Origin of the sequence: Streptomyces longisporoflavus, assembly GCF_014649775.1 — a bacterium.
Classification (GTDB): Bacteria; Actinomycetota; Actinomycetes; order Streptomycetales; family Streptomycetaceae; genus Streptomyces; species Streptomyces longisporoflavus.
Genome location: NZ_BMTR01000004.1, coordinates 345,734 through 539,879, shown reverse-complemented (window position 1 = coordinate 539,879; position 194,146 = coordinate 345,734). Strand labels below are relative to the sequence as shown.

175 protein-coding genes and 4 pseudogenes (1 of these 179 only partly in view) are annotated in these 194,146 nt (G+C 71.3%); 97 read left to right on the top strand and 82 right to left on the bottom strand.

Annotated elements, in window-relative coordinates; genetic code table 11:
* A pseudogene (locus tag IE226_RS44060) lies at positions 1–272 on the top strand (hypothetical protein); the annotation flags it as partial.
* A 95-nt stretch (positions 273–367) separates the two neighbouring features.
* On the opposite strand, the gene IE226_RS11455 reads toward IE226_RS44060, so the two are convergent.
* Together IE226_RS11455 and IE226_RS11450 are read right to left on the bottom strand one after the other, a co-directional pair.
* A complete protein-coding gene (locus tag IE226_RS11455; protein WP_190080966.1) occupies positions 368–1,012 on the bottom strand; it encodes a LysE family translocator in 645 nt (214 codons plus the stop codon).
* Positions 1,013–1,183: 171 nt separating this feature from the next.
* On the bottom strand, positions 1,184–3,373 hold the full coding sequence (locus IE226_RS11450; protein ID WP_190080965.1) for an alpha-N-acetylglucosaminidase: 2,190 nt from the start codon (positions 3,371–3,373) through the stop codon (positions 1,184–1,186).
* A gap of 230 nt (positions 3,374–3,603) precedes the next feature.
* Between IE226_RS11450 and IE226_RS11445 the strand changes: the two genes are divergently transcribed.
* A complete protein-coding gene (locus IE226_RS11445) occupies positions 3,604–3,969 on the top strand; it encodes a winged helix-turn-helix transcriptional regulator (RefSeq protein WP_229870758.1) in 366 nt (121 codons plus the stop codon).
* Here IE226_RS11445 and IE226_RS11440 read toward each other — a convergent pair.
* Entirely contained in the window at positions 3,926–4,345 is a 420-nt protein-coding gene (locus IE226_RS11440; RefSeq protein ID WP_190080964.1) for a hypothetical protein, read from the bottom strand. The genes IE226_RS11445 and IE226_RS11440 overlap by 44 nt on opposite strands.
* Positions 4,346–4,586: 241 nt before the next feature.
* On the opposite strand from IE226_RS11440, the gene IE226_RS11435 reads away from it, so the two are divergent.
* The gene (locus tag IE226_RS11435) at positions 4,587–6,443 is read left to right on the top strand and encodes an alpha-L-fucosidase (protein WP_190080963.1); all 1,857 of its coding nucleotides are present in this window, start codon (positions 4,587–4,589) and stop codon (positions 6,441–6,443) included.
* Positions 6,444–6,664: 221 nt separating this feature from the next.
* Entirely contained in the window at positions 6,665–8,137 is a 1,473-nt protein-coding gene (gene proP, locus IE226_RS11430) for a glycine betaine/L-proline transporter ProP (RefSeq protein ID WP_190080962.1), read from the top strand.
* A gap of 43 nt (positions 8,138–8,180) precedes the next feature.
* Here the strand turns inward: proP and IE226_RS11425 are convergent, their stop codons facing one another.
* Both IE226_RS11425 and IE226_RS11420 read right to left on the bottom strand, forming a co-directional pair.
* Positions 8,181–9,158, bottom strand: a complete 978-nt coding sequence (locus IE226_RS11425) for an ADP-ribosylation family protein (RefSeq protein WP_190080961.1) — start codon at positions 9,156–9,158, stop codon at positions 8,181–8,183.
* Positions 9,159–9,172: 14 nt separating this feature from the next.
* Positions 9,173–9,703, bottom strand: a complete 531-nt coding sequence (locus tag IE226_RS11420; RefSeq protein ID WP_190080960.1) for a PadR family transcriptional regulator — start codon at positions 9,701–9,703, stop codon at positions 9,173–9,175.
* A gap of 97 nt (positions 9,704–9,800) precedes the next feature.
* Between IE226_RS11420 and IE226_RS11415 the strand changes: the two genes are divergently transcribed.
* The gene (locus IE226_RS11415; protein ID WP_190080959.1) at positions 9,801–11,195 is read left to right on the top strand and encodes an MATE family efflux transporter; all 1,395 of its coding nucleotides are present in this window, start codon (positions 9,801–9,803) and stop codon (positions 11,193–11,195) included.
* On the opposite strand, the gene IE226_RS11410 is transcribed toward IE226_RS11415, so the two are convergent.
* The 7 genes from IE226_RS11410 to IE226_RS11380 all read right to left on the bottom strand — a co-directional run bounded on the left by IE226_RS11410 (position 11,170) and on the right by IE226_RS11380 (position 16,680).
* Positions 11,170–12,105, bottom strand: a complete 936-nt coding sequence (locus tag IE226_RS11410; protein WP_190080958.1) for a hypothetical protein — start codon at positions 12,103–12,105, stop codon at positions 11,170–11,172. The genes IE226_RS11415 and IE226_RS11410 overlap by 26 nt on opposite strands.
* A gap of 287 nt (positions 12,106–12,392) precedes the next feature.
* Positions 12,393–13,205 (bottom strand): SAM-dependent methyltransferase, encoded by an 813-nt coding sequence (locus tag IE226_RS11405; protein ID WP_190080957.1) that lies wholly within the window; start codon positions 13,203–13,205, stop codon positions 12,393–12,395.
* A 79-nt stretch (positions 13,206–13,284) separates the two neighbouring features.
* Complete coding sequence (locus tag IE226_RS11400; protein ID WP_190080956.1) at positions 13,285–13,629, bottom strand: acyl-CoA thioesterase; 345 nt, start codon at positions 13,627–13,629, stop codon at positions 13,285–13,287.
* Positions 13,630–13,715: 86 nt separating this feature from the next.
* The gene (locus IE226_RS11395; RefSeq protein ID WP_190080955.1) at positions 13,716–14,357 is read right to left on the bottom strand and encodes a hypothetical protein; all 642 of its coding nucleotides are present in this window, start codon (positions 14,355–14,357) and stop codon (positions 13,716–13,718) included.
* Positions 14,358–14,453: 96 nt separating this feature from the next.
* Positions 14,454–15,359, bottom strand: a complete 906-nt coding sequence (locus IE226_RS11390; protein ID WP_190080954.1) for a TIGR03619 family F420-dependent LLM class oxidoreductase — start codon at positions 15,357–15,359, stop codon at positions 14,454–14,456.
* 89 nt (positions 15,360–15,448) lie between these two features.
* Positions 15,449–16,033: a TerD family protein gene (locus tag IE226_RS11385; protein WP_190080953.1), complete on the bottom strand. Its 585-nt coding sequence runs from the start codon at positions 16,031–16,033 to the stop codon at positions 15,449–15,451.
* A gap of 53 nt (positions 16,034–16,086) precedes the next feature.
* A complete protein-coding gene (locus tag IE226_RS11380; RefSeq protein ID WP_190080952.1) occupies positions 16,087–16,680 on the bottom strand; it encodes a histidine phosphatase family protein in 594 nt (197 codons plus the stop codon).
* Between the two features lie 287 nt (positions 16,681–16,967).
* On the opposite strand from IE226_RS11380, the gene IE226_RS11375 reads away from it, so the two are divergent.
* Positions 16,968–17,699 carry a hypothetical protein gene (locus tag IE226_RS11375; RefSeq protein ID WP_190080951.1) on the top strand — a complete coding sequence of 244 codons (732 nt, stop codon included), beginning with the start codon at positions 16,968–16,970 and terminating at the stop codon, positions 17,697–17,699.
* An 84-nt stretch (positions 17,700–17,783) separates the two neighbouring features.
* Here IE226_RS11375 and IE226_RS11370 read toward each other — a convergent pair whose 3' ends face one another.
* The 4 genes from IE226_RS11370 to IE226_RS11355 form a co-directional block, all read right to left on the bottom strand.
* Positions 17,784–18,575: a hypothetical protein gene (locus tag IE226_RS11370; RefSeq protein WP_190080950.1), complete on the bottom strand. Its 792-nt coding sequence runs from the start codon at positions 18,573–18,575 to the stop codon at positions 17,784–17,786.
* On the bottom strand, positions 18,575–19,894 hold the full coding sequence (locus tag IE226_RS11365; RefSeq protein ID WP_190080949.1) for a VWA domain-containing protein: 1,320 nt from the start codon (positions 19,892–19,894) through the stop codon (positions 18,575–18,577). The genes IE226_RS11370 and IE226_RS11365 overlap by 1 nt, the downstream gene beginning before the upstream one ends.
* A gap of 77 nt (positions 19,895–19,971) precedes the next feature.
* A complete protein-coding gene (locus IE226_RS11360; protein ID WP_190081019.1) occupies positions 19,972–21,198 on the bottom strand; it encodes an FAD-dependent monooxygenase in 1,227 nt (408 codons plus the stop codon).
* Between the two features lie 93 nt (positions 21,199–21,291).
* The gene (locus tag IE226_RS11355; protein WP_190080948.1) at positions 21,292–22,503 is read right to left on the bottom strand and encodes a pyridoxal phosphate-dependent aminotransferase; all 1,212 of its coding nucleotides are present in this window, start codon (positions 22,501–22,503) and stop codon (positions 21,292–21,294) included.
* Between the two features lie 93 nt (positions 22,504–22,596).
* Between IE226_RS11355 and IE226_RS11350 the strand changes: the two genes are divergently transcribed.
* Together IE226_RS11350 and IE226_RS11345 are read left to right on the top strand one after the other, a co-directional pair.
* Positions 22,597–23,241 carry a winged helix-turn-helix transcriptional regulator gene (locus IE226_RS11350; RefSeq protein ID WP_190081018.1) on the top strand — a complete coding sequence of 215 codons (645 nt, stop codon included), beginning with the start codon at positions 22,597–22,599 and terminating at the stop codon, positions 23,239–23,241.
* 52 nt (positions 23,242–23,293) lie between these two features.
* Positions 23,294–24,199, top strand: a complete 906-nt coding sequence (locus IE226_RS11345) for a HipA family kinase (RefSeq protein WP_190080947.1) — start codon at positions 23,294–23,296, stop codon at positions 24,197–24,199.
* Positions 24,200–24,334: 135 nt separating this feature from the next.
* Here the strand turns inward: IE226_RS11345 and aceB are convergent, their stop codons facing one another.
* Positions 24,335–25,954 (bottom strand): malate synthase A, encoded by a 1,620-nt coding sequence (aceB, locus tag IE226_RS11340; protein WP_190080946.1) that lies wholly within the window; start codon positions 25,952–25,954, stop codon positions 24,335–24,337.
* A gap of 225 nt (positions 25,955–26,179) precedes the next feature.
* Complete coding sequence (locus tag IE226_RS11335) at positions 26,180–26,815, bottom strand: nucleotidyltransferase family protein (RefSeq protein ID WP_190080945.1); 636 nt, start codon at positions 26,813–26,815, stop codon at positions 26,180–26,182.
* A 218-nt stretch (positions 26,816–27,033) separates the two neighbouring features.
* On the opposite strand from IE226_RS11335, the gene IE226_RS11330 reads away from it, so the two are divergent.
* On the top strand, positions 27,034–27,354 hold the full coding sequence (locus tag IE226_RS11330; protein ID WP_190080944.1) for a DUF5955 family protein: 321 nt from the start codon (positions 27,034–27,036) through the stop codon (positions 27,352–27,354).
* Between the two features lie 292 nt (positions 27,355–27,646).
* On the opposite strand, the pseudogene IE226_RS11325 reads toward IE226_RS11330, so the two are convergent.
* Positions 27,647–28,156 (bottom strand): annotated as a pseudogene (locus IE226_RS11325) (ABC transporter ATP-binding protein); the annotation flags it as partial.
* A gap of 667 nt (positions 28,157–28,823) precedes the next feature.
* Here IE226_RS11325 and IE226_RS11320 point away from each other — a divergent pair.
* Positions 28,824–28,955, top strand: a pseudogene (locus tag IE226_RS11320) (LuxR C-terminal-related transcriptional regulator); the annotation flags it as partial.
* A gap of 138 nt (positions 28,956–29,093) precedes the next feature.
* Here IE226_RS11320 and IE226_RS11315 read toward each other — a convergent pair.
* Positions 29,094–29,909, bottom strand: coding sequence for an IclR family transcriptional regulator (locus tag IE226_RS11315; protein WP_190080942.1), 816 nt, complete (start codon positions 29,907–29,909; stop codon positions 29,094–29,096).
* A 405-nt stretch (positions 29,910–30,314) separates the two neighbouring features.
* On the opposite strand from IE226_RS11315, the gene allB reads away from it, so the two are divergent.
* The gene (allB, locus tag IE226_RS11310) at positions 30,315–31,649 is read left to right on the top strand and encodes an allantoinase AllB (RefSeq protein ID WP_190080941.1); all 1,335 of its coding nucleotides are present in this window, start codon (positions 30,315–30,317) and stop codon (positions 31,647–31,649) included.
* 5 nt (positions 31,650–31,654) lie between these two features.
* Positions 31,655–32,770, top strand: a complete 1,116-nt coding sequence (alc, locus tag IE226_RS11305) for an allantoicase (protein WP_190080940.1) — start codon at positions 31,655–31,657, stop codon at positions 32,768–32,770.
* A gap of 117 nt (positions 32,771–32,887) precedes the next feature.
* Here the strand turns inward: alc and IE226_RS11300 are convergent, their stop codons facing one another.
* Positions 32,888–33,628 carry an SDR family NAD(P)-dependent oxidoreductase gene (locus IE226_RS11300; protein WP_190080939.1) on the bottom strand — a complete coding sequence of 247 codons (741 nt, stop codon included), beginning with the start codon at positions 33,626–33,628 and terminating at the stop codon, positions 32,888–32,890.
* Between the two features lie 197 nt (positions 33,629–33,825).
* Here IE226_RS11300 and IE226_RS11295 point away from each other — a divergent pair, with 197 nt between their 5' ends.
* The 3 genes from IE226_RS11295 to IE226_RS11285 all read left to right on the top strand — a co-directional run bounded on the left by IE226_RS11295 (position 33,826) and on the right by IE226_RS11285 (position 35,786).
* Complete coding sequence (locus IE226_RS11295; protein ID WP_190080938.1) at positions 33,826–34,731, top strand: DMT family transporter; 906 nt, start codon at positions 33,826–33,828, stop codon at positions 34,729–34,731.
* Between the two features lie 76 nt (positions 34,732–34,807).
* Entirely contained in the window at positions 34,808–35,200 is a 393-nt protein-coding gene (locus IE226_RS11290; protein WP_190080937.1) for a hypothetical protein, read from the top strand.
* 139 nt (positions 35,201–35,339) lie between these two features.
* Positions 35,340–35,786 carry a guanyl-specific ribonuclease gene (locus IE226_RS11285; protein WP_190080936.1) on the top strand — a complete coding sequence of 149 codons (447 nt, stop codon included), beginning with the start codon at positions 35,340–35,342 and terminating at the stop codon, positions 35,784–35,786.
* Positions 35,787–35,808: 22 nt separating this feature from the next.
* Here IE226_RS11285 and IE226_RS11280 read toward each other — a convergent pair whose 3' ends face one another.
* Positions 35,809–36,024 (bottom strand): hypothetical protein, encoded by a 216-nt coding sequence (locus tag IE226_RS11280; RefSeq protein ID WP_190080935.1) that lies wholly within the window; start codon positions 36,022–36,024, stop codon positions 35,809–35,811.
* 158 nt (positions 36,025–36,182) lie between these two features.
* Between IE226_RS11280 and IE226_RS11275 the strand changes: the two genes are divergently transcribed.
* Positions 36,183–37,535: a sensor histidine kinase gene (locus IE226_RS11275; protein WP_190080934.1), complete on the top strand. Its 1,353-nt coding sequence runs from the start codon at positions 36,183–36,185 to the stop codon at positions 37,533–37,535.
* 127 nt (positions 37,536–37,662) lie between these two features.
* Positions 37,663–38,334: a response regulator gene (locus IE226_RS11270; protein WP_190080933.1), complete on the top strand. Its 672-nt coding sequence runs from the start codon at positions 37,663–37,665 to the stop codon at positions 38,332–38,334.
* A 349-nt stretch (positions 38,335–38,683) separates the two neighbouring features.
* Here the strand turns inward: IE226_RS11270 and IE226_RS11265 are convergent, their stop codons facing one another.
* Positions 38,684–39,703, bottom strand: coding sequence for a Gfo/Idh/MocA family protein (locus tag IE226_RS11265; protein WP_190080932.1), 1,020 nt, complete (start codon positions 39,701–39,703; stop codon positions 38,684–38,686).
* 127 nt (positions 39,704–39,830) lie between these two features.
* On the opposite strand from IE226_RS11265, the gene IE226_RS11260 reads away from it, so the two are divergent.
* Positions 39,831–40,580, top strand: a complete 750-nt coding sequence (locus tag IE226_RS11260; protein ID WP_229870775.1) for a GntR family transcriptional regulator — start codon at positions 39,831–39,833, stop codon at positions 40,578–40,580.
* A gap of 12 nt (positions 40,581–40,592) precedes the next feature.
* Here the strand turns inward: IE226_RS11260 and IE226_RS11255 are convergent, their stop codons facing one another.
* Positions 40,593–41,459: a SigB/SigF/SigG family RNA polymerase sigma factor gene (locus IE226_RS11255; protein WP_190080930.1), complete on the bottom strand. Its 867-nt coding sequence runs from the start codon at positions 41,457–41,459 to the stop codon at positions 40,593–40,595.
* A gap of 253 nt (positions 41,460–41,712) precedes the next feature.
* Here IE226_RS11255 and IE226_RS11250 point away from each other — a divergent pair, with 253 nt between their 5' ends.
* The 8 genes from IE226_RS11250 (at position 41,713) to IE226_RS11215 (ending at position 49,458) form a co-directional block, all read left to right on the top strand.
* Positions 41,713–41,886, top strand: a complete 174-nt coding sequence (locus IE226_RS11250; protein WP_190080929.1) for a CsbD family protein — start codon at positions 41,713–41,715, stop codon at positions 41,884–41,886.
* Between the two features lie 207 nt (positions 41,887–42,093).
* Positions 42,094–43,116, top strand: a complete 1,023-nt coding sequence (locus IE226_RS11245; RefSeq protein ID WP_190080928.1) for a sugar ABC transporter substrate-binding protein — start codon at positions 42,094–42,096, stop codon at positions 43,114–43,116.
* Positions 43,117–43,211: 95 nt separating this feature from the next.
* Complete coding sequence (locus IE226_RS11240; protein ID WP_229870756.1) at positions 43,212–44,225, top strand: sugar ABC transporter substrate-binding protein; 1,014 nt, start codon at positions 43,212–43,214, stop codon at positions 44,223–44,225.
* Positions 44,222–45,292, top strand: a complete 1,071-nt coding sequence (locus IE226_RS11235; protein ID WP_190080926.1) for an ABC transporter permease — start codon at positions 44,222–44,224, stop codon at positions 45,290–45,292. Before IE226_RS11240 ends, IE226_RS11235 begins: the two co-directional genes overlap by 4 nt.
* Positions 45,289–46,116, top strand: coding sequence for an ATP-binding cassette domain-containing protein (locus IE226_RS11230; RefSeq protein ID WP_229870754.1), 828 nt, complete (start codon positions 45,289–45,291; stop codon positions 46,114–46,116). Before IE226_RS11235 ends, IE226_RS11230 begins: the two co-directional genes overlap by 4 nt.
* Positions 46,117–46,329: 213 nt before the next feature.
* Complete coding sequence (locus IE226_RS11225; RefSeq protein WP_190080925.1) at positions 46,330–47,487, top strand: ROK family glucokinase; 1,158 nt, start codon at positions 46,330–46,332, stop codon at positions 47,485–47,487.
* A 4-nt stretch (positions 47,488–47,491) separates the two neighbouring features.
* Complete coding sequence (locus IE226_RS11220) at positions 47,492–48,094, top strand: sugar kinase (protein ID WP_190080924.1); 603 nt, start codon at positions 47,492–47,494, stop codon at positions 48,092–48,094.
* Positions 48,095–48,147: 53 nt separating this feature from the next.
* Positions 48,148–49,458, top strand: coding sequence for a sulfite oxidase (locus IE226_RS11215; RefSeq protein WP_373306924.1), 1,311 nt, complete (start codon positions 48,148–48,150; stop codon positions 49,456–49,458).
* 15 nt (positions 49,459–49,473) lie between these two features.
* Here IE226_RS11215 and IE226_RS11210 read toward each other — a convergent pair whose 3' ends face one another.
* Together IE226_RS11210 and IE226_RS45045 are read right to left on the bottom strand one after the other, a co-directional pair.
* The gene (locus tag IE226_RS11210) at positions 49,474–50,280 is read right to left on the bottom strand and encodes an ornithine cyclodeaminase family protein (protein ID WP_308429453.1); all 807 of its coding nucleotides are present in this window, start codon (positions 50,278–50,280) and stop codon (positions 49,474–49,476) included.
* Positions 50,250–50,411 (bottom strand): hypothetical protein, encoded by a 162-nt coding sequence (locus IE226_RS45045; RefSeq protein ID WP_308429452.1) that lies wholly within the window; start codon positions 50,409–50,411, stop codon positions 50,250–50,252. The genes IE226_RS11210 and IE226_RS45045 overlap by 31 nt, the downstream gene beginning before the upstream one ends.
* 82 nt (positions 50,412–50,493) lie before the next feature.
* On the opposite strand from IE226_RS45045, the gene pcaDC reads away from it, so the two are divergent.
* From pcaDC to IE226_RS11195, 3 genes are read left to right on the top strand one after another with little or no spacing between them, the layout of a single operon-like run.
* A complete protein-coding gene (pcaDC, locus tag IE226_RS11205) occupies positions 50,494–51,795 on the top strand; it encodes a bifunctional 3-oxoadipate enol-lactonase/4-carboxymuconolactone decarboxylase PcaDC (RefSeq protein WP_190080922.1) in 1,302 nt (433 codons plus the stop codon).
* 33 nt (positions 51,796–51,828) lie between these two features.
* Positions 51,829–52,461: an MBL fold metallo-hydrolase gene (locus tag IE226_RS11200; RefSeq protein WP_190081016.1), complete on the top strand. Its 633-nt coding sequence runs from the start codon at positions 51,829–51,831 to the stop codon at positions 52,459–52,461.
* A gap of 44 nt (positions 52,462–52,505) precedes the next feature.
* Positions 52,506–53,285, top strand: a complete 780-nt coding sequence (locus IE226_RS11195; protein WP_190080921.1) for an exodeoxyribonuclease III — start codon at positions 52,506–52,508, stop codon at positions 53,283–53,285.
* 46 nt (positions 53,286–53,331) lie between these two features.
* On the opposite strand, the gene IE226_RS11190 is transcribed toward IE226_RS11195, so the two are convergent.
* On the bottom strand, positions 53,332–55,176 hold the full coding sequence (locus IE226_RS11190; RefSeq protein WP_190080920.1) for an SGNH/GDSL hydrolase family protein: 1,845 nt from the start codon (positions 55,174–55,176) through the stop codon (positions 53,332–53,334).
* A 202-nt stretch (positions 55,177–55,378) separates the two neighbouring features.
* Between IE226_RS11190 and IE226_RS11185 the strand changes: the two genes are divergently transcribed.
* From IE226_RS11185 to IE226_RS11165, 5 genes are all read left to right on the top strand, one after another.
* On the top strand, positions 55,379–55,819 hold the full coding sequence (locus IE226_RS11185; RefSeq protein WP_190080919.1) for a DUF6278 family protein: 441 nt from the start codon (positions 55,379–55,381) through the stop codon (positions 55,817–55,819).
* A 121-nt stretch (positions 55,820–55,940) separates the two neighbouring features.
* Positions 55,941–56,684, top strand: coding sequence for an amino acid ABC transporter ATP-binding protein (locus IE226_RS11180; RefSeq protein WP_190080918.1), 744 nt, complete (start codon positions 55,941–55,943; stop codon positions 56,682–56,684).
* A 13-nt stretch (positions 56,685–56,697) separates the two neighbouring features.
* Positions 56,698–57,606, top strand: coding sequence for a glutamate ABC transporter substrate-binding protein (locus IE226_RS11175; RefSeq protein WP_506417419.1), 909 nt, complete (start codon positions 56,698–56,700; stop codon positions 57,604–57,606).
* A 9-nt stretch (positions 57,607–57,615) separates the two neighbouring features.
* Positions 57,616–58,260: an amino acid ABC transporter permease gene (locus tag IE226_RS11170; RefSeq protein WP_190080917.1), complete on the top strand. Its 645-nt coding sequence runs from the start codon at positions 57,616–57,618 to the stop codon at positions 58,258–58,260.
* A complete protein-coding gene (locus tag IE226_RS11165) occupies positions 58,257–59,126 on the top strand; it encodes an amino acid ABC transporter permease (protein ID WP_190080916.1) in 870 nt (289 codons plus the stop codon). The genes IE226_RS11170 and IE226_RS11165 overlap by 4 nt, the downstream gene beginning before the upstream one ends.
* 36 nt (positions 59,127–59,162) lie before the next feature.
* Here IE226_RS11165 and IE226_RS11160 read toward each other — a convergent pair whose 3' ends face one another.
* From IE226_RS11160 to IE226_RS11150, 3 genes and pseudogenes are all read right to left on the bottom strand, one after another.
* Positions 59,163–60,761, bottom strand: coding sequence for a CocE/NonD family hydrolase (locus tag IE226_RS11160; protein ID WP_190080915.1), 1,599 nt, complete (start codon positions 60,759–60,761; stop codon positions 59,163–59,165).
* A gap of 126 nt (positions 60,762–60,887) precedes the next feature.
* Positions 60,888–62,078 (bottom strand): L,D-transpeptidase, encoded by a 1,191-nt coding sequence (locus IE226_RS11155; protein WP_190081014.1) that lies wholly within the window; start codon positions 62,076–62,078, stop codon positions 60,888–60,890.
* Positions 62,079–62,234: 156 nt separating this feature from the next.
* Positions 62,235–62,992 (bottom strand): annotated as a pseudogene (locus IE226_RS11150) (hypothetical protein).
* Positions 62,993–63,096: 104 nt separating this feature from the next.
* On the opposite strand from IE226_RS11150, the gene ggt reads away from it, so the two are divergent.
* Complete coding sequence (ggt, locus tag IE226_RS11145; RefSeq protein ID WP_190080914.1) at positions 63,097–64,908, top strand: gamma-glutamyltransferase; 1,812 nt, start codon at positions 63,097–63,099, stop codon at positions 64,906–64,908.
* 42 nt (positions 64,909–64,950) lie between these two features.
* On the opposite strand, the gene IE226_RS11140 is transcribed toward ggt, so the two are convergent.
* Positions 64,951–66,855: a WD40 repeat domain-containing protein gene (locus IE226_RS11140; RefSeq protein ID WP_190080913.1), complete on the bottom strand. Its 1,905-nt coding sequence runs from the start codon at positions 66,853–66,855 to the stop codon at positions 64,951–64,953.
* 118 nt (positions 66,856–66,973) lie between these two features.
* Here IE226_RS11140 and IE226_RS11135 point away from each other — a divergent pair, with 118 nt between their 5' ends.
* Positions 66,974–67,231 (top strand): helix-turn-helix domain-containing protein, encoded by a 258-nt coding sequence (locus IE226_RS11135; RefSeq protein WP_190080912.1) that lies wholly within the window; start codon positions 66,974–66,976, stop codon positions 67,229–67,231.
* Positions 67,232–67,243: 12 nt separating this feature from the next.
* On the opposite strand, the gene IE226_RS11130 is transcribed toward IE226_RS11135, so the two are convergent.
* Both IE226_RS11130 and IE226_RS11125 read right to left on the bottom strand, forming a co-directional pair.
* The gene (locus tag IE226_RS11130) at positions 67,244–68,113 is read right to left on the bottom strand and encodes an NmrA family NAD(P)-binding protein (protein WP_190080911.1); all 870 of its coding nucleotides are present in this window, start codon (positions 68,111–68,113) and stop codon (positions 67,244–67,246) included.
* The gene (locus tag IE226_RS11125) at positions 68,110–68,619 is read right to left on the bottom strand and encodes a nuclear transport factor 2 family protein (protein ID WP_373306922.1); all 510 of its coding nucleotides are present in this window, start codon (positions 68,617–68,619) and stop codon (positions 68,110–68,112) included. The genes IE226_RS11130 and IE226_RS11125 overlap by 4 nt, the downstream gene beginning before the upstream one ends.
* Positions 68,620–68,718: 99 nt before the next feature.
* Between IE226_RS11125 and IE226_RS11120 the strand changes: the two genes are divergently transcribed.
* The 6 genes from IE226_RS11120 to IE226_RS11095 all read left to right on the top strand — a co-directional run bounded on the left by IE226_RS11120 (position 68,719) and on the right by IE226_RS11095 (position 76,108).
* Positions 68,719–69,300 (top strand): TetR/AcrR family transcriptional regulator, encoded by a 582-nt coding sequence (locus IE226_RS11120; protein WP_190081012.1) that lies wholly within the window; start codon positions 68,719–68,721, stop codon positions 69,298–69,300.
* A 328-nt stretch (positions 69,301–69,628) separates the two neighbouring features.
* On the top strand, positions 69,629–71,272 hold the full coding sequence (locus tag IE226_RS11115; RefSeq protein ID WP_308429451.1) for a hypothetical protein: 1,644 nt from the start codon (positions 69,629–69,631) through the stop codon (positions 71,270–71,272).
* Positions 71,273–71,454: 182 nt separating this feature from the next.
* Positions 71,455–72,297, top strand: coding sequence for a nitrilase-related carbon-nitrogen hydrolase (locus tag IE226_RS11110; protein WP_190080909.1), 843 nt, complete (start codon positions 71,455–71,457; stop codon positions 72,295–72,297).
* Positions 72,294–73,577, top strand: a complete 1,284-nt coding sequence (locus IE226_RS11105) for an aspartate aminotransferase family protein (RefSeq protein WP_190080908.1) — start codon at positions 72,294–72,296, stop codon at positions 73,575–73,577. The genes IE226_RS11110 and IE226_RS11105 overlap by 4 nt, the downstream gene beginning before the upstream one ends.
* Positions 73,578–73,672: 95 nt before the next feature.
* On the top strand, positions 73,673–75,076 hold the full coding sequence (gene hydA, locus IE226_RS11100; protein WP_190080907.1) for a dihydropyrimidinase: 1,404 nt from the start codon (positions 73,673–73,675) through the stop codon (positions 75,074–75,076).
* A 15-nt stretch (positions 75,077–75,091) separates the two neighbouring features.
* On the top strand, positions 75,092–76,108 hold the full coding sequence (locus IE226_RS11095) for a TIGR03842 family LLM class F420-dependent oxidoreductase (RefSeq protein WP_190080906.1): 1,017 nt from the start codon (positions 75,092–75,094) through the stop codon (positions 76,106–76,108).
* On the opposite strand, the gene IE226_RS11090 is transcribed toward IE226_RS11095, so the two are convergent.
* The 3 genes from IE226_RS11090 to IE226_RS11080 form a co-directional block, all read right to left on the bottom strand.
* A complete protein-coding gene (locus tag IE226_RS11090) occupies positions 76,089–76,337 on the bottom strand; it encodes a hypothetical protein (protein WP_190080905.1) in 249 nt (82 codons plus the stop codon). The two genes, IE226_RS11095 and IE226_RS11090, sit on opposite strands and share 20 nt — an antisense overlap.
* Before the next feature lie 12 nt (positions 76,338–76,349).
* Complete coding sequence (locus tag IE226_RS11085; protein WP_190080904.1) at positions 76,350–76,895, bottom strand: YceI family protein; 546 nt, start codon at positions 76,893–76,895, stop codon at positions 76,350–76,352.
* A 123-nt stretch (positions 76,896–77,018) separates the two neighbouring features.
* A complete protein-coding gene (locus IE226_RS11080; protein WP_190080903.1) occupies positions 77,019–77,492 on the bottom strand; it encodes a carboxymuconolactone decarboxylase family protein in 474 nt (157 codons plus the stop codon).
* A 189-nt stretch (positions 77,493–77,681) separates the two neighbouring features.
* Here IE226_RS11080 and sigJ point away from each other — a divergent pair, with 189 nt between their 5' ends.
* The 3 genes from sigJ to IE226_RS11065 all read left to right on the top strand — a co-directional run bounded on the left by sigJ (position 77,682) and on the right by IE226_RS11065 (position 80,152).
* Entirely contained in the window at positions 77,682–78,617 is a 936-nt protein-coding gene (gene sigJ, locus IE226_RS11075) for an RNA polymerase sigma factor SigJ (RefSeq protein ID WP_190080902.1), read from the top strand.
* A 113-nt stretch (positions 78,618–78,730) separates the two neighbouring features.
* Positions 78,731–78,958, top strand: a complete 228-nt coding sequence (locus IE226_RS11070) for a hypothetical protein (protein ID WP_190080901.1) — start codon at positions 78,731–78,733, stop codon at positions 78,956–78,958.
* Positions 78,959–79,096: 138 nt separating this feature from the next.
* Positions 79,097–80,152, top strand: a complete 1,056-nt coding sequence (locus IE226_RS11065; protein ID WP_190080900.1) for a PucR family transcriptional regulator — start codon at positions 79,097–79,099, stop codon at positions 80,150–80,152.
* 50 nt (positions 80,153–80,202) lie between these two features.
* On the opposite strand, the gene IE226_RS11060 is transcribed toward IE226_RS11065, so the two are convergent.
* Complete coding sequence (locus tag IE226_RS11060) at positions 80,203–81,639, bottom strand: flotillin family protein (protein WP_190080899.1); 1,437 nt, start codon at positions 81,637–81,639, stop codon at positions 80,203–80,205.
* A gap of 130 nt (positions 81,640–81,769) precedes the next feature.
* Positions 81,770–82,285: an NfeD C-terminal domain-containing protein gene (locus tag IE226_RS11055; RefSeq protein WP_190080898.1), complete on the bottom strand. Its 516-nt coding sequence runs from the start codon at positions 82,283–82,285 to the stop codon at positions 81,770–81,772.
* Positions 82,286–82,722: 437 nt separating this feature from the next.
* Between IE226_RS11055 and IE226_RS11050 the strand changes: the two genes are divergently transcribed.
* On the top strand, positions 82,723–84,276 hold the full coding sequence (locus IE226_RS11050) for an NCS1 family nucleobase:cation symporter-1 (protein ID WP_190080897.1): 1,554 nt from the start codon (positions 82,723–82,725) through the stop codon (positions 84,274–84,276).
* Here the strand turns inward: IE226_RS11050 and IE226_RS11045 are convergent.
* Positions 84,273–85,193: a class I SAM-dependent methyltransferase gene (locus tag IE226_RS11045; RefSeq protein WP_190080896.1), complete on the bottom strand. Its 921-nt coding sequence runs from the start codon at positions 85,191–85,193 to the stop codon at positions 84,273–84,275. The genes IE226_RS11050 and IE226_RS11045 overlap by 4 nt on opposite strands.
* Positions 85,190–86,266: a carboxymuconolactone decarboxylase family protein gene (locus IE226_RS11040; RefSeq protein WP_190080895.1), complete on the bottom strand. Its 1,077-nt coding sequence runs from the start codon at positions 86,264–86,266 to the stop codon at positions 85,190–85,192. The genes IE226_RS11045 and IE226_RS11040 overlap by 4 nt, the downstream gene beginning before the upstream one ends.
* Positions 86,267–86,567: 301 nt before the next feature.
* Here IE226_RS11040 and IE226_RS11035 point away from each other — a divergent pair, with 301 nt between their 5' ends.
* From IE226_RS11035 to IE226_RS11025, 3 genes are read left to right on the top strand one after another with little or no spacing between them, the layout of a single operon-like run.
* Positions 86,568–87,764 carry a sensor histidine kinase gene (locus tag IE226_RS11035; protein WP_190081011.1) on the top strand — a complete coding sequence of 399 codons (1,197 nt, stop codon included), beginning with the start codon at positions 86,568–86,570 and terminating at the stop codon, positions 87,762–87,764.
* Positions 87,761–88,429, top strand: coding sequence for a response regulator (locus tag IE226_RS11030; protein WP_190080894.1), 669 nt, complete (start codon positions 87,761–87,763; stop codon positions 88,427–88,429). Before IE226_RS11035 ends, IE226_RS11030 begins: the two co-directional genes overlap by 4 nt.
* A gap of 41 nt (positions 88,430–88,470) precedes the next feature.
* Positions 88,471–89,220, top strand: coding sequence for a DUF4232 domain-containing protein (locus tag IE226_RS11025; RefSeq protein ID WP_229870748.1), 750 nt, complete (start codon positions 88,471–88,473; stop codon positions 89,218–89,220).
* On the opposite strand, the gene lplAB is transcribed toward IE226_RS11025, so the two are convergent.
* Positions 89,186–90,241: a lipoate-protein ligase LplAB gene (gene lplAB / locus IE226_RS11020; protein WP_190080893.1), complete on the bottom strand. Its 1,056-nt coding sequence runs from the start codon at positions 90,239–90,241 to the stop codon at positions 89,186–89,188. The two genes, IE226_RS11025 and lplAB, sit on opposite strands and share 35 nt — an antisense overlap.
* 103 nt (positions 90,242–90,344) lie before the next feature.
* Here lplAB and IE226_RS11015 point away from each other — a divergent pair, with 103 nt between their 5' ends.
* Both IE226_RS11015 and IE226_RS11010 read left to right on the top strand, forming a co-directional pair.
* Positions 90,345–91,808, top strand: a complete 1,464-nt coding sequence (locus IE226_RS11015) for a basic amino acid/polyamine antiporter (RefSeq protein WP_190080892.1) — start codon at positions 90,345–90,347, stop codon at positions 91,806–91,808.
* 73 nt (positions 91,809–91,881) lie between these two features.
* Positions 91,882–93,153, top strand: a complete 1,272-nt coding sequence (locus tag IE226_RS11010; protein ID WP_190080891.1) for an arginine deiminase — start codon at positions 91,882–91,884, stop codon at positions 93,151–93,153.
* Between the two features lie 21 nt (positions 93,154–93,174).
* Here the strand turns inward: IE226_RS11010 and IE226_RS11005 are convergent, their stop codons facing one another.
* Together IE226_RS11005 and IE226_RS11000 are read right to left on the bottom strand one after the other, a co-directional pair.
* On the bottom strand, positions 93,175–93,816 hold the full coding sequence (locus tag IE226_RS11005; RefSeq protein WP_190080890.1) for a hypothetical protein: 642 nt from the start codon (positions 93,814–93,816) through the stop codon (positions 93,175–93,177).
* A gap of 61 nt (positions 93,817–93,877) precedes the next feature.
* The gene (locus IE226_RS11000; protein ID WP_190080889.1) at positions 93,878–94,972 is read right to left on the bottom strand and encodes a baeRF3 domain-containing protein; all 1,095 of its coding nucleotides are present in this window, start codon (positions 94,970–94,972) and stop codon (positions 93,878–93,880) included.
* Between the two features lie 227 nt (positions 94,973–95,199).
* On the opposite strand from IE226_RS11000, the gene IE226_RS10995 reads away from it, so the two are divergent.
* Positions 95,200–96,030 (top strand): inositol monophosphatase family protein, encoded by an 831-nt coding sequence (locus tag IE226_RS10995; RefSeq protein WP_190080888.1) that lies wholly within the window; start codon positions 95,200–95,202, stop codon positions 96,028–96,030.
* On the opposite strand, the gene IE226_RS10990 is transcribed toward IE226_RS10995, so the two are convergent.
* The gene (locus tag IE226_RS10990) at positions 95,966–96,574 is read right to left on the bottom strand and encodes a hypothetical protein (protein WP_190080887.1); all 609 of its coding nucleotides are present in this window, start codon (positions 96,572–96,574) and stop codon (positions 95,966–95,968) included. The genes IE226_RS10995 and IE226_RS10990 overlap by 65 nt on opposite strands.
* Positions 96,575–96,672: 98 nt before the next feature.
* On the opposite strand from IE226_RS10990, the gene IE226_RS10985 reads away from it, so the two are divergent.
* The 3 genes from IE226_RS10985 to IE226_RS10975 all read left to right on the top strand — a co-directional run bounded on the left by IE226_RS10985 (position 96,673) and on the right by IE226_RS10975 (position 100,296).
* Positions 96,673–98,082 (top strand): phytoene desaturase family protein, encoded by a 1,410-nt coding sequence (locus tag IE226_RS10985; RefSeq protein ID WP_190080886.1) that lies wholly within the window; start codon positions 96,673–96,675, stop codon positions 98,080–98,082.
* Between the two features lie 164 nt (positions 98,083–98,246).
* Positions 98,247–99,719, top strand: a complete 1,473-nt coding sequence (locus tag IE226_RS10980) for an AlkA N-terminal domain-containing protein (RefSeq protein ID WP_190081009.1) — start codon at positions 98,247–98,249, stop codon at positions 99,717–99,719.
* 55 nt (positions 99,720–99,774) lie between these two features.
* Positions 99,775–100,296 carry a methylated-DNA--[protein]-cysteine S-methyltransferase gene (locus IE226_RS10975; RefSeq protein WP_190080885.1) on the top strand — a complete coding sequence of 174 codons (522 nt, stop codon included), beginning with the start codon at positions 99,775–99,777 and terminating at the stop codon, positions 100,294–100,296.
* Between the two features lie 37 nt (positions 100,297–100,333).
* On the opposite strand, the gene IE226_RS10970 is transcribed toward IE226_RS10975, so the two are convergent.
* Positions 100,334–100,825 (bottom strand): NUDIX domain-containing protein, encoded by a 492-nt coding sequence (locus tag IE226_RS10970; protein WP_190080884.1) that lies wholly within the window; start codon positions 100,823–100,825, stop codon positions 100,334–100,336.
* A 40-nt stretch (positions 100,826–100,865) separates the two neighbouring features.
* On the bottom strand, positions 100,866–101,927 hold the full coding sequence (locus IE226_RS10965) for an ADP-ribosylglycohydrolase family protein (protein ID WP_190080883.1): 1,062 nt from the start codon (positions 101,925–101,927) through the stop codon (positions 100,866–100,868).
* Between the two features lie 299 nt (positions 101,928–102,226).
* On the opposite strand from IE226_RS10965, the gene IE226_RS10960 reads away from it, so the two are divergent.
* Positions 102,227–103,378: a glycerate kinase gene (locus tag IE226_RS10960; RefSeq protein ID WP_229870746.1), complete on the top strand. Its 1,152-nt coding sequence runs from the start codon at positions 102,227–102,229 to the stop codon at positions 103,376–103,378.
* 328 nt (positions 103,379–103,706) lie between these two features.
* Here IE226_RS10960 and IE226_RS10955 read toward each other — a convergent pair whose 3' ends face one another.
* Positions 103,707–104,906 carry a PucR family transcriptional regulator gene (locus tag IE226_RS10955; protein ID WP_190080881.1) on the bottom strand — a complete coding sequence of 400 codons (1,200 nt, stop codon included), beginning with the start codon at positions 104,904–104,906 and terminating at the stop codon, positions 103,707–103,709.
* A gap of 262 nt (positions 104,907–105,168) precedes the next feature.
* On the opposite strand from IE226_RS10955, the gene IE226_RS10950 reads away from it, so the two are divergent.
* The 5 genes from IE226_RS10950 to IE226_RS10930 are packed head-to-tail and all read left to right on the top strand — an operon-like array spanning position 105,169 to position 110,053.
* Positions 105,169–105,981: an ABC transporter ATP-binding protein gene (locus IE226_RS10950; RefSeq protein WP_190080880.1), complete on the top strand. Its 813-nt coding sequence runs from the start codon at positions 105,169–105,171 to the stop codon at positions 105,979–105,981.
* Entirely contained in the window at positions 105,978–106,796 is an 819-nt protein-coding gene (locus tag IE226_RS10945; protein WP_190080879.1) for an ABC transporter ATP-binding protein, read from the top strand. Before IE226_RS10950 ends, IE226_RS10945 begins: the two co-directional genes overlap by 4 nt.
* Entirely contained in the window at positions 106,793–107,683 is an 891-nt protein-coding gene (locus IE226_RS10940; protein ID WP_190080878.1) for a branched-chain amino acid ABC transporter permease, read from the top strand. Before IE226_RS10945 ends, IE226_RS10940 begins: the two co-directional genes overlap by 4 nt.
* On the top strand, positions 107,676–108,791 hold the full coding sequence (locus IE226_RS10935; RefSeq protein ID WP_373306921.1) for a branched-chain amino acid ABC transporter permease: 1,116 nt from the start codon (positions 107,676–107,678) through the stop codon (positions 108,789–108,791). Before IE226_RS10940 ends, IE226_RS10935 begins: the two co-directional genes overlap by 8 nt.
* Positions 108,788–110,053 (top strand): ABC transporter substrate-binding protein, encoded by a 1,266-nt coding sequence (locus tag IE226_RS10930; protein ID WP_190080877.1) that lies wholly within the window; start codon positions 108,788–108,790, stop codon positions 110,051–110,053. The genes IE226_RS10935 and IE226_RS10930 overlap by 4 nt, the downstream gene beginning before the upstream one ends.
* Before the next feature lie 112 nt (positions 110,054–110,165).
* Here the strand turns inward: IE226_RS10930 and pssA are convergent, their stop codons facing one another.
* The 9 genes from pssA to IE226_RS10885 form a co-directional block, all read right to left on the bottom strand.
* Entirely contained in the window at positions 110,166–111,020 is an 855-nt protein-coding gene (pssA, locus tag IE226_RS10925) for a CDP-diacylglycerol--serine O-phosphatidyltransferase (protein ID WP_190080876.1), read from the bottom strand.
* Entirely contained in the window at positions 111,007–111,663 is a 657-nt protein-coding gene (locus tag IE226_RS10920; protein ID WP_160508247.1) for a phosphatidylserine decarboxylase, read from the bottom strand. Before IE226_RS10920 ends, pssA begins: the two co-directional genes overlap by 14 nt.
* Positions 111,664–111,832: 169 nt before the next feature.
* On the bottom strand, positions 111,833–113,038 hold the full coding sequence (locus tag IE226_RS10915; RefSeq protein WP_190080875.1) for an acyl-CoA dehydrogenase family protein: 1,206 nt from the start codon (positions 113,036–113,038) through the stop codon (positions 111,833–111,835).
* A gap of 2 nt (positions 113,039–113,040) precedes the next feature.
* Positions 113,041–113,565 (bottom strand): MaoC family dehydratase, encoded by a 525-nt coding sequence (locus tag IE226_RS10910; RefSeq protein ID WP_190080874.1) that lies wholly within the window; start codon positions 113,563–113,565, stop codon positions 113,041–113,043.
* A gap of 1 nt (position 113,566) precedes the next feature.
* Positions 113,567–114,532: an HpcH/HpaI aldolase/citrate lyase family protein gene (locus tag IE226_RS10905; protein ID WP_190080873.1), complete on the bottom strand. Its 966-nt coding sequence runs from the start codon at positions 114,530–114,532 to the stop codon at positions 113,567–113,569.
* Positions 114,529–116,556 carry an ethylmalonyl-CoA mutase gene (locus IE226_RS10900; RefSeq protein WP_190080872.1) on the bottom strand — a complete coding sequence of 676 codons (2,028 nt, stop codon included), beginning with the start codon at positions 116,554–116,556 and terminating at the stop codon, positions 114,529–114,531. The genes IE226_RS10905 and IE226_RS10900 overlap by 4 nt, the downstream gene beginning before the upstream one ends.
* 17 nt (positions 116,557–116,573) lie before the next feature.
* Positions 116,574–117,911, bottom strand: coding sequence for a crotonyl-CoA carboxylase/reductase (gene ccrA / locus IE226_RS10895; protein WP_190080871.1), 1,338 nt, complete (start codon positions 117,909–117,911; stop codon positions 116,574–116,576).
* Positions 117,912–118,314: 403 nt separating this feature from the next.
* Positions 118,315–119,118, bottom strand: a complete 804-nt coding sequence (locus IE226_RS10890; RefSeq protein ID WP_229870745.1) for a TetR family transcriptional regulator — start codon at positions 119,116–119,118, stop codon at positions 118,315–118,317.
* Between the two features lie 145 nt (positions 119,119–119,263).
* Positions 119,264–121,045, bottom strand: a complete 1,782-nt coding sequence (locus IE226_RS10885; RefSeq protein WP_190080869.1) for a 3-hydroxyacyl-CoA dehydrogenase family protein — start codon at positions 121,043–121,045, stop codon at positions 119,264–119,266.
* Between the two features lie 343 nt (positions 121,046–121,388).
* Here IE226_RS10885 and IE226_RS10880 point away from each other — a divergent pair, with 343 nt between their 5' ends.
* The gene (locus IE226_RS10880; protein WP_190080868.1) at positions 121,389–121,958 is read left to right on the top strand and encodes an adenylosuccinate lyase; all 570 of its coding nucleotides are present in this window, start codon (positions 121,389–121,391) and stop codon (positions 121,956–121,958) included.
* Between the two features lie 58 nt (positions 121,959–122,016).
* Here IE226_RS10880 and IE226_RS10875 read toward each other — a convergent pair whose 3' ends face one another.
* On the bottom strand, positions 122,017–123,060 hold the full coding sequence (locus tag IE226_RS10875; protein WP_190080867.1) for an Rv2578c family radical SAM protein: 1,044 nt from the start codon (positions 123,058–123,060) through the stop codon (positions 122,017–122,019).
* Positions 123,061–123,216: 156 nt separating this feature from the next.
* On the opposite strand from IE226_RS10875, the gene IE226_RS10870 reads away from it, so the two are divergent.
* From IE226_RS10870 to IE226_RS10850, 5 genes are all read left to right on the top strand, one after another.
* Positions 123,217–123,660, top strand: coding sequence for an SRPBCC family protein (locus IE226_RS10870; protein ID WP_190080866.1), 444 nt, complete (start codon positions 123,217–123,219; stop codon positions 123,658–123,660).
* 233 nt (positions 123,661–123,893) lie between these two features.
* Complete coding sequence (locus IE226_RS10865) at positions 123,894–126,311, top strand: MFS transporter (RefSeq protein WP_373306920.1); 2,418 nt, start codon at positions 123,894–123,896, stop codon at positions 126,309–126,311.
* A gap of 149 nt (positions 126,312–126,460) precedes the next feature.
* Positions 126,461–128,914, top strand: coding sequence for a SpoIIE family protein phosphatase (locus IE226_RS10860; RefSeq protein WP_190080865.1), 2,454 nt, complete (start codon positions 126,461–126,463; stop codon positions 128,912–128,914).
* 185 nt (positions 128,915–129,099) lie between these two features.
* Positions 129,100–129,819: a class I SAM-dependent methyltransferase gene (locus IE226_RS10855; protein ID WP_190080864.1), complete on the top strand. Its 720-nt coding sequence runs from the start codon at positions 129,100–129,102 to the stop codon at positions 129,817–129,819.
* 40 nt (positions 129,820–129,859) lie between these two features.
* A complete protein-coding gene (locus IE226_RS10850; RefSeq protein WP_190080863.1) occupies positions 129,860–130,060 on the top strand; it encodes a hypothetical protein in 201 nt (66 codons plus the stop codon).
* Here IE226_RS10850 and IE226_RS10845 read toward each other — a convergent pair.
* Positions 130,044–130,985 (bottom strand): LysR family transcriptional regulator, encoded by a 942-nt coding sequence (locus IE226_RS10845; protein WP_190080862.1) that lies wholly within the window; start codon positions 130,983–130,985, stop codon positions 130,044–130,046. The genes IE226_RS10850 and IE226_RS10845 overlap by 17 nt on opposite strands.
* Before the next feature lie 227 nt (positions 130,986–131,212).
* Between IE226_RS10845 and IE226_RS10840 the strand changes: the two genes are divergently transcribed.
* The 9 genes from IE226_RS10840 (at position 131,213) to IE226_RS10800 (ending at position 142,802) form a co-directional block, all read left to right on the top strand.
* Entirely contained in the window at positions 131,213–132,655 is a 1,443-nt protein-coding gene (locus tag IE226_RS10840; RefSeq protein ID WP_229870770.1) for an MFS transporter, read from the top strand.
* A 6-nt stretch (positions 132,656–132,661) separates the two neighbouring features.
* Complete coding sequence (locus IE226_RS10835; RefSeq protein ID WP_190080860.1) at positions 132,662–133,495, top strand: M55 family metallopeptidase; 834 nt, start codon at positions 132,662–132,664, stop codon at positions 133,493–133,495.
* Entirely contained in the window at positions 133,488–134,840 is a 1,353-nt protein-coding gene (locus IE226_RS10830) for a M20/M25/M40 family metallo-hydrolase (RefSeq protein ID WP_190080859.1), read from the top strand. The genes IE226_RS10835 and IE226_RS10830 overlap by 8 nt, the downstream gene beginning before the upstream one ends.
* Positions 134,841–134,876: 36 nt before the next feature.
* On the top strand, positions 134,877–136,862 hold the full coding sequence (locus IE226_RS10825; protein WP_190081006.1) for a prolyl oligopeptidase family serine peptidase: 1,986 nt from the start codon (positions 134,877–134,879) through the stop codon (positions 136,860–136,862).
* The gene (locus IE226_RS10820) at positions 136,859–137,782 is read left to right on the top strand and encodes a S66 peptidase family protein (RefSeq protein ID WP_190080858.1); all 924 of its coding nucleotides are present in this window, start codon (positions 136,859–136,861) and stop codon (positions 137,780–137,782) included. Before IE226_RS10825 ends, IE226_RS10820 begins: the two co-directional genes overlap by 4 nt.
* A 212-nt stretch (positions 137,783–137,994) precedes the next feature.
* Positions 137,995–139,740 carry a CocE/NonD family hydrolase gene (locus IE226_RS10815; protein WP_190081005.1) on the top strand — a complete coding sequence of 582 codons (1,746 nt, stop codon included), beginning with the start codon at positions 137,995–137,997 and terminating at the stop codon, positions 139,738–139,740.
* Positions 139,741–139,876: 136 nt separating this feature from the next.
* A complete protein-coding gene (locus IE226_RS10810) occupies positions 139,877–140,128 on the top strand; it encodes a LapA family protein (protein WP_190080857.1) in 252 nt (83 codons plus the stop codon).
* A 38-nt stretch (positions 140,129–140,166) separates the two neighbouring features.
* The gene (locus tag IE226_RS10805) at positions 140,167–140,742 is read left to right on the top strand and encodes a GNAT family N-acetyltransferase (RefSeq protein WP_190080856.1); all 576 of its coding nucleotides are present in this window, start codon (positions 140,167–140,169) and stop codon (positions 140,740–140,742) included.
* A gap of 80 nt (positions 140,743–140,822) precedes the next feature.
* Positions 140,823–142,802 (top strand): DUF5107 domain-containing protein, encoded by a 1,980-nt coding sequence (locus IE226_RS10800; protein ID WP_190080855.1) that lies wholly within the window; start codon positions 140,823–140,825, stop codon positions 142,800–142,802.
* Positions 142,803–142,907: 105 nt separating this feature from the next.
* Here the strand turns inward: IE226_RS10800 and IE226_RS10795 are convergent, their stop codons facing one another.
* From IE226_RS10795 to IE226_RS10770, 6 genes are all read right to left on the bottom strand, one after another.
* Complete coding sequence (locus IE226_RS10795) at positions 142,908–144,203, bottom strand: amidohydrolase family protein (protein WP_190080854.1); 1,296 nt, start codon at positions 144,201–144,203, stop codon at positions 142,908–142,910.
* 45 nt (positions 144,204–144,248) lie between these two features.
* Positions 144,249–145,526: an amidohydrolase family protein gene (locus IE226_RS10790; RefSeq protein WP_190080853.1), complete on the bottom strand. Its 1,278-nt coding sequence runs from the start codon at positions 145,524–145,526 to the stop codon at positions 144,249–144,251.
* A gap of 169 nt (positions 145,527–145,695) precedes the next feature.
* Positions 145,696–146,340: a GntR family transcriptional regulator gene (locus tag IE226_RS10785; protein WP_190081004.1), complete on the bottom strand. Its 645-nt coding sequence runs from the start codon at positions 146,338–146,340 to the stop codon at positions 145,696–145,698.
* A 108-nt stretch (positions 146,341–146,448) separates the two neighbouring features.
* The gene (locus tag IE226_RS10780; protein WP_190080852.1) at positions 146,449–146,802 is read right to left on the bottom strand and encodes a VOC family protein; all 354 of its coding nucleotides are present in this window, start codon (positions 146,800–146,802) and stop codon (positions 146,449–146,451) included.
* Between the two features lie 10 nt (positions 146,803–146,812).
* Positions 146,813–147,385 (bottom strand): nucleoside/nucleotide kinase family protein, encoded by a 573-nt coding sequence (locus IE226_RS10775; protein ID WP_190080851.1) that lies wholly within the window; start codon positions 147,383–147,385, stop codon positions 146,813–146,815.
* Between the two features lie 28 nt (positions 147,386–147,413).
* Complete coding sequence (locus IE226_RS10770) at positions 147,414–148,514, bottom strand: enolase C-terminal domain-like protein (protein ID WP_229870744.1); 1,101 nt, start codon at positions 148,512–148,514, stop codon at positions 147,414–147,416.
* Positions 148,515–148,855: 341 nt separating this feature from the next.
* Between IE226_RS10770 and IE226_RS10765 the strand changes: the two genes are divergently transcribed.
* Entirely contained in the window at positions 148,856–150,703 is a 1,848-nt protein-coding gene (locus tag IE226_RS10765; protein WP_190080850.1) for a transketolase, read from the top strand.
* A 6-nt stretch (positions 150,704–150,709) separates the two neighbouring features.
* Here IE226_RS10765 and IE226_RS10760 read toward each other — a convergent pair whose 3' ends face one another.
* Positions 150,710–151,279, bottom strand: a complete 570-nt coding sequence (locus tag IE226_RS10760) for a hypothetical protein (RefSeq protein WP_190080849.1) — start codon at positions 151,277–151,279, stop codon at positions 150,710–150,712.
* Positions 151,280–151,416: 137 nt separating this feature from the next.
* Here IE226_RS10760 and ligD point away from each other — a divergent pair, with 137 nt between their 5' ends.
* Entirely contained in the window at positions 151,417–152,391 is a 975-nt protein-coding gene (ligD, locus tag IE226_RS10755; RefSeq protein WP_190080848.1) for a non-homologous end-joining DNA ligase, read from the top strand.
* A gap of 61 nt (positions 152,392–152,452) precedes the next feature.
* Complete coding sequence (locus IE226_RS10750; protein WP_190080847.1) at positions 152,453–153,193, top strand: GvpL/GvpF family gas vesicle protein; 741 nt, start codon at positions 152,453–152,455, stop codon at positions 153,191–153,193.
* Between the two features lie 90 nt (positions 153,194–153,283).
* Here IE226_RS10750 and IE226_RS10745 read toward each other — a convergent pair whose 3' ends face one another.
* From IE226_RS10745 to IE226_RS10735, 3 genes are all read right to left on the bottom strand, one after another.
* Complete coding sequence (locus IE226_RS10745; protein WP_190080846.1) at positions 153,284–153,454, bottom strand: hydrophobic protein; 171 nt, start codon at positions 153,452–153,454, stop codon at positions 153,284–153,286.
* 127 nt (positions 153,455–153,581) lie between these two features.
* Positions 153,582–154,397 carry a class I SAM-dependent methyltransferase gene (locus IE226_RS10740; protein WP_190080845.1) on the bottom strand — a complete coding sequence of 272 codons (816 nt, stop codon included), beginning with the start codon at positions 154,395–154,397 and terminating at the stop codon, positions 153,582–153,584.
* A gap of 140 nt (positions 154,398–154,537) precedes the next feature.
* A complete protein-coding gene (locus IE226_RS10735) occupies positions 154,538–155,995 on the bottom strand; it encodes a bifunctional phosphatase PAP2/diacylglycerol kinase family protein (protein WP_190080844.1) in 1,458 nt (485 codons plus the stop codon).
* A gap of 202 nt (positions 155,996–156,197) precedes the next feature.
* Between IE226_RS10735 and IE226_RS10730 the strand changes: the two genes are divergently transcribed.
* The 3 genes from IE226_RS10730 (at position 156,198) to IE226_RS10720 (ending at position 159,608) form a co-directional block, all read left to right on the top strand.
* Positions 156,198–157,817, top strand: coding sequence for an ABC-F family ATP-binding cassette domain-containing protein (locus tag IE226_RS10730; RefSeq protein ID WP_190080843.1), 1,620 nt, complete (start codon positions 156,198–156,200; stop codon positions 157,815–157,817).
* Positions 157,818–157,956: 139 nt separating this feature from the next.
* The gene (locus tag IE226_RS10725) at positions 157,957–158,568 is read left to right on the top strand and encodes a TIGR03086 family metal-binding protein (RefSeq protein WP_190080842.1); all 612 of its coding nucleotides are present in this window, start codon (positions 157,957–157,959) and stop codon (positions 158,566–158,568) included.
* Positions 158,569–158,654: 86 nt separating this feature from the next.
* A complete protein-coding gene (locus IE226_RS10720; protein ID WP_229870743.1) occupies positions 158,655–159,608 on the top strand; it encodes an AraC family transcriptional regulator in 954 nt (317 codons plus the stop codon).
* Positions 159,609–159,973: 365 nt separating this feature from the next.
* Here the strand turns inward: IE226_RS10720 and IE226_RS10715 are convergent, their stop codons facing one another.
* On the bottom strand, positions 159,974–160,345 hold the full coding sequence (locus tag IE226_RS10715; RefSeq protein WP_190080841.1) for a CBS domain-containing protein: 372 nt from the start codon (positions 160,343–160,345) through the stop codon (positions 159,974–159,976).
* Between the two features lie 135 nt (positions 160,346–160,480).
* Between IE226_RS10715 and IE226_RS10710 the strand changes: the two genes are divergently transcribed.
* Complete coding sequence (locus IE226_RS10710) at positions 160,481–160,630, top strand: hypothetical protein (protein WP_190081021.1); 150 nt, start codon at positions 160,481–160,483, stop codon at positions 160,628–160,630.
* A gap of 220 nt (positions 160,631–160,850) precedes the next feature.
* Complete coding sequence (locus IE226_RS10705) at positions 160,851–161,648, top strand: RNA polymerase sigma factor SigF (protein WP_190080840.1); 798 nt, start codon at positions 160,851–160,853, stop codon at positions 161,646–161,648.
* Here IE226_RS10705 and IE226_RS10700 read toward each other — a convergent pair.
* A complete protein-coding gene (locus IE226_RS10700) occupies positions 161,645–162,802 on the bottom strand; it encodes a PAS domain-containing protein (protein ID WP_190080839.1) in 1,158 nt (385 codons plus the stop codon). The genes IE226_RS10705 and IE226_RS10700 overlap by 4 nt on opposite strands.
* Before the next feature lie 85 nt (positions 162,803–162,887).
* On the opposite strand from IE226_RS10700, the gene IE226_RS10695 reads away from it, so the two are divergent.
* Positions 162,888–163,601 carry an ANTAR domain-containing response regulator gene (locus IE226_RS10695; protein WP_190080838.1) on the top strand — a complete coding sequence of 238 codons (714 nt, stop codon included), beginning with the start codon at positions 162,888–162,890 and terminating at the stop codon, positions 163,599–163,601.
* Between the two features lie 570 nt (positions 163,602–164,171).
* Positions 164,172–165,398, top strand: coding sequence for an aminotransferase class I/II-fold pyridoxal phosphate-dependent enzyme (locus IE226_RS10690; RefSeq protein WP_190080837.1), 1,227 nt, complete (start codon positions 164,172–164,174; stop codon positions 165,396–165,398).
* Here IE226_RS10690 and IE226_RS10685 read toward each other — a convergent pair.
* Entirely contained in the window at positions 165,395–166,021 is a 627-nt protein-coding gene (locus tag IE226_RS10685) for a DedA family protein (protein WP_229870741.1), read from the bottom strand. The two genes, IE226_RS10690 and IE226_RS10685, sit on opposite strands and share 4 nt — an antisense overlap.
* Positions 166,018–166,806, bottom strand: coding sequence for an MBL fold metallo-hydrolase (locus tag IE226_RS10680; RefSeq protein WP_190080836.1), 789 nt, complete (start codon positions 166,804–166,806; stop codon positions 166,018–166,020). The genes IE226_RS10685 and IE226_RS10680 overlap by 4 nt, the downstream gene beginning before the upstream one ends.
* A 117-nt stretch (positions 166,807–166,923) precedes the next feature.
* Here IE226_RS10680 and IE226_RS10675 point away from each other — a divergent pair, with 117 nt between their 5' ends.
* The 3 genes from IE226_RS10675 to IE226_RS10665 all read left to right on the top strand — a co-directional run bounded on the left by IE226_RS10675 (position 166,924) and on the right by IE226_RS10665 (position 171,047).
* The gene (locus IE226_RS10675) at positions 166,924–167,328 is read left to right on the top strand and encodes a hypothetical protein (protein WP_190081000.1); all 405 of its coding nucleotides are present in this window, start codon (positions 166,924–166,926) and stop codon (positions 167,326–167,328) included.
* Between the two features lie 74 nt (positions 167,329–167,402).
* Positions 167,403–169,553: a phage holin family protein gene (locus IE226_RS10670; RefSeq protein ID WP_190080835.1), complete on the top strand. Its 2,151-nt coding sequence runs from the start codon at positions 167,403–167,405 to the stop codon at positions 169,551–169,553.
* Positions 169,554–169,634: 81 nt separating this feature from the next.
* Positions 169,635–171,047, top strand: a complete 1,413-nt coding sequence (locus tag IE226_RS10665) for an amino acid permease (RefSeq protein ID WP_190080834.1) — start codon at positions 169,635–169,637, stop codon at positions 171,045–171,047.
* Positions 171,048–171,057: 10 nt separating this feature from the next.
* Here IE226_RS10665 and IE226_RS10660 read toward each other — a convergent pair whose 3' ends face one another.
* Entirely contained in the window at positions 171,058–172,719 is a 1,662-nt protein-coding gene (locus IE226_RS10660; RefSeq protein ID WP_190080833.1) for a DUF6345 domain-containing protein, read from the bottom strand.
* Between the two features lie 286 nt (positions 172,720–173,005).
* On the opposite strand from IE226_RS10660, the gene IE226_RS10655 reads away from it, so the two are divergent.
* From IE226_RS10655 to dnaK, 4 genes are all read left to right on the top strand, one after another.
* Positions 173,006–174,067, top strand: coding sequence for an ATP-binding protein (locus IE226_RS10655; RefSeq protein WP_190080832.1), 1,062 nt, complete (start codon positions 173,006–173,008; stop codon positions 174,065–174,067).
* 222 nt (positions 174,068–174,289) lie between these two features.
* Complete coding sequence (locus IE226_RS10650; protein WP_190080831.1) at positions 174,290–176,101, top strand: vWA domain-containing protein; 1,812 nt, start codon at positions 174,290–174,292, stop codon at positions 176,099–176,101.
* A gap of 73 nt (positions 176,102–176,174) precedes the next feature.
* Positions 176,175–176,600: an OsmC family peroxiredoxin gene (locus tag IE226_RS10645; RefSeq protein WP_190080830.1), complete on the top strand. Its 426-nt coding sequence runs from the start codon at positions 176,175–176,177 to the stop codon at positions 176,598–176,600.
* A gap of 136 nt (positions 176,601–176,736) precedes the next feature.
* Entirely contained in the window at positions 176,737–178,650 is a 1,914-nt protein-coding gene (gene dnaK, locus IE226_RS10640) for a molecular chaperone DnaK (protein ID WP_190080829.1), read from the top strand.
* 101 nt (positions 178,651–178,751) lie between these two features.
* Here the strand turns inward: dnaK and narI are convergent, their stop codons facing one another.
* The 4 genes from narI to IE226_RS10620 are packed head-to-tail and all read right to left on the bottom strand — an operon-like array spanning position 178,752 to position 185,339.
* Entirely contained in the window at positions 178,752–179,474 is a 723-nt protein-coding gene (gene narI / locus IE226_RS10635; RefSeq protein ID WP_190080828.1) for a respiratory nitrate reductase subunit gamma, read from the bottom strand.
* Complete coding sequence (gene narJ, locus IE226_RS10630) at positions 179,474–180,043, bottom strand: nitrate reductase molybdenum cofactor assembly chaperone (RefSeq protein WP_190080827.1); 570 nt, start codon at positions 180,041–180,043, stop codon at positions 179,474–179,476. Before narJ ends, narI begins: the two co-directional genes overlap by 1 nt.
* On the bottom strand, positions 180,040–181,656 hold the full coding sequence (gene narH / locus IE226_RS10625) for a nitrate reductase subunit beta (RefSeq protein ID WP_190080826.1): 1,617 nt from the start codon (positions 181,654–181,656) through the stop codon (positions 180,040–180,042). The genes narJ and narH overlap by 4 nt, the downstream gene beginning before the upstream one ends.
* Positions 181,656–185,339, bottom strand: coding sequence for a nitrate reductase subunit alpha (locus tag IE226_RS10620; protein ID WP_190080825.1), 3,684 nt, complete (start codon positions 185,337–185,339; stop codon positions 181,656–181,658). The genes narH and IE226_RS10620 overlap by 1 nt, the downstream gene beginning before the upstream one ends.
* A gap of 246 nt (positions 185,340–185,585) precedes the next feature.
* On the opposite strand from IE226_RS10620, the gene IE226_RS10615 reads away from it, so the two are divergent.
* On the top strand, positions 185,586–186,038 hold the full coding sequence (locus IE226_RS10615; protein WP_190080824.1) for a hypothetical protein: 453 nt from the start codon (positions 185,586–185,588) through the stop codon (positions 186,036–186,038).
* A 5-nt stretch (positions 186,039–186,043) separates the two neighbouring features.
* On the opposite strand, the gene IE226_RS10610 is transcribed toward IE226_RS10615, so the two are convergent.
* Together IE226_RS10610 and IE226_RS10605 are read right to left on the bottom strand one after the other, a co-directional pair.
* Entirely contained in the window at positions 186,044–186,433 is a 390-nt protein-coding gene (locus IE226_RS10610; RefSeq protein WP_190080823.1) for a winged helix-turn-helix transcriptional regulator, read from the bottom strand.
* A 2-nt stretch (positions 186,434–186,435) separates the two neighbouring features.
* Positions 186,436–187,275 carry a helix-turn-helix domain-containing protein gene (locus IE226_RS10605; protein WP_190080822.1) on the bottom strand — a complete coding sequence of 280 codons (840 nt, stop codon included), beginning with the start codon at positions 187,273–187,275 and terminating at the stop codon, positions 186,436–186,438.
* Between the two features lie 165 nt (positions 187,276–187,440).
* On the opposite strand from IE226_RS10605, the gene IE226_RS10600 reads away from it, so the two are divergent.
* The 3 genes from IE226_RS10600 (at position 187,441) to IE226_RS10590 (ending at position 189,536) form a co-directional block, all read left to right on the top strand.
* A complete protein-coding gene (locus tag IE226_RS10600; protein ID WP_190080821.1) occupies positions 187,441–187,746 on the top strand; it encodes a 4a-hydroxytetrahydrobiopterin dehydratase in 306 nt (101 codons plus the stop codon).
* A 6-nt stretch (positions 187,747–187,752) separates the two neighbouring features.
* Positions 187,753–188,496, top strand: a complete 744-nt coding sequence (locus IE226_RS10595; RefSeq protein WP_190080820.1) for a class I SAM-dependent methyltransferase — start codon at positions 187,753–187,755, stop codon at positions 188,494–188,496.
* Positions 188,497–188,621: 125 nt separating this feature from the next.
* The gene (locus tag IE226_RS10590) at positions 188,622–189,536 is read left to right on the top strand and encodes a class I SAM-dependent methyltransferase (RefSeq protein ID WP_190080819.1); all 915 of its coding nucleotides are present in this window, start codon (positions 188,622–188,624) and stop codon (positions 189,534–189,536) included.
* A gap of 125 nt (positions 189,537–189,661) precedes the next feature.
* On the opposite strand, the gene IE226_RS10585 is transcribed toward IE226_RS10590, so the two are convergent.
* The 3 genes from IE226_RS10585 to IE226_RS44045 form a co-directional block, all read right to left on the bottom strand.
* Positions 189,662–190,453: an aldo/keto reductase gene (locus tag IE226_RS10585; protein ID WP_190080999.1), complete on the bottom strand. Its 792-nt coding sequence runs from the start codon at positions 190,451–190,453 to the stop codon at positions 189,662–189,664.
* A 287-nt stretch (positions 190,454–190,740) separates the two neighbouring features.
* Positions 190,741–191,517 carry an ABC transporter ATP-binding protein gene (locus IE226_RS10580; RefSeq protein ID WP_190080818.1) on the bottom strand — a complete coding sequence of 259 codons (777 nt, stop codon included), beginning with the start codon at positions 191,515–191,517 and terminating at the stop codon, positions 190,741–190,743.
* Positions 191,514–194,146 carry the 3' portion of an ABC transporter permease subunit gene (locus IE226_RS44045; protein ID WP_229870739.1) on the bottom strand. 517 nt of this gene lie beyond the right edge of the window, so only the last 2,633 of its 3,150 coding nucleotides appear in the window; its start codon lies off the right edge, out of view; the stop codon is at positions 191,514–191,516. The genes IE226_RS10580 and IE226_RS44045 overlap by 4 nt, the downstream gene beginning before the upstream one ends.

The window sequence follows — 194,146 nt, the reverse complement described above, 5'->3', positions numbered from 1 at the left end:
GCGGCCCCTCACCCGCTGACGGCGGCCACCCCCAACGCACCAGTCCGCACCCGCTTGACGAGACCCGCACCCCGAACCAACCAGCTGCGCAGCTCACCCTCTGCCGGTCGCCCCCGACGAACCAGTCCGCACCCGGCACGACGACCGGCCCGCCCCACGGCGCCTGGTCGAGAGTCCCGCTCCCGGGCCGTCCGGTCGTCTTCCCTCGCGCGGTGGAGGGACGGGAGTCAAGGGTGGAGCGCAGCGGAATCGGCGCAGCCGACGCGACGTAGGAGCGCCCTTTACGCCCGGCCCGGAACCGCCAAACTCCAGAGAACCGGACGGCACCGGCAACCAATTCAACCCCGGTCCAGCACAGCCCCCCACCTCACGTCGCCGCCACCGGCGCTCTGTCCGTCGCGAGTTTGATCGCGAGGGCGCCGAGGACCGTGCCCATCGCGTACCGCTGGGCCCGCAGCCAGGTGGGGCGGTCCGCCAGGAACACCGCGATGGTGCCCGCCGCCAGGACGATCGCGAGGTTCACCGCCAGGCTGATGAAGATCTGCACGCCGCCGAGGGCGAAGCCCTGGAGGAGAGTGTGGCCCGCCGCCGGATCTATGAACTGCGGTATGAGCGAGACGTACATGACGGCGATCTTCGGGTTCAGGAGGTTGGTCAGGAGCCCCATGGTGAACAGCCGCCGGGGCGAGTCGGGGGCCAGCTCCTGCCGGGTGAAGACCGAAGTGCCGCCCGGCTTCAGCGCCTTCCAGGCCAGCCACGCCAAGTAGCCCGCGCCCGCCAGCTTCACCGCCGTGTACAGCTGGGGGACGGCGAGGAAGACCAGCGAAAGGCCCAGATTGGCGGCCGTCAGATAGACGATGAAGCCGACGGCCACCCCGGCCAGGGAGATCGCTCCGGCGCGCCTGCCCTGGGTGATGCTCCGCGAGACGAGGTACATCATGTTGGGTCCGGGCGTGAGCACCATGCCCAGAGAGACCACTGCGACGCCGATGAGCGCGTTCATTCCGATCATTCAGCAAGCATCGGACGACCACGCCGGTCGGCACCAGCGATGAATACTTCATGCAACACGTAAGCGCTGCTACATCGGCGCGGGGAGCCGGGGAGCCGGGGAGCCGGGGAGCCAGGGGCCGGGAAGCCAGGGGCCAGCCGGGCCCGCGACGGAGGTCGCGCCGCCGGCCCGTCACCCCTCCTCGGTCAGCCGTTCACGCACCCGAGCAGCGATTTTGTACGTGTCTCCGGTCGGCCGGACGGCGAGATGGCCCGGGTCACGGATCCAGCCGTCCTCCAGGGCGAACCAGTCGATGGCCTTGGGGGCCCGGCCATCCCCGAGTGCTGCCCGCAGTTCCTTGAAGTACGTTGCCCAGCGCAGCCGGTAGAGCCCGCCGGCGAGTCCGGCCCACTCCCGGTTGGCGTAGTCGCGAAGCCCCGCGTCCGCGCCGGACCGCGTGCCCCACACGGTGAGCAGCGACAGCTGGTCGTACGCGAGCCGCTCCCGTTCCGTCGCGTCGGCGCCCCACGAGCGGGCGTCGGCGACCCAACGCCCGAGCAGGTGGCGGGAGTCGGTGGCCACGAGCTCGTCGAGCAGATCCACCAGGTCGAGCCAGGCGCGGGTCAGTTCGTCGAAGCGGGCGCTGCTGCCGTCGTCGTACGCCTGCTTGATCCGGGGCAGGAGTACCCGGCTGCGATTGGAGAGCGCCTGACGTGCCACGTCGAGGAGGTCACGCCGGTAGGCGGAGGAGCCCCGCAGTTCGCCTCGTACGGCCAGGAGTTCGGTGAGGGCGGGCTCGAAGTCCGCCGGTTCGTACCGCATGGCTTTCGGCGACCAGGCCGCCGCCGACTTCGCCGACAGGTCCGGCCGTGCGCCGAAGAGGCCATCCGCGCCCTCGGCCCACTCGTCGGCGCGGGTCGTGCCGTACGCGGTGCGGCGCAGGATGTCCCAGGCGGCAGCCGCGTGGGGGTCCGCCGCCCCGTAGCGCGACACGGACCAGTCGGAGAACCAGTCTTCGAGGTCCAAGCCGCCGGTCCGCCAGGCAAGTTCGGAGAACAGCTCGAAAGCGGCGGGGTTGTTGTCGGCCGCCTCCGGCATCAGGGAGATGCCGCGCTGCATGCTGCCGTCCTTGGTGCGCCACTTCTCGTAGAGCGCGGCCCAGTCGGGGGTGTTGGCGCCGAGGGTCGTGTGCCCGCCGAAGTTCCAGATCGAGCCGAAGGTGTACGGGGTGTCGTTCCAGTCGGCCTCGCGGTCGGTGACCTTCGGGAAGCGGTCGGAGAGGCCGTCGACCACCAGCATCCTGGACTTGTCGACGGCGTCGACGATGGCCTTCGGCGGGTTGCTCTGCCAGCCGAGGATCACCCAGATGGCGCCGGGATGCGCTGTGCGGAGCGCCTTCTCGACGGCCTTGGCCGCCTCCGGAACCGGCACGTCACCCGGCTTTCCGCCCTCGTGCAGAAGATCCATTTTGTACATCGTCGAGGTGCCGAACAGCTCGTCCTGGGCACGGTAGAACGCGGCGGCCACCCGTCCGAAGGCCTCGGTTCGCGGGTCGAGCCAGTCGGGCCGCGCGAAGCCCACCCAGTTCCCTTGCGGCACGGTTCTCGCGCCGGGATTCTTCGCCGCGAAGTCGGGCGGGACGGTGCCGAAGTAGCCGGGGAGGACCGGGACCATGCCGAGCTCGCGTAGGCGGTCCGTGATACGGCGTCCCAACGCGGCCCGGCGGTCGAGGAGTTGGCGCGATACGGGATACGGGAAGGCGGACATGTTCTGCAGCAGCCACCACGGCTGGTGCGCCGGCGCCGGGATCCATTCGCGCAACTCCCGGTCGGAGTAGCCGAAGTCCTGGAACACGCGGTGGTAGAGGGCGTCGGCGCCGACGTAGACGAGGACTTCGTTGTAGCCGTGCAGCGCGAGCACGTCGATCTCGCGCTCCCAGTAGGACCAGTCGTGGTACGCCCCCGTGTAACCGTCGTTCGTGTCGTTGAGGACGAAGCGGTGCGGGGCGTTGGCGCGTCCGGTCAGCGGTTCGTCCAGACCGGGGAGTCGGCCGGGCAGGTCCAGCTGTTCGCCTGCCCAGGTGATGTTCGCGTGCGCCGCGTGCTTCAAGTAGGCGTGTAGTCCGGTGAGTTGAAGCGCCGGTGTAGGGCCTTCGACGCTGATGTGCCCGCGCCGTCCGGAAACCCGGAAGGAGTCGGCGGGGCCCGCGGTTCTGAACGTCAGCTGCTTCCAGTGGCCGGGCAGCAGCCGCCGGGCGGCCTTGGCCGCGGGCGAATCGGATTCGGCGGCGGGGGCGCCGTCGGCGGTGGAGCCCGAGCAGGCGACGGCGGCGCCGGTCGTCGCGGCCATGGCGGTGAGGAAGGTGCGGCGGGGCAGGGGCATGACGAAGGGATACCCTCCCGGTTCGGCGAATCCCGGGCGGGCGCCCGGTCGGTGCTGGACGCGGCACCACGATGACCGTCCCGCGAACCATGGTCAAGACGCCACGGCACGTAAGCGCCCACTGCCGGGTGGGCCCACCGCGGCGTATCTGCCCCGTTCGCCGCCTCCGGCCGTCCTCCGCCCGCCGCCGTCCGCCCTCGCCCGCCGGCCCCCGGTGCTAGCGTCAGCGGATGACCGCACCTCTGCCCGGCAGCCCCACCCGCGCCTCCACCACGGGGCGACCCCTGATGGCCGCCCTCGATCTGTTCGGGCGTCGCTGGAGCCTGCGGGTCGTCTGGGAGTTGCGGGCCGAGCCCTTGGGGTTCCGCGCGCTTCAGGAGCGGTGCGACGCAATGTCGTCCAGTGTGCTGCGCCAGCGCCTGACCGAATTGCTCGAAGCCCGCCTGGTACGACAGTTGCCCGACAGCACGTACGCCCTGACCGACCTCGGCCGTGCGGCCCATCAAGCCCTGCGCCCCCTGGACGTGTGGGCCGAGCGCTGGGCGACGGAGCTCACTGCGGGGTCCGGCGCCGACTCGGCAGAGGGTCCGCGCTGAGCGCGTCGCGCATCCGGTCGACGGCGTTCGTCAGCGCGCTCAACGGCCTCAGCAGTAGCGTGGCCTCGGTCAACTGACCCTGGGCGTCCACATGTTGTACGAGAGCGCCGAACACGGACTCGTCGCCGACCTTCGCGGTGAAGGTCGACACGCCGTGCCGCTCCTCCCCGCCCGCGCCGGGGTCGGTGAACTGCCCTAGCGGTTCGAGCCCGGTCAGGCACTGCCCGATCTTCGCGAACAAGTGGGCCACGTCGTCCCGGCCCCTGTAGTCGGCGACAGGACTGTGGAAGACGACGTCCGGCGCGAGCGGGGGCCGGATGCGGGCGGGTGCGGCCGCTGCGCCGGGTGCCAGTACGTCACGTACATCGAGGCTCATCGGTATCGCTCCTCCTGGCCGCTGCTCATTGAGCGCTTCGATTTCCGAAGCAGCACTCGGCGGAGCCTACTCCCGCTGCGGGTAAGTCGGGTCGTAGTCGCAAGTCATCGGGTCGATATCCCATGGTGAGACCAAAACCCTTTGCATCAGCCTCAGTTGACCGCATTGACATCCGATGTATCCAACCCTACGTTCCCCACCGACCCGTCCGCCCCCAGCCCTCCCCCAGGGAGCCGCCCCCATGCGCACACACCTCAGTCGCACCCGGCGCAGAGTCGCCGGGATCGCCCTGCTCCTCGCTTCGGCCCTCGCCGCCACCGCTGTTCCCGCCGCCACCGCCGTTCCCGCAGCCGTCGCCGGCCCAACGCAGCCCCCGGCAGCCACCGGCCCCGGAACCGACCACGCCACCGACGACCCCTTCACCTCCGACCGCACCAACTGGTGGCGGCAGGACCGCTTCGGGATGTTCATCCACTTCGGCGCGTACTCCAACCTGGAGGGCGAGTACAGGAAGGCCGACGGCTCTGTCTGCCGTGACGCCGAGTGGATCCAGCGGCAGTGCGACATCCCGAAGGCCGAGTACGAGAAGCGGGCCGCCACCTTCAACCCCGCCGACTTCGACGCGAAAGCCGTGGTCAAGGCGGCCAAGGACGCCGGAATGCGCTACATCGTCGTCACCTCGAAGCACCACGAGGGCTACGCGATGTGGCCCACGAAGGTCAACGACTGGAACCTGCGCGACCACTCCTCCTTCGACAAGAAGCGCGACATCCTCGCCGAGCTGAAGAAGGCCTCCGACGACGCGGGCATCAAGCTCGGCTTCTACTACTCGATCTGGGACTGGCACGACCCCGACTTCCCGGACCCCGCAACCTTCCCCGCGTACGAGAAGCGGATGCGCGCCCAGCTCAAGGAGCTGGTCGACAACTACGACCCGGCCCTGCTCTGGTTCGACGGCGAGTGGGACACGGACAAGCCCCACAACCCCTGGACGGCGAAGGACGGCGAGAAGCTGGAGGCCTATCTCCGCGGCCTCGACCCGGACCTGATCATCAACAACCGTGTCGGCAAGCGCCGCGTGGTCGACGGCGATTACGGCACCCCCGAGCAGGAGATCCCCGGCGCCCCGGTCGACGGCCAGCTCTGGGAGTCCTGCATGACCCTCAACGACCACTGGGGTTTCGCCCGCTACGACACGAACTGGAAGTCGTCGGCCGCCCTGGTCAGGAACCTTCTCTCCACCACGTCCCGCAGCGGCAACTACCTCCTGAACATCGGCCCCGACGCCCGCGGCCGGGTCCCGCAGCCCTCCGTCGAACGGCTGCGGCAGACGGGCGACTGGCTGCGTACGGCGGGGCAGGGCGACGCGGTGTTCGGAGCACGCTACGGCGGGCTCGTCGAGGAACCGGCCTGGGGTTCCGTCAGCCGCAAGGGCGACAAGCTGTACGCGGCCGTCACCCAGTGGCCGGCGTCCGGCGCCGCCCTGCACCTGAAGGCGCGTACGGACTTCGATGTCACGGCGGCACGCGTGCTCGGCAGCGACCAGAAGGTGAGCGTCACGAAGTCCGGCGACGGCATCGACGTGCGGCCATCGGACGCCGCGACCAATGACACGGCCACGGTCATCGAGCTGAAGGTCGACCCCGGGCCGACGGCGCGTCCGGGTAAGGGCGAGGGTCTGAAGCAGGAGATCTTCGACAACGCGGACCTGAGCGGCGCCCCGCAGATCACCCGCACCGACCGGTCCCTCAACCACGCCTGGAAGTACGAGGGGTCACCGGCGGCGAGCATCCCCTCCGACCGGTTCAGCATCCGCTGGACCGGCAAGCTGGAGCCGCGCCGCTCCGAGACGTACACGCTGACGACCGTCTCCGACGGCATGGCACGGGTGTGGATCGACGGCAAGCTGGTCATCGACTCGTGGACCCCGCACGAGCCGAGGCTCGACAAGGCCGCCGTCACCCTCACCGCGGGCAAGCGGCACTCGATCAAGGTCGAGTACGCGGAACAGACCGGCGAGGCCCACCTCAAGCTGCTCTGGTCAAGCCCCGGCCAGGAGCAGCAGATCGTACCGGCGGCGCAGTTGTACGCGCGCTGAGCCGGCGCCCCGGTTTCCTCCGCCAGGCGATTCGGGCCCCAAGTCCTGGAAACGCAGGACTTGGGGCCCGTGCCGTGAGGACCAACGGCGAGCTTTTTCCGTACTTCGGAATTGGCAGTGTTGATCCACGCCGACTGGGCATATGACCGTCCATCGATCTTTGGCCACCCGGGTCAGAGGCTCGATGACAGCCCATCACCGAACAAGAGAGTGACTGCACCGTGAGCGCGCCCGAAGCCCCCGAAATACCGGCACCGCCCGCTCCGGAGGCCCTGGCCCGGCACCGCACGCTCTTTCGCGCGGTCCACCGCCGCAAGAACCCGCGCCTGCGCCAGTCGGACATCACCGTCACCGAAGAGGCGCAGGTCAGGCGGGCGGTCAAGGCGACGGCCCTGGGCAACGCCATGGAGTGGTACGACTTCGGCGTCTACGCCTACCTCGCGGTGATCATCGGCAAGGAGTTCTTCCCCTCCGGCAACGACACCGCGCAGACCCTCTCCTCCCTCGCCACCTTCGCGGCGGCCTTTCTGGTGCGCCCCATCGGCGGCATGGTCTTCGGCCCGCTGGGCGACCGCGTGGGCCGCAAGAAGATCCTGGCCCTGACCATGATCATGATGTCGACGGCCACCCTGGCGATCGGCCTGATCCCGTCCTACGCCACCATCGGCGTCTGGGCGCCGGTCCTGCTCGTCCTGTGCCGCATGGTGCAGGGCTTCTCGACGGGCGGTGAGTACGGTGGCGCCGCGACCTTCATCGCCGAGTACGCGCCGGACAAGCGCCGCGGATTCTGGGGCTCCTTCCTGGAGTTCGGCACCCTGATCGGCTACACCGTCGCCGCCGTTCTCGTCACCGCCCTGACCATGGGGCTCAGTGACGGCGCCATGCAGTCCTGGGGCTGGCGCATCCCGTTCCTGGTGGCGGCGCCGCTCGGTCTCATCGGTCTCTACCTGCGGCTGAAGCTCGACGAGTCGCCGGCCTTCCAGAAGATGGCGGAAGCGGAGAGCGGGCCGGCCGCCGAACGCCAGAAGAAGTCCTTCCGGGATGCCTTCGTCGGCCAGTGGCGGGCCATGCTGCTCTGCATCGCACTGGTGGCGGCGTTCAACGTCACCGATTACATGCTGCTCTCGTACATGCCGACGTATCTGACGGAACTCGGCTTCGGCGAGACCGGCGGTCTGATGTCCATCGTGGTCGTCATGCTGATCCTGATGGCGCTCATCAACTCGGTCGGCCGCATCTCCGACCGCATCGGCCGCAAGCCGGTCCTGATGGCCGGCTCGGTGGCCTTCTTCGTGCTGGCTCTGCCGGCCTTCCTGCTCATCAAGCAGGGCGGCACGGTCGCGGTCTTCACGGGCCTGCTCATCCTCGGCCTCGCGCTGGTCTGCTACCTGGGCGCCATGTCCTCGTCCCTGCCCGCCCTCTTTCCGACGGACGTCCGCTACGGCTCCCTGTCCATCGGCTTCAACGTCTCGGTCTCGCTGTTCGGCGGCACGACCCCGCTGGTGGTGGCGGCCCTGATCGGCGCCACCGGCAACGACCTGATGCCCGCGTTCTACACGATGCTGGCGGGTCTGGTCGGCATCATCGCGGTGGCCGCCATGAAGGAAACGGCCCGCAAGCCCCTGGAGGGCTCCCCGCCGTCGGTGGCGACACCTGAGGAGGCCAGGGAACTGGTGGAGGCACAACGCCTCTGACGCCCACGGCTTTGCCTGCTGGCTCCAGGACGCCCGCCTGCGCCTACGGCCTCGCCGGCTCCAGGACGTCCACCTGCGGCAACGACCGGTGCCGGTGGTGGGCGTCGGCTATGTCCGCGAGGCCGGGTCGGTCCAGCGCGCGGTAGGCCGACACGAGGAGTTCAGTGGCAAGGACTTCGCGGGACGGGTCGCCTCCCGACGCCCAGTGCAGGTCGCGGCCCAGGACCAGGGCCTCGGCGGGATCGCCCGCCGCGCACCGGCGACGCGCTTCTTGCACGCTCGCCTCCAGGGCCTCGGCGTCGTCGAACAGGTCGTACATGTACGTCGCGAACTTGTACGCGTCCGCGCCGTTGTGGGCGGGGCGGTCCAGCGCGGTCGAGCCCGACACGAGGGCGCCCGCGCCGTCCAGCGTCGTGACGCGGTCGTGGTCCACCGGCAGGCGCATGGTGTCGTACGCCTCGGAGTAGGCGAAGCCCACCTCGGTCCTGTCGCCGGTCTCCAGGGCGGTCAGCGCGTCACGCAGCAGGCCGAGGCGGGTCCGCCGGGCAGGCGTGTCCGGGTCGTCCGGGTCGTGGTCGAGGTCGCGCCGGCTCCGTTCGATGATCGTCCGCACCGCTTCCAGCGGGGTGGCCGCGCGGGTGTCGATGCCGCCGCCGTCGTTGTTGTAGTAGGACGCGACGCCCCGGCAGGTGCGGCCGTCGTCGGACCACAGGCCGAAGTGCAGGCCGTCCGAACCGCCGTGCATGAAGGTCAGGAACTCGGGCGGATCGCGGTAGTAACGGCCGTGTACGCGTACGTCGATGCCGTCGCGCGCGGGGCGTCCGGCATCCCCGAACAGGTCCATGATTCCGGCCGGGCTCACCATCAGATCCCGCAGCGCCTCGTTCTCGTCGGGGCCCAGAGACGCCAGGAACTCCCGGAACCGGAAGACGGAGTCCGGCAGTTCGACCCCCCAGTCCCGCCGAATCCGCTCTTCGACGGAGGCCCGGTCCGCCGGGCTCCCGCTCTTCTCTCCGCTCATCCGGAACTCCTGGCTCATGTCGTCCCCTCCAAGGTAGCGATCGCCTCTGACAGCCACTTCTTCTCCTCCGTGCCGGTGGCGCGCGCGATCCGGAGCATGCCCTGGCGGAACAGGTCGGGTGCTTCCTCCGCCGACAACGGCTTTCCGTCGCGGTAGAAGAAACTCGCCGGTGCGTCCAGGAAGGCCTGACGGCGGCGGAGTACGGCTGACTGTTCGGCCGGGTCCGGGAGGTGGCGCAGGAACGCAAGCAGGGTGAAGAAGCGCTGCCCGTCCGTGATGTCGGCGTCCTTGGGCTCCCGGAGGCGGGCAAGCAGTTCGCTGCGCCCCGCCTGCGTGAGGGACAGGATCCGGCGCGGCGCGGCGCTCTTGCCCGGCTCGGTGCGCTGCTCGACGAGGCTCGCCTTCACCAGGCGGGTGATCGCCGGATAGAGCGCGCCGTCGCTCACGGGGCGGATGTGACCACTGAGTCCCTGGATGCGGGCCTTGAGGTCGTAGCCGTGCAGGGGTTCCTCGTGGAGGAAGCCCAGAATCGACAGCTCCAGCATTGAGTTGAGCCCCTCTCCCTTGTCCGCCGCGTGCGGTTGATGCTATCTCTTTCCGCTGTACCTCGTTTCGAGGTACAGCGGAAAGAGGGGGGCGCGCATGGTCAGGGTCACGGTCTCGGGGTCCACGTCGTCATCGGCCGGGCACCGGCGCCGGCTCGTGGCGCTCGCGTATCCGGTCTACTTCGAGCTTCTCGCCGGGGTCACCGCCGGGATCATCAACATGATCTGGGTGGCCCGGCTCGGCGGCGCCGCTGTCGCCGCGGTGGCCGTCGCCACGAACGTCGAGAACCTGCTGCTCGGCGTCATCCTCATGGCCGGGTCGGGTACGACGGTCCTTGTCGCGCGGGCCAGGGGAGCGCGGGACGGGACGGCGCTGCGGTCGGCGGTGCGCGGGGGCTGGGCCCTGTGGGCGCTGATCACGCCGGTCGTCGCCGTCGGCGGCTACCTGTGCCGCGAGCCGCTGGCCCGGCTCGTGCTCGGCGGCGGCGAGAGCGACGCGCTCGCCCTCATGACCGGATACTTCGCGATCGCCCTGCCGGGGACGGCGGTCTACTTCGCCACCAACGTCGTCGACGGCATCCTCAAGGGCGCGGGCGACACGCGCACCCCAATGCGGCTCGCCCTGCTGGCCAACGGCCTGATCCTCGTCCTCGATCCGTTCTTCATCGCGGTCCTCGGACTAGGCGTGCGCGGGGCGGCGATCGCCACCGTGCTCGGCCGGTCGGTCGCGTTGCTGTGCGGTCTGATCGCGTTGCGGCGCAACGTCTTGCTGCGGGCAGCACGCAAGGAGAGGGGGAAGGGGAGGCGGCTCGGCGCCGACGCGCGCAGGACGGCGGCGACCGGCTTTCCCATGGCGGCGGACTTCGTCGTACGGATGACGGGCGCGCTGGCCCTGGTCGCGGTCGTCGCCAGGATCGGCGTCGGGGAAGTCGCCGCGTACGGCATCGCGACCAAGGCGATGTATGTGGCGACCATGGCCTTCTACGCCGTACGCCAGGCCGCCGCCATCCACACCGCCCACCTGCTCGGGGCCGGGCGCGACGAGCGGCGGGCGGTCGGGCGTCAGGCGCTGCTGGTCGCAGGGGCCCTTGGCCTCACGGCCGCCCTGCTGCTGCTCGCCGCCGGGCCCTGGATCATGCGGGGTTTCGGCGCCGGGGGCGAGGTGGCCGACGCGGGGGTGCTCTATCTGCGCTGTCTGGGGCCGTACTTGGTGCTGCTTGCCTGCTTCATCGCGCTCGGCGGCGTGTTCGAGGGCAGCGGTGGCAGCCCGGCCCTCGTCCGCATCACGGCAGGGGGAGTGGCGGTGCAACTGGTACTTGCGTACGCCCTGTCGGGATGGGGGCTGCCGGGGATCTGCCTGGCCATGGCGGGGTCCATGGCCCTCCAGTGCGCGGCGCTCGGCCGCCTCTGCCGGCGCACGGAACAGCCTTCGGCGCGCCGGACGAAACGGGTCGCGGGACTTGGGGTCAGTCGCAGAGGCGGGAGGTGGTGACGGAGCCGCCCGCGTTCTCGTCGTCCGTGCCGAGGGCGGCGCGGTGGGTGCCGGGGACGCAGTGCAGGGCCTCGATCTTGTGCCCCTTGAACTTTTCCAGCAGCTTCGGCGACTTGGCGAGCGAGAGCCGCACCGCGCCCTTGCCGGAGACGGACAGCTTGCCCGCGTCGCTCACGGCGGAGTCGAACGGTCCGTCGTCCCCCGAGTCCGAAGCGGAACTGACAAATACCCGGCCCGACTTGGTGACGTCGATGTCCGAGACGTGCCGGACGTCCCCCGACGGATACGGCGCACGGAAGGCCGCCTTCTTCACCTTCCCGAACTCCGACTCGCCCCGGGAGCCGAACGAGAACGGCGCCGAGTACACCGTCGCCGGGCGCTTCTTGCCCGCGCCGCGATCCGCCCAGAGAGCGGCGAGCTTTCCGTTCCGCGAGGTCAGCGAGAAGCTCTCGAAGTCGTCGCCCTCACCGATCCCGGGAAGAGGGGAGATGTCCAGGACCCTGACCGCTTTCTCCGTGGCGTGCCCCTTCAGGTGGTAGATGAGTCCACGACTCGCCACGGCCACGTACTCGTCCGACGTGCCCGGCACACGGTCGAGGGCTTCCAGGTCGACCGGCTCGGCGGCGCCCTGCCAGGCGACCGGCGTCACCTCGGCGGCGGCACCGGGGCGGTAGGCGACTTCGGCGAGGCGGTTCTCGCCGGGGTGCTTGTTGTCGCGCACGACCAGGGTCCTGAGACGGTCCCCGGAATCCGAGGTGACGGCAAGGCCGCTGACCCCGGACTTGATGTCGTTGCCGACCTGCTGCCACCGGGGATCCGTGGGCGGCTGGGCCGCGGTCGGACCGGTGCCGAGGAGCACTGCGACTCCCGCTCCGAGTGCGGTCATTGCGGCCAGGACGGACTTGCGCATGTTCAGAGGGCCTTTCGCTCGGTGCTTCTTTCGGTGCTTCCTCGGTACTCGCGCGTGGGGCCCCTCCGGTGCTCCCGGGACGTATGACGCGCGTAGATCCGCGACTGGCCGGACCGTAGTGGCCCGGCCGCCGTTGAGGCAAGCACTGTCCCTGAACTGGCGCAACGGGTGGTTTCACACCAATGTCGGCTCGCGGGCGGACTACGACGAGAAGCGGGGGCAGGCGCACGACACGCTCCAGCCCCCGCCGCTCCGTGCAGACGTAACCCGGTTACGGGCGCGGGTGGTTACGGCTTGCGGGCCACCGCGCCGTACGCGTCGACCGGCGTCGTGTCCTCGGCGTCCGGACGCCACCGGGTGACCTGCGAGACGCCCGGCTCCACCAACTCCAGGCCGTCGAAGAAGCCGCCGATCTCCTCGACACTGCGGACGTGGTAGGGGATGGCGCCGCTCTTGTTGTACGCGTCCGATGCCGCGATCATGCCCGTGCTGGTGGCAGTGCTGTCGCTGATCACCAGATAGCTGCCGGACGGCAGGCCCGCCATCAGCTCCGCCACCAGATCGCGCGCTTGCCCGTAATCGGCGACGTGGCCAAGGGTGTTGAGAATCATCAGGGCGACCGGCCGGGAGAGATCCAGGGTCGCGCTCGCGGCCTTCAGGATCGCCTTGGGGTCGTAGAGGTCGGCGTCGATGTACGAAGTGGCGCCCTCGGGTGTGCTGGTGAGCAGCGCGCGGGCGTGCGCGAGGACGAGCGGGTCGTTGTCCACGTACACGATCCGGGAGTCCGGGGCGACGCGCTGGGCGACCTCGTGCGTGTTGTCGGCGGTGGGCAGGCCCGTGCCGATGTCGAGGAACTGGCGGATGCCCTGCTCGGTCGCCAGATGACGGACCGCGCGGCCCAGGAACTGCCGGCTCAGTCGCGCCACGTCGACGAGGCCGGGGTGGATTCCCTTGATGTGGTCGCCCAGTTCGCGGTCTTTCTCGTAGTTGTCCTTGCCGCCCACGAAGTAGTTCCAGAAGCGCGCGGAGTGCGGCTTGCTGGTGTCGATGCGCGCGCGTATCTCCGCGGCCGCCTCGGCTTGCGGGTCCGGATTCGACACGTGGGCCTCCTGTGGGTGAGCGGGCTGCTTGTTACTTGAAAGAACGATCACCCGCCAATCTAGTTCCCGCGGCGGCCCGTCAGAGGCCGATCACGGCAGGGTCGTCGGCCAGTGCCCTGAAGTACTCGCGCGGGTCCGCCATCATCTGTCGCTCGCCGAGGTCCAACAGACCGCCGACGGAGCGCAGTTCCGCGGCACTGGTGCCGTCCGTCCTGCGAATCAGCTGCTCGATGCGGAACGTCTTGCGCTCACCCCAGATGAACGCGCAGGTCACCTCCACCTTGTCGCCCGCGCGCAGTTCGCTGTAGTAGCGGATGGTGTTCTCCAGGTCGGCGTACTGCAGATAGACGGCCTGGTTGAGATGGCCCTGGGAGTCCGTCTCGTATCCACGGACGCTGATGCTCACGGAAAAAGGCTCCGCCACGACATTCCCTTCGACGGTTCGACTGATCAATCCCGCACGGTTGCCACACGTCACACGGTCGCAGCTCCGTCGGCTGTCCGCCGCGCTCACCCCCTCCGCGGAGAGGCGAGGAGATAGCGCGCGCCCTGAGGCCGCTCGGCATGTTCGCTGACCTGCCATCCCGCGGCCTCCAGGGCCCTCGCGCACGTCCGCAGCCCGTCGGGGGACACGTCACGCACGGCGACGGCCTCGGGCTGCGGGGTATCGCCCACCCGATAGCCCCCGGGCCCGGGCGGGCAGCCCGCGGCCTCCAGGGCGAGCGCGGCGGCCTGCACCAGATGCGTACGCTCCCAGCCGCAGGGACGGTCCCGCGCGCCGTCGGAATTGGTCATGCGGCGCATCTCCAGGAGCCCCTCCCAGGCGCTGCGCACGTCACGTGCGCGGGCCGGGCTCCCGCCACCCGGCGGCGGCACGGGCTCGGCGCCGGTGCGGGCGGCGAAGAGGCCGGAGCCGGCCGGAGTGGCCGGGGGAGGGGCCGGTGCCCCGGCTGCGGGGGCACGCGCCGCCTCTTCCCGTACGCGATGACCCGCGGGCGTCAGGAAATAGGCGTGCGGCGGGCGGGGGTGCCGGAAAGCGAGGTGCTGGCGCACGAGTGCCGCCAGCTGTGCCTCGCTTCCCGATAGCCGGCCCGTCGCCGGGTCCGCGGCCTCGATGATCCGCCGCTGGACGGCCGTCGGAGGCTTCGTCATGGGCCCACCTCATCCCCAAGTCCTGCTGCCTGGTTCTGATGGTGCCTCGTGCCACTGACAACGGCTGCGGACCTCGGCTGTCCGGGACCCGCCCGTTCAGCGAATGACGCCCGTCGCGGGGTCGACCACCTTCTCGGCGACGAGTTCGAGCGTGCGCCGGTCGTCGTCGGCGGTGCCGCGCTCGCCGGGTGTGCCGGGGTAGGTGTCGAGCAGGACGTCCGTGGCGCCGAGCCCGGCCAGGGTCTCCAGGTCGGCACGGAGCTGGTCGACGCTGCCGTGCCCGAGCGGGCGGTCCGCGGTGTCCGGCTGCGGGGTGAGCCGCAGTTGCAGGCGGGGCACCAGGTCCGGCACGGGGCGCCCGGCGGCCTCGGCCTCCGCCGCGATCCTCGGCAGCGCCGTACGCAGGACGTCGAGCGTGGGCATGAACGGGTGCCAGCCCTCGCCGAGACGTGCCGCGCGGCGCTGGGCCGCGGGGGAGTTGCCGCCGACCCAGACGGGCAGCTGCGCGGCGGGGAGAGGTGCGTTGTGGATGCCTTCGTAGGAGACGTAGCGGCCCTTGAAAGAGGTGGTCTCCTCGGTCCATGACGCGCGGATCGCGGCGAGGTACTCGTCCGTGATGGCGCCGCGCTCGTCGAAGGGGACGCCGAGGGCCTCGTACTCGGCGCGGGACCAGCCGACACCGGCGCCGAGGATGAACCCGGCGTCGTTCAGCCGGTCGAGGTTGGCGGCGAGGCGGGCGGTCTGGAGCGGATGGCGGTAGGGGATCACCGTGATCGTCGTGCCGAGCCGTAGTCCCGGTACGCGGCCGGCGAGGTGTGCGGCGAGCACGAACTGGTCGTAGAACGGGGCTGGGTAGACCGAGTGCACATCCGGGGTGACCGCTATGTGGTCGGAGATCATCGCGAACCCGAACCCGAGGTCACGGGCGTCGGTCGCCTGCCGGACGAGGGAGTCCGGGGTGGTGCCTGAGCCGAAATTGAGGAGGTTAACGCCGTATCGCATGGCCGCAAGTCTTGATGATCTTCGGGGCCCGTGTCGAACCGGGCCGGGCCGGGCCGGCACCCGCCCGGCCCGGCCGGCCCGGACATCGACTACTTGCTGCTGGCGAAGCGCATCAGGGCCTGCTCGTCGCCCTGCTTGATCTTCCCGGTCTCGTTGATGACCTGGAGCTTCCAGGTTCCGCCGTCCCGGATCGCCTTGGCCACGGCGCAGCCGTTGTCGTTGGTGAGCAGGCTCGGCCAGATGTCGGCGACCTGCTGGGTGGTGCCGCCCGTGGCGTCGTACACCTTGAAGCTGATGTTGCGGGCGTTCTGGAAGGCGCTGCGCTTCTTGTACGCGGCGGCGACGAACACGATGGACGTGATGTTGTCCGGCACGCGCGCGAACTCGACGGTCACCGTCTCGTCGTCGCCGTCGCCCTTGCCGGTCTGGTTGTCGCCGCTGTGCACCAGCGAGCCGTTGCCCAGCGGGTCCAGGGAGTCGAGACCGGCGAGACGCACGGGGTCCGCGCCCGACATCGCGATGGCGATCAGGTCGAGGTCGGTGCCGGCCTTCTGGCGGAGCTTGCCCATCAGGCCGCCGCTGCTGCCGACGGTGGGGTCCCAGGACACCCCTATGGACAAGTGGGTCACTCCGCCGAGATCAGCAGGGCCGTCTTCCTTCTTGAGCGTGATCATCCGTGATCCTTCTTGGTGGTGAGAGTGCTATATGAGACAGAGTGTGCCTGGTTTCAGGGGCGGATGTTCCAGCTCGCCACCACAGGGCGCCCGTGTTCCGTACTGAGGCGGCAGACAGTCCCAGTCGCCAGCTGGAACAGCGCCCCTCCCGACGCGGGCAGTCCGAGGCGCCGGGCCGTCAGGACCCGCAGAAAGTGGGAGTGGGCGAAGAGGACCACGCTGCCCTCCGTGTTCGCGAGCGCCGCGTCGACCTTGGCCAGCATCCGGTCGGCCCGCTCGCCGACCTGCTCCGGGGTCTCGCCGGGGTGCTCGGCGGGGCCCGGGGCCACGCCGTCCGTGAAGAGGTACCAGTCGGGGCGGGTGCGGTGGATCTCCACCGTCGTGACCCCTTCGTACGCCCCGTAGTCCCACTCGCTCAGGTCGGGGTCCACGCGGGCGGCCGGGAACCCGGCCGACTCCGCCGTCTTGCGGGCCCGCTCCCGCGGGCTGGTGAACGCGGCCCCGATCCGGAACTTCGCGAGCAGAGGCGCGAGCCCCTCGGCCTGCTCCCTGCCGTTCTCGGTGAGCGGGATCTCCGTCCAACTGGTGTGCTGTCCCGTCAGGGACCACTGGGTCTCGCCATGCCGGACGAGGAGCAGGTCACCCATGGTGAACCGCAGAGGTGGGAATGCGCGCTTCGGTGGTCATGTCTCCTGATCCTGCTCCAATGTCACGACATTGCCCAAGCTACGCCGCCGCTCCTCGCGCGCGTGCCACCACCCCCGGACCACGGCGCCCGGTCGCTCGCGACCGCTCCCGACTGCTTCAGTTGCCCACACAGCGTCCCCTTCCGGGTGATCCGGTCGGCAGGTTGCCTGCCCCGCGCCGCCGGCCGCACTCATGATCACGGCGAGAGTCCGCAGCACGCGGGCCGCCGATCAGGGAGAGCGAAACCGTGAAGTTGTCACCACGTACGGCCACCGCCGTCCTTGCCGCCTGCGCGGCCTTGGGCCTTTCGCCGGCAGCGCAGCCGGCCGGCGCGGACGCGCCGCCGCCCGTGGACAAGACGATTCCCAAGACGGCGCTGCCCGCCGCCGCGGCGTCCCTGGACGAGAAGGACGCCGACCTCGGCGAGGCCGTCGCCTACTGTCAGCACAGCCCCGACGCCTGCACCTTCACCGCCGACCGGCGGACCTACTCGTACTACGAAAAGGCGCGGACCGTCGGGGAGGCGTACGTCAACTGCACGCGCGGCACGCTGGAGCGCGAGCGGTCCGTCACCTTCCGGGACGACGCGTTCGACAGCGTCAACCAGGCACAGGACGGCCTGTTCCCGCACCGGACCCTGGCTCACCCCAAGGCGACAAGCGCGATGGCCGAGCAGTTCGAGAGGGGCGTGGAGTCCTCGTCCGGCAAGTGGACCTGGACCAGGACCGAGAAGAGCACGGTCGAAGTGGACATCAAGCCCGGCCAGGCGTCCTGGGTGGAGGTCCAGCCCGCCCGGAAACGCGTCTACGGATCGTTCCGTGCCACGGGCCCCGACGCGCCGCCCTTCCAGATCGACGTCATCGTCGACAGCCCCGCCGCCGCCCCGTCGAGCCGTGTCTACCAGCGCACCGGACCGATGAGCTCCGCGGAGAAGCAGCGGTGCATGGCCGACCGGCGCGCGGCCGCGGCGCGCCACTAGGACCTCGACCCCGTACGGGCGGCTGCCGAAGCGGCTGCCGAAGCGGCTGCCGGACCGGAAGCCCCGGTCCGGCCGCCGCCGGGATCAGACCCCCGCGGGTACGCGCGACGGGCGGCCCGAACCGCGTGTCAGGCAGTAACCGCCGATGCCCGCGAGGGCGCCGAGCACGCCGCCGCCCGCGGTCCACAGCCAGCGGGACGACCACCAGCCGGACGCCCAGCCGTCCTCCGGCGCGCTGGACGCCGCCTGCGACTTCGTGCCGGCGCCCGGCACCAACGGCTCCGCGAGCGCCCCGTCCACGGCCGTCGCACCGCCCGCGTCGCTCGACGTGACCAGCGCCTCCGCCCGCATCGGCAGGCCCAGGTCGTCCGCCTTGAGGCCGGTGACCGTCAGACGCGCGTAGTACGTGCCGGGCAGCGGGTCGTTGGCCCACGGCTCGGACCAGCCGCGCACCGTGCGCAGGGTGCAGGACAGCTCGACCGTATCGGCGTCCTGCGCGGCGGTCCGTGACTGTGCGCCGAACCGGCACGCCTGATGGCGCCGCAGCCCGTCGTACACATCCACCCGCCAGGTCGAGTCGCCGTGCCTGGCGGCGTCCTCGGGGAGCTTGACCGTGGCGTGCACGGTGGGCCGCTGCCCGATGTCCGCCGGGAACGACCAGTACAGGTAGTCGCCGGTGGACGCCTCCGCCGTGGCCTCCTGGTCCAGCTGGATCGCGGTCGCCGTACGGAAGGACGTACCGGCCTCGGTCGGCGCGGCGGACTTGTCGTCACCGTCGCCGCCATCGGCGAACGCCGCTCCGGCCGTACCGGTGAGGGCGAGCAGCGCCGCACCGGCCAGCAGGCAGGAGCGGAGCAGCACACGTGTCGTACGCATCAGTTGGTCCTCCAGACCGCGAAGCGCCAGCGGGAGACCCAGCCCCAGACCAGACCGGCGAGGAAGCCGACGACGATCAGCGTGCCGAGCAGCCACCAGCCGTTGCCAAGCCCGAAGGACGCCACGTCCGACGCCTCGTCGGGCGCGTCCACCAGGTCGACGGCAAGCTCGACCGGCAGACCCGGAGTCGTCTTGACGGAGGCAGGCGCCGAGAAGGAGTTGCTGACCTGGAGACACACGGTCTCGGCGGCGGACTCGCCGCTCTCGCCTCCCTCGTCGTTATCGCCGTCGATGTCGCCGTCGGCCTCCGGCTTCGGATAGCGCAGGCCGGTCGAGATCACGTCCGTACGTCCGTCGCCCGCCTCGGAGCCCCGCACGATCTCGCGTCCGTGTTCCGTGGAGGCCCGCAGCAGCACGCCGTAGTCCCGGTTCACCGCGCGGTCGGCGCCGACGCTGACGGCGGCGCGCAGCTCCTGGCCGGGCTCGACGTCCACGCGGTACCAGCGGTGCTCGCCGAACTTCTCCCGGTCGGTGTAGACGCCCGACTTCAGCTGCGGGGCGTCGGAGCACTGCGCGGCGCCCTCGGTCGCCACGGGGGTGGCGACGGGGTCCGCCGCGCGGTCCACCAACTGCTTCACGCGGCCGGAGAGTTCATCGGTGTGCCGCACCGAGGTGTAGGTGCCGCCGGTGGCCTCCGCGATGCAGCTCAGCTGGTCGCGGGTCTTGGCGTCCGGCACCAGGCCGAGCGTGTCGATCGTGAGGTGGATGCCCTCGGCGGCGATCTTGCGGGCCACCTCGCAGGGGTCGAGCGGCTGACAGGTGTCCTCGCCGTCCGAGATGAGGACGATGCGGCGGCTGCGCTCCTCGTTGTCGTCCTTGAGGTCGTCGGCCGCCTTCAGGAGGGTGGGGCCGATCGGCGTCCAGCCGGTGGGCGCGAGCGTGGCCACCGCGGTCTTCGCGTCGGTGCGACCCGCCTGGTCGAGCTCGGCGACGGGGTAGAGGAGCTCGGTGTCCTTGCAGCCCGTCTTGCGGTCGTCGCCGTGATAGTTGGCGCCCAATGTCCGTATGCCCAGCTGTACTTCGTCGGGCGTGGCGTCGAGCACCTCGTTGAACGCCTGCTTCGCCGCCGCCATGCGGGACTTGCCGTCGATGTCGCGGGCCCGCATCGAGCCGCTGACGTCGAGGACGAGCTCGACCTTGGGGGAGGGTCGTGCCGGTTCGTCGTCGTCGGCGGCGGCGGGGCCCGCCGTGCCGAGCCCGGCGGTCAAGGCGGCGAGCAGGGTGAGGGCCCCGGCCGCCAGCCGATGTCTTGTGATCATCGCCGGATCTTATTGATCTTGGCGTGCATACCCAAAACGGCAGGTGGGTATGGACACTCGCCCTCCCGGCGCCTGCTTCACCGTCTCAGCTCGCTGCCCCCGAACCTCCCGCTCCCGTCGGCCTGTTTCCACCACGTCTCGAGGGCCGTCTGGTCCATCGACCCCCAGGGCGGCGTGTCCTCGACGAGCGAGCGGCCGAGGCGGCGCCCGAGATCGACCATCGCGCTCCCCGCCACGGTGCGGTCGGTGTCATACGTGTCGAGCGCGTCCGGCCAGGTCGTGGCCGTCGCGAAGGCGGACTCCAGGACCGTCGCGTCCTGCAGCGCCTTGACCGCGCCCGCTCCGGTGTGCGGCCGGGCGACGGTGGCCGCGTCGCCCATCAGGAGCACGCGGCCCGTGGTGTAGCGGGGCGCGGTGAAGTCGTACATCGGCTGGAGGAAGAGCTCCTCGGGGGTGGTCGCGCGGACGAGGTCGCCCCAGTAGGGCGGCAGCAACTCGTCGCACACGTACGACAGATGGGACGACAGGGCCTTCGTGAGTCCGCCGGGCGGCAGGCTGGTCGGGGCGGCGAGCCGCAGGTCGAGGCCGAGTTCGGGGGCGGGATCCGCCGGGGGAGCCGTGTACAGGATCCAGTTGACGCGGTATCCGCCGACGCCGTCGGGGATGCGGTAGATGATGACGTGCCCATGAGGGAAGACGACGTACGCGCAGTCCTCCCGCGCCCATCGCTCCGGGTCCGCGAGCCGGTCGGCCGGGAAGGCGCCGCGCCAGGCGAGATAACCGGCGTACGCGGGCCGCACGGCGGGGAACACCGCGTCGCGGACCACGGAGCGGTAGCCGTCGGCGCCGATCACGAGGTCGACGCGCTCGGTGCCTTCGGCGGTGACCACCTCGGCGTCCTCGGCGCCGGGCCGCACCTCCTGCACCGCCACGCCCGGCCGGAAGACCACGAACCCGGGCACACGCCCGCGCAACTCACGCCACAGAGGGCCCCAGTTGTACGTACGAAAGGGGAACGGCATGACCCCGATCTCGTGCCCGAGCGGCCCCGACGCCGGCCCGCCCCGCACATACCAGCGTCGGCGCGCCAGCTGCACCCACGGCATGTCCGCGTCCAGATACCCGGCGGAGTCCAGCTCCGCGTACCGGGAGTCGTGCACCGCGAGCCCGACACCGCGGTCCGCGAGATGCCCCGTGGCCCGTTCGTACACCGTGATCTCGTCGGCGCCCCCGCGGTAGGCGGCGAGAGCGGCGGCGCATCCCGCGATGCTCCCGCCCACGACGGCGACCCTGCCTCCACGCATCATCGCGCCATCCTGGCAGCAGGAGTGACCCTCTGTCAGCGCAGTGACACACCGCGACCGGCGAAGAACGGCTCGAAGTCCGACTCCGCGATGTCACTGGCGGTATCCGCTGAGGAAGCGGCCGATGCGGCTGATCGCCGCGTCGAGGTCGTCGGCGTAAGGGAGGGTCAGGATGCGGAAGTGGTCGGGGCGCGGCCAGTTGAAGCCGGTGCCCTGGACGACCTGGATCTTCTCCTGGAGGAGCAGGTCGAGGACGAACTTCTCGTCGTCGTGGATGGCGTGGACCTTGGGGTCGAGGCGCGCGAAGGCGTAGAGGGCGCCCTTCGGCTTCACGCAGGAGACGCCGGGGATCTCGTTCAGCTTCCGCCAGGCCATGTCGCGCTGCTCGTGCAGCCGGCCGCCGGGCGCGGTGAGCTCGCGGATGGACTGCCGGCCGCCGAGCGCGGCCTGGATGGCGTACTGCGCGGGGGCGTTCGGGCACAGGCGCATGGAGGCGAGCATGGTCAGGCCCTCCAGATAGCTCTTCGCGTGCTGCTGCGGGCCGGTGACGACCAGCCAGCCGGACCGGAAGCCCGCGACGCGGTACGTCTTCGACAGACCGCAGAAGGTCAGGACGACGAGGTCGGGGGCGAGCGCGGCGACGCTGTGGTGCACCGCGTCGTCGTACAGGATCTGGTCGTAGATCTCGTCGGCGAAGACCATCAGGCCGTGGCGGCGCGCGAGGTCGAGGATGCCCTCCAGGATCTCCTTGGGATACACCGCGCCCGTGGGGTTGTTCGGGTTGATGATCACGACGGCCTTGGTCCGGTCGGTGATCTTCGAGGCCATGTCGTCCAGATCGGGGTACCAGTCCGCGGACTCGTCGCACGTGTAGTGGACGGCCTTGCCTCCGGAGAGGGTCGTCACGGCGGTCCACAGCGGGAAGTCCGGGGAGGGGATGAGGACTTCGTCGCCGTCCTCCAGGAGGGCCTGGACGGCCATCGTGACCAGCTCGGAGACGCCGTTGCCGAGGAAGACGTCGTCCACGGAGACCTCGTCGAGGCCGAGCGCCTGGTAGCGCTGGGCGACGGCGCGGCGCGCCGAGAGGACGCCGCGCGAGTCCGTGTAGCCGTGCGCCCGGGGGAGCATCCGGATCATGTCCTGGACGATCTCCTCGGGCGCCTCGAAGCCGAAGAGCGCGGGGTTGCCGGTGTTCAGGCGCAGGACGCTGTGGCCCGCCTCCTCCAGGGCGTTGGCGTGCTCGATGACCGGGCCCCGGATCTCGTAACAGACCTCGCTGAGCTTGCTGGACTGCCGGAACTCCATGCGCTGTGCCTCCCGTGACGTGAGTTACTTGGTTTTACCAAGCTGGAGCTTGGAAAGTCCAACAACTTGCATAGACTGTGCCGCATGGGTCCCATGCCACCTGCCCCCAGGTCTCGCCGAAGCTATGACCAGTACTGCGCGGCCGCCCGTGCCCTCGACGCCGTGGGCGACCGCTGGACCCTGCTGATCGTCCGTGAGCTCCTGGCGGGCCCCCGCCGCTACACCGACCTGCACGCCGATCTGCCGGGCGTGAGCACGGACGTCCTGGCGTCCAGGCTCAAGGACATGGAGCGCGAAGGCCTCACGACGCGCCGCCGCCTGCCCCCGCCCTCCGCTGCCTACGTCTACGAACTGACCGATCGTGGACGGGAGTTGCTGCCGGTCCTGCGGGCCCTGGCCGACTGGGGCGCACCCGCCCTGGAGGAGCGCGGCCCGACGGACGCGGTCCGCGCCCACTGGTTCGCGCTCCCGCTGCTGCGGGGCCTGACGGAGCTCGGGGCCGAGGGCGTGGTCGGGGTGCGTCTGGACGAGGGGGAGTTCCATGTACGCGTAGGGGGCGACGGCGTGTCGTACGGCGACGGACCCGCCCCCGAAACCCCCGACGCCCTCCTCGTCCTCGACGCGGAGGCGTGTGTCGCGGTGGGCCGGGGCGTGCTGACGGTCGCCGAAGGGGTGCGGGCGGGCCGGATCGAGGTGTCCGGCGAGGGCGTCCTCGCGAAGGCCCTGCGCGCGGGCTGACCCGGCGAAACCGGATCGTGGTCGGACCGTCCGCCCGCATACAGTTGCCGGTGTGCTGCGTGAAGTGACTGCTGTCCGGTATGTGAACCCGCTGCGGACCGGGGGCTCGGTGCCCGGCGTCGTCGAGACCGACGACCTCGGGACGTACGTCGTGAAGTTCACCGGGTCGGCGCAGGGCCGCAAGGCGCTGGTCGCGGAGATCATCGTGGGCGAGCTCGCGCGCCGTCTCGGCCTGCGCTTCCCGGAGCTCGTCCTGGTCCACTTCGACCCGGCGGTCGCGGCGGACGAGCCGCACCAGGAGGTGCAGGACCTGCTGCACGCCAGCGCCGGGCTCAACCTGGGCATGGACCTGCTGCCGGGCGCCGTGGACTTCACGCCCGAGGCGCTGGACGTGGACCCGCTTGAGGCGGGCAAGGTGGTGTGGCTGGACGCGCTCACGGCGAACGTCGACCGCACGGTGCACAGCTCGAACCTCATGATCTGGCCCGCGTCCGGCTTCCGGCCGCCGAGGCTGTGGCTCATCGACCACGGGGCGGCCCTCGTCTTCCACCACCGGTGGGGAGCGACGGCGCCGGACAAGGCGTACGACTTCCGGTATCACGCGCTCGGCGGGTACGGGCCGGACACGCGGGCCGCCGACGCGGAGCTTGCACCCCTCGTCACCGAGGAGATGCTCCGTGAGGTCGCCGGGCTCGTGCCTGAGGCGTGGCTCGCGGATGAGCCGGGGTTCTCGTCGGCCGGCGAGGTGCGGGAGGCGTACGTCGACTTTCTGCTGGCCCGCGCGCGGGCCTCCGCTGCCTGGCTGCCGGTGGACTTCCCCAGCCGGGGTGAGCTGGCCGCGGCGGACGCGCGGCGTGCCGCGGCTACCGAGAAGGGGCGTCCCGCCTGGTTGAAGCGGGTGCCCGATCTGCACGGGAAGCCTGCGGCTGAGCAGGACTGGACGCGGCACATCGGTTAGCCGCGGGTCGTATGGGGCTGGTCGCGCCCACGCGGCGGAGCCGCACGATGTCACAGCCCCGCGCCCCTTACGGGGCACGACTGAGCCCCCGGCGCTGTGCGGTGCCGGGGGCCTCGTCGTGCTCTGCTACGGGAATCAGCGAAGCTGCTCGTACGCCGGGAGGGTCAGGAAGTCCGCGTAGTCCGCGTCCAGGGAGACCTGGAGGAGGAGGTCGTGGGCCTGCTGCCACTTGCCGACCGCGAAGGCCTCCTCGCCGATCTCGGCGCGGATCGCCTCCAGTTCGGCGGCGGCGACTTCACGGGCGAGGTCGGCGGTGGCGGTCCTGCCGTTCTCGAAGACGACGCCCGCGTTGATCCACTGCCAGATCTGCGAGCGCGAAATCTCGGCGGTGGCCGCGTCCTCCATGAGGTTGAAGATGGCGACGGCGCCGAGGCCCCGCAGCCACGCCTCGATGTAGCGGATGCCGACCTGGACGGCGTTGACCAGGCCGTCGTACGTGGGCTTCGCGTCGAGCGAGTCGATGGCGATCAGATCGCCGGGCGCGACCTTGACGTCCTCGCGCAGGCGGTCCTTCTGGTTGGGCTTCTCGCCGAGCACCGCGTCGAACGACTCCATCGCGATCGGGACCAGGTCTGGGTGCGCGACCCAGGAGCCGTCGAAGCCGTCGCCGGCCTCGCGGTCCTTGTCGTTCTTGACCTTCTCGAACGCGACCTTGTTCACCTCGGCGTCCTTGCGGGACGGAATGAACGCGGCCATGCCGCCGATCGCGTGCGCGCCGCGCTTGTGGCAGGTGCGGACGAGGAGTTCGGTGTACGCCCGCATGAAGGGGGCCGTCATCGTCACGAGGTTGCGGTCCGGCAGGACGAACTTCGAGCCGCCGTCACGGAAGTTCTTGACGATGGAGAAGAGGTAGTCCCAGCGGCCCGCGTTCAGGCCCGAGGCGTGGTCGCGGAGCTCGTAGAGGATCTCCTCCATCTCGTACGCGGCCGTGATCGTCTCGATGAGGACCGTGGCGCGAACGGTGCCCTGCGGGATGCCGATGTAGTCCTGCGCGAAGACGAAAATGTCGTTCCAGAGGCGGGCCTCCAGGTACGACTCCGTCTTCGGAAGGTAGAAGTACGGGCCCTTGCCGAGCTCGATGAGGCGCTTGGCGTTGTGGAAGAAGTACAGGCCGAAGTCGACCAGCGCGCCGGGGATCGGCTGTCCCTCGAACTGCAGGTGGCGCTCGTCCAGGTGCCAGCCGCGCGGGCGCATGACGACGGTGGCGAGCTCGCCGGCGTCCTTGAGGGCGTACGACTTGCCGCTGCGCTCGTCCGTGAAGTCGATGCGGCGCTCGTAGGCGTCGGTGAGATTGAGCTGGCCGAGGACCACGTTCTCCCAGGTGGGCGCCGAGGCGTCCTCGAAGTCCGCGAGCCAGACCTTGGCGCCCGAGTTCAGGGCGTTGATGGTCATCTTGCGGTCGGTCGGTCCGGTGATCTCGACACGGCGGTCGTTCAGGGCCGCCGGGGCCGGTGCGACCTTCCAGGAGTCGTCCGCGCGGATCGCCGCGGTCTCGGGAAGGAAGTCGAGCGTCGAGGTGCTTGCGATCTCGGCGCGACGGTCGGCGCGGCGGCTGAGGAGCTCGTCACGGCGGGGCGTGAAGAGCCGGTGCAGCTCGGCCACAAAGGCGAGGGCCGCGTCGGTGAGGACCTCCTCCTGCCGCGGCAGCGGCTCCGCGTCGACGATGGCCAGCGGGGACTGCGCTGGTGCGGACATGAGCTGTCACTTCCTTCAGCGAGCTTCACAGGTGGTGCGCGGTGACCGCCGGGCTTTCGCAGTGACACTCAGTGCCACAGGAGCCGAGATACGGCCGTGGGCCCCACTTGAGGGAACGGGTGCTTCTGAACAGTGGATACTAGTTTCCTCATAGTGGAAGTTCAATCGTCTGTTGATGTCGAGATTCTCTTCATCGACAGAACGTGTCGCTGAGTGCCATGCCGATCACTCCTGGTTCATTCGGTTCATTCGGGGGTTCGCTCGATCGAGGTGGATCAGGTCGGCGGGTGTGTCGATGTCGTACGCGCGGGCGACGTCCCCGCACTCGACGAGTGTGATTTCTCCCGCGTGTTCCTTCAGATAGGCGCGTGCCCCGCGGTCGCCGACGGCACTCGCGGCGATGCCCGGCCAGTGGTCGGCGCCGAAGAGCACCGGGTGCCCGCGCTCCCCGTCGTACGCGGCGGCGGCGAGGGTGGCGGGCGAGCGGTGGGCGGCGTACACGCGGGCGATCGCTTCCGGGCCGATGCCCGGCTGGTCGACGAGCGAGACGAGCGCGGCGTCGGCTTCGGCCTCGTTGTCGCGGAGGGAGGCGAGGCCGGCCCGTAGTGACGAACCCATCCCTTCGGACCAGTCCGGATTGTCGATCAGTACGCAGCCGGGGAGTGAGGCCTTCGCGCGTACGACGTCGGCGTCCGCGCCGAGCACCACGTGCACGCGCGTGCAGCCGCCCTCGCGCAGTACGCGGACCGCGTGCTCCACGAGGGGCCGCCCCTGGTGGTCGAGAAGCGCTTTCGGCCGACCACCGAGGCGTCGCCCGCCGCCCGCGGCGAGGAGGAGTCCGGCGATCATCGGATTCGTCATGTCTCCTGCATACCGCACCCTGCCGCGCCGGTCGGGAAAGGCGGCGGGGCCGAGCGCGAGTGGGCGCGGTCGGGGTGGTGTCTTCCGGCCACAAAGTGGCGCGTCCCGGTTCCCGTGGCGTTTACTGGCCCGCGTCCCTCTGGTGTCTGACCAACGCCGTGCGGGACGGCAAGATCTGAACGAGAACGTGCGCACCACGTCGTGCGAGGGGGAGAGCTGTGTTGCGGAGTGTGGAGCAGAGGCGAGTGGCCGGCAGCGAAGAGGATCCGCGCGTCGCGGAGCTGAGCACCGCGGTGTCACGGCTGCGCCGTGAGCTCGCCGCGCACCCGGTCGAGTTCCCCGACCGGGGCATCGCCGAGGAAGAGCTGGCGGCACTGGCCGCGATGGCGCTGAGCGGGGCGCCGGAGGTGCGGAGGTTGCGGCGGTCGCTGCTCCTTGTCGCGGGGGCGATCGGTTCCGTCAGCGCGTTGGCCGCGGGGCTGGGGGCGGTTCGGGGTGCCGTGGGGCTGTTCGGGCCGCCTGGCCTTGAGCAGCGTTGATCACCGGCTCCGCCGGGTTCGTCCTGAAACGCCGGACGGGCTGCGAGGCGTGTGAGCTGGGCCTGCGGGGTCTTGCGCGCCGTTGATCACCGGCTTCGCCGAGTTCGTCCTCAAACGCCGGACGGGCTGGAATCCACCGCCTGCGCCGGACGGGCTGAAAATCACCGCCTGCGCCGGTCGGGGTGGAATCCAGCACCTGCGGGACGGGAATCCAGCACCTGCGCCGGACGTACTGAAACCCACCCCCTCCGCCAGACGCCCCCGATTCCGTCTGCGCCCTGCGGCGCGAACCTCACGCCCCGCACTGGCTGGGGCTTCCCGGCGTGGGCGTGGCCCCCATCCTCCCGTCCACCAGTTCCACCACCCTGTCCGCGACCGTCAGTCGTGCCCGGTCGTGGGTGACCAGGAGCGTTGCCGTTCCACGCTCCCGCGTGAGTTGTCCCAGGAGATCCAGTACCGCCGCGCCCCGCTCGTGATCCAGCGCGCTGGTCGGCTCGTCCACCAGGAGTAGTGCGGGGGTGTTCATCAGGGCTCTGGCGATGCCGATCCGCTGGCGTTGGCCGCCCGAGAGTTGGTGCGGGCGGCGATGGGCGAGGTCGGCGAGGCCCACCGTGGCCAGCAGGTCCCTCGCGCGCTCCCGGATCTTGGCCGAGCGTCCGTGCCCGTCGATGCGGGCCATCAGCTCCACCTGTTCGAGCGCGGTCAGGGACGCGAGCAGATTCGGCTGCTGGAAGACGATCCCCATCCTGCGCCGCCGCAACTCCGCCCGCTCGGCGGCCGACAGCGCCCCCGTCTCCGTACCCCACCGTCTGCCCGAGAGCGTCCCCGAGCAGATACGGAGTGGAGGACGGCGATGTCACCGGCCCGCTGAATCGTCCACACCGTGAAGAACGCTCCTATGACGAGCGCGGAGATGACAGGGAAGCGGGGTCGGCCGCGCCTACGCTGGATGGTCCGATGTCCACCCTCACCCAGCCTCCGCCCCCGCACCGAGCCTCCGCCCCCGCACCGGGCCGCGCCCCTTCGCCGCGCCGCGCCCCCGACCGTGGTCCAGGGGCCCTCCGCACACTTCCCGGCCCCCTCCCGGACCACCCCCGTAGCCCTCGTCCTGCGCCTCTGCCTGCACGCGTTGTTCGCCGGGCTGCTCGCGCTCGTCGCCGTGCGGGCGCTGGTCGGCGGTGGGGCGGGCGGCGGGGCTGTGGTGGCGGTCGTGTTTGTCATGGGAGGCGTTTACGCCGGGGGTGCTCTCGGCCCTGCCGTTGCCCGGTCGCAACGTGCCGCCGCCCTGTGGCTCGTGGCGCTCGGTGTGTGCTGGGCGGTGCTGCTCGTTCTGTCGCCGGCCTTCCCCCTGTACTTCCTGCGACTGCATCTGCTGCCCGTGCGCTGGGCCCTGCCCGCCGTCGCGCTGACCGCCGCTGCCGCCATCGCCGGTTTCCTGCTGCACGGCTCGCCCGTCTCGCCCGGCTGCTCGGCTCTTCCTGAGCCAGGCCACCGTAAAGTCACATCTGGTGCATATCTACGCGAAGTTGGGCGTGGATTCGCGGACGGCGGCGGTGGCCGTGGCGACGGCGCGGGGGCTGATCCGGGGCGGGGCGGGATAGCAGGACGCCTTGGAACGGCGCGAGCGCCGGACGGGCTGGAGATCCAGCCCGTCCGGCGCTCGCGGACGAACCCGGCGAGGCGAAGCCAGTGGCCGGCGGTGCGCCTGGCCTGGTGGGAGGGGCCCGGCGGGAGGGGCCCTACGCGGGGGAGCCCGAACTGGCCAGCGCGGCGGAAAGCTCCACCGCGACCTCCTGGAGTACCGGCACGATCTTCTCCACCGCGGCCTCGGTCACGCGGCCCGCCGGGCCGGAGATCGAGATGGCCGCCGCCGTGGGGGAGTTGGGGACCGACACCGCCAGGCAGCGCACCCCGATCTCCTGTTCGTTGTCGTCGACCGCGTAGCCCGCGCCGCGGACCTCCTCGAGGGCGGCGAGGAATCCCTCGGGCGTGGTGATCGTCTTCTCCGTGGCGGCGGGCATCCCCGTGCGGGCGAGGAGCGCGCGCACCTCCTCCGGCGGAGTGTGGGCGAGGAGCGCTTTGCCGACGCCCGTGGAGTGGGGCAGGACCCGGCGGCCCACTTCGGTGAACATGCGCATGGAGTGCTTGGACGGCACCTGCGCGACGTAGACGATCTCGTCCCCGTCGAGCAGCGCCATGTTCGCGGTCTCGCCGGTCTCCTCGACCAGGCGCGCGAGGTAGGGGCGCGCCCAGGTGCCGAGGAGGCGCGAGGCCGATTCACCGAGCCGGATCAGACGCGGGCCGAGCGAATAGCGGCGGTTGGGCTGCTGCCGTACGTAGCCGCAGGCGACCAGCGTGCGCATCAGGCGGTGGATCGTGGGCAGCGGAAGGCCGCTGCTCGCGGAGAGTTCGCTCAGGCCGACCTCGCCTCCGGCGTCCGCCATCCGTTCGAGGAGGTCGAAGGCGCGCTCGAGGGACTGGACACCACCGCTGGCGGCGGTCGGCTTGGAGGCGGCGACTTCGGTGGAGGCGTCGCTGGCGCTTGACGTCGGCACGGCGCAGTCCTTTCGGGGCTGACGGGCAAGGCAGCAGCCTACCGGGCGGTTCCCGGCGGAGTCCTTGGGCGGCCCCGGCGTTCCTACCGGTCAGGGCCTGCGGGGGACCGGTCGGGGCCCCTTTGTCCGCTTCTTCGCCGCCACGCCCAGTGATCGTTTGACGGCCCGATTGTGCGTAGCTACGTTCTGTCTTGCGGAATTCTAATTCCACTTTGTGGAAACGTCCAGAGTGTGACGGGGAGCCTCTTGACGGCTCGCGGTCGGCCGTGAAGACTCATTCAACAGAACGTTGAATTCCGTTTAGCGGAATCGAATGGTCTGTGTAGCGGAAAAGAACGAACGGCCGGGCAACGGCGAACAGACCGGCGAACAGCCGAGCAACAGCGAAGAGAGGGCGTTGGGGACGTGGACGTAGAACTGGTGCTGCGCTCGACTCGCGTGATCACCCCGGAGGGAACCCGCGCGGCTTCCGTCACGGTCTCCGGGGGGAAGATCGCGGGCGTCCTGGCGTACGACGCCGACGTACCGGCGGGGGCCAGGATCGAAGACCTGGGTGACGACGTCCTGCTGCCCGGGATCGTCGACACACATGTCCATGTGAACGACCCCGGGCGCACGGAGTGGGAGGGCTTCTGGACCGCCACCCGCGCCGCGGCCGCCGGCGGCATCACCACCCTCGTCGACATGCCGCTCAACTCCCTGCCGCCGACCACCACCGTCGACAACCTGCGCACGAAGCAGGAAGTCGCCCGCACCAAGGCGCACATCGACGTCGGCTTCTGGGGCGGTGCCCTGCCCGACAACGTCGGCGACCTCAAGCCCCTGCACGACGCCGGCGTCTACGGCTTCAAGTGCTTCCTCTCGCCGTCCGGCGTGGACGAGTTCCCGCACCTCGACCAGGACCGCCTGGCCGCGTCCATGGCGGAGATCGCCGGATTCGGCGGCCTGCTCATCGTGCACGCCGAGGACCCGCACGAGCTCGACGCGGCCCCGCACAAGAGCGGCCCCAAGTACACGGACTACCTGGACACCCGGCCGCGCGTCTCCGAGGACGCCGCGATCGAGGGCCTCATCGGGCTCGCCAAGCGGCTCGGCGCCCGTGTCCACGTACTGCACCTGTCGTCGTCGAACGCGCTGCCCCTGATCGCCGCCGCCAAGCGCGAGGGCGTCAAGCTCACCGTCGAGACCTGCCCGCACTACCTCACGCTCACCGCGGAGGAAGTCCCGGACGGCGCCAGCGAGTTCAAGTGCTGCCCGCCCATCCGCGAGGCCGCCAACCAGGACCTGCTCTGGGACGCGCTCGCCGACGGCACCATCGACTGCATCGTGACGGACCACTCTCCGTCCACCGCCGACCTCAAGACCGACGACTTCGCGACCGCGTGGGGTGGCATCTCCGGGCTCCAGCTCAGCCTCCCCGCGATCTGGACCGAGGCGCGCAAGCGCGGCCACAGCCTCGAGGACGTGGTGCGCTGGATGTCGACACGCACCTCCGAGCTGGTCGGACTCGACCAGAAGGGCGCCATCGAGGCCGGCCGCGACGCCGACTTCGCGGTCCTCGCGCCCGACGAGACCTTCACCGTGGACCCCGCGGAGCTGCAGCACCGGAACCGGGTCACGGCGTACGCGGGCAAGACCCTCAGCGGCGTCGTGAAGTCCACCTGGCTGCGCGGCGAACGCATTCTGCACGGCGGCGAGTTCAGCGAACCCGCAGGCCGACTTCTGGAAAGGAAGAACTGATCACTGTGACGGCGATACCGACCTTCACCGGCGACGCGAGCCCCTACGGCGGCGGCGACCCGTACGCGGACTACCGCACCGCCGACTTCCCCTTCACCCAGTACGCGAACCTCGCGGACCGGCAGCTCGGCGCCGGCGTGATCGCCGCCAACGACGAGTTCTTCGCGATGCGCGAGAACCTCCTCCTCGCGCACCCCGCCGTCTTCGACCCGGAGCACTTCGGGCACAAGGGCAAGGTCATGGACGGCTGGGAGACCCGCCGCCGCCGCGGTGTCTCCGGCGAGCACCCGTGGCCGACCGAGGACGACCACGACTGGGCGCTCGTACGCCTCGGCGCCCCCGGCGTCGTGCGCGGCATCGTCATCGACACCGCACACTTCCGCGGAAACTACCCGCAGGCCGTGTCCGTCGAGGGCACGAGCATCGACGGTTCGCCGACCCCCGACGAGCTCCTCGCGGACGACGTGAAGTGGACGACCCTCGTACCGCGCACGGCCGTCGGCGGCCACGCGGCCAACGGCTTCACCGTCGACCTGGAGCAGCGCTTCACACACCTGCGCGTCAACCAGCACCCGGACGGCGGCATCGCGCGCCTGCGCGTCTACGGCGAGGTCGTCGCCGACCCCAGGTGGCTCGCGGCGCTCGGCACGTTCGACGTCGTGGCCCTGGAGAACGGCGGCCAGGTCGAGGACGCGTCCGACCGCTTCTACTCCCCGGCCACCAACACCATCCAGCCGGGCCGCTCCCGCAAGATGGACGACGGCTGGGAGACGCGGCGCCGCCGCGACACCGGCAACGACTGGATCCGCTACCAGCTGGTGGCCCAGTCCGAGATCCGCTCCGTCGAGATCGACACGGCCTACCTCAAGGGCAACTCGGCCGGCTGGGCCGCTCTTTCGATCCGTGACGGGGAGAGCGGCGAGTGGGTCGAGGCGCTGCCCCGCACCCGCCTGCAGCCCGACACCAACCACCGCTTCGTCCTGGACGCCCCGGTGATCGGCACGCACGTGCGCATCGACATCTTCCCGGACGGCGGCATCTCGCGCCTGCACCTCTTCGGTTCGCTGACCGAAGCGGGCGCGAGCCGCCTGACGGCGCGTCACCAGGAGCTCGGCGGCTGACCGTTACAGCCGAGGCCCACTGAAGGCCGAAGCCCACTGAAGGCCGAGGCCCGCCGAAGAACGTGGGGCGCACCGGGTGGACAGCCCCGGTGCGCCCCATCACCATGCCCGCGCGGCTCAGGCTCCGTGCCCGCCGTCGACCACCAGCTCCGTGCCGGTGATGAACGCGGCGTCATCTCCGGCCAGATAGGCGACGAGCGAGGCCACCTCGTCGGCCGTGCCGAAGCGGGCGAGCGCCGTCGCCGCCTTCTGCGGCTCGGCGAACGGGCCGTCGGCCGGGTTCATGTCCGTGTCGACCGAGCCCGGGTGCACGACGTTCACGGTGATCCCGCGCCCGGCCAGCTCGCGGGCCAGCGGCTTGGTCATGCCGATGAGCGCCGCCTTGCTGAGCGCGTACAGCGTCGCGCCGGGACCGCCCGCGAACCGCGTCAGGCCCGACCCGGTGGAGATGATCCGGCCCCCGTCGGCCAGCCTCCCGGCCGCCGCCTGCGAGGCCAGGAAGACCGAACGTACGTTGACGGCGAGCACCCGGTCGACGTCGGAGAGCGCCAGGTCCCCGATCGGACCGAGGACCCCGATGCCCGCGTTGTTCACCAGGATGTCCAGGCGGCCCAGATCGTCCGCCGCGCGCTCCACCGCGCCCGCCGCGTCACCGGCGTCCGCCGCGTCGGCCCGGATGGCGAAGCCGCGCTGCCCCGCCGCCTCGATCTTGGCGACGACCTCACGAGCGGCGGCCTCTCCGTTGACGTACGTGATGGCCACATCGGCACCCTCCTGCGCGAGCCGCAGTGCGATGGCCGCGCCGATGCCGCGGCTGCCGCCGGTGACCAGAGCGGTCTTGTTCACGAGAGAAGACATGCCGAACTCCATTTGCGTAGATAGATGAGCAATGCCTGAGAAGTGCTTGCGGGTTCAATGAAAGCGGGCGGGAAGCCTTGTGGCTGGCGGGAAATGGACACCGCCTTCCCGGCGTGATCCGGGCCGGATACGGTGATCGACCCACGTGAGAGCCGCCGAAGTCTCCACACCGCCGCATCCGTTGGAGACCGCGCCCCGTGTCGACGCTCGTCGCTCCCGCCGCGCCCGCAGTGCGCCGCGCCTGGCTCACCGATCTGCCCGTCCTGCTCGTGGCGATGGTCTGGGGCGCCAGTTATCTGGCGGCCAAGGGCATCACGACTACGCACACGGTCGTCGCCGTCCTGGTGCTGCGGTTCGCCGTCGTACTGCCCGCGCTCGTGGTGGCCGGATGGCGCGGCCTGCGCGCCCTGACCGCGCCGCAGTGGCGCGGGGCGGCGGTGCTCGGCCTGATCCTGAGCGGGATCTTCCTCCTGGAGACGTACGGCGTCGTGCGCACATCGGCGACCAACGCGGGCCTCATCATCAGCCTCACCATGATCTTCACGCCGCTCGCCGAGGCCGCCGTGACCCGGAAAAGGCCGCCGCGTGCCTTCCTCGCCGCGGCCGGGCTCTCCGTGCTCGGCGTGATCCTCCTGACCCAGGGCGGCGGCTTCACCCGGCCCTCGGCGGGCGACGGCCTGATCCTCCTGGCGGCCCTCGCGCGCACGGTGCACGTCCTGGCGATGTCGCGGATCAAGGCGGTCGAGGGCGCGGACTCGCTGTCGCTCACGACCGTCCAACTGGGCTCGGCGGTGGCGGTGTTCGCGGTGCTCGCCGCCGCGGGTACGGGGGCTTCGCCCTGGTCCGTCGCCGCCGACTTCGGTGCGGGCGAGTGGGCCGGGCTGCTCTTCCTCTCCGTCTTCTGCACGCTCTTCGCCTTCTTCGTACAGATGTGGGCGGTGCGCAGGACCTCGCCCTCGCGGGTGAGCCTGCTGCTCGGCACCGAGCCGCTGTGGGCCGCCGCGGTCGGGATCGCGGTGGGCGGAGAGCGGCTCGGTGTGGTGGGCCTGGTGGGAGGTGTGCTGGTTCTGGTGGGGACCAGTTGGGGGCGTGGGGTGCGGTGATACGTTCCGTGGTCGGTCGAGCAGGGGTCGTGGCCGGCCGTGCGGAGGGCCGTGGTCGGTCGTACAGGGGGAGCCCATGAGTGAGCACTTCGAGCAGGACTTCGCCACGAGCGCGCAGCGGCGCCGTGGCTGGGGCGGGGCGCTGCTCCTCGTGGCGGGCATCATCTGGGTCGTGCTCGCGTACCAGCTGATGGCGCCGTTCGAGGCGGGGGAGGACTTCGGCAGCCGCAAGTGCCAGTCGATGTTGTTCTACGAGGGGGACGAGGACCCGACCTGGGCGGAGGCCTCATGGGACGACTGCCGTGCGGAGCGCCGGTGGCCCGAGATGCTGGGCTGGCTGGGGCTCTCGGTGCCGCTCTCGGTGGGCGGCGCGGTGCTCTACACCAGCGGGGCCACCAGCCTGCGCATGCGTGAGTACATGGCGGAGCACCGCATCGCCGCCGCGAAGCGCGAGGCCGACGAGGACTGAGGCGCCGCCGCGAGGCGCGCGGGACTCGCGAGGCTTGCGGGAACTGGCGGCGGCCGACCGGGGGCGCTTGGTTAACTCACGGAAAATTCCCTGCACTTGGCGTTGACACGACAACCTCTACGCGCGTCACACTGGTCGCATGCGAATCCCCCCACGAATCGTAAGCATCACCGCCCTCGCCGCCGCCCTGCTCGTCGGCGGCCCCGTAGCCGCATCCGCGAGCGCGGTCTCCGACCACCACGCCCCCAACTCGACGGCATACTCCGCGACTTCGGTCTCTTCCGTCGCCGCCGTCGCTGCCGTCGGTGACATCTGCTACTCCAAGCTGCCCGACCAAGCGCACGACACCCTGGACCTGATCGAGGCGGGCGGCCCCTACCCGTATCCGCAGGACGGCACCGTCTTCCAGAACAGGGAAGGCATCCTGCCCTCTCAGGGCTCCGGCTACTACCACGAGTACACCGTGGTGACGCCGGGCTCACCGGACCGTGGCGCGCGCCGCATCGTGACCGGTGAGGAGAACCAGGAGGACTACTACACCGCCGATCACTACGAGTCCTTCGACCTGGTCGACTACGCCTGCTGAGCCCTTCTGTCGCACGGCGGTACTAGCGGGCCCTTTGGCTCTCCGCGACGGCGAACAGCGCGAGCGCGAGCACGATCAGCGTGACGCCCGCGTAGATCTCGTAGCCGTCGAGGAACCCGATCCGCCGCACGATGCCCCAGCCGCGCAGCCGGCCGGTCAGCTCGTGCACCACGGCTACCACGCCCTGGATCAGGAGAAGGACGCCGAAGACCTCTAGCACCTGTAGTACCTGCCTCATGCCGAAGAGCCTCGCCCCGTGGACTCCCCACGCACATCGGCCACGGGGCGAGGCTTCTTCCTCCGGCCCTCTACCAAAGTCGCGGGTCGCGCGACTTTGGTAGGCGATCATGTCCGGAGGGCGGCCGATGTCCTCCGCGGTGCGTAGATTTGTCGACCATGAGCGGCAATGAGCCCACGTCGGTGCCTTCCAGGACCCCGGCCCCGTCGGCGCCGCCCGCCGTTTCGGCCGGGCGTCCATGGGGGCTGCCCTCGGCCCTCGCCGCCGAATTCGACCCCGATCGCGCGCCGGGCAAGGGCAGGCGCGGGCGCGGGCCCCGGCGGACCGTGCGCGACTGGCTGGTCGACTTCGCCTGCTTCTTCTCGGCCGTGGTCATCGGCATGGTGGGCGCGGACGCGGTCGGCCGCAACCCGAACATCTCGCCCGGCTTCGCCGAGGCCGACCAGGTCATCGGCGCGCTCGCCTGTGCCGCCGTCTGGCTGCGCCGGCGCTGGCCCGTCGGCCTCGCCGTGGCCATGCTGCCGGTCGCCGTGCTCTCCGACACCGCGGGCGGCGCTGCCGCGGTCGCCTTGTTCACCCTGGCGGTGCACCGCCCCTTCCGGTACGTCGGCTGGATCGGCGGCCTGTCGATCGCCTCGATGCCGTTCGTCTACTGGATGCGGCCCGACGCCGAGATGCCGTACCTGGTCGCCGTCGTGATCGGCGTGCTGGTCAATGCCTCCGTCATCGGCTGGGGCATGTTCGTGCGCTCGCGCCGCCAGCTCCTGCTGAGCCTGCGCGACCGCGCGATCCGGGCCGAGAACGAGGCGGCGCTCCGTGCCGAGCAGGCCCAGCGGCTGGCCCGTGAGTCCATCGCCCGTGAGATGCACGATGTGCTCGCCCACCGCCTCACCCTGCTCAGCGTGCACGCCGGCGCCCTGGAGTTCCGTCCGGACGCGCCCCGCGAGGAGATCGTCAGGGCGGCCGGTGTCATCCGGGAGAGCTCGCACGAAGCGTTGCAGGATCTGCGCGAGGTGATCGGCGTTCTGCGTGGCGGTGGCGGTGGTGCTGTCGGAGGTGTTGGTGCCGGTGACGGGGAGGCGTCGGGCCGCCCGCAGCCGACCCTCGCCGCACTGGAGACCCTGGCCGCCGAGTCCCGCGACGCGGGCATGAAGGTCGCGCTCGACCTCGGTGTCGCCGACCCGGCCACCGTGCCCGCCGCCGTCGGCCGCACCGCCTATCGCATCGCCCAGGAGGGCCTGACCAATGCCCGTAAGCACGCGCCGGGGGCCGAGGTGACCGTCCGGGTGTCCGGCGCACCCGGCGAAGGACTCACCCTGTCGGTACGCAATCCGCCCCCGCCCGGCGACGTGCCCGAGGTCCCCGGTTCCGGCCAGGGCCTCATCGGCCTCACGGAGCGGGCGACGCTCGCGGGGGGCCGCATCGAGCACGGGGCCGCGGAGGACGGCGGCTTCCGCGTCGAGGCGTGGCTGCCGTGGGACGTGCCGTCCGGCCGCGGCGGTGAACTGTGAGCGCGGGAAGGGCCCTTGAGGCCGTACGGAGGGCCGCCGCCGAGACGTTCCGCGCTGCTCCGGTCCCGCCCGCGCTCCGGCCGGCTGTCGTGATCGGCCGTCCGCCGGCTCTCGTTACTGTGGTCCCATGAACCCGATCCGCGTGCTTCTCGTCGACGACGACCCGCTGGTCCGCGCCGGTCTTTCCTTCATGATGGGCGGCGCGGAGGACATCGAGATCGTCGGCGAGGCGGCGGACGGCTCCCACGTGGCCCCGCTGGTCGCCGAGCTGCGCCCCGACGTGGTCCTGATGGACATCCGCATGCCCATGATGGACGGCCTCGCGGCGACGGAGGCTCTGCGCAAGCGCCCCGACGCCCCCGAGGTCATCGTTCTCACGACCTTCCACGCCGACGAACAGGTGCTGCGGGCTTTGCGTGCCGGGGCGGCCGGGTTCGTCCTCAAGGACACCCCGCCCGCCGAGATCGTCGCCGCGGTACGAGCGGTCGCGGCGGGCGACCCGGTGCTCTCCCCGACGGTGACGCAGCAGCTGATCACCCGGGTGACGGGCGTGGACCGCCAACAGGGCCGCAGCGAACGGGCGTTGGAGCGGCTTGCGCTGCTCGGCGAGCGGGAGAGGGAGGTGGCGATCGCGGTCGGCCGCGGCGCGTCGAACGCGGACATCGCCGCGGAGCTGTACTTGAGCGTAGCCACGGTAAAGGCCCACGTCTCCCGCATCCTGACGAAGCTGGACCTCAACAACCGGGTCCAGATCGCCCTGTTGGCGCATGACGCGGGGTTGCTGGACGGGGTGGAGTAGCCCGCTTTCGGGCCGAGGGCCGGGGGGAGGCCGGGGGGCCTGGAGCGGGGGTCGGGCTGCACGTGGTTCCGGTACCGGGCCGGGGCCTGGCCGCGACGCCGAGCAGCGGGCGGCATGCCGACCGGCGTCGGCTTGCGGGACGGGCGTGGGTGGCCGTCGTCCCGGGCCGGGAGATGCAGCCGGGCCGCGGCAACGGGCCGCATACGCCGCGGATCTACTGGACGGGATCCGGACGGCATCCGGACGGCATCCGTACGGGATCCGGACAGGATCCGGCCGGGGACGGAGCCGCCCCTGGGCCCGCAGCTCAGCCCCCTGGGCCCGCAGCTCAACCCTCTGGCCCCGCAGCTCACCCCCCGGCGATCTCCGCCACCCGCACCGAACGCCGTTCCCGGCGTGAGAGTTCGCAGGCCTCGGCGATGCGCAGTGCCTGGAGGGCCTCCCGGCCGTCGCAGGGGTTGCTGCGTTCGCCGCGTACGACGTCGACGAACGCCGCCAGCTCCGCCTCGTACGCGGGGGCGAACCGTTCCAGGAAGCCGGGCCAGGGCTTGTCGGGGGGTGGCGAGCCCGAGGGCTCCACGGACGACAGGGGTGTGCGGTCGTCGAAGCCGACGGCGATCTGATCGTCCTCGCCGGCCAGTTCCATCCGTACGTCATAGCCCGCGCCGTTGCACCGCGTGGCCGTCGCCGTGACGAGCGTGCCGTCGTCCAGGGTGAGGACCGCCGCGGCCGTGTCGACGTCGTCCGCCTCGCGGAACATCGCGGGGCCGGCGTCCGATCCGGTGGCGTACACCTCGGTGACCTCGCGCCCCGTCACCCAGCGCACCATGTCGAAGTCGTGGACCAGGCAGTCGCGGTAGAGGCCGCCGGAGAGCGGGAGATACGCGGCCGGGGGCGGCGCGGGGTCGGAGGTCATCGCGCGGACCGTGTGCAGCCGCCCGAGCCGCCCCGACCGCACGGCCTCGCGCGCCGCCGCATACCCCGCGTCGAAGCGCCGCTGGAACCCCAGCTGGAGCACCGTGCCCGCCGCTTCGACCTCCCCGAGCGCGGCGAGCGTGCCCGGCAGATCGAGGGCGATGGGCTTCTCGCAGAAGACCGGCAGCCCCGCCCGCGCGGCCTTGCCGATCAGCTCGGCGTGCGCGGAGGTCGCCGCCGTGATCACCACCGCGTCCACCGGACCCGACCGGCCGCTCCCCGTGAAGACGTCGTCCACCGCGGCCGCCGAGGCCGCCCCGATCCGCGCCGCGAGCCCGGCCGCGCGCCCGACGTCGGCGTCGGCGACGATCAGCGCGTGCACCTCGGGGTGCCGCTGAAGAGCCGTCGAGTGAAATGTGCCGATACGGCCGGTCCCGATGAGTCCGATGCGCATCCCCCCACCCTCGCCACGCCCCACGGTCCTGTCAATCCTTTGTCCGGACAACAGAACTTCAGAACTTCCCGTCATCATTCCCTGCGGCTACGCTCGCCACGTGCCCAAATCTGTCGCCAAACCAGCCGTGGACCCGACCGTCTCGCTTCAGCTCGGTGTCGACCGCAGCAGTCCGGTTCCGCTGTACTTCCAGCTGTCCCAGCAGCTGGAGGCGGCGATCGAGCGGGGTGCTCTGACGCCGGGGACGCTGCTCGGCAATGAGATCGAGTTGGCGGGGCGGCTCGGGTTGTCGCGGCCCACCGTCCGGCAGGCCATCCAGTCGCTCGTCGACAAGGGCCTTCTCGTGCGCCGCAGGGGTGTCGGGACGCAGGTCGTGCACAGCCAGGTCAAGCGGCCTCTGGAGCTCAGCAGTCTCTACGACGATCTGGAGGCGGCGGGCCAGCGCCCCGAGACGCGCGTGCTGCGCAACACCGTCGAGCCCGCCTCCGCGGAGGTTGCCGCCGCGCTCGGCGTCGCGGAGGGCGACGAGGTGCATCTCGTCGAGCGGCTCCGCCTGGCGCACGGCGAGCCCATGGCGTACCTCCGCAACCGCCTGCCGTCCGGGCTGCTCGACCTGGAGACCCCGCGCCTGGAGGCCACCGGCCTCTACCGCCTGATGCGGGCCGCGAGCATCACCCTGCACAGCGCGCGCCAATCCGTCGGCGCCCGCGCCGCCACCGCCGATGAGTCAGAGCGGCTCGGCGAGCCGGCGGGCGCCCCGCTGCTCACGATGCAGCGCACGACCTTCGACGACACGGGTCGCGCCGTCGAGTTCGGCTCGCACATCTACCGGGCCTCGCGCTACTCCTTCGAGTTCCAGCTCCTCGTACGACCGTAGGGCGGCGCGCCTTTAGTCCGTGGCCATCAGGCCGGCGCGGAGCTTGCTCACGACGCGGGTGATGAGCCGGGAGACGTGCATCTGCGAGCAGCCCAGCTCGTCGGCGATCTGCTGCTGAGTCCGCTCCTCCACGAAGCGGAGGTGGATCAGGGTGCGGTCCCGCTCGCCGAGCTCCGCGATCAGCGGGGCGAGGGAGTGGAAGTTCTCGACCAGCTCGAAGGAGTGCTCGTCGACCCCGATGAAGTCGGCGAGCATCGTGTCGGACTCGTCGTCGGCGCCGTTGACCGCCGCGTTCAGCGAGACGGCGTTGTAGCCGTTGGCGGCCTTCTGCGCCTCGGCGACCTCCGAGGGCTCAAGCTGCATCAGCTCCGCGAGTTCGGCCGTGGAGGGCAGGCGGCCCAGACGGGTGCGCAACTCCTCGGTGGCCTTGGAGAGTTCGATGCGGGCTTCCTGCAGCCGGCGGGGCACGTGCACGGCCCAGGAGGTATCGCGGAAGAACCGCTTGATCTCACCGGTGATGTAGGGAACGGCGAAGGAGGTGAACTCGACTTCGCGGGTCAGCTCGAAGCGGTCGATGGCCTTGATCAGACCGATGGTGCCGACCTGGATGATGTCTTCCATCTCCTGCGGGCCGCGGTGCCTGAACCGCGAGGCCGCGTACTGCACGAGGGAAAGGTTCATCTCGATCAGGGCGTTGCGCACGTACTGGTACTCGTGCGTGCCTTCCTCGAGTTGGGCCAGGCGATCGAAGAAACGCTTGCCGACCTCCCGTGCGTCCTTGGGCGCGATGGAGGAGGGGTCCGTGTACGCCTGCTCAACGAGGTCTTCCCCGGCCCGGGCGGCCGTTTCCTGCGTCTGCTCCTGCGCCGCGGTGATCATGCGTTCCTCTCCTTGTTCAATTCCTTGTTCAGGTCGGCTCTTGGCTCCGCAGCCCACCCTGTACCCCGCCATTCGCCGCCCACACGTACAGACTTGCGAACGATACGAGCGAGGTGGGTGAGGCACGCGAAGGACGCTAAGGGCGCAAAGAGGAGAGCCCCGCCATGCGTCGTGGTGCTGATGTTTGCGAGGCGGCCGAGCGGCTAACCGGGGGTCAGTACACGATGTCGACGCCAAGGGAGCGTGAGTGGTCATGAGCGCCAACGAGAAGGGCAAGGCGAAGGTCGAGCAGGCCACCGGAGCCGCCAAGGAAGCCGCCGGACGCGCCGTGGGCAACGAACGCCTCACCGCCGAAGGCCGCGGCCAGCAGGCGAAGGGCGACGCGCGCCAGGCCAAGGAGAAGGCCAAGGACATCGGCAAGCACTGACTGGTGCCGTGCCGCGGTAGCGCGGCACCACACCGTCACACGTGATCGTTGGGGCGGCCCCGTCTTCGGGGCCGCCCCGACGGCGTCCGATACCAACTCGCCAACGGTCGTCAGAATGTTCTGACAAATCCATTGACGCTGCCGCGCGCCCGCCGCTAGAACTCCCCCAGCCGCACTCGGGCGGCCGGGAGAAGAGGTGGTCCCACCATGCGTAGTCCCACCACGCGTAGCCCCGTCAGGGGCGCAGCTCGCACGGCAGCGGCTCTCGTCGCCGTGATCGTGCTCGCGGCCGGGTGCAGCGGTTCCGGCGGCAAGGACGACGAGGACGAGTCGGACGACGGCGGGGGAGGCGGCAAGGGCGTGAACACGCCCCGCCTCAAGATCGCGATGATCACCCACTCAGGCGAGGGCGACACCTTCTGGGACATCGTCCAGAGCGGCGCCAAGCAGGCGGCCCGCAAGGACAACGTCGAGTTCCTCTACTCCAACGACAAAGAGGCCAAGGGCCAGGCCGAGCTCGTCCAGTCCGCTATCGACAAGAAGGTCGACGGCATCATCGTCACCCTGGCCAAGCCGGAGGCGATGAAGACGGTGCTCGGCAAGGCCGAGGACGCCGGGATACCGGTCGTCACGATCAACTCCGGCGGCGAGTTCTCCGCGGAATTCGGCGCTCTGAGCCACATCGGGCAGGACGAGTCCGTGGCGGGCGAGGCGGTCGGCGAGGAGCTCGACAAGCGCGGCAAGAAGAAGGCGCTCTGCGTCATCCACGAACAGGGGAACGTCTCGCTGGAGCAGCGCTGCGCGGGCGTGAAGAAGACCTTCGACGGCTCGGTCGAGAATCTCAACGTGGACGGCACCAACGCGCCCGGCACCGAGTCCTCCGTCAGTGCGAAGCTCCAGGCCACCAAGGACATCGACTCCGTCGTCACGCTCGGCGCGCCGATCGCCGCGTACTCGGTGAAGGCCAAGGAGGATGCGGGCAGCAAGGCGGAGGTCGACACGTTCGACCTGAACGCCGAGGTCGTCAAGCGCCTCAAGGCCAAGGAGGTCGGTTTCGCCGTCGACCAGCAGCCCTACCTCCAGGGCTACCTCGCCATCGACGAACTGTGGCTCTACAAGACCAACGCGAACGTCCTCGGCGGCGGCAAGCCCGTCCTGACCGGGCCCGCGATCGTCACCGGGAAGGACGTGCCGAAGCTGGAGAAGTACACCGCCCGCGGTACCCGATGAACACATGCGTGATCCGCGTGGTCGATACTTGGGCGGCCGGGGCCGGGCATCCGGACCGGCCACACCGAGGAGCAGAGCTAGAAGGGCACGGCGTCGTGGCAAGGGTTCAGACAGGGGTACGTGCGGTGGGCGCCGTGCTGGTCGCGGTGCTCGGGGTATCCCTCGCGGGGTGCAGCAGCACCGGCGGCAAGCGGGCCGAGGACGCGCGCAAGGCGGCAACGGCACACGGCAAGGCCGCGGTGAGCACGCCGCGGTGGACGTTCGGCATGGTGACCCACTCGGGTGACGGTGACACGTTCTGGGACATCGTCCAGGAGGGTGCCGAAGAGGCGGCCCGCAAGGACAACATCAAGTTCCTGTACTCCCACAACGCCGAGGCGCAGCAGCAGGCCCAGCTCGTGGACTCGTACATCGACAAGAAGGTCGACGGCATCATCGTCACCCTCGCCAAGCCCGACGCCATGAAGGGCGCCCTGGCCCGCGCGAAGAAGGCCGGCATCCCGGTGATCACCGTGAATTCCGGCTCCGCGGAGTCCAAGGAGTTCGGCGCGCTCACCCACATCGGCCAGGACGAGACGATCGCGGGCGAGGCGGTCGGCGAGGAGCTCAACAAGCGCGGCAAGAAGAAGGCGCTCTGCATCCTGCACGAGCAGGGCAACGTCGGGCACGAGCAGCGCTGCGAGGGCGCCAAGAAGACCTTCGACGGCAAGATGCAGAACCTGTACGTGACCGGCACGAACATGCCCGACGTGCAGTCCTCCATCGAGGCCAGGCTCCAGTCCGACAAGTCCGTCGACTCGGTCGTCACGCTCGGCGCGCCCTTCGCGGACACCGCGGTGAAGGCCGCCGACAGCGCGGGCAGCAAGGCCGAGGTCGACACCTTCGACCTGAACGAGAAGGTCGCGGCGGGCCTGAAGGACGGCACGCTCGGCTTCGCCGTCGACCAGCAGCCCTACCTCCAGGGCTACGAGGCCGTGGACCTGCTCTGGCTCTACAGGTACAACGACGACGTGCTCGGCGGCGGCAAGCCGGTGCTCACCGGGCCGCAGATCGTCACCAAGGACCAGGCCGCCAAGCTGGAGGAATACGCGAAGCGAGGGACCCGATGACAGCCACAGCCCCGGCGCCCGCGCCATCCCCGGGCTCTCCGGACACGAAGACGGACGAGCGCCTCCTGAAGGCCTCGCCGCTGAAGAAGCTGATGGGCCGGCCGGAGCTCGGCTCCGTGGTCGGCGCCGTCGCCGTCTTCGTCTTCTTCGCCGTCGCCGCGGACAGCTTCCTGCAGGCCACCAGCTTGGCCACGGTGCTCTACGCGGCTTCCACGCTCGGCATCATGGCGGTGCCGGTGGCGCTTTTGATGATCGGCGGCGAGTTCGACCTGTCGGCGGGCGTCATGGTGACGACCTCGGCACTGATCTCGTCGATGTTCAGCTACCAGATGACGGCGAACGTCTGGGTCGGCGTGCTCGTCTCGCTGATCGTCACCCTCGCGATCGGCGTCTTCAACGGCGTGATGCTGACGCGCACCGACCCGCCGAGCTTCATCATCACGCTCGGTACGTTCCTGATGCTGACCGGCATGAACCTCGGCTTCACCAAGCTGATCAGCGGCACGGTCTCCACGAAGTCGATCGCCGACATGGAGGGCTTCACCTCCGCCAAGGACGTGTTCGCCTCCACGCTCACCATCGGCGGCGTCGACTTCAAGATCACGATCCTCTGGTGGCTCGGCCTGATCCTGGTCGCCACCTGGATCCTGCTCCGCACCCGCGTCGGCAACTGGATCTTCGCGGTCGGCGGCGGCGAACAAGCGGCCCGCGCGGTCGGCGTCCCGGTCGCCGCGACCAAGATCGGCCTCTATATGGGCGTCGCCTTCGGCGCCTGGGTCTCCGGCCAGCACCTGCTCTTCTCGTACGACGTCGTCCAGTCCGGCGAGGGCGTCGGCAATGAACTGATCTACATCATCGCGGCCGTCATCGGCGGCTGTCTGATCACCGGCGGATACGGCTCCGCGGTCGGCGCGGCCGTGGGTGCCCTCATCTTCGGCATGGTCAGCAAGGGCATCGTGTTCGCGGAGTGGAACCCGGACTGGTTCAAGTTCTTCCTCGGAGTGATGCTGCTCCTGGCGACCCTGCTCAACCACTGGGTCCGCAAGCGCGCGGAGGCGACGAAGTGACCACCGACCCGATCGACGTCACCGACGCGGTGCCCGGCCCCGACCCCGACCGCACGCCGCTCGTCGAGCTCGACGACGTCAGTAAGTACTACGGCAACATCCGCGCCCTCGAAGGCGTCTCCCTGGAGGTCCACGCGGGGGAGATCTCCTGCGTCCTCGGCGACAACGGCGCGGGCAAGTCGACCCTCATCAAGATCATCGCCGGGCTGCACCAGCACGACGCCGGGTCTTTCCGGATCGAGGGCGAGGACGCGAAACTCGGCACGCCGCGCGACGCGCTGAACCACGGCATCGCCACGGTCTACCAGGACCTCGCCGTGGTCCCCCTGATGCCGGTCTGGCGGAACTTCTTCCTGGGCTCCGAGCCGACGAAGGGGGTCGGCCCCTTCAAGCGCCTCGACGTCGACCTCATGCGCGAGACGACCCGCGCGGAGCTGCTCCGCATGGGCATCGACCTGCGCGACGTCGACCAGCCCATCGGCACCCTGTCGGGCGGCGAGCGCCAGTGCGTGGCGATCGCCCGCGCCGTCTACTTCGGCGCCAAGGTCCTGGTCCTCGACGAGCCGACGGCGGCGCTCGGCGTCAAGCAGTCGGGCGTCGTCCTGAAGTACGTCGCCGCCGCGCGGGACGCGGGCCTCGGAGTGGTCCTGATCACCCACAACCCGCACCACGCGTACCTGGTCGGCAACCGCTTCGTCCTTCTCAAGCGCGGCACGATGTTCGGCAGCTACGCGCGTGACGAGGTCACCCTGGACGAGTTGACCCGCCAGATGGCGGGCGGCTCGGAGCTGGACGACCTCCGTCACGAACTGGAGAAGCGCTGACGGGCGCCCCCTCAGGGGCGTGCGGAGAAGCCCCGTAAGGGGCGCGGGGAACTGCGCGAGCAACCACGAAAAAGCCGCAGTCGCGTCCGCCGGGTGATCGAGCAGACGCGACTGCGGCATCTCGCGGGCTGAGCGCGCAGTTCCCCGCGCCCCTGACGGGGCGCACCGGGTCCGTTGTGCGCGCCCCCGCGAGCGTGAGGCAGAATCGCCGCAATGAGCACCTACCGCGATCTCGCGCACCGCGGCTCCGCCCGAGCCACCGTCCTGCGGACCGTGGGCACGCGTGAGCGCCGATCACACCTGACGGCGCCCCGCGTCCCCACCGTCGGCATCGACATCGGCGGCACGAAGGTGATGGCGGGCGCCGTCGACGCCGACGGGAACATCCTGGAGACGCTCCGCACGGAGACCCCGGACAAGTCCAAGAGCCCCAAGGTCGTCGAGGACACCATCGTCGAGCTGGTCCTCGACCTCTCCGACCGGCACGACGTGCACGCCGTGGGCATCGGTGCCGCGGGCTGGGTCGACGCGGACCGCAACCGCGTCCTGTTCGCCCCGCACCTGTCCTGGCGCAACGAACCCCTGCGGGACCGTATCTCCGGCCGCCTCGCCGTGCCCGTCATGGTCGACAACGACGCGAACACCGCCGCCTGGGCGGAGTGGCGCTTCGGCGCGGGGCGCGGCGAGGACCACCTGGTCATGATCACGCTCGGCACCGGCATCGGCGGCGCGATCCTGGAGGACGGTCAGGTCAAGCGCGGCAAGTTCGGCGTCGCCGGGGAGTTCGGCCACATGCAGGTCGTCCCCGGCGGCCACCGCTGCCCGTGCGGAAACCGCGGCTGCTGGGAGCAGTACAGCTCCGGCAACGCGCTCGTCAGGGAGGCCCGCGAGCTCGCCGCGGCCGACTCCCCGGTCGCGTACGGGATCATCGAGCGGGTCAAGGGCAACATCCCCGACATCACGGGCCCTCTGATCACGGAGCTGGCCCGCGACGGCGACGCGATGTGCGTCGAGCTCCTCCAGGACATCGGCCAGTGGCTCGGCGTCGGCATCGCGAACCTCGCGGCGGCCCTCGACCCGTCCTGCTTCGTCATCGGCGGCGGCGTCTCGGCCGCCGACGACCTCCTGATCGGCCCGGCACGCGACGCCTTCCGCCGCCAGCTGACGGGGCGCGGCTACCGCCCCGAGGCCCGTATCGCCCGCGCCCAGCTGGGCCCCGAGGCCGGCATGGTGGGCGCCGCCGACCTGGCGCGCCTGGTGGCCCGCCGCTTCCGCCGCGCGAACCGGCGCCGGGTGGAGCGCCACGAACGCTACGAGCGCTTCGCGGAAGCGCGCCGCACCAACGACCGAACCTCTCAGGGAACCCAGTAAGCAGATGACCGTGCCCCGACAACCTTCGTCCCCGGAGTCACCGGAATCCCCGGATCCCGCCGACGAGGGCGGGCGTCCCCGCGAGGGCCGCCGCCACATGATCCGCCGCCGCTGGCTGACGGCAACGATCATCGTGCTCCTGATCGGCGTACCGGCCGGCTATCTGGTGATCTCCGCGAACCAGAGCCGCAACAGCGGCCGCGACAAGGAGGCCAAGTACTCCGCGACCGGCCTCACCGCGGGCTGGCCCTCCAAGGTGCAGCGCCGCCTCTACGACGTGCCGATCGCCCCGTACTCCAGGGAAGTCGCCTACTACGAGACGAACAACTGGCGCACCAGCCGCTTGTACGCCCAGTTCCTGACGAGCAACAAGGGCCTGGACAAGTTCCTCAAGCAGATCGGCACGAGCACCGGCCAGCTGAAGAAGAACGACATAACGATCAGCAAGCGGGACCGCAAAGTGGTCGGCTGGGAGTTCACGGATCCGGGCCCCTGGCTGGGACTCACCCACACGAAGAAGGACCCGGCGCCGACCCTGGACGTGGTGGTGAACCGGGTCGACCCCTACCACCCGATGGTCTATGTAGTGTCTACGACAACCCCGTAACTGGCGTGTTTCACCGGTGAGTTGCCGCGGGGTCGGCTCGTACGATGACGCGCATGATCTCCACAGAGACGCCTGACGGGGCATCCGAAGAGGGGTACGACAGACTCCGGCGTGCCCAGTGGCTCGCGGGCCGGGCACGCGCGGACGGGGTGGCGCGCAGGGACATGCTGCGGCTCGTCGCCGCGGCGGGGGTCACGGCGGGGGCCGCGGGAGCGGCCTCGGCGCTGGGAGCACCCCGGGCGACGGCGGCCACCGGCGCCCAGGCCAGTGCCGCGGCCGCTGCCGGCATCGTGAAGCCGCTGCCCGCGGACCGCTTCACGATCCGGGGCACGAACGCGGAGACGAAGTTCGAGGCCTTCGCGGGGACGCCCTTCCTCACCCCCGCGTCCCACTTCTTCGTGCGCAACCACACGGCGACGCCGCGCCTGGACGCCAAGACGTGGAGCCTGAGGATCTGGGGCGACGGCCTGAAGGGCGGCGGGGCAAGGGAGTTCACGCTCGCGGACCTCGAACGCCTCCCGTCGGTCACGCGCACCGCCTTCGTCGAATGCGCGGGCAACGGCAGAAGCTTCTTCACCACCCAGCAGGGCCGGCCGGCCTCGGGCACGGCCTGGACCCTGGGCGCGATCGGCAACGCCCGCTGGCGCGGCGTACGCCTCTCCGAAGTCCTGCGCCGGGCCGGCGTCTCCCGCCACGCGGTGGACGTGCAGCCGAGGGGCCTGGACGCGGAGTACGTCACGGACGACGGCACGAACCTGGGCCGGGTCCGCCGCCCGCTGCCGATCTCCAAGGCCCTTGACGACGTCATCCTCGCCTACGAGATGAACGGCGCCCCGCTCCCCGCGGACCACGGCTACCCGGTGCGGGTCCTGGTCCCGGCGTGGGTGGGCATCGCGTCGATCAAATGGGTGGGCGACATCGAGGTCTCCGCGCAGCCGCTCTTCTCGCCGTGGAACACGCAGTTCTACCGCCTGTTCGGTGACACCTACCCCCCTGAGGGCAGCGACCCGCTGACCCGCCAGACCCTGAAGTCCGCCTTCGAACTCCCCTGGAACGCCGCCGTCGAGGCGGCCACCACCCACCACCTCACCGGCCGCTCGTGGTCGGCGACGGGCGCGATCACCCGGGTGGACATCAGCACCGACGCGGGCACGACCTGGCGCCGCGCCCGCCTCAAGGACACCCCGCACCGCGCCACGTGGACCCGCTGGAGCATCCCCTGGCGCCCCGACTCCCCGGGCCCGACCGCGCTCCTGGCCCGCGCCACGGACACCACGGGCCGCACCCAGCCGGAGACGACGGTGCACAACACGCAGGGGTATCTGTTCGACGCGGTGGTACGGCATGCCGTGACGGTGGTCTGAGACGGTGGTCCGAGATCAGCCGAGGCCCGCCCACCGCTCGTAGGCGGCAGCCCCCACCCCCAGGTCCTCCCAGGCCATCCCCGCCGACTTGAACAAGCGGGGCCGGGTCCCGGTGATCTCCACCTCGCCCCGCACCAGCTCGGCCAGAGTGCGCAGGCGGGCCATGTCGAAGGCGCCCGCCTTCACCGCGAGGGCGATGTCCCCGCACTCCCGCAGGGCGACCCCGTGCGACTCCGCGACCACCAGGCCCCGCGTCAGGAGGGCCGCGTCCACCTCGCGGGCGTCCGGTTCGTGGGAGCCCACCGCCGCGACCGTGGCGTGCGGCGGCAGCAGGGCGCTGTCGAAGAGCGGTTCGCGGGCCGTGGTGCAGCAGCAGACCACGTCGGCGCCGGCGACGTCCCGCGGGGTCGCGGGCGCCGCCGACAGGCCCGCCTCGCGGCACCGGTCCGCGAAGGCCGCCACCCGCTCCGGGTTCCGCGCCACCACGTCCACGTGGGCCAGCGAAGGGCGCACCGCGCGGACCGCCTCGACGTGGCCCCACGCCTGCGGCCCTGTGCCGAAGACCAGGAGGCGGCGGGCGTCCGGGACCGCCAGGTGCTTGATCGCCGCGCCCGACACCGCGGGCGTCCGCAGGGACGTCAGCGCGATGCCGTCGAGGAGGGCGAGGGGCGTGTGGGTCGTGCCGTCCAGGAGGAGGTACACGCCCTGGACGCGGGGGAGGTCGCGGGCCGCGTTCTCCGGGGTGACCGTGGCGATCTTCACGCCCGTGTACGAGGTCGTCGAGGACGGCATCAGCAGGAGCTGGCCGCCCGGCACGTCCACGACTCCCCGCGGGGGTTCCGCCCCGGGGCCAGGCCCCCCTTGAGCACGGCTTCCACCGCCTCGATCGCCGCGGACATCGGGACGAGCCGCGCCATCGTCCCGGCATCGATGTGGGGCGGAACATCACTCATGTCTGTTTCCTTCCGGGGCCGTTCGGCGAGAGCTTTCGCACCCTCTTACTCACGCGTCAGCTCCGACCGTTAGCGTAGAGCGGTGAGCGAGACGAATACCCCTGCCCTCCAGTACCGCTTCGACGGCCCCGAAGACGCACCCGTGCTGATCCTCGGGCCCTCGCTCGGTACCACGTGGCACATGTGGGACCGGCAGGTGCCCGAGCTGATCAAACAGTGGCGCGTGTTCCGTTTCGACATGCCCGGGCACGGGGGCGCCCCCGCGCACCCCTGCGGCTCCGTCGGTGAGCTCGCCCAGCGGCTCCTCACCACCCTCGACGAGGTCGGCGTGCAGCGCTTCGGCTACGCGGGCTGCGCGTTCGGCGGCGCGATCGGCGCCGAGCTCGCCCTGCGCCACCCGCAGCGCGTCGCCTCCCTGGCGCTGATATCCGCCTCGCCGCGCTTCGGCTCGGCCGACGAGTTCCGCCAGCGCGGCGTCATCGTGCGGAGCAACGGCCTCGACCCCATCGCGCGCACCTCTCCCGACCGCTGGTTCACGCCCGGCTTCGCCGCCGCGCAGCCCGCGATCACCGACTGGGCCGTACAGATGGTGCGTACGACCGACCCCGGCTGCTACATCGCCGCCTGCGAGGCCCTCGCCGCCTTCGACGTGCGCGCGGAGCTCGGACGTATCGGCGTGCCCACGCTCGTCCTCGTCGGGTCGGAGGACCAGGTCACCGGGCAGGGCGAGGCCCGTACGCTCGTCGCGGGCATACCGGACGCCCGCCTCGCCGTGGTGCCGGGCGCCTCCCACCTCGCGCCCGTCGAGCAGCCCGCCGCCGTCACCGACCTTCTCGTACGGCACTTCTCCACCGCCTGGCCGCTCGCCGTGACCGACGCCACCGGCACGCACGCGGCGATCGGCGCCCCTCCGGTCAAGCCGGTGCTCGCGCCGCCGATCCCCGTCTTCCCCGTCGCCGAGATCGGCCCCACGGAGCAGCCCGAAGCCGTGGGCGGCGGCCGTCCCGACCCGTACGAAGCGGGGATCAAGGTCCGCCGCGAGGTGCTCGGTGACGCGCACGTGGACCGCGCGCTCGCCGGGGCCGACGACTTCTCCGAGGACTTCCAGGAACTCGTCACGCGCTACGCGTGGGGCGAGGTCTGGAACCGGCCGGGCCTGGACCGGCGCTCCCGCAGCTGCGTCACCCTGACCGCGCTCGTGGCGGGCGGCCACCTCGACGAGCTGGCCTTCCACACCCGCGCCGCCCTGCGCAACGGCCTCACCCCGCAGGAGATCAAGGAAGTGCTGCTCCAGGCTGCCGTCTACTGCGGCGTACCCGCGGCGAACTCCGCCTTCAAGGTCGCCCAGGCCGTGATCCGGGAGGAAACCACGCCGCAGGAGTAGCAGGATGGGGGCATGACGACTGCCGCGAAGCGCATCAAGCTGACGAAGAAGACGCACGCCTGTGTCCGCCTGGAGCGGGACGGTCAGAAACTCGTCATCGACCCCGGCGGCTTCACCGAAGAGGACGCGGCGCTCGGCGCCGACGCGATCCTGGTCACGCACGAGCACCCGGACCACTTCGACGAGGACCGGCTGCGCGCCGCCATGGAGAACAACCCGGCCGCCGAGATCTGGACCCTGCGCTCCGTCGCGGAGAAGATCTCGGCCGCCTTCCCCGGACGGGTGCACACCGTCGGGAACGGCGACACCTTCCCGGCCGCCGGGTTCGACGTACAGGTGCACGGCGAGCTGCACGCCGTGATCCATCCGGACATCCCGCGGATCACCAACGTCGGTTATCTGGTGGACGGTTCGGTCTTCCACCCCGGCGACGCGCTGACCGTCCCCGACCAGCCGGTGGAGACGTTGATGCTGCCGGTGATGGCCCCCTGGAGCAAGATCTCCGAGGTCATCGACTACGTACGCGAGGTCAAGCCGCAGCGCGCCTACGACGTGCACGACGCGCTGCTCACGGATCTGGCCCGGCCCATCTACGACTCGCAGATCGGGTCCCTCGGCGGCGCCGAGCACCTGCGGCTGACGCCGGGGGAGTCCGCCGAGCTGTGATCGCTCGCCCGGGATTGTCGGTGGCGCCCGGTAGGTTGGGAAGCATGCGCATTGCCACCTGGAACGTGAACTCGATCACCGCTCGGCTGCCGAGGCTGCTCGCCTGGCTGGAGAGCAGCGGTACGGATGTGCTGTGCATCCAGGAGACCAAGACCACCGCCGAGCAGTTCCCCGCCGCCGAGCTGCGCGAGCTGGGCTACGAATCGGCGGTGAACGCGACGGGCCGGTGGAACGGAGTCGCGCTGCTCTCCAAGGTCGGCCTGGAGGACGTGACGATCGGCCTGCCCGACGGCCCCGACTACGAGGGGGTCCAGGAGCCGCGCGCGATCTCCGCGACCTGCGGCCCCGCCCGGGTCTGGTCGGTGTATGTGCCCAACGGCCGCGAGGTGGACCACGCCCACTACGGCTACAAGCTGCGGTGGTTCGAGGCCCTGAAGGCCGCGGTCGCCTCCGACGCGGCGGGCCCGCGGCCGTTCGCGGTCCTCGGGGACTTCAATGTCGCCCCGACCGACGCGGACGTGTGGGACCCCGCCCTGTTCGAGGGCGCCACGCACGTGACCCCCGCCGAGCGCGCGGCGCTCGCCGCCCTGCGGGAAGCGGGCCTCTCGGACGTCGTACCGCGCCCCTTGAAGTACGACCACCCGTTCACGTACTGGGACTACCGCCAGCTGGGCTTCCCCAAGAACAGGGGCATGCGCATCGACCTGGTGTACGGGAACGAGGCGTTCGCCAAGGCCGTATCGGATTCGTACGTGGACCGCGAGGAGCGCAAGGGCAAGGGCGCGTCCGATCACGCGCCGGTCGTGGTGGACCTGGAGGTCTGAGCAGTTCCCCGCGCCCCCCTCGAAGGGCGCGGGGACGTGCCTGTCCCTACGGCTCCAGCGCCTCCAGATCCACCGACTCCGCGATCGCCGCGAGCCCCGCGTCCCCCGGATGCAGATGGTCCCCGCTGTCGTACGCGGGGAGCATCCGCGAGGGGTTCGCCGGGTCCCGAAGGACCGCGTCGAAGTCCAGGACGGCGTCGAAGTCGTCGCCGCCGCGCAGATAGTCGTTGATCTTCACGCGCTCCGCGTCCGCCGCCGCCGTGCACAGAGCCTCGCCCCGGCAGGGCGCGATCGTCGCCGCCACCACCCGCAGGCCGCGTGCGTGCGCCCGCTCGGCGATCTCCCGCATCCCGGCCGTCACCTGGTCCGCCGTCGCTCCCCAGCGGACGTCGTTGACGCCCTCGAAGAGCACGACCGTACGGGCCGAGGTCTGGGCGAACACATCGCGGTCCAGGCGGTGCAGCGCGCTCACGCCGCCCGTGTCGGTGGAGACGCCGTCGCCGGGATAGCGGTCCGCGATCACGCGGTTCGCCGAGATGCCCTGGTTGAGGACGCCGAAGCGCGGGACCTCGTCCTGCCGGAGCAGCCGCGTCGCAAGGACGTTGGGCCAGCGGTGGTTCGCGTCCCGGGTCGACTTCACGCCGTCCGTGATGGAGTCGCCGAGCAGCACCACCGAACCGGGCCCGCCGCTGACGTCGACTCCGGTGAGCAGCGGCCAGGTCGAGATCGTCGACGTGTACGCCGCCGGGGAGCCGTCCGCCGCGTGATCGCCGGGGCCGCTCACGTACGAGGTCTGGATGGCCTGGCTGTGCACGGGCGCGGTCAGTACCGTCTCGGGAAGGTGGAAGCTCACCAGGAGATTGGTGTCCACGGGCACGTCGAAGTCGAGCGGGTCGCTGAACGCCTGCGCGCCCGCCGGGACTTCGGTGCCGCCCTTGCCCCCGAAGGTCAGCCGCCGCGGCTCGCCCCGCGCGCCCGCGCCGGACTCCTGCACCGCCACGGTCGCGCCGCCGATCCGTACCGGACCCGAGGCGAAGGTGTTGTCGAGCCGGATCCGTACCCGCGGCCCGCCCGTGCTCGTGTGGACGACGAGCCGCACGGTCCGGTCGGCCCACGGGCCCACCGTGGTGTACCCGGCCGTCGACGCCGACCAGGTGCCGGTCCACCCCTTCGCCGCCTGGCGCACGGAGAGCGAGAAGACGTGCAGGTCCGGGGCGCCCGGGTCCTTCGGCAGGGTCACCGAGGCGACCTCGCGCCCGCGCGCCACCGGTACGGTCACGACGTAAAGCCGTGCCTTCTCGGCGAGTTGGCCGCCCGGGGTGTTCACGTGCGGCAGCGCGACCGCCTTGGTGGCGAGCGGGCCCGAGCGCCAGTCCGGTGCCGTCAGGCGGTACGTCCCCCTCGACCCGTCCCGGTAGCGCACCGTCCCCGTGCCGCTCGCCTCGCCGCCCGTGCCCGCGACCAGGAACGCCAGCGCGTCCCCGCGCCCGCGCAGCCGCACGGACTGCCCGTCGGCCCGCACGTTGTCCGGCCGGCCCGCGCGGGCGCGGGGCCAGGTCAGCTTCGCCCCGTCCACGGCGAGCGAGCGGCCCGGCGTCCAGCCCGCCGCCGTCAGGTCCCGCGCCGAGAGCGAGCCGCCCGAACCGTCGAAGTCCGCGTCAGCGGGCCGCGCGTCGTCACTGACCGCCCTGTTGTCGAAGAGCCGCTCCAGAGGGAGCGGCCCGGGTCTGTGCGGCGCGGCCTGCGCCGTTGCCACGGGTACGGCGGCGGTGAGCACCGCGAGTACGGCGGCCGCTCCCCAGATACGTGAGATACGCGAGGTACGCGGGCTGCGTGGGCGCACACCAGACCCCTCCCTTGGCTGAAGCTGACGTGACGACAGGTGCGCCATGAAGCTAAGGAGACCGGAGAGACGCGTCAATGAGGTGCGCGTGAACATGACCCGAACTCGCCGGGATGCCGTACGGTCACGGCCCGGGACTGCTCCCCGGCGTCCGCCCCCCGCAGGCCGCGCGGCGCGATTCGCATCATTCCGTGATCAACTGATGCAAGATACATTCTTGGGGCGTTGACATCCATCGGAGAGGCCGATCATGAACATCTCCTTCTTCGGCAGGCGGCGCCGGCAGGAGTCCGCCGCCCCCGGCTCCGTACTCGCCTCGGCGTTCGACGAGGACCCGGCGGGCGTCGCCGAACTCCTCGCCGAATGCGAGCTGCTTCGCTCCCAGGCCGCCACCGCCGGTCTCGAACTCGACGACGCCCCGGCCTCGTTGATCGCTCTCGACCAACTCCTGCCGCGCTGGCGCGACGACCCCGAACTCCTTCCGTGGCTCGGCAACGACGCGGGCCTGTACCTCGGTTCGGTCATCGTCCGTACGGTGCCCGGTGCCACCTGGCACGTCTGGCCCGCGGGCAGCCCCGTCGTTCGGCTCGCGTCGGGGCGCGAAATCCAGGTGGTGGAGGCGGGTCTCGACTGGGCGGTGCACGGTGCTCCCGAGCTGTCCCAGGTCTTCGCGGAGGCCTCCGAGGCGTAGCCGCGGTTCGATGTAACTACAAATACGGTTAATGCCCGTAAGTGCGTGTCGTCCAATAAGTCCCGTTTTCACGTGGATAGTTTGCGCGGACCGACACCGCCGAGAGTGGGCAGGGCAGGGCATGGCCGTCGATCCGCTGATCGAGCTGCGTGATGTGAACAAGTACTACGGGAAGTTGCATGTCCTACAGGACATCAACCTCACCGTCGGCAAGGGGGAGGTGGTCGTGGTCATCGGCCCGTCAGGGTCGGGGAAATCCACGCTCTGCAGGACGATCAACCGTCTCGAGACGATCCAGTCCGGAGCCATCGCTCTGGACGGGCAGCCGCTTCCCGAAGAGGGCAGGGCACTGGCCACGCTCCGCGCCGACGTCGGCATGGTGTTCCAGTCCTTCAACCTCTTCGCGCACAAGACGGTGCTGCAGAACGTCTCCCTCGCGCCGGTCAAGGTGCGGGGCCGCAAGAAGGACGACGCCGAGCGGCGCTCCCGCGAACTCCTGGACCGGGTGGGCCTCGCGACACAGGCCGACAAGTACCCGGCACAGCTCTCGGGCGGCCAGCAGCAGCGCGTGGCCATCGCACGCGCGCTCGCCATGGAGCCCAAGGTGATGCTCTTCGACGAGCCGACCTCCGCCCTCGACCCCGAGATGATCAACGAGGTGCTCGAGGTCATGCAGGGCCTCGCCCGCGACGGCATGACGATGGTCGTCGTCACCCACGAGATGGGCTTCGCCCGCTCGGCCGCCAACCGCGTCGTCTTCATGGCCGACGGCCGCATCGTCGAGGACCGGGCCCCCGAGGACTTCTTCGGCAACCCGGAGAGCGACCGGGCCAAGGACTTCCTCTCCAAGATCCTCAAGCACTGACGGGGGGCCAGGCATGATGCGTACGACACGTCTGCTCGCGGCGCTCGTCCTCGCCGCGTGTGCCGCGACCGCCTGCGGCAAGGAGGGCAGCCCCCCGGTGAAGGGGCCGCAGCCCGACGAACTGCCCGAGTACGAGGTGGCCAAGGGATTCCGGCTGCCGGCGTCCGGCACCTGGAAGAAAGCCGAGAGGCGCGGCCGTCTCGTCGTCGGGGCCAAGGAGGACCAGCCGTTCCTCGGCGAGAAGAACCCCGCCACCGGGGCGTACTCCGGCTTCGACATCGAGATCGCCAAGATGATCGCGGCCTCGCTCGGCTTCGACCCGAAGGCGATCACGTTCAAGACGATCGCGTCGGCGAACCGCGAGACCGCCCTGCAGAACGGGCAGATCGACTACTACGTCGGCACCTACACCATCAACGACCTCCGCAAGAAGCTCGTCGGCTTCGGCGGCCCCTACTACATGGCGGGCCAGGGCCTGCTCGTGCGCTCCGACGAGGACGACATCAACGGGCCGCGGGACCTGGCCGGCAAGAAGGTCTGCTCGGCGGCCGGGTCCACCCCCTACCAGCGCATCCAGAAGGACTACCCCAAGGCGACACTCGTCGCGTACGACACGTACTCCGTCTGCGTCGACAACCTCCTGACCTACCAGGTCGACGCCGTCACCACCGACGACGCGATCCTCATCGGGTACGCGGCCAAGGTGCCCGACGAGCTCAAGGTGGTCGGCAAGCCGTTCTCCGAGGAGCCCTACGGCATCGGCGTGCCCAAGAACGACACCGCCCTGCGGTTCGCCGTCGACGACGCGCTCGCCGCCCGGGAGAAGAACGGCGACTGGAAGAAGGCGTACGACGCCACGCTCGGACTCTCCGGGGTCCCGGCGCCGGAGCCGCCCGCCATCGACCGCTACCCGGCGAGCTGAGGAGGCGTCGTGGACGTACTGACAGACAACTTCTCCACCTTCGGCAAGGGGTTCGTCGGGACCGTCGAACTCACCGTCTACGCCTCGATCCTGGCCCTCGTGCTCGGGTTCGTCATGGCGTCCTTCCGGGTGGCACCGGTCGGCTCCTTCCGGGCGTTCGGCACCGCCTGGGTGACGGTCCTGCGCAACACCCCGCTCACGCTGCTCTTCTTCGCGGTGCTGCTCGGGCTCCCGCGCTTCGGACTCGTCCTGCCCTTCAAGGTGTTCGCCGTCATCGCGCTCGGCTGCTACACCTCCGCCTTCATCTGCGAGGCACTGCGCTCGGGCATCAACACCGTCCCCAGGGGCCAGGGCGAGGCGGCCCGCAGTCTGGGGATGACCTTCGGGCAGACCCTGTCCACGGTGGTGCTCCCGCAGGCCTTCCGGTCGGTCATCCCGCCGGTCGGCTCCACCCTCATCGCCCTCGCCAAGAACTCGGCCATCGCGGGCGCGTTCAGCGTCACCGAACTGCTCGGCACGTACAAGACGCTCAGTGAGCTCGGCTACAACATCATCTGGACGTTCGTCTGGATCGCCGTCGGCTACCTGATCATCACCCTCGCCATCAGCGCCGTCTTCAATGTTCTCGAGAAGCGCTGGGGAGTCGCCCGATGAAAGCCCTCTCCCACGAATCCACCGCCCTCTACGACGTACCGGGCCCGAAGACCGAGCGCAGACACAAGCTCTACGGGCTGCTCTCCACCCTGGTCCTGCTCGCCCTGGTCGGCTGGCTCGTTTATCTCCTCTTCGACACCGACCAGTTCACCGCGGCGAAGTGGACGCCCTTCGAGTACAAGGGCATCCAGGAACTCCTCCTGAAGGGCCTGGGGAACACCCTCAAGGCCTTCGCCATCTCGGCGGTGCTCGCACTCGCGCTCGGCTGCCTGCTCGCCATGGGGCGGCTCTCCGAGCACAAGCCGGTGCGCTGGGTGGCCACGCTCCTCGTGGAGTTCTTCCGCGCGATGCCGGTCCTGGTCATGATCTTCTTCGTCTTCGTGGCGCTGAAGGTGCAGCCGCTGCCGGCCCTGGTCACCGGGCTCACGCTCTACAACGGCTCGGTGCTCGCCGAGGTCTTCCGCTCGGGCGTGAACTCCGTGGAGCGCGGCCAGCGGGAGGCGGCGTACGCGCTCGGGATGCGCAAGACACAGGTGATGACGCACGTCCTCGTACCGCAGGCCGTGCGCGCCATGCTGCCCGCCATCATCAGCCAGTTGGTGGTCGCGCTCAAGGACACCTCGCTCGGCTATCTGATCACCTATGAGGAGTTCCTCCATGCCGGGAAACTGATCGCGTCGAACCTCGACTACGATCTACCTTTCATCCCCGTGGTTCTGGTGATCTCGCCGATCTACATCGGGATGTGCATGCTGCTCTCGTGGTTCGCCCAGTGGGTGTCCAAGCGACAGCGGCGCAATCCCAAGACCGAGGCCGCGGACGTGGCATCGGCCGAACCAGGGACGCTGCTGCCGGGCAGGCAGTAGTTACAGGGGCCAGGCCCACCCGGCAGCAGCCGGTGATCACTTCTCGCGCAGCGGGACCGACACGTATGACGGGTCGGACGCGGGCGAGGAGAAGGTCAGCTGCGCGCCGGACGGGTTGTGCTCGATGTAGAGCGGGTCGACCGTGTCGACCACCAGGGCGAGCCTGTGTCCTGCCGGGACGTCGTAGGCCGTGGAGAACAACTCCAGGTCCACGCCGAACGGCCGGCCGGGGGTCTTGCCGTGGAAGGTGTAAGGCGCGTTGCTGACCAGCTTGCCGAGGCCGAGCGGGCCCACGTCGTACAGGTACGCGACGAGGGTGCCGCTCTCCTTGGTACTGGTGAGCGTGGTGTGCAGCTTCGCCGTCCCGCGCACCCGCTGGGCCCTGTCGTACTTCTCGGACTGCCAGACGCCCGCGTAGCGCCGCGGAAGCAGCGGCATCGAGGCCACCGGCGGGGTCTTGAGGAACTGGTCGAGGGCGTTTGAGAGCAGCACGGTGCCGCCGTTGGCGCCCGAGTCGACGTTCGCGCGGATCGTCGTGGAACCCGCCAGGTCGATCTTCTTCTGCGTCGCCCCGACGGACTTCCAGTCGGGGTAGCCCTCGTAGTCGCCCGTAGAGCGGGACTTGATCCGGACGGGCTGCTCGGTGTCGACGCCGTTCTTCTCGCCCTTGAGGTAGCGGTCGAACCAGCGCTGGGTGGAGGTCCAGGTGTCGTTGGGCAGCCCGAGCAGGCCGGTCAGCTCGGAGGTCGCGTGGTCGCCGGGCCGGAACTCCAGGCGCTTGGGGCCCGTCAACCGCTCGTAGAACTCGGCGTACTGGTTGGGCGGGAAGATGGTGTCGCCCCAGGCGTTGCCCAGCATGACGGCCGCGCCGTTCTCGTTGATCCGGTCGATGTAGGTCGCGGGGGAGCGCTTGGCGCCCCACGCGATCATCTCGTCCTCCTTGTCCAGGTTGGACCCGAGGAAGTCCTTCAGCGTCTGCCGGAGTTCGGGGCTCGGCCGGCCCGTGAGGACACCGGCGCCGCCGAGCAGTCCGGCGGCCTGCTGGTGCTGGGTGCGCCCGCTGTAGATCGAATCGATCAGATCGCCCCAGCCGCTCAGCGCGGCGACGGCCTTGATCCGCTTGTCGTGCCCGGCCGCGAGCAGGCTGATGCCCGCGCCGTACGAGACGCCGCCCATGCCGATCTTCCCGGGGTCGGCCGGGGTGTTCTCCAGGGTCCAGTCGATGACCTTGGAGGCGTCCGCGATGTCCTCGGGGCCGCCGGTCTCGATCTCGCCGCCGGACTGCCAGAAGCCGCGCGAGTTGTAACTGACCACGACGTAGCCGGAGTTCGCGAGCTTCTGGGCCTGCGCGACGTACTCGATCTGCGGCATGGCCCAGCTGGTGGGCAGCACGATCGCCGGGTACTTGCCGCCCGCCTTCGCGCCCTTCGGGGTGAAGACGTTGGCCTTGAGGATCGTGCCGCCGTCGCCGGGGATGTCGACGAAGCGGACGTCCGCCGAGCCGGCCGCCGCCCGCGGAGCGGCCGCGGGGGCCGCTTGGGCGGCCGGGGCGAGGCCGAAGGCGGCGCCGGCGACGAGAGTCGCCGACACGGCGCCCACGGTGGTCGTACGCAGAGCCTTGCGCGGTTGTCCCACGGGTCACTCCTTACTCGTGCAAGCAAAGTGACCCGACGGTAACCTCGGGTGCTTACCGGTGGTAACCCGTCGGTAAGTTACGCACCGGTAACGATTGTTGAGGGATTGACCTCCGGGGGGCGGCTCTCAGTTCAGCGCGCTCTTCGTCTGCCAGTCGGCCCACGAGATGTTCCACTCGCCGTAGCCGTTGCCCGGCTCGGGGACGCCCTTCGAGCCGCTGCCGGAGACCTCGAACGGGTCGCCGACCCGGACCTGGCCGTACAGCCAGGAGGCGTCGGCGTCGCTCATGCCGATGCAGCCCGAGCTGTGGTTCGTGTTGCCGAAGTACGCGGCGTTCCAGGGCGCCGCGTGCGCGTACATGCCCGACCAGGTCAGCCGCATCGAGTTGTCGACCATCTTGTCGTAGGCGTCGCCGAGGCCGACCGTCTCGGAGCGCATGTTGATCGTGCCCTCCTTCGCCATCAGGACGGACGTGCCGCCCCAGGACGCCTTGTCGCCGCCGGGCGTGCCCGCCGACATCGGGACGGTCTTCACGCTCTGCCCGTCGCGCACGAGCGTCGCCCGCTTGCTGTCGAGGTCGACCTTGACCTGCTGGCTCCTGCCGACCGTGAAGCCGGTCGCGTAGTCGCGGACGAACCAGCCGCCGTCCGCGCCCGAGTCGACGCCGTTGAGCTCGGCGTCCAGCTTCACCTTCGTGCCGGACTTCCAGTAGCTCTTCGGGCGCCAGTCGACGCGGTCCTTGCCGTCGTGGTTCTTGATCCAGCCCCAGGAGCCGGTGGTGTCGTTCGAGGTCGTCACCTTCAGGTGCTTCTCGACCTCGGCCTTGTTCTTCACCGGGTGGTCGAAGACGACGGACAGGGGCTGCGCGACGCCGACCGTGGTGTCCTTGCCGGGCGCCAGGGAGAGTTTGTTCACGTGCTCCGGGGCGGCCGTCCTGAAGGAGGCCCGCGCACTGCCGCCCTCGTCGGTCACCGCCTTCACCTTGTACGAGGTGCCGGGCGCCGCCTTGCGGTCCGAGGTCCAGGTGGTGCCGTTCGCGGCGACCTCGCCGGAGAGCTTCGCGCCCTTGCCGTCGGTGACCGTGACCTGCTTCAGCTTGCCCTCGGCCAGCTTCACCTCGACCGGGGAGCCCGCCTTGGCCTGCTTGCCCTGCAAGTTGACGGATATGTCTGGCTTGTCGGCTTTCGTGTCGGCGGCCGCGGAGGTGCCGCCCGAGCAGGCGGTCAGCGCGGCGGCGAGCGTCGCCAGGCCCGCGACCGTGACCGCGGCCCCGGTGCGGCGGGGGCGTATGGACTGGCGGTGACTCGGCGAGCTCAGGGGCCTCAAGGGAACGTACCTCCGTGCGAATGTGGAACCGCACGGTGAGAGGGTCAAAGGTCCCGTTGGGTTGCCTCTTGCCCCGAAATTCCCGACTGGGTCACAGAGGCGGGTTATGAGCCGGATGCGGACGTTCGGCGCGCGGTGATGTGCCGGTCACTTCGCGCGATGGGATGCGCGGCTCGGAGCGGGCGCCGGGGCAGGGGCCTGAGCGGCGCGGGTGACGTCCCCGACGAGCTCGACGACGTCGGGACCGTACGCCTGGGAGTTGACGACCTTCAGAAGCAGGACGAACGTGTTGGAGCCGTGCTTGCGGGCGAGGCGCTCGTGGTGCCGGGCGAGATAGCGGGTCGCCGCCTGGTTGGTGATCGCGCGCTGGCCGCAGAAGACGAAGACGGGTCTCGCCTCCTGTTCCTGCCCGCGGTGAGCCGCGCGAGGATCACGTACTCCGTGATGCCGCCCTCCATGCGGTAGCGCTCGCTGCCGATCTGGAACGCCCCGCGGTCCGGGCCCGGCTCCGGATCGGTGTTGACGCGGACGCCCGGCAGCAGGGAGTGCATGTGCGCGGCCATGCGGCGGTTGACCGTGGGGGAGCCGACGCAGAACTCGGTGCGTTCGCCGAAGCTCTGCTGCGCGGCGTCGTGCGCGACGAGCTGGGCGTGCGCGCCGCAGCCCTTGATCAGCGCGGAGAGTTCGAGGAGCGCGGACACGTCGTGGCGTACGACGGTGAGATCGGGCCCGCCGGCCTCGCGGTTCACCACGAGCAGCGACTCGGAGTTGTCGGGCAGCCCGAAGAAGGCCTGCTTGCGGCGGAGCTTGCGCCGCCAGAGGTAGGTACGGGCGAGCCAGCCCAGCACGGCACCGAGGCCGGCCGCGATCAGGCCGAGGACGATATTGCGCACGTCTTCAGTCATGGGGGCGCATGCTAGCGGTCTTTAGGACCGGTGTTCGAGGCGGTCCTGACGTGGCGGGGGAACCGAAGTTACGCTGCGCGGACGGCTGTTGACTGGAGGTACGAATGCGTCGTGCTGTCGTACGGAATCTGACGCTATTGGCGGTCGGAGGGGTGTTGGTGTCGGTCGGGGCTGCCGTGCCCCCTTCGTCCGCGCGCCCGGCTGAACCTGCCTCGACGGCTCCGGAGAAGACACCGCTGGCCGTCGGTTACGGCGGCGCTGTCTCCAGCGTCGACGCGGACGCGTCCGCCGCCGGGATCGAGGTCCTGAGGAAGGGCGGCAACGCGGTGGACGCGGCGGTCGCCACGGCGGCGGCCCTCGGCGTGACCGAGCCCTACTCGGCGGGTGTGGGAGGCGGCGGCTACTTCGTCCACTACGACGCCAAGTCCCGCAAGGTGAGCACGATCGACGGCCGCGAGACGGCCCCGCGTACCGCCGACTCCGGCCTCTTCCTGGAGAACGGCAAACCCATCCCCTTCGCGGACGCCGTCACCAGCGGCCTGGGCGTGGGCACGCCCGGCACCCCCGCGACCTGGCAGTCCGCACTCGACAAGTGGGGCAGCAAGCGGCTCGGCACGCTCCTGAAGCCCGCCGAGCGGCTCGCGCGCGACGGGTTCACCGTGGACGGCACCTTCCGCTCGCAGACCGCGTCGAACCAGGAGCGGTTCGCCGACTTCCCGGACTCGGCGAAGCTCTTCCTGCCCGGCGGCGAGCTGCCCGTGGTCGGCTCCACGTTCAAGAACCCCGACCTCGCGCGGACGTACGAGGAGCTGGGGCGCGAGGGCGTCGGGGCGATGTACCGCGGCGGCATCGGCAAGGACGTCGTACGGACCGTGAACAAGCCGCCGGTGGACCCGGCGTCGGAGCGGGTGGCCAGGCCCGGCGACCTGTCCGCGAAGGACCTCAAGGCCTACGCGGTGAAGCGGCAGGCGCCGACGAAGACCTCCTACCGCGGGCTCGACGTCTACTCGATGGCTCCCTCGTCCTCCGGCGGCACGACCGTCGGCGAGGCGCTCAACATCCTGGAGCGGACCGACCTGTCGAAGGCCTCGAAGAAGAAGTACCTGCACCGGTACATCGAGGCGAGCCGTGTCGCGTTCGCCGACCGCGGGCGCTGGGTGGGCGACCCCGCTTTCGAGGACGTACCGACGAAGGAACTGCTCTCGCAGAAGTTCGCCGACTCGCGGGAGTGCCTGATCCGCGACGACGCGGTCCTCAAGAGCCCCCTCGCGCCGGGCGACCCGCGCGACCCGGCCGCCTGCGAGTCCGGCGACAAGGCCGCCCCGACCACGTACGAAGGGGAGAACACGACGCACCTCACGGCCGCCGACAAGTGGGGCAACGTCGTCGCCTACACCCTGACCATCGAGTCGACGGGCGGCAGCGGCATCACCGTGCCCGGACGCGGTTTCCTGCTCAACAACGAACTGACCGACTTCTCCTTCGCGCCCGCCGACCCGGCCGTGCACGACCCGAACCTGCCGGGTCCGGGGAAGCGGCCCCGGTCCTCGATCTCGCCGACGATCGTCCTGGAGAAGGGGAAGCCGCTGGTCGCGCTCGGCTCACCGGGCGGCGCGACGATCATCACCACCGTGCTGCAGACCCTGACCGGCTTCGTCGACCGGGGTCTTCCGCTCGTCGACGCGATCGCCGCGCCGCGCGCCAGCCAGCGCAACGCCGCGCAGACCGAGCTGGAGCCGGGCCTCTGGGACAGCTCGCTGCGGGCCGAACTGGAGGCGATCGGGCACTCCTTCAAGCAGAACCCCGAGATCGGCGCGGCCACCGGAGTGCAGCGGCTGCCGGGCGGGAAGTGGCTCGCCGCGGCGGAGAAGGTGCGCCGGGGCGGCGGCTCGGCGATGGTGGTGCGACCGCAGTAGGGAAGGCCGGGCGGGCCGTGCGGCCCGCCCGGCCCGGCGTGTTCAGCGGGCCGCGCAGTTCTGCTCCAGCTCGTTGGCCGCCCAGCGGATCGGCCCCTCGGGGTCATCGTGCAGATGACGCAGCGCGGGCAATGCCTCGCGCACCGCGGCCAGTTGGGCGTCGCCCCGGCCGCCGCGGGCCTGGTGGACGTCCGCCAGGTCCGCGATCAGGAGGAGCAGCGTGCTGCGGGCGCGGTTGTCCGGGTCCGTCATCAGCTCGACCAGGAACGGGATGGCGGGGACCGCCGCGGTCGACGCCGCCTCCTTGGAGACGAGGAGGCGGTACAGGTCGTGGACCGCGTCCATGGCCGTCTTCTTGTCGTCCGACGCCACCTTGCCGATCAGCTCGGGGACCTGGTGGCCGGGGCCGCGCGCGGTCCACAGGGATCCCCAGTCGACGCTCTCCAGGCGCCGCCGGAGGTCCCGGTGCGGCCACAGCGCGGCCAGGTCGAGGCGGAGCGCGGCGGTGGAGTCCGCGTCGGTGACGCGCAGGATGCCGTGGGTGTTGTGGGTGCCGTCTGTGCTACCTGTGCCGTCTGTGCCGTCGGCGTCGAGGCCCAGGAACTTGATGCCGGTGCCGAGGCGGAGGTCGGCCACCGCGTCGGACGCCAGGTCCCAGACGCGCACCAGGCCGTCCGCCCAGGCCGCGGCGAGCGCGGGCCCGGTGGGCAGGACCGCGGCGGCGAGAGAGACGACCGGAGTGCTCCTGCGGGCGAACGGCGCGCGCATCGGCTTGCGGCGCGTCGACCAGTAGCGGATCACGCCGTGCGCGTCGCCGCTCAGGACCACACGGGTGCCGCTCGCGAGCTCCATGCAGGTCACGGAGGTCACCGGGGCGCGGTGCAGGGAGAGGGTGATGGTCTCCGGGTCCTCGTCGTCCGTCTCGCGGACGTGCACGGAGCCTTCCGCGTCCCCCGCGACGAGCAGGGTCGGTCCGTGCAGGGAGGCCACTGCCGTGAGGGCGCCGGGCGCTTCGACGAGCGCGGCAGCCGCCCCTGCGACGGAGGGCGGCTGCGGGTACTCACGGGTGAGGACCGTCCACCGGCCGCGCGGGTCGGCGTCACCCGCGCGGAGGGAGACGGGGCCCAGGTCCTCCGGGGGTGCGGGCACTTCGGACGGCGGGCGGATGTCCTTGTCCGTCCACTCGACGCCCAGCGTCCGGGCGACATCGAGCAGCGCCTCGCGGGTTCGGGCGTTGATCACGATCTTGAAGTCGGCCCCGGGACCGCGGCCGTGGCGTATGACCGCGTCCGGGGCGCCGTACGAGAGCGCGTCGGTGCCCGACTCCTGCCAGGGCAGCAGGCCCAGTTCGCGGTACGAGGACTCCAGCCGGCGCACGATCCCGGGGTCGGCGTCGACGGTGCCGCGGCCGAGCCGCATCGTCCAGCCGTAGTGGGCGGGCATCCGCTCGAAGGCGAGCTGCATCAGGAACTCGGAGAGGGAACGGCTCTGCACCACCCACTCGCCACCCACGCTGACGAGGACCCGCGGATCGGCGAGCCCGGCGTCGGCGGCGAGATAGCCCCACTCGTGGGCGTAGTGGTACTCGGACATGAAGACGCACACGCGCGGGTCGTCACCGGGACCGACGAGCCCGCCGGCCGGGTCCGCCGTGAACTCGGAGATCGTGGGCGGCCACTGTGTGTGGACCCAGTACAGGCGCGGATCGAAGGCGAAGGAATTGAGCGGGGAGTCCCACCATTCGTTGAGCGCCAGGGGGATCGGCAGGTCCCAGTCGATGCCGTGCTTCTTGTTCTCGCCGCCCCAGCGGGAGTGGCCGGGCTCGCCGCCCGGATCCACGTATCCCCACTCCCGCTGCACCTCGTCGAGCAACGACCAGCGGGGGCGCCCCTGTTGACGCCGGAGGCGGTCCGCGAACTGTCCGTAATCGATGATCTCGTGTGTCACCGGTGCATCGTACGGATGATCTTCGTGGACTTATGTCTTCACGGCGTCACAATGCCGGGCCAATAACTATACCGGTATGAGAATGGGTTTCTGGGGGTCATTGGATTACAGTGGCCCCATGGTGCGGACCCCTCTGACCCAGGAAGAGCGCGAGCGCGGCGAGCAACTCGGCCGGCTGCTGCGTGCGGCGCGCGGCGAGCGGAGCATGGTGGAGGTGGCCGCGAGTGCCGGGCTCTCCGCGGAGACGCTGCGCAAGATCGAGACCGGGCGGGCGCCGACGCCCGCGTTCTTCACCGTGTCCGCGCTGGCCTTGACGCTGGGGCTCTCGCTGGACGAGGTGGCCCGGGCGTGCGTCCTGATGCCCGCTCCCGCGTGAGAGCTGTCCGCCTCAGGGCGCCGGAGTCCAGGCGGCGGCGTGCCGTGCGGCGAAGTCCGCGAAGCTGCGGGGCGCCCGGCCGGTGACGCGCTCGACGGCGGGGTCCACGCGGTCCTCGGAGCCATGGGCGATGCTGTCGTCCATGGCCGCGAGCAGGCGGGCGAACGCCTCCGGAATCCCCGCGGTGACGAGCCGTTCGCGAAATACCGCCACGGAGACGGAGCGATGGCGGACATCGCGCCCCGAAACCCCGGAGACCGCCTCCGCGATGTCCGCGTAGCTCAGCGCCTGCGGCCCCGTGATGAGGTGCGCCGCGTTGTGCGGCCGTTCATCCGTCAGGGCCCGTACGGCGACCGCGGCAATGTCGTCCGCGTCGACGAACGCCACCCGCCCCGGCCCGGTGGCCGTCACGATCTCGTCCGCGGTGCGGATGCTCTCGCCGTGGAGATGGCCCGGCGCGACGAAGTTCTGCATGAACCACGAGGGCCGCAACACCGCCCATTCCGGGGCCAGTTCGCGCAGTGCCCGGTGGACCTCGCCGACTCCCGGGCCGCCCTCGGCGATGGCGGAGGAGCTCAGCAGCACGAAGCGGCGCACGCCCGCGGCCAGGGCGCGCTCCAGGAACGGCACCATCAGCCGGGCGGGCTCGGCGTCGCCGACGGGCGGCACCAGATAGACGCCGTCCACGCCGGTGAGGGCGGGGGCGTGGGTTGCCGCGTCGGCCCAGTCGAAGCGGACCTGGCGGGTGCCCGGTGCCGGGGTGCGGCTTGCGATGCGTACGGTCGCGCCCTGCCGCCCGGAGGTGTCTTCGCCGGCCAGGGCCTTCGCCACGCGGCTGCCCGTGTTGCCCGTGCCCCCGGTGATCAGAAAGCGCATGGTCATCGGGCCTCTCCGGGGCGGGTGGCGCCCACGGGTATCCCGCCGTCGAAGGCGTCGGCGGCCAGCGCGCCGTTCCAGTAGTCGCGAAAGCGCGTGATCCGCCCGTCGTGGACGGTCACGACCTGGATGTACGGCATGTCGAAGGGGCGCCCCGTGCTGACCGCCCGGCCGGTGCCGCGCAGTTCCGCGACGATGGTCGCGGGGTCGTCGGTGCGGTGCACGGTCAGATCCTCGAAGCTCCGCAGGTCGATGTGGTCGGGGTAGTCGGCCATGTAGTCGCGCACGGCCTCGCGGCCGACGAGGCGGTGCGGGGCGCCGGGAAGCGCGAAGGGGAACTCGAAGACGCCGTCCGGCGCCCAGAGGCCGACCCAGCCGTCGATGTCCTTGGCGAGGAGGAGGTCGAGGGAGCGGGCGAACACGTCGGTCGCCGAGGGGTGCGTATCGGGGTGGTGGCGTGACATGTCGGGCTGGTCGCGTGGAATGCCGGCTTCTGTGTGCTGTGGCGTCATGGCGGCGACGTTAACCTGACCCGGGGTCCGTTTACAAGTACCGGACCCCGGGTCGACTTATGCTGGGGGTCCGCACGTCCCGCTCTTCGAGGAGGAACCATCGCCGCCCGCAAGGAGAGAGCCGACTCGGTCCGCAACAGGGCCGCGCTGCTGGCCGCCGCCGCCCGGCTGTTCAAGGAGGCGGCGGACCCCGACAGCGTCAAGATGGCCGACGTCGCGCAGGCCGCCGGAGCCGGCAAGGGCACGGTCTTCCGGCACTTCTCCGACCGCGTCGGCCTGATCGGGGCGCTGGTCGCCGAAGAGACGCGGCAGCTGCGCGAGCAAGTCGTGGACGGGCCGCCGCCCCTGGGTCCGGGGGCGCCGGCGGCCGAGCGGCTGCCCGCGCTGATGGCCGCGCTCCTCGACCTCAAGCTGAACCAGCGCGCCCTGATGCTCGCCCTGGAGCGGGCGGGCGCCGGGAGTCCGTACCTCAACCCGGCCTACGACCTGTGGCACTCCGAAGTCGCCGGAATGCTGGTCGGCGCACACGGGCGCGAGGGTGCCGACTACCTCGCCCACGCGCTGCTCGCCGCCGTCCGCAGTGACCTGGTCGAGCATCTGACCGGCCAGGGCGCGAGCCCGGCGCAGTTGCACGCGGGGCTGCGGCGGCTGTGTGCGTCCGTCCTCGCCGGCGGCGCGTGAGGCGAGGAGTGGGGCGAGGTGTGAGGCGAGGTGTGACGCGAGGCGTGAGGCGAGGCGTGAGGCGAGGCGTGAGGCGTTTCGTGTCGGGCGGGAAACTGCGTGTAGTCGTCCCGTAACGCAAGTACTGTTATCTTCCGAGCCGGAAGAATCCAGGCTCCGTTGGGCGGTGCTTGCTCGGATGGCTAGAGGACAACTCCCAGATCAGGTAAGGGAGTTCGCGAAGTACCTGAGGATTCTCCTGGCGCAGCTGGATTCGGGCGCCGGGTGGTGCGGGGTGTTCTGGTCCCGTGACCCCGAGGGTATGCAGGCCTGCCTGGACGGTGCGGAAGTGCCCCCCTGGGACGTGGTGGAGGCGCTGCTGCACGATCTGGCCGCGGGGTACGGGACGCAGGCCGCCGAGCGGGAGACGGGCCTGGCGCGGGAGCTGCACAGCGCCTCCCTGAACGCGTACGACGCGCGGCCCGGCGGTCGCGATCTGCTCGGCGAGCGCCTCGACATGATGCTCACCGAGCAGCGGTTCGCCGTGGAGCGGCAGGCGGAACTGGCCCGCTCGCTCGAAACCGCGGCGACGCCCGACGAGGTGGAGCGGCTCAACCGCGATCTGGCCTGGGTCCGCGACGACCATGAGCGGGCGACCGCCCGGTGTGCGGAACTCCGGCAGCGCATCGAGCGGTTGGACCGGGCCGACCGCCCCCAGTGGGTCGACTTCGGGACGCCGGTTTCGGACGACTTCGCGGGGGAGGAGGCGGACGACTTCGCGGGGCGGACGGACGGCGGCTCCGAGGGGCAGGTGCCGGTCGGTTTCGGCGGGAGGCTGGTGGCGGACGCGGGGGCCGAGGCTTTCGACGGTTCCGGTGGCTTCGGCGGGGTCGGCGACACTGGCGGCTTCGGCGGTTCCGGTGGTTTCGGCGGGATCGACGGCCCCGCCGCCCTTGACCCGGGGGCGCCGACTGCCGGCTTCGGGGCCCGGACCGCAGCGGGGTCCGGGGCCGCCGCGGGGGAACTCGAACTCGACGGACCCGCCCCGGAACCCGGCCTCCGCGCACCGGAGTTCGGCAGCTTCCCGGCCGACGGGAGCGCGTCGCCGGCCGACTCCCGCACGCTCCCCGTCGACGCCGACACGCACGCCCACGCTCACCCGGTGGCCGACTCCGATTCAGGTATCGACTCCGGCATCGACTCGGCCGACTTCGACTCCTTCGACGCGACCGGCTTCGGCTCCGCGCCCGTGCCGGACCCCGGCGCCCCGACCGCCCGCGCCCCCAAGCAGGGCCGCAAGGCCCGCGACAACACGTCACGCCGCCCGCGCCGCCTCCGAGGCGCCCGCTTCGCTGGCTCCTCCGCTCCTGACGACGGCGCGGCAGCGGCCAACGGCACCGCCCTGCCGGAGCCGCCCCCGCAACCGCCCGCGGCCACGGGCCGCGACGCCGTCGCGCCGGGCCGCGAGGCCGACCGCGCCACCGCCGATGCCGTCGCCGCCCTGATCAAGCTGCGCGGCGAAGGCCGCAGCGGCGAGGCGCACGGTGTGCTCGTCGAGGCGGCGGGCTGGCCCGCGGCCCGTCTGCCCGCGCTCGCCGGCGAGCTGCACCGCGCGGGGCTCGGCGCCGACTGGTCGACGCTGCTCTGGGAGGCCGCGTCGCTGCCGCCCGAGCCCCTTGTCGCGCTGGCCGACGCCCTGGCCGGAGCGGGCCGCGCCGAAGACTGCCGCAAGCTGTTGCGCCAGGGCGTGTCCCGGCCCGCTTCGGAGATCGCGGAAGCGGTGCTCGCCCTGATCGACGCGGGCCGCGAGCGCGAGGCCCGCGCCCTGCTCGACGCCTATCTCCGCGTCCGTACCGCAGAGGACGCGGCCGGCTGCGCGCACCTGGACCCCTACCGCCTCATACCGCTGCTCCTGGAGACCGCCCGGGGTGTCTCGGAGGAGTGCCACTGGGATCTGGTGCACGCGTTGCGGGTTGCCGGATTCAGTGCCTGACGCGACTGTTTGGTTTGTGCGTTCGCGTCCGTTTCTCGCCCGCACGGGTGCGAAACATGATCGACTGCGCCGGTTAACGGCGATGGTCTTGCCCAGCCCGGCGACGAGGCTTACGTTTTTGGCTCTACGCACCAAGTCTACGGGCGTAGAAGCTCTCTGACGTCCCGTCGAAGGAGCAGCTCATGGCCAATGTCGTACGCGCCGCACTGGTCCAGGCAACCTGGACAGGCGACACCGAATCCATGATTGCCAAGCACGAGGAGCACGCCCGCGAGGCGGCCCGCCAGGGTGCGAAGATCATCGGCTTCCAGGAAGTGTTCAACGCCCCCTACTTCTGCCAGGTGCAGGAGCCCGAGCACTACCGCTGGGCCGAATCTGTGCCGGACGGGCCCACGGTCACGCGGATGCGGGAACTCGCACGCGAGACCGGCATGGTCGTCGTCGTCCCGGTCTTCGAGGTCGAGCAGTCCGGGTTCTACTTCAACACCGCCGCCGTGATCGACTCCGACGGCTCGTATCTCGGCAAGTACCGCAAGCACCACATTCCGCAGGTCAAGGGCTTCTGGGAGAAGTACTACTTCAAGCCCGGCAACGCGGGCTGGCCCGTCTTCGACACGGCGGTCGGCAAGGTCGGCGTCTACATCTGTTACGACCGGCACTTCCCCGAGGGCTGGCGCCAGCTCGGCCTGAACGGCGCCCAGATCGTCTACAACCCCTCGGCCACGTCCCGCGGCCTCTCCGCCTACCTCTGGCAGCTCGAACAGCCCGCGGCCGCCGTCGCCAACGAGTACTTCATCGCGGCGATCAACCGCGTGGGCGTCGAGGAGTACGGCGACAACGACTTCTACGGCACGTCGTACTTCGTCGATCCGCGCGGACAGTTCGTCGGCGAGACCGCGAGCGACAAGGCCGAGGAACTGGTCGTCAGGGATCTGGACTTGGGCCTGATCGAGGAAGTACGCCAGCAGTGGGCGTTCTACCGGGACCGCCGACCCGACGCGTACGAAGGACTGGTACAGCCGTGAACGACCTCCACGCCCGCCACAAGGCCGTCCTGCCCGAGTGGCTCGCCCTCTACTACGCCGACCCGCTGGAGATCACCCACGGGGAGGGCCGCCGCGTATGGGACGCGGACGGCAGGCAGTACCTCGACTTCTTCGGCGGCATCCTCACCACCATGACCGCCCATGCCCTGCCCGAGGTCACCAAGGCCGTCAGCGAGCAGGCCGGGCGGATCATCCACTCGTCCACGCTCTACCTCAACCGCCCGATGGTCGACCTCGCCGAGCGGGTGGCCGGCCTCTCCGGCATCCCCGACGCCCGCGTCTTCTTCACCACGTCGGGGACCGAGGCCAACGACACGGCCCTGCTCCTGGCCACCTCGTACCGCCGCTCGAACCAGATCCTGGCGATGCGCAACAGCTACCACGGCCGCTCCTTCACGGCCGTCGGCATCACCGGCAACAACGCCTGGTCGCCGACCAGCCTCTCGCCGCTCCAGACGCTGTACGTCCACGGAGGCGTCCGCAGCCGGGGCCCGTACGCCGCCTTGAGCGACGCCGAGTTCATCGAGGCCTGCGTCGCCGACCTCAGGGACATGCTCGGGCAGGCGCGCGGGGGAGCGGCGGCGCTGATCGCCGAGCCCGTCCAGGGTGTCGGCGGCTTCACCTCGCCGCCCGACGGGCTCTACGCCGCCTTCCGCGAGGTCCTGCGGGAACACGGCGTGCTGTGGATCTCCGACGAGGTACAGACCGGCTGGGGGCGTACCGGCGACCACTTCTGGGGCTGGCAGGCGCATGCCGCGAGCGGTCCGCCGGACATCCTCACCTTCGCCAAGGGCATCGGCAACGGCATGTCAATCGGCGGTGTCGTCGCGAGCGCCGAGGTGATGAACTCCCTCGACTCCAACTCCATCTCGACCTTCGGCGGCTCACCGGTCACGATGGCGGCGGGCCTCGCCAACCTCACGTATCTCCTGGAACACGACCTCCAGGGCAACGCGCGGCGCGTCGGCGGGCTGCTCATCGAGCGGATGCGCGCCATCTGTGCCCAGCTGCCCGTCGTGCGCGAGGTGCGCGGCCGGGGCCTGATGATCGGCATCGAGCTGATCGACCCGGGGACGGGCGAGGCCAATCCGCGGGCGGCCGCCGCCGTGCTGGAGGCGGCCCGCGAGGGCGGACTCCTGATCGGCAAGGGCGGCGGCCACGACACCAGCGTCCTGCGTATCGCCCCGCCCCTCTCGCTGACCGTCGCGGAGGCGGAAGAAGGCGCCGCCATCCTGGAACGGGCCCTGCAGAGCGTCTAGATCACCGCCCGGCACGCACGCGCGCCACGCACGCCCGGCACGCACGCGCGGACGTACGCGCAAAGACGTACGAGCATGAAAGGGAGCGCCCCATCATGAGCACCCGTACCTTGATCCGCGGCGGACTCGTCATCACCGCCGCCGAAGAGACCCACGCCGATGTGCTGATCGAGGACGGCCGGATCGCCGCGCTCGCCGCACACGGCTCACAAGCCGCCGAGGCGTGGAGCGCGGACCGCGTCATCGACGCCTCCCACAAGTACGTGATCCCGGGCGGAGTCGACGCGCACACGCACATGGACTTCCCCTTCGGCGGCACGTTCTCCTCCGACGACTTCGAGTCGGGCACCCGGGCCGCGGCCTGGGGCGGCACCACCACGATCGTGGACTTCGCTGTGCAGACCAAGGGCAAGGCGCTGCGGGCAGGCCTGGACGCCTGGTACGCGAAGGCGGACGGCAAGTGCGCGATCGACTACGGCTTCCACATGATCCTCTCCGACGTCAACGAGAAGACGCTGAAGGAGATGGACCTCCTCATCGAGGAAGGCGTCAGCTCGTTCAAGCTCTTCACCGCCTACCCGGGCGTCTTCTTCAGTGACGACGGGCAGATCCTGCGCGCGATGCAGCGGGCCGCCGTCAACGGCGGGCTGATCATGACCCACGCGGAGAACGGCCTCGCGATCGACGTCCTGGTGGAGCAGGCGCTCGCGCGCGGCGAGACGGACCCGCGCTATCACGGAGAGGTGCGCAAGTCGCTCCTGGAGGCGGAGGCCACGCACCGGGTGATCAAGCTCGCCCAGGTGGCGGGCGCCCCGGTGTACGTGGTGCACGTGTCGGCGCAGGAGGCGGTGGCCGAGCTGGCCAGGGCCCGCGACGAGGGCCTGCCGGTGTTCGGCGAGACCTGCCCGCAGTATCTGTTCCTGTCCACGGACAACCTCGCGGAGCCCGACTTCGAGGGCTCCAAGTACGTCTGCTCGACCCCGCTGCGCCCGCGCGAGCACCAGGCCGCACTGTGGCGGGGCCTGCGCACGAACGACCTCCAGGTGGTCTCCACGGACCACTGCCCGTTCTGTTTCGTGGGGCAGAAGGAGCTGGGCCGCGGCGACTTCTCCAAGATCCCGAACGGTCTGCCGGGCGTCGAGAACCGCATGGACCTCCTGCACCAAGCCGTGATCGACGGGCACATCAGCCGCCGCCGCTGGATCGAGATCGCCTGCGCGAGCCCGGCCCGGATGTTCGGCCTGTACGGCAAGAAGGGCACGATCGCGCCGGGCGCGGACGCCGACGTCGTCATCTACGACCCGTCCGCCGAGCAGGTCATGTCCGCCGAGACGCACCACATGAACGTGGACTACTCCGCGTACGAGGGAAAGCACGTCATGGGCCAGGTGGAGACGGTCCTCTCGCGCGGTGAAGTGGTCGTCGAGCAGCGGAAGTTCACCGGACACGCCGGGCACGGCGCGTACGTCCCGCGCGGCACCACCCAGTACCTCGGCTAGGAGAGGCGACGCACCATGGACTTCGGACTCGTCCTGCAGACCGATCCGCCGGCCGCGCAGGTCATCAGCCTCATGAAGCGCGCCGAACGCAACGGCTTCCGCTACGGCTGGACCTTCGACTCGGCGGTCCTGTGGCAGGAACCCTTCGTCATCTACAGCCAGATCCTGGCCCACACCGACCGGCTGATCGTCGGCCCGATGGTCACCAACCCGGGCACCCGCACCTGGGAAGTGACCGCCTCGACGTTCGCCACGCTCAACGACATGTACGGCAACCGCACCGTGTGCGGCATCGGCCGCGGCGACAGCGCGATGCGGGTGGCGGGTCGTACGCCGAACACCCTCGCCCGGATCAGCGAGGCGATGAAGGTCATCCGCTCGCTGGCGTCGGGCGGGGAAGCGGACCTGGGCGGCACCACCATCCGCTTCCCCTGGATCAAGCCGGACGCCGAACTCCCGGTGTGGATGGCCGCGTACGGGCCCAAGGCGCTGAAGATGGCGGGCGAGGAGGCCGACGGCTTCATTCTCCAGCTGGCCGACCCCTATCTGACGGAGACGATGGTGAAGGCGGTCAGGGACGCGGCCGTGGCGGCGGGCCGCGACCCGGCCTCGGTGAAGATCTGCGTCGCGGCCCCCGCGTATCTGACCCGGGACGACTCGCCCGCCGCCCTCGCCCACGCACGCGAGCAGTGCCGCTGGTTCGGCGGCATGGTCGGCAACCACGTGGCCGACCTGGTGACGAAGTACGGCGAACACTCGGACCTGGTCCCGCAGGCCCTCACCGAGTACATCAAGGCCCGCGAGGGCTACGACTACTCCCATCACGGCCGCGCCGACAACCCCGACACGGCCTTCGTCCCCGACGACATCGTGGACCGCTTCTGCGTGATCGGCACGGCCGAGCAGCACATCGCGAAGATGAAGGAGCTGAAGCGCCTCGGGGTGGACCAGTTCGCGCTGTACGCGATGCACGACGCGCGCGAGGACGTCATCGAAGGGTACGGCAGCACTGTCATCCCCGCGCTGTCGTGAGCAGCCCCATTTCCAGGTCGGCGACGACCCCGTAGTGGTCACTGGCCCACAGGCCGTCGACGGGTTTGTCGAAGACGAGGTCGGCACTCCGCACGCGGGCGAAGGCGTCCGGATGCGCGTGCGGTGAGCCGACGAAGATGTAGTCGAGCCTGCGGCGGTGGCCGTGTCGCCGTACCGGTCCGCGTGCGGCACGGCCGTCGCCGTGGTCTGTGACTGATGGGCGCCGCACCGGTGCCGGTCGTCAGGGCAGTCGTACGGCGATGACGTCGAACTCCAGCGTCACCTTCGGGCTCACGAGGACCGAGGTCGCGGCGTTCCAGTTGACGCCCCAGTCGTTGCGGTTGATCGTGACGCCGCCCCGGAACTGGACCCGCAGGTCGCCCGACGAGTCCGTCTCGGCCGCTGTCAGCTCGACGGTCAGGGTGACCGGCTTGGCCACACCGCGCATGGTCAGGTCGCCGGTGACCTTGTAGGCGGTGTCGCCGGCCGGCTCCACCCCGGTCGAGGTGAAGGTGATGGAAGGGTGCTTGTCCGTGTCCAGGAACGTGCTGCGCAGCTGGTCGTCGCGCTGCCGCTGCCGCGTCTGGAGGCTCGCCGAGCGGATGGTGAGGCGTGCGGCGGACTCCGACGGGTGGTCGCCGTGCAGCCGCACGTCACCGTCGAACTCCTCGAACTGCCCGCGCACCCTGGTGGACAGGGTGTGCCGGGCGACGAATCCGATCCGGGTGTGGGCGGCGTCGATGACGTAGTCGCCGGTCAGCTCGCGGGGGCTGATCGTGGTTGACATGAGGGCTTTGGGGTCCTTCCTGGAGTTGCTTACGCTCGCCGCGACGGCCGGCCGGTCCCGCAGGACCGGGGAGCGGCCGTCGCGGCTGCTGTGTGCTCGGTCAGGGCGTCACGGCGGGTTTGCTCAGTCGAACTGACCGACCTGGTAGTCGCCCGCGGGGCGCTGGGTGAGGACGTTGAGGCGGTTGAAGGCGTTGATGAGGGCGATGCCCGACACCAGGGCGGCGAGCTGGTCCTCGTCGTAGTGCTTGGCGGCGTTCGCCCACACCTCGTCCGGGACCCCGCCGGCCGCGTCCGCGATGCGGGTGCCCTCTTCCGCCAGCTCAAGGGCGGCGCGCTCGGCCTCGGTGAAGACCGTGGCCTCCCGCCAGCCGGCCACCAGGTGGAGGCGTACCGAGGTCTCCCCGGAGTGGGCGGCCTCCTTGGTGTGTATGTCGATGCACCCGGCGCAGCCGTTGATCTGGCTGGCGCGGAGCATGACCAGCTCGCGCGTCGTGGCGGGCAGCGACGAGTCCGCGAGGGGCTTGCCCGCGGCCGCGAGATGCTTGACGATCTTGCCCGAGACAGGGTTGGCGAGAAAGTCGAAACGGGCGTTCATGGTGATCTCCTTGTCGGCGGCTGTTCGGGCCGTGTCCGGTCCCGCAGTGCCGACGAGGCAGCCCCGCGGAATGTGAGGCGGGGCGGGAGAGGCACCACGAGTGACGGGCCGGCCTCACATTCCGCCGGGCTGCCTCGTCGTACGGGTGACGGCAGACGCGGGCAGATGCGGCAAGGGAGCGGTGGCACCATGGGGACCCAGTTCGAGCCCGGAGACGAGCGGATCGACCCGAGCCTGAGCGTGATCATGAGTGAGCGGCGCCAGCTGATCAATCTCGCCTACCGGCTCCTCGGATCCCTGGCCGATGCCGAAGACGTCGTGCAGGAGGCCTACGTCCGCTGGTACGCCATGACCCCGCGGCAGCAGGAGGCCATCGAGTCCCCCGGCGGCTGGCTGACGAAGGTCGCCGGGCGCATCTGCCTCGACCAGCTCCGCTCGGCACGGGTCCGGCGCGAGAGCTACGTGGGCGAATGGATTCCGGAGCCGCTGCCCGACCACGCGGAGTGGGCCCCGGGGCGGCCGGGGGCCGCGAACGCCGATCCGGCCGACCGGGTCACTCTCGACGAGTCGGTGAACATGGCGTTCCTCGTCGTGCTCGAGGCGATGACCCCGGCCGAGCGGGTCGCGTTCATCCTGCACGACGTCTTCCGTTACTCCTTCGCCGAAGTGGCCGAGATCGTCGGCCGGAGTCCGGCGGCCTGTCGCCAGCTGGCCTCGTCGGCGCGCCGCCGCGTCCGCGCCTCGCACGCTCCCGCGACGCCGGCGGACCGGCGCGCCGGCATCGTCAGGGACTTCAAGCGTGCGTGGGAGACCAAGAACATCGACGCGCTCATCGGCCTGCTCGACCCCGACGCCACGGCGCTCGCCGACGGCGGGGGACTGGTCAACGCCGCGCCCGTGCCCATCGAGGGGGGCGAGCAGATCGCGCGCTACCTGGTCGCCGTGGCCGGCGACGTGCCCGGCCAGACGATCCTGGAACGCACGGTCAACGGCCAGCCCGGCCTCGTCGTCCAGCACGGCGGCGTCACCACGGCGGTGCTCGCCTTCGACGTCGCGGACGACCGGATCACGCACTGCTGGGCGGTGCGGAACCCCGAGAAGCTCCGGCCCTGGACGGCGTACTGACGCTGCCGCACACTGACCGGCTCCCTCAATAATTAAGCCGCTTATGCCACTTGAGTGCTCGTATGCGATCTTTGTCGTACGGTAAAGTTACGATAACGAGCCAAGGTGCTCTGTTGAGCGAGCAGTTGCTCAACACTCAAGCGGGCGACGATGATCGCCGATGGTCGGACGGGCGGGGGCAGGAGATGGGTCGCAGCGATCGCGCCGCCCGGCTCCCCGTGGCCGGTGCCTTGCGGGCCCGCGCCGAAGCGCGCGCCGCCAGGGTCGTACGCATCGACAACTCCGCCCGCGACAGCGTGCCCGATACCGACGGCAGCACAGCGAGCAGCCCGCGCCTCTGAACCCACCCGGAGTCCTCGGACCCCGGTGGAACGCGCCCGGTTGCCGTCACGCCCGCCCGCATGTCCGACGGGTCGAGTGCCGCGCGCCCGCATCACACTGCCGTGTCTGCCGGCCGTCGACCCCACCAGGGAGAGCAGATGACCACCCAGGAGATCCCCGAGCAGCTCCTCGACGGCTACGCCGACATTCTCACCCGGGCCGCCGCCACCGGCCGCCGCCTGACCCGGGAGGAACTCACCTCGCGCCGGGCGCTCGGCGCGCAGGCCGCCAACGCCGGCTACGCGTGGCGCGTCCTCATACGCGAACACCTCAACGCCACCCGAGTGCACCGCCCGGCGACCGGCGACCCGGACCACCTGCTCGCCACCGCCGAGCAAGCCATCGACGCCTTCGCCGAAGGCTACGAACGCGCACAGCGGCAGGTCGTACGCCAGGAGGAGGCCGCCCGTCGCGAGCTGATCGACGACCTGCTGTACGGACGAGGAGACCTGGGCCGCCTCGCGGCCCGGGTTGAACGGTACGGTCTGCGCCTGTCCCACGCGCACGCGGTGGCCGTCGCCGAAGGGCCCTCGGCCTACGACGAGACGGACCCCGTGTCGCGGGACGTGGAGAGCGAACTGATCGCCCGCTTCGGCGACCGGCACATCCTGCTCACCACCAAGGGCGGCCGCCTGGTGTGCATCGCCCCCGCCGACCAGACCGATGTCCTCGCCTACTTCGCCAAGCGGGCGCACGCCGCCACCGACGGCGGCCGCATCGCCGTCGGCCGGCCCCAACCCGGGGCGGCAGGCATCGCGCAGAGCTACGAAGAGGCCGTCAGCACCCTGGAGCTCGCGACGCGCATGGGCTTCGACGAACCCGTGCTGCACGCCGCCGACCTGCTGGTCTTCCCCGTCCTCACCCGCGACCGGCAGGCCCTGGTGGAACTGGTGCTCAACACGCTCGGCCCGCTGGAAGAGGCGCGGGGCGGAGCCGAACCCCTCGTCGAGACCCTGTTCGCCTACTTCGACACGGGGTGCGTGGCGGCCAAGGCGGCCCGGCACCTGTCGCTGAGCGTACGGGCCCTGACGTACCGCCTGGAACGCATCCGCACCCTCACCGGGTCCGACCCGGCCGACCCGCTCGACCGCTACACGCTGCAGACGGCGGTCATCGGCGCACGACTGCTCGGCTGGCCGGGCACCTCACTGTGAGGGGGCGCGGCCCGGGCGGTCGTCGTCGCCCGGGCCGCGCTGGCCGCGGATCAGTCGGTGACGTCGATCCTGCCGTTGTGCCCGGCGGGCGCCGGGACGGATGCCGGTTCCGGGGACGACATGCCGCCGGTGATGCCCTTCAGGAGCCCGGCGAGGTCGACTCCCGTGGTGGAGCTGAGGAGTTCGACACCCTGGGCGACATTGTCGGCGACCGTACGGGAGAGCGTGCTCGCCCCGTCCGTGGAGATCACGGTCATCTTGTCGACCGCGCTGAGCGGCTCGGACGCCTTGGCCACCACGGCGGGCAGGACCTCGACGAGCATCTGCAGCACCGCCGCGTCGCCGTACTGCGCGAACGCGTCGGCCTTCTTGCGCATCGCCTCCGCCTCCGCGGCGCCCCTTGCGCCGATCGAGGCGGCATCGGCCTCACCCTCCAGACGTACGGCGTCGGCGAGCGCGGCGCGCCGGGCCTTCTCGCCCTCACCGGTCAGGCGGGCCCGGTCGGCGTCGGCCTCGGCCTGCTTGACCAGGGAGACGCGGCGGGCCTCGGCCTCCTGCTCGGCCTGGTAGCGGGCCGCGTCGGCGGGCTTGCGGATCTTGGTGTCCAGTTCGCGGTCGGTCAGCGCTGCCTGCCGCTGGGCCACCTTCTCCTGCTCGGTGAGGACTTCCTGCTGACGGGCGGCCTCGGCGAGCGGCCCGGCGGCCCCGGCGCGGGCGGACGCCTCATCGGTCTCGGCCCTGATCTCGGCCTGCTTGAGGTAGAACGTCCGCTCGGCGACGGCGATCTCCTCCTCGGCCTTCAGCCTGGCCTGCTCGGCGGTCCGGCGTGCGACGGCCTCGGCGATGTCCGCCTCCTGCCGGGCGCGGGCCGCCTCGGGGCGGCCGAGGTCCTCCAGGTAGGAGCCCTCGGTGGTGATGTCCTGGATCTGGAAGGCGTCGAGCACCAGGCCCTGCCCGGACAGGCTCGCCTCGGCCTCCTCGGCGACCTGCCCGGCGAAGGCGGCACGGTCGCGGATGATGTCCTCCACCGACATCCGGCCCACGATGGAGCGCAGCGCGCCGGAGAGTACTTCCTGGGTGAAGCCGACGATCCCGCCCTGCTGGGCGAGGAACCGCTGGGCGGCGGCGCGTATGGAGTCCTCGGTGCCGCCGACCTTGACGATCGCGACACCCTCCAGATTGGCCTTCACGCCGCGCAGCGTGACCGCGCCGCGCACCGCGACGGGAATGTGCCGCGAGGAGAGGTCGAGCGTGAACTTCTGCTGCACGAACGGCACGACGAAGACTCCGCCGCCCACGACGACCTTCTGGCCGCTGTTGTCGGTGAAGACGCGGCCGGTGTCGGGGTCGGTGGATTTCTTGCCGCGCCGCCCGGTCACGATGAAGGCCTCGCTCGGTCCGGCGACCTTGTAGCGGGTCACGACGACGAGCGCGAGCAGCACGAGGAGTACGACGACTCCGATGACGGCGGTCAGGACTGGACTCATGGTGAATTCCCCCCTGCCTCCCGGGGGCGGCAGATCGGTGTTGTCGGTACGCAGGCGTCCGGTACGCAGGCGTCCGGCGCGGACGCGGATGGTGCGGACGCGGGTGGTGTGAACGTGGATGGTGCGGTGGTCAGCGCTGCACGGGGCGGACCGCGACCGAGGTCGGCGACAGTGCCGCCTCCACCCAGATCTCGGTCCCGCGGGTGACCGCCACGGCGCTCTTGGCGGCGAACTTCACCGGCTGCCCGGCCAGTTGCAGCAGCACCTCGCCGTAGCCGTCGGCCGGGATCGCGGTGACCACGGCCCCCGCGGTGCCCACGAGGTCATCGCCCCGCGGAGTGGCCGCGGTCTGATCCCGCATCAGGGCGCGGCTGAACTTCCAGGTCAGCCAGGCCGCCCCCGCACCGACGGCGGCCCCCATGGCGGTGGCGGCGGTGACGCCGAGCCCGGTCGTGCCGAGCACGATCGCACCGCCGAAGCCGAGCATGGACACGAACCCGGCAATGACGGGCAGGGACAGCAGCCCGTCGAAGAACCCGTCGAGGACTCCCGCGCCGTCGAAGAGCCCTTCCAGAACCCCGTCGAAGACGAGGGAGAGAACCAGCAGTGCGATGCCCGCGATGCCAAGCCCCAGAAAGACGTTCACCGGAGCACCTCCCCACTTGCCGGATGTCTCGGTGAGGTGGGGATCGTCGCATGCGGGCGAGTTGGTCCGCATTGCCGTGAACCGGCAATCATCACGGTTTTTCGATGCCGGTCTATGCGTGGCCGGATCCCGTGCGGATCCCGTGCGGGTGCGGATGCGGATGCGGGTGCGGATGCGGGTGTGCGGGCCGATTGCCCGCGACGCCCGTGTACGGCGACGCCCCGCGATTGATCACGGCGGCAAAGGTAGTTGGGGTACGCCTCTGGCGCGATAAGGCCGATCGGGAGCAGGATTGTCGGCGCCGCCGTCCGGAAAAAACCGGCGAACGAGCCAGTTCTGATACCTCTCACGCACTCTCACACACTCTCCGGCACCACCGGCAACACCAGTACCTGAGCTGAGTTGACGCGCGTTGACCCGTGTAAAGGAGCCAGGGCATGGATTTCGGACCCGGCGCGGAACCCGGCGAGAGTTCGCAGACCGTCGCCGACGACGGCCGCGTCGAACTGCGCCCGGGCGCCTTCCCGGAGCACAGCCGCTTCGCCAACGACGACCTCAAGCCCATCCCGCTCGCCGAACGCCACTGGGGCACCTACAACTTCGCCGCCCTATGGGTCGGCATGGCCCACAACATCCCCTCCTGGACGCTCGCCTCGGGCCTGGTCGCACTCGGCATGGACTGGCGGCAGGCCGTCTTCACCATCGCGGCCGCCAACGTGATCGTGCTCCTGCCGATGCTCCTGACGGGACACGCGGGACCCAAGTACGGCATCCCGTTCCCCGTCCTGGCCCGCGCCTCCTTCGGCCTGCGCGGCGCGAACCTGCCCGCGCTGATCAGGGCCGCCGTGGCCTGCGGCTGGTTCGGCATCCAGACCTGGATCGGCGGCCAGGGGATCTACGTACTGCTCGACAAGGTCTTCGACGGCGCATGGAGCGACGAGTCACAGATCGGCGGCTATCCATGGCCGCTGTGGCTCTGCTTCGTGCTGTTCTGGGCACTCCAACTGGCCATCATCTACCGGGGGATGGAGGCGCTGCGGCGCTTCGAGAACTGGGCGGCGCCCTTCGTCCTCGTCGGCGCCGTCGTGCTGCTCGTGTGGATCGCCGACAAGGCGGGCGGCTTCGGCCCGCTGCTCGACCAGCCGTCCACCCTGGGCTGGGGCGCCGACTTCTGGCCGGTGTTCTTCCCCGCCCTCATGGGCATGATCGGCTTCTGGTCCACGCTGTCCCTGAACATCCCCGACTTCACCCGGTTCGGGAAGGGGCAGCGGGCGCAGGTGTGGGGACAGACGCTCGGCCTGCCGACCACCATGACCGCGTTCGCGCTCCTGTCCGTCCTCGTCACCTCCGGCTCACAGGCGGTCTACGGGGAGCCGATCTGGGAGCCCGTCGACCTGGCGGCCAAGGCGGACAACGTCTTCGGCCTCCTCTATGCCCTGCTGACGGTCCTGGTCGCCACGGTCTCCGTGAACATCGCGGCCAACGTGGTCTCACCCGCGTACGACCTGGCGAACCTCGCCCCGAAGCTCATCAACTTCCGCACCGGCGCCCTGATCACCGGCGTCCTGGGCGTGATCATCTTTCCCTGGAAGCTGATCGAGACCCCCGAGCTCTACATCTTCGTATGGCTCGGCGTGGTGGGCGGCCTGCTCGGCACGGTCGCCGGAATCCTGATCGCCGACTACTGGCTGGTGCGTCGCACGGTCCTCGACCTCGCCGATCTATACCGGCCCGAGGGGCGCTACTGGTACACGGGCGGCTGGAATCTCCGGGCCGTCGCCGCCTTCGCGGTCGGCGGAGTGCTCGCCGTGGGCGGCTCGCACTCGGCGCCGGGGAAGGGACCGTTCCCCGAGGACGGCCTCATCCCGCCGCTGAAGCCGCTCGCGGACTACGGGTGGGCGATCGGGCTCACCTCCGCCCTGGTCCTCTACGTCGCGCTGATGACGGCGGGCAGGCGCGCGGGCTGGGGAGGGCGGAGACGGGCGTCCTAGGCCGCCGGGCGCACCGCTGTCACCAGCCACACCCCCGCCCGCATCCGCACCCCGCGCTCGGTCGCGTACGGCCGGAACACCTCCTCCAGAGTGGCCCGCTTCCGCTCGTCGAGCGTCCGGTCCGGGGTGCGGGAGAGGAGGAAGTCGACGGCGTCCGCGGGGGTTTCGCCCCACACCGTCTCGACCGGTACGGGACTCACCCGCACGTCCTCGAAGGCGCCGAGCACCTTGTGTATACGGGCCGGGTCCGAGAGGGAGGCCATCGCTGTGCGTGCCGCGGCGGCCTCGGATGTGGCCTCGGGTGACGCGGTCTGGGGTGACGCGGTCTCGGGTGACACGTTCGCTGGGTTCCCGTCCAAGCCGTCGTCCTGCGCGAGAAGCTTCGCGAGGAGCTCGGCGAAAAGGCCGAGCGTCCGGGACTCCTCGCTCTCCCGGTCGGCGGGCTGCGGACAGACGAACGCCAGCCGCCCGCCGGGACGCAGCGCACGGGCGATGTTCGTGAACGCGGCGGCGTGGTCGGCGAAGAACATGACCCCGCCGCGGCTGATCGCGATGTCGTACCCGGCTGCGGGGAAGGGGTGGATCTGCGCGTCACCCCGCTCGTACGCCGCGTTCGTGATGCCGTCCGACGCCGTGTTCGCACGGGCGCGGTCGAGGAGCGGCGCCGAGATGTCGACGCCCACCGCGTGGCCGTGCGCGGCGAGGCGGGCCGCGATGCGCGTGGTGGCGCCGGCGCCGCAGCCGATGTCCAGGACACGGTCGCGCGCGCTGATGGCCGCGGCTTCGAAGAGGGCGTCGTTCACGCCGGAGAGCATCGCGTCGTAGCGGTCGTGGTGCGTGGCCCAGTGCGTGCCCACCGGGCCGTTCCACGCGGCCGCTTGAGAGGAATCCGGGGCCGGTTTCGTCGCTGCGGTCATGACGCCTCCTCGGTGGGTTGCGCGTACTGGGCGCGGTGCTGGTGCTGGTGCTGGTGCTGGTGCTGGTGCTGCGCGGCGAGGGTGCTCTCTATGCGGTCGACCGCCGTGAACGCGCCGAACGCGATCAGATGCACCAGACAGTGGTCGCTGAACGGCGGCTTCTTCCAGGCCGCCACGTCCTCGTCGGTGATGCGGTACGGAGCGAGCGCGGCGAGCAGCGCGAGCCGCGCCCCCGGACGCGAGGCACGGTCGGGCAGGGCGTCCCACGTCAGCGGCGGATGCTCGCCGTCCCATGCCGCCACCGTCCCCTCGACCAGGGCCCGGTCGTCCTCGTCGAGCAGGCCCGCGCCCGTCGTCGCCGCGGAACGGAGCGCGGCGTACGCGGAACCGACGGGCGTGCCCGCGGCCCAGGACGGTCCGGGCTGCGGATCGTCGATCAAGGACAGCGATTCGCCGGGGGCGCAGCCGCGGCGGACCGACTTCTGGAGCGACCGGCCGCCGAGCGAACGCACCGCCCGGAAGCGCTGCGCGTTGCACGGCAGCATGTCCTCGGTGATCAGCGACGACGCGACGCGGTTGATGAAGTGGAAGGAGAGCGCCGTGCCGATGTGGGCCGGGGCATGCGCGCGGGGGAACGGTGGTGTGGCGGGCTCCGGCGCCCGCTGGGGCCGGGTGGCCCGTGCCCAGGCGAGTAGCCGTGCCTGGTCGGGATCCTCGGGCTGCTCGCCGCGCAGCACCCGCTCGGCGACGCGGTGGTCACCGGTGGCGTGGAGCATCATCGTGTGCGCGGTCACGCAGAACGGGCAGCGGTTGGCGAGCGAGACACCCAGGGCGACCAGCTCGCGTTCGGTGCGGGTGGTGCCGCCGCTGCCGAAGGCGTCGTCGCCGCCGGCGAGCAGCGACTCACGGAGCAAAGCCCAGGTGGCGGTGAACAGTTCGGGGGCCGGGGAGAGGGCGACGAGCGGCGCCGGCTCCGCGATGCCGAAGTCTGCGGCCATCTGCGCATAGGCCTCGGCGCTCCTGCCGGTCGCGGATTTCGGGAGCACGGGATCGGTGTATCGGTAGGTTGCCATGGCCACGATGGTCGGTGCGCCGGGTGCCCCGGGTCGTCGTCCGGCGGAAGGCAGTCGGGGGTACGCCCCCGGGGCCGGGCGGGGCCGCGACTACTACGCGGGGAGTAGTGCGGAAGCGGTCTGCCGGGGTGACGCGGTTGTCAGTGGCGGCCTCTATGGTTCTGAACACGGCGGGGGATGCGCCGGTTCGGGACGCGGGGTGCGGGATGCGGGGACAGGGCGGGGCAGAGCGGCGGGGCAGGTGAACGTGCGCGATCAGGTGCGGGATCAGGTGCGGGTGCGGGACCGTGTGCGGGGCCGGATGCGGCAGGCGTGGGTCGGGGACGCGGTGCTCGCCGTCGTGGTGGGTGTGATCGTCGCGCTCGCCGCGGGCCCGGGAGGCGGCGGTGCGGGGTTCGTGGACTACGCCTTGATAGGCGTCGGTTCGCTGGCTCTCGCCGCACACCGCAAGGCGCCCCGTGCCGTGCTCGCGGTCAGCACGGCGTGCCTGCTCGGCGAGGTGGTGTACGGGGAAGCGAGCAGCGTCGCGGCGATCCCGGTCGTGGCGGCGGCCCACACGGCCGCGCGGGCGGGCCACCGGGGCCTTGCCGCCGCTGCCGCCGGGGTCTTCCTCGTCGGCTTCGCCCTGGCGGGGGAGGGGTCGGACGACGTCGTGCAGCGCACACTGCTGCTGGCCGGCTGGTTCCTGTGCGCCCTCGTCACGGGCCTCGCCGACAAGAACTGGCAGGCGTATCTGCGCCAGACCGAGCAGAGGGCCCTGGAGGCCGAGCGGACCCGCGAGGAGGCCGCGCTGCGCAGGGCGGGCGAGGAGCGGCTGCGGATCGCACGCGAACTGCACGACTCGCTGACGCACAGCATCTCGATCGTCAAACTCCAGGCGGGCGTCGCCGTCCACCTCGCCCGGAAACGGGGCGAGGAGATACCGCCCGCGCTGCTCGCCATCCAGGAGGCGAGCGGAGAGGCGATGCGTGAACTGCGCGCCACGCTCACGGTGCTGCGCACGGACGAGCCGACGGGAAGCCCGGCGCTCCTTGTCGAGCGCGCGCGGGCGGCGGGGCTCGCGGTGGACCTCGCGGTGCGGGGCCGGGAGCGGCCCCTCTCCGGCGAACTGGAGCAGGCCGCGTACCGCATCGTGCAGGAGGGTCTCACCAACGCGGCGCGCCATGCGGGCGCCGCCGCCAAGGTGAGGGTCGGACTCGACTACGGGGAGCGGGTGCTGGGGGTGCGGGTGGAGGACGACGGCGCCGCCGACGCGGGACGGCCGCCGGTGGAGGGGACGGGACTCACGGGAATGCGGGAACGCGTCGCTTCCCTGGGGGGAACACTGCGGGCGGGGCCGCGGGTCGAGGGGGGATTTCTGGTGTGTGCTGAACTGCCGCTGATGAAGGGCGCGTTGGCGGGCGCGGGTTTTCCGGGCGGGGAGGCGGACGGGCGGGAGGGGCCGCCCCCGGAGACCGGGTCGGCCGCTGAAGTCGCGCATTCGAGGGAGGGCGCATGATCCGGGTGGTGCTCGTCGACGATCAGGCGTTGATGCGGGCCGGGTTCAGGGCGCTGCTCGAGGCCGAGGACGGTATCGAGGTGGTGGGGGAGGCCGCTGACGGGGAGCACGGGGTCGCTCTCGTGCGGGAGTGCGTGCCGGACGTGGTGCTCATAGACGTACAGATGCCGGTGATGACCGGCATCGAGGCGACACGCCTGATCGCCGCCGACCCGCGTCTTCGCGGGGTGCGCGTCGTGATCCTCACCAACTACGGCCTCGACGAGTACGTCTTCGACGCCCTGCGGGCCGGCGCGAGCGGGTTTCTGCTCAAGGACACGGAGCCCGCCGACCTGTTGCAGGGCATCGAGATCGTCGCGCGCGGGGACTCCCTGCTCTCGCCCTCGGTGACCAGCCGACTGATCGGTGAGTTCGTCTCGCGGCCCCCGGACCGGGCCACCGCGCCCGGCCTGGAGAGCCTCACCCGCCGGGAGCGGGAGGTCACCGCCCTTGCCGCGCGAGGCCTGACGAACGAGGAGATCGCCGAGCACATGGTGATCAGCCCGTTCACGGCGAAGACGCATGTGAGCCGGGCGATGACGAAGCTCGGCGCGCGCGACCGGGCCCAACTGGTCGTCTTCGCCTACGAGTCGGGGCTTGTCGCGGCCCGCAGCGCGATTCCGTAACGTCAGATGGGGAGAAACCGTGGCCATGGCATGATCTCCGCGTGACCGTCATTCCGTTCAGACGCAGATCCATCTCCCGGTTCAGGCATGCGGCCGTCCTCTCGGCCGTGGCGCTGCTCGCCACCGGGTGCGGACTCTCGGAGGAGCTGGAGCGGGAGGGCGATCCCGGGCGTACCGCGCCCGCGCAGGGCGGGCGGTCCGATGCGGCTGGCGGCCGGTCCGACTCCGCCGATCCGGTCCCGACGACGGAGGCGTCCGCGGAGATGGGGCCGGGCGAAGTGCCCGACGTGCCTTCGCCTTCCTGCCCCGCGAGCGGGGTCCGCATCGAGCCGGGCATGGTCGACGCCGCCATGGGCCTGCGCGCGATGAGCGTGACCTTGACCAACTGCGGCAAGGACACCTATCGCCTGAAGGGCTACCCGAAGCTGCGGGTCCTCGACGAGCACCGCGAACCCCTCGACGTACAGATCCTCGAAGGCACCGCGCCCATCATGACCAGGGACGATGACCCCGGCCCCGACCACTCCGTCTCGCTCAAGACGGGCGAGGCGGCCTACACCGTGCTCGTCTGGCGCAACACCGTCACCGACACGACCACCACCGCCGTCAGCGGCACCTACCTCAAGGTCACGCCGGTGCCGGGCGCCCGCTCCGGGACCGTGACCCCGCAGGGCCGCATCGACCTCGGCAACACGGGCCGTATCGGCACCACCGCCTGGCAGCGGGAGCCCGCGGACGACACGGCCCCCTCCCGGCCTACGGCACCCGCGCCGTCCACTCCGGGGAGCTGAACTTCGTCCGGGCGAGCTCCCGCGCCCTGGCCATCTCCCCGTCCGTGACCTTGCCCGCCGACAGGCCGTACCGCGTGCGGAAGGAGTCGAGCATCCGCTCGATCACGGCCTCGCGGGGCAGTCCCGTCTGGCGCCGCAGCGGGTCCACACGCTTCTTCGCACTCCTCGTGCCCTTGTCGGAGAGCTTCTCGCGGCCGATGCGGAGCACCTCCACCATCTTCTCCGCGTCGATGTCGTACGACATGGTCACGTGGTGCAGCACGGCGCCGTGCCCGCCCACGACCCGCTTCTGGGCGGCGCCCGCGACCTTGCCCGCGTCGGTGGCGATGTCGTTCAGCGGTTGGTACCACGCCTTGATGCCCATGTCGCCGAGGGCTTCGAGCACCCAGTCGTCCAGATAGGCGTAACTGTCGGCGAAGGAGAGGCCCTGCACGAGGGAGTCCGGGACGGACAGGGAGTACGTGATGGCGTTGCCCGGCTCGCAGAACATGGCACCGCCGCCGCTGATCCGCCGCACCACCTGCACGCCGTGCCGCTCGGTGCCCGCCGGGTCCACTTCGTTGCGCAGCGACTGGAAGCTGCCGATGACCACCGCCGGGGACTCCCACTCCCACACACGCAGCGTCGGCGGGCGCCGCCCGGCGGCGACCTCCTCGGTCAGCACCTCGTCCAGGGCCATGAGCAGCGCGGGCGACTGGGGAGCCTCATGGATCAGCTGCCAGTCGTAGTCCGTCCAGTCGGTGGCGTGCGCGAGGGCGCGGCGTACGGCGACGCCCACGCCCTCCGAGGTGAGCCCGTAGAGGACGGTGCCCTGCGGGAGCGCCGCGTCGATACGAGCGGCGAGGCCCGCCGCGTCGGTGTCCGCGGGGGCGCCCTCCAGGGCGTGGCTCAGGGCGTCGAACGCCTCGTCCGGTTCGAGGAAGAAGTCCCCCGCCACCCGCACGTGCCGCAGCGCGCCGTCCTCGACCTCCAGGTCCACGACGACGAGCTTGCCGCCCGGGACCTTGTACTCACCGTGCACTGTGCTTCCTCCGGACGCGGCCGAATCGCGGACACCCTCAGCCTGCGATTTCATAACAGGACAACTCTGCCCACCAGGGATGAATTCCCGCACAGGGGACCGCATGAGCCACGCTGAGACGAGTGACCAGGCCACCGCCGGCGCGTCACCGGCCGTCAAACTGACGCTCATGACGCTGACGACGATGGTCGTCGGCTCGATGGTCGGCGCGGGCGTGTTCTCGCTGCCGCGCCGGTTCGCCCAGGAGACCGGCGTCGCGGGCGCGCTGATCGCCTGGGCCATCGCCGGTGCGGGCATGCTCATGCTCGCGTTCGTCTTCCAGACCCTCGCCGTCCGCAGACCCGATCTGGACGCCGGTGTCTACGCCTACGCGAAGGCGGGGTTCGGCGAGTACCTCGGCTTCTTCTCCGCCTTCGGGTACTGGGCGAGCGCCTGCGTCGGCAACGTCACCTACTGGGTGCTCATCATGTCGACCGTCGGCGCCATCTGGCCGAGCCTCGGCGACGGCGACACCCTCATCGCGGTCGTCCTCTCCTCGTTCGGCCTGTGGGCGTTCTTCCTGCTGATCCGCCGCGGGGTGAAGGAAGCCGCGGCGATCAACAGGATCGTGACCGTCGCCAAGATCGTGCCCATCCTCGTCTTCGTGATCCTGGCGCTCTTCTTCTTCGAGCCGTCCGTGTTCGCCGACAACTTCGGCGGCGCGGACTACGCGGGATCGCTCTTCAACCAGGTGCGCGGCACCATGCTGGCCACCGTCTTCGTCTTCCTCGGGGTCGAGGGCGCGAGCGTCTACTCCCGGCACGCCAAGCGCCGCGAGGACGTCGGCCGGGCCACGGTCCTGGGCTTCCTCAGCGTCTTCGCCGTCTTCGCCTCCGTCACCATCGTGTCGTACGGGATCATGCCGATGGCGGAGATCGCCGAGCTGCGCCAGCCGTCCATGGCGGGCGTCCTGGAAGAGGCCGTCGGAACCTGGGGCAAGGTCTTCGTCAGCGTCGGCCTCATCGTCTCCGTGCTCGGCGCCTACCTCGCCTGGACGCTGATGGCCGCGGAAGTGCTCTTCGTCGCCGCGAAGGACGACGACATGCCCCGCTTCCTGCGCAAGGCCACCTCCGAGGACGTTCCCGTCCCCGCGCTCCTGATGACCACCGCGCTCAGCCAGGTCGTCCTGATCGTCACGATGTTCTCCGACGACGCGTTCAACTTCGCGCTCGACCTGACCAGTGCGCTGAGCCTCATCCCGTTCCTGCTGGCGGCCGGTTTCGCCGTCAAGATCGCCCTCGGGGCAGGACGCCGGGACCCGGCGGTCGCCGGGCAGAGCACCCGCGGGGAACTGGTCATCGCGGTCATCGCCGTGCTCTACACGGCGTTCCTGCTGTACGCCGCGGGGCTCAAGTTCGTCCTGGTCTCCTTCATCCTCTACGCCCCCGCGACGCTCCTGTTCATCAAGGCCCGGCGCGAACAGAACCGGCGCCTGTTCTCCCCGCGCGAGGCCGTCATCTGCGTGGTCTCGATCGCGGGCGCCGTGGTGGGCGTGATCGCTCTCTCGGCGGGCTGGATCCAGCTCTGACCGCCTCTGACCGCCCCCGACACCAGGCCCCCGACACCCGGCCCCCGTGGTACCGACCGACGAAAGGCGCACCGTGACAAGCCCCGACAGCCCCGACACCCCCGCCGCACCGACGTTCGGCGTCCACTCCGAGGTCGGCAGGCTGCGCAAGGTACTGGTCTGCGCGCCCGGACTCGCCCACCGCAGACTGACCCCCACCAACGCCGACGACCTGCTCTTCGACGACGTCATGTGGGTGGAGAACGCCCAGCGCGACCACGCCGACTTCGTCATCAAGCTCCAGCAGCGCGGCGTCGAGGTGCTCGAACTGCACGAGCTGCTCGCCCAGACCATGGCGGTCCCGGGCGCGAAGGACTGGCTCCTCGACCGGAAGATCACCGCGAACGAGGTCGGCCTCGGGCTCCTCGACAACACCCGCGCCTTCCTGGACACCCTCGAACCCCGGCAGCTCGCCGAGTACCTCATCGGGGGGCTGGCCACCGCGGATCTGCCGGACGAGTTCCGCTCCGGCTACGTCGCTCTCGTACGCGAATCCACCGGCGTACGCGAATATCTGATGCCGCCGCTGCCGAACACTCTCTACACCCGCGACACGACGTGCTGGCTGTACGGGGGCGTCACGCTCAATCCGCTGTACTGGCCGGCCCGGCACGACGAGACGCTTCTGATGAAGGCCGTCTACGAGTTCCATCCCGACTTCAAGGGCGCCACGGTGTGGTGGGGCGACCCCGAACTCGACTGGGGGCAGGCGACGTTCGAGGGCGGCGACATCATGCCCGTCGGTAACGGCGTCGTCCTGATGGGCATGAGCGAGCGCACCTCGCGCCAGGCCATCACCCAGGTCGCCGCGGAACTGTTCAAGAACGGCGCGGCCGAGCGGGTCATCGTCGCCGGCATGCCCAAACTCCGGTCCGCCATGCACCTCGACACCGTCTTCACCTTCGCCGACCGGGACATCGTCACGCTCTACCCGAAGATCATGGACGCCGTGCACTCCTTCACCCTGCGGCCCAGCGACAAGCCGGTCGGCGTCGAGATCACGGACGAGGGTTCGCGTACGTTCGTCGAGGTGGTCGCCACGTCACTCGGCCTGCCCGACCTGCGCGTCATCGAGACGGGCGGCGACGTCTACGCCTCCGAGCGGCAGCAGTGGGACAGCGGCAACAACGCCGTCGCCCTGGAGCCGGGTGTCGTCTTCACCTACGACCGCAACACCCAGACCAACACCCTGCTGCGCAAGGCGGGCGTCGAGGTGATCACCATCGTCGGCGCCGAACTCGGCCGGGGCCGCGGCGGCGGGCACTGCATGACGTGCCCGCTCGTCCGCGACGCCGTGGACTTCTGAGACGCCGGGAGCCTGAGCGGGTCAGTACCGCTGGGCCTTGACCAGATGCGCGGAGAGCTTCGGCTCCGGGGGTTCGTGGCTGATGGCGTACCGCTGGGCCCGCTTGCCCGGTTCGAGGTTCTCCGTGCCGATGTAGCGGGTCTCCACGGTCTTGCCGGAGGAGTTCCTGAAGTCGACCCGCACGGCGAAGTCCGCCGTCTTGTCGGTCCTGTTGGTGAAGGTCACCACCGAGGCGAGCACGCCGCCGGTCTCGGAGCGCGGCTTGCCCGTCATGGAGACGTCGGACATCGCGTTGCCCCGCCCGGTGACGTCCTTCAGGGCTTTCTCGGCGGCCTGGTTGGCCCGCTCGGTGTCGGCGGACACGGACGCCTCGTACTCGTCCGCGCGCTCCGATGCGGAAGCCTCCGCCTCGGACGCCGAGGAACGGGCGGACTCGGCTGCCTCGGAGGCCTTCGACTTCAGCGGAGAAGCGGTCTTCTCCGAGAACGACGACGCGTCGGGGGCCGATGTCCGGCTGCCCTCGGACGACGGCCCGTCGCTGTCGCTGCCGCACGACACGAGGGCGGCGGCGACCGTCACCGAGGCGGCGAGGGTGAGCGCGGCGGACACCGCGGGCCCGCGGCGCGCGGAGCGCCGGTTTCTGCTGTGCGGCGTGGGGTTCATTCGGAGCGGTCCTTTCCCTGCTGCTGATCCCTGCTGCTTGTGGTCGGGGGGCTGGCTGACGTCAGTACCGCAGGACGCAGGCGATCCGGCCCCGGTCGGCAAGCGTGTCCCCGGGTACGAAGCGGACCTGTGCGCCGGTGTCCAGGGCCCGCTCGACGATGTCGTCGACCACGTCGTCCACCGCGTCCAGATCGTCCGGGTCGGCGGGCACCAGATGGCCGCCGTCGTCACGCACGGTCGCCCGGTAGGTGTCCTCCACGGCGAGGAAGCGGACGCGGTCCGTCGTCACGTTCTGCCAGACCTCGTCGAGACCGGCGGCGTACTGACGCCGGCCCTGCGCCGCGTCCAGCTCATGCAGCACGGCATCGAGCCCGGCCCTGTCGCCGGCCGCGAGGAAGGGGCGTACCGCCTGCCACACCGCGTCCGCGGGGCCGTGCGCGAGGCCGCCGTGCGGTACGGGCGTGCCCTCCTTGCCGACCGCCCCGACCTCGTCGAGCAGGGAAAGCGCGGCGGCCTCCCCGGCCACGAACAGAGGGCGCGGATGTGAGCGGAGCACACCGGCCGCGGCGCCGTCCGCCTCGCGCAGGAACCTGCGGGTCTGCTCGTCGCGGAAGGTGCTCGGCACGTCGCCGATCCGCTCCTTGCGCTCGGCGTCCTGGTCGTCGCGGCTCCTGGTCAGCGGAAATCCGTCCGCCTCGTGCTCGGTGACCCGCGTCGCGGTGCCGCTCCACAGCGAGACGCGGTCGGCCGAGACGGCGAGCACCCAGTAGGGGCGCTCGGCCGCCTGTGCCGCGACGACGTTGCGCGTGAGGAAGGTGTCCGAGAGCACCACCCTCGAAGGCACCGTCCTCGCCAGCGACCACACCTGGTGCTCGCCGCGGGCCGCGAAGACGGCGAGCCCGTCCTCGGCGTGCACGAGGTCGATCTCCGCCACCGCCCGGTCCAGCTGCCGGGCCACCTCGATCCGCTGCTCCCTGGCCACGGCCGGATCGGACTTCAGGCGTTCCTTGGCCTCGTGGACGAGATTGCGCAGCCGCACCGGGTCCTGGGCGTTGTCCGGCTCTCTGCGGTGGGTGGGCAGCAGGACCGTGACGGCGGGATAGGGGCGCGGACGGCGCAGCCCGGCCAGCGCGGCCGGGTTGAGGGAGGGATGCATGGAAGTGACCCTTTCGGGACGGGGCGGCGCACAAAGGGCCTCCGAAGAGGGCATTACGCCATGAAATCCACCCTATGACGGTTCCGGGGCCGGGGCACTTCACCCGGAACGGGTCATTTGGACGCCGGCAGGGAGGGGTCGGGTGGTTAACGGGGGATTCATCTCGATTCCATGGCCTGTACCGCCGGGCCGCACGGATTGTCAGTTCGGCGTGCTCTCATGGAGGCATGATCGAAGCGATCGAAGACTTTCTTGTACGAGGCGTCCCGGACGTCGAAGAAGCACTCCGCAAGGCCGCCGCGGCGGAGGTCATGCCGCGGTTCCGGCAGCTCGCCGAAGACGACGTCATCCAGAAGAGCGGTCCGCACGACCTCGTGACGGTGGCCGACCGGCTCGCCGAGGAAAACCTGACGGAAGCACTCACCACCCTGCTGCCGGGCTCGGTCGTCGTGGGCGAGGAAGCGGTGCACGCGGACCCCTCGACGTACGACGCGATACGCACCGACGCGCCGGTCTGGATCGTCGACCCGGTCGACGGCACCCGGCAGTTCGTGCACGGCGACCCCGGGTTCTGCATGCTGATCGCGCTGAGCTGGCGCGGAGAGGTGCACGCCTCCTGGACGTATGCCCCCGCGCTCGACGAGATGGCCGTGGCGGTGCGCGGCAAGGGCGCGTGGCTGGACGGCGAGCGCCTGGTGGCCGGTGCGCCCGGCGAAATCCTCGAAGTGGCGACCTCCCACCCGGACTACACCACGCCCGAGCAGAAGCGCGCGCTCCTCGGCCTTCGGACCGACGGCGTCGCACCGCGGCCCTGCGGTTCGGCGGGACTGGAGTACCTGGCCATCGCCAGGGGCAAGCTGGACGCGGTCGCGTTCTCCTGGGAGCTCGCCTGGGACCACGCGGCGGGGCTGCTGCTCGTCGCGGAGGCCGGGGGCAGCAATCTGACCGTCTCCGGGGAGCCCTTCCGTATCGAGGGCGGGAACGCGCTGCCGTTCACGGCCGCCCGGGACGCGGCCACGGCAGACCGGGTGGTGGAGTTGCTGTCGGCCGCAGTCTGATCTGCGGGGCACTGCGCGCCGGTTCGAGGCGGAAGCGTACGGCGGTGACCTCGAACTCCGCGACGGTGCCGACGTCCGGCCAGTCCGCGGGGTCGAACGGAAGGTGCGGCAAGTCGACGAAACCGATGACCGGCAGCCCCGGGTCGACAAAGAGCCCGACCCGCCCCGGCCCCCACGGCAGGACGCTGACCGTGCCCGTCAGACGGGTGCCCCGCGGGAGCGGGCCGCCCGGTTCCGGAGCCGTGGTGTTCCGGCTGTGCCGGGCACGCTGCCACGCGTCCTCGAACTCCGCTTCGGAGACCGGCTCCCCGCCGCTGACGGGGCCGTCGAGCAGCGCACCGTACGTCGCCTCGTACAGCTGCGCGCCGAGGAGCTCGAACTTGTCGCGGGCCCAGGCCAGTTCGGAGCGCGCCGCCGCCACGGAAGCCCGGCCGCCGCCCCCCTCCGGCCCGCGGAAGGACGCCTGACGTACGGCGATCGCGTCCTCGCCCGTCTCGAACCAGTCGTCCGAGCCCGCGTCGGCGCGGTGCCACCAATACGTCACCCGTCAGAGGCTACCCGCGCTCGCGGCGCTGTCGGCGGCCCGGCCTATCCTGGGCCCCAGAGGCCATCGGCTGACAAAGGAGTCCGAAGGTGCCGTCGATGCTTGATGCCGTCATCGTGGGGGCGGGACCGAACGGTCTCACCGCTGCCGTCGAGCTGGCCCGCCGCGGCTTCTCGGTGGCCGTGTTCGAGGCCAAGGACACCGTCGGCGGCGGGGCGAGGACCGAGGAACTGACGCTTCCGGGGTTCCGGCACGACCCGTGTTCCGCGGCGCACCCGCTGGGCGTCAACTCGCCCGTGTTCCGGACCATGCCCCTGGAGCGGTACGGCCTCCAGTGGCTCCAGCCGCGGCTGCCCATGGCGCACCCCTTCCCGGACGGGACCGCCGCCGTCCTCGCCCGTTCCGTCGGCGAGACCGCGGCCTCGTTCGGGCCGCGCGACGCCGGGGCGTACCGCAGGCTCGTCGAGCCCTTCGTCGACAGGTGGGACACCCTCCTCCAGGACTTCATGTCGCTGCCGTCGACCGCGCTGCCGCGCGACCCCGTGACCCTCGCGCGGTTCGGCCTCGCGGGCCTTCCGCCCTCCACCTGGCTGATGCGGCGCTTCCGCGACGACCGGGCCCGCGCCCTGTTCTCCGGGCTCGTCGCCCATGTCATCGCACCGTTGGGCGGCCTCGCCACCGGAGCCGTCGGCCTGGTCTTCGCGCTGGCCGCGCACGCACGCGGCTGGCCGGTCGCGCGGGGCGGTTCGCAGGCGATCCCGGACGCGCTCACCGCGTATCTCAAGGACCTCGGCGGCACGGTCCACACGGACTACGAGGTCAAGCGGCTCGACGATCTGCCCCCGGCGCGCGCGTACGTCTTCGACACATCGCCCACCGCCCTCGCCCGCATCGCGGGCCTGGGGCGCAGCTACGAGAAGTATCGGTACGGCGCGAGCGTCTTCAAGATCGATTACGCCCTTGACGGGCCCGTTCCGTGGACGGCGAAGGAGGCCAGGGAGGCGGGGACCGTGCAGGTCGGGGCCAGCAGCGCCGAGATCGGCACCGCGTTGCGCACCGTGTCGCGCGAGAACCGCGCGCCCGACGTGCCGTTCCTGATCACGGTGCAGCCCGGGGTCGTCGACCCGTCGCGTGCGCCCGCGGGCAAGCAGGTCTTCTGGGCGTACGGCCACGTTCCCAATGGCTGGGACGGCGATCTCACCGACGCGATCGAGCGCCAGCTGGAGCGTTTCGCTCCCGGCTTCCGCGACCGGGTCCTGGCGCGTGCCACCGCGGGGCCCGCCGTGCTCGCCGCCCGGAACGCCAACTACGTCGGCGGCGACATCGCCTGCGGCGCGGCGAGCGGACTCCAACTGCTGCTCCGCCCCAAGCTCTCCCTCTTCCCGTACGGGACCGCGCACCCGGCCGTGTACATCTGCTCCTCCGCCACGCCGCCGGGCCCCGGCGTACACGGCATGTCGGGCCACAACGCGGCCAAGGCGGTCTGGCGGGACCTTCGCGGGGCGTAGGGCGGAACGAACAAGCCGCTGCCCCGCCCGCCCGGTCACGCGGAACCCCCGGCACGACCCCCAAGGTCCATGTCGGATTCTCGCCAGCCACCGTCACCGTCGTGCACGATCCTTGAGGCATGACCACCGTCGCCGTCACCGGCAGAACCCCGGCCCCTTCGGGCATGCACACTGATGCCGAACGCTGTGTGCGTGCCGTGCAGTCGAAGGACGCGCGCTTCGACGGCTGGTTCTACACCGCCGTCACGACCACCCGCATCTACTGCCGCCCCAGCTGCCCCGTCGTCCCCCCGAAGCCCGAGAACATGAGCTTCTACCCGAGCGCGGCGGCCTGCCAGCAGGAAGGGTTCCGCGCCTGCAAGCGGTGCCGGCCGGACAGCAGTCCGGGCTCGCCCGAGTGGAATCAGCGCGCCGACCTCGTGGCCCGCGCGATGCGCCTCATCGCGGACGGCGTGGTGGACCGCGACGGAGTCCCCGGCCTCGCCACGCGCCTGGGCTACAGCACCCGCCAGGTGGAGCGGCAGCTCCTCGCCGAACTGGGCGCGGGCCCCCTCGCCCTGGCACGGGCCCAACGCGCCCAGACCGCCCGGCTGCTCATCGAGACGACCACCCTGCCCATGGCGGAGATCGCCTTCGCCTCCGGGTTCGCCTCGATCCGCACCTTCAACGACACCGTCCGCGAGGTCTTCGCCCTGGCCCCCGGCGAACTGCGCAACCGCGCCCCGAAGACGGCCAGGAAAGCGGCCGCCCCCGGCGCGCTCTCCCTCCGGCTCCCCTTCCGAGCCCCCCTCAACCCCGACAACCTCTTCGGCCACCTCATCGCCACCGCCGTACCCGGAGTCGAGGAGTGGCGCGACGGCGCGTACCGCCGCACGCTCCGCCTCCCCTACGGCCACGGGGTCGTCGCCCTCACCCCCGCCCCCGACCACATCGCCTGCCGCCTCAGCCTCACCGACATGCGCGACCTCACCATCGCCATCAGCCGCTGCCGCCGCATGCTCGACCTGGACGCGGACCCGGTCGCGGTGGACGGCCAGCTGAGCGCCGACCCGCTGCTCGCGCCCCTCGTCGCCAAGGCGCCGGGCCGCCGCGTGCCGCGCACCGTCGACGAGGCGGAGTTCGCCGTACGGGCGGTGCTCGGCCAGCAGGTCTCCACTGCCGCCGCCCGCACCCACGCCGCCCGCCTGGTCACCGCGCACGGCGAGCCGATCGACGACCCCGAGGGCGGTCTCACCCACCTCTTCCCGGCGCCGGAGGCCCTCGCCGCGCTCGACCCGGAGGCACTGGCCCTGCCGCGCAGCCGCCGCGCCACCCTGACCACGCTCGTACGCCACCTCGCCGACGGATCACTGCGGCTCGGCGTGGAGAGCGGCTGGGAGGAGGCCCGCGCGCGGCTCACCGCACTGCCCGGCTTCGGTCCCTGGACGGTCGACGTCATCGCGATGCGCGCGCTCGGCGACCCCGACGCCTTCCTGCCCACCGACCTCGGCGTCCGGCGCGCGGCCCGGGAACTCGGCCTCCCGCACACCCCGGCGGCGCTGACCGCGCGGGCCGCGGCCTGGCGCCCCTGGCGGGCGTACGCGGTCCAGTACCTGTGGGCCACCGACACCCACCCCATCAACAGCATCCCGGCATAAAAGCCCCACAGCCTCCCCGCAGCCCCCGACAACCCACGGCAGAGGACAGAACCCCATGCACCGCCAGCACACCCTCATCGACAGCCCCTACGGCACCCTGACCCTCGTGGCCACCGACGGCGTCCTCAGCGGCCTCTACATGACCGAGCAGCGCCACCGACCACCCGAGGAGACCTTCGGCGACCGTGACGCCGGGCCCTTCGACGCGACGATCGACCAGTTGGAGGCGTACTTCGCGGGGGAGCTGACGGAGTTCGACCTGCCGATGCGCCTCGACGGCACGCCGTTCCAGCGCACCGTCTGGCAGCAGCTCCGGCTGATCCCGTACGGCGAGACCCGCACGTACGGGCAGCTCGCGACCGCGCTCGGCAAGCCCAACGCCTCACGCGCCGTCGGCCTGGCCAACGGCAAGAACCCGATCGGGGTGATCGTGCCCTGCCACCGGGTGATCGGCGCGGGCGGCTCCCTGACCGGATACGGCGGCGGCCTCGACCGCAAGCAGCGGTTGCTGGCCTTCGAGGGAGCGGTCCTGACGGCCCCCGTCCCGGCCGTCACGCACGCGGACGCGCTGTTCTGAGCGATCGGCCGACGTTCTGAACGCTCGGCCGACAGGCTCAGCCGACCCGCACCCCGTCCTCAAGCTCGACCGCCCCCGTACCCGCGTCCAGCGCGTCGAGTCCGGCCCGCACCCGCCGCCCGAGCTCGTCCGGCAGGAACCGCGGAAGGTCCTCGCGGGCCACGAGGCGCCAGGACAGCAGCTCCTCCTCCTGAAGCCTGATCGACTTCAGCTGGTCCTCGCCGAGCACCCCGCCGTCGTACAGATAGGCCACCAGCGGCGGCCGTGCCACCCCCGGCACCCAGTCCACCGCGAGCAGCCGGCCAGGCTCGACGTCGAGGCCGATCTCCTCGGCGGTCTCGCGGCGCGCCCCCTGCCGCGGTGTCTCCCCCTCGTCCGACTCGACGGTGCCGCCGGGCAGGGCCCACCCCTCGCGGTAGTTCGGCTCGACGAGCAGTACGCGCCCTTCGGAGTCCCGGAAGAGCGAGGCGGCCCCGGCGATGATGCGCGGGAGGCCCGCGATGTACGTGGCGTAATCCTGAGTGGTCACGTGAAAAGGGTAGGCGCGCGGGGAGCGGGGAGCCGCCGCGTTAGGCCTCGGCCAACTCCACGGTCCGGGCCGCGAGTTCCGTGATCCGGGAGCCGTCGAAACCGAACACCGCGCTGCGTACCCGGTCTTCGAGCGGGTCGCGCCACTGTGCGGGGATCGCCTTGGCCCCGCACAGCACGCCCGCGACGGACCCGGCGGTCGCGCCGTTCGAGTCGGTGTCGAGGCCGCCGCGCACGGTCAGGGCGATGGTGCGGGTGAAGTCGCCGTCGCCGTAGAGGAGTCCGGCGGTCAGGACGGCCGAGTTCGGCACGACGTGGATCCAGCCGAGTCCGGAGGTCTCCGCCTCGATGGTGGCGAGCGTCTCCTCCCAGCCGAGCCCGGCCTCGTGCAGCGTGACGACCCGGCGCACGGTACGCGCGAGGCGGCAGCCGGACGGGATCACCCCTGACGCCGCGTCGAGCGCGGCCCGCGGAGTGGCCGCGGCGAACGCGGCCGAGACCAGCGCCGCCGCCCACATCGCCCCGTACACGCCGTTGCCGGTGTGCGAGAGCACCGCGTCCCGGCGGGCGAGGGAGGCGGCGCGGCGCGGGGCGCCGGGGTTCGTCCAGCCGAAGACGTCGGCGCGGATGAGGGCGCCGATCCACTCCTGGCACGCGTTCTCGTAGGTCGCGGTGAGCGGCGGTTTGAGTCCGTTGGCGAGATTCCGGTACGCGGCGCGCTCGGCGGTGAACGTCTGCAGATAGGGGAGGCGCAGCAGCCACAGCTCGCCCACCTGTTCGGTGCTGAAGTCGAATCCGTGTGTCTCCAGGAGATGGAGCCCGAGGATCGCGTAGTCGACGTCGTCGTCCCGGCAGCTGCCGTGTACGCCGCCCCGCACGCACTGCTGCCACTCCGGCCGCAGCTGGAACTCCTCCACCCAGGAAGGGGGTTCGGGCAGATAGTCGGTGAGCGGAAGGGCGTCGGCCTGCCGCAGATAGCGCTCGATGCGCTCCCGCGTCCAGTAGTCGCCCCGCTCGATCGGTTTGCCGAGCATGTTGCCCGCGATCCGCCCGATCCAGCCGCCGAGAACACGGTCGGCGAGTTCCGTATGCGCTGGGGTCATGCATCCGGTCTACCGAATTCCGGGCCCGTGCGCGGTCTGCGCGACCGGTTCGGCGTGGAGCGCCAGACGTTTGTCTGGTTTTCGATCGAAGGTGCATTCGGGGGTCTGTCGTGCGGGCTGCTGATCGATCATTCTTGCAGTTCAGGCGCCCGGTTTAAGCCTTTTTAGGGGTATTTAGGGGAGGAGGCCGGGGCTCCGATATGCGGAGGGCCATGGGCAGGCGGCCCCTCCTGCGGTTATGGTCGCAGCGGCGCGACTGCCTTGACGCGAGCAAGGCCCGGAAAGCAAGGGGATGCAAGGTGGCGGACGCTGCTGGGACGGCGGGGCATGTGCTCATCGCCGCGGACAAGTTCAAGGGATCGCTCACGGCCGTGCAGGTCGCGGAGCGGGTGACGGCCGGGCTTCGGCGCGTCGCACCGCGGGTGGAGGTCGAGGCCCTGCCGGTGGCCGACGGCGGTGACGGAACGGTGGCCGCGGCGGTCGCGGCCGGTTTCGAACGCCGTGAGGTACGGGTGACGGGGCCGCTCGGCGATGAGGTCACCGCGGCGTACGCGCTGCGGGACGGGACCGCGGTGGTGGAGATGGCGGAGGCGTCCGGCCTCCAGCTCCTTCCCGAGGGCGTCTTCGCCCCGCTCACTTCGACGACGTACGGCTCCGGGGAACTGCTGCGGGCCGCGCTGGACGCGGGCGCGCGGACGATCGTCTTCGGTGTCGGGGGCAGTGCGACCACGGACGGCGGGGCCGGCATGCTGGCCGCGCTCGGCGCGGTGTTCCTGGACGCGTCCGGGGAGCCGGTGGCGCCGGGCGGCGGCCCCCTGGCCTCGCTGGCCACGGCGGACCTGTCCGGGCTCGACAAGCGGTTCGCCTCCGTGGACCTGGTCCTGGCCAGCGACGTGGACAATCCGCTGACAGGCCCGAAGGGCGCCCCGGCGGTGTACGGGCCGCAGAAGGGGGCGAGCCCCGAGGACGTGGCCGAGCTGGACGCGGCCCTCGCGCACTTCGCGCGGGTGCTGTCCGACGCGGTGGGCTCCTCGGCCCTGGAGTACGCCGAGTCGCCGGGAGCCGGAGCGGCGGGCGGCATCGGGTACGGGGCGCTTGTCGGGCTCGGCGCGAGCTTCCGCCCCGGTATCGAGGTCATGCTGGACGTCCTCGGCTTCGCTCCCGCGCTCGCCCGTGCCTCGCTGGTGATCACCGGGGAGGGCTCGCTGGACGAGCAGACCCTGCACGGCAAGGCGCCCGCGGGGGTCGCGGCGGCGGCGCGTTCGGCGGGCGTGGAGGTGGTGGCGGTCTGCGGCCGCCTGGCCCTTCCGGCGGAGGCGCTGGGCAAGGCGGGGATCCGGCGGGCGTACGCGCTGACCGACGTGGAGCCGGATGTCGCCCGCTGCATTGCCGAGGCGGGGCCCATCCTGGAGACGGTGGCGGAGGGCATCGCCCGCGATTTCCTGAGCTAGGCGGTTTGCAGGGGGCGGGGGTTTCTCTACACCGGGCTCCGGTGGGGGTTGGCCGCGCAGTTCCCCGCGCCCCTTACGGGGCCCGGCAGGCGTGCTTGCGGGGCAGGCGGTTTGTACGCCTGGCGCCGGTGGGGGCTGGGCGCGCAGTTCCCCGCGCCCCTTACGGGGCCCGGTGGGGGCTGGGCGCGCTGTTCACCGCGCCCCTTGCGGGGCGCGGCCCGGACCGGTCGTCGGGCGGGCCAGGATTCAGCCCGTCCGGCGGTTGAGGACGAGCTCGGCGGAGCCGGTGATGGCGGTGCGTTCGGGTGCCGGGGAGGAGGACCCCGCTCTAGCCCGGCGCCAGCCGATACGCGTCGAGGGCCAGCGTCATCTCCATCAGGTCCCTGGGGCGGGCCAGCGAGCGTGACGTCAGTTGTTCCAGGCGCCGCAGGCGGTTGAACACCGTGTTCCGGTGGCAGTACAGACGCCCCGCGGCCCGCCCCGCCGACCCCTCGCACATCAGCCACGCGTCCAGCGTCTCCAGGAGCACCGCCCGGTCGGCCGGTTCCAGGGCGAGGACCTCGCCGAAGACGTCCGACACAAGGCGCCCCGCCAGCTCCGGCTGGCTCACCACCAGCGCCGTCGGCATCCGCTGGTCGAGCCGTACGATGCCGGTCGCGTCCGGCGGACACGTACGCAGCGCCAGTTCGGCCAGGCGCCGCGCGTGGCCCAGTTCGGAGAGCCCCGCCACCACGGGACTGATGCCGCCGGGCCCCGGGCACCGCCCCTCGAGCGCGGCGGCCAGCTCGTCCAGGCCCTCCTCCGCCCCGAGCGCCACCACACCCACCTCCCGGTCCGTCCGCATCCGCCAGACGAAACGGAACCCGGCCCGCTGGATCTGCCGGTGGAACGCGGCGCGCCCGTCCCGCCGCTCGGCCCGCAGCACCACCACCGCGTACGGCCCGCGCTCCGGCAGATCGAGCCCCGCGGCCACCTGCGAGGCGAGCCCCGGCCCCGACTGCCCCTCAAGGAGCGCGTCGAGCAGCGCCTGCAACTGCTCGTCGGTGCGCCGGCGCAACTCCATCTCCGTGGCCCGGTACGCGTCCGACGCGGCCGCCGCCTGCGCGTCCACCGCCGACCACACCATCGTCGCCGACCGCATCAGGACCGCCAGCTTCTCCGGGTCCTGCCCCACGGTGCCTTCGAGCAGCGAGTCCCAGACCAGATAGCCCGCGTTACGGTACGAGTGCACCACCAGGTCCAGCGGCAGCCCCTGCTGGGCCCGGCGCCGGCCCGCCTCCTCCGCGTACTCCAGATCGCGGCGCGGCGACGCCCGCGGCGCCGAGATGGTCTCGATGCCGATCCGCATCGCCTCCTCCGCCTCCCGCCACTGCTGGTCGTGCGGCAGGACCCGCGCGTACACCGGCGAGTGCTCGAAGAGCTGCCGCAGATGTTCGTCCACCAGATCGGGGATGCGGGGGAGCAGCGCGGTGCACGCCTCCTCGAGCACCTTCCAGTCATGGCCCGTACGAGGTCTGCGTCCGCTCATGGAACTCCCATCGCCGCCGCCATTCATGCCTTCGTGCTGCGGAGGATGCCACTGCCGGACCACCCCTGGCAGGCCCCTGACACGCGGTGTTGTGCCCGTGCACAACGGGTGGCCGGTACCGCTGGTCACCCGCAGCGATTCGGACACAGGCCGTGGACGGGCGGGCGCGGCGGTGCTGGGGTGAGCGCCACACACAGAGGGCCGCGCGGCACCGGCGGCCGAGCGCCACGAACAGAGCAGGCAGAGGGCAGGGGGGTCCCAGGTGGGTGGTTCCGGACTGGTCGTACAGGACGCGTCGGTCGGATACGGACCGGTACGCGCACTGCGCCAGGTGTCGCTCGAAGTACCGGAGGGCGCCGTCGTCGCCGTCCTCGGCGGCAACGGCGCGGGCAAGTCGACGCTCCTGCGCGCCATTTCACGCACCCTCGGTTTCCACCGGGGGGCGCTCACCACCGGCTCCATCCACTTCGGCGGACGGCGCATCGACGGACTGCACCCGGACCGGGTGGTCGGGGCCGGAGTCTCACAAGTACCGGAAGGAAGGCGGGTGTTCGCCCGGATGACCGTCGCAGACAACCTGCGGGCGGGCGCACTCGGCTCCGCGGGGAGCCGGGGCACGAAGGCCTCGGCCCTGAGCCGCGTCCATGAACTCTTCCCCGTGCTCGCCGAGCGCGCGGGCCAGCGGGCCGGGCTCCTGTCCGGCGGCGAGCAGCAGATGCTGGCGGTCGGCAGGGCGCTGATGGCCTCGCCGAAGCTGCTGCTCCTGGACGAACCGTCCCTGGGGCTCGCCCCGCTGATGGCGGCCCGCATCGCCGACACCATCCAGGAGATCAACGGCCAGGGCACCGCGGTCCTCCTCGTCGAGCAGAACGCCGCCCTCGCGCTGCGTCTCGCGTCGAGCGCGTACGTCCTGGACGTCGGCGAAGTGGCGCTCGCGGGGGCGGCGGACGAGCTTGCCGCCTCCGACGAGGTGCGCCGCCGCTACCTCGGCGTGGTCGACGAGACCGCCGCTGCCGACGCCTCACGCGGCGTCGACGCGCTGCCGGTCCTCGAACGATGGGCGGGCCGGCGATGAGCGAGGACCTCCCGGCAGTCGACGCGACGCCACGAGAAGACGACGTACCCGCCCTTGAGGTGCGGGACCTGACCGTCCGCTTCGCGGGCCTCACCGCCCTCGACGCCGTCAGTTTCACCGTCAGGCCCGGCACCGTGCACGCCGTCATCGGCCCTAACGGCGCGGGCAAGTCGACCTGCTTCAACGTCCTGTCCGGCGTGTACAGGGCCACCGGCGGCAGCGTCCGCCTCGGCGAGCACGAGCTGACGGCGATGCCTCCGCACCGCATCGCCGGCCTCGGCGTCGCCCGGATCTTCCAGAACCTCGCCCTGCCGCCCCGCGCCACGGTCGCCGACAGCCTGATGCTCGGCCGCCACCGCCTGACCCGCACGGGATTCGTCGCCGCCGGTCTCCGCCTGCCCTCGGCCGCGCGCGAGGAGCGCCGACATCGCGAGCGGGTCAGGGAGATAGCGGCGTTCGTGGGCATCGAACACCAGCTCCATGCCCCGGCGGGCTCGCTTCCGTACGGGCAGCAGAAACTCGCGGAACTGGCCCGCGCCCTGTGCATGGAGCCCCGGCTTCTCCTGCTCGACGAACCCGTCGCGGGCATGACCGGGGACGAGCGGCAGCGCACGGCGGCCGTCATCGCGGGGGCCCGCGACAGTCTCGGAATCTCGATCGTCCTGGTGGAACACGACATGGGGGTGGTGATGCGGCTCGCGGACGCGGTGACCGTACTGGACTTCGGCCGGTGCATAGCGGACGGCGCCCCGGCGGCCGTACAGAACGACCCGGCGGTCGTACGGGCCTACCTGGGAGAGGAGGCCGCGTCGTGACCACCTTCGTCGAGCTCATGCTCAACGGGCTCTCGATGGGCTCCGTCTACGCCCTCATCGCCCTCGGCTTCGTCGTCATCTTCCGGGCCACCGAGGTCGTGAACTTCGCGCACGCCTCGCTGCTCCTGGCGGGCGGCTACTTCATCGCGTCGCTCCACGACGACATCGGGTTCTGGCCCGCGGTCCTCGTCGGCATCGCGGGCGCCGCCGTCGTCGGCGCGGCCATCGAGTTCCTGGTCATGCGGCGCTACCGCGGCTCCGACCACAGCGTCCTCGCCATCGTCACCATCGGCGTCGACATCCTGCTCACCACCGAGCTCACCCGCCGCCTCGGCACCGACGTGCTCTCGCTCGGCGACCCCTGGGGCGACTCCGTGCTCACCGTCGGATCGGTCTCCATCGCCTATACGCGGATCGCCGCGTTCGTCGCCGCCGGGCTCCTCATCAGCGTCTTCCTGCTCGCCTTCCGCTACACCTCCTGGGGCGTGGCGATGCGGGCGGCGGCGGAGAGCCCGGAGACCGCAGCCCTGATGGGCGTGCGCCTCGGCAGGGTCTCGCTCGGCGCCTGGGCGGTCGCGGGAGGGCTCGCCGCCGTCGCGGCGCTCTTCCTCACCGTCTTCCCGACGCCGGGGCTCGAACGGGCCACCTCGCTGGCCGCGCTCAAGGCGTTCCCGGCCGCGATCCTCGGCGGCCTCGACTCCACCACGGGCGCGCTCGTGGGCGGGCTCATCGTCGGGGTCACCGAATCTCTCGCCACCGGCTACCAGAGTGAACTCACCTTCCTGGGAAGGGGCCTGGGCGACCTAGCGCCCTACCTGGTGATGACCGTCATCCTGCTCATCCGGCCCGCCGGACTCTTCGGCACGAAGGAGCTCACCCGTGTCTGAAGTCCTGGCCCGCGGGCGGGAGCTGCGCTCCCGCAACCGCACGAGGCTCACCCGCCCGCGCACGTACGTCTGGATCGCGGGAGTCGTGCTCCTGCTCGCCCTGCCCTTCTACCTCGACCGGTTCTGGCTCCAGGCGGGCCTGTTCGCCATGGCCGCCGCGATCGGCGCGATCGGCCTCAACCTCCTCACCGGCGCGACCGGCCAGCTCTCCATGGGGCACGCCTTCTTCCTGGCGATCGGAGCGTACGGATACTGCGTCTTCGCGGGGGACGGCGAGGGCGGTCTCACCGGCCTCGGGCTCCCCACCTGGATCGCGGCTGCCCTGGCGGTCGGCGTCGCGGGGATCGCGGGCGGGCTCTTCAGCCCCATCGCGGGACGCCTGCAAGGCGCCTACCTCGGCATCGCCACCCTCGCGCTGATCTTCATCGGGCAGCACGTGCTCTTCAACGCCCATGATCTGACCGGCGGCTCCAACGGACGCGACGTACCGCCGCTGAGCGTCTTCGGCATCACCTTCGACGACAGCGAGCTCGTCGTGGCCGCCGTGCCCTTCGGGGCCTCGGAGAAGCTCTGGTACGCCGGCCTCGTGCTGCTCTTCGGCTGCGGGCTCTTCGCCCGCGGCGTGCTGCGCGGGCGCCCTGGACGTGCCATGAACGCCATCCGCGACCACCGCATCGCCGCCGGCGTCATCGGGGTGCCCGTGGCCCGCTACCGCGCGGGCGTCTTCGTCCTGTCGTCGATGTACGCGGGCCTCGCCGGTGTCCTGCTCGCCCTCGTCTTCCAGCGCACCGTGCCGGACTACTTCGGCATCACGCTGTCCCTCGAATACCTCGCCATGATCGTCATCGGTGGGCTCGGCTCGGTGGCGGGCGCGGTGGCCGGCGCCGCCGTCGTCTCCCTGCTCCCGCAGCTCCTGACCAGGTACAGCGACGCGCTGCCCCTGGTCTCGGCCCCCGGTACCGGCGGAATCACTCCGGGCGAGGCATCCCGGTATCTGTACGGCGCCGCCGTCGTGGCGGTGGTGCTGTTCCTGCCCGGCGGTCTGGCCAGCATCGCCGCCCGGCGCTCCAGGCCGAAGTCCGGCCACACTCCAGGGGAGGAACAATGAGTTCACGCAAGTCGAAGAGGGTCACCGCGACGGCGACGGCGCTCGCCGCGCTGCTCGCGGTGGCGGGTTGCAGCTCGAAGACGGGGGACGGCGAGGGCGACAAGGAGGACGCGGGCGGGATCAAGACCGGCGTCGGCGTCTCCGCCAAGACGATCGATCTCGGTGTGCTCACCGACATGACCGGCGTCTACGCGACCCTCGGCAAGAGCGTCACCCAGGCCCAGCAGCTCTACGTCAAGCAGATCAACGCCGACGGCGGCATCTGCGGCCGCAAGCTGAAGCTGACCGTCCGCGACCACGGCTACGACCCGCAGAAGGCGGTCGCCGCGTACACCGAGCTTGAGCCGGAGGTCCTCGGCTTCGCCCAGTTCATCGGCTCCCCGTTCGTCGCGGCGGTCAAGCAGCGGGTCGACACCAACAAGGGCCTCGTGCTGCCGCAGGCCTGGTCGTCCAATCTGCTCGGCAGCTCGTACGTGCGGGTCATCGGCTCGACGTACGACCTGGAGACGATCAACGCGATCGACTTCCTGATGAAGGAGAAGGGCCTCAAGAAGGGCGACAAGCTCGGCCACGTCTACTTCGAGGGCGACTACGGCGAAAGCGCCCTGAAGGGCTCGCAGTACATGGCGAAGAAGTCGGGCCTCACCGTCGTGGAGCAGAAGATCAAGGCGACCGACAACGACATGACGGCGCAGGTCGCGGCCCTGAAGAAGGCCGGGGTGAAGGGCGTCGTGATCAGCGCGGGCCCGCGCCAGGCGGCCTCGCTGGTGGGTGTCGCGGCAGCCGGCAAGTTCGACGTCCCGATCATCGGCAACAACTCGGCGTTCTCGCCCCAGCTCCTGGGCACACAGGCGGGCCCGGCCCTCGCGAAGAACTACTACGTGGCCTCGCCGACCCTGCCGATCGGCGCGGACACCGAGGCCGCTAAGAAGCTGGTCGCCGACTACAAGAAGGCCTACCCCGAGGACTCCCTGGACAACGGCGTGACGGCCGGCTGGACCGCGGCGTCCGTCTTCGGCGAGGCCCTGAAGAGGGCGTGCGAGAGCAAGGACCTCACCCGCGCGGGCGTCGACAAGGCGCTTTTGACCATCGACGCCTACGACAATGGCTTCGGCGTCCCCCAGAACTTCACCGACCCCAAGGCGCCCTCCTCGAAGGAGAGCGTGATCCTGCGCCCCGACAAGGGCGTGACGGGCGGCATGAAGGTCGTCGAGAAGCCGTTCACGGCGACGGCGGCCGAGGGGTACACGGCGGGAGGCTGAGCGTCTGAGCCCGTCCGCCGTCCGGGGATGAGCCCGTAGGGCGATGGACGGTACGCAAAAGGGGGCCCGAACCAATTCGGTTCGGGCCCCCTTCGCGATCGTACGAGCGCCGCTACGGCAGCTGCGCCGCCCGTGCCTCGCGCCGGTTGCCCCGGAAGTTGTTCACGCGGCGGGCCGTGGCGAAGAGCGGGATGACCGCGCCGAGCACCAGCTGCAGCGCGCAGCCGGTCTGCAGCAGGAGCTGGCCGCCCGGAGCCTCGAAGGCCCAGGCCGCGAGCAGCCCCATGGCCGCGACGATCCACGCGAGCATCGCCACCGCCAGCGGACCCCGCGGCTTGGGGTACTCGACCCGGCTCACCATGAGCCATGCCGTGCCGATGATCGCAAGGAGCGTCGCCACGAAGGGCAGCTCCAGGAGCACGATCGAGACGACCGTGAGCGCGCCGAAGGGCGAGGGCATGCCCTGGAAGGTGCCGTCCTTCACGGTCACGCAGCTGAACCGCGCAAGCCGCAGCACCACCGCCAGCAGCACCACGATCGCCCCCACCGCGGCGACTCTCTGGTGCGCGTCGTCGGCGACCATGCCGTACACGAGCACGAAGTACGCGGGGGCCAGACCGAAGCTGATCAGGTCCGACAGGTTGTCGAGCTCGGCGCCCATCGGCGAGGACCGCAGCTTGCGCGCCACGAGCCCGTCGAAGAGGTCGAAGACGGCCGCGCAGAGCATCAGGATCACGGCCGTCGCGGCGGAGTGCCGCGCCATGCCGCTTTCGTTGCTGCCCTGGAGGTGCGGGATGAGGATGCCGGTGGTGGTGAAGTACACCGCCATGAACCCGCACGTGGCGTTACCGAGCGTGAGGGTGTCCGCTATCGAGAGGCGGAGTGAGAGAGGCATCTCCTCGTCGGCCTCGTCCTCGGCCGCCTCGGGCACCCAGCCCGCCTGTGTCTCAGGATCAACCACGGTCAATGCGAGTCACCCCAGCCACGGTCTTCTGACCGACCTCGACATCCACGTCGACACCCTCCGGGAGGTAGATGTCCACGCGCGAGCCGAAGCGGATCAGGCCGATCCGTTCGCCTTGCTCCACCTTCGTGCCCTGCGGCACGTAAGGAACGATGCGTCGCGCGACGGCGCCCGCGATCTGGATCATCTCGATGTCACCGAGCTCGGTGTCGAAGTGCCAGACAACGCGCTCGTTGTTCTCGCTCTCCTTGTTGAACGCCGGGACGAACCCGCCGGGGATGTGCTCCACGGACGTCACCGTGCCCGCGAGGGGGGCACGGTTGACGTGGACGTTCAGCGGGCTCATGAAGATCGCGACGCGGGTGCGCCCGTCCTTCCACGGCATGATGCTCTGCACCACACCGTCGGCCGGCGAGATGACCCGGCCCTGTGCGATGTCGCGCTCGGGGTCGCGGAAAAACCACAGCATGCCCGCCGCCAGAGCGGTGGCGGGTACAGCTACGGCCGCGGCGCCCTTGGAGCGACGCGCGCGGACGAGGCTGAGTGCCGCGGTGGCGACAGTCGGCAGGAGCCACGGCGATGCTCCGCGCGCAAGGCGTACGCCAGCGAGGCTGTCGCGTGGTGCAGAGGTTTGGCTGTGGGGCATGGATGACCTTCGTAGCGGATGATGCCGCGCATGAACGGGGGACGGCGGCTTTTTCCGGATGGTATCGGTTGCGAGCCACAACTGGGCAAGCCAGGAAGCGGAGTCGACGGCCGAAGAGTGCTGACAGGGTGTGACCTTCTTCTCGAAGAAACCGCCTCAAAGCAGACATTCAGCCCTGGAGTCGATACTCTTCGAGCAGTCGGCGCCCGATGATCATCTTCTGGATCTCGGCGGTACCTTCGCCGATCAACAGCATCGGAGCCTCACGGTACAGGCGCTCGATCTCGTACTCCTTCGAGAAGCCGTAACCGCCATGAATCCGGAACGCGTCCTCTACGACTTCTTTGCAGTATTCGGAGGCGAGGTACTTCGCCATCCCTGCTTCGAGGTCGTTTCGTTCCCCGGAGTCCTTTTTGCGTGCTGCATTCACCATCATCGCATGCGCGGCCTCGACCTTGGTAGCCATCTCGGCCAGCTTGAACTGGATGGCCTGGTGCTGGGCGATCGCCTTGCCGAAAGTGTGACGTTGCTGGGCATACGAGACACCGAGCTCAAATGCACGCTGAGCGACACCGCAGCCACGCGCCGCGACATTCACGCGACCGACTTCGACGCCGTCCATCATTTGGTAAAAACCACGGCCGGTGGCCCCGCCGAGCACACGATTGGCCGGAATTCGTAGCCCGCTCATGACGAGTTCCGTCGTGTCGACGCCCTTGTAACCCATCTTGTCGATCTTGCCGGGAATGGTGAGGCCAGGCCGGACCTCTCCGAAACCGGGCTCCTTCTCCACGAGGAAGGTCGTCATCGACTTGTGGGGCGCCGTGCCCTCCGGGTGTCCTTCGTCACTCCGGCACAGGACGGCGACCAGCGTGGACGTGCCGCCGTTCGTGAGCCACATCTTCTGACCGTCGAGGACGTACTCGTCGCCGTCCCTGACGCCCTTGGACGTGATCGCCGACACGTCGGAGCCGAGCCCCGGCTCCGACATGGAGAACGCCCCGCGTACCTCGCCGGCCGCCATGCGCGGCAGGAACGTGTCCTTCTGCTCCTGCGTCCCGTGCTGCTTGAGCATGTAGGCCACGATGAAGTGGGTGTTGATGATGCCGGAGACCGACATCCAGCCACGCGCTATCTCCTCCACGCACAGGGCGTACGTGAGCAGCGACTCGCCCAGACCGCCGTACTCCTCCGGGATCATGAGCCCGAAGAGGCCCAACTCCTTGAGACCGTCCACGATCTGCTGCGGATACTCGTCACGGTGCTCCAGCTCCGTGGCGACCGGGATGATCTCCTTGTCGACGAAGTCCCGGACCGTGGCCAGGATCTCCTGCTGGATGTCGGTGAGACCTGCGGTCTGCGCGAGTCGGCTCATGGCTACTTCTCCTGGCTCTTCTTGGGGTCGAGCAGCTCCGGGCGGCCGGGCTGCTCGCCGCCGCGCTCCTTGATGTACGTCTCGGTGGGGACCATCACCTTGCGGCGGAACACGCAGACCAGCGTGGAGTCCTGCTTGTAGCCCTTGGTCTCCACGTAGACGATCCCGCGGTCCGACTTGGACTTCGACGGAGTCTTGTCCAGGACCGTGGTCTCGCCGTAGATCGTGTCGCCGTGGAACGTCGGCGCCACGTGCTTGAGCGACTCGACCTCCAGGTTGGCGATCGCCTTGCCCGAGACGTCCGGCACGGACATGCCCAGAAGCAGCGAGTAGATGTAGTTGCCCACGACGACGTTCTTCCCGAAGTCGGTCGTCTTCTCCGCATAGTTGCTGTCCATGTGGAGGGGGTGGTGGTTCATCGTCAGCAGGCAGAAGAGGTGGTCGTCGTACTCGGTGACCGTCTTTCCGGGCCAGTGCTTGTAGACGTCCCCGACGGTGAACTCTTCGTAGGTGCGGCCGAACTGCATGTCAGGCCTCCGGGATCTCGAACTTGGAGGTACGGGTCATGCCCGCGGCGCGCCCCTTGCCGGAGATGACGAGCGCCATCTTGCGGCTCGCCTCGTCGATCATCTCGTCGCCGAGCATCGCCGAGCCCTTCTTGCCGCCCGCCTCGGAGGTGCAGTAGTCGTAGGCGTCGAGGATCAGCTCGGCGTGGTCGAAGTCCTCCTGGGAGGGTGAGAAGACCTCGTTGGCGGCCTCGACCTGGCCGGGGTGCAGGACCCACTTGCCGTCGAAGCCGAGCGCGGCGGCACGGTTGGCGACCTCGCGGTAGCCGTCCACGTTCTTGATCTGGAGGTAGGGGCCGTCGATCGCCTGGAGGTTGTTGGCACGGGCGGCCATCAGGATCTTCATCAGGATGAAGTGGTAGGCGTCCGCCGGGTAGCCGGGCGGCTGCTCGCCGACGACCAGGGACTTCATGTTGATGGATGCCATGAAGTCGGCCGGGCCGAAGATGATCGTCTCGACGCGCGGCGACGCCTGCGCGATCGCGTTGACGTTGTTCAGGCCCTGCGCGTTCTCGATCTGCGCCTCGATGCCGATCTTGCCGACCTCGAAGCCCATCGTCTTCTCGATCTGGGTCAGCAGGAAGTCGAGCGCGACCACCTGGTCGGCGCTCTGCACCTTCGGCAGCATGATGCAGTCGAGGTTCTGGCCCGCGCCCTCGACGACCGTGACGACGTCGCGGTACGTCCACTCGGTCGTCCAGTCGTTGACGCGCACCACCCGCGTCTTGCCCGTCCAGTCGCCCTCGTTGAGGAACTTGACGATGGTATGCCGGGCCTCCGGCTTGGCGAGCGGCGCGCAGGCGTCCTCCAGGTCGAGGAAGACCTGGTCGGCGGGGAGGCCCTGGGCCTTCTCCAGGAAGCGCGGGTTCGAACCCGGTACCGCCAGACACGAACGGCGGGGGCGCAGGCGGTTGACAGGCGCGGTCATGCGGGGACCTCCAGTGGGTCGAGCTTGTTCGCTTTCCGGATCTCGTCGACGATACGGCCGATGATCTCGGTGATACCGAAGTCCTTGGGGGTGAAAACGGCGGCGACACCCGCCGCCTTCAGGTCCTCGGCGTCGCTGTTGGGGATGATGCCGCCCGCGATGACGGGGATGTCGGGCGCGCCCGCGTCGCGCAGGCGCACAAGCACGTCCGGCACGAGCTGCGCGTGCGAGCCGGAGAGGATCGACAGGCCCACGGCGTGCACGTCCTCGGCGAGCGCCGCGTCGACGATCTGCTCGGGGGTGAGCCTGATGCCCTGGTAGACCACCTCGAAGCCGGCGTCACGCGCACGCACCGCGATCTGCTCGGCCCCGTTGGAGTGCCCGTCCAGGCCCGGCTTGCCGACCAGGAAGCGCAGCTTGCCGGTGCCGAGGTCGGCGGCCGTCTTGGCGACCTTGTCCCGGACCAGGGCCAGCGGCGTGCCCGCCTCCGCCGGGACGGCCACCGGAGCGCTGGAGACGCCCGTGGGCGCCCGGAACTCCCCGAAGACCTCCCGCAGGGCCCCGGCCCACTCGCCGGTCGTCACACCGGCGCGTGCGCACTCCAGGGTGGCTTCCATGAGGTTGCCGGTGCCCGCGGCGACCTCCTTGAGCTTCTCCAGGGCCTTGCAGGGCCGCGGGTGGTTGAAGGGCGGCTGGTAGCGGGTGTCGCGCCAGGCCTCCAGGGCCTTCACGACGCGGCTCTCGACGGCCGGGTCGACCGTCATGATCGCGGTGTCCAGGTCCGCGGTGAGCGGGTTCGGCTCGGTCGACTCGTAGGCGTTGACGCCGACGATCTTCTCGGCGCCCGACTCGATGCGCCCCCTGCGCTCGGCGTGCGAGGAGACCAGCTGCGACTTCAGGTAGCCGGACTCGACGGCGGCCATCGCGCCGCCCATCTGCTCGATGCGGTCGATCTCGGCGAGCGACTCCTCGACGAGGGAGTCCACCTTGGCCTCGATGACGTGCGAGCCCGCGAAGATGTCCTCGTACTCGAGCAGGTCGCTCTCCAGGGCGAGCACCTGCTGGATGCGCAGCGACCACTGCTGGTCCCACGGCCGGGGAAGACCCAGGGCCTCGTTCCAGGCGGGCAGCTGCACGGCACGCGCGCGTGCGTCCTTGGAGAGCGTGACGGCCAGCATCTCCAGGACGATGCGCTGGACGTTGTTCTCGGGCTGCGCCTCGGTCAGGCCGAGGGAGTTGACCTGCACGCCGTAGCGGAAGCGGCGCTGCTTGGGGTCGGTGATGCCGTACCGCTCCCGCGTGATGCGGTCCCAGATCCGGCCGAACGCCCGCATCTTGCACATCTCCTCGATGAAGCGGACGCCCGCGTTCACGAAGAAGGAGATGCGGGCGACGACGTCACCGAACTTCTCCGGGGGCACCTGCCCGGAGTCGCGCACGGCGTCGAGGACGGCGACGGCGGTGGACATCGCGTAGGCGATCTCCTGCACCGGAGTGGCCCCGGCCTCCTGCAGGTGGTAGCTGCAGATGTTGATGGGGTTCCACTTGGGGATGTTCGCCACCGTGTACGTGATCATGTCGGTGGTGAGGCGGAGGGAGGGCCCCGGCGGGAAGACGTGCGTCCCGCGCGAGAGGTACTCCTTGACGATGTCGTTCTGCGTCGTCCCCTGGAGCCGCGTGATGTCCACGCCCTGCTCCTCCGCGACCACCTGATAGAGCGCCAGGAGCCACATGGCCGTGGCGTTGATCGTCATCGAGGTGTTCATCTGGTCCAGGGGGATGTCCTGGAACAGCCGCCGCATGTCGCCGACGTGCGAGACGGGGACGCCGACCCGGCCGACCTCACCGCGGGCGAGGATGTGGTCCGGGTCGTAGCCCGTCTGCGTGGGCAGGTCGAACGCGACCGAGAGGCCCGTCTGACCCTTGGCGAGGTTGCGACGGTACAGCTCGTTGGACGCCTCGGCCGTGGAGTGACCGGCATAGGTCCGCATGAGCCACGGCCGGTCCTTCTGACGCTCTGTCATGTGCGAACCCTCAGCCCTCAGACGTTGCGGAAGCGGTTGATGGCGTCGATGTGCTGCGCGCGCTTCTCGTGATCGCGCACGCCCAGACCCTCCCGGGGCGCGAGCGCGAGGACGCCGACCTTGCCCTGGTGGAGGTTGCGGTGCACGTCGTAGGCGGCCTGGCCGGTCTCTTCGAGGGAGTAGACGCGGGAGAGCGTGGGGTGGATCTTGCCCTTGGCGATCAGCCGGTTGGCCTCCCAGGCCTCGCGGTAGTTCGCGAAGTGCGAGCCGATGATCCTCTTCAGGGACATCCACAGGTAGCGGTTGTCGTACTCGTGGTTGTAGCCCGAGGTCGAGGCGCAGGTGACGATGGTGCCGCCCTTGCGGGTGACGTAGACCGAGGCGCCGAAGGTCTCGCGGCCCGGGTGCTCGAAGACGATGTCCACGTCCTCGCCGCCGGTGAGCTCGCGGATGCGCTTGCCGAACCGCTTCCACTCGCGGGGGTCCTGCTCGTGCTCGTTCTTCCAGAACTTGTAGCCCTCGGCGTTGCGGTCGATGACCGCCTCGGCGCCCATGGCCTCGCAGATGGCGGCCTTCTCCGGGCTGGAGACGACACAGATGGGGTTGGCGCCGCCGGCCAGGGCGAACTGGGTGGCGTACGAGCCGAGCCCGCCGCTCGCTCCCCAGATCAGCACGTTGTCACCCTGCTTCATCCCGGCGCCGTTGCGCGAGACGAGCTGGCGGTAGGCGGTGGAGTTCACCAGGCCGGGCGAAGCCGCCTCCTCCCAGCTCAGGTGGTCCGGCTTGGGCATGAGCTGGTTGGACTTGACCAGGGCGATCTCGGCGAGGCCGCCGAAGTTGGTCTCGAAGCCCCAGATGCGCTGCTCGGGGTCGAGCATCGTGTCGTTGTGGCCGTCGGAGGACTCCAGCTCGACGCTCAGGCAGTGCGCGACGACCTCGTCGCCGGGGTTCCAGGCGTTCACGCCGGGCCCGGTGCGCAGCACGACGCCCGCCAGGTCGGAGCCGATGATGTGGTACGGCAGGTCGTGGCGCTTGGTGAGCTCGCTGAGGCGGCCGTAGCGCTCCAGGAAGCTGAAGGTCGACACCGGCTCGAAGATCGAGGTCCACACGGAGTTGTAGTTGACCGAGGAGGCCATCACGGCCACCAGGGCCTCGCCCGGGCCGAGTTCGGGGACCGGCACGTCGTCCAGGTGGATCGACTTGCGGGGGTCCTTGTCGCGGGTCTCGAGCCCGGCGAACATCTCCGTCTCGTCCTTGTGCACGGTGATCGCGCGGTACGAGTCGGGCAGGGGGAGTGCGGCGAAGTCGGCGGACGTGGTGTCCGGCGACTGGATCGCGTCCAGGATTTCCTTCACGGTGATGCCTCCGGCGAAGTTCGTGCCCCCTTTGAGGGGAACACGCTCTTGAGGGTTACGTCGGGTGCTGCTGGTGCTTGTGAGGGTGTGCCGTCGGTTCGGCGGAAGGGTGTAGCTCGGCAGCGCTTGGTGTGGCGCGGGAGGTTGCCTGTGACGCAGGCGTCCGGGCGCACGAGCCGTGGCTTGTGGGGACAGCCGGCGTACGGAAGTTCTCTGCACGCCGGCCGCCCGGACAACATCAACGTATGACACCGCGTGCCAGTGAGCAAGACACTGAGTGCCATCAATTTTTGATAGATGATCGATCAGTGCAGGTCAGAGGGTGTGACGGCATGCCGGAGGGGGCGCTACCCGTGGGTAGCGCCCCCTCAAAAGCCCAGGACGAAAGTGCGGAAAACGGAATCTACGACTCCCGCAGCGCCTTCTCGATCGTCCGCATGATCTCGTCCAGCGGTGCGTCCGTCCGTGCCACGGTGACCAGAACGTCACCTCCGGTGCTCACCGAGGCCGCCGGCGCGGTGGTGGTGTCGCGCCCCGCCCCGATGCCCGAACCGAAGGTCCTGCGGACGATGGCGAAGGCGTGGTCCAGCTGGGTCTCCACGTCGCCCTGGCCGCCGGCCCGCAGCCACCGCCGCAGCACGTGATTGTGCGCCGTCACCACCGCCGAAGCGGCCACCTCGGCGAGCAGCGGATCGTCGTTGCCGTCGTGGTGCGCCTGCTCGTCGAAGTGGCCGAGCAGATAGCGCGTGAAGAGCCGCTCGTAGCGGGCCACGGAGGCGATCTCACGCTCGCGCAGCGTGGGCACCTCGCGCGTCAGGCGGTAGCGCTCGACGGACACGGCGGGCGACGCCGCGTACATCTTCATGACTTCCTTGATGCCCCGGCACACCGTGTCCAGCGGGTGCTCGTGCGGCGGCGCCGCGTTCAGGACCGCCTCCGCCCGGATCAGCGTGTCGTCGTGGTCGGGGAAGATCGCCTCTTCCTTGGAGCGGAAGTGCCGGAAGAAGGTCCGGCGTGCGACACCGGCCTGAGCGGCGATCTCGTCGACCGTCGTCGCCTCGTATCCCTTGGACGCGAAGAGCTCCATCGCGGCCGTCGCCAGCTCCCGGCGCATCTTGAGCCGTTGGGCGGCGGCACGGCTGCCGGCCGCGCTCTCCGGAGCGTCGGGCGTAGCGGGCGTACGTGAGGACTTGGCGGCCTTGGGCATGCCCCGAACGTACTGCATATGCGCAGCCGAGTGCTCCGGCGGGACGCGCACGCGCGACGGCGGGACGGGGCCGCCCGAGGGTTCGAGCAGCCCGCCCCAGTACGTGTGACGTTCTCCGTCAGGCGCGTCCGCGTCCGTTCCCGGCTTACCGCCGCGCATATTCGCGGAAGCCGCGGCCGGTCTTGCGGCCGAGGCAGCCCGCGGCCACCAGGTGTTCCAGCAGGGGGGCGGGAGCGAGGCCCGGGTCGCGGAACTCGCGGTGCAGGACCTTCTCGATGGCGAGCGAGACATCGAGGCCGACGACGTCCAGGAGCTCGAAGGGCCCCATGGGGTAGCCGCCGCCGAGCTTCATCGCGGCGTCGATGTCGTCGAGGGTCGCGTAATGCTCCTGGACCATCTTGACCGCGTTGTTGAGGTAGGGGAACAGGAGCGCGTTCACGATGAAGCCCGCCCGGTCGCCGCAGTCCACCGGGTGCTTCTTGATCGTCGCGCAGACCTGGCGCACCGTCGCGTGCACGTCGTCGTCGGTGAGGACCGTGCGGACCACCTCGACCAGTTTCATCGCCGGTGCCGGGTTGAAGAAGTGCATGCCGATCACGTCGCCCGGCCGCGAGGTGGCGCGGGCGCAGGCGACGACCGGCAGGGACGAGGTCGTGGTCGCCAGGATCGCGCCCGGCTTGCAGACCTTGTCGAACGCCGCGAACAGCTGCTGCTTGATCTCCAGGTCCTCGGCGACCGCCTCAAGGGCCAGGTCGACGTCGGCGAACGCGTCGTACGTACCGGCCGGGGTGATCCGGTCCAGCGTCTTGGCAGCGGTCTCCGCCGTCATCCGCCCCTTGTCGACGGAGCGCGAAAGCGACTTGCCGATACGGGACTTGGCCTTCTCCGCCTTCTCCTCGCTGCGCGCCGCGAGCACCACGTCGTAGCCGGCCTTGGCGAACACCTCGGCGATCCCGGAGGCCATCGTGCCGGAGCCCGCGACGCCGACCGAGCGGATGGTGCGCCCGCCGGACTGCCGTCCGTCCTCCGGCGGGGTCAGCGCGTCCCGCACGACGACCGAACTGCCCGGCTCCTCGTACGAGTAGAACCCACGCCCCGACTTGCGCCCGGTCAGACCCGCCTCGCTGAGCTGCTTGAGGATCGGCGCGGGGGCGTGCAGGCGGTCGTGCGACTCGGCGTACATCGCGTCAAGGACCGTGCGGGCGGTGTCGATGCCGACCAGGTCAAGCAGGGCGAGGGGGCCCATGGGCAGGCCGCAGCCCAGCTTCATCGCGGCGTCGATGTCCTCGCGGGAGGCGTACTTGGCCTCGTACATCGCCGCTGCCTGGTTGAGGTAGCCGAAGAGCAGGCCGTCGGCGACGAATCCGGGCCGGTCACCGACCGCGACGGGCTCCTTGCCGAGCGCGTACGCCAGGTCGGTGACGGAGGCGACGGCCGCGGGCGCGGTCAGCACGGAGGAGACCACCTCGACCAGCTTCATCGCCGGCGCCGGGTTGAAGAAGTGCAGGCCGAGCACCCGCTCGGGGCGCTGCGACTCGGCGGCCAGCCGGGTCACGGACAGCGCGTTCGTGCCGGTCGCGATGATCGTCTCCGGGCGCACCACGCCGTCGAGTTCGCGGATGAGCTGCTGCTTGATCTCGTACGACTCGGGGGCGACCTCGATCACCAGATCGGCGTCGGCCGCGGCCTGCAGGTCGGTGAACGTACGGACGCGGGCGAGCGCGTCACGCCGCTCGTCCTGCGTGAGCTGCTCACGGCGCACGGCCCGCGCGGTGGACGCCTCGATGGCGGCGACGGCCCGGGCGCCCGCGGCCTCGCTGATGTCGATGCCGATGACCTCGCGTCCCGCGCGGGCCAGGACCTCGGCGATGCCGGTGCCCATCGTGCCGAGACCGATCACGGCGACGGTGTTCAAGGGAGTGTCCATGGGTGGACTCCAGGAAGTGAGTGACGACTGAGGGGCGCACGCGAAGCGCGGCGACGGCGGCGCGGCGTACGGGAGGGGAGCTGCGTGTCGTGACCGGGCGGCGAAGCGCGCACGCCCGTGAGGAGCCGACCGGCCCTGTCCCGGAGCCGCGTCGTACTGGATGGAGCTGAGGTGCTCGAAGCACCGAACCGACATGCACTCACGGCGGCTGCGTCACCAGGCCGCCATGAGGAGGAGAACTGCTTCGCGGGGAGTGTGCCCCGCTCACTTGAGATTAACCGGCGAGTAACGAGCGCGCCAGTCCCCGGGGTTTGTGATCTGCATCGCGGATAGGCTCCCCGTCATGGACGTGGAGTTGCGCACGGTGACGGAACGCTTACGCCGCGAGGCGGGAGTCTCGGAGAGTTACGAGAGGCTGGCCGCGACCGGCGATGCGGAGGAACTCGCGGAGGTGCTCGTCGGGGCGGGCCAGCCCCTGTGGGCACGGGAACTGGCGGCCGTCCGGCTCGGCATCGCGGGGGACCGCAGGGCCTTCGAGGCCCTGGTGCTGCTCCTCAACCACCGCGATCCCTCACGGTGCGCGGCCGCCGCGTACGCCCTGGCCAGGCTGCGTGATCCGCGTACGGCACGAGCGGCAGCCGCCCTGGCCACCAATGAGCTGCGCATCGCCTACGCCCTGTACCCCGTGCGTCTGCTCACCGAGCTGCGCGCGCCCGAGTCCGCGCCCGCACTCATCACCACGCTGGGCCGCAGGCTCGCCCCGCACGATCCGTACGGGAAGATCGCGCTGGCCTGCGTGGAGGGTCTTGGCGCGCTGGGGGATCCGAGGGCCAGGCCCGTCCTGACGCAGGCGTGCGGTTTCCCGCGGCTCGCGGCGGCTGCATCGGCGGCGCTTGCCAGGCTGCCGGGCTGACTCCTCACCCTGGCTCATGTCTCTGGCAATCACCGCGGAGGGCTTGGTCGTTGCCCCGTCACAAGAGGGTGAGCTGGGTGCCGCCCGGTGCGGCGGGGGCCGGAGCGGGCTGTTCCGGTACGCGGATGCGGCGGGCGGCTCCCGCGCGCGTGGGGCCGATGCCGAACTCCTCGGCCAGCTCGTGTACTTGCCGGGTGATCCGGCGCTGGTACCACTTGGGCGCGTAGGCCCCTTCCGCGTACAGCCGTTCGTAGCGCCGCACCAGATACGGGTGGTGGCGTTCCAGCCAGGCCATGAACCACTCGCGCGCCCCGGGCCGCAGATGCAGCACCAGGGGCGTCACGGAGGTGGCCCCCGACGCGGCGATGGCCCGCACGGTCGCCCGCAACTGCTCGGGCCTGTCCCCGAGGAAGGGGATCACGGGCGCCATCAGGACGCCGCACCCGATGCCGTGCCCGGTCAGCGTCCGCACGGCGTCGAGCCGCCGCTCCGGAGCGGGCGTGCCCGGTTCGACGGTGCGCCACAACTCCTGGTCGACGAAGCCGACGGACACCGAGATCCCCACGTCCGTGACGGCGGCGGCCTGCTTCAGGAGTTCGAGGTCGCGCAGGATCAGCGTGCCCTTCGTGAGGATGGAGAAGGGGTTCGCGTGATCGCGCAGGGCGGCGATGATGCCGGGCATGAGGCCGTAGCGCCCCTCGGCCCGCTGATAGCAGTCGACGTTCGTGCCCATCGCGATGTGCTCGCCGTGCCAGCGGGGCGAGGCGAGCCGGCGGCGCAGCAGATCGGGGGCGTTGACCTTCACCACGATCTGACTGTCGAAACCGAGCCCCGTGTCCAGGTCCAGATAGCTGTGCGTCTTGCGCGCGAAGCAGTAGACGCACGCGTGCGAGCAGCCCCGGTAGGGATTGACCGTCCATTCGAACGGCATGCGTGAGGCCCCCGGCACCCGGTTCACGATCGATCTGGCCCGGATCTCGTGAAAGGTGATCCCACGGAACTCGGGGGTGTCGAAGGTCCGGGTGGTGACCGCGTCCGCGCCGAACAGCGCGGCATCCGCGACACCCCGTACGGGACCGTCGGCGAGGTTCTCCCAGCGCATGACGCCTCCTCGGTAGCACTGACCACAGAATAGAACATACGTTCCCTTGATCGTGCGACCCGGTACGGCGGGCACCCCGATTTGGGGGCCCGGCGGGCAGGGTGGTTGGCTTTCCGCGAACCATCCCCCGAACAACCGAGTGCTGGAGGAAGTGCCATGGCGCAGGTCGAGGCGACCACGGAGCGGATCATCGCGGCGCGGCCGGAGGACGTCTTCGACGCACTCGCCGACTACGAGGGCACGCGTTCGAAGATCCTGTCGGAGCACTTCAGCGAGTTCGAGGTGCGCGAGGGCGGCGACGGCGACGGGACGCTCGTCCACTGGAAGCTCCAGGCGACCAGCAAGCGGATCAGGGACTGCCTCCTCGACGTCACCGAACCGACCGACGGGCAGCTCGTCGAGAAGGACCGCAACTCCTCCATGGTCACCACCTGGACGGTGACCCCGGCGGGCGAGGGCAAGGCGCGCGTGGTCGTCTCCACCGTGTGGAACGGCGCGGGCGGCATCGGCGGCTTCTTCGAGAAGACCTTCGCCCCCAAGGGCCTCGGGCGGATCTACGACGAGGTGCTCGGCAAGCTCGCGGGCGAGGTCGAGAAGTAGACCGGCTCCCTGGCCCGCACCTGACCGGCCTGCCTCAACTCCGGTAGCCCATCAGGGTTGTTGTCACGCTCACCGTTTCGAGTGGTTTTCTGTTCGGGCCAGTTGTACGGCGTAGGGCTCCCACCGGCACATACGTGTGCCGGACCCCGCGCAGGGGCGACTCGTCGCGCTTGCTCGCAGTTGTCGCGTAATGCGAGAAATGTGCGGCGCAGGTGCGACGAGGGGAGCAGGACGTGGGCAGCACGACGCTGGTGAAGGGCACCGAACAGGGGGAGCCCCGGGCGGTCGTGGCGCCCGAGGACCCCCGGGAGCCACCGCCGCCGCCGCGGCGGCACGGACCGGCGGCCGGCGACCTCAGCCCCGCCCGCGTCCGGATGGTCTTCGTCGGGCTCATGCTCGCCCTGCTGCTCGCCGCCCTCGAGCAGATGATCGTCGCCACCGCGCTCCCGAAGATCGTCGGTGAGCTGCACGGCCTGGACAAGATGTCCTGGGCGATCACCGCCTACCTCCTGACGTCCACGGTCGGCCTGCCCATCTACGGCAAGCTCGGGGACCTCTTCGGACGCAAGGGCGTCTTCCAGTTCGCGATCATCATCTTCGTCGTCGGCTCCGCGCTCGCCGGCTGGTCGCGAACGATGGACCAGCTCATCGCCTTCCGCGCCCTCCAGGGAGTCGGCGCGGGCGGCCTCATGATCGGCGTACAGGCGATCATCGCGGACATCGTGCCGCCGCGGGAACGCGGCCGCTACATGGGCCTCATCGGCGCCGCCTTCGGCCTCGCGTCGGTCGCCGGGCCCCTGCTCGGCGGGTTCTTCACCGACCACGTCACCTGGCGCTGGTGCTTCTACTTCAACGTGCCCTTCGGGCTCGTCACCCTCGCCGTCGTCAGCTTCGTCCTGAAGCTGCCCAAGCCCACCGCCAAGGCCCGACTCGACGTCCTCGGCGCGCTGTTGCTCACCGCCGCGTCCACCTGCCTGGTCCTGCTGACCAGTTGGGGCGGCACCGAGTACGAGTGGGGCTCGCGCGTCATCCTGGGGCTCGCGGCCGGAGCCGTCGTATCGGTCGTGCTCTTCGTCGTCGCCGAGCGCTTCGCCGCGGAACCGATCATCCCCCTGCGCCTGTTCCGCGACTCGGTCTTCAACGTCACCGCCGTCGTGGGCATGGTCGTCGGAGTCGCCCTCTTCGGCGCCGCCAGCTATCTGCCGACCTTCCTGCAGATGGTCGACGGCGCGAGCGCCACCGAGTCCGGACTGCTCATGCTGCCGATGATGGGCGGCGTCGTCGGCGCCTCCATCCTCTCCGGGCAGCTCATCAGCCACACCGGGCGCTACAAGATCTACCCGGTGATCGGCGGCATCCTGTCCGTCATCGGCATGTGGCTGCTCTCCCGCCTCGAAGCCGACACACCCCGGCTGCACTACAGCATCTGGATGGCCGTGCTCGGCGCGGGCGTCGGCCTCGTCATGCCGGTGCTCATCCTCGCCGTGCAGAACGCGGTGCGCCCCGCCGACCTCGGCACCGCCACCAGCGCCAACAACTACTTCCGGCAGATCGGCGGCAGCGTCGGCGCCGCGATCTTCGGCACGCTCTTCGCCGACCGCCTCGCGGACTCGCTCACCGACCGCATCCCGGCCGGGGCGGGCCTCCCCGACCCCGAGGCCATCACCCCGCAGCTCGTCCACGCGATGCCCGCCCCGCTGCGCGACGGCTACATCCAGGCGTACGCCGACGCGATGCCGCGGATCTTCCTCTACCTGGTGCCGGTGCTCTTACTCGGCATGCTGATCACCTTCTTCCTCAAGGAGACACCCCTGTTGTCCAGCGCAGCAGCGTCCCAGGACGCCCCCACGGCCGAGCCCACGACCGTCCCGCAGGCCCGCGCCCCGTACGCCGCGGGGGTGCCCGTCTGCGGCACCGTGCAGCACCCGGACGGCACCGCGGTGCCCCGCGCCGCCCTGACCCTCATCGACGTCGGCGGGCAGCAGATCGGCCGCGGCGCGAGCGGCGACGACGGGCGGTACGCGCTCGCCACGCCGGGACCGGGATCGTTCGTCCTGATCGCGGCCGCGGGCGGCCACCAGCCGCAGGCGGTCACCGTCACGGTCGGGGAGCGCCCCGTGGAGCTCGACGTGGTGCTCGGCGGCGCGGGTCGCCTCGCGGGCAGCGTGGTCACCGCCGACGGCACCCCGGTCAGGGACGCCGCGGTGACCCTCACCGACGTACGCGGCGAGGTCGTCGCGAGCACCCGCAGCGGGCGCGAGGGCGGCTATGTCATCACGGAACTGGTGGCAGGCGAATACACCCTCGCCGCCAGCGCCCCCGCCTTCCGCCCCGCCGCCCTGCCCGTCAGCGTGCAGGCGTCGCGCGAGACCCGCCAGGACGTCGAGCTCGCGGGCGGCGCCGTGCTGCGCGGGACCGTGCGGGCCGGCGGTGGGCGGCCCGTGCAGGACGCGCGCGTGACGCTGCTCGACGCGGCGGGCAACGTCGTCGACACCCTCACCACCGGTCAGGACGGCACCTTCCGGTTCATCGACCTGTCGTCCGGCGAGTACACCGTCATCGCCGCGGGCTACCCGCCGGTCGCCACCGTGCTCCAGGTCGCGGGCGGCGGACGCACGGAGCGGGATCTCCAGCTGGGGCACGAGGACTAGAGCCCGGTGCGAGGGACGGCGCAAAATACCCGCCGGAGGCGCTGCGTGCCGCCCAATTCCCTTATTGCACCGCATGGCGAGCTGCGCCGGTCGTACGGTGGTCGAGGGCGGCGCAGGCCTTCTCGGTGCCGCCGGAAGGAGCGTTCGCCATGGAATACGGCAGCCCGGGCGGGCCGGTGGCGCAGCCTGCCATGGCCGGCCGGATCCCGCTCGCCGTGGTCGTCGTCGACGGGGCGGGTTCCGTCTCGCACTGGAGCGCCGGCGCACGAAAGCTCTTCGGATACTCCAGGGACGAGGCCGTCGGATGCCCGGCGACCGACCTGCTCCCGGTGTCCGGCGCGATCCCGGAGGAGCACGCGAACTTCGGCGTGTACGACGGACTCGGGCCCGACCTGGAGACCTCCCTCGACGGACGCATCTCGTATCCCGCGGCCGGGCGCGCCCGGCTCTCCGTGCCCGGCGGTGCGGAGAGTCGCGTGGACGTGCTGTGGTGGGCGTATCCGCTCATCGGTCCCGGGCCCGAGCGGCTGCTCGTCCTTGCGGCCGACGCCGATCGGCTCGCCGACGAGGAGGGCCGCGAGCCGGGCCAGGTGGAGCGCATAGCGCCGGGGTTCGCCCTGCACACGGACTTCCCCGGCGCGGACGAGCTGGCGCGCAGGCTGCCCGAGATCCTGCCCAGCATGAGCGTGGGCGAGAGTTCCCGCATCGTGGCGCAGGTCCTCGAACTGGGTTATCCGGTCCTTGAGTTCAGCAAGCACGACCGCGTGCCCGTCACCCCCGACTGGGGTGTGCCGCGCCGCGCCGAACGCAAGGAGCGCAGGCTGCGCGCAGAGCAGGCCGCCGCCGCGGGTGTGACGCCCGAGACCGGCGTGCCCGGCCCGCCCGGCTCGCCCGATGAAGGCCCCGACCTCGAATACGCGGCGGTGCGCGAGCACCTGGAGTTCCTGAACGAGGTCAGCGGACGCATCGGCTCCTCCCTCGACCTCTCCCGGACGATCGTCGAGGTCAGCCGTGCCGTCGTACCCCGCTTCACGGATGTGGCGGGCACGTACCTGCGCGAACAGGTCGTCGCGGGCGAGGGGTTCCCCGACGGGCCGCCGGACGAGAGGACGATGTGGCACCGGGTCGCCGTGGAGCACACGGACGAGCCAGGACGCTGGGACGACGTCGTGCCCGTCGGCGAATCCATGCCGTTCCCCGCGCACACGCCGTTCTTCCAGTGCATGACCTCCGGTGACCCGGTGCTCGTGCCGCGCATCACCGAGGAGATGGGCAACGCGATCGCCTCGCAGTTCGAGAAGCGCGACATCCGTCCGCTCATCAACCACCGCTCGATGCTCGTCGTACCGCTCAAGGCCCGCAACGTGGTGCTCGGCTTCATGATCCTGCTGCGCCACCGGGAGCGGCCCGTCTTCAACGACATGGACCGCGTCACCGGCGCCGAACTGGCCGCCCGCGCGGGCCTCGTGCTCGACAACGCCCGCATGTACACCTACCAGGAGAGTGTCGCCGACACCCTCCAGGACAGCATGCTGCCGCACATCGAACCGCGCATGACCGGCTGCGACATCGCGACGCGCTATCTGCCGGGCACGCTTCTCGGCCGGGTCGGCGGCGACTGGTTCGACTCCGTGAAGCTGCCCGGATCGCGTACGGCGCTCGTCGTGGGCGACGTGATGGGCCACGGCCTCAACTCGGCCGCGATGATGGGCCAGTTGCGCACCGCCGTACAGACCATGGCCGCCCTCGACCTGCCGCCGGCGCAGCTCCTGCGCAACCTCGACGACCTGGCACAACGGCTCGGCGAGCACTACCTCGCGACATGCCTCTACGCGGTCTACGACCCCATCGCGAACGAGCTGCACCTCGCCAACGCGGGCCACATCCCGCCCGTCCTCGTCCGCGCCGACGACGGCCGCAGCGAACTGCTCGACCTGCCGACCGGGGCGCCCATCGGCGTCGGAGGCGTGCCCTTCGAGGCGGTCACCGTCCGTGTGGCGCCCGGCGACCGGCTCCTGATGTGCACCGACGGCCTGGTCGAGGTGCGCGGCGAGGACATCGGAGTCGGCCTCGCCACGCTCACCGAGTCCGCGGCGCACCCCGCGGCCTCCATGGACGACGCCTGCGACACCATCATCCGTGCCCTCAACACCCGCGGCGGACGCAAGGACGACGTGGCACTCCTGATGGCACGCCTGAACGGCGTGGCACAGGAGGACGTCGCGAGCTGGCGGCTCGCACTCGACCCGAGCGAGGTGAGCAGGGCCCGCGACCTGGTGCGCGGCCGGCTGATCACCTGGTCCCGCGAGGACCGGTCCGAGACCGCCGAGCTCCTGGTCAGCGAGCTCGTCACCAATGCCGTACGGCACTCGCGCGGACGCCGCGTCGAGCTGCGTCTCGTCCGCTCCGGGCCCACGCTGATCTGCGAGGTCGAGGACGACGACCACACGCTGCCGACCCTGCTGAGCGCGGGTCCCGACGACGAGTTCGGGCGCGGCCTCCGGATCGTCAGCGTGCTCGCCAAGGAGTGGGGCACCAGTCGTACGTCCAGGGGCAAGACCGTGTGGTTCGAGCTCGCGTCGCCTCGTGGGCGAAGGGACTGAAGGGGCCTGAAGGGGACTGAAGGAGACTGAAGGGGCCTGAAGGGGCTCAGGGGCGTGCGCCGGGCGGGCGTGCTCTGAAGTCGCGGTGAATGCTCGCGCCGGTGACTTGTCCGTGCACTCCGGGCGCGGTAGACCGATCATGCCGTCAACTTCGGCGGTCACCGCCGCACCCCGGGGAGCTGGGCATGAGCGTCACGAGTCGGTACAAGGAGGCCTGGGAGGGTTTCTGGCGGGACGCTTCCGAGGAACCGGGGGCCGTCTTCTGGGACGCCGAACCCGCGCTCACCGCCGGTATTCATCTCGCCCTCTTCGAACCGCACATGACGGCCGCGGGGCTCCCCGTCGTGGACGTCGGCTGCGGCAACGGCACCCAGACCCGCTTCCTCGCCGACCGCTACCCCCACGTGATCGGCGTCGACCTGTCCGCCGCCGCCCTCGCGCACGCGCGACGCGCCGACCCGGCGGAACAGGTCGATTTCCGGCAGGTCGACGTCGCGGAGAGAGCCGAGGCCGAGCAACTGCACGCGGAACTGGGCGACATGAACGTCTACATGCGCGGTGTGCTCCACCAGTGCGAGCCCGCCGACCGGCGGCCGCTCGTCGAGAGCATCGCGGCGCTGGTCGGCGAGCGCGGCCGGGCGTTCGTCGTCGAGCTCGGGGAGGCCGCGGGGACGGTCCTGAGAGGCCTCGCCCGGAGCCCCGAAGGACCGCCGCCGAAGCTGGCACCCGTGTTCGCGCACGGCATCGCGCCGGGCGAGGTCGCGGACGCGGCGGTGCCGCAGTACGTGGCGGCGGCGGGGCTCACGATCATCGCTTCGGGCGAACTTCCGCTCGTCACCACCGAGTTCACGCCCGATGGCCGGCGGATCGAGCTGCCGTCGAAGTGGCTGGTGGTGGGGCGGTGAGGGGCGACGGGCCCCGCCCGGGGTGACTGGGACGCCCAGGGTGCCCCGGGCCGGCCTGCGCCGCGCCCCCCTCGGCATGACCGCCGTCGCCGCGCTCTCCACCTCCACGGCCGCGGCCGTCCCCGCGCTCTGGACCTGCGGCAAGGTGCTGCTCCGGCCCGCGCTCGCCGTCCGGGCCGTGGTCGCGGCGGGGGCGCTCCGTGCGGTGCGCGCCCGTGCCGGTCTCACCCCGGCACGCTGACCACCCCCGGCACCGCACTGGCGGCATCCCCCCGCGCCACGTCACGGGCCGCCTCACGGGCGGTCCGCGCGAAGGTCTGGACGGCCCCCGTGCCGTGGCCGGCCCGCCACACCAGGCCGTAGCCGACGGGCTCGGCGTCGGCGAAGGGCACGTAGGCGACGCCGGGCCGGGCGAAGTACGTCCCCGTGTGCGCGGGAGCGAGGAACGCGCCCCGGCCGCCCGCGACCAGCATCAGCGCCTCCTGCATGTTGGTCACCGCAGGGCCGCGGCCGATCGGCCTGCCGGACGGGGTGTGCGACGGGACGTGGTGCTCCAGCCAGTAGTCGGGCACCTCGCCCTCGATCGGCAGGAGCGGCACGTCGGCCAGATCATCGAGCGACACCGAGTCCCGTACGGCCAGCGGATGCGACGCGGCGATCGCGAGCACGCGTGCCTCCGCGAGCAGCTCGGGGCCGCCCCCGAGGTCGTCCTCGCGCACCGGCAGCTCCGTGAGCTGCACGTCGAACTCGCCCTTGCGCAACTGCCCGTACGGATCACCGAGCGGCACCTCGCAGATCTCCACCGCGAGCCCCGGATGGCTGACTCGCAGCGCCTCCGTCGCCCGCAGCACGATCTCGCCCGCCAGCGGATTGCCGAAACCGACGTGCAGCACGCCGTCGATGCCGCGCGCGGTGGCCGCGGCCCGCTCGACCGCCGCGTCGATGGCCCGGTGGTGCGGTTCCAGGTCGGCGCGGAGCTGGCGGCCGAGCGCGGTGAGGCCGACACGGCGGCTCGTGCGGACGAACAGCGGGGCTCCTACGCGGCGTTCGGTGCGCTGGATCAGCTGGCTCACCCTGGCCCGGGACAGCCGCATGCGCTCCGCCGTACGGCCGAAGTGCAGCTCCTCGGCGAGCAGCAGAAAGCACTCCACTTCATCGCGTTCCATCGACGTCCCCCGGGCAGCTCGGATCGGTAAGCCTGGTTGAACGAACGTTGCGATCTTCGCCGTTGTTCCGCCCATACGCCCTGATCGAGGGTGAGTGAGCCGGGAAATCCCCGGCGGAATCAGTCAATCGGCGGAGAACTGACGTGAGTTCGAGTGCGCAGACAGAATCATCAGCAGGGGCGCCGAGCGCCTCTCCGGTCGTCTTCAAGCCCCGCGAATGGGGCGTCCTGCTCGTCCTGTGCGGCGCGATCTTCCTCGAAGGCATCGACGTGGCCATGCTCAACGTCGCGATGCCGGCCATCCGCGCCGACCTCGGTCTGTCCACCGGATCCCTGCAGTGGGTCATGAGCGCCTACGTCCTCGGATACGGGGGCTTCATGCTGCTCGGCGGCCGTGCGGCCGACCTCTTCGGGCGCCGCCGGATGTTCGTCCTGTGGCTCTCCGTCTTCCTGGTCTTCTCCGGTCTCGGCGGCTTCGCCACCGAGGGCTGGACGCTGATCGTGGCCCGCTTCGTCACCGGCGTCGCCGCCGCCTTCATGACCCCCGCGGGCCTCTCCATCATCACCACCGGCTTCGACGAGGGCCCGCGCCGCAACAAGGCGCTGCTCATCTACTCCGGCACCGCGGCGGGCGGCTTCTCGATCGGCCTGGTCGTCGGCGGTCTGCTCACCACGTTCGGCTGGCGCTGGGTCTTCTTCGTGCCCGTCGTGCTCTCCGCCCTGATCCTGGCCGCCGCGCTCGCCTTCGTGCCGAGCTCCCCGCGCCCCGACCGCACCGGACAGAGCGTCGACGTGGCGGGCGCCCTCTCGGTCACCGCGGGGATCGTCGTGCTCGTCCTCGGCGTGGAGCGGGCATCCCACGCGAGCGCCGCCGCCACGGCCGGCACCCTCGCCGCGGGCCTCGCCCTGCTCGCCGTCTTCGTCGCCGTCGAGCGCCGCGCCCCGGCACCCCTGGTCCGCCTCGGGATCTTCCGCAGCGGGGCCCTGGTCCGCGCCAACCTCGCGGGGCTGTTCTTCGCGGGCGGCTTCTTCGGGTTCCAGTTCCTGGTCGTCCTCTACCTCCAGGAACTGCGGGGCTGGTCCACCCTGCAGACCAGCTTCGCGATGATCGTCATCGGGATCGACGCCATCCTCTCGCCCACCGTCACACCCCGGATCGTCGCGCGTCTGGGCAACGCCAGGGCGATCTTCGGCGGACTGCTGCTCGCCGCGCTCTCCTACGCCCTGTTCCTGCCGGTCGGCGCCGACTGGGCGTACGCGGCGATGTTCCCGAGCCTGATCATCCTCGGTCTCTCCTTCGCCCTCAGCTACGGGCCGCTCACGATCGTCGCCACCGAGGGCGTCAGGGAGGAGGAGCAGGGCCTGGCCGGCGGGCTGCTCTACACCGCCTTCCAGTTCGGTGCCGCGCTCGGCCTCTCCGCGGCATCCGCCGTCAACGTATGGGCCACCACGTCGAGTTCACCCGCGGCCCTCCTCGACGGCTACCGCGCGGCCCTGTGGGTCCCGCTCGCGGCGGCCCTGCTCGCCGCCCTGATCAGCGCCTTCGGTCTCCGATCCGCGCGCGGCACCGTGGCCGCGTCCGGCGCCGGGCCCGCCGGAAACGGGGACGCGGGGACGCGCGACGCGGTCGCGGACGGACCTGGCCCAGAAGTGGGCGAACGCGTAGCGTGAGGCGGCATGAAGATCCTGATCAGCGCCGACATGGAGGGCGCCACGGGCGTGACCTGGCCGGCCGACGTGCTGCCGGGCACGCCGCAGTGGGAGCGGTGCCGTTCGATGTTCACCTCGGACGTGAACGCCGCCGTGCTGGGCTTCTTCGACGGCGGGGCCGACGAGGTCCTTGTCAACGAGGCGCACTGGACCATGCGCAACCTGCTCCTGGAGAACCTCGACGAGCGGGCCGAGATGCTCACCGGGCGGCACAAGTCCCTCTCCATGGTCGAGGGCGTCCAGCACGACGACGTGGACGGCATCGCGTTCATCGGCTATCACGCGGGCGCCGGCATGGAGGGTGTGCTCGCGCACACCTACCTCGCCAACTCGATCACCGGCGTCTGGGTCAACGGCGACCGGGCGAGCGAGGGGCTGCTCAACTCCCACGTCGTCGCCGAGTACGGAGTGCCCGTGGTCCTGGTCACCGGTGACGACCTGGCCTGCGAGGACGCGCTCGGCTACGCGCCCGGCGCGCTGAAGGTCGCCGTCAAGGACTACGTGTCGCGCTACGCGGCGGTCTGCCGCACCCCCCGTCGGACCGCCGCGGACATCCGGGCCGCGGCGAAGGAGGCGGCCCCGCTCGCCGTGCGGCACGAACCGGTCCGGGGCGGCCCGTTCACCGTGGAGGTCGAATTCGACGCCGAGCATCTGTCCATGGCGTCCACCGTGGTGCCGGGCGTGCGGCGCACCGGCGAGCGGAAGATCACGTACACCAGCGAGACCATGTACGAGGGCATTCGTACGTTCAAGGCGGTCACGACGATCGCATCTGCGGCTGTGGAGGAACAATATGGCTGAGGAGCAGCCGGGGCATCAGGCCGCCGGACACGTCGACGAGCAGGCGCTTGACGAGGTGGTCCGGTTCACCTCCGAACTCATCCGCATCGACACCACCAACCGTGGCGGCGGCGACTGCCGCGAGCGGCCCGCCGCCGAGTACGCCGCCGAGCGCCTCGCCGGTGCCGGGCTCGAACCACGGCTCCTGGAGCGCACCCCGGGGCGTACGAACGTCGTGGCGCGCATCGAGGGCACGGACCCGTCGGCCGACGCGCTGCTGCTGCACGGCCACCTGGACGTCGTTCCGGCCGAGGCCGCCGACTGGAGCGTGGACCCGTTCTCCGGGGAGATCCGCGACGGCGTCGTGTGGGGGCGCGGCGCCGTCGACATGAAGAACATGGACGCGATGATCCTCTCCGTGGTGCGCGGCTGGGCGCGCCAGGGAGTGCGGCCCCGGCGCGACATCGTGATCGCGTTCACCGCCGACGAGGAGGCGAGCGCCGAGGACGGGTCAGGGTTCCTCGCCGACCAGCACGCCTCGCTCTTCGAGGGGTGCACGGAAGGCGTCAGCGAGTCCGGCGCCTTCACCTTCCACGACGGGCGCGGCAACGAGCTCTACGGCATCGCGGCGGGGGAGCGCGGCACCGGCTGGCTCAGGCTGACCGCGCACGGCAGGGCGGGCCACGGCTCGAAGGTGAACCACGACAACGCCGTGACCAAGCTGGCGACGGCGATCGCCCGCATCGGGGAGCACCGCTGGCCGGTACGGCTCACGCCGACGGTGCGGGCCGCGCTGACCGAACTGGCCGCGCTGTACGGGGAGCAGGCCGATCTGGACACGCCCGGGTTCGACGTGGACACCCTCCTGGAGAAGCTCGGCCCGGCCGCGTCGCTCGTCGAGGCGACCGTGCGCAACAGCGCCAACCCGACGATGCTGCACGCCGGTTACAAGGTCAACGTGATCCCCGGCCAGGCCGTCGCCCATGTGGACGGGCGCTTTCTGGCCGGTGCCGAGGAAGAGTTCGCCGCCACCCTTGACCGGCTCACCGGAGTGGACGTCGACTGGGAGTTCCACCACCGCGAGGTGGCGCTTCAGGCGCCGGTCCACTCCTCGACGTACGCGAAGATGCGCGCGGCAGTCAAGGAGTTCGCGCCCGAGGGGCATGTCGTGCCGTACTGCATGTCCGGCGGCACGGACGCCAAGCAGTTCTCGCGGCTCGGCATCACGGGCTACGGCTTCACGCCGCTGAAGACACCGGAGGGCTTCGACTACCAAGCGCTCTTCCACGGAGTCGACGAGCGCGTGCCGGTCGACGCGCTGCACTTCGGCGTCCGCGTACTCGACCGCTATCTGAGAACGGCCTAGGGAACACAACCGATCACGGGGGAAGAGAAGGACATGATGGAGACCCAGGCTTACGGATCATGGCCGTCGCCCATCGACGCGGCGCTCGCCGCCGCCCACGACGGCTCTCCCGGCCACGTGGGATTCGTCGGGGGCGAGGCGTGGTGGACCGAGCCGAGGCCCGCGGAAGGCGGCAGGCGCGCCCTGGTGCGGCGGCGCCCGGACGGCACGGAGGAGTCCGTGCTGCCCGAGCCGTGGAACGTGCGCAGCCGGGTCATGGAGTACGGGGGACGCTCGTGGGCCGGGACCGAGGGACCCGCAGGACCGCTCGTCGTGTTCGCGAACTTCGCCGACCAGCGCCTGTACGCGTACGAGCCCGACACCGCCGGCGCCGCGCCGCGCCCGCTGACCCCGCTCTCCGGCGTGGGCGGCGGGCTCCGGTTCATCGACCCGTGCGTGCGTCCGGACCGGGGCGAGGTGTGGTGCGTCCTGGAGGAGTTCACCGGGGAGGCGTCCACCGACGTACGCCGTGTAGCGGTCGCCGTGCCGCTCGACGGCTCGGCGGCCGACGACCGCTCGGCGGTGCGCGAACTCTCCGACGGCCGGCACCGCTTCATCACCGGCCCCCGGCTCTCGCCGGACGGAGCCCGCGTGGCGTGGATCGGTTGGGACCACCCCCGGATGCCCTGGGACGGCACGGAACTCCTGGTCGCCGAGGTCCGCGCCGACGGCACCTTCGGCGCGCCGCGGGTCTTCGCGGGCGGCTCGGAGGAGTCCATCGCGCAGGTCGAGTGGGCCCCCGACGGTCGGCTGCTGTTCGTGAGTGACCGCACCGGGTGGTGGAACCTCTACCGCGGTGATGCCTCCGGCGGCGGCGACGGCGCACCCGTCTGTCCGCGCGAGGAGGAGTTCGGCGGGCCCCTGTGGCAGCTCGGCTCCGGCTGGTTCGCGCCCCTGGAAAGCGGCCTCGTCGCCGTCGTGCACGGCAAGGGCGCCACCGCGCTCGGCGTGCTCGACCCGGAGACCGGCGAGGTCGTCGACGCGGCGGGCCCCTGGACGGAGTGGTCGGCCACCCTCGCGGTGAACGGCACCCGCGCCGTCGGCGTCGCGGCCAGCCCCCGCAGCGCGTACGAGGTCGTGGAACTGGACACGAGCACCGGCCGCGCCCGCGTGATCGGCGCCGCGCACGACGACCCGGTGGACACCGCCTACTACCCGGAGCCGCGCATCCGCACCTTCAGCGGTCCGGCGGGCCGTGAGATCCACGCGCACGTCTACCCCCCGCACCACCCGACGCGCGTCGCCCCCGACGACGAACTCCCGCCGTACGTGGTGTGGGTGCACGGCGGTCCCACCAGCCGCTCCCCGCTCGTGCTCGACCTGGAGATCGCCTACTTCACCTCGCGCGGTATCGGCGTCGCCGAGGTCAACTACGGCGGCTCGACCGGCTACGGCCGCGCGTACCGCAACCGGCTGCGCGAGCAGTGGGGCATCGTCGACGTCGAGGACTGCGCGGCCGTGGCGCTCGCCCTTGCCGACGAGGGCACCGCCGACCGCGACCGCCTCGCGATCCGGGGCGGCAGTGCGGGCGGCTGGACCGCGGCGGCCTCGCTGACCACGACGGACGTGTACGCCTGCGGCACCATCATCTATCCCGTCCTCGACCTCACGGAATGGGCCGCGGGCGGCACCCACGACTTCGAGTCGCGCTACCTGGACTCGATGATCGGGCCGTTCGACGAGGTGCCCACGCGGTACGTGGAGCGCTCGCCCGCGGAGCACGCCGACCGGGTGAGTGTGCCCTTCCTGCTGCTCCAGGGCCTGGACGACGTGATCTGCCCGCCCGAGCAGGCCGAGAGGTTCGTCTCCGATCTCGAGGGGCGTGACGTGCCGTACGCCTACATCGCCTTCGAGGGCGAGGGGCACGGATTCCGCCGCGTGGACACGCTGATCCGCGCCCTGGAGGCCGAACTCGCCCTGTACGCCCAGGTGTTCCGGCTGGACCTGGCCGGCGCGACCCCCGTCCTGGAGCTCTCCAAGTGAACCCCCTGATACGTCCCGCCCGCCTTGCCCCCGGCGCGCGGGTCGCCGTCGTCGCGCCCAGCGGCCCCATCCCGGAGGAGCGGTTGCAGGCGGGCCTCGACATCCTGCGCGGCTGGGACCTCGACCCTGTCGTCGCCCCGCACGTCCTGGACCGGCACCCGCGGTTCGGCTACCTCGCGGGCACGGACGCGGACCGCGCCCGCGACCTCCAGGAGGCCTGGTGCGACCCGTCCGTCTCCGCGGTGCTGTGCGCACGCGGCGGCTACGGCGCGCTGCGGATGGTGGAGTTGCTCGACTGGACGGCGATGCGGGCGGCGGGGCCCAAGGTGTTCGTCGGCTACAGCGACATCACGACACTGCACGAGGCGTTCGCGGCGCGACTGGGCCTGGCCACGCTGCACGGCCCGATGACCGCGGCCCTGGACTTCCTCAAGAACGCCCGCGCGCAGGAGCACTTGCGGGCCACGCTCTTCGCACCGGAGCAGACCAGGGTGATCGCGACGGGCGGGACGGCGCTCGTGCCGGGCCGGGCGCGGGGCGTCACGCTCGGCGGCTGCCTCTCCCTGCTCGCCGCGGACATCGGCGCCCCCGGGGTGCGCGCGTCGGCGCGGGGCGGGCTGCTCTTCCTGGAGGACATCGGCGAGGAGACGTACCGTCTGGACCGCTATGTCACCCAACTCGCCCGCGCGGGCTGGCTGGAGGGGGTGCGCGGGGTCGCCCTCGGATCGTGGGTGGACTGCGATCCGTACGACACCGTGCGCGCGATGCTGCTCGACCGGCTCGGCGGGCGCGGGGTGCCGATCGTCGAGGAGTTCGGGTTCGGACACTGCGACGGGGCGCTGACGATCCCGTTCGGGGTCGCGGCCGAACTGGACGCGGACGCGGCGACGTTGACGCTGGACGTGCCCGCGCTGGCGTAGGAACGGCCTGTTCGTGCCGGGCGCCGCCCCCACGCTGGATCTCCGTCAGTTCACGGCGAGAAAGTCCTGTCACGAGCGTTGACCCGCACCTGACACGTGTCACAACATGACTCCGGCCGGTTACTTACCGGTCGGTAGTCGGCTGTCCTCAGCGTGGAGGTCTCGTGTCCCGTCGTACCGCATCCCGCACCCGTGCCCCGCTGGCCCTCGTCATGGGCGCCGCGCTTGCCGCGCCCCTCGCGCTCGCCGCCCCCGCGCCGGCGGGCGCCACCGGCCAGTACACGGTCACCCCGCTGAAGTTCACGGTCGACGCGGGCGGCAGGAAGTGCACCGTCGACGCCGACCTCTACCGCCCCGCCGGAGTGGACGCCGCGCACCCCGCCCCCGCCGTCCTGACCACCAACGGCTTCGGCGGCAGCAAGTCGGACGGCGGGACCGCGGCCACCGGCAAGGCCTTCGCCGAACGCGGCTATGTCGGGCTCGTCTACTCCGGCCTCGGCTTCGGCAAGTCCGGCTGCCTGATCTCCCTCGACGACCCGAAGACCGACGGCAAGGCGGCCTCCGGGCTCGTCGACTTCCTCGCGGGCAAGCGCGCGGCCGACGACGGCACGACGATCGACTACGTCACCAAGGACGCCGGGTCCGACCCGCGCGTCGGCATGATCGGCGGTTCGTACGGCGGGGCGATCCAGCTGGCGACGGCCGCCGTGGACCGCCGGGTCGATGCCCTCGTGCCGATGGTCACCTGGAACGACCTGAGCTACTCGCTCGACCCGAACAACGCCGCCGACCGCAGCGTTCCCGGCGCCGCCAAGTGGCAGTGGATGAACGGCTTCTACCTCATCGGCGAGGGCCAGCCGCTCCTCGAACCGAGCCTGGACCCCTCCCGCGTCAACTCCCTCGCCTGCCTGCACTTCGTCACGAAGGCCTGCGAGACGATCCGTACGCTCAACTCCGGGCGCTACCCCGCCGACAAGACCGAGGCGCTCCAGGAGTACGCCCGCAGCGTCTCACCCGTCTCCTATCTGCCGCGGGTCAAGGCGCCGACGCTGCTGATCCAGGGCCAGGCCGACAGCCTCTTCAACCTGAACGAGGCACAGGCGACGTACGAGACGCTCAAGGCGCAGGGCACCACGGCCAGGATGATCTGGCAGTCCGCGGGGCACAGCGGCGGGCTCACCGATCCGGCGTCCGGTGAACTCAACATGTCCGAGGGCAACCTGGAGACGAGCTACGTCGGCAAGCGCGTCCTCGCGTGGTTCGACCGCTACCTCCGGAAGAACAAGGGCGCCGACACAGGGCCCGCCTTCGCCTACCACCAGGACTGGGTCCCCGCCGACAGCGGACCGAACGGCACCTACGCGACCGCCGCGAAGGTGCCCGCGCCGAACCGGAAGCTGTACCTGTCCGGGGACGGCAAGCTCGTCGACAACCGCGAGAAGGTCGCGCGCGGCAGCCGCGAGTACCGGAACCGGCTGATCCCCACGAGCCACTCCGAGAGCTCCCTCGCCGGTCTCATCGGCCTGCCCGACCCCGCCCCGCACGACACCAAGGGCACCTACCTCGACTGGACGACCGAGCCGCTGCCCGCCGCCCTGGACGTCGTCGGGTCCGCGAAGGCCACCCTCAAGGTCGTCTCGCCCCGGACCGAGAAGGTGCAGAACTCCGGCGACGCGGCCGACAAACTGGTCCTCTTCGCCAAGCTGTACGACGTCGCGCCCGACGGCAAGAAGACGCTCGTGCACCGGCTCGTCTCGCCCGTGCGGGTGCCGGACGTGACGAAGCCGTTCACCGTGTCGCTGCCGGGGATCGTGCACCGGTACGAGGCGGGGCACAAGCTGCGGTTCGTGGTGGCGGCGAGCGACGACGCGTACGGCGGCAACCGGGGCGTGAAGCCGGTGACCGTCACCAGCGCCCCGCAGGACACCGGGGTGATCGAACTGCCCGTCGTCCGCTGACACCCGGCGCCCGGGGTTTCACCCGTACGGCCCACACCGGCACTCCGGAAGGGCATCCACCGCGCGCGAACCCGGCCCAGCTGCCCATGCTGGTGACCGGGGGAGGCCGGCAGAAGCTCCGACGGAAGGTCCGCACATGAGTCCCAACACCTCCTCGGGCGGCTCCAAGGGCGATTCCAGGGGCGGCGCCGGCGGCTTTCTCACGCCCGGCAGGATCGTCGTCCTGGTGGTCGCCGTCCTCACCCTGATCTTCATCTTCGAGAACACCCACCACACCAAGATCAGACTCCTGATCCCCGAGGTGACCATGCCGCTGTGGGTGGCGCTGCTCGGCACCGGCCTGATCGGCGCGCTGTGCGGCGCGTACTTCGTCCGGCGGCGCAGGTGAGGCCGGGGCCGGACGCGGGCAGCGGTTAACGTGGCCGGATGTCCGACAGCACCCGCCCCCTGGCCGAGGGGCCGCACGCAGTCATACGTCCCTACACCTACGCCGACGGCCCCGAGTTCACCGCGCGGGCCCGCGAGAGCAGGCAACTGCACAGCCCCTGGCTCTTCCCGCCCATCACGGACGCGGCGTACGCGCAATACGCGGGCGCGCTGATCGAGGGCCGGGACCGGGCGGGGTTCCTGGTCTGCGAGCGGGGTCGCGAGTGGGGCCGCAAGAAGGGGCGCGGACGCGCGGCCGGTGGCGCCATCGCAGGGTTCATCAACATCAACAACATCGTCGAGGGCGCCTTCCTGTGCGGAGCGCTGGGCTACGGCGCCTTCGCGCACGCGGCGGGCCGCGGTCTGATGAGCGAGGGGGTCGGACTCGTCACGCGGTACGCCTTCGACGTCATGAAGCTGCACCGCCTGGAGATCAACGTCCAGCCCGGCAACGCCGCCTCGATCGCGCTCGCCCGCCGCTGCGGCTACCGGCTGGAGGGCTTCTCGCCGGACTTCCTCTACATCGACGGGGCCTGGCGCGACCACGAACGCTGGGCGCTGACCGCCACGGAGTAGCTGCGCCCCGGCCGCGCCGCGCGCCTTTGCGCAATTCTGACCGGGAGAGCCCCTGGTCGGGACGGCGTCCACCGTGTTCCATGGTGATCGTGACGACCACCGTGCGACGTGACGTACTGACGCTGCCCGCCGCCCCGTTGGGCCCCGAGAACCCCCTGCCGCCGCTTCGGCCGCTGCGCGAGGTGCACACCCTGGACGAGCGCGGCAGAGAAGGGTTGCCGCGCGACATGGCGCGGCAGCTGGGGTACGAGCCGCTGCGCGGCATCCTGCCGACGCGCATCCTCGACGGGTACGGCCGCGAGCGGACCGACACGGCGATCGACACGCTGGTCATCGAGAACGACCGGCTGCGCGCCACCGTCCTGCCGGGCTTCGGTGGCCGCGTCCACTCGCTCTTCCACAAGCCCACGGGCCGTGAACTCCTCTACCGCAACCCGGTGTTGCAGCCCGCGGCCTTCGCGCTCAACGGCGCATGGTTCTCCGGCGGCATCGAATGGAACATCGGCGCCACCGGCCATACGACCCTGTCCTGCGCCCCGCTGCACGCCGCGCGCGTGACGGCGCCCGACGGCGGCGAGATGCTGCGGCTCTGGGAGTGGGAGCGGCTGCGGGACGTGCCGTTCCAGGTGGACCTGTGGCTGCCCGAAGACTCCGACTTCCTCCATGTCGGGGTGCGGATCCGCAATCCGCACGAGAAGGCGGTGCCGGTCTACTGGTGGTCCAACATCGCGGTGCCCGAGGAGCGCCGGGTCATCGCGCCCGCGGACGAGGCCTGGCACTTCGGTTACTCGGGCGCCCTGCGCAAGGTGCCGGTGCCGGAGACGGACGGGGCGGACCGGACGTACCCGCTGCGCAGCGAGTACGCCGCCGACTACTTCTACGACGTGCCCGACCGGGCACGCCGCTGGATCGCCGCGCTCGACGACGACGGACACGGGCTCGTCCAGACGTCGACGGACCTGCTGCGTGGCCGCAAGCTCTTCGTGTGGGGTTCCGGCAGAGGCGGCCAGCGCTGGCAGGAGTGGCTGACGGAGCCGGGCACCGGCGGGTACGCGGAGATCCAGGCGGGCCTCGCGCGGACACAGCTGGAGCATGTGCGCCTTGACGCCGAGAGCGAGTTCACGTGGCTGGAGTCGTACGGACCCCTGTCGGCGGAGCCTGGCCCCGTGCACGGCGGCGACTGGCGGGCCGCCCGCGACGAGGTGCGGGCCCGGCTCGCGGACGCGCTGCCGCGGGCCGCGGTGGAGGAGGCCTACGACGCGTGGCGGCCGTGCGCCGACACCGAGCCCGGCGAGGTGCTCGCCACCGGGTCGGGATGGGGCGCCCTCGAAGTCCTGCGCGCCGCCTACAAGTTGCCGGGCACGCCGTTCCCCGAGTCGACGCTGGGCCCCGAACAGGAGCCGTGGCTGGAGCTGTTGCACTCCGGCGCCGTCCCCGAGCCGCGCCGGGTCGCGCCGCCGGGTCCGACCCTGGTGGCCCGGCACTGGCGGGACATGCTGGAGACCGCGCCCGCTCGGCCGGTCGCCGAGTACCACCTGGGAGTGGCGCAATGGCACGCGGGTGACCGCGCGCAGGCGGTGCGCAGCTGGGAGCGCGGCCTCGAACTCGCCCCCTCGCGCTGGCCGTTGCTGCGGTGCCTCGCCATCGCCGACGAGGACTCGGGCCACATCGAGCGCGCCGCGGACCGGTACGCGGAGGCGTTCGACGACCTGTGCCAGGAGCGGCGCGACGACGGCGTCCTGTGGACGTCGGCGAGCGCGGCACTCGGCAGGGAGGCGATAGCCGTCCTCCTCGCGGCCGGCCGTCAGGCGGCGGCCCGCGACGTCTGGGAGCGCCTGCACCCGTCCACCCGCGCGGAGGGCCGATTCCGGCTCGTCGAGGTCCGGTTGCTCCTGGCGGAGGGGGACAGGGACGCGGCGCGGGCGGTCTTCGACGAGGGCTTCGAGGTGGCCGATCTGCGCGAGGGCGCGGAGGTGCTCGGCGAGTTGTGGCGAGCGACGACCGACGAGGAACTGCCCGCCAGGTACGACTACCGGATGCGGGAGGGTTCGGAGGAGTGAAGGTACCCGGGGGGCGGGGCAGCCGCCCCCCGGCCGCCCCCCGGCCGCCCTCCGGGAGAACGTTCCCGGAGAGGCCGCGAGCCGGTCGACCCCTCCGGTGGCCGGCTACGCCAGCTCTCCGTTCCTGGCCACGATCCGGCCGCCGTGGACCACCATGTCCCGCTGCGGCATGTCCACCAGGACCTGCTGCACGTTCTCGCCGCGCACGAGGACGAAGTCGGCCGGTGCGCCGGGTTCGAGGTTCGCGTGGTCCAGGCCCATCACGTCGGCGCCGCCGTGTGCGCCCACGTCGTAACAGGCGGCCAGTTCGTCGTCGAGGCGGACGTCGGTGACCCAGCCGAGGATGTGCGCGCGGTGCAGCATGTCCGCGTTGCCGAACGGGCTCCACGCGTCGCGCACCCCGTCCGAGCCGAGCCCGACCCGCACGCCGTGCGCGCGCAGCTTCCCGATCGGCAGGACCAGGGACTCGTTCGGCGCGACCGTCGTCAGGGAGATGTCCTGCTCGCCCAGGTCGGCCGCCATCCTGCCCAGCTCTGTGTCGGAGAGGTTCGGCAGGCAGAAGACGTGGCTGACCGTGACCTTGCCGCGCAGGGAGAGCGCCTTGGTGCGCTCGATGATGGCCCGCAGAACCTTCGTGCCCTTCTCGTCGCGGTCGTGCAGGTGGATGTCGACGCCGACACCGTGGCGGTCCGCGAGGCCGAAGACCAGGTCGAGCTGTTCGTCCATCGCGTCGTCGAAGCTGATCGGGTCGATGCCGCCCACCAGATCGACGGCCCCGGAGCGCGCCGCTTCCTCCAGGAGCTCGGCCGTGCCGGGGGTACGGATCACTCCGTGCTGCGGGAAGGCCACGACCTGCACGTCGAGGGCGTGCCCGAGGCGCTTGCGGGCCGCGTTCACGCCCTCGACCCCGGCCAGGTCGTAGGCGGGCGCCACGTCCACGTGCGCGCGCATCGCGCGGGTGCCGCGGGTCACGGCGTGCGACATCAGGCCGTACGCCCGCTCACCGACCGGCCGCGGCTGGCTCTTGAAGATCTCCACGTCCTGCTCGCAGTAGTCGGCGATGCCGCTCGCGGGCTTCCGCGTCACCCAGGAACTGCCCCAGGTCGTCTTGTCCGGGTGGATGTGGGCGTCCACCAGCGAGGGCAGGGCGACGCGGCCACCGCCGTCGATCACCTCGGCACCCTTGGGCGCCGGGCGGTCCGTGATCCGCCCGCCGACCACCGTGAGATCCACGGGCGTCTTCGCCCCGAAGGGACGGACGTCGCGGAACACCACGGCCTTGGGGCGCTTGCCGCTGTCGCCGTGGGAAGCGGCGGCCGGGGTGGCTGCCGAAAGGGCGGCTCCGGTGCCCGCGAGGGCTGCGGCACCGGCGAGTATGCCGCGACGGGAGAGGGGCGTCATGGAGGTCTCCTGCAGGGGATTCGGGGTGGGGGGACTCGGCCGGTATCAGAGCGCGAAGCCCGAACGCACCACGCGTACGGGCTTCTTGAGGACCGTCACGTCGGCCAGCGGATCGCCGTCCACGAGGAGCACGTCACCGGCGAAGCCGCGCGCGAGACGCCCCGCGGTGCGCTCCAGACCGAGCAGCTTCGCGGCACCGGTCGTCGCCGTGCGGATCGCGTCGAGCGCGGAGAGCCCCGCCGCGCGCATCAGCTCCACCTCGCGGCCGATGGGCTTGATCTTGCCGCCGGAGGAGTCCGTGCCCGCCGCGAGCGGCACGCCCAGCTCGTGCGCGGCGAGCACCGCCCGCTTCAGGACCGGCAGGTACTGACGGCCGCGCTCCGCGAGGACGGGGTCCGAGGACTCGGCGAGCCCGGCGATCGCGGTGAGGGTCGGCGTGAAGTACGTGCCCCTGCGCCGCATCTCGTGCAGCGTGCGCTCGCCGACGAACGCGCCGTGCTCCAACGACCGGATGCCCGCCATGACGGCGTCGTGGCAGCCCTTCTCGCTGTAGCTGTGGCAGAGCACGCCCTTGCCGCCGCGCCGCGCCGCCGCGACCACGGCGGACAGCTGCTCGCGGTCGTACACCTGGGCCAGCGGATCCTGCTCGGGAAGACCGGCCCGCTCGTTGACCCTGGTCTTGATGACGTCGGCGCCGCGGGCGAGGTTGACCTCGACGACACGGCGCAGCGCCTCGGGCGAGCGCACGCCCTCCCGCAGCTTGGCGAGCGGGGTCAGCTCCGGGTCGGCGAGGATCGTGTCGCCGAGGTCGGGCGTGACGAAGATGCCCGCGGCGCGAAGGCGGGGGGCCTGGCCGGGCGCCTCGCGGGCCAACTCCCGTACGGCGATGTCCTGATAGAAGTTGGTCGAACCGCTGCGCGCGCTGGTCGCACCGAGCAGCACCGCGTCGCGTGCCTCGGTCGCGGTGTTGAGGTGGATGTGCGCCTCGACGAGCCCCGGCAGGATCCAGCGCCCGTGCGCGTCGAGCACCTCGGCGCCTTCGGGCACCGCGGCCTTGCCGCGCCTGCCCGCCGAGCGGACGACGCCGTCCGCGATGACGACCACCGCGTCCTCGGTCACCTCGCCGGTCGCCGGGTCGAGGAGGGTGCCGCCCTCGACGACCAGGTCGCCGCCGGTCCGCCGCCCCTCGCGTGCGGTACTCGCGTTCGCCCGGGGCGCGGCGGCGGTCAGCGCGGCGGTGGTCCCGGCGAGGGCCGCCGCACCCGCGAGGACGCCGCGCCGGGTGAGCCGGGAGGAGGGCGGAGGAACGGACTCGACGCACATGGGCTGCTCCAGGACAGGACAGGACGGGATACGGGGTAGCGGAGGGAACGCGTTCGCAGTTTGTATACCAAGATGAAGTGGCCCGCAAGGAGGGGCCTGGACATGTGCGGATATATGCCGGGCAGCAGTCAACCGGGAGGCCGTCACGCGTACATTGGTATACAGAAGGCTAGGAGGCGCTCTCCTCGAACAGCGCCCTCAGCGCCACCGCCTGGCTGTCCCGTACGTGCAGCAGCGTGCTCGCCGCGGCTGTCTCCTCGTCGCCCGCCGCGATCTGGCGGTAGATGAGGTCATGCTGGGCCCGCATGTGGTCCGGCTCGGCGCGCATGCCGAACAGGAGCTGGAGCTGCCAGCTCAGCTGCTCCATCGTGCGGGCGAGCAGGGGATTGCCGGAGAGGGTCACGATGCCCTCGTGGAACGCGCTGTGCGCGGCGACCTCGCGCGGTCCGTCGTCCACGTCCGACGCCTGCTCGGCCTGGCCGAGCGTGGCCCGCAGCGCGGCGAGCTCCGGCGGTTCGTCCGGCGCGAACGCCGCCACCCGGCGTGCGGAGAGCCGGGACGCCTGGATCGCGAGCGGCTCCCACACCTCGTACAAGTGCCGCACATCGGCGCGTTCCAGGCGGCGCACCCGCACTCCGCTGTGCGGCAGGAGTTCGAGGAGGCCCTCGGCGACCAGTGCGCGCATCGCCTCGCGGACCGGGACCCGCGACATCCGCAGCTCCTCGGCGACCTCGCGCTCGACCAGGCGCGCTCCCAGCGGATAGCGGCGGTCCACGATGCGCTGCCGGACGGCCTCGCGCGCCCGGGCGCTCATCGAGACCCGTTCCGTACCGTCCGCCGTACTGCCCGCCACGTGCACCGTCCTCCGCTCCGGCCCGCCTGCCTGCCTGCCTGCCTGCCGTGGAGGATACGGGCAGACCGGTCAGGTCGCGGGGCGCCGGTCCGCGTACTCGAAGACCGTGCCGTCCGGGTGCACCGCGATGAGATTGCGGCCCACCGGCGTCGGGACGGGGCCCGCGATGACCCGGGCGCCCGACGCGTTCAGGACGGAGTAGGCCTCGTCGACGTCCGGTACCGCGATCGTCGCCGAGACCTTGCGCAGGATCTCCAGCTCGCGCTCCGGCCCGCTCATCAACAGAAAGCACCCGACCGCCGCGACGGACACGCCCTCTCGCTCGAAGCGCTGCGCGGTACCGCCCGAGAGGCGTTCGTAGAAGGCGACCGAGGACTCCAGGTCCTCGACGCAGATACGCAGCGTGGCTCCCAGGATCTCCATACGGACGAGCCTAGTTGGCCCGGCCGCCGTTCGAGATCGTTTCGGGCGACTTCCGGGGGTGCCACCCCGTGGCGGCCACCACATCGGCCGCGATGTCCCCCACCCGCCGCCCGTCCGTCGCGACGCGAAGGGTGCCCTCGGCCGCGTGCTCCTCCAGGTGCCGGGCCATCAACGCGCTTCTGCGCAGCTGCTGTTCGAGCTCCGAGCCCTGTTCGCGGGCCCTGAGACGTTCCTCGACGGTGGCATCCGACGCCGTCAGGAGTACGCGGATGAGGCGAGGCCCGCGCAGGGCACTGGTGAACATCCACTCCTCGCCGGCGAGGACGCATGCCGTGTTCGTGTAGACGAGGCGGTGGCAGCCGAGGCCGGTGTAGTTCGCCCAGAGCGCCGCGAGGTTGCGCTCGGTGATCCGGGAGCGGTCGGGGTCGCCGTCCGGTGCCGGGTGGACCGCGTCCAGGACATCGCCCTCGATGTACGCGTGCCCCACGTCCGCCGCCCGCAGGAGCGCGACGGCCTCCAGGCCGACCGAGGACTTGCCGGCCCCGGAACGGCCCCCGATGAGCAGTGCCCGCGTCGTTCGCATGAGCCGAGCGTGGCAGGCCCGGGCGCCCTCACGCGACCCGGTATTCCTCGACCTCCTCGGTGCGCCGCAGCTCCAGGCCGTGACCGACGCCGCCGTCCGGGCGGACGGTGCCGCCCGTCGGGTCGAGGGCGCCGTCGAAGAACATCGACTCGATCCGCACATGGTCGTGGAACCACTCGATGTGCCGCAGATTCGGTACGCACGCGGCGACCGCGGCATGCGCGTGCGGGGCGCAGCGGGCCGAGACCTCGATCCCGTGTGCCTGCGCGAGGGCCGCGGCACGCAGCCACTCGGTCAGGCCGCCGCAGCGCGTCGCGTCCAGTTGCAGGCAGTCCACGGAGGGGACCATCCGCGCGAAGTACGCGAGGCCGTGGCCGTATCCGCCCGCCGTCACGTCGCAGACCAGCGCGTCCCGCACCAATGCGAGCCCGCGCAGGTCGTCCTCCTGCACCGGCTCCTCGAACCAGCCCACCCCGTGCTCGGCCAGGACCCGGCCCACCCGGACCGCCTGCTTGCGGGTGTAGCCGCCGCTCGCGTCGACGTACAGCTCGGCCTGCGGGCCGATGACGTCGCGCGCGGTGCGCACCCGCAGCACGTCGCGGGTGACCGCACGCCCCCACGCCTCACCGACCTTGATCTTCACGCGGGGTATGCGCTGGCCGTGCACCCAGCCGTTCAGCTGGGCCGCCAGATGTGTCGAGTGGTACGTCGTGAAACCCCCGCTGCCATAGACGGGGACCTCGTCGCGGGCCGCGCCGAGGAGCCGTACGAGCGGAATCTCCAGGAGGCGTGCCTTCAGGTCCCACAGGGCGATGTCGATCGCCGACACGGCAGACGAGGCGGCTCCGGCCCGGCCGGTGTTGCGGACCGCCTTCGTCATCGCGGCGTGCGCCGCGGGGATGTCGAGCGCGTCCATTCCGGTGACGGCGGGGACGAGCTGCTCGGCCATCAGGGGCACGGCGGAGGCGGGGGCGTAGGTCCATCCGGTGCCCGTGGCGCCGCCCGCCGTCACCTCGACGATCACGATGGTCGTGCTCTCCCACGCGAAGGTGCCGTCCGCCTCCGGGGCGTCCGCGGGCACTTGGTAGGCGGACATGGCGGGGCTTTCGATGGGCACTGCGTCCTTCATCGGGACCGTCCTGGAATACCTGCGGGGGTGGGGGGCGCGGCGAGGCGGGGGAGGTCGGCTGGGGTCCCGGTACCTGCGTCGGCGTGTCGTACGGGTATCCCTCTGCCCGGCGGGCAAACGGAGCACGTGCCGTCCCGCCCCGGGGGTCCGGCGGAGTTTGGCGGCGATTCGCCGGGGGAACCGAGGGACCCGCGTGCCAGGGTCGTCGGGAGGTCTCACGAGCCGGGAGCCGGCGGCCGGCACGACGTACGGCCGACATGACCGCCGGCCGACATGACCGGCGGCCGACGCCGCCGACGGACCGCGTGAACCGAGAGCCCCCACCCCAAGGAGGACCCGCCATGACCACCAGTGAACTCGCCCAGCTCGCCCGGCAGCTGCGGGTCGACTCCGTCCGGGCCGCGGATGCCGCCGGTTCCGGCCACCCCACCTCCTCGATGTCGGCCGCCGACCTGATGGCGGTACTCCTCGCGGGTCATCTGCACTACGACTTCGACCGGCCCGACCACCCCGGCAACGACCGCTTCATCCTCTCCAAGGGCCACGCGTCGCCGCTCATGTACGCGGCGTACAAGGCGGCGGGCGTGATCACCGACAGCGAGCTGCTGACGTTCCGCAAGCGGGACAGCCGCCTGGAAGGGCATCCGACACCGCGCCGCCTCCCCTGGGTCGAGGTCGCCACCGGGTCCCTCGGGCAGGGGCTCCCCATCGGCGTCGGCATGGCCCTGTCGGGCAAGCGGCTCGACCGGATCCCCTACCGCGTCTGGGTGATGTGCGGCGACAGCGAGCTGGCGGAGGGCTCGGTGTGGGAGGCCGCCGAGCACGCCGGGTACGAGCACCTGGACAACCTGACCGCCGTCGTCGACGTCAACCGCCTCGGGCAGCGCGGTCCCACCCGCCACGCCTGGGACCTGGACGCCTACGCCCGCAGGTTCGCCGCCTTCGGCTGGCACGTCGTCGAGATCGACGGCCACGACCTGGACGACGTCGAGCGCGCCTTCGGGGAGGCCGGTTCCACCAAGGGGCAGCCCACGGTCATCCTGGCCCGCACCGTCAAGGGCAAGGGAGTCGCCTCCCTCGAAGACCGCGAGGGCATGCACGGCAAGCCCGTGCCCGACGCCGAATCGGCGATCGAGGAGCTGGGCGGCGTACAGGACGTGCACGTCGAGGTGCGCAAGCCCGCCGCCGCGCGGGCGCTGCACGCCACCCGCACCGGTCACCTGGATCTGCCGCGCCACGAGGTGGGCGATTCCGTCGCCACCCGCGACGCCTACGGTCAGGCGCTCACCGCGCTCGGGACCGCGCGCGGCGACATCGTGGCCCTCGACGGGGAGGTCGGCGACTCCACGCGCACCGAGTACTTCGCCAAGGAGCACCCCGAGCGGTACTTCGAGTGCTACATCGCCGAGCAGCAACTCGTCGCCGCGGCGGTGGGCCTCGCGGTCCGCGGCTGGGTCCCGTACGCGGCCACGTTCGCGGCCTTCCTCACCCGCGCCCACGACTTCATCCGGATGGCGGCGATCAGCGGCGCCGGCATCAATCTCGTCGGCTCCCACGCGGGGGTGGCCATCGGTCAGGACGGGCCGTCCCAGATGGGCCTCGAAGACCTTGCGATGCTCCGTTCCGTGCACGGCTCGACGGTCCTGTATCCGTGCGACGCCCACCAGACGGGTCAGCTCATCGCCCGGATGGCCGACCTGGACGGCGTGCGCTACCTGCGTACGTCGCGCGGGGACACACCCGTCATCTACGGACCCGGCGAGGAGTTCCCGATCGGCGGCTCCAAGGTCCTGCGCTCGTCCGACGCCGACCGGCTCACGCTGGTCGCGGCGGGCGTGACCGTGCACGAGGCGCTGACCGCGGCGGAGTATCTGGACCGCGAGGGCATCCAGGTGCGCGTCATCGACCTGTACTCGGTCAAGCCCGTCGACCGCGCGACCCTGCGCGAGGCCGCCGAGCGCACCGGCTGCCTGCTCACCGTCGAGGACCACCGGCCGGAGGGCGGCATCGGCGACGCCGTCGCGGAGGCCTTCGGCGACGGGGGCCCGGTACCGCGCCTGGCGCGGCTGGCGGTGAAGACGATGCCGGGCTCCGCGTCCCCCGACGAGCAGCTGCACGCGGCGGGCATCGACGCCGAGTCCATCGCGGCGGCGGCGCGGCTGCTCGTGGAACAGGCGGTCGTACGGTGAGCCCGGTCAGTGCCTGCCGGGTGCCGTGGCCCGCGCCCTGAACCAGGCGTTCGCCGTGGGCCGGAACATCAGGACCGTCGCCGTGAGCACCGCGCTCAGATGCAGCACGCGGCTCGCGCCGGACAGGACGTCCACCGCCCCCGCATCGCGGAAGGCGTCCCCCAGCGGATGGTCCGCGAGCCACCGGACGGGCTCGGTCACCAGGGACAGCGTGCCGAGGACGCCGAGCCCCGCGGCGAGCGCCAGACGGGCCCAGTTCCTGCCGTGGCGCAGCTGGACGGCGAGCAGGACGGCCGCCGAGAACACGGTCATCCGAAGCAGCAGACCGCCCGAGAGCTCACCGGCGGACGCCTCGCCGTCGGCGAGCAGCCTGCCGCCCATGAGCACCGTCTCGACGAAGCCCGCGACGACCGCGGTGATCCACAGCGCGAACGCGGCGTGGACGGGCGGGGGAGCGGCGGGCTCGCCGCCGCCCGGCCGGGCGGCGGGAAGGGCGCGCAGGCCGCCCGCCCCGGGCCGGCGCCCGGGGGGACGGCGCTCCGGGTGCCCCGGATGTCTCCGCGTTCCGTTCGCCATGGTGTGCCTCGCTCACTGAGGTCCGACCTGAACCGTCGACCTGCAATCCTTCCGGCGCGCGCGGCCGGGGGCACGCCCGCCGTCCCCCCTCTTCCAGGTGTTGGCAGCACCCCTGTGCAACATGAAAGGAACCCCACATGACACCCCGCACGACCAGCACACGCACCCTGCGGGCAGGACGCCGCACCGTACCGCTGCACCGCCCCGACAAGGTCCTCTTCCCGGCCGGCGGCGAAGAAGGCCATCCGAGTCACACGAAGAGCGACCTCGCCGACTACTACCGGGCCGTCGCCCCCTTCATGCTGCCGCACCTGCGTGGCCGGCCGCTGATGCTGGAACGGCACCCGGACGGCCTCGACGGCCCCCGCTTCATGCAGAAGGACACCCCCGACCACTACCCGGACTGGATCACCCGGGCCGAGGTCCCCAAGGAGGGCGGCACCGTCACGCACACCGTGTGCGACGACACCGCGACCCTCCTCTACCTGGCCGACCAGGCCTGTCTCACGCTGCACCGCTGGTTGTCCCGGACCGGCGGCAGGGGCGGTACGGGCGGCACCAGTGGTACGGGAGGCATCGACAACCCGGACCGGCTCGTCTTCGACCTCGACCCGGCCAAGGACGACTTCGGGCCGGTGCGTGAGGCGGCACGGCTCGTGGGCGAGCTGCTCGACCACATCGGACTGCCGTCCGCCCTGATGACCACGGGCTCGCGCGGGCTGCACGTCATCGTGCCGCTCAACGGCCGCCACGACTTCGACGACGTACGAGCCTTCGCCAAGGACGTCGCCGAGACGCTCGCCCTGGCCCACCCGGAGCAGTTCACCACGGCCGCCCGCAAGAAGGACCGCGGCGACCGCCTCTACCTCGACGTGCAGCGCAACGCGTACGCGCAGACCGCCGTCGCCCCCTTCTCGGTCCGCGCCAAACCGGGCGCCCCGGTGGCCGTGCCCGTCGCCTGGGACGACCTCGACGATCCCGCGCTCTCGGCCCGCCGCTGGACCATCGAGGACGCCGTCGAGCAGGCGCGCACCGACCCCTGGGAGGGCCTCCTGCGGTCGGGGCGTGCCCTGGGCCCGGCCCGCCGAAAGCTGCGCGCGCTGCGCGGCTGAGGTTTGCCGCGGGCTCCCGGGGTCACCCGGACTCCTTGCGGTGGAGTGAGGAGCGAGTTCAGTGAGCACGTACATCTACGGCATCGTCGCAGGACCGCACCCGGATCTGCCGGAGAGGATGGACGGCGTCGGCGCACCGCCCCTGCCCGTCAGGATTCTGCGGTGCGGGGAGCTCGCGGCGCTGGTCAGCGACGTTCCCGCGGACCTGCGGCCGGGCAGGCGAGACCTGGAGGCGCACCACGGCGTCCTGTCCGAGGCGGGCGCTCCGGGCGCCGTCCTGCCGATGCGCTTCGGCAGCCTCGCGCCGGACGACGAGGCGGTCCTGGCGATCCTCGCGCAGCGGGCCGACCACTACGCGGAGCGGCTGCGCGCCCTGGACAGCAGGGTCGAGTACAACGTGAAGGTCTCCCACAACGAGCGGGCCGTCCTGCACCAGGTCCTCGGCGAGAACCCGGAACTGCGGGCCATGGTCGAAGCCAATCAGCTTCTCCGGGGCGGCAGTTACGAGCAGAAGCTCGACTTGGGCGAGAAGGTCGCGGCGACCGTACGGGCGCGGGAGGCGAGCGACGCCGACCATGTACGGCGTGCCCTGGAGGCGACCACCGAGGCGGTCCACGCGGAGCCCGCGGGCTCCGGCTGGCTGACCGACCTCTCCTTCCTCGTGCACCGGGACGCGGCCGGGGGATTCCTCTGCGCGGTGGACGAACTACGCGTGGATCAGCCCCACTTGGACCTGAGGGTGCGTGGCCCGCTGCCTCCGTACAGCTTCGCCGAGCCGGGCACGGCTGAGCCCGCGGGCTGAGACCCGCGGGCTCGGGGACGTGGTGGACGAGTGTGTCCGCATGGGCAGGGTGGCCGACTGTGGCCGGGTGTGTCCGCAAACGCGGGACCGCTACCACCGGTACCAGCGCGACCTCGTCCCGGAGGCCGTCGTGCTGCGCATCAGGAACCCGACCAGCCAGATGACGAGCACGGCGATGGCGATCCACCAGAGAATCTTCACGGCGAAACCCGCGCCGAAGAGGAGCAGGGCCAGCAGAAGGACGAGCAGAATAGGAACCATAGTGTCTTACCTCCTGCTCACCCGAGTATCCCCAACTCGGCTCTCTACGCAGGCAATCGGGAACCCGTACGTGCCGTAGGGCATCGCTCGTGACGGCGCCTGCCGTCACTTGCGGAAGCGCCGGCCGTCACTTGCGGCAGAGGATCTCCCCGTGCAGCACGGCGAACCAGCCGTCGTCGCGCTCTCCCCACTCCCGCCACGCGTCGGCGACGGCCCGCAGTTGACCGGCGTCGGCATGCCCGCCCTCGACGGCGCGTTCGGCGTACGAGGAGGCGACCGTGCGGTCCGCCCAGAGCCCGCTCCACCAGGCGCGCTCCTCTTGCGAGCCGTAGCACCAGGTGCCCGCGCTCGCGGTGATGTCCGCGGCCGGGTAACCGGCCTCCAGCGCCCACGACTTGAGGCGGCGCCCCGCGTCCGGCTCGCCGCCGTTGGCGCGGGCCACCCGCAGGTACAGGTCCAGCCAGTCGTCCAGGACGGGGGAGGCCGGATACCAGGTCATCGCCGAGTAGTCCGCGTCGCGGGCGGCGACGATGCCGCCCGGCTTGCAGACGCGCCGCATCTCGCTCAGGGCGCGCACCGGGTCGCCGACGTGCTGGAGCACCTGGTGGGCGTGGACGACGCAGAAGCTGTCGTCCGGGTAGTCCAGGGCGTGTACGTCGGCGACGGCGAACTCCACGTTCTCCAGGCCCCGTTCGGCCGCCGTCGCGCGGGCGCGGTCCAGGATGCCGGGTGCCTGGTCGACGCCCGTGACGTGGCCGTCGGGGACCAGTTCGGCCAGGTCGGCGGTGATGGTGCCGGGGCCGCAGCCGATGTCCAGGATCCGCATGTGCGGCTTGATCGAGCCGACGAGGTAGGCGGCCGAGTTGGCGGCGGTCCGCCAGGTGTGTGAGCGCAGGACGGACTCGTGGTGTCCGTGCGTGTAGACGGCGGTCTCCTCCGGCATGACGGGTACTCCCTCGTGTTCGCTGCCGCTCGCTGCGGTGAGCCGAACGTTACGCCGTCATGTCGAATAATGAGACCCGCGTATCACTATGTGGGCAGTCGTGGTGGTCGCCACGGTGGTCGCCGTGGCCGTCGTCGTGGTCAGCGCTCGTCCGGGAGCGGGCGGTACACGGTCAGCGCCTCCGGCAGCTTGTCGATGAGCAACTCGCCCTGTACGACGGCCGCTTCGCCGTCGTACGACACCTCGACCCCCTCCTCCAGGCCGTCGACGCGCAGCCGGGGCAGCCGCACGGCGGCCTGCGCCGGCGAGCGCCTGAGCGGCCCCGCGAGCGCCGCGGCCAGCAGCCGCGTGCCCGGCCTGCGGCCGCCGTGCACGATGCGTACGTCGAGCAGTCCGTCGGCCAGGTCGAGCCTGCGACCGGGGGTGAAGCCGGGCCGGTGGTAGGCGCAGTTGCCGGCGAAGAGCAGCCACAACACCCGCTGCTCGCCACGGAATTCGGCGTTCAGCGGCTGCCGGTCGTCGCGCAGGAGCCGGGCGGCGGCGAGGACGGCGGCGGCCCGGCTGCCGATGCGGTGGGTCCAGTGGTCGCGCAGCCGCACCAGTTCGGGATAGACGCCGAGGCTCAGGGAGTTGAGGAAGTAGCCCCGCGGGCCGCTCCCGGAGCTGAAACGCCCGACGTCCACGGCGACCGCGTCGCCCGCCTCGACGGCTCGGCACAGATCACGCGGCTCCTCGACCCCGATGTCGTACGCGAAGTGGTTGAGCGTGCCGCCCGGCAGGACCGCGAGCGGCAGTCGATGGCGCAGGGCGACCGGTACCGCCGCGTTGACCGTGCCGTCCCCGCCGCACACCCCGAGCACTCGCGCGCGTCCCGCGGCCTTCTCCAACTCGGCCCCCAACTCCGCCGGGCCGCACTCCACGACCTCGGCGAGGGGCAGGGCGTCCAGGAGCGCCTGCGTACGTTCGGGGGCGGCGCGGGTGGCGGAGTTGGCCACGAGCACCAGTCCCTCGCCGCCGCTCAGGGCGGGGGCGTCCATGCGGGGCCTGCCCGGCGGCAGCAGATCCCTGGTCGGCACCATGCCGCGCACCGCGAAGGCCGCACCGGCGCCGAGCGCGGCTCCCGCGAGGACGTCGCTCGGGAAGTGCACGCCGGTGTAGACGCGGGACAGCGCGACGGCGCCGGCGAGGGGCGCGACCCCGGCGCCCCAGGCCCGCGACTCCAGCGCGACCCCGGTGGCGAAGGCGGCGGCCGACGCGGAGTGCCCGGAGGGGAAGGACGTGGTGACCGGCTGCCGCTTCAGCTGCCGCATCAGCGGCACCCCGTCGAGCAGCGGCCTTGCCCGGCGCACCGAGCGCTTGCCGAGGGTGTTGATGGTGGCGGAAGCGAGCGCGAGCGACATGCTCCCGCGCAGCGCGGCACGCCTGGCGCGGGGCGATCCGGTCGCCGCTATCCCGGCACCCACACCGAACCAGAGCAGGCCGTGGTTCGCGCTGCGGCTGAGCCGGGGCAGAAGCCGGTCGGCTCCCGGCCAGTGCCGGGTGGCGACGGCGTCGAAGGTCTGACGATCGAGGACGATGAGACGTTTTCGCAGAGGCATGGGAGCCGGGTACCCCCGGGGACTCTCCCCTCGCCTGCACCCCCACAGAAGTCGCAAAACCGACGGGGCGGGTCGGGGCGGGGCGGGAAGGCGGGACGGGCCTAGGCCGGACGCGGGCGGGGGAGGGAGTGGGATGCCCGCCGGGCAGGGGGTGGCTAAACGCATTTGCGGTGGTGCGCGCCGCCCACGGACAATCCCCCGCATGGGACATCTAGAAGCCGCGCACATCGAGTACTACCTGCCGGACGGCCGAGCTCTGCTCGGTGATGTCTCCTTCCGTGTCGGCGAGGGCGCCGTCGTCGCCCTCGTCGGGGCGAACGGCGCGGGCAAGACCACCCTGCTCCGCCTGATCTCGGGCGAGATCCAGCCGCACGGCGGCACCGTCACCGTCAGCGGCGGCCTCGGCGTCATGCCGCAGTTCGTGGGCTCCGTACGCGACGAGACGACCGTGCGCGACCTGCTGGTCTCCGTGTCGAACTCCCGCATCCGCGAGACCGCGAAGGCCGTGGACGTCGCCGAGCACCTGATCATGACCGTCGACGACGAGGCGGCCCAGCTCCAGTACGCCCAGGCGCTCTCCGACTGGGCCGAGGCGCACGGCTACGAGGCCGAGACGCTCTGGGACATGTGCACGACGGCCGCGCTCGGCATCCCGTACGACAAGGCGCAGTTCCGCGAGGTCCGCACCCTCTCCGGCGGCGAGCAGAAGCGGCTCGTGCTCGAAGCCCTGCTGCGCGGCGGCGACGAGGTGCTGCTCCTGGACGAGCCGGACAACTACCTCGACGTACCCGGAAAGCGGTGGCTGGAGGAGCGGCTCAAGGAGACCCGGAAGACCGTTCTCTTCGTGTCCCACGACCGCGAGCTCCTCTCCCGCGCCGCCGAGAAGATCGTCAGCGTCGAACCGGGGCCCGCGGGCGCCGACGCCTGGGTGCACGGCGGCGGCTTCGCCACCTTCCACGAGGCGCGGCGCGAGCGGTTCGCCCGCTTCGAGGAGCTGCGCAGGCGCTGGGACGAGAAGCACGCCCAGCTGAAGAAGCTGGTGCTCAGCCTGCGCCAGGCCGCGTCCGTCAGCCATGAGCTGGCCTCGCGGTACGCCGCCGCGCAGACCCGGCTCCGCAAGTTCGAGGAGGCGGGGCCGCCGCCGGAGCCGCCCCGCGAGCAGGACATCACCATGCGGCTGCACGGCGGGCGTACGGGCGTCCGGGCGATCACCTGCAAGGGGCTCGAACTGACCGGCCTGATGAAGCCCTTCGACCTGGAGGTCTTCTACGGCGAACGGGTCGCCGTCCTCGGCTCGAACGGATCGGGCAAATCGCACTTCCTGCGCCTCCTCGCGGGCGGCGACGTCGCCCACACCGGCGAGTGGAAGCTCGGCGCGCGCGTCGTGGCGGGCCACTTCGCGCAGACCCACGCCCACCCGGAGCTCTTCGGCCGCACACTCCTGGACATCCTGTGGCGCGAGCACGCCCAGGCGAAGGGGCCCGCCATGGCGCGCCTTCGCCGCTACGAGCTCACCGGACAGGCCGAGCAGCGCTTCGAGCGGCTCTCGGGCGGCCAGCAGGCGCGCTTCCAGATCCTGCTCCTGGAGCTGGAGGGCTCCACCGCCCTGCTGCTCGACGAGCCCACCGACAACCTCGACCTCGAATCGGCCGAGGCCCTCCAGGAGGGCCTCGAGGCCTACGAGGGAACGGTCCTCGCCGTGACGCACGACCGCTGGTTCGCCCGCTCCTTCGACCGCTACCTCGTCTTCGGCAGCGACGGCCTCGTACGCGAGACGCAGGAGCCGGTCTGGGACGAACGCCGGGTGGAGCGCGCACGGTAGCGGGGGCTTCGTGTTCCGGTGCGGGGGCTTCGGGTCCGGGGAGGCCGCTGCGGCCTCCGGTTCCGGGGAGGGCCGGCGTACGCCTCCGGGAAGGCCGTGACCGGTAGCGCCTCCCGGCTCCGGGAGGACAATGGCGGGTATGGCAGACACGACTGGCACAGCGGACCCGTCCGACCAGGCGGGTCACCCGCTCCTCGCCCGGCACGCGGCCGCCCTCGAACTGTTCACCGACCGCGTGCACGCGGTCGGTGCCGACCAGTGGGACGCGGACACGCCGTGCACCGACTGGTCGGTGCACGACCTCGTCGACCACCTCACCACCGAGCAGCTCTGGGTGCCCCCGCTCGTCCGTGACGGCGCCACCATCGACTCGGTCGGCGACGCCTTCGACGGTGACATGCTCGGCCCCGACCCGGTCGCCTCCTGGGACACGGCGGCCGAGGCGTCCCGTGAGGCGTTCGGCGAGCCGGGCGCCCTCGACCGCACGGTCCACCTTTCCTCCGGCGACTCCGGCGCGGACTTCTACTGCGGGCAGATGATCAGTGACCTCGTCGTACACGCCTGGGACCTCTCCCGGGCAATCGGCGCGGACGAAAAGCTTCCGGATGACCTCGTCTCCTTCTCGCTGCGGGAAATCAAGCCGTACGCTGCGGACTTGGCGAAGACAGGGCTCTTCGCCCCCGCGGTGGAGCCACCACAGGGCGCCGACGAGCAGACGGAGCTGCTGAGTCTGTTGGGCCGCAAGGTGTAGCCGCCGGGGAGCACGAGCGACATCGGGGGAGCGGGTGGTCACGCGTGAGCGCCGAGGCGTTGAGGACGTCTTTCAGGACCGCGGACGTGGACGAGGCACGGCAGATGATCGGTGCCACGTTCTACAGCAACTACATGGACGTCATCGACGGACCGCGCGCTTTCCGGGCCGAGTTCGACATCGGACAGCTCGGCTCGCTCACCGTCGGCCAACTGAGCTGCGGCGCCGATGTCCGGATGCGGCTCGGCGAGCTGGGCGCCTACCACGTGAACATACTGCTCGGCGGGCACATGCGCTTCCGGCAGGGCGGCGGCGCGGGCACCGTCGCGACGGCGGAGCGAGCCGGGGTCTTCCAGCCCGTCGGCGACACGGTGGTGGAGCGGTGGACCGGCGACTGCCGGGTCCTCGCCGTGAAGATGGGCCGCGAAGCGCTGGAGCGGCGTCTGGAGCAGCTCCTCGGCAGGCCGGCCCGCGCCCCGCTGGCGCTGGCCCCCGAACTCGACACCACCCGCGGCCCGGGCCGGAGCTGGACCCGGCTCGTCACCACGGTCATCCAGGATCTGCGCGAGGAGCCCGACGCCACCTCGCAGGCCCGGGCATCGCTCTACACGTCGCCGCTGGTCGCGGCGCCCCTTCAGGAGGCGATCCTGAGCGGCCTGCTGCTCGCCGTCGATCATCCCTTCCGCGCCGAACTCACCGCGCCGGCGGACAGGTTGCGGCCCGCGCCGGTGAAGCGCGCGATGGACGCCGTCCACGAGCGGCCCGAGCACCCGTTCACACCCGCCGGGCTCGCCGCCGAGGCGCGGGTCGGGGTGCGCTGGCTCCAGGAGGCGTTCCGCCGTTACGTGGGCATGTCGCCCATGGCGTACGTACGGGATGTGCGGCTGACCCGCGTGCGCGACGAACTGCGGGCGGCGGAACCCGGCGCGCTCAGCGTGAGCGAGGTGGCGCACCGGTGGGGCTTCACCCATCTGAGCAGGTTCGCCGAGCAGTACCACGCCAGGTTCGGGGAGCTGCCCTCCGAGACGCTGCGGGGCTGAAGCCGCGCGGCTGAAACTGAAACTGCGGGGCTGGTCCTTCGCCGGCGCCGTGCGCTATACGGACAGTGGCTGCGTTCAGCGGATCGCGCCCCGGGGAGCGACGGATTTATCGTTTCACCTGTCACCGGCTGGGCCGGTCGTCGCCCATGGACGCGTAACCCGCCCCTGGAGCAACGGCCGTGACGGACCACCGGGGATGATCCGGCCCGGCCCCCGGCCGGGCCGGGCCCGCGCCGCGGGTCCGGTCGCTCCCCCCGCACCACCCGTGCAACCGGACCCGCTCCCTGCGGACCGGGCCAGGACCCCGCCCGGCCCGGGGCCGGGGCGGTTCTCCGCGGTTTTCCGGGGTCCTCTCCGTCCGGTCGTCAGGCCGACGCTGCGAGGTCGCTGAGCGTCACCATGCCCACCGGCCGCCCGTCCTCGACGACGGGCAGCCTGCGCACGGCGTTCTCGAGCATCAGGCTGACCGCCGAGGACACCGCGTCGTCCGGGGCGACCATCACCGGGTCCGGCGTACAGACGGCCTGCGCGCTGACGGTGAGGGGATCGGCGCCGTCGGCGACGGCCCGCAGCGTGATGTCCCGGTCCGTGAGCACGCCGACCACCCGGCCGGCCGTGGCCACCAGAACATGACCGATGTCCTGCGCGCGCATCAGCTGCGCCGCTTCCACCAGCGAGGCGTCGGGGCCCACCGCCACGACCCCCGGTGTCATGACGTCCCTTACGACAACAGCCATGGCTCGGCCCTTTCTGTGGGGTGTCCGGGTCCCGCCGCAGTACCCCTGCGCGGCCACTCCATTCGGGGTTTGCCCCGACGAAGCGGGGAGACCCGGCCGGAGCACCCCCCACGGCGATCGGGGAGAGAAGGAGTCATGGCGGTTCTCGCTGTGTTCATCCCGGTGGTGATGCTGGGCGTGGTCCTGGCACTCGGCCGGTACGAGGAGTGGTTGCTGGCCTCGGCCGCGCAGGTCAAGCGCGTCGCGCAGGCCGACGAGGCGGAAGTCGCGCACCGCGCCGCATGACGGCGCAGGGGCGGTGCCCACCGTCTGCGGGCACCGCCCGCGCGGCACGCGTTTGTTTGTCGCCGGGACCTCGGGGCAGGCGGACTTGACAGTGCTTCGGACCGGAGGCACGTCCGTGGGAGCGGCTTCGCTCGCCCGGGTGTGCCCGTCGCGGCCCCGCGCGCATCCCACGGTGACCCTTCAACGCAAAGGCCACCCCATAAGGGAGTTGCGACGCATCATGCGACCCGACGCGCGACAGACTAAGCGCCACCCGCACGACGACGCCCCCGACACGGCAGCAGCATTCCGCAGGCTCACCGAGATGCCGCACGGGCCCGAACGTGACGCCCTGCGGCAGGAGTTGGTCAAGGCCTGGCTGCCGATGGCCGAGCGGCTCGCGGGCCGGTTCCGCAACCGCGGCGAAGCGCTCGACGACCTGCGCCAAGTCGCCGCACTCGGCCTGGTCAAGGCCGTCGACCGGTACGACCCCGAGCGCGGCAGCGCCTTCGAGAGCTACGCCGTGCCGACCGTCACCGGTGAGATCAAGCGGCACTTCCGCGACCACATGTGGACCCTGCATGTGCCGCGCCGCGTGCAGGACCTGCGCAACCGGGTGCGGTTCGCGCGCCAGGAACTGACCCAGACCGTCCCCGGCCACACGCCGACCCTCGCCGAGATCGCCGAGAAGGCGCAGCTGTCCGAGGAGGACGCGGCCACCGGCCTCGAGGCCCTCGACAGCTTCACCGCGCTCTCCCTGGACGCCGAACTGCCGGGCAGCGAGGACGGCTACGCGCTGCGGGACGCGATCGGCGGACCCGACCCGGCGCTGGACGTCGTCATCGATCGCGAAGCCGTCAAGCCGCGCATAGCCGCGCTGCCGGAGCGGGAACGCGACATCCTCTACATGCGGTTCTTCGGCGACATGACACAGAGCCGCATCGCCGAGCAGCTCGGCATCTCCCAGATGCACGTGTCCCGCCTGATCAGCCGCTGCTGCGACCGCCTGCGCGACCAGGTCATGCAGGACGCCGCCTAGTCGCGGCCGGCCGCCCCGGTGTCCCGGGTCATGGCCAGCGCGATGTGCCGTGACATCACGTCGACCGCCTGCGCCTCGGCCATCGAGAAGGCCAGCCGGGCCCCGCTCCTGAACAGCGTGAGGACACCTTCCACCGGACCGTCCGGACGCCCCTTCAGCGGCACGCACAGCAGGGACGTCACCTGCGCGCGTACGAGGACGGGGGCGCCGGACGCGTCCCGGCCGAAGGACTCCGGGTCCTCCGGACGGACCTGGAGCACAAAAGCCCCGCCGCGTGCCGCCTCGACCACCAGGGGGCACGCGGCGGGGTCCTGTGCGAGGACGTCGCCGACCGGCGCGTCCCCGGGCCCGAGGACGGTCGTACGCCGTTGCCCCGCCGCTCCCTCGTCGGCCACCACCCAGTCCGCGAACCGCCCGTGCAGGACATCGGCGGCGCGTTCGAGCACGGCCGTGCGGTCCCCGGCGGGAGCGGTGAGCAGGGCGGTGGTCATGGCGTCCGAGAGGTCGAGGCGGGCCGCGTGCCGGGTCGCCTCGCCGAGGTCGGGAGCCGGCGCGTGGGCCCGGAAGGTCTCCAGCGGCACCCCGCGCGAGCCGGTGGGCCGGGTGCCCGGTTGCAGCACCACCAGAACCGCCGTGCGCGGCTCGGCGCCCGGCCGCAGCGCGGTGAGCGTGGCGCGGACCGGGAGGTGCGGAGCGCGCTGGAGATGGACGGTGAGGCTGCGGTCGCCGTCGCCGCGGGCGACCGCCGCGGTCTGCGAGCGGAACGCGACCCGGTCCGCGTGCAGCAGGAATCCGGTCAGGGGCCTGCCGGTGGCGTAGCCGGCGCGTGCGCCCGTGAAGCCGGTCGCCGCGGCGTTCATCCGCCGGACCACCGACTCCCGGTCGACCAGCGCGACGGGCAGGGGCAGGCTCTGGAAGATGGCCCGAAGGAGTCGCTGCTCGTCCCGGTCGGGCACGCTGCCGCCGAGGTGTCCGTCCGCGGCGAGCTGTTCGTAGAGGGGCATCAACCGTTCGGCGACGTGGTCGAGTTCGAAGATCGCCGCGTCGAGGACCGTGCCGAGATCGTCCGGCGGTACGGAGCGGGCCGATTTCAACTCGGTGACGCGGCGCACGAAATCGGCGATGTCCTCACCGAACTCCTCCGTCTTGGCCATGTGCCGAACGTAACCGCTGGCGCCGTTTCCCGGGGGGGGCCTCGCGGGAACGCGGGAACTCGGGGACACGGAGGAGGAAACCATCATGCCCCTCGCACCCGAACCGGACCTGGCAGGACCGGAATCAGTGATGCCGGGACGCAGGCTCTCCGAACTCGCCGAACAGGCCGTGCGCTGCACCAGCGCGTGCTGCGGAGCGGGCACGACCGTATCGGAAGGCGGCAGCGAGCACCCCGCCGCCGTGACCCATCCCGACCTGGCGGGGCTCGTCTCCGTCCAGCTGCGCTCGGGCGAGGGGCCCATTCCGGCCGCGCAGGAGCGGGGCGCGCCGGTGGAGACCGGCGATCTGCTGCGGGACGAGCGGTGGCCCGAGTACCGGGCCATGGCGCTCGACTCCGGCGTGCGCTCCAGCATCACGCTCCCCTTCCAGCGCGCGGGGCTCACGGTCACCCTGACCCTCTTCAGCTTCCGCCCCGGCGCCCTGGACGACGCCCGGCACGGCCCCGCCATGGCGCTCGGCGACCTCGCCACGACGGGCCTGGTCCGCGACCGCCGCTACCGCGCGGCCCTCGCCGAACTCGACCACCTCGGCACGGCCCTGCGCACCCGCCCCGTCGTCGACCAGGCCTGCGGCATCATCATGCACGCCCTGACCTGCGACGTGGACAAGGCCTTCACCATGCTGCGCCGCATCTCCCAGACCACCAACCGCAAGCTGGCCGATGTCGCCGCGGCGGTGGTGGAGACCCGCGGCAGGGGCCTGGAACGGGAACTGTCACGTCTGGCGGCCGAAGACTGACCGCGCCGCGACTTGCGGCGGGTCACTGGGTCGGGGGCTGACTGGGCTGCGGCCTGTGGTGGGGCGCCGGGTCGGGGGCTGACTGCGCCGGGGCTTGCGGGGGACCATCCGGTCGGGGACTGGTCGCGCCGCGGCTTGCGGGGGACCACCAGGCGGGGGACTGACTGCGCCGGGGCTTGCGGGGGACCATCCGGTCGGGGACTGATCGCGCCGCGGCCTGCGGCGGGTCGCCGGGTCGGGGGGCGGCTGCGCCGGGGCTTGTGACGGGACACCGGGCCGGGGCTGACTGGGCTGCGGCCTGTGGCGGACCATCCGGCCGGGGACTGCCCGCGCCGCGATCTGCGGGGGCCCATCCGGTCGGGGGCTGATCGCGCTGCGGCTTGCGGGGGACTGTCCGGTCGGGGGCTGATCGCGCTGCGGCTTGCGGGGGACTGTCCGGCCGGGGACTGACTGGGCTGGGGCCTGTGGCGGGCCATCCGGCCGGGGGCTGACCCCGCTGTGACCCGCGGTGGGCCACTCGGCCGGGGTCTTCCGCGCGCGCCGAGCGGGCCGCCGCGCTTCGATGGGTGCATGCGGACGGAAACCGAAGGCCGTGGCCCCGTCCGGTACGGGCCGCCCCTGCCGGAGCCGGGGCTGCCCGTCCTGCCGGGGCTCTCCGCCGTGCTCGCCGGTGCCGCGGACCGTGCCCACGCCGAACCGCCCGGTGGCAGCCACGCCCTCCTGGACGCCGCGAGCGGCCACTGGGCCCGGCGGGGCCTGTGGACGGCGCGGGACCAGGTCGTCGCCGCGCCCGGCGCCGCACCCCTGCTGCTCGCCCTGACCGCCGCGCTCGGCGGCGGTGACGTACTGCTCCCGCGGCCCTGTTCCGCCTGGTGGGCACCGCAGGTGCGGCTGCTGGGCCGCTCCGTCTACCACGTGCCGACGCCCGCCGAATGCGGCGGCGTCCCCGATCCGTACGCCCTCCTGGAGACCGTCCGCCGTATCCGCGCCGAGGGCGGCACCCCGCGCCTCCTCGTACTCTCCGTCGCCGACGACCCGACCGCCACCGTGCCGCCGCCGGAGCTGCTGCACGAGGCCGTGGAGGCGGCCGCGGACGAGGGGCTGCACGTCGTCAGCGACGAGACCTGGCGCGACACCCTGCACCGGCCGCACGACACCCTGCTCATAGGCCCCGCCGAGATGGCTCCCGACCGGGTGACGGTCCTCTCCGATCTCTCCGGCGCGTTCCTGCCGCCGGGCTGGCCCGCCGCGGTCGCCCGGTTCCCGTCCGGCGACCACGGCGCCGCACTGCGGGACCGCACCCTGGACGTCCTCACCGCGCTCGGCGCGAGCCTCACGGCACCGGTCGCGGCGGTGGCGACGTACGCCCTCGGCGAGCCCGACGAGGTGACCGAACGCCTCGTCCGCGCGACCCGTCTGCACGCGCGTGTGGCCGCCGCGGCCCGGCGCGCGGTCCTCGCGGCGGGCGCGCTCGCCCTGCCCCCGCGGGCGGGCCGCCACCTCTACGCGGACCTCGGCCCGCTCCGCCCCGCCCTGGCCGCCCACGGAGTCGGCGACGCGCAGGACCTGGAGAACTTCCTCGCCGCACGCCTGGCCATGCCCGCACCCGGCGGCCACCGCTTCGGCGACGACCCGGCCGCACTGCGCGTACGCCTGTCCACCTGGCCGCTGCTCGGCGCCACCCGGTCCGAGCGCCTGGCCTGCCTCGACGCGGCAGACGCGCTCGAACTGCCGCACGTGCAGCGGGCGTTGCACACCCTCGCCGCGGCCTTCGGCGAGCTTCGCGGCAGCCCCTAGGACGCGGTACGCCGGACCTTGCGCCACACCGCGGGACCCGCGCTGATCAGCACCGTCAGAGCGACCGCCACCACCACGCCCTGCCACGGCTCCTTGAAGAGGGAGCCGCCGAGAATGCCGATCAGCTGGTACGTCAGGGCCCAGGCGAGGCACGCGGGCACGTCCCCGCGGGCGAACTCGCGCAGCGGCATCTTCGCCATCAGACAGGCCAGCATCACCGGAATCCGCCCGGCGGGCACGAGCCGGGACAGGACCAGCACGAGCACGCCGTGGTCCGCGAGCTTCTCCTGCGCCTGCGCGAGACGGTCCTCGGGAGCCCGGTCACGGATCGCCGCGAGCCAGCGCGAACCGTTCTTCGAACGCATCCCGCGCCGCCCGAGCCAGTACAGCGCGATGTCCCCGAGGAACGCGGCGAGCGCCGACACCCCGAACACGATGAGCAGCGAGAGGGGCGCCGTCTGGTGCACGGCCACCACGGCGGCCGAGCTGACCAGGGCACCCGTGGGCACCACGGGCACCAGCGCGCCCAACACGATGAGCAGGAACAACGACGGGTAGCCGACCGCCTGTTGCGTCGACTCCGGCGTCACCCCGAGGGCCCCGAAGGGCAAGGCGAGGATCACCGGTGATCTCCCCGGCTGACCTCGGGCCGCACGCTCTCGCCGTGCTCCAGACGGTGCACCGCCACCCCGGGCGCGAGCCGCGCCGCCTGGCGCACGAACTCCTCGCCCGGCGTGTGGAACTCGTGCGGCCGCACGGCGTCCATGCCGATCGGCCAGTACGTCCCGTAGTGCACCGGCACCGCGCTTCTCGGCGCGAGCCGCGCCAGGGCGAGGGCCGCCCGGGCCGCGTCGAGGTGACCATGGCCGAGATACGGGCCCCAGCCGCCGACCGGAAGCAGCGCCACGTCGACATCTCCGACCTCGTCGGCCATCGAGTCGAAGAGCCCGGTGTCCCCGGCGAAGTACGTCCGGGCCTCACCCCGCACCACGAAGCCGAGCGCGGGCGTGCCGTGCGGTCCCACGGGCAGCCGCCGCCCGTCGTGCCGGGCCGTCACCACCCGTACGGTGAGGTCGCCGACCCGCACCTCGTCCCCCGGCACGACTTCCACCAGGTCGAGACGGGCAAGCCTGCGCGCGAGCCCCGGCACCTGCCGCCGGGAGCCGCGCGGAAGCAGCACCCGGGTGCCGGGCGCGATCCGCGCGAGGGAGGGCAGATGCAGATGGTCGGCGTGCAGATGCGAGAGGAGCACGACATCGGCGACGGCCGCGCCTGCGGGCGGGAGCGCGCCCCTGCGCCGGCGCAGATGGGCCAGACGCCGGGCGAACAGCGGGTCCGTGAGCACCCGAAGTCCCGAATCCTCGACCGTGCAGGTGGCATGACCCCACCAGGTGATCTCCACCGGCACTCCGGTTCCTCCTTCACGCGACTGTTTACGAGCCTACGGCCAGGAGTAGGGTCTTCGGCTGACGCCAGTGGTGAGGACGCCAGAGGTGAGGGGGACGCGATGAGAGATGCCACGAGCGTGAGCGTGGTGCGGGTCGCGGCGATCGCCAGCCTGACACCGCTGGAAGAACTGGACGACGACCCCTTCCTGGTGGACTCCCGCAGCCAGCACGCGATGTGCGCGCGATGGGCCGCCGCCAGGGGGTACGTGGTCACCCGCGAACTCGTCGTACGCGGTCTTCCCGCCGACCACGCCGTGCTCTGGGCCGACGTCGACGAGGGGCTCGTGGACCTCTTCGTCGTGCCGAGCCGCCGGGTCCTGGACAGCGCGCTGCGCTCACCGGACGAATTCACCGCGGAGTGCGGGCGGCGCGGCGTGCGCATCGAGACGGCGGGCCTCGCGGAACCGTCGTACGACGCGGTCATGAAGGCCCATGTCCACCGTCGTCTCTCCATGCCGACCGCGGGATACGACGGTCGCTGACCTGTCGCCGCCCGCCCGTTCACCCTGTGACACGCTGGTGTCCGGATCTTTCATGAAACGTGAGGCGGCGCTGCGTGCGAAGAGAGCGATGGCGGGCGGTCGGCAGCGTGCTGTGGCGCTCCGTCGCCGTATGGCTGGTCAGCACGCTCACCATGCTCGCGCTCGCCGGGATCCTGCCCGACTTCCAGCTGCAGTCCGACAACGGCGACAGCGCCACCCGCATCGCGAGCACCGCCGCCCTCGGCGCCGGAGCCTTCGGGCTGCTCTCCTCCCTGGTGTGGCCCCTGCTCGTGCGGGCCCTGCTGCTCGTGCCCGCGCTCGTCCTCGGGCTGCTCGCCTTCGCCCTCAACGGCTCGCTGCTGCTGCTCGCCCTCAGGCTCATCCCCGACGGCCGCGGCGAGGCCAACCCCGAGACGGCCGTGGTCGTCGCCGCCGTCATGTCCGCCGTCGCCTCCGCCACCGGAGGTGCCCTCGCCGTCCGCGACGACGACGCCTACCGCCGCCGTCTCTACCGCCTGGCCGACCGCAGACGCAGGCGCCGTGCCGAGGGCCAGACCGGCCCCGTCCCGCCCGGCACCGTCTTCGTCCAGCTCGACGGCGTCGGCCACGACGTCCTGCGCACCGCCGCGGACAACGGCCTGATGCCGACCGTCGCGGGCTGGCTCGGCCACGGCGGCGCGCCCAGCCACCGCCTCACCCCCTGGCGCACCGACTGGTCGAGCCAGACCGGGGCGAGCCAGCTCGGCATCCTGCACGGCTCCAACCACGACGTCCCCGCCTTCCGCTGGTACGAGAAGGACACCGGCGAGGTCATGGTCTCCAACCGGCCCGCCTCCGCCGCGGAACTCCAGCGCCGGGCCATCGAGCGCACCGGCGACAGCGGCCTCCTCACCCTCGACGGAGCCAGCCGCGGCAACCTCTTCAGCGGCGGCGCCGAACAGCTCGCCCTCGTGCTCTCCATGGCCGCGCGGCGAGGCAAGGAGAACCGTTCGCGCGCCGGGTACTTCGCCTACTTCTCCGATCCCGCCAACGCCGTCCGCACCGCCCTGTCCTTCGTCGCCGAGGTCGGCCGCGAGATCGGCGAGTCCACCCGCGCCCGGATCAGGAAGCAGCGCCCGCGCATCGGCCGCGGCGGGCTCTACCCCTTCATCCGCGCCTTCGCGACCGTCGTCGAGCGTGACGTCGTCGTCGCCGCGGTCATCGGCGACATGCTCGCCGGGCGCAGCGCGGTCTACGCCGACCTCGTGGCGTACGACGAGGTGGCCCACCACTCGGGGCCCAGCGGCAGCGACGTCGACAAGGTCCTCCAGCGCCTCGACCGGTCCCTCGCGCTGCTCGCGAAGGTCGCCGAACACGCCCCCCGCGCCTACCGCATCGTGGTCCTCTCCGACCACGGCCAGAGCCCCGGAGAGACCTTCCGCGCCCGCTACGGCCTCACCCTCGGCGACCTCGTCAGGGCGGGCTGCGGCCTGCCCGTGCCACGCAAGGCTCGGCGCACCCACAGCGGCGCCGAGGCCCGCTCGGCGGTACGTGCAGCGCTGCGCCGCCCCGTCGAGGAAGGCGCCGGCAAGGACCGGCCCGCGGGCGAGGCGGAACCCGTCGTGCTCGCCTCCGGCAACCTCGGTCTCGTCTCCTTCCCCGACGTCCCGCACCGCATGACCCGCGAGGAGATCGACCAGCGCCACCCGGCGCTCCTGCCCACCCTCGCCAACCATCCCGGCATCGGGTTCCTCCTCGTGCGCGGCGAGGACGATCGTGGTCCGGTCGTCCTCGGGGCGCGCGGCAGCGAGGTGTACCTCGACGAGGAGCCCGGCGAGCCGGGGCCGCTGGCCGACTTCGGGCCCGGCGCCGCCGACGCCGTGCGCCGCACCGACGGCTTCCCGCACGTCGCCGACATCATGGTCAACTCCTGGTACGACCCCGAGGACGGCGAAGTCCTCGCCTTCGAGGAGCAGATCGGCTCGCACGGCGGGCTCGGCGGCGCCCAGGCCCGCCCCTTCCTCCTGTCGCCCCTCGTGCTCTCCGCACCGGTCGACGACGGCCGGGAACTCGTCGGCGCCGAGAAGGTCCACGAGGTACTGCGGCGCTGGCTCGGCGAGTACCAGGGCCCGGAGGTTCCGCTGGTGGGAGGGGCTTCCACGGCCGCGGACGATTACCGGCAGGGCGGCCGGGGCGACACAGCTTTTGCGGTCACCGACCCTGCCGCGCAGGACAAAACACGCTGATTTTGTACGGTTCCCGCCGTGCCCGACCATGTCTCTCGCCCCGGCGATCCCGGGCCCCGCACGATGAGAGGCACCACCCCCATGCACGACACCGGAACCGTGACCCAGCCGGCTCCGGCCCCCGACCAGGCGGAACAGCGGAGCGAGCAGCCCACGGAGCAGCACGCGGAGCCCGGCAGCAGGCACGCACGCCGCTTCGGCCTCCCCATCGCCACCTGCCTCGTCATGGGCAACATCATCGGCGGCGGCATCTTCCTGCTCCCGGCCTCCGTCGCTCCCTTCGGGACCATCAGCCTCGTCGCGTTCGGGGTCCTGACCGCGGGCGCCATCGCCCTCGCCCTGGTCTTCGGACGGCTCGCGCAGCGCGATCCGCGCACCGGCGGCCCGTACGTCTACGCCCGCGCCGCGTTCGGCGACTTCGCAGGCTTCCTCGCCGCCTGGTCCTACTGGGCCACGGCCTGGGTCTCGAACGCCGCGCTCGCCGTCGCCGCCGTCGGCTACCTGGACGTCCTGATACCGGTGGGTGACCACAAGTGGACCGCCTGCCTGGCCGCCTTGGTCCTGCAACTCCTGCCCGCGCTCGCGAACTTCGCGGGCACCCGGTACGTCGGCGCCGTCCAGGTCGTCGCCACCGTCCTGAAGTTCCTGCCGCTGATCCTGGTCGCCGTCGGCGGTCTGTTCTTCTTCGACAGCGCCAATCTCGGCCCCTTCCAAGCGAGCGGCGACAGCCCGGCCGGTGCGATCTCCGCCTCCGCCGCGATCCTGCTCTTCTCCTACCTGGGCGTGGAATCGGCCGCGGTCAGCGCCGGTGAGGTGCGCGACCCGCGGCGCAACGTCGGGCGCGCCACCATCCTGGGCACCCTCGGCGCCGCCCTCGTCTATCTGCTCGGCACCGTCGCCGTGTTCGGCACCGTCGCCCACGACAAGCTCGTGGGCTCCACCGCGCCGTTCTCGGACGCCGTCAACGTCATGTTCGGCGGCTCCTGGGGCGGTACGGCGGTGGCGCTCGCGGCGGTCGTCTCGATCCTCGGCGCCCTCAACGGCTGGACCCTCCTGAGCGCCCAGACGCCGTACGCCGCCGCCAGGGACGGGCTCTTCCCCGCCGCCTTCGGCAAGAAGAAGCGCGGTGTGCCGACCGTTGGCGTCCTGGTCACCGTCGTCCTCGCCTCGCTGCTCACCGTCTACAACTACACGGCCGGATCGAGCGGCGTCTTCGAGTCCCTCGTCCTGATCACCACGTTCACCGCGACCGTGCCCTACCTCCTGGCCACCGCCGCGCAGATCTACTTCCTCGTCTCGGGGCAGGGCGAACGCGTCAACCGCGCGCGCCTGGTGCGGGACGGCATCCTCGCGGGCGTCGCGTTCGGGTTCTCCATGTGGCTCGTCGCCGGGTCCGGATACGCGGCCGTCTACCAGGGCATCCTGTTCCTCTTCGCGGGCGTGCTCGTGTACGCGTGGATGGCGGCCCGCAAGGAGCGGACCGCCACCCACTGATGTTTCCGTACTACCTGGCGAGCGGTGCGACCACCCAGCGGCGCGTGGTGAACATGCCGTCGGACGGGCCGATCTCGATCAGCTTGCGGGCGGCCGGGTAGGCCTCGTTGCCCTCGATCTCATAGCCGACCTCGAAGGTGCCCGGCACGTCCCTGACTTCGGGCTCCTGCGGCGCCTTCGCCCCCTTCGCGCCCTTCTCGCCCCGGCCGCCCGGCTCACCGGCCGTCACCGCGGCGAGCTCGGCGAGCAGCTGCCGCTGGGCCGCCGCGAGCAGCTCACGCGGGTCGCGGGCCCTCGGTGCCGTGGGTGCTGCCGACGCGGACTTGCCGCCCTCGGGAGGCGGTGCGACGTCGGTGCTCGGCTCGCGCGTCGTGCCGGTGGCCTCGCGGGTGGAGATCTGCGCCTGGACGACGGTCGCGTCATTGTCCAGGACGACCCGGATGAGACCGCGGTCCGGCGTGATCACCGGCACGCCGTCGAAGACCTGCCGGAACGTCACATGGGTTTCGAGGGACACCGGCTGCCCGAGCTCGGAGCCGTCCTTCGCCCCGGAGTTCTGCATCAGGTCGTGCACGCTGTCCACGACGAGCTCGGCGCCGTCCGCGTGCCGCTCGGCGAACTCCCGCGCCGCCTCGATCGCCCGCTCCGTGGGCAGCTGCCGCAGGTTGCGGTGGTTGGCCTCGGCGAGCTTGACCCACCGGATCGCGTGCGGAGCCGTGGAGACGGTCCGGTCGCCGGAGGCGGCACTGAGCACGCCCTGCCGCTCGACCTGCACCTCTTGCAGCGCCGCCGACGGGAAGTCGGCGATACGGCCCATCTTGGTGAGTTCGGCGCCCGGGTCGCGCGGCGCGAGCTGCACGATCTGCGGGCTGCCCGGCGGCTGCGTCAGCGGCTCCCTGAGGCTGTCGCGCGCGTTGTACCAGCGCCACGCGTACCAGTTGTCCGGCACGTGCTCGCGGTAGAGGGTGCGCTCACCGTTGAGGCGGGCGGTGGCCTCCGCCTGGTTGGCGCCGACCGCGCAGACCGAGGGTGCCTGGCCCTTGTAGATGTCCCAGCTCGCGTTCAGCCAGGCGTCGGCGAACGTCTGCCCGGCCCGCCACTTCTCCCAGAACTTCTTGCCGTAGTCCGGACTGTCGATGCTGACGGTCTCGAACCCGAAGATCATGCGGAAGCCGATGTTGGGGCCCGCCCAGGTGCGGATCGGGGAGTGCCCGCCGAGGACCCGCAGCGAGGTGCAGGTGGACCAGAAGACGTAGTTCGCCTTCTCGTTGCCGAGCGCCATCCGGTTGGAGACCGCGTCACTGCGGCCGTCCCAGACCGCGCCGAGCGGCGCGAAGAAGACGCCGTTGTTGTCCATGCCGCCGTGGCCCGAGTGGTAGACGGCCACCACCGCGTCCATGCCGTACCGGTCCTGCCAGTTGTCGTACGTCTCCTCGTACGCCCAGACCTGCGCCCCGCCGTCCGCGAACCAGAAGTTGCGGTCGTAGAACTGCTGGAGATACGCCAGCCATCCGCCGGCGTCGGCGTGCGTGTGGAAGAGAGTGTTCTGGTTGACGAACTTCTGGATGCTGAAGGCACCCCACCAGCCGAACGTCGAGTCGCGGGTGCCTGCGGCCTCTGACTTCGCCCCTTCCAGCGGGGACGGACCGCGGTCCGAGTAATTCATGCGCATGGCCAAACCCCCTGAGTGATCTCCTCGTCCGTGCGAGGGGCCTCAAAGTGTCACCGCCCGCCTGCCTTGCCCAGTTGCCATTCAGGCCATAGCGACCGCGCACCGGGACTTCTACCCCATCTCAGACGCCCCGCCGAGGGGCGCGCGGAGCGATACGCGGCGGGCTCCAGTGCCGCTCGCCGCTGCGGAAAATGGTGTGCGCCCCGGCTCCGGCAGCGCACACACTGTTCGCACCGGACCTCGCGCACCTGCGCGCCCCCCTCGAACATCTCCAAGGAGCCCGCGCGTGCAGGCAGCCGTCAGTGTCACCCCCGCCAGGATCCCCGAGCTGCTGCTCGGCCTCGCGACGGTGCGGCCCGTTTTCATCTGGGGGGCGCCCGGCATCGGGAAGTCGTCCCTGGTGCGTACGTTCGCCGACTCGCTCGGCCTGGAGTGCGTGAGCCTGCTGGGCACCCAGCTCGCTCCCGAGGACCTCATCGGCGTACCGCAGATCCGTGACGGACGGTCCGTCTTCTGCCCGCCGGAGTCGATCGCGCGGGACGAGCCGTACTGCCTGTTCCTCGACGAGCTGAACGCGGCGACCCCCGACGTGCAGAAGGCGTTCTACTCCCTGATCCTGGACCGGCGCATCGGCGATTACGAACTGCCCGAGGGCTCGATCGTGATCGGCGCGGGCAACCGTGCCACGGACAACGCCCTGGCCCGGCCGATCTCCTCGGCCCTGGTCAACCGCCTCACCCATGTGCACCTTTCGGCCTCGGCGACGGACTGGCTCGGGTGGGCGGTGCCGCACGGAATCCACGCGTGGATCACGGACTACCTGACCGACCGCCCCGACCACCTGTGGTCGAAGCCGCCGAAGACGGAGGAGCCCTTCTCGACGCCCCGGTCCTGGCACATGCTGTCGGACGCGCTGCATTCCTTCGGGCCGACGCTGGACGAGGAGACCCTGAAAGTCATCGCCCACGGGACGCTGACGCCGGCCCACGCGGTGGCGTTCTGCGGTTACGTGAAGGTCGTGCGGAGCCGTTTCGGGCTCGACGCGATCCTCAAGGGCGACGCGCGGTGGCCGCACCGGCCGGAGGAGCGGGATCTCCTGTACTACCTCGCGGAATCTTTCCGGGGACGGCTGGCGAAGGACCTTCCGGCGTCGAAGGAACACGCGTCCCCGGCGGTCCGGCAGACGGCATACCGGGCCAAGTCCCTGCTGGTGCAGCTGGCGGAGATCTCGGTGGAGGTCGCCCAGATCGTCATCGCGGACGACGTGGACGGCAATCCGCTGCTGCCGGCTTGGTTCTTGGTGGAGGCGGCGAGGGACATGCCCAGGCTGGTGGAGGCCAGACGGTGAGTTTCCCCCACCCCGCCCCTTCCCGAAAACCCGCTCGGCGCAGGGGCCTTGTACGTACCGCAATCACCGGCTTCGCCGAGTTCGTCCTCAAACGCCGGACGGGCTGGAACTTCCAGCACGTCCGGGCGGAGCCCCGGGGAGGCCCCCGCGCCGAGCGGGTTTTCGGGAAGGGGCGGGGTTGGGGACAGGAAAGGCCGTTCACGAACACCAGGAGTCACCCGCATGACCCGCCGAGCCAAAGCCAAGAACACCGAAACACGCCCCGACCCCGCAACAGAGGCCTACCTCAAGGGACTTGAGATGGTCCGGCGCAACCCAGCCCTCGACTCCCTCGACGCGACCTTCTGCCGCACCGCATGCAAATCCGTACCCCCGCACGGCTATGCGATGGTCGACTCCGACGGCTGCGTCCACGCCCACCCCACCCGCCACGCCGAGCCCGCCGCATGGGCATGGGCCTTGGCCCACTGCCTCCTCCACCTCGGCTTCGGCCACGTCCCCGCGGCCACGGAGAAGCGGAGGACCCAGCCCGACCGGTACGACCTCGCCGCCCGCTGCGTCGTCGTGAACCGCTTCCAGCAGACCTTCCCCGTGGGCCGCCCGCCCGACACGATCCCCGCCGAATTCCCCGGCGGCGACGAGGAGCAACTCGCCGCCCGCTGGCGCCGCGACGGCATCCCCGCCGGGTACGAGCACTGCGGCGCCGGCGGCACCGCACCCGACCAGATGCTCGTACCCTGGTCCAGCTGGTACGGCCCCGCCAAGGACTGGCAGACCGACTTCGCCCGCGCCCTCACCCGTACCGTCTCCGCCGCCATGGACGTGGCGGGCGGCCGGCGCGACGAGCTCAAGGGCGAGCGCGTCCCCACCCGCCCCTGGGAACGCGCGCTCAGCTGGTTCGTCTCCTCCTACCCCCTCCTCGGCGGCATCGCGGCAGGCATGACGATCGTCGCCGACGCCGAACTCGCCCGCGCCCACCAGATCTCCGTGGCCGCCGTGCACGCCGAGGCGGGGGAGATCTACATCAACCCGCTGAAGCGGTACGAGGACGAGGAGTGGAGGTTCATCCTGGCCCACGAGATGCTGCACGCCGCGCTCAAGCACGGCGACCGCCGCGGCGCCCGCGACCCGTACCTCTTCAACGTGGCCGCCGACTACGTCATCAACGGCTGGCTGCGCGAGATGGGCGTCGGCGAGATGCCCGAGGGGCTGCTGTACGACCCGGAGTTGGCGGGTCTGTCCGCGGAGGAGGTCTACGACAGGATCGTCACGGACCAGCGGCGCATGCGACGTCTCGCGACGACCCTGCGGGGCAAGGGACGCGGCGACATCCTGGGCGAGCCGCTCGGCGCACCCGTCGGCGACTACGTCGACCTCGACGAGTTCTACCGGCGCGGCCTCGTCCAGGGCTTCGATCTGCACCGTCAGCAGAACCGCGGACTGCTGCCGGGCGGCCTCGTCGAGGAGATCCGCGCGCTCGCGCATCCGCCCGTGCCGTGGGACGCCCGACTGGCCCGCTGGTTCGACGAGTTCGTGCCGCGCCCCGAACCCCTGCGCAGCTACGCCCGCCCCTCGCGCCGCCAGGCATCGACCCCCGGCATCCCGCGCGCGGGCCGCTACCACCCGCCCGAGGAGATCGCCCGCTGCACCTTCGGTGTCGTACTCGACACCTCCGGCTCCATGGACCGCCGTCTGCTCGGCAAGGCGCTTGGCGCCATCGCCTCGTACGCCGCCGCACGCGACGTACCGGCCGCCCGCGTCGTCTTCTGCGACGCGGCCCCGCACGACGCGGGCTATCTGCCGGTCACGGAGATCGCGGGACGGGTCCGGGTGCGGGGGCGGGGCGGCACCGTGCTGCAGCCCGGCATCGATCTGCTCCAGCGCGCGGACGACTTTCCCGCGGCGGCACCGGTACTGGTGATCACCGACGGGGAGTGCGACGTGCTGCGGGTGCGCAGGGAGCACGCGTACCTGCTCCCGTCCGACGGACGCCTCCCGTTCACCGCCCGTGGGCCGGTCTTCCGCGTGCGCTGACCCGGGGTGTGATCGGATGGGCGCACGGAGGTTCCGCAACACATCACGGAACCGCACTGAAGGGATCTGCATCGTGGCTACCACGCGCTCCGCGCACACGGTCTGGGAAGGCAACCTGCTGGAGGGCTCCGGCACCGTCACCTTCGACTCGTCCGGGATCGGCGAGCAGGCCGTGTCCTGGCCGTCCCGTGCCGAGCAGGCCAACGGCAAGACCAGCCCGGAAGAGCTGATCGCCGCCGCGCACTCCAGCTGCTTCTCCATGGCCTTCTCGAACGGTCTCGCCAAGGCCGGCACCCCGCCGACCCGCCTGGTCACGTCCGCCGACGTGACGTTCCAGCCGGGCACCGGCATCACCGGCATCCACCTCACCGTCGAGGGCACGGTGGACGGCATCGACGAGGCGGCGTTCACCGCCGCCGCCGAGGACGCCAAGAAGAACTGCCCCGTGAGCCAGGCGCTCACGGGTACGACGATCACGCTGACGGCGAAGCTCGCCTGACGTAGTCCGGAACGTGCCGCCGTCCCTCGCGGGGCGGCGGCACAGCCATATGCGGCATTGACAATAAGCCGCTCAAGTTTTGTGATGGAGGACGGAGTACGCCGGGAAACGGGCTCGCGGTGGAAGGAGACTGGACATGGCACGTGCAGTCGGGATCGACCTCGGTACGACGAACTCGGTGGTGGCCGTCCTGGAGGGCGGTGATCCAACGGTCGTCGCGAACGCGGAGGGGGCGCGCACCACCCCCTCGGTCGTCGCCTTCGCGAAGAACGGCGACGTCCTCGTCGGAGAGGTCGCCAAGCGGCAGGCGGTCACCAATGTGGAGCGCACCGCACGCTCCGTCAAGCGGCACATGGGCGACGTGAGTTGGCGCTTCCCGGACGACGGTTCGGTGGACGGAACGCGGTACACCGCCCAGGAGCTCTCCGCCCGTGTCCTGCAGAAACTCAAGCGCGACGCCGAGTCCTATCTGGGCGAGGACGTCACGGACGCGGTCGTCACCGTCCCCGCGTACTTCGACGACACACAGCGCCAGGCCACGAAGGAGGCCGGCGAGATCGCGGGCCTGAACGTGCTCCGCATCATCAACGAACCGACCGCCGCCGCCCTCGCGTACGGCCTCGACAAGGGCGACGACCAGACGGTTCTCGTCTTCGACCTCGGCGGCGGCACCTTCGACGTCTCGCTCCTGGAGATGGGCGACGGCGTCATCGAGGTGAAGGCCACCAACGGCGACACGCAGCTCGGCGGCGACGACTGGGACCAGCGGATCGTCGAGTACCTCGTGCGGCAGTTCAAGAACGCGCACGGAGTGGACCTCGGCAAGGACAAGATGGCGCTGCAACGGCTGCGGGAGGGTGCGGAGAAGGCGAAGATCGAGCTGTCGTCGTCGAGCGAGACGGACATCAACCTGCCGTACGTGACGGCGTCGGCGGAAGGTCCCCTGCACCTGGCGGAGAAGTTGACGCGGGCTCAGTTCCAGGAGTTGACGGCGGACTTGCTGGAGCGGTGTCGTGTCCCCTTCCACCAGGCGGTGAAGGACGCGGGCGTGAAGCTGTCGGACGTCGATCACGTCATCCTGGTGGGTGGTTCGACGCGGATGCCCGCCGTGACGGAACTGGTCAAGGAACTCACCGGGAGCGAGCCGCACAAGGGGGTCAACCCGGACGAGGTGGTGGCGCTCGGCGCGGCGCTCCAGGCCGGTGTGATCAGGGGAGACGTGAAGGACGTCCTGCTCCTCGACGTGACCCCGCTGTCCCTGGGCATCGAGACCAAGGGCGGCATCATGACCAAGCTCATCGAACGCAACACGACCATTCCCACCCGGCGTTCGGAGACCTTCTCGACCGCCGAGGACAACCAGCCGTCGGTCGGCATCCAGGTCTTCCAGGGCGAGCGGGAGATCGCGGCTTACAACAAGAAGCTGGGCGTCTTCGACCTCACCGGGCTGCCTCCGGCGCCGCGCGGCGTCCCCAAGATCGAGGTCACGTTCGACATCGACGCCAACGGAATCATGCACGTGTCCGCGAAGGACGAGGCGACCGGCCGCGAGCAGCGCATGACGGTGACGGGCGGTTCCGCGCTGCCCAAGGACGACATCAACCGCATGGTGCGGGAGGCCGAGGAACACGCGGAGGAGGACCGCAAGCGACGCGACGCCGCGGAGACCCGCAACCAGGCGGAGCAGCTCGTCTACCAGACGGAGCGGTTCATGCGGGAGAACGAGGAGCGGATCCCCGCCGAGACCAGGACCGAGGTGGAGGCGGCGGCCACGGAGCTGAAGTCCCTGCTGAAGGACAGGGCCGACGACACCGCGGCGCTGCGCGTGGGCGTGGACAAGCTGGCCACGGTCAGCCAGCGTATGGGGCAGGCCATGTACTCGGCGGCTTCTGGCGAGGGCGCGGGTTCTGGCGGGGGCGCGAGTTCTGGCGGGGGCGCCCAAGAGCAGGGGGCTCCTGAGGAGGGCGTGGTCGACGCGGAGATCGTGGACGACGAGAAACCGGGGGGTCCGGAGGGCCCGGGGGAGCAGGATAAGCGGGCCGGGGAGTAGCGCGCCGTCGGTCACCGGCTTCGCCGAGTTCGTCCTCAAACGCCGGACGGGCTGATTCCCGCCGGACGGGCTCTGCCCGCCCGTCCGGCGATTCATCGAGATCAAGACCCCGTCTTCTCCCACCCCCGCCGCTCCGGACGCGCCCCCACCCGGCGCGGGTCCCGGCTGCGGTACACCACGTACGGACGGAACAGATACTGCACCGGCGCGCTGAACATGTGCACGAGCCGCGTGAACGGGATCAGCGCGAACAGGGCCATGCCGACCACCGCGTGGATCTGGTACATGACCGGCACCCCCGCCATCCGGTCCGTGTCGGGCTGGAGGGTGAACAGGCTGCGGGCCCAAGGCGCCATCGACTCGCGGTAGTTGTAGCCCTCGCCCGAAGCATGCGTCAGCTTGGCCACCATGCCGAGCACGATCGCCGCGAACAGCACCAGGTACATCAGCTTGTCGTTGGCGGTCGTCGCCCGGAACACGGGCGCGTTCGTGCGGCGGCGGTAGAGCAGCAGCGCGATGCCGAGCACCAGCAGGACACCTGCCGCCGTGCCGCCGTACAGCGAGAACAGGTGGTACGTGTGTTCGCTGACGCCCGCCTTCTCCGTCCACGACTCCGGCACGAAGAGGCCCACCAGATGGCCGACGAGGACGAACAGGATGCCGTAGTGGAACATCGGCGAGGCGATGTTCAGGAGCTTCGACTCGTAGACCTGCGAGGAACGCGTCGTCCAGCCGAATTTGTCGTAGCGATAGCGCCAGGCGAGGCCCGCCGCGAGGAGGACGAGGACCACGTAGGGGATGACGCCCCACAACAGCGTTCTCATCAGTGCTCCCGGATCAGTGCGTAGGGTTCGAGGCCGACGTCCTCCCGCGGCGGCCCCGACCGGGCCAGCGCCTGCGCCTCGGCCCGGTCCTTCGGCGACGGCCCCGGCAGCGTCGCGCACACCGCGTCGAGGACGGGCGCGTAGGGAGTGCCGAAATCGGTGAGGGCGAGCCGCAGCAGCTCAAGGCCCGGCCGGTGCTCCCGGAGGAGGACGGGGCCCGCGTGCGCGGAGAACTCCAGGACCGCGGGCAGGAAGTCCGGCAGCTCCTCGCCGGTGAACTCCATGCCGTGCTCCCGGTAGACCTCCTTGAAGCGGACCAGGGCCATCCCGCGCCGCCGTGTGTCGCCGTCGCGCCACCAGCTGAGGTAGAGGCTGTGCCGGTTCTTGAAGTCGAAGACCTGGACGTAGTGCGCGGCCAGCTCGGTGGGGTCCGTCGCTGCCGCGTGTGCAAGGAAGCTCTCCAATTGCGGCGCCACTGCCCGCAGTTGAGGAAGCAGTTCGTGGAATTCCTCGTCCGGATAGCACAGGCAGTGCGCGGCTGCCCGGTACAGCACGGCGTGGTCGCTCACAGTGTGTTGTCCTTCTCTGCGGCGGAGGGCTGCTCGTCGGCGGTCTGCCGGTCGCGCAGGGTGTGGAAGTTCTCGACGGTCACGAGCGGCAGCTGCTTACGCCCCGAGTCCTGGCCGAACGGACCGTCCCCGCCCGCCCCCGGACCGCCCTCGAAGTCGAGGCTGCACGAGTCCGGCAGCGCCGACTCCTCCAGGCGCTGCGCGTCACCGACCGCCGCGGTCGGGATGACGTAGCGGTCCTCGTACTTGGCGACGGCGAGGAGCCGGTGCATCTCCTCGATCTCCCGGCCCGACATGCCCACGGCATCGGCGACCGAACTGTCCGGCCGGTCACCGAGGTTGATGGCCCGCATGTGTGCCCGCATCGCCGCCAGCTTCTCCAGGGAGGCCCGCACCGGCCCCACGTCACCGGCCGTGAAGATCTCCGCCAGGTATTCGAGCGGGATGCGCAGGGTGTCGATGGCGCCGAAGAGGTTGTCCAGGTCCTCGCCGTCGTGCCCGGTCTCGCTCAGCGCGTCCACGACCGGGGAGAGCGGCGGGATGTACCAGACCATCGGCATCGTGCGGTACTCGGGATGCAGCGGGAGAGCCACCTTGTACGTGCTGATCAGCGCGTGCACGGGGGAGCGGCGTGCGGCCTCGATCCAGTCGTACTCGATCCCGGCCCGCTCGGCCTCGCGCCGCACCTCGGGGTCCTCCGGATCGAGGAAGACCCCCAACTGGGCCTCGTACAACGCCTTGTCGTCCTTGACCGACGCCGCCTCCGTCACCTTGTCGGCGTCGTAGAGGATGACGCCGAGGTAGCGGAGCCGGCCCACGCACGTCTCCGAGCAGACGGTGGGCAGGCCCACCTCCAGGCGCGGATAACACATCGTGCACTTCTCGGCCTTGCCGGTGCGGTGGTTGAAGTACACCTTCTTGTACGGGCAGCCCGTCACGCACTTGCGCCAGCCCCGGCAGCTGTCCTGGTCGACCAGGACGATGCCGTCCTCCTCGCGCTTGTACATCGCCCCGGACGGGCAGGACGCCACACACGCAGGGTTCAGGCAGTGCTCGCAGATCCGCGGCAGATAGAACATGAAGGTCTGCTCGAAGGCGAACTTCACCTTCTCCGCGGCCTTCTCGCGCGTCTTGGCCACCATCGGGTCGAGGTCGCCGTGCTCGGTCGCGCCGCCGAGGTTGTCGTCCCAGTTCGACGACCACTCGATCTTCATGGGTTTGCCGCTGATCAGCGAACGCGGTTCGGCGACCGGGTAGTCGTCCCCGAGCGGGGCGTCGGTGAGGTTCTTGTACTCGTACGTCCAGGGCTCGTAGTAGTCCTTGATCTCCGGCAGCTTGGGGTTGGAGAAGATCTCCAGGAGAGCCTTGATCCGGCCGCCGTTCTTGAGCTTCAGGGCGCCCTTCTTGTTCAGCTCCCAGCCGCCGCGCCACTTCTCCTGGTCCTCGTAGCGGCGCGGATAGCCCTGGCCGGGACGGGTCTCCACGTTGTTGAACCAGACGTACTCCATGCCGTCCCGGTTCGTCCATGCCTGCTTGCAGGTGACGGAGCAGGTGTGGCAGCCGATGCACTTGTCGAGGTTCATCACCATCGCGATCTGTGCCATCACGCGCATCAGTAGGTGACCTCCTGTTTGCGGCGGCGGATGACCGTCACCTCGTCGCGCTGGTTGCCCGTCGGGCCCAGGTAGTTGAAGGCCCACGACAACTGGGCGTAGCCGCCGATGAGATGGGACGGCTTGAGGATGAGGCGGGTCAGGGAGTTGTGGATGCCGCCGCGCTTTCCGGTGGTCTCCGTCTTGGGGACGTTGACCGTGCGTTCCTGCGCGTGGTGCATGTAGACCGTGCCGGCCGGCATCCGGTGCGAGACGATCGCCCGGGCCACGACGACGCCGTTGCGGTTGACGGCCTCGATCCAGTCGTTGTCCTTCACGCCGATCGCGTCCGCGTCCTGCGGTGACATCCAGATGCACTGGCCGCCGCGCGAGAGCGACAGCATGAAGAGGTTGTCCTGGTACTCGGAGTGGATGGACCATTTGTTGTGCGGGGTGAGATAGCGGACCGTCACCTCCTTCTCGCCGTCCGGGCCGAGCCGTGGCTCTCCGAAGAGACGGTTCATGTCCAGGGGCGGCCGGTAGACGGGCATCGCCTCGCCCAGCTCGTGGATCCAGTCGTGGTCGAGGAAGAAGTGCTGGCGTCCGGTGAGCGTGTGCCAGGGCTTGAGGTGCTCGGTGTTGAGCGTGAACGCCGTGTAGCGCCGCCCCCCGGACTCGCTGCCCGACCACTCCGGCGAGGTGATCACCGGGACGGGGGCCGCCTGGGTGTCGGCGTACGTGATGCGCTTGCCCTCGTGCTCGGCGGCCAGGTGCGCCATCTCCTGGCCGGTGCGCGCCTCCAGGGTGTGGAAGCCCTGCGTGGCGAGGCGGCCGTTGGTCGTGCCGGACAGGGCGAGGATGGTGTTCGCCGCCTTGACCGCCGTGTCCAGCGAGGGACGGCCGTCGGCGGGGCCGCCGCGTACGACGCCGTTGCGCTCGCGCAGCTCGTCGACCTCCTGGTCGGGCCGCAGGGCGATGCCCTTCGCGGGCAGACCCAGCTTCTCCGCCAGTGGACCGAGCGCCGCGAACTTCGCGCCGATCGCGGTGTAGTCCCGCTCGACCACCGTCAGGCCCGGCATCGTCTTGCCGGGAATGGCCTCGCATTCGCCCTTGCGCCAGTCCAGGACGACACCGCCGGGCTGCGCCGTCTCGCCCGGGGTGTCGTGCTGGAGAGCGGTCGCGACGACGTCCTTGCGTACGCCGAGATGGTCCACGGCCAGTTCGCTGAGCCGTTCCGCGATCGCCTTGAACGTGTCGAAGTCGGTGCGGGCCTGCCAGGGCGGGTCGACCGCCGGGGTGAAGGAGTGGACGTAGGGGTGCATGTCCGTGGAGGAGAGGTCGTGTTTCTCGTACCAGGTGGCGGCGGGCAGGACCACGTCCGAGAGCAGCGTCGACGACGTCTGGCGGAAGTCAAGGGAGACGAGCAGGTCGAGCTTCCCCTCGGGTGCCTCGTCGCGCCACGTCACCGTCGACGGCCGCTCATCGGGCGCCGCCTCCTCGGCCCGCAGCGAAGAGTGGGTGCCGAGCAGGTGCTTGGTGAAGTACTCCGCGCCCTTGGCCGACGAGCCGAGCAGATTGGCGCGCCACAGCGTCAGGACGCGCGGCCAGTTCTCCGGGGCGTCCGGGTCCTCGCAGGCGAAGTTGAGCGTGCCCGCCTTGAGTTCGTCCACGACATTGGCGACGGGGTCGCTTGAAGTGTCGCCCAGATCAAGGGAGTTGCGGTCGAAGGTCGGATAGGACGGCATCCAGCCGGTGCGCGCCGACAGCGCCAGGCAGTCGGCGCCCGTCATCCCGGCGAACCGGCCCTCGCCGAGCGGCGAGGCGAGCACGTCCGCCGCGAACTTGTCGTAGCGCCACTGGTCGGTGTTCAGGAACCAGTACGCGGCGCCGATCATCTGCCGAGGTGGCCTGCTCCAGTCGTTGGCGCTGGCGAGCGTCGCCCAGCCGGTCGCCGGGCGGCACTTTTCCTGCCCGACGTAGTGCGCCCAGCCGCCGCCGTTGCGGCCCTGGCAGCCGGTCAGCTGGAGCAACGCGAGGAAGGCACGGTAGATGGTCTCGGAGTGGAACCAGTGGTTGGTCCCCGCCCCCATGAGGATCATGCAGCGCCCGCGCGACTTCTCGGCGGTCCGCGCGAACTCCCGCGCGATCTTCACCGCCTTCGCGGCCGGGACCGAGGTGTGCGCCTCCTGCCAGGCCGGGGTGCCGGGCGCGTCGGCGTCCTCGTACGAAGAAGGCCACTCGCCCGGAAGGCCCTCGCGGCCGACGCCGTACTGCGCGAGCAGCAGGTCGAAGACCGTCGTGACGAGCGGCCCGTCCTGCCCGCCGAGCCGCGTGGCGGGCACCCCGCGCCGGACGATCTCCCCGCGGCCCTGACCGTGCGTGCCGCCCTCGGTGTCGAAACGCGGGAGCAGCACCTCGACGCCCGTGGCCACATCGGAACCGTGCAGGGAGAGCTGCGGCTTGATGTTGCCCAGCTCCAGGTTCCACTTGCCCTTGCCGGACTCGGTCCAGCGGAAGCCGAGCGAACCGTTCGGGACGACCGGCTGCCCGGTGTTCTCGTCCAGGACGGCCGTCTTCCAGTCGTCGCCCTCGCTGTCCTCGCCGAGGTCGGTGGCGCGCAGGAACTTCGACGGGACGAACGCGCCGTCGCGCTCGGTCAGCGTCACCAGGAAGGGCAGGTCGGTGAACTTGCGGACGTAGTCGGTGAAGAAGTCCGTGCGCCGGTCGACGAAGAACTCCTTGAGGATGACGTGGCCCATCGCGATGGCGAGGGCACCGTCCGTGCCGGGGTGCGGGTGCAGCCACTCGTCGGCGAACTTCGTGTTGTCCGCGTAGTCCGGCGAGACGGCGACCACCTTCTGGCCGCGGTAGCGCGCTTCCGCCATCCAGTGCGCGTCCGGAGTCCTGGTCACAGGGACGTTCGAGCCCCACATCATCAGATACGCCGCGTCCCACCAGTCACCCGACTCCGGTACGTCGGTCTGGTCGCCGAAGACCTGCGGCGAGGCGACCGGCAGGTCCGCGTACCAGTCGTAGAAGGACAGCATGGGCGCGCCGATCAGCGACATGAAACGGGCGCCCGCCGCGTGCGACACCATCGACATCGCGGGGATGGGGGAGAAGCCCGCGACCCGGTCGGGGCCGTGCGTCTTGATCGTGTGGACGTGCGCCGCCGCGATGATCTCGACGGCCTCGTCCCAGGTCGCCCGCACCAGACCGCCCTTGCCGCGGGCCTGCTGGTACCTCCTGCGCCGCTCCGGATCGCCCTGGATGTCTGCCCAGGCGAGCACCGGGTCCCGGAGGCGGGACTTCGCCTCGCGGTACATCTCCAGGAGCACGCCGCGCAGGTAGGGGTAGCGCACCCGGGTCGGCGAGTACGTGTACCAGGAGAAGGCGGCGCCGCGCGGGCAGCCACGCGGCTCGTACTCGGGGCGGTCGGGGCCCACGGAGGGGTAGTCGGTCTGCTGGGTCTCCCAGGTGATGATGCCGTCCTTGACGTACACCTTCCAGCGGCAGGACCCCGTGCAGTTCACGCCGTGCGTCGAGTTCACGACCTTGTCGTGGCTCCACCGGTCCCGGTAGAAGGCGTCCGCGTCCCGGCCGCCGACGAGGCCGATGCTGTGCAGGTCGGGGGCGGCGGTTCCGCGGCGGAAGAACTTGCCCGCACGCAGCAGCGCGGCGCCGGGCTCGGTCGTCTCTGTCACCCTTGAGCTCCCTAGGTCTGCCTTTCAACGAACCTAGGCGCGGGGCGGCGGCGGCACACGGCGGCTGCCGCCGTACGGGTTGTGGCTGGGACCGCGGGCCGGTTGCCCGCCGAGCGCCTGCCTTACCCCTGAGGTAATCGACCCCCGCGCGCGGGCCCGGCAGGGTTGTCCCTACCGGATCCGGTCCGGCGCACTCCGGCCCGGGTCCGGCCCCTTTCCCTTCCGCCGCTTGGAGGCAGGTTTCTCATGTCGACGTCCTCTGTGTTCTCTGGGTTCTCTGGGTTCTTTGCGTCCCCGCTCACCGCACTGGCCCGCACGAACGACCCGAAGACGATGCTGCGCCGCTTCCTCGCCCTGGACGCCGTCGTGACCGCGGGGAACGGGCTCGCGTACGCCGCCGCCTCGGGCCCGCTCGGGCGCTTCCTGGGAGTCGACGCGGGGCTCCTGCTCGGCCTGGGTGTCTTCCTCGCGCTGTTCGGCGCGGGCGTCGGCTACCTCGCGTCGCGCAAGAGCCCGCCCACGCTCGCCGTCCGGGGCGTGATCGAGGCGAACGCGGTCTGGGCGGTGCTCAGCGTCGTCGCGGTGGTCGCGTGGTTCTCGCCCAGCACCGCCGGAGCGGTGTGGATCCCGCTCCAGGCCGTGGTCGTCGGCGGCTTCGCCGCTCTCCAGTACGCGGCGCTGCGGGCCCTGCGGGACTAGCCCCCTCAGGCGCCGCGCGCGTCGAAGCGGCTGCGGGCGGCCTCGATCTCGGCGAGGTACCGGTGCGTCCAGGCGCACATGCCGTCGACCGTGGCGAGCAGCCCTTCGCCCGCCTCGGTCAGGTGGTACTCGACGCGCGGCGGCACGGTGGCGTACACCGTCCGGTGCACGACGCCGTCGCGTTCGAGGCCGCGCAGGGTCTGGGTGAGCATCTTGTGGCTGATGCCGTCCACCGCGGTCCGCAGCTCGGTGAAGCGCAGCGTCCGGTCGGCCAGGGCGTTGATGATCAGGAGGGCCCACTTGTTGGCCACGCCCGAGAAGATCTCGCGGGCCAGCGAGTCGGCCCGGGTCAGGTCCGCGTCGTCGCTACGGCCGCTGATCTGCGGGTTCCTCATGGCTAGGACCCCGCCGACCGGAGGAACTTGACCGTCGCCGGGTCGGCCGGGAGCAGTGTCTCGATGGCCAGCTCGGCGACCGTCACGTCCATCGGGGTGTTGAAGGTGGAGATCGACGAGACGAAGGAGAGCAGATGTCCCTCGTGCTCGATGCGCAGCGGCAGCGCGAAGTAGGGCACGCCGCTCTGCGAACCGCCGGCCTCGGCGCCGTCGGCGCCGTCGAAGACACTGACACCGGGATCCGCCACCGGGTACGCCGCCACCTCCTCGTACACCGCACGCAGCGCGTCGGACCGCTGCAAGGCGATCTGCCGCTCCATCTGGTGCAGCAGATGCCCCCGCCACTCGCGCAGATTGCGGATCTTGGGGGCGAGGCCCTCGGGGTGCAGCGTGAGCCGCATGGCGTTCAGCGGCGGTTGCAGGAGGTGTTCGGAAACGCCGTCCAGGATCATCGCGATACCGCGGTTCGCCGCGATCACGTCGTACGCCGCGTCGACGATCAGGGCGGGATAGGGCTCGTAGCCGCGCAGGATCTGCTCAAGGCCTTCCCGCAGCGCGCCCATCGAAGGGTCGTCAAGGGGGGTCTCCCTGAAGCGGGGCGCGTAACCGGCGGCGAGGAGCAGGGAGTTGCGTTCCCGTACGGGTACGTCGAGGTGCTCGGCGAGGCGCAGCACGATCTCCTCGCTCGGGCGCGACCTGCCGGTCTCGATGAAACTGATGTGCCGCGCCGAGGAGTCCGCGCGCAGCGCGAGGTCCAGCTGGCTCACCTTGCGCCGCTCGCGCCAGCCGCGCAGCAGCGGTCCGACCCCGGTACTTTCCTTGATGGCCACGGCAGTTGTCATACCCAGACAGTAATCGAAGGGGTGCGCGATCCGCCGGGGCCCGCGAGGGCGGCTCCCGAGGCCGGTGGCCTGTTCAGGGCCGCGCGGGAAGGGGTGTGGCAGGCTGAGTGACATACGTCCGTCCATTCGTCCGCAAGTACGTACGCACGGGAAAGGGGCGCGGTCATGCCAGTCGAACCGCTGTCGCAGAAGGATGTCGAGGAGCGTCTCGCGGAGCTGCCCGGCTGGTCGCTCGAAGGCGGCCGGATCACCCGCTCCTACCGGCTGGGCTCGCACTTCGCGGCGGCCGCGATGGTCGTCCACGTCGCGCGGATCCAGGAGGAGCTCGGCCACCACTCCGAGCTGACGCTCGGCTACAACACCGTCTCCCTGGCCGTGAACACGCACAGCGCGGGCGGCGCCGTCACCGCACTCGACTTCGACCTGGCCCGCAGGGTCGAGGAGGCGGCGGTCGGGCACGGGGCGGTCTGACCACCGATGCTCGACTACAGCAGGGAAGCCGACCGCTATGACGCGTCCCGCGGCGGCGAGCCCCGCGCCGACGCCGCTGCCGCCGCGGTCCGCGGCCTGCTGCCGCCGGGCACCCGCACCCTGCTCGACGTCGCCTGCGGCACGGGCCTGGTCACCCGGCGCCTCGGCGGGGCGGGGCTCCGGGTGACCGGGGTCGACTCGGCGTACAACATGGCGCGCATGGCGGCGGGGCGACTCCCGGGTGCCGTCGTCCTCGGCGACAGCCGCCAACTCCCTTTCCCGGGCGCCTCGTTCGACGCGGTGTCCGCGGTATGGCTGCTGCATCTGCTGTCCGACGCCGACGAAGCGGCGGCGGTCGTCGCCGAGTGCGCCCGGGTGCTGCGGCCCGGCGGAGTGTTCGTCACGACCGTCGACAAGGCCGCCGCGCACGACGTCGGCAGCGACATCGACGCCGCGCTGGCCCCGCGCCCGGTGCCCCCCGCGGTCGACCGCGCCGGGGCGGTCGAGGAGTACGCGGCCGTAGGGGGCCTGACGCCGGTCGGCGAGACCTCGTTCCGCGGCCACGGCCAGGGCCGCACACCCCGCTCGACGATCGCCGACGTCCACCGGGGCTGGTTCACGCAGATCCCGCCCGACGGCCCCCTGGCCGCCCGGCTCACGACGGCCCTGGCGAACCTGCCGGACCAAGACGTGCCGCGCCCCGACCCGCAGTTCACGCTCCGGTCGTTCCGGAGGCCTCCGGCCGGGTGAACCGCGTCGTCCGCCGATCCGAGTTTGCCGAAACCGCAAGGCGGCTGGCCATGAGGGGGGCCGCGGAGCAGGCTGGGAAACGGCTCAGGCCCCCACTCCCATACACACGAAGGCGGCGGCAAACGATGGCTCACGGTCACGGTCACGGTCACGGTCACGTGCACGGCGAGGCGCACGCCGGTAAGCACGGCGGCCACCACCACGAGGACATCGACTGGGCCGCGATGGGCCCGATGCTGGAGCGGAACGCGCAGCTCGCCGCGCCGCAGAACCGTGAGATCGCCGCATGGCTGCGCACCTGGCAGCCGGAACCGGCCCGGATCGCGGACGTCGGCAGCGGCTCCGGCTCGATCTCCTTCCTCCTCGCAGAGATCTTCCCCAAGGCGGAGGTGATCGCGGTGGACCCGGCTCAGCCGCTCCTGGAACGCGCACGGGAACGGGCGGCGCGGGAGAGCCTGACGGACCGGGTCAGCACCCTGCAGGCCGAACTCCCTGAGGGAATCGGCGCGTTGCCGCCCGCGGACCTCCTCTGGATCGGCCGGGCCCTGCACCACGTCGGCGACCAGCAGGCGGCCCTCGCCGCACTCGCCGACCGGCTGGCGCCGGGCGGCGCGATCGCACTCCTGGAAGGCGGCCTGAACTCCCGCAGCCTGCCCCGTGACATCGGCATCGGCCGGCCGGGCCTCCAGACCCGCCTGGACCAGGCGGACGACAAGTGGTTCACGCAGATGCGCGCGGAACTCCCGGGCGCGAAGGCGGTCACGGAGGACTGGCCCGCGCTCCTCGCCGAAACGGGCCTGCGCCACGCCGGCACCCGCTCGTTCCTCCTGGACCTGCCGGCCCCGCTCTCCGACGACGCCCGCGCCCACCTCGTCTCGGAGTTCTCCCGCCGCCGCGAGATGCACGCGGAGACCCTGGACGCCGACGACATCACGACTCTCGACCGCCTCCTGGACGAGAACGACGAACAGAGCCTGCACCACCGGCCGGACGTGTTCCTGCTGTCGGCGCAGACGGTGCATGTGGGCGTCAAGGAGTAGCCGGGCAGCGGCGGGCGGACGAGCCGTTGAAAAAGGCCCGCCCGCGCTGCCCCCGGGAAGGGGCGGCGCGGGCGGGCCGCCATGTCGTACCGCCACGTCATGTCGTACCGCGGCGGGGCCCTGCCTCAGGCCACGTCGAACGTGGCCGGGTCCGGGCCGAGGCGGCGGTCCTCGTTCAGGGCGCTGATCGCCGAGATGTCCTCGGGGTCGAGCTCGAAGCCGAAGACGTCGATGTTCTCCTTGATCCGCGACGGGGTCACGGACTTGGGGATCACCACGTTGCCCAGCTGGATGTGCCAGCGCAGGACGACCTGCGCGGGAGTACGCGCGTGCTTCTGGGCGATCGCGACGATCGCCGGGACCTCGAGCAGACCCTTGCCCTGGCCGAGCGGGGACCAGGCCTCCGTGGCGATGCCCTGTTCCGCGTGGAACTCGCGGGCGGCGCGCTGCTGGAGGTGCGGGTGGAGCTCGATCTGGTTGACCGCCGGGACGACCGACGTCTCGCCGATGAGGCGCTCCAGGTGCTCGGGCAGGAAGTTCGAGACACCGATGGACTTCGCGCGGCCGTCGGCGTGGATCTTCTCGAAGGCCTTGTACGTGTCCGCGGCGAGGTTCTTGGAGGGCAGCGGCCAGTGGATCAGATACAGGTCCACATGGTCGAGGCCGAGCTTCTCCAGGGACGTGTCGAAGGCGCGGAGCGTCGAGTCGTAGCCCTGGTCGCTGTTCCAGAGCTTCGTCGTGACGAAGAGGTCGTCGCGGGCGATGCCGGAAGCGGCGATGGCCTTGCCGGTGCCCTCTTCGTTGCCGTAGATGGCCGCGGTGTCGATGCTCCGATACCCGGCCTCCAGCGCCGTCGCGACGGCGGTCTCGGCCTCGTCGTCCGGCACCTGCCAGACGCCGAAGCCGAGCTGCGGCATCTCGACGCCATTGTTCAGGATGATCGGGGGGACCTTGCTCACGAGCTTTCGATCCTTAAGTCGTCGGGTGGTACTCCCATGGTCAACGATCAGGTGCGGTACTGCATTCCTTGACGTCGCCGGAGTGGACTCCGGGTGCCTTTCGGTCCGCAACACTGACCGCGTTCCGTTGTGCCGCGACTCTATTGCACGCCGCTGAACGCTGAACACTCATGTGAACGCTCGGTTAACTCCTCACGGCACCCGGTTTTATCCGCGAGAGTCGCCGGTTGCCGGGTTAGCGGCTGCTAGGCCGCGCTGGTTCCGAGGTACGCGTCCCGTACCTCGGGGTTCGCGCGTACCTCCGCCGCCGTGCCCTCGGCAAGGACGCTGCCCAGGTCGAGGACCACCACGCGGGCGCAGAGCTCCATCACGAAGGCGACATTGTGCTCGACGAGGAGCACGGCACAGTTCTCCTCCTCCGCGAGGTGCCGGACGACGGCCGACAGCTGACCCCGCTCGTAGGCCGTCATTCCGGAGGCGGGCTCGTCCAGGAGCAGCACTCCCGGCGGGTCCGCAACCGCGCGCGCCAGTTCCACCATGCGGGCCCGGCCGACGGGAAGCGCGCCCGCGTAGTCGTCGGCCAGGGGCGCGAGTCCGCACTCGCGCAGCACGGTCGAGGCGCGGGCCCTTCTTTCCCTCTCGTGCGTACGACGGGTGGGCGCCGCCAGGAGATCGGCGGCGAGACCGCCACCGCCGCCGCGCCACTCCTGCGCGACGAGCAGGTTGTCGGCGACCGTGAGCTGTCCGAAGAGCTGCTGGCGCTGGAAGGTGCGGCGCATCCCGTGCCGGGCGCGCCAGACGGGGGAGCGGCGGGTGATGTCGGCGCCGTGGAGCAGGACGCGACCCCGGTCGGGGCGGCGGATGCCGGAGACGACGTCGAAGAGGGTCGTCTTTCCTGCTCCGTTGGGGCCTATGAGGCCGCAGACCTCGCCGGGGCGCAGGTGCAGGTTCACCCCGGTGAGGGCGTGGACGCCGCCGAAGCGGACGTCGATCCCGCGGGCTTCGAGGATGTGCTTGCTCATGGCCGGCGCGCTCCTTCCGTACGGCCCGCTTCTTCCGTACGGCCTGCGGCTTCCGTACGGCCTGCGGCTTCGGTACGGCCCGCTGATTCGGTACGGTCCTGCGCGCCTATGCCCAGGTAGGCCTCGGTGAGCTGGTCCGGCCGGACCTCGGAGCGCGGACCGCACCAGGAGACCCGGCCCTGCGCGAGGTAGGCGACGGTGTCGGCGACGCCGAGGACCTCGGCGGCCTTCTCCTCCACCAGGAGCAACCCCGTGCCGGTGTCGCGGAGTTCGGCGAGGAGGCGGAAGACCTCGTCGACCACGCGGGGTGCGAGGCCGAGGGACGGCTCGTCGGCGATCAGTACCTTCGGCGGGCGCTGGAGGAGGGGAGCGAGGGCGAGCAGTTGCTGTTCGCCCCCGGAGAGGGAGCCCGCGGCGACCTTGCGCCGTGCGGCGAGGCCGGGGAAGCGGGCGTACACGGCATCGCGGGCGTCCCCCTCCGGGAGGTGCAGGGTGAGGTTCTCCTCGATGGTGAGGGAGGGGAAGATGCCCCGGCCTTCGGGGGCGAGGACTACTCCCGCCCGGGAGCGGTGGACGGGGCCGGTGCGTGTGGCGTCTTGGCCGGCCGTGCGGATCTGCCCCTCGGTGGGGGTGATCAGACCTGCGGCGACCCTGCACGTCGTGGATTTGCCCGCCCCGTTGGGGCCGAGGAGGGCGACGATCTCGCCGGGGTGGACGGTGAGGGTCACTCCGTGGAGGACGGGGGCGCCGTCGTACCCGGCGTGGATGTCGCGGAGGGTCAGAGCGGGTGTCCTTTCCCCGATCCCGCCCCTTCCCGAAATCGGCTCCGCCGCCACCGGTGGCCGTCGATCACCGGCTCCGCCGAGTTCGTCCTCAAACGCCGGACGGGCTGAAACGCCCGGCACCGGCGCCGAGCCTCCCGGCGCGGGCACCGGCGCCGAGCCTCCCGGCCCAGACGCGTGCGCCGAACCCCGGCGCCTGGGCGCGTGCGCCGAACCCCCGGGCCCGGGCACACGCGCCGAGCCTTCCGGTCCGGGCACCGGCGCCGAGCCTCCCGGCCCAGACGCGTGCGCCGAACCCCGGCGCCTGGGCACACGCGCCGAGCCTTCCGGTCCGGGCACCGGCGCCGAGCCTCCCGGCCCGGGCCCATGCGCCGAGCCTCCCGGCCCGGGCCCACGCGCCGCACCCCCCGGCGCCAACGCCGCCCCCCTCGGCCCCTCCCCGAAGGCCCGCGCCCGTGCGAGTCTCCGCCGGTGCAGCCGCACCGAAACCGCCGCGCAGTAGCCGTCCGGATCATTGGCCAGTGCCAAACCCGCCAACCCGAACAGGATCACCGGCAGCTGTACGGACTCCGTCACATAGTCCGCGATCAGATGCGGCACGATCGCGAAGACGAGACCCGCCACCACCGCGAACTGCGGCCTCCGTACGCCCGCGGCCACCACCACCGCCAGCCACACCAGCCCCGTCATCGCGGTGAAGTCCGTCGCGGTGATGCGGGTGTTGAACGACGCGTACATCACGCCGCCGAACCCCGCGAGCCCCGCCGAGAGGGTGAAGAGCAGCAGTTTCGTCCGGACCACCGAGACCCCGGACGCCATCGCCGCCGCCGGAGCGGACCGTACCGCCAGCATCGCCCGCCCCGTCGCCGACCCGCGCAGCGCGCTCAGTGCCGCCACCGCCGCCGAGACCAGGACGACCATCGCCACGCCCATCGCCCGGTCGTCGCTCAGGTCGACGGGCCCGAAGACGGCGCGCGGGATCTCCCATCCGGTGTCGCCGTTGCGCAGCCAGCCCATCTGGAAGAGGACCTGGTCCGCGAGGAAGGCCAGGGCGAGGGTGGCCAGGGCCAGTGAACGGCCGCCCAGACGCAGCGCCGGCAGCGCGACAAGGGCGCCGAGCACCGCCGCCCCGCACGTACCCACGAGCGCCGCGGCGATGAACGGCCACCCGTGGCTCATCAGGAGCCCCGCCACGAGAGCCGCGCCCGTCACGAACGTCGCCTGCGCCAGGGACACCATCGCGCCGAGACCCGTGACCACGGTGAAGGAGATGAAGACAAGGGAGATCGCGAGCCCCTGCGCGAGGATGCCGCTCCAGAAGGGAGTGGTGACCGTGTAGAAGGACAGCGCGAGCAGCACGCCGCCCGCCGCCCACGGCCCCCACCTGCGCAGCCACGACTTCCCGGCGAGATAGTCGATCGGCGGCGCGTCCACCGCCGCGGTGCCCGCCGTCCGCTGCCGCCGGGTCATCAGAAGCAGCCCGGCGAAAAGGATGAGGAACGGCACCGCCGTACGGAACCCGGTGATCTTCTCGGCGAAGTCCGCGTACCCGGCGACCAGGTTCTGCAGCACACCGAGGCCGAGCCCGCCCGCGAACGCCAGCGGGATCGACATGAAGCGCCCCAGGACGGCGGCGGTGGCCGACACGAAGAGGAACAGGGTGAAGTCGTGCGAGGACAGGCCGAGGAGGGGAGTCGCGAGGACGCCCGCCAGGCCCGCGAGGCCCGACGACAGCATCCACGCCACCGAAGAGAGCCGGTCCGCGCTCATGCCCCGCAGCTCCACGAGCGAGCGGTTGTCCACGGCGGCCCGCAGCCGGAGCCCCAGCGGCGTGTGCCGCATCAGGA

Excerpts from the sequence above, each read along its gene's own strand:
- IE226_RS11455 (WP_190080966.1), bottom strand. The coding sequence starts at position 1,012 with ATGATCGGAATGAACGCGCTCATCGGCGTCGCAGTGGTCTCTCTGGGC.
- IE226_RS11450 (WP_190080965.1), bottom strand. The coding sequence starts at position 3,373 with ATGCCCCTGCCCCGCCGCACCTTCCTCACCGCCATGGCCGCGACGACC.
- IE226_RS11445 (WP_229870758.1), top strand. The coding sequence starts at position 3,604 with ATGACCGCACCTCTGCCCGGCAGCCCCACCCGCGCCTCCACCACGGGG.
- IE226_RS11440 (WP_190080964.1), bottom strand. The coding sequence starts at position 4,345 with ATGAGCCTCGATGTACGTGACGTACTGGCACCCGGCGCAGCGGCCGCA.
- IE226_RS11435 (WP_190080963.1), top strand. The coding sequence starts at position 4,587 with ATGCGCACACACCTCAGTCGCACCCGGCGCAGAGTCGCCGGGATCGCC.
- IE226_RS11425 (WP_190080961.1), bottom strand. The coding sequence starts at position 9,158 with ATGAGCGGAGAGAAGAGCGGGAGCCCGGCGGACCGGGCCTCCGTCGAA.
- IE226_RS11420 (WP_190080960.1), bottom strand. The coding sequence starts at position 9,703 with ATGCTGGAGCTGTCGATTCTGGGCTTCCTCCACGAGGAACCCCTGCAC.
- IE226_RS11415 (WP_190080959.1), top strand. The coding sequence starts at position 9,801 with ATGGTCAGGGTCACGGTCTCGGGGTCCACGTCGTCATCGGCCGGGCAC.
- IE226_RS11410 (WP_190080958.1), bottom strand. The coding sequence starts at position 12,105 with ATGCGCAAGTCCGTCCTGGCCGCAATGACCGCACTCGGAGCGGGAGTC.
- IE226_RS11395 (WP_190080955.1), bottom strand. The coding sequence starts at position 14,357 with ATGACGAAGCCTCCGACGGCCGTCCAGCGGCGGATCATCGAGGCCGCG.
- IE226_RS11390 (WP_190080954.1), bottom strand. The coding sequence starts at position 15,359 with ATGCGATACGGCGTTAACCTCCTCAATTTCGGCTCAGGCACCACCCCG.
- IE226_RS11385 (WP_190080953.1), bottom strand. The coding sequence starts at position 16,033 with ATGATCACGCTCAAGAAGGAAGACGGCCCTGCTGATCTCGGCGGAGTG.
- IE226_RS11380 (WP_190080952.1), bottom strand. The coding sequence starts at position 16,680 with ATGGGTGACCTGCTCCTCGTCCGGCATGGCGAGACCCAGTGGTCCCTG.
- IE226_RS11370 (WP_190080950.1), bottom strand. The coding sequence starts at position 18,575 with ATGCGTACGACACGTGTGCTGCTCCGCTCCTGCCTGCTGGCCGGTGCG.
- IE226_RS11365 (WP_190080949.1), bottom strand. The coding sequence starts at position 19,894 with ATGATCACAAGACATCGGCTGGCGGCCGGGGCCCTCACCCTGCTCGCC.
- IE226_RS11360 (WP_190081019.1), bottom strand. The coding sequence starts at position 21,198 with ATGCGTGGAGGCAGGGTCGCCGTCGTGGGCGGGAGCATCGCGGGATGC.
- IE226_RS11355 (WP_190080948.1), bottom strand. The coding sequence starts at position 22,503 with ATGGAGTTCCGGCAGTCCAGCAAGCTCAGCGAGGTCTGTTACGAGATC.
- IE226_RS11350 (WP_190081018.1), top strand. The coding sequence starts at position 22,597 with ATGCCACCTGCCCCCAGGTCTCGCCGAAGCTATGACCAGTACTGCGCG.
- aceB (WP_190080946.1), bottom strand. The coding sequence starts at position 25,954 with ATGTCCGCACCAGCGCAGTCCCCGCTGGCCATCGTCGACGCGGAGCCG.
- IE226_RS11335 (WP_190080945.1), bottom strand. The coding sequence starts at position 26,815 with ATGACGAATCCGATGATCGCCGGACTCCTCCTCGCCGCGGGCGGCGGG.
- IE226_RS11300 (WP_190080939.1), bottom strand. The coding sequence starts at position 33,628 with ATGTCTTCTCTCGTGAACAAGACCGCTCTGGTCACCGGCGGCAGCCGC.
- IE226_RS11290 (WP_190080937.1), top strand. The coding sequence starts at position 34,808 with ATGAGTGAGCACTTCGAGCAGGACTTCGCCACGAGCGCGCAGCGGCGC.
- IE226_RS11285 (WP_190080936.1), top strand. The coding sequence starts at position 35,340 with ATGCGAATCCCCCCACGAATCGTAAGCATCACCGCCCTCGCCGCCGCC.
- IE226_RS11280 (WP_190080935.1), bottom strand. The coding sequence starts at position 36,024 with ATGAGGCAGGTACTACAGGTGCTAGAGGTCTTCGGCGTCCTTCTCCTG.
- IE226_RS11275 (WP_190080934.1), top strand. The coding sequence starts at position 36,183 with ATGAGCGGCAATGAGCCCACGTCGGTGCCTTCCAGGACCCCGGCCCCG.
- IE226_RS11270 (WP_190080933.1), top strand. The coding sequence starts at position 37,663 with ATGAACCCGATCCGCGTGCTTCTCGTCGACGACGACCCGCTGGTCCGC.
- IE226_RS11265 (WP_190080932.1), bottom strand. The coding sequence starts at position 39,703 with ATGCGCATCGGACTCATCGGGACCGGCCGTATCGGCACATTTCACTCG.
- IE226_RS11255 (WP_190080930.1), bottom strand. The coding sequence starts at position 41,459 with ATGATCACCGCGGCGCAGGAGCAGACGCAGGAAACGGCCGCCCGGGCC.
- IE226_RS11250 (WP_190080929.1), top strand. The coding sequence starts at position 41,713 with ATGAGCGCCAACGAGAAGGGCAAGGCGAAGGTCGAGCAGGCCACCGGA.
- IE226_RS11245 (WP_190080928.1), top strand. The coding sequence starts at position 42,094 with ATGCGTAGTCCCACCACGCGTAGCCCCGTCAGGGGCGCAGCTCGCACG.
- IE226_RS11235 (WP_190080926.1), top strand. The coding sequence starts at position 44,222 with ATGACAGCCACAGCCCCGGCGCCCGCGCCATCCCCGGGCTCTCCGGAC.
- IE226_RS11225 (WP_190080925.1), top strand. The coding sequence starts at position 46,330 with ATGAGCACCTACCGCGATCTCGCGCACCGCGGCTCCGCCCGAGCCACC.
- IE226_RS11220 (WP_190080924.1), top strand. The coding sequence starts at position 47,492 with ATGACCGTGCCCCGACAACCTTCGTCCCCGGAGTCACCGGAATCCCCG.
- IE226_RS11215 (WP_373306924.1), top strand. The coding sequence starts at position 48,148 with ATGATCTCCACAGAGACGCCTGACGGGGCATCCGAAGAGGGGTACGAC.
- IE226_RS45045 (WP_308429452.1), bottom strand. The coding sequence starts at position 50,411 with ATGAGTGATGTTCCGCCCCACATCGATGCCGGGACGATGGCGCGGCTC.
- IE226_RS11195 (WP_190080921.1), top strand. The coding sequence starts at position 52,506 with ATGCGCATTGCCACCTGGAACGTGAACTCGATCACCGCTCGGCTGCCG.
- IE226_RS11190 (WP_190080920.1), bottom strand. The coding sequence starts at position 55,176 with ATGGCGCACCTGTCGTCACGTCAGCTTCAGCCAAGGGAGGGGTCTGGT.
- IE226_RS11185 (WP_190080919.1), top strand. The coding sequence starts at position 55,379 with ATGAACATCTCCTTCTTCGGCAGGCGGCGCCGGCAGGAGTCCGCCGCC.
- IE226_RS11180 (WP_190080918.1), top strand. The coding sequence starts at position 55,941 with ATGGCCGTCGATCCGCTGATCGAGCTGCGTGATGTGAACAAGTACTAC.
- IE226_RS11175 (WP_506417419.1), top strand. The coding sequence starts at position 56,698 with ATGATGCGTACGACACGTCTGCTCGCGGCGCTCGTCCTCGCCGCGTGT.
- IE226_RS11165 (WP_190080916.1), top strand. The coding sequence starts at position 58,257 with ATGAAAGCCCTCTCCCACGAATCCACCGCCCTCTACGACGTACCGGGC.
- ggt (WP_190080914.1), top strand. The coding sequence starts at position 63,097 with ATGCGTCGTGCTGTCGTACGGAATCTGACGCTATTGGCGGTCGGAGGG.
- IE226_RS11135 (WP_190080912.1), top strand. The coding sequence starts at position 66,974 with ATGGTGCGGACCCCTCTGACCCAGGAAGAGCGCGAGCGCGGCGAGCAA.
- IE226_RS11130 (WP_190080911.1), bottom strand. The coding sequence starts at position 68,113 with ATGACCATGCGCTTTCTGATCACCGGGGGCACGGGCAACACGGGCAGC.
- IE226_RS11125 (WP_373306922.1), bottom strand. The coding sequence starts at position 68,619 with ATGACGCCACAGCACACAGAAGCCGGCATTCCACGCGACCAGCCCGAC.
- IE226_RS11110 (WP_190080909.1), top strand. The coding sequence starts at position 71,455 with ATGGCCAATGTCGTACGCGCCGCACTGGTCCAGGCAACCTGGACAGGC.
- hydA (WP_190080907.1), top strand. The coding sequence starts at position 73,673 with ATGAGCACCCGTACCTTGATCCGCGGCGGACTCGTCATCACCGCCGCC.
- IE226_RS11095 (WP_190080906.1), top strand. The coding sequence starts at position 75,092 with ATGGACTTCGGACTCGTCCTGCAGACCGATCCGCCGGCCGCGCAGGTC.
- IE226_RS11085 (WP_190080904.1), bottom strand. The coding sequence starts at position 76,895 with ATGTCAACCACGATCAGCCCCCGCGAGCTGACCGGCGACTACGTCATC.
- IE226_RS11080 (WP_190080903.1), bottom strand. The coding sequence starts at position 77,492 with ATGAACGCCCGTTTCGACTTTCTCGCCAACCCTGTCTCGGGCAAGATC.
- sigJ (WP_190080902.1), top strand. The coding sequence starts at position 77,682 with ATGGGGACCCAGTTCGAGCCCGGAGACGAGCGGATCGACCCGAGCCTG.
- IE226_RS11065 (WP_190080900.1), top strand. The coding sequence starts at position 79,097 with ATGACCACCCAGGAGATCCCCGAGCAGCTCCTCGACGGCTACGCCGAC.
- IE226_RS11060 (WP_190080899.1), bottom strand. The coding sequence starts at position 81,639 with ATGAGTCCAGTCCTGACCGCCGTCATCGGAGTCGTCGTACTCCTCGTG.
- IE226_RS11050 (WP_190080897.1), top strand. The coding sequence starts at position 82,723 with ATGGATTTCGGACCCGGCGCGGAACCCGGCGAGAGTTCGCAGACCGTC.
- IE226_RS11045 (WP_190080896.1), bottom strand. The coding sequence starts at position 85,193 with ATGACCGCAGCGACGAAACCGGCCCCGGATTCCTCTCAAGCGGCCGCG.
- IE226_RS11040 (WP_190080895.1), bottom strand. The coding sequence starts at position 86,266 with ATGGCAACCTACCGATACACCGATCCCGTGCTCCCGAAATCCGCGACC.
- IE226_RS11035 (WP_190081011.1), top strand. The coding sequence starts at position 86,568 with ATGCGGCAGGCGTGGGTCGGGGACGCGGTGCTCGCCGTCGTGGTGGGT.
- IE226_RS11030 (WP_190080894.1), top strand. The coding sequence starts at position 87,761 with ATGATCCGGGTGGTGCTCGTCGACGATCAGGCGTTGATGCGGGCCGGG.
- IE226_RS11015 (WP_190080892.1), top strand. The coding sequence starts at position 90,345 with ATGAGCCACGCTGAGACGAGTGACCAGGCCACCGCCGGCGCGTCACCG.
- IE226_RS11005 (WP_190080890.1), bottom strand. The coding sequence starts at position 93,816 with ATGAACCCCACGCCGCACAGCAGAAACCGGCGCTCCGCGCGCCGCGGG.
- IE226_RS11000 (WP_190080889.1), bottom strand. The coding sequence starts at position 94,972 with ATGCATCCCTCCCTCAACCCGGCCGCGCTGGCCGGGCTGCGCCGTCCG.
- IE226_RS10995 (WP_190080888.1), top strand. The coding sequence starts at position 95,200 with ATGATCGAAGCGATCGAAGACTTTCTTGTACGAGGCGTCCCGGACGTC.
- IE226_RS10985 (WP_190080886.1), top strand. The coding sequence starts at position 96,673 with ATGCTTGATGCCGTCATCGTGGGGGCGGGACCGAACGGTCTCACCGCT.
- IE226_RS10980 (WP_190081009.1), top strand. The coding sequence starts at position 98,247 with ATGCACACTGATGCCGAACGCTGTGTGCGTGCCGTGCAGTCGAAGGAC.
- IE226_RS10975 (WP_190080885.1), top strand. The coding sequence starts at position 99,775 with ATGCACCGCCAGCACACCCTCATCGACAGCCCCTACGGCACCCTGACC.
- IE226_RS10965 (WP_190080883.1), bottom strand. The coding sequence starts at position 101,927 with ATGACCCCAGCGCATACGGAACTCGCCGACCGTGTTCTCGGCGGCTGG.
- IE226_RS10955 (WP_190080881.1), bottom strand. The coding sequence starts at position 104,906 with ATGAGCGGACGCAGACCTCGTACGGGCCATGACTGGAAGGTGCTCGAG.
- IE226_RS10945 (WP_190080879.1), top strand. The coding sequence starts at position 105,978 with ATGAGCGAGGACCTCCCGGCAGTCGACGCGACGCCACGAGAAGACGAC.
- IE226_RS10930 (WP_190080877.1), top strand. The coding sequence starts at position 108,788 with ATGAGTTCACGCAAGTCGAAGAGGGTCACCGCGACGGCGACGGCGCTC.
- IE226_RS10920 (WP_160508247.1), bottom strand. The coding sequence starts at position 111,663 with ATGCCCCACAGCCAAACCTCTGCACCACGCGACAGCCTCGCTGGCGTA.
- IE226_RS10915 (WP_190080875.1), bottom strand. The coding sequence starts at position 113,038 with ATGAGCCGACTCGCGCAGACCGCAGGTCTCACCGACATCCAGCAGGAG.
- IE226_RS10910 (WP_190080874.1), bottom strand. The coding sequence starts at position 113,565 with ATGCAGTTCGGCCGCACCTACGAAGAGTTCACCGTCGGGGACGTCTAC.
- IE226_RS10905 (WP_190080873.1), bottom strand. The coding sequence starts at position 114,532 with ATGACCGCGCCTGTCAACCGCCTGCGCCCCCGCCGTTCGTGTCTGGCG.
- IE226_RS10900 (WP_190080872.1), bottom strand. The coding sequence starts at position 116,556 with ATGACAGAGCGTCAGAAGGACCGGCCGTGGCTCATGCGGACCTATGCC.
- IE226_RS10890 (WP_229870745.1), bottom strand. The coding sequence starts at position 119,118 with ATGCCCAAGGCCGCCAAGTCCTCACGTACGCCCGCTACGCCCGACGCT.
- IE226_RS10885 (WP_190080869.1), bottom strand. The coding sequence starts at position 121,045 with ATGGACACTCCCTTGAACACCGTCGCCGTGATCGGTCTCGGCACGATG.
- IE226_RS10880 (WP_190080868.1), top strand. The coding sequence starts at position 121,389 with ATGGACGTGGAGTTGCGCACGGTGACGGAACGCTTACGCCGCGAGGCG.
- IE226_RS10875 (WP_190080867.1), bottom strand. The coding sequence starts at position 123,060 with ATGCGCTGGGAGAACCTCGCCGACGGTCCCGTACGGGGTGTCGCGGAT.
- IE226_RS10870 (WP_190080866.1), top strand. The coding sequence starts at position 123,217 with ATGGCGCAGGTCGAGGCGACCACGGAGCGGATCATCGCGGCGCGGCCG.
- IE226_RS10860 (WP_190080865.1), top strand. The coding sequence starts at position 126,461 with ATGGAATACGGCAGCCCGGGCGGGCCGGTGGCGCAGCCTGCCATGGCC.
- IE226_RS10855 (WP_190080864.1), top strand. The coding sequence starts at position 129,100 with ATGAGCGTCACGAGTCGGTACAAGGAGGCCTGGGAGGGTTTCTGGCGG.
- IE226_RS10845 (WP_190080862.1), bottom strand. The coding sequence starts at position 130,985 with ATGGAACGCGATGAAGTGGAGTGCTTTCTGCTGCTCGCCGAGGAGCTG.
- IE226_RS10835 (WP_190080860.1), top strand. The coding sequence starts at position 132,662 with ATGAAGATCCTGATCAGCGCCGACATGGAGGGCGCCACGGGCGTGACC.
- IE226_RS10830 (WP_190080859.1), top strand. The coding sequence starts at position 133,488 with ATGGCTGAGGAGCAGCCGGGGCATCAGGCCGCCGGACACGTCGACGAG.
- IE226_RS10825 (WP_190081006.1), top strand. The coding sequence starts at position 134,877 with ATGGAGACCCAGGCTTACGGATCATGGCCGTCGCCCATCGACGCGGCG.
- IE226_RS10815 (WP_190081005.1), top strand. The coding sequence starts at position 137,995 with ATGGGCGCCGCGCTTGCCGCGCCCCTCGCGCTCGCCGCCCCCGCGCCG.
- IE226_RS10810 (WP_190080857.1), top strand. The coding sequence starts at position 139,877 with ATGAGTCCCAACACCTCCTCGGGCGGCTCCAAGGGCGATTCCAGGGGC.
- IE226_RS10805 (WP_190080856.1), top strand. The coding sequence starts at position 140,167 with ATGTCCGACAGCACCCGCCCCCTGGCCGAGGGGCCGCACGCAGTCATA.
- IE226_RS10800 (WP_190080855.1), top strand. The coding sequence starts at position 140,823 with ATGGTGATCGTGACGACCACCGTGCGACGTGACGTACTGACGCTGCCC.
- IE226_RS10795 (WP_190080854.1), bottom strand. The coding sequence starts at position 144,203 with ATGACGCCCCTCTCCCGTCGCGGCATACTCGCCGGTGCCGCAGCCCTC.
- IE226_RS10790 (WP_190080853.1), bottom strand. The coding sequence starts at position 145,526 with ATGTGCGTCGAGTCCGTTCCTCCGCCCTCCTCCCGGCTCACCCGGCGC.
- IE226_RS10785 (WP_190081004.1), bottom strand. The coding sequence starts at position 146,340 with ATGAGCGCCCGGGCGCGCGAGGCCGTCCGGCAGCGCATCGTGGACCGC.
- IE226_RS10780 (WP_190080852.1), bottom strand. The coding sequence starts at position 146,802 with ATGGAGATCCTGGGAGCCACGCTGCGTATCTGCGTCGAGGACCTGGAG.
- IE226_RS10775 (WP_190080851.1), bottom strand. The coding sequence starts at position 147,385 with ATGCGAACGACGCGGGCACTGCTCATCGGGGGCCGTTCCGGGGCCGGC.
- IE226_RS10770 (WP_229870744.1), bottom strand. The coding sequence starts at position 148,514 with ATGAAGGACGCAGTGCCCATCGAAAGCCCCGCCATGTCCGCCTACCAA.
- IE226_RS10765 (WP_190080850.1), top strand. The coding sequence starts at position 148,856 with ATGACCACCAGTGAACTCGCCCAGCTCGCCCGGCAGCTGCGGGTCGAC.
- IE226_RS10760 (WP_190080849.1), bottom strand. The coding sequence starts at position 151,279 with ATGGCGAACGGAACGCGGAGACATCCGGGGCACCCGGAGCGCCGTCCC.
- ligD (WP_190080848.1), top strand. The coding sequence starts at position 151,417 with ATGACACCCCGCACGACCAGCACACGCACCCTGCGGGCAGGACGCCGC.
- IE226_RS10745 (WP_190080846.1), bottom strand. The coding sequence starts at position 153,454 with ATGGTTCCTATTCTGCTCGTCCTTCTGCTGGCCCTGCTCCTCTTCGGC.
- IE226_RS10740 (WP_190080845.1), bottom strand. The coding sequence starts at position 154,397 with ATGCCGGAGGAGACCGCCGTCTACACGCACGGACACCACGAGTCCGTC.
- IE226_RS10735 (WP_190080844.1), bottom strand. The coding sequence starts at position 155,995 with ATGCCTCTGCGAAAACGTCTCATCGTCCTCGATCGTCAGACCTTCGAC.
- IE226_RS10730 (WP_190080843.1), top strand. The coding sequence starts at position 156,198 with ATGGGACATCTAGAAGCCGCGCACATCGAGTACTACCTGCCGGACGGC.
- IE226_RS10725 (WP_190080842.1), top strand. The coding sequence starts at position 157,957 with ATGGCAGACACGACTGGCACAGCGGACCCGTCCGACCAGGCGGGTCAC.
- IE226_RS10715 (WP_190080841.1), bottom strand. The coding sequence starts at position 160,345 with ATGGCTGTTGTCGTAAGGGACGTCATGACACCGGGGGTCGTGGCGGTG.
- IE226_RS10710 (WP_190081021.1), top strand. The coding sequence starts at position 160,481 with ATGGCGGTTCTCGCTGTGTTCATCCCGGTGGTGATGCTGGGCGTGGTC.
- IE226_RS10705 (WP_190080840.1), top strand. The coding sequence starts at position 160,851 with ATGCGACCCGACGCGCGACAGACTAAGCGCCACCCGCACGACGACGCC.
- IE226_RS10700 (WP_190080839.1), bottom strand. The coding sequence starts at position 162,802 with ATGGCCAAGACGGAGGAGTTCGGTGAGGACATCGCCGATTTCGTGCGC.
- IE226_RS10695 (WP_190080838.1), top strand. The coding sequence starts at position 162,888 with ATGCCCCTCGCACCCGAACCGGACCTGGCAGGACCGGAATCAGTGATG.
- IE226_RS10690 (WP_190080837.1), top strand. The coding sequence starts at position 164,172 with ATGCGGACGGAAACCGAAGGCCGTGGCCCCGTCCGGTACGGGCCGCCC.
- IE226_RS10665 (WP_190080834.1), top strand. The coding sequence starts at position 169,635 with ATGCACGACACCGGAACCGTGACCCAGCCGGCTCCGGCCCCCGACCAG.
- IE226_RS10660 (WP_190080833.1), bottom strand. The coding sequence starts at position 172,719 with ATGCGCATGAATTACTCGGACCGCGGTCCGTCCCCGCTGGAAGGGGCG.
- IE226_RS10650 (WP_190080831.1), top strand. The coding sequence starts at position 174,290 with ATGACCCGCCGAGCCAAAGCCAAGAACACCGAAACACGCCCCGACCCC.
- dnaK (WP_190080829.1), top strand. The coding sequence starts at position 176,737 with ATGGCACGTGCAGTCGGGATCGACCTCGGTACGACGAACTCGGTGGTG.
- narI (WP_190080828.1), bottom strand. The coding sequence starts at position 179,474 with ATGAGAACGCTGTTGTGGGGCGTCATCCCCTACGTGGTCCTCGTCCTC.
- narH (WP_190080826.1), bottom strand. The coding sequence starts at position 181,656 with ATGCGCGTGATGGCACAGATCGCGATGGTGATGAACCTCGACAAGTGC.
- IE226_RS10615 (WP_190080824.1), top strand. The coding sequence starts at position 185,586 with ATGTCGACGTCCTCTGTGTTCTCTGGGTTCTCTGGGTTCTTTGCGTCC.
- IE226_RS10610 (WP_190080823.1), bottom strand. The coding sequence starts at position 186,433 with ATGAGGAACCCGCAGATCAGCGGCCGTAGCGACGACGCGGACCTGACC.
- IE226_RS10605 (WP_190080822.1), bottom strand. The coding sequence starts at position 187,275 with ATGACAACTGCCGTGGCCATCAAGGAAAGTACCGGGGTCGGACCGCTG.
- IE226_RS10600 (WP_190080821.1), top strand. The coding sequence starts at position 187,441 with ATGCCAGTCGAACCGCTGTCGCAGAAGGATGTCGAGGAGCGTCTCGCG.
- IE226_RS10595 (WP_190080820.1), top strand. The coding sequence starts at position 187,753 with ATGCTCGACTACAGCAGGGAAGCCGACCGCTATGACGCGTCCCGCGGC.
- IE226_RS10590 (WP_190080819.1), top strand. The coding sequence starts at position 188,622 with ATGGCTCACGGTCACGGTCACGGTCACGGTCACGTGCACGGCGAGGCG.
- IE226_RS10585 (WP_190080999.1), bottom strand. The coding sequence starts at position 190,453 with ATGCCGCAGCTCGGCTTCGGCGTCTGGCAGGTGCCGGACGACGAGGCC.
- IE226_RS10580 (WP_190080818.1), bottom strand. The coding sequence starts at position 191,517 with ATGAGCAAGCACATCCTCGAAGCCCGCGGGATCGACGTCCGCTTCGGC.